The 167,989-nt window shown below is 64.8% G+C and carries 146 protein-coding genes (1 of these 146 running past the window's edge); 81 read left to right on the top strand and 65 right to left on the bottom strand.

From position 1 onward, the window contains the following. The 7 genes from BM190_RS17005 to hpaH all read right to left on the bottom strand — a co-directional run. The coding region (locus BM190_RS17005; RefSeq protein ID WP_143109052.1) for a transposase at nucleotides 1-281 on the bottom strand (281 nt) is incomplete at its 3' end. Between the two features lie 102 nt (nucleotides 282-383). Then, complete coding sequence (locus tag BM190_RS17000; protein ID WP_092256858.1) at nucleotides 384-2,012, bottom strand: thiamine pyrophosphate-dependent enzyme; 1,629 nt, start codon at nucleotides 2,010-2,012, stop codon at nucleotides 384-386. Between the two features lie 19 nt (nucleotides 2,013-2,031). Continuing rightward, nucleotides 2,032-2,901, bottom strand: coding sequence for a fumarylacetoacetate hydrolase family protein (locus tag BM190_RS16995; RefSeq protein WP_092256854.1), 870 nt, complete (start codon nucleotides 2,899-2,901; stop codon nucleotides 2,032-2,034). Then, nucleotides 2,901-3,884 carry a 3,4-dihydroxyphenylacetate 2,3-dioxygenase gene (hpaD, locus tag BM190_RS16990; protein ID WP_018315662.1) on the bottom strand — a complete coding sequence of 328 codons (984 nt, stop codon included), beginning with the start codon at nucleotides 3,882-3,884 and terminating at the stop codon, nucleotides 2,901-2,903. Before hpaD ends, BM190_RS16995 begins: the two co-directional genes overlap by 1 nt. Nucleotides 3,885-4,007: 123 nt before the next feature. Then, nucleotides 4,008-5,546, bottom strand: a complete 1,539-nt coding sequence (gene hpaE / locus BM190_RS16985; RefSeq protein WP_092256850.1) for a 5-carboxymethyl-2-hydroxymuconate semialdehyde dehydrogenase — start codon at nucleotides 5,544-5,546, stop codon at nucleotides 4,008-4,010. Then, entirely contained in the window at nucleotides 5,539-5,937 is a 399-nt protein-coding gene (locus tag BM190_RS16980; RefSeq protein ID WP_018315664.1) for a 5-carboxymethyl-2-hydroxymuconate Delta-isomerase, read from the bottom strand. The genes hpaE and BM190_RS16980 overlap by 8 nt, the downstream gene beginning before the upstream one ends. 31 nt (nucleotides 5,938-5,968) lie before the next feature. Then, nucleotides 5,969-6,775: a 2-oxo-hept-4-ene-1,7-dioate hydratase gene (hpaH, locus tag BM190_RS16975; RefSeq protein WP_092256846.1), complete on the bottom strand. Its 807-nt coding sequence runs from the start codon at nucleotides 6,773-6,775 to the stop codon at nucleotides 5,969-5,971. 111 nt (nucleotides 6,776-6,886) lie between these two features. Between hpaH and hpaR the strand changes: the two genes are divergently transcribed. The 15 genes from hpaR (at nucleotide 6,887) to BM190_RS16900 (ending at nucleotide 27,024) form a co-directional block, all read left to right on the top strand. After that, nucleotides 6,887-7,405: a homoprotocatechuate degradation operon regulator HpaR gene (gene hpaR, locus BM190_RS16970; protein ID WP_018315666.1), complete on the top strand. Its 519-nt coding sequence runs from the start codon at nucleotides 6,887-6,889 to the stop codon at nucleotides 7,403-7,405. A gap of 383 nt (nucleotides 7,406-7,788) precedes the next feature. Next, entirely contained in the window at nucleotides 7,789-8,565 is a 777-nt protein-coding gene (locus BM190_RS16965; RefSeq protein WP_008549964.1) for an HpcH/HpaI aldolase family protein, read from the top strand. A gap of 95 nt (nucleotides 8,566-8,660) precedes the next feature. Continuing rightward, nucleotides 8,661-10,184 carry a UxaA family hydrolase gene (locus tag BM190_RS16960; protein ID WP_092256842.1) on the top strand — a complete coding sequence of 508 codons (1,524 nt, stop codon included), beginning with the start codon at nucleotides 8,661-8,663 and terminating at the stop codon, nucleotides 10,182-10,184. A gap of 230 nt (nucleotides 10,185-10,414) precedes the next feature. Further along, on the top strand, nucleotides 10,415-10,933 hold the full coding sequence (locus BM190_RS16955; RefSeq protein WP_049814751.1) for a PAS domain-containing protein: 519 nt from the start codon (nucleotides 10,415-10,417) through the stop codon (nucleotides 10,931-10,933). After that, nucleotides 10,911-12,215, top strand: a complete 1,305-nt coding sequence (locus BM190_RS16950; RefSeq protein WP_177237113.1) for a methyl-accepting chemotaxis protein — start codon at nucleotides 10,911-10,913, stop codon at nucleotides 12,213-12,215. Before BM190_RS16955 ends, BM190_RS16950 begins: the two co-directional genes overlap by 23 nt. Before the next feature lie 321 nt (nucleotides 12,216-12,536). Then, nucleotides 12,537-15,806, top strand: a complete 3,270-nt coding sequence (locus BM190_RS16945) for a transglutaminase family protein (protein ID WP_092256836.1) — start codon at nucleotides 12,537-12,539, stop codon at nucleotides 15,804-15,806. A 27-nt stretch (nucleotides 15,807-15,833) separates the two neighbouring features. Then, nucleotides 15,834-18,356, top strand: a complete 2,523-nt coding sequence (locus tag BM190_RS16940; protein ID WP_092256833.1) for a circularly permuted type 2 ATP-grasp protein — start codon at nucleotides 15,834-15,836, stop codon at nucleotides 18,354-18,356. Further along, nucleotides 18,353-19,231 (top strand): transglutaminase family protein, encoded by an 879-nt coding sequence (locus BM190_RS16935; protein ID WP_092256831.1) that lies wholly within the window; start codon nucleotides 18,353-18,355, stop codon nucleotides 19,229-19,231. The genes BM190_RS16940 and BM190_RS16935 overlap by 4 nt, the downstream gene beginning before the upstream one ends. Before the next feature lie 214 nt (nucleotides 19,232-19,445). Further along, entirely contained in the window at nucleotides 19,446-20,273 is an 828-nt protein-coding gene (locus BM190_RS16930; RefSeq protein WP_018315673.1) for a hypothetical protein, read from the top strand. 113 nt (nucleotides 20,274-20,386) lie between these two features. Next, complete coding sequence (locus tag BM190_RS16925) at nucleotides 20,387-21,277, top strand: alpha/beta fold hydrolase (RefSeq protein WP_092256828.1); 891 nt, start codon at nucleotides 20,387-20,389, stop codon at nucleotides 21,275-21,277. A gap of 136 nt (nucleotides 21,278-21,413) precedes the next feature. Then, nucleotides 21,414-22,040: a GTP cyclohydrolase I FolE gene (folE, locus tag BM190_RS16920; RefSeq protein WP_092256823.1), complete on the top strand. Its 627-nt coding sequence runs from the start codon at nucleotides 21,414-21,416 to the stop codon at nucleotides 22,038-22,040. Between the two features lie 27 nt (nucleotides 22,041-22,067). Continuing rightward, a complete protein-coding gene (locus tag BM190_RS16915; protein WP_092256819.1) occupies nucleotides 22,068-23,591 on the top strand; it encodes an FAD-dependent oxidoreductase in 1,524 nt (507 codons plus the stop codon). Nucleotides 23,592-23,719: 128 nt separating this feature from the next. Next, nucleotides 23,720-24,295, top strand: a complete 576-nt coding sequence (locus BM190_RS16910) for an HdeD family acid-resistance protein (protein ID WP_026201537.1) — start codon at nucleotides 23,720-23,722, stop codon at nucleotides 24,293-24,295. Nucleotides 24,296-24,411: 116 nt separating this feature from the next. Further along, entirely contained in the window at nucleotides 24,412-25,623 is a 1,212-nt protein-coding gene (locus BM190_RS16905; RefSeq protein WP_018315678.1) for an ABC transporter substrate-binding protein, read from the top strand. Between the two features lie 186 nt (nucleotides 25,624-25,809). Next, nucleotides 25,810-27,024 carry an acyl-CoA dehydrogenase family protein gene (locus BM190_RS16900; protein WP_092256816.1) on the top strand — a complete coding sequence of 405 codons (1,215 nt, stop codon included), beginning with the start codon at nucleotides 25,810-25,812 and terminating at the stop codon, nucleotides 27,022-27,024. 65 nt (nucleotides 27,025-27,089) lie between these two features. On the opposite strand, the gene BM190_RS16895 is transcribed toward BM190_RS16900, so the two are convergent. Beyond that, the gene (locus BM190_RS16895; RefSeq protein WP_092256814.1) at nucleotides 27,090-27,998 is read right to left on the bottom strand and encodes a LysR family transcriptional regulator; all 909 of its coding nucleotides are present in this window, start codon (nucleotides 27,996-27,998) and stop codon (nucleotides 27,090-27,092) included. Nucleotides 27,999-28,217: 219 nt separating this feature from the next. Between BM190_RS16895 and BM190_RS16890 the strand changes: the two genes are divergently transcribed. Both BM190_RS16890 and BM190_RS16885 read left to right on the top strand, forming a co-directional pair. Beyond that, nucleotides 28,218-29,234 (top strand): zinc-dependent alcohol dehydrogenase family protein, encoded by a 1,017-nt coding sequence (locus BM190_RS16890; RefSeq protein WP_092256810.1) that lies wholly within the window; start codon nucleotides 28,218-28,220, stop codon nucleotides 29,232-29,234. A gap of 82 nt (nucleotides 29,235-29,316) precedes the next feature. Beyond that, nucleotides 29,317-30,081 (top strand): SDR family NAD(P)-dependent oxidoreductase, encoded by a 765-nt coding sequence (locus BM190_RS16885; protein ID WP_092256807.1) that lies wholly within the window; start codon nucleotides 29,317-29,319, stop codon nucleotides 30,079-30,081. Nucleotides 30,082-30,106: 25 nt separating this feature from the next. Here BM190_RS16885 and BM190_RS16880 read toward each other — a convergent pair whose 3' ends face one another. Continuing rightward, on the bottom strand, nucleotides 30,107-31,447 hold the full coding sequence (locus BM190_RS16880; RefSeq protein WP_092256804.1) for an epoxide hydrolase family protein: 1,341 nt from the start codon (nucleotides 31,445-31,447) through the stop codon (nucleotides 30,107-30,109). Nucleotides 31,448-32,011: 564 nt separating this feature from the next. Here BM190_RS16880 and BM190_RS16875 point away from each other — a divergent pair. Then, nucleotides 32,012-32,404: a hypothetical protein gene (locus BM190_RS16875; protein WP_018315684.1), complete on the top strand. Its 393-nt coding sequence runs from the start codon at nucleotides 32,012-32,014 to the stop codon at nucleotides 32,402-32,404. Between the two features lie 244 nt (nucleotides 32,405-32,648). Here BM190_RS16875 and BM190_RS16870 read toward each other — a convergent pair whose 3' ends face one another. Beyond that, nucleotides 32,649-34,388: a methyl-accepting chemotaxis protein gene (locus BM190_RS16870; RefSeq protein WP_092256799.1), complete on the bottom strand. Its 1,740-nt coding sequence runs from the start codon at nucleotides 34,386-34,388 to the stop codon at nucleotides 32,649-32,651. 222 nt (nucleotides 34,389-34,610) lie between these two features. Between BM190_RS16870 and BM190_RS16865 the strand changes: the two genes are divergently transcribed. The 5 genes from BM190_RS16865 (at nucleotide 34,611) to BM190_RS16845 (ending at nucleotide 42,586) form a co-directional block, all read left to right on the top strand. After that, nucleotides 34,611-35,993 carry an ethanolamine ammonia-lyase subunit EutB gene (locus BM190_RS16865; protein WP_092256795.1) on the top strand — a complete coding sequence of 461 codons (1,383 nt, stop codon included), beginning with the start codon at nucleotides 34,611-34,613 and terminating at the stop codon, nucleotides 35,991-35,993. A 148-nt stretch (nucleotides 35,994-36,141) separates the two neighbouring features. After that, nucleotides 36,142-37,728: a B12-binding domain-containing radical SAM protein gene (locus BM190_RS16860; RefSeq protein WP_092256792.1), complete on the top strand. Its 1,587-nt coding sequence runs from the start codon at nucleotides 36,142-36,144 to the stop codon at nucleotides 37,726-37,728. Between the two features lie 6 nt (nucleotides 37,729-37,734). Further along, a complete protein-coding gene (gene eutC / locus BM190_RS16855; protein WP_092256789.1) occupies nucleotides 37,735-38,520 on the top strand; it encodes an ethanolamine ammonia-lyase subunit EutC in 786 nt (261 codons plus the stop codon). Nucleotides 38,521-38,728: 208 nt separating this feature from the next. Further along, a complete protein-coding gene (locus BM190_RS16850; protein WP_018315688.1) occupies nucleotides 38,729-41,095 on the top strand; it encodes an efflux RND transporter permease subunit in 2,367 nt (788 codons plus the stop codon). A 222-nt stretch (nucleotides 41,096-41,317) separates the two neighbouring features. Continuing rightward, a complete protein-coding gene (locus tag BM190_RS16845) occupies nucleotides 41,318-42,586 on the top strand; it encodes an MFS transporter (RefSeq protein WP_177237112.1) in 1,269 nt (422 codons plus the stop codon). Here the strand turns inward: BM190_RS16845 and BM190_RS16840 are convergent. Then, nucleotides 42,552-43,385 carry a hypothetical protein gene (locus BM190_RS16840; RefSeq protein ID WP_092256781.1) on the bottom strand — a complete coding sequence of 278 codons (834 nt, stop codon included), beginning with the start codon at nucleotides 43,383-43,385 and terminating at the stop codon, nucleotides 42,552-42,554. The two genes, BM190_RS16845 and BM190_RS16840, sit on opposite strands and share 35 nt — an antisense overlap. 92 nt (nucleotides 43,386-43,477) lie before the next feature. After that, nucleotides 43,478-43,975 (bottom strand): hypothetical protein, encoded by a 498-nt coding sequence (locus tag BM190_RS16835; RefSeq protein ID WP_018315692.1) that lies wholly within the window; start codon nucleotides 43,973-43,975, stop codon nucleotides 43,478-43,480. 460 nt (nucleotides 43,976-44,435) lie between these two features. Here BM190_RS16835 and BM190_RS16825 point away from each other — a divergent pair, with 460 nt between their 5' ends. The 6 genes from BM190_RS16825 to BM190_RS16800 all read left to right on the top strand — a co-directional run bounded on the left by BM190_RS16825 (nucleotide 44,436) and on the right by BM190_RS16800 (nucleotide 50,639). Next, complete coding sequence (locus BM190_RS16825; protein WP_018315694.1) at nucleotides 44,436-44,669, top strand: hypothetical protein; 234 nt, start codon at nucleotides 44,436-44,438, stop codon at nucleotides 44,667-44,669. Between the two features lie 192 nt (nucleotides 44,670-44,861). Further along, nucleotides 44,862-45,746 (top strand): squalene synthase HpnC, encoded by an 885-nt coding sequence (gene hpnC, locus BM190_RS16820; protein WP_092256772.1) that lies wholly within the window; start codon nucleotides 44,862-44,864, stop codon nucleotides 45,744-45,746. Continuing rightward, a complete protein-coding gene (gene hpnD / locus BM190_RS16815; RefSeq protein WP_092256769.1) occupies nucleotides 45,736-46,575 on the top strand; it encodes a presqualene diphosphate synthase HpnD in 840 nt (279 codons plus the stop codon). Before hpnC ends, hpnD begins: the two co-directional genes overlap by 11 nt. Further along, the gene (hpnE, locus tag BM190_RS16810) at nucleotides 46,575-47,831 is read left to right on the top strand and encodes a hydroxysqualene dehydroxylase HpnE (RefSeq protein ID WP_092256765.1); all 1,257 of its coding nucleotides are present in this window, start codon (nucleotides 46,575-46,577) and stop codon (nucleotides 47,829-47,831) included. Before hpnD ends, hpnE begins: the two co-directional genes overlap by 1 nt. 64 nt (nucleotides 47,832-47,895) lie before the next feature. Then, nucleotides 47,896-49,893 (top strand): squalene--hopene cyclase, encoded by a 1,998-nt coding sequence (shc, locus tag BM190_RS16805; protein WP_092256761.1) that lies wholly within the window; start codon nucleotides 47,896-47,898, stop codon nucleotides 49,891-49,893. Next, entirely contained in the window at nucleotides 49,890-50,639 is a 750-nt protein-coding gene (locus tag BM190_RS16800) for a phosphorylase (protein WP_177237111.1), read from the top strand. The genes shc and BM190_RS16800 overlap by 4 nt, the downstream gene beginning before the upstream one ends. 107 nt (nucleotides 50,640-50,746) lie before the next feature. Here BM190_RS16800 and BM190_RS16795 read toward each other — a convergent pair whose 3' ends face one another. The 4 genes from BM190_RS16795 to ispH all read right to left on the bottom strand — a co-directional run bounded on the left by BM190_RS16795 (nucleotide 50,747) and on the right by ispH (nucleotide 55,782). Beyond that, nucleotides 50,747-51,280, bottom strand: coding sequence for an REP-associated tyrosine transposase (locus BM190_RS16795; RefSeq protein WP_092256755.1), 534 nt, complete (start codon nucleotides 51,278-51,280; stop codon nucleotides 50,747-50,749). A gap of 66 nt (nucleotides 51,281-51,346) precedes the next feature. Further along, nucleotides 51,347-52,012, bottom strand: a complete 666-nt coding sequence (locus tag BM190_RS16790) for a hypothetical protein (protein WP_092256753.1) — start codon at nucleotides 52,010-52,012, stop codon at nucleotides 51,347-51,349. A 1,646-nt stretch (nucleotides 52,013-53,658) separates the two neighbouring features. Further along, a complete protein-coding gene (gene hpnH, locus BM190_RS16780; RefSeq protein WP_018315701.1) occupies nucleotides 53,659-54,819 on the bottom strand; it encodes an adenosyl-hopene transferase HpnH in 1,161 nt (386 codons plus the stop codon). 36 nt (nucleotides 54,820-54,855) lie between these two features. After that, on the bottom strand, nucleotides 54,856-55,782 hold the full coding sequence (gene ispH / locus BM190_RS16775; protein WP_018315702.1) for a 4-hydroxy-3-methylbut-2-enyl diphosphate reductase: 927 nt from the start codon (nucleotides 55,780-55,782) through the stop codon (nucleotides 54,856-54,858). A gap of 462 nt (nucleotides 55,783-56,244) precedes the next feature. On the opposite strand from ispH, the gene hpnN reads away from it, so the two are divergent. Next, nucleotides 56,245-58,833 (top strand): hopanoid transporter HpnN, encoded by a 2,589-nt coding sequence (hpnN, locus tag BM190_RS16770; protein ID WP_092256750.1) that lies wholly within the window; start codon nucleotides 56,245-56,247, stop codon nucleotides 58,831-58,833. Here the strand turns inward: hpnN and BM190_RS16765 are convergent. Further along, nucleotides 58,801-59,439 carry a DUF2147 domain-containing protein gene (locus BM190_RS16765; protein WP_177237110.1) on the bottom strand — a complete coding sequence of 213 codons (639 nt, stop codon included), beginning with the start codon at nucleotides 59,437-59,439 and terminating at the stop codon, nucleotides 58,801-58,803. The two genes, hpnN and BM190_RS16765, sit on opposite strands and share 33 nt — an antisense overlap. 141 nt (nucleotides 59,440-59,580) lie before the next feature. Between BM190_RS16765 and hpnO the strand changes: the two genes are divergently transcribed. Then, nucleotides 59,581-60,972 (top strand): aminobacteriohopanetriol synthase HpnO, encoded by a 1,392-nt coding sequence (gene hpnO, locus BM190_RS16760; RefSeq protein ID WP_018315705.1) that lies wholly within the window; start codon nucleotides 59,581-59,583, stop codon nucleotides 60,970-60,972. 149 nt (nucleotides 60,973-61,121) lie between these two features. On the opposite strand, the gene BM190_RS16755 is transcribed toward hpnO, so the two are convergent. The 6 genes from BM190_RS16755 to BM190_RS16730 all read right to left on the bottom strand — a co-directional run bounded on the left by BM190_RS16755 (nucleotide 61,122) and on the right by BM190_RS16730 (nucleotide 66,588). Beyond that, a complete protein-coding gene (locus tag BM190_RS16755; RefSeq protein ID WP_092256744.1) occupies nucleotides 61,122-61,889 on the bottom strand; it encodes an anti-sigma factor family protein in 768 nt (255 codons plus the stop codon). Next, nucleotides 61,886-62,437, bottom strand: a complete 552-nt coding sequence (locus BM190_RS16750; protein ID WP_092256741.1) for a sigma-70 family RNA polymerase sigma factor — start codon at nucleotides 62,435-62,437, stop codon at nucleotides 61,886-61,888. The genes BM190_RS16755 and BM190_RS16750 overlap by 4 nt, the downstream gene beginning before the upstream one ends. A gap of 103 nt (nucleotides 62,438-62,540) precedes the next feature. Then, nucleotides 62,541-62,876: a cupredoxin domain-containing protein gene (locus BM190_RS16745; RefSeq protein WP_018315708.1), complete on the bottom strand. Its 336-nt coding sequence runs from the start codon at nucleotides 62,874-62,876 to the stop codon at nucleotides 62,541-62,543. A 14-nt stretch (nucleotides 62,877-62,890) separates the two neighbouring features. After that, nucleotides 62,891-63,835 (bottom strand): metallophosphoesterase family protein, encoded by a 945-nt coding sequence (locus tag BM190_RS16740; RefSeq protein WP_018315709.1) that lies wholly within the window; start codon nucleotides 63,833-63,835, stop codon nucleotides 62,891-62,893. A 240-nt stretch (nucleotides 63,836-64,075) separates the two neighbouring features. Then, nucleotides 64,076-64,957 carry an alpha/beta fold hydrolase gene (locus BM190_RS16735; RefSeq protein WP_092256738.1) on the bottom strand — a complete coding sequence of 294 codons (882 nt, stop codon included), beginning with the start codon at nucleotides 64,955-64,957 and terminating at the stop codon, nucleotides 64,076-64,078. Between the two features lie 11 nt (nucleotides 64,958-64,968). Then, nucleotides 64,969-66,588 (bottom strand): GMC family oxidoreductase, encoded by a 1,620-nt coding sequence (locus BM190_RS16730; RefSeq protein WP_092256735.1) that lies wholly within the window; start codon nucleotides 66,586-66,588, stop codon nucleotides 64,969-64,971. Between the two features lie 199 nt (nucleotides 66,589-66,787). Between BM190_RS16730 and BM190_RS16725 the strand changes: the two genes are divergently transcribed. Further along, nucleotides 66,788-67,960 (top strand): M20 aminoacylase family protein, encoded by a 1,173-nt coding sequence (locus BM190_RS16725; protein ID WP_018315712.1) that lies wholly within the window; start codon nucleotides 66,788-66,790, stop codon nucleotides 67,958-67,960. A 73-nt stretch (nucleotides 67,961-68,033) separates the two neighbouring features. Here the strand turns inward: BM190_RS16725 and BM190_RS16720 are convergent, their stop codons facing one another. The 3 genes from BM190_RS16720 to BM190_RS16710 form a co-directional block, all read right to left on the bottom strand. After that, entirely contained in the window at nucleotides 68,034-69,662 is a 1,629-nt protein-coding gene (locus BM190_RS16720; RefSeq protein WP_091953325.1) for an inorganic phosphate transporter, read from the bottom strand. Between the two features lie 98 nt (nucleotides 69,663-69,760). Next, the gene (locus BM190_RS16715) at nucleotides 69,761-71,203 is read right to left on the bottom strand and encodes a UdgX family uracil-DNA binding protein (RefSeq protein WP_092256732.1); all 1,443 of its coding nucleotides are present in this window, start codon (nucleotides 71,201-71,203) and stop codon (nucleotides 69,761-69,763) included. Beyond that, a complete protein-coding gene (locus tag BM190_RS16710) occupies nucleotides 71,203-72,438 on the bottom strand; it encodes a putative DNA modification/repair radical SAM protein (protein WP_026201542.1) in 1,236 nt (411 codons plus the stop codon). The genes BM190_RS16715 and BM190_RS16710 overlap by 1 nt, the downstream gene beginning before the upstream one ends. 163 nt (nucleotides 72,439-72,601) lie before the next feature. Between BM190_RS16710 and BM190_RS16705 the strand changes: the two genes are divergently transcribed. From BM190_RS16705 to BM190_RS16695, 3 genes are read left to right on the top strand one after another with little or no spacing between them, the layout of a single operon-like run. After that, nucleotides 72,602-73,390 (top strand): ImuA family protein, encoded by a 789-nt coding sequence (locus BM190_RS16705; protein ID WP_092256729.1) that lies wholly within the window; start codon nucleotides 72,602-72,604, stop codon nucleotides 73,388-73,390. Continuing rightward, nucleotides 73,287-74,882, top strand: coding sequence for a Y-family DNA polymerase (locus tag BM190_RS16700; RefSeq protein ID WP_177237109.1), 1,596 nt, complete (start codon nucleotides 73,287-73,289; stop codon nucleotides 74,880-74,882). Before BM190_RS16705 ends, BM190_RS16700 begins: the two co-directional genes overlap by 104 nt. Then, nucleotides 74,879-78,253, top strand: coding sequence for an error-prone DNA polymerase (locus tag BM190_RS16695; protein ID WP_092256726.1), 3,375 nt, complete (start codon nucleotides 74,879-74,881; stop codon nucleotides 78,251-78,253). Before BM190_RS16700 ends, BM190_RS16695 begins: the two co-directional genes overlap by 4 nt. A gap of 328 nt (nucleotides 78,254-78,581) precedes the next feature. Here the strand turns inward: BM190_RS16695 and BM190_RS16690 are convergent, their stop codons facing one another. Together BM190_RS16690 and BM190_RS16685 are read right to left on the bottom strand one after the other, a co-directional pair. Beyond that, a complete protein-coding gene (locus tag BM190_RS16690; RefSeq protein WP_092256723.1) occupies nucleotides 78,582-79,352 on the bottom strand; it encodes an SDR family NAD(P)-dependent oxidoreductase in 771 nt (256 codons plus the stop codon). Nucleotides 79,353-79,588: 236 nt separating this feature from the next. Next, nucleotides 79,589-79,876, bottom strand: coding sequence for a hypothetical protein (locus tag BM190_RS16685; protein WP_092256720.1), 288 nt, complete (start codon nucleotides 79,874-79,876; stop codon nucleotides 79,589-79,591). Nucleotides 79,877-79,929: 53 nt separating this feature from the next. Here BM190_RS16685 and BM190_RS16680 point away from each other — a divergent pair, with 53 nt between their 5' ends. The 3 genes from BM190_RS16680 (at nucleotide 79,930) to BM190_RS16670 (ending at nucleotide 85,875) form a co-directional block, all read left to right on the top strand. Then, on the top strand, nucleotides 79,930-81,330 hold the full coding sequence (locus tag BM190_RS16680; protein ID WP_092256716.1) for a CoA transferase: 1,401 nt from the start codon (nucleotides 79,930-79,932) through the stop codon (nucleotides 81,328-81,330). Nucleotides 81,331-81,475: 145 nt separating this feature from the next. Next, entirely contained in the window at nucleotides 81,476-82,720 is a 1,245-nt protein-coding gene (locus BM190_RS16675) for an efflux RND transporter periplasmic adaptor subunit (RefSeq protein ID WP_092256713.1), read from the top strand. Between the two features lie 38 nt (nucleotides 82,721-82,758). Then, nucleotides 82,759-85,875, top strand: a complete 3,117-nt coding sequence (locus BM190_RS16670) for an efflux RND transporter permease subunit (protein ID WP_092256709.1) — start codon at nucleotides 82,759-82,761, stop codon at nucleotides 85,873-85,875. Nucleotides 85,876-85,878: 3 nt separating this feature from the next. Here the strand turns inward: BM190_RS16670 and BM190_RS16665 are convergent, their stop codons facing one another. The 5 genes from BM190_RS16665 to BM190_RS16645 form a co-directional block, all read right to left on the bottom strand. Continuing rightward, entirely contained in the window at nucleotides 85,879-86,841 is a 963-nt protein-coding gene (locus BM190_RS16665; protein WP_092256706.1) for an amidohydrolase family protein, read from the bottom strand. A gap of 51 nt (nucleotides 86,842-86,892) precedes the next feature. After that, nucleotides 86,893-87,450 (bottom strand): P-loop NTPase family protein, encoded by a 558-nt coding sequence (locus BM190_RS16660; RefSeq protein ID WP_092256703.1) that lies wholly within the window; start codon nucleotides 87,448-87,450, stop codon nucleotides 86,893-86,895. A 24-nt stretch (nucleotides 87,451-87,474) separates the two neighbouring features. Further along, the gene (locus BM190_RS16655) at nucleotides 87,475-88,905 is read right to left on the bottom strand and encodes a TolC family outer membrane protein (RefSeq protein ID WP_092256701.1); all 1,431 of its coding nucleotides are present in this window, start codon (nucleotides 88,903-88,905) and stop codon (nucleotides 87,475-87,477) included. A gap of 188 nt (nucleotides 88,906-89,093) precedes the next feature. After that, complete coding sequence (locus BM190_RS16650; RefSeq protein ID WP_092256698.1) at nucleotides 89,094-89,873, bottom strand: enoyl-CoA hydratase; 780 nt, start codon at nucleotides 89,871-89,873, stop codon at nucleotides 89,094-89,096. Nucleotides 89,874-90,007: 134 nt separating this feature from the next. Then, nucleotides 90,008-90,688 carry a hypothetical protein gene (locus BM190_RS16645; protein ID WP_092256694.1) on the bottom strand — a complete coding sequence of 227 codons (681 nt, stop codon included), beginning with the start codon at nucleotides 90,686-90,688 and terminating at the stop codon, nucleotides 90,008-90,010. Between the two features lie 291 nt (nucleotides 90,689-90,979). On the opposite strand from BM190_RS16645, the gene BM190_RS16640 reads away from it, so the two are divergent. Beyond that, nucleotides 90,980-91,525, top strand: coding sequence for a sigma-70 family RNA polymerase sigma factor (locus BM190_RS16640; RefSeq protein WP_092256690.1), 546 nt, complete (start codon nucleotides 90,980-90,982; stop codon nucleotides 91,523-91,525). A 2-nt stretch (nucleotides 91,526-91,527) separates the two neighbouring features. Beyond that, nucleotides 91,528-92,166 (top strand): NrsF family protein, encoded by a 639-nt coding sequence (locus BM190_RS16635; protein ID WP_018315730.1) that lies wholly within the window; start codon nucleotides 91,528-91,530, stop codon nucleotides 92,164-92,166. Between the two features lie 10 nt (nucleotides 92,167-92,176). Here BM190_RS16635 and BM190_RS16630 read toward each other — a convergent pair whose 3' ends face one another. Together BM190_RS16630 and BM190_RS16625 are read right to left on the bottom strand one after the other, a co-directional pair. After that, nucleotides 92,177-93,280, bottom strand: coding sequence for a DUF2336 domain-containing protein (locus tag BM190_RS16630; protein ID WP_092256687.1), 1,104 nt, complete (start codon nucleotides 93,278-93,280; stop codon nucleotides 92,177-92,179). A 63-nt stretch (nucleotides 93,281-93,343) separates the two neighbouring features. Next, nucleotides 93,344-94,501 (bottom strand): GGDEF domain-containing protein, encoded by a 1,158-nt coding sequence (locus BM190_RS16625; protein WP_092256684.1) that lies wholly within the window; start codon nucleotides 94,499-94,501, stop codon nucleotides 93,344-93,346. A 437-nt stretch (nucleotides 94,502-94,938) separates the two neighbouring features. Between BM190_RS16625 and BM190_RS16620 the strand changes: the two genes are divergently transcribed. The 4 genes from BM190_RS16620 (at nucleotide 94,939) to BM190_RS16605 (ending at nucleotide 99,216) form a co-directional block, all read left to right on the top strand. Further along, entirely contained in the window at nucleotides 94,939-95,508 is a 570-nt protein-coding gene (locus BM190_RS16620; protein WP_018315733.1) for a sigma-70 family RNA polymerase sigma factor, read from the top strand. After that, complete coding sequence (locus BM190_RS16615; protein ID WP_018315734.1) at nucleotides 95,505-96,200, top strand: hypothetical protein; 696 nt, start codon at nucleotides 95,505-95,507, stop codon at nucleotides 96,198-96,200. The genes BM190_RS16620 and BM190_RS16615 overlap by 4 nt, the downstream gene beginning before the upstream one ends. A 16-nt stretch (nucleotides 96,201-96,216) precedes the next feature. After that, nucleotides 96,217-97,932, top strand: a complete 1,716-nt coding sequence (locus BM190_RS16610; RefSeq protein ID WP_092256682.1) for a S8 family serine peptidase — start codon at nucleotides 96,217-96,219, stop codon at nucleotides 97,930-97,932. 537 nt (nucleotides 97,933-98,469) lie between these two features. Further along, entirely contained in the window at nucleotides 98,470-99,216 is a 747-nt protein-coding gene (locus tag BM190_RS16605) for a TIGR03809 family protein (RefSeq protein WP_177237118.1), read from the top strand. Between the two features lie 29 nt (nucleotides 99,217-99,245). Here BM190_RS16605 and BM190_RS16600 read toward each other — a convergent pair whose 3' ends face one another. The 6 genes from BM190_RS16600 to BM190_RS16575 form a co-directional block, all read right to left on the bottom strand. After that, nucleotides 99,246-100,616 (bottom strand): TIGR03808 family TAT-translocated repetitive protein, encoded by a 1,371-nt coding sequence (locus BM190_RS16600; RefSeq protein WP_092256676.1) that lies wholly within the window; start codon nucleotides 100,614-100,616, stop codon nucleotides 99,246-99,248. A gap of 201 nt (nucleotides 100,617-100,817) precedes the next feature. Further along, entirely contained in the window at nucleotides 100,818-101,474 is a 657-nt protein-coding gene (locus tag BM190_RS16595; protein WP_092256673.1) for a pyroglutamyl-peptidase I, read from the bottom strand. After that, a complete protein-coding gene (gene meaB, locus BM190_RS16590; protein ID WP_092256670.1) occupies nucleotides 101,471-102,460 on the bottom strand; it encodes a methylmalonyl Co-A mutase-associated GTPase MeaB in 990 nt (329 codons plus the stop codon). Before meaB ends, BM190_RS16595 begins: the two co-directional genes overlap by 4 nt. Before the next feature lie 52 nt (nucleotides 102,461-102,512). Beyond that, nucleotides 102,513-104,024: a tripartite tricarboxylate transporter permease gene (locus BM190_RS16585; RefSeq protein WP_092256667.1), complete on the bottom strand. Its 1,512-nt coding sequence runs from the start codon at nucleotides 104,022-104,024 to the stop codon at nucleotides 102,513-102,515. Between the two features lie 4 nt (nucleotides 104,025-104,028). Further along, nucleotides 104,029-104,520 (bottom strand): tripartite tricarboxylate transporter TctB family protein, encoded by a 492-nt coding sequence (locus BM190_RS16580; RefSeq protein WP_018315742.1) that lies wholly within the window; start codon nucleotides 104,518-104,520, stop codon nucleotides 104,029-104,031. Between the two features lie 228 nt (nucleotides 104,521-104,748). Further along, nucleotides 104,749-105,741, bottom strand: coding sequence for a tripartite tricarboxylate transporter substrate binding protein (locus BM190_RS16575; protein ID WP_092256664.1), 993 nt, complete (start codon nucleotides 105,739-105,741; stop codon nucleotides 104,749-104,751). 105 nt (nucleotides 105,742-105,846) lie between these two features. Between BM190_RS16575 and BM190_RS16570 the strand changes: the two genes are divergently transcribed. Next, entirely contained in the window at nucleotides 105,847-106,425 is a 579-nt protein-coding gene (locus tag BM190_RS16570; protein WP_244550656.1) for an SRPBCC family protein, read from the top strand. 7 nt (nucleotides 106,426-106,432) lie between these two features. Here BM190_RS16570 and BM190_RS16565 read toward each other — a convergent pair whose 3' ends face one another. The 10 genes from BM190_RS16565 to BM190_RS16520 all read right to left on the bottom strand — a co-directional run bounded on the left by BM190_RS16565 (nucleotide 106,433) and on the right by BM190_RS16520 (nucleotide 115,035). Next, complete coding sequence (locus BM190_RS16565) at nucleotides 106,433-107,221, bottom strand: RsiV family protein (protein WP_177237108.1); 789 nt, start codon at nucleotides 107,219-107,221, stop codon at nucleotides 106,433-106,435. Nucleotides 107,222-107,259: 38 nt separating this feature from the next. After that, complete coding sequence (gene scpA / locus BM190_RS16560) at nucleotides 107,260-109,416, bottom strand: methylmalonyl-CoA mutase (protein ID WP_092256658.1); 2,157 nt, start codon at nucleotides 109,414-109,416, stop codon at nucleotides 107,260-107,262. Beyond that, the gene (locus BM190_RS16555; protein WP_143109051.1) at nucleotides 109,413-109,844 is read right to left on the bottom strand and encodes a hypothetical protein; all 432 of its coding nucleotides are present in this window, start codon (nucleotides 109,842-109,844) and stop codon (nucleotides 109,413-109,415) included. The genes scpA and BM190_RS16555 overlap by 4 nt, the downstream gene beginning before the upstream one ends. A 30-nt stretch (nucleotides 109,845-109,874) precedes the next feature. After that, on the bottom strand, nucleotides 109,875-110,339 hold the full coding sequence (locus tag BM190_RS16550; protein WP_092256652.1) for a GFA family protein: 465 nt from the start codon (nucleotides 110,337-110,339) through the stop codon (nucleotides 109,875-109,877). Next, complete coding sequence (locus BM190_RS16545) at nucleotides 110,336-112,207, bottom strand: methylmalonyl-CoA mutase family protein (protein WP_092256649.1); 1,872 nt, start codon at nucleotides 112,205-112,207, stop codon at nucleotides 110,336-110,338. The genes BM190_RS16550 and BM190_RS16545 overlap by 4 nt, the downstream gene beginning before the upstream one ends. Before the next feature lie 81 nt (nucleotides 112,208-112,288). Beyond that, nucleotides 112,289-112,780, bottom strand: coding sequence for a 2-amino-4-hydroxy-6-hydroxymethyldihydropteridine diphosphokinase (gene folK / locus BM190_RS16540; RefSeq protein WP_092256646.1), 492 nt, complete (start codon nucleotides 112,778-112,780; stop codon nucleotides 112,289-112,291). Further along, complete coding sequence (gene folB, locus BM190_RS16535; RefSeq protein WP_018315750.1) at nucleotides 112,781-113,149, bottom strand: dihydroneopterin aldolase; 369 nt, start codon at nucleotides 113,147-113,149, stop codon at nucleotides 112,781-112,783. Beyond that, a complete protein-coding gene (gene folP, locus BM190_RS16530) occupies nucleotides 113,146-114,006 on the bottom strand; it encodes a dihydropteroate synthase (RefSeq protein ID WP_092256641.1) in 861 nt (286 codons plus the stop codon). The genes folB and folP overlap by 4 nt, the downstream gene beginning before the upstream one ends. A 229-nt stretch (nucleotides 114,007-114,235) precedes the next feature. Beyond that, a complete protein-coding gene (locus tag BM190_RS16525; protein ID WP_018315752.1) occupies nucleotides 114,236-114,643 on the bottom strand; it encodes a DUF4332 domain-containing protein in 408 nt (135 codons plus the stop codon). A 26-nt stretch (nucleotides 114,644-114,669) separates the two neighbouring features. Beyond that, nucleotides 114,670-115,035, bottom strand: a complete 366-nt coding sequence (locus BM190_RS16520; protein ID WP_018315753.1) for a hypothetical protein — start codon at nucleotides 115,033-115,035, stop codon at nucleotides 114,670-114,672. Between the two features lie 348 nt (nucleotides 115,036-115,383). On the opposite strand from BM190_RS16520, the gene BM190_RS16515 reads away from it, so the two are divergent. The 3 genes from BM190_RS16515 to BM190_RS16505 all read left to right on the top strand — a co-directional run bounded on the left by BM190_RS16515 (nucleotide 115,384) and on the right by BM190_RS16505 (nucleotide 120,001). Then, a complete protein-coding gene (locus BM190_RS16515) occupies nucleotides 115,384-117,006 on the top strand; it encodes a helicase HerA-like domain-containing protein (RefSeq protein WP_092256638.1) in 1,623 nt (540 codons plus the stop codon). A 246-nt stretch (nucleotides 117,007-117,252) separates the two neighbouring features. Then, on the top strand, nucleotides 117,253-118,581 hold the full coding sequence (locus tag BM190_RS16510) for a glycosyltransferase family 87 protein (protein WP_092256906.1): 1,329 nt from the start codon (nucleotides 117,253-117,255) through the stop codon (nucleotides 118,579-118,581). 25 nt (nucleotides 118,582-118,606) lie between these two features. Next, nucleotides 118,607-120,001 carry a M20/M25/M40 family metallo-hydrolase gene (locus BM190_RS16505; protein ID WP_028142943.1) on the top strand — a complete coding sequence of 465 codons (1,395 nt, stop codon included), beginning with the start codon at nucleotides 118,607-118,609 and terminating at the stop codon, nucleotides 119,999-120,001. Nucleotides 120,002-120,222: 221 nt separating this feature from the next. Here BM190_RS16505 and BM190_RS16500 read toward each other — a convergent pair whose 3' ends face one another. Together BM190_RS16500 and BM190_RS16495 are read right to left on the bottom strand one after the other, a co-directional pair. Then, the gene (locus BM190_RS16500) at nucleotides 120,223-121,002 is read right to left on the bottom strand and encodes a class II aldolase/adducin family protein (RefSeq protein WP_092256635.1); all 780 of its coding nucleotides are present in this window, start codon (nucleotides 121,000-121,002) and stop codon (nucleotides 120,223-120,225) included. 181 nt (nucleotides 121,003-121,183) lie between these two features. Next, on the bottom strand, nucleotides 121,184-122,833 hold the full coding sequence (locus tag BM190_RS16495; RefSeq protein ID WP_092256632.1) for a glycosyltransferase family 39 protein: 1,650 nt from the start codon (nucleotides 122,831-122,833) through the stop codon (nucleotides 121,184-121,186). 312 nt (nucleotides 122,834-123,145) lie between these two features. On the opposite strand from BM190_RS16495, the gene BM190_RS16490 reads away from it, so the two are divergent. Continuing rightward, complete coding sequence (locus BM190_RS16490) at nucleotides 123,146-124,048, top strand: hypothetical protein (RefSeq protein ID WP_092256629.1); 903 nt, start codon at nucleotides 123,146-123,148, stop codon at nucleotides 124,046-124,048. A gap of 133 nt (nucleotides 124,049-124,181) precedes the next feature. Continuing rightward, nucleotides 124,182-124,601: a Ros/MucR family transcriptional regulator gene (locus tag BM190_RS16485; protein ID WP_018315761.1), complete on the top strand. Its 420-nt coding sequence runs from the start codon at nucleotides 124,182-124,184 to the stop codon at nucleotides 124,599-124,601. A gap of 117 nt (nucleotides 124,602-124,718) precedes the next feature. Here the strand turns inward: BM190_RS16485 and BM190_RS16480 are convergent, their stop codons facing one another. Next, entirely contained in the window at nucleotides 124,719-125,147 is a 429-nt protein-coding gene (locus BM190_RS16480) for a SufE family protein (protein ID WP_092256626.1), read from the bottom strand. A gap of 67 nt (nucleotides 125,148-125,214) precedes the next feature. After that, nucleotides 125,215-125,658, bottom strand: coding sequence for a DUF5330 domain-containing protein (locus tag BM190_RS16475; RefSeq protein ID WP_092256623.1), 444 nt, complete (start codon nucleotides 125,656-125,658; stop codon nucleotides 125,215-125,217). Between the two features lie 410 nt (nucleotides 125,659-126,068). Here BM190_RS16475 and BM190_RS16470 point away from each other — a divergent pair, with 410 nt between their 5' ends. From BM190_RS16470 to BM190_RS16455, 4 genes are all read left to right on the top strand, one after another. Continuing rightward, nucleotides 126,069-127,934, top strand: coding sequence for a PAS domain-containing sensor histidine kinase (locus tag BM190_RS16470; protein WP_177237107.1), 1,866 nt, complete (start codon nucleotides 126,069-126,071; stop codon nucleotides 127,932-127,934). After that, nucleotides 127,927-128,637: a peptidoglycan-binding domain-containing protein gene (locus BM190_RS16465; protein WP_092256617.1), complete on the top strand. Its 711-nt coding sequence runs from the start codon at nucleotides 127,927-127,929 to the stop codon at nucleotides 128,635-128,637. The genes BM190_RS16470 and BM190_RS16465 overlap by 8 nt, the downstream gene beginning before the upstream one ends. A gap of 154 nt (nucleotides 128,638-128,791) precedes the next feature. Then, nucleotides 128,792-129,001, top strand: a complete 210-nt coding sequence (locus tag BM190_RS16460) for a hypothetical protein (RefSeq protein WP_026201548.1) — start codon at nucleotides 128,792-128,794, stop codon at nucleotides 128,999-129,001. 53 nt (nucleotides 129,002-129,054) lie between these two features. Then, a complete protein-coding gene (locus BM190_RS16455) occupies nucleotides 129,055-129,399 on the top strand; it encodes a DUF1491 family protein (RefSeq protein WP_092256614.1) in 345 nt (114 codons plus the stop codon). A 142-nt stretch (nucleotides 129,400-129,541) separates the two neighbouring features. Here BM190_RS16455 and BM190_RS16450 read toward each other — a convergent pair whose 3' ends face one another. Then, on the bottom strand, nucleotides 129,542-130,516 hold the full coding sequence (locus BM190_RS16450; RefSeq protein WP_092256611.1) for a DUF2336 domain-containing protein: 975 nt from the start codon (nucleotides 130,514-130,516) through the stop codon (nucleotides 129,542-129,544). A gap of 253 nt (nucleotides 130,517-130,769) precedes the next feature. Between BM190_RS16450 and BM190_RS16445 the strand changes: the two genes are divergently transcribed. Both BM190_RS16445 and BM190_RS16440 read left to right on the top strand, forming a co-directional pair. Further along, nucleotides 130,770-130,958: a hypothetical protein gene (locus BM190_RS16445; RefSeq protein ID WP_018315770.1), complete on the top strand. Its 189-nt coding sequence runs from the start codon at nucleotides 130,770-130,772 to the stop codon at nucleotides 130,956-130,958. Nucleotides 130,959-130,973: 15 nt separating this feature from the next. After that, nucleotides 130,974-131,735: a hypothetical protein gene (locus tag BM190_RS16440; RefSeq protein ID WP_092256607.1), complete on the top strand. Its 762-nt coding sequence runs from the start codon at nucleotides 130,974-130,976 to the stop codon at nucleotides 131,733-131,735. On the opposite strand, the gene BM190_RS16435 is transcribed toward BM190_RS16440, so the two are convergent. Further along, the gene (locus BM190_RS16435; RefSeq protein ID WP_092256604.1) at nucleotides 131,719-132,588 is read right to left on the bottom strand and encodes a LysR family transcriptional regulator; all 870 of its coding nucleotides are present in this window, start codon (nucleotides 132,586-132,588) and stop codon (nucleotides 131,719-131,721) included. The genes BM190_RS16440 and BM190_RS16435 overlap by 17 nt on opposite strands. A 97-nt stretch (nucleotides 132,589-132,685) precedes the next feature. On the opposite strand from BM190_RS16435, the gene BM190_RS16430 reads away from it, so the two are divergent. Then, entirely contained in the window at nucleotides 132,686-133,549 is an 864-nt protein-coding gene (locus BM190_RS16430; protein ID WP_092256601.1) for an MBL fold metallo-hydrolase, read from the top strand. Here BM190_RS16430 and BM190_RS16425 read toward each other — a convergent pair. Continuing rightward, nucleotides 133,533-134,450: a LysR substrate-binding domain-containing protein gene (locus tag BM190_RS16425; RefSeq protein ID WP_049814764.1), complete on the bottom strand. Its 918-nt coding sequence runs from the start codon at nucleotides 134,448-134,450 to the stop codon at nucleotides 133,533-133,535. The two genes, BM190_RS16430 and BM190_RS16425, sit on opposite strands and share 17 nt — an antisense overlap. A gap of 133 nt (nucleotides 134,451-134,583) precedes the next feature. Between BM190_RS16425 and BM190_RS16420 the strand changes: the two genes are divergently transcribed. The 5 genes from BM190_RS16420 to BM190_RS16400 all read left to right on the top strand — a co-directional run bounded on the left by BM190_RS16420 (nucleotide 134,584) and on the right by BM190_RS16400 (nucleotide 140,293). After that, a complete protein-coding gene (locus BM190_RS16420) occupies nucleotides 134,584-135,345 on the top strand; it encodes an SDR family NAD(P)-dependent oxidoreductase (protein ID WP_018315774.1) in 762 nt (253 codons plus the stop codon). A 20-nt stretch (nucleotides 135,346-135,365) separates the two neighbouring features. Next, nucleotides 135,366-136,211 carry a transketolase gene (locus BM190_RS16415; protein WP_092256598.1) on the top strand — a complete coding sequence of 282 codons (846 nt, stop codon included), beginning with the start codon at nucleotides 135,366-135,368 and terminating at the stop codon, nucleotides 136,209-136,211. Next, entirely contained in the window at nucleotides 136,208-137,218 is a 1,011-nt protein-coding gene (locus BM190_RS16410) for a transketolase family protein (RefSeq protein WP_092256595.1), read from the top strand. Before BM190_RS16415 ends, BM190_RS16410 begins: the two co-directional genes overlap by 4 nt. 160 nt (nucleotides 137,219-137,378) lie before the next feature. Continuing rightward, entirely contained in the window at nucleotides 137,379-138,404 is a 1,026-nt protein-coding gene (locus BM190_RS16405; protein WP_092256592.1) for a TRAP transporter substrate-binding protein, read from the top strand. Then, complete coding sequence (locus tag BM190_RS16400; protein ID WP_092256588.1) at nucleotides 138,401-140,293, top strand: TRAP transporter large permease; 1,893 nt, start codon at nucleotides 138,401-138,403, stop codon at nucleotides 140,291-140,293. Before BM190_RS16405 ends, BM190_RS16400 begins: the two co-directional genes overlap by 4 nt. A gap of 18 nt (nucleotides 140,294-140,311) precedes the next feature. Here the strand turns inward: BM190_RS16400 and BM190_RS16395 are convergent, their stop codons facing one another. The 3 genes from BM190_RS16395 to BM190_RS16385 form a co-directional block, all read right to left on the bottom strand. Next, nucleotides 140,312-140,893: an amino acid synthesis family protein gene (locus tag BM190_RS16395; RefSeq protein ID WP_092256585.1), complete on the bottom strand. Its 582-nt coding sequence runs from the start codon at nucleotides 140,891-140,893 to the stop codon at nucleotides 140,312-140,314. 7 nt (nucleotides 140,894-140,900) lie between these two features. Then, nucleotides 140,901-141,764, bottom strand: coding sequence for a fumarylacetoacetate hydrolase family protein (locus BM190_RS16390; protein ID WP_092256582.1), 864 nt, complete (start codon nucleotides 141,762-141,764; stop codon nucleotides 140,901-140,903). Between the two features lie 92 nt (nucleotides 141,765-141,856). After that, complete coding sequence (locus tag BM190_RS16385) at nucleotides 141,857-142,558, bottom strand: GntR family transcriptional regulator (protein WP_092256579.1); 702 nt, start codon at nucleotides 142,556-142,558, stop codon at nucleotides 141,857-141,859. 113 nt (nucleotides 142,559-142,671) lie between these two features. Here BM190_RS16385 and BM190_RS16380 point away from each other — a divergent pair, with 113 nt between their 5' ends. The 7 genes from BM190_RS16380 to BM190_RS16350 all read left to right on the top strand — a co-directional run bounded on the left by BM190_RS16380 (nucleotide 142,672) and on the right by BM190_RS16350 (nucleotide 151,313). After that, on the top strand, nucleotides 142,672-143,664 hold the full coding sequence (locus BM190_RS16380; RefSeq protein WP_092256576.1) for a zinc-dependent alcohol dehydrogenase family protein: 993 nt from the start codon (nucleotides 142,672-142,674) through the stop codon (nucleotides 143,662-143,664). A gap of 16 nt (nucleotides 143,665-143,680) precedes the next feature. Beyond that, nucleotides 143,681-144,586, top strand: a complete 906-nt coding sequence (locus tag BM190_RS16375) for a VOC family protein (protein ID WP_092256573.1) — start codon at nucleotides 143,681-143,683, stop codon at nucleotides 144,584-144,586. Between the two features lie 71 nt (nucleotides 144,587-144,657). Then, a complete protein-coding gene (locus BM190_RS16370) occupies nucleotides 144,658-145,635 on the top strand; it encodes a tripartite tricarboxylate transporter substrate binding protein (RefSeq protein WP_092256570.1) in 978 nt (325 codons plus the stop codon). A gap of 132 nt (nucleotides 145,636-145,767) precedes the next feature. Then, on the top strand, nucleotides 145,768-146,133 hold the full coding sequence (locus BM190_RS16365) for a hypothetical protein (protein WP_092256567.1): 366 nt from the start codon (nucleotides 145,768-145,770) through the stop codon (nucleotides 146,131-146,133). A 101-nt stretch (nucleotides 146,134-146,234) separates the two neighbouring features. Then, on the top strand, nucleotides 146,235-146,627 hold the full coding sequence (locus BM190_RS16360; RefSeq protein WP_092256564.1) for a FixH family protein: 393 nt from the start codon (nucleotides 146,235-146,237) through the stop codon (nucleotides 146,625-146,627). Nucleotides 146,628-146,706: 79 nt separating this feature from the next. Next, a complete protein-coding gene (locus tag BM190_RS16355; RefSeq protein ID WP_092256560.1) occupies nucleotides 146,707-148,128 on the top strand; it encodes an efflux RND transporter periplasmic adaptor subunit in 1,422 nt (473 codons plus the stop codon). Continuing rightward, the gene (locus tag BM190_RS16350; RefSeq protein ID WP_092256556.1) at nucleotides 148,125-151,313 is read left to right on the top strand and encodes an efflux RND transporter permease subunit; all 3,189 of its coding nucleotides are present in this window, start codon (nucleotides 148,125-148,127) and stop codon (nucleotides 151,311-151,313) included. The genes BM190_RS16355 and BM190_RS16350 overlap by 4 nt, the downstream gene beginning before the upstream one ends. A gap of 36 nt (nucleotides 151,314-151,349) precedes the next feature. Here BM190_RS16350 and BM190_RS16345 read toward each other — a convergent pair whose 3' ends face one another. Further along, nucleotides 151,350-152,426: a Cj0069 family protein gene (locus BM190_RS16345; protein WP_092256553.1), complete on the bottom strand. Its 1,077-nt coding sequence runs from the start codon at nucleotides 152,424-152,426 to the stop codon at nucleotides 151,350-151,352. 417 nt (nucleotides 152,427-152,843) lie between these two features. On the opposite strand from BM190_RS16345, the gene BM190_RS16340 reads away from it, so the two are divergent. Next, on the top strand, nucleotides 152,844-153,077 hold the full coding sequence (locus BM190_RS16340) for a hypothetical protein (protein ID WP_092256550.1): 234 nt from the start codon (nucleotides 152,844-152,846) through the stop codon (nucleotides 153,075-153,077). A 46-nt stretch (nucleotides 153,078-153,123) separates the two neighbouring features. Beyond that, nucleotides 153,124-154,011: a DUF1259 domain-containing protein gene (locus BM190_RS16335; RefSeq protein WP_092256547.1), complete on the top strand. Its 888-nt coding sequence runs from the start codon at nucleotides 153,124-153,126 to the stop codon at nucleotides 154,009-154,011. A gap of 34 nt (nucleotides 154,012-154,045) precedes the next feature. Here the strand turns inward: BM190_RS16335 and BM190_RS16330 are convergent, their stop codons facing one another. Continuing rightward, nucleotides 154,046-154,453, bottom strand: coding sequence for a GFA family protein (locus BM190_RS16330; RefSeq protein ID WP_018315791.1), 408 nt, complete (start codon nucleotides 154,451-154,453; stop codon nucleotides 154,046-154,048). A 276-nt stretch (nucleotides 154,454-154,729) separates the two neighbouring features. On the opposite strand from BM190_RS16330, the gene BM190_RS16325 reads away from it, so the two are divergent. Then, on the top strand, nucleotides 154,730-155,155 hold the full coding sequence (locus BM190_RS16325) for a hypothetical protein (RefSeq protein WP_092256544.1): 426 nt from the start codon (nucleotides 154,730-154,732) through the stop codon (nucleotides 155,153-155,155). A gap of 146 nt (nucleotides 155,156-155,301) precedes the next feature. Here BM190_RS16325 and BM190_RS16320 read toward each other — a convergent pair whose 3' ends face one another. Next, nucleotides 155,302-156,015, bottom strand: a complete 714-nt coding sequence (locus tag BM190_RS16320) for a Crp/Fnr family transcriptional regulator (protein ID WP_092256542.1) — start codon at nucleotides 156,013-156,015, stop codon at nucleotides 155,302-155,304. An 815-nt stretch (nucleotides 156,016-156,830) separates the two neighbouring features. Between BM190_RS16320 and BM190_RS16315 the strand changes: the two genes are divergently transcribed. Together BM190_RS16315 and BM190_RS16310 are read left to right on the top strand one after the other, a co-directional pair. Beyond that, nucleotides 156,831-157,298 (top strand): phasin family protein, encoded by a 468-nt coding sequence (locus BM190_RS16315; RefSeq protein WP_143109050.1) that lies wholly within the window; start codon nucleotides 156,831-156,833, stop codon nucleotides 157,296-157,298. Nucleotides 157,299-157,507: 209 nt separating this feature from the next. After that, on the top strand, nucleotides 157,508-157,723 hold the full coding sequence (locus BM190_RS16310; RefSeq protein WP_092256539.1) for a hypothetical protein: 216 nt from the start codon (nucleotides 157,508-157,510) through the stop codon (nucleotides 157,721-157,723). Between the two features lie 209 nt (nucleotides 157,724-157,932). Here BM190_RS16310 and BM190_RS16305 read toward each other — a convergent pair whose 3' ends face one another. After that, nucleotides 157,933-159,111 carry a LysR family transcriptional regulator gene (locus tag BM190_RS16305; protein WP_244550655.1) on the bottom strand — a complete coding sequence of 393 codons (1,179 nt, stop codon included), beginning with the start codon at nucleotides 159,109-159,111 and terminating at the stop codon, nucleotides 157,933-157,935. A gap of 62 nt (nucleotides 159,112-159,173) precedes the next feature. Between BM190_RS16305 and purU the strand changes: the two genes are divergently transcribed. The 7 genes from purU to BM190_RS16270 form a co-directional block, all read left to right on the top strand. After that, nucleotides 159,174-160,046: a formyltetrahydrofolate deformylase gene (gene purU, locus BM190_RS16300; protein WP_018315797.1), complete on the top strand. Its 873-nt coding sequence runs from the start codon at nucleotides 159,174-159,176 to the stop codon at nucleotides 160,044-160,046. A 16-nt stretch (nucleotides 160,047-160,062) separates the two neighbouring features. Next, nucleotides 160,063-161,343 (top strand): aminomethyl transferase family protein, encoded by a 1,281-nt coding sequence (locus BM190_RS16295; protein ID WP_244550654.1) that lies wholly within the window; start codon nucleotides 160,063-160,065, stop codon nucleotides 161,341-161,343. Nucleotides 161,344-161,350: 7 nt separating this feature from the next. Next, the gene (locus BM190_RS16290) at nucleotides 161,351-162,259 is read left to right on the top strand and encodes a bifunctional 5,10-methylenetetrahydrofolate dehydrogenase/5,10-methenyltetrahydrofolate cyclohydrolase (protein ID WP_092256533.1); all 909 of its coding nucleotides are present in this window, start codon (nucleotides 161,351-161,353) and stop codon (nucleotides 162,257-162,259) included. Between the two features lie 18 nt (nucleotides 162,260-162,277). Next, nucleotides 162,278-163,732 carry an MFS transporter gene (locus BM190_RS16285; protein WP_177237106.1) on the top strand — a complete coding sequence of 485 codons (1,455 nt, stop codon included), beginning with the start codon at nucleotides 162,278-162,280 and terminating at the stop codon, nucleotides 163,730-163,732. 484 nt (nucleotides 163,733-164,216) lie between these two features. Next, nucleotides 164,217-165,722, top strand: a complete 1,506-nt coding sequence (locus BM190_RS16280) for a CHASE3 domain-containing protein (protein WP_177237105.1) — start codon at nucleotides 164,217-164,219, stop codon at nucleotides 165,720-165,722. A 659-nt stretch (nucleotides 165,723-166,381) separates the two neighbouring features. After that, nucleotides 166,382-166,894, top strand: coding sequence for a phasin family protein (locus BM190_RS16275; RefSeq protein WP_092256526.1), 513 nt, complete (start codon nucleotides 166,382-166,384; stop codon nucleotides 166,892-166,894). 159 nt (nucleotides 166,895-167,053) lie between these two features. Then, nucleotides 167,054-167,989: the 5' portion of an alpha/beta fold hydrolase gene (locus BM190_RS16270; RefSeq protein ID WP_177237104.1), read on the top strand. It continues 24 nt past the right edge of the window; 936 of the gene's 960 nt are visible here — the first part of the coding sequence; its start codon is at nucleotides 167,054-167,056; its stop codon lies off the right edge, out of view.

Below are 167,989 nucleotides of genomic sequence, written 5' to 3'. Positions count from 1 at the left end.
AAACCAACGAAGCGCTTGAATGACAACCGGTCGCCCAGCGCCTCCTCCAGTTCGCGCTCCGAAAGACCGTAGAGCGACTGCAGCAGCACCGCGCGAAACAGCACAAGCACCGGATAGCCTGGACGACCGGGGCTCCCTTCATCCCGCAAATGGCCGATCAGCTTCTCGAACCGGTACCACTTGACCAGGCCAGCCAACCGATCCAGCGCCGCATTGGCGCCGGCGCCCTTCGGCATCAGCGCTTCCACAAAGCTCGGCTGTCCTGTCCGCTTCACCGCCATCGTCATTCCCCCAAGGCTTTGCCCTAGGGAATCACAACTGGCGGATTACGCAACAGGCCCACAAGGGGAGAAGGGAAGAACCCTGGAACGACGATGCTCCGACTAAGGCTTCGGCGGGTGAATGAACGCCCAGGGGCTGACCTCCGAATCGCGCGTCACCTCGACCGAGATCAGATACGGCCCGCTATGCGCGAGCGCCTTTTCCAGCACGGCCTTGAACTGATCCGGCGCCGTGACACGCGCAGCCGCAACGCCAAAAGACTCCGCGAGCTTGACGAAATCCGGATTGACGAGGTCGGACGCCACTACGCGGCCGTCGAAACGTTCGCGCTGGTCGCGGCGGACATTGCCATAGGCGTTGTTGTTAAACACCAGTGTCACCACGCCGATGTTGAACTGCACGGCGGTGGAAAGCTCCTGCACGCCGAACATGAAGCCGCCGTCGCCGGTGATCGCCACCACCGGCTTGTCGGGGTTGGCGACCTTGGCACCTAGCGCGGTCGGGAAGCCCGAGCCGAGCGTGCCCTGATAGCCTGACGTGATGAAGGTGCGCGGCTGGTAGATCGGAAAGCCGTACCAGGAGGCAAAGCCGACCTGCGACAGTTCATCGGTGACGATCGCGTTCGCCGGCAGCACCTCGCGCAGGATGTTGAGATACGCCATCTGCGGCTGGATGCGCTGGATCTCGGCTTGCGCGGCCGCGGTCGCCTCGCGGATGTCCTCCCGCCGGCCACGGGTCCGCGTAAAGCCGGCTTTCTTCACGGCCGCGACGAGATCGGCCGTTCCGGCCTTGGCATCGGCGACGATGGCGGCATCGACGACGACCCGGCGCGTCTCGGTCGGGTCGATGTCGATCCGAACCGATTTCAGCCCCTTCGGCTGATAGGGCCAGCGGAAGCCGGATGCCGGCAGCTCTGCGCGGGTGCCGATTGCGATCATCACATCGGTTGTCGGCCACAGCTTGTAGGCCGCGGCCATGGTGAGGCCCAGCTCATGCGCATTGGAGACGATGCCGCGGCCGCTGCGGAAGGCGACCACGGGCGCATCGATCATCTCGGCGAGCTCGAGGATCTCCTCGCCTGCCTCGATCGCGCCGCTGCCGACGAAGATCATCGGCGCCTTGCTCGCCTTGATCAGCGCGGCGGCCTGCTTGATCAGATCCGGATCGGGCTGCGGCGCGGGCAGCGGCTCCAGCACCCGGGCAGCGGCGGTGTCCGCGCGCTGGGTGAAGACGTCCCAGGGCATCTCGACCGAGGCCGGGCCACGCCGTCCCGACATCATCTCCTGGAAGGCGCGCGCGACGACAGTCGGCGCATTGCCGGGATATTCGATCCGGTCGGCCCATTTCACATAGGTGCGCAAGGTCGCGAGCTGGTCCGGCATCTCGTGCAGATGGCCGCGGCCCTTGCCCAGAAACTGCGTCGGCACCTGGCCGGTGACGCACAGCATCGGCTCGTTGCAGCCGAACGCGGTGAGCAGTGCGGCGCTCGCATTGAGCACGCCGGGGCCGGGCACCACGCTGAACACGCCGGGCTTGCCGCTGGAGCGCGCATAGCCGAACGCCATGTAGCCGCAGGCCTGCTCGTGCCGCGCGCCGATCACCTTGAGCTGGGCCTGATGGAAGGCGTCGAACAGGCCGTAGACCTGCGCGCCCGGCAGGCCGAACACGGTGTCGACGCCATGGGCGACCAGGCCGCTTACGATCGCTTCGCCGCCGGTGAGGGTGGTCATTGCATCATTCCAATCTTGTTCAGGCTTCGTCGACGACACCGTTGCGCAAGCTGCCGATGCCTTCGGCCGTGACCTCGATGACGTCGCCGGGCTTCAGGTAACGCGGCGGATCGAACCGGGCACCAGCGCCGGTCGGCGTGCCCGTGACGATGATATCGCCGGGGACGAGCGTTGCGAAGGTGGAGATATAGTTGATGAGATAGCGGAAGGAGAACATCAGCCGGCTGGTGCGATCGTCCTGCCTGAGCTCGCCGTTGACATGCGTGGTGAGCCTGACATCGGCGATCTGCGATTCCTGGACGTAGGGCACGAGCCATGGGCCGAGGCTGCCGCTGGAATCAAAGTTCTTGCCTTGGGTGACGTTGAACTTGGCGTGGCGCAGCCAGTCGCGCACCGAGCCTTCGTTGCACAGCGTGAGCGCCGCGATGTGATCGAGCGCGCTGCTTTCCGGAATATGCCGTCCTTGCTTGCCGATCACCAGCACGATCTCGCCCTCATAATCGAGCTGCGCGGACGCCCGCGGGCGCACCAGCGGCGTGTCGTGGCCGACGAAGGAGCGGGGCGAGCGCATGAACATGCTCGGATATTTCGGCGCGTCCTGGCCGTCCTTGTATTCGGCGTTACGGTCGGGATAGTTGACGCCGATGCAGATGATCTTCTCCGGCGCGGGCACTGGCGGCAGCCAGGTGATATCGGCGATCGGTTGATCCGGCGTGCGGCCGGCGGCTTCCTCGGCAAGGCTCACGAGCTTGCCGGCCGCGATCACCTCGCGCAGCGTCGGATAGTGTTTTGCGTAGCGCGCGGAGAGGTCGACGATGCCGCCCTCGAGGACGGCACCGTAGCTGACATCACCCTTGACGGAATAGGTGGCGAGGCGAGGGAGTTTCATCAATCCGCCACCAGCACGTCGGCCACAAACTTCGGCTCACGCACGGCTTGCCCACTAAACAGCGAGCCCTGCTCGAACCAGGAACGCGGCGCGGGTGCGCCCCACAGCGTCTGGCGGCGCGGATCGCGCAGCGACCAGCGTAGCGGCTCATGGTCGTGATCTCCGGTGAAATAGTCGCTGGTGTAGAGCTCGAGCCGGTGTCCGTCGGGATCGCGCACATAGAGGAAGAATGCGTTGGAGATGCCGTGGCGTCCGGGGCCGCGCTCGATGTTCTTGACGAAGCCTTGGGACGCCATGACGTCGCAGAGATGGATGATGTTCATCGCCGTCGGCGTCCAGTAGGCGAAATGGTGCAGGCGAGGGCCCTTGCCGTTGGTGATGGCGAAGTCGTGGACATTGCCCTTGCGATGCATCCAGGCCGCGGCGATGCGGCCGTTCGGTCCATCCTCCTCGGCATATTCAGTGAGGCGGAAGCCGAGCCGGGCGTAGAACTCGACGGTGTCCTGCACCTCGGCGGCGAAGACGTTGAAATGATCGAGCCGCTGCGGGTGGCAGCCCCGGTAGAGATCATAGCGGCGCAGCAGATGCGGCCGCCGGTCCATCGACGCATAGAGCTCGATCTGGAAGCCGAAGGGGTCGGTGAACTGCAGGGTCCGGCCCTGGAACGGCTGGTCGACGAAGGCGTAGGAGAGGCCGTTCTCGGAAAGGAAAGCAGCGGCCTTGTCGAGATCCCCATCGTTGCCGACCTTGAAACCGAGCCGCGCGCACGCCGGGACTGCAGCCTTCCGCAGCACTAAAGAGTGGTGCTGATGCTCCTCCGCGGCGCGCAGGTACACGACCTTGTCGTCGGCGTCCTCGACGTGCAGGCCGACAATGGTCTCATAGAACTCGCGGCTCAGCTTCAAATCGGTGACGTCAAGCACGACGTGGCTGGAGCGGATGATGTTGAACGGCGGCTCGAAGATGTGTTGCGGTACGGGCATTTGCGTTTCCCCTCGGCTCGGTCGTCATTCCGGGCGGCTCGAAGAGCCGAACTATGGTGCGCAATTGCGCACCTGAGAATCTCGAGGTTCCGGATTCGCTTCGCGCTCCGGAACGACGAAGCGTTAAATTCCCAGTTTCTGAATCTTGTGCGTGCCTCGCGCCAGCGAGACGTGCTTGGTTTCCATGTAGAAATCGAACGAGTAATCGCCGCCGTCGCGGCCGATGCCGGACGCCTTCATGCCGCCGAACGGCGTCGGCAGATGGCGGACATTCTCCGAGTTGAGCCAGATCATGCCAGCCTCCAGCGCATCGGCGACGCGCAGTGCACGGCCGACATCGTTGGTCCAGACATAGCCGGTCAGGCCATAGCGGATGTCGTTGGCGATCTCGACGGCTTCAGCCTCGTCCTTGAAGGGCAGCACGGTGAGGAACGGTCCGAACACCTCCTCCTGCGCCACGCGCATCTTGCCGTGTGCGCCGGTGACCAAGGTAGGCTCGACATAATGTCCGCCGCCCGGGCCGTCATGGGCGTTGCCGCCGACGGCGATCACAGCGCCGTCCTGGCGCGCGACGTCGAAATAGGAGCACACTTTTGCCAGATGCCGCTCGTGGATCAGCGGCCCGATCTCGGTGGCGGGATCGAGGGGATGGCCGACCTTCAGGGCCTTCACGCGCGCGGTGAGCTTCTCCGTGAACTTGTCGGCAATGCCGGCCTGAACCAGGAGGCGGCTCGATGACGTGCAGCGTTCGCCGTTGAGCGAGTAGATCATGAACACGACGGCATCGAGCGCGCGGTCGAGATCGGCATCGTCGAACACGATCACGGGGTTCTTGCCGCCGAGCTCGAAATGCACGCGCTTCAACGTCGGCGCGCCCTGCACCATGATCGCCGAGCCCGTCGCGCTCTCGCCGACGAAGCCGATCGCCTTGATCGCGGGGTGCTCGGTCAGCGCCTTGCCGGCCTCCTCACCAAAGCCGTGGACGGTGTTGAGCACGCCGTCGGGAACGCCGGCCTGTTTGACGAGCTTGCTGAGCATGTCCGCGGTGACCGGCGACCATTCCGCCGGCTTGTGCACGACGGTGCAGCCGGCGGCAAGCGCGGGGGCGATCTTCCAGGTCGAGAGCATGAACGGCGTATTCCACGGCGTGATCACGCCGACCGGGCCGATCGGCACGCGCGTCGAGATATTCCAGTGCTCGTCGCTCGGCGTGTTGAGGCCGTCGCGCGCCTCGGCGCATTTGTCGGCGAAGAAGCGGAAATTCTCGGCGGCGCGGATCGCGGCCTTGGCCATGAAGCGATAGGCCTGGCCGGTGTCGATGCATTCGAGCACCGCGATGTCGTCGGCGTTGTCCTCGATCGCGTCGGCCACGCGATGCAGCAGCTTCTTCCGCATCGCCGGGCCCATGTCGCGCCAGGACTTGAAGGCAAGCGAAGCGGCCGTTGCGGCGCGGTCGATGTCTTCGGCGGTGCCGCGCGCGACGCTCGCGAGCGTCGTGCCGTCGACCGGTGACTTCGTCTCGAACGTCTCGCCGGAGATCGAGGCAACGGCCTTGCCGTCGATCATGTGACCGATGCCGTCGGCACGCAGCTTCTTCAGCAGCGGTGCGACGCGGTCGCGGTTGGCCTGGAATACATCGGCTTTCGGACTGGGCTTATCCATGGGCGGCTTCCACTTTCAGGGCGTCGTGGATGTTGTTGCGCTTCCAGCTGGTGTCCTTGTCGTTGATCTGCATGTCGAACGACAAAGCGAATTTGCTGGCAGCGAAGACGGGATCGAGATGGCGGGAGAGTGCCTGGAAGACGTGCTCGCCGGCTTTCTGGCGCGTGGGAAGGTCGCGGCCTTCGCCGATGCGCAGCACCATGTCGAGAAAGCCGTAGTCTTGCCTGTCATCGGCGATCGCATAGTGCTCGCACCTGATGGCGCGGACGCGGATGCCGCCGAGCGGGAAGATGCCAGTCTCGACCGCCGCCTTGCGCACGATCTCGCACACCGCCGCGATGTCGAGGCGGCCGTCGAGATTGGCCGAATATTCAATCGTGAAATGCGGCATCGCGGTTTCACTCCCTGTATTCTTGTGCGCCTTAAGCGAAGTAGCAGCTGACCGATCCGTAGGCGCCATAATCGGCCTGAATTGTGTCGCCCTTGCGGGTCTCGATCGGGCGGATGAAGGAGCCGGCAAGCACGACCTGTCCAGGCTCCAGCGCAAGGCCGAGCGGCGCGATCTTGTTGGCGAGCCAGGCCACAGCGGTCGCCGGGTGATTGAGCACGCCGGCGGCAAGGCCGGTCTCCTCGATCTGGCCGTTCTTGAAACACAGCGCGCCGATCCAGCGCAGGTCTGCATCCAAAGGCCGGATCGGCCGCCCGCCGAGCACGATGCCGGCATTCGCCGCATTGTCGGCGATGGTGTCGAAGATCTTTCGCGTCGCTTTGGTCTGGGGATCGACGCGCTCGATCCGCGTATCCAGAATCTCCAGGGCCGGCACCACGAAGTCGGTGGCGTTGAGCACGTCGAATAGCGTGCAGTCCGGCCCTGCGAGCCGCTTGCTCATGACGAAGGCGAGCTCGGCTTCGACCCGCGTGGCAATGAAGCGCTCGGTCGGAATGATCCCGCCATCGGCGAAGAACATGTCGTCGAGCAGCACGCCGGAATCGGGCTCGTCGATGTTGAGCGCGCCCTGCATCGCCTTCGAGGTCAGGCCGATCTTGTGGCCCTTGACGATGCGCCCCTCGGCGATCTTGACGTCGACCCAGGCCTTCTGAATCGCGTAGGCATCGGTGATGGTGATGCCGGAGAAATCCTGCGACAGCTGCCGGATCTGCACGCGGGTCTTCTCCGCCTGATGCAGACGCCGTGCGCAAGCTTGGATATCGTCGTTGGAAAGCGCCATTTGTGATCATACAAACTGAGGTGCCGGGAGATACTTAACATGTTAAGTGAATGCGTCAAACACAATTTCGGCTTGCTGCACTGCAAACGTTTTGCGGTTTGAAAGGGCATCATGGTGAAGAGACCGGCTGATCCAGCCAACGGAAGCGCGCCTGCCGCACGGCAGGTGCCGATGCGCGATTTCTCCCGCTCGCTGCCGATGTCGCTGCTGCGAGCCCGCGAAGCGGTGATGCGGCAGTTTCGTCCCTCGCTGCGCGAGCACGGCTTGACCGAGCAGCAATGGCGCATCCTGCGTGCACTGGCGGCGATCGAAACGGTCGAGGTCACGGAACTCGCCCGCACGGCGTTCCTGCTCGGACCGAGCCTGTCGCGCATCCTGCGCGATCTCGAGGCGCGCAATCTGATCGAACGAAAGACGGCGAAGGCGGACCAGCGCCGCAGCATGGTCTCGATCTCGAAAGAGGGCGTGAAGCTGATGGCCTCGGTGGCGCCGACGTCGGAAGCGATCTATGCCGAAATCACGCGACGCTTCGGTGCACGCAAGCTCGCCGAATTGCAGGAGATGCTCGGTGCGCTCGAACAGAGTCTTGCAGAGCTTGGCGCAAGCGAGGAGGCAAGTGCCGAAGAGTGAGCACGTGATGGCCGGAACCTGGTCGTCGGCGATGGTTTGACGTCGATTCGAAGGTGGGCGACGCTGGCCGTGTCGATGCCAGGGGCTAAACTGCCCATGCACGCCGAGCCGATGCGGGGGATCGGGGGCGCCGATTCCGGGCGATCCGGGGCGGAAAATCGTGACAGAGCGGCCCGATCCCTTGCCGGATGACACCCCAGGCGGCAATAGTGGGCGCCGCCCGCGAGGTCAGTGTCAGCGAAGTCGGTATCCAGCGCGCGAGCGCATAGGCGTTGCGTCATTGCGAGCGTAGCGCGGCGCTCCGGTTCGCGCTAACAGCGGGTCGTGCTGTCGCGGCGCTCGTCATGGTGACGAAGGTTCAAACAACAAAGAAGGAAGGCAACGTGGCGAACAAGGTCAAGGAAATCTGGAAGTCGGGCAAGGCCGTGGTCAACGCGTGGCTCGCTATACCCTCCGGCTTCTCGGCCGAGATGATCGCGCAATGCGGCTTCGACAGCGTCACCGTCGACATGCAGCATGGCGTGCAGGACTATCTGTCGATGGTGCAGTGCTTCCAGGCCATGGACAAGCACCCCGTGACCCCGATGGTCCGCGTGCCCTGGAACGAGCCCGGCATCATCGGCAAGGTGCTCGACGGCGGCGCCTATGGCGTGATCTGCCCGATGGTCAACACGCCGCAGGAAGCCAGGAACCTCGTCTCCTATTCCAAATATCCGCCGCAGGGCGTGCGCTCCAACGGCCCGATCCGCGCCGGCATGTACGGCACCGCGGGCTCGTATCAGAAGACCGCGAATGCCGACACCATCCTGCTGCCGATGATGGAGACCAAGACCGCGGTCGAGAACATGGAAGCGATCCTCGACGTCGAAGGCATCGACGGCGTCTATATCGGCCCGTCCGACCTCGGCTTCTCCTACGGCCTCGAGCCCAAGCTCGACCGCAGCGAGCCCGAGATCCTGGCGATCTACGAGAAGATCATCAAGGAATGCGGCAAGCGCGGCCTCAACCCGGGCATCCATTGCAGCGGCGCCGAAGGCGCAGCGCGCGCCATCAACATGGGCTTCAAGCTGGTGACGCTCTCGAACGAGGTCGGCCTGATGACGACCTACGCCAAGATGCAGGTCAATGCCACCCGCAAGGATTCGGGCGGAAAGGCCTAAGACCTCGCGAATGGCGAATGGGGGGGAGCGAATAGTGCTGCTCCCCTTTTTCCATTCGCCACTCGCTACTCACTATTCGCTCAAGGAGACCTGCCATGACCATCAGCCCCGTCATCCGCCTGCATCCCGATGATGGCGTGCTGATCGCGCGCGCCAGCCTGCCGCCCGGCACCGTTGTTGCTGACGGCGTGACCACGGTCGAGCGCATTCCCTCCGGCCACAAGGTCGCGATCAAGCCGATCGCTGTGGGCGAGCCTGTCATCCGCTACGGCCAGATCATCGGCTTTGCGACCATTCCGATCGCGCCGGGCCAGCACGTGCACGTGCAGAATATCGGCATGGGCGACTTCTCAAAAGACTATGCCTATTGCGCCGACGTCAAGCCGACGCCGAATTTCGACCTGCCGGCGACCTTCGAGGGCATCCGCCGTCCGGACGGCCGCGTCGCCACGCGCAACTATATCGGCATCCTCACCTCGGTGAATTGCAGTGCCCATGTCGCAAGCCTCGTCGCCGACGTCTTCAAGAAGAATCCCTTCACCGGCGACAATCCGCTGGCCGATTTCCCCAATGTCGACGGTGTGGTCGCGCTGACCCACAAGACCGGCTGCGGCATGACGCAGAACGAGCCCTTGGCGCTGCTCCGCCGCACGCTCGGCGGCTATGCGCGCCACGTCAATTTCTCCCACGTCATCGTGCTCGGCCTCGGTTGCGAGGTGAACCAGATCGGCGGCCTGATGGAGGAGCAGAAGCTCGCGGGACGCCTGCGCGCGATGGACATCCAGGAGGTCGGCGGTACCCGCAAGACGGTGGAGGCGGGCATCGCCTTCGTGCGCGAAGCGCTGGCTGACGCCAACAAGGTCAAGCGCGAGACGGTGCCGGCGAGCGAGCTCACCGTCGCCCTGCAATGCGGCGGCTCCGACGGCTATTCCGGCGTGTCCGCCAATCCCGCGCTCGGTGCGGCCAGCGATCTCATCGTGCGTCACGGCGGCACCGTGATCCTGTCGGAGACGCCGGAGACCTACGGCGCCGAGCATCTCTTGACGCGCCGCGCCGTCAGTCGCGAGGTCGGCGAGAAGCTGGTCGACCTGATGCGCTGGTGGGACGAATACACGGAGCGCGAAGGCGCCGAGATGAACGCCAATCCGAGCCCCGGCAACAAGGCCGGCGGCCTCACCACCATTCTTGAAAAATCGCTCGGCGCGATGGCGAAGGCCGGCACCACCAATCTCGTCGAGGTACTGCGTTACGCCGAGCCCATCACCAAGAAGGGTTTCGTCTTCATGGACACGCCCGGCTACGACCCTGTTGCGGCAACCGGGCAGGTCGCGGGCGGTGCCAATCTCGTCTGCTTCACCACGGGACGGGGCAGCGTGTTCGGCTGCAAGCCGGCGCCCTCGATCAAGCTCGCCACCAACACGCCCATGTACAAGCGCATGGAAGAGGACATGGACGTCAATTGCGGCACCATCCTCGAAGGCGAGGAGAGCGTGGAGCAATGCGGCCAGCGCATCTTCGAGCTCATTCTGAAGACCGCCTCCGGCCAGCCGACCAAGAGCGAGAGCTTCGATTTTGGCGGCGCCGAGTTCGCGCCCTGGGTGCTCGGCGCGACGATGTAATCGCGCGTCGCGCAGCATAGATGCAATTGCGTGTCATTGGGGGTAACGCGCGGGCGATGGGCAGCGCGTGTGGTCGCGCGAAATGCACCGATCGTTCGCTACGTAATGATACGGAGGCACGCTCCTCTCGCCGGGGATCTGCGGCTTACACCTGATTAACAATGTTGTCCTAGACAGGCGGATGATGCGCTCCACAGCGTGGTGGGGCCGGCCTTTTGAGGATCGAACCGATGCAAGCGATACGTCCTACTGGGGTGGAAAATCTCCTCGGTGAGGAGGAGCTGATTGTATCGAAGACCGATCTCAAAGGCCGCATCACCTACGCCAATGACGTCTTTCTCCGCATGGCGAAATACCCCTGGAAGCAGCTGATGGGCGCGCCCCACAGCCTGATCCGCCATCCCGACATGCCACGCTGCGTCTTCAAGCTGCTGTGGGATACGCTCCAGGCCAAGCAGGAAATCTTCGCCTACGTCGTCAATCTCGCGGGAGATGGCAGCCATTATTGGGTGTTCGCCCATGTCACCCCGACGCTCGACGATCACGGCAACATCATCGGCTATCACTCCAATCGACGCAGGCCCGATCCGGCGCCGGTCGAGCGCATCAAGCCGATCTACAAAGCGCTCTGTGCGGAAGAGGCGCGTCACGCCAATGCCAAGGACGGCATGCGTGCGAGCTTCGAAATGATGGTCGGTCTGCTCAAGCAAAACGGTGTCGGTTACGATGAATTTGTGCTCTCTCTCTAAGGCGCAGGGAGCGACCGCAGTCGCGTGCCTTCTCGCCAGCATCGCGTTCGTCGTCACGTTGCTCGGCTGGACCGGAATTGTCGGCGCAGCGCCGCTCGGCGCGGCGATCCTGCTGCTCGGCTACGCCGTCTGGTGTCAGCACCGCACGGCGGTGGCCGTCGATGAGGTCGCCGATGTCTGCCGCAAGGCGACGCGCGGCGATCTCGAAGCGCGGATCCTGAGCGAGCGGCAGGCCGGGCGGATCGGCGCCATCCAGAAGTCGGTCAACGACATGCTCGACATCACTGATGCCTTCGTGCGCGAGGCTTCGGCATCGATGGACTATGCCAGCCGCGGCAAGTATTTCCGCAAGATCCTCGCGCGCGGATTGCCCGGCTCGTTCCGCCGCTCGGCAACCGTCATCAATGCCGGCACCGACGGCCTCGGCCGCCGCGTGGTCGAGATCGCGGGCCTCGCAAAGCAGTTCGGCACGCATCTCGACGAAGTTGCGGGCAGCCTGATGAGCGCCGCGACCGACCTCGAATCCGATGCCGGCCAGATGGCGGCGGCGGCGGAGACGACGAACCGCCAGACCACCGGCATGCGCAGTGCGTCCGATCAGGCCTCGAGCAACGTTGCGACGGTGGCGAGCGCCGCGGAACAGCTCGCATCCTCGATCGCCGAGATCAGCCGCCAGGTGGCCGGCTCGACCACGAGCACCGGCCGCGCCGTCGACGAAGCCAATCGTGCCGGCAGCGAGATTCGTAGCCTCGCGGATGCGGCGCTGCGGATCGGCGACGTCGTCAAGCTGATCAGCGAGATCGCCGAGCAGACCAACCTGCTGGCGCTCAACGCCACGATCGAGGCGGCGCGGGCAGGCGAGGCCGGCCGCGGCTTCGCCGTCGTGGCCTCCGAGGTCAAGAGCCTCGCCAACCAGACCGCCAAGGCGACCGAGGAGATCAGCGCCAAGGTCGGCGAGATGCAGCAATCGACCACCAATTCGGTCGCGGCCGTCGAGGCGATCGCGCAGACCATCGCGGAGATCGACGGCATCACCGCCAGCATCGCCGCCTCGATCGAGCAGCAGGGCTCCGCGACCCGCGAGATCGCCCGCAACGTCCAGGAAGCATCAGTCGGCACCTCGCAGGTGTCCTCCAACGTGTCAGGCATCAGCGAAGCCGCTGCCGACACCGGCCGCGTCGCGAGCCGCGTCAACAGCGCCTCTGAACGCGTCCACGGCGAAGTCGAGACACTCAGGCGCGAAGTGACGCAATTCCTGCAGCGGCTGACGTCGGCGGCGTAGGGCTGCGCCGCTCACCGCTGTCGTCCCAGGCGTGCCCTGAAGCGCGCACCGGTCCGGGACCCATCACCAAAGGCAGAACCGTAGGGTGGGCAAAGGCGCGCACTTGCGCGCCGTGCCCACGAATTCTCACCAATCAAACGCAGGTCGTGGGCACGCTTCCGCCTTCGCTCTTCGAGCTACGGCGGACAAGTCGCTTTGCCCACCCTACGATACTGTCCGCGTAGCCCGCACCTTACCTAGGCACTCGCTGCCCGTTGTTAGTGCTTGATCGCGTCCACCTCAGGTGTTCTGCTCAAAAAAGCTGCTGGAGCATCGCACCCCGTGTCGATCTACGTCGCATTACACCACGTCACGCACTACAAATACGATCGCCCGATCGATGTCGGCCCGCAGACCATCCGCCTGCGGCCGGCGCCGCATACGCGCACGCCGATCATGAGCTATTCGCTCAAGGTCACGCCATCCAACCATTTCGTGAACTGGCAGCAGGATCCGCAGGGCAACTGGCTCGCCCGCTACGTCTTCCCGGAGAAGACGACCGAATTGAAGATCGAGGTCGACTTCACGGCGCAGATGACCGTGGTCAACCCGTTCGACTTCTTCGTCGAACCCTATGCCGACAGTTTTCCGTTCGACTATCCGAACGACCTGAAGACCGAACTGGCGCCTTATCTGGAGACCATCAAGCCCGATCGCCTGTTTGCGAAATATCTCGATACGATCCCGCAGGACGCTCCGAACACGGTCAACTTCCTGGTTGAGCTCAATCGCGAGCTTCAGAAGAAGATCCGCTACATCATCCGCATGGAGCCCGGCGTGCAGACGCCGGAGGAGACGCTCGCCTCGGGCGCAGGCTCGTGCCGCGACTCGGCCTGGCTCCTGATCCAGACCTTCCGTCATCTCGGCCTCGCCGCACGTTTCGTCTCCGGCTATCTCATCCAGATCCGTCCCGACATCGATCCGATCGAGGGACCGCCGGAAGTGGAGAACGACTTCACCGACCTGCACGCCTGGGCCGAGGTTTATCTGCCCGGCGCCGGCTGGATCGGTTTCGACGCGACCTCCGGCATGCTCGCGGGCGAGGGCCACATCCCGGTCGCCGCCACGCCGCATTATCGTTCAGCTGCGCCGATTTCCGGCAGCGCCGGCTTTGCCGAGGTCGAGTTCGCCTTCGATATGAGCGTCCGCCGCATCCGCGAGGCGCCGCGCATCACCAAGCCGTTCTCCGACGAATCCTGGGCGCGACTCAACGATCTCGGCGAGCAGGTCGACGGCGATCTCGCCGCGCAGGATGTGCGGCTCACCATGGGCGGCGAGCCCACCTTCGTCTCGGTCGACGATCTCGAAGCTGCGGAGTGGAATACGGAGGCCGTCGGCCCGACCAAGCGCGCGCTGGGCGACGATTTGATCCGCCGCCTGCGCACGCGCTTCGCGTCCGGCGGCCTGCTGCATTATGGCCAGGGCAAATGGTATCCGGGCGAGAGCCTGCCGCGCTGGGCGTTTGGCCTGTACTGGCGCAAGGACGGGGTGCCGATCTGGAAAAATGCCGACCTCATCGCCAGGATCGGGAATCCGCGGCGCGCCGAGACGAAGGATGCCGAGGCCTTCATGGAGGGTACGGTGGCGCGCCTCGGGCTCGATCCCGGCTACATCATCCCGGCTTACGAGGACACCGCCTACTGGCTCCAGAAGGAAGCCGAGCTCCCCGTCAACGTCGATCCCTCCGACTCCAAATTGTCCGATCCGGAAGCGCGCGCGCGGATGGCGCGGGTGTTCGACGAGGGCCTCAACACGCCGCGCGGCTTCGTGCTGCCGGTGCAGCGCTGGAACGCGCCGCCGCGCTGGCGCAGCGAGCGTTGGGCTCTCCGGCGCAATCACCTGTTCCTGATGCCCGGCGATTCCCCGCTCGGCCTGCGCTTGCCGATCGGCTCGCTCGGCCACGTCCCGCCGAACCAATATCCGTACATCGTCGAGCAGGACCCGATGGAGCCGCGGGGCAAGCTGCCGGTGTTCACGCTTGCGGCGCGCCCGCAGTCGCCGCCGCGGATCGCGCCGGAGCAGCTCAACACGTCGGTCCCGGTCCGCACCGCGATGTCGGTCGAGATCCGCGATGGCGTGCTCTGCGCCTTCATGCCGCCGGTCGAGCGCATCGAAGACTATCTCGAGCTGATCGCGGCGCTCGAAGCCACGGCCGAGGAGATGCAGCTCCCCGTCCACGTCGAGGGCTATCCGCCGCCGTTCGATCCGCGCATCGAGGTCATCAAGGTGACGCCGGATCCCGGTGTCATCGAGATCAACATCCAGCCGGCGAAGAGCTGGCGCGAGGCGGTCGACATCACCGCCGGCCTCTATGAGGACGCCGGGAAAGTTCGCCTCGGCGCCAACCGCTTCCTGGTCGACGGCCGCCACACCGGCACCGGCGGCGGCAACCACGTCGTTGTCGGCGGCTCCTCGCCGCAGGACTCGCCGTTCCTGCGCCGGCCCGACCTGCTCAAGAGTCTGGTCTTGTACTGGCAGCGGCATCCGTCGCTGTCCTACTTCTTCTCCGGCCTGTTCATCGGCCCGACCAGCCAGGCGCCGCGCATCGACGAAGCCCGCCACGACAGCATCTACGAGCTCGAAATCGCGCTCTCGCACGTGCCGCCGCCGGGCTACCAGACGCCGCTGTGGTTGGTCGACCGGCTGTTCCGGCATCTGCTCGTCGATATCACCGGCAACACCCATCGCGCCGAGATCTGCATCGACAAGCTCTATTCCCCGGAGGGCTCGACCGGCCGGCTCGGCCTCGTGGAATTCCGCGCGCTCGAAATGCCGCCCGATCCGCGCATGTCGCTGGCGCAGCAGCTCTTGATCCGCGCGTTGATCGCAAAGTTCTGGCGCGAGCCGCAGGCCGGCAAGTTCGTGCGCTGGGGCACGGCGCTGCACGACCGCTTCATGCTGCCGCATTTCATCTGGGAGGATTTTCTCGACGTTCTCACTGAGCTGAAGCAATCAGGCTATCCGTTCGAGCCGGAATGGTATCTGGCCCAGCTCGAATTCCGCTTCCCCGCCTTCGGCCGCGTCCATCATGGCGGCGTGACGCTGGAGCTGCGCCAGGCGCTGGAGCCCTGGCACGTGCTGGGCGAGGAGGGCTCGGCCGGCGGCACCGTGCGCTATGTCGATTCATCGGTCGAGCGGCTTCAGGTCAAGGCGGAGGGTTTTGTCGAGGGCCGCCACATCGTCACCTGCAACGGCCGCCGCCTGCCGATGACCGCGACCGGCCGCTCGGCCGAGGCCGTGGCCGGCGTCCGCTTCAAGGCCTGGCAGCCGGCCTCCGGCCTGCACCCGACCATCCCGGTCCATGCGCCCCTGACCTTTGATCTCATCGACACCTGGAATGGCCGCTCCCTCGGCGGCTGCGTCTACCACGTCGCCCATCCCGGTGGCCGCAGCTACGACACCAAGCCGGTCAACACCTACGAGGCCGAGGCGCGGCGGCTGGCGCGCTTCCAGGACCACGGCCATACGCCGGGGCCGGTCCAGCCACCGCCCGAGGAACGCACAAATGAGTTTCCGCTGACCCTCGACTTGCGGACCCCGCTCCTGCAATGAGTATGATGGTTGGGCAGGGAGAGGCGCATGAGCGAGGGCGCAGCCGAGCAGGACAAGGCGGGTAGGGCGCAAGGCCAGCGTGAAGGCCAGCGCCGCCTTGCCCAATGGGTCCGCGACTATCGCCGCCTGCCCGGGATTCCCGACGAGTTCCTGGGGCCCGACGGCGTCCCGCGCGCGGTCTGGAGCCGATTCTTCGATGCCTTCGGGGCGCTCGCGCCCGACGAGATCGAGCGTCGCTTCGGCATGGCCGACCGTCATCTGCGCGAAGCCGGCGTCACCTACCGTGCGCCCGGCGACAGCGCCGACCGGCCGTGGTCGATCAGCCATCTGCCGCTCCTGATCGACGAGGCCGACTGGCAGCAGCTTTGCGCCGGCATCACCCAGCGCGCCGAGCTGCTCGAGCTGGTACTGCGCGACATCTATGGCGAGGGCCGCCTCGTTGCGGAAGGCGCGCTGCCCGCGGCCGCGATCGCCGGTAGTCCCGAATATCTGCGTCCCGTCTGCGGCGTGCCGCCGCCGGGCGGGCGCTACCTGTCGATCTATGCTGCTGATGTCGGCCGCGGCCCCGACGGCCGCTGGTGGGTGCTCGGCGACCGCACCCAGGCGCCGTCGGGCGCGGGCTACGCGCTGGAGAATCGCCTCGTGCTCTCGCGCGCCTTCTCCGACCTCTATAAGTCGATGAACGTGCCGCGCGTCGCGCCGTTCTTCGAGGCCTTCCGCGACAGCCTGCGCGCGCGTGCCGACCGCGACGAGCCCAGGATCGGCGTGCTGACGCCCGGCAGCTTCAGCGAGACCTATTTCGAGCACGCGACGCTGGCGCGCTATCTCGGCTTCCTCTTGGTCGAGGGCGACGATCTCGCCGTCAGCGACAACCGCATCCACATCCGCACGGTCGCCGGGCTGAAGCGGCTCGACGTGCTGCTCCGCCGGGTCGATTCCAATTCGCTCGATCCGCTCGAGCTCGATGCCTCCTCGCATCTCGGTGTGCCCGGCCTGATCGACGTGCTGCGCAAGGACGGCGTCGTCGTCGCCAACATGCCGGGCTCGGGCGTGCTGGAGGCGCGGGCGCTGCTCGGCTTCCTGCCGGCGCTGAGCCGCCGCCTGCTTGGCGAAGAGCTGAAGATGCCGCACATCGCGACCTGGTGGTGCGGCCAGCGCAGCGCGCGCGAGGAGGTGCTGGCGCGGCTCGACGAGGTCGCGATCGAAGGCGCCTATCGGCGCGGCGTGCCCGGTTTCGACAGCGCGGGGCCGGTGCTCGCGAGCGAGCTGGATGCGAGCGACCGCCAGCGCCTGATCGACGCCATCGCCGCGCGCGGCATGGATTATGTCGGCCAGGAGGTGGTGCGGCTGTCGACCATGCCGGTGTGGGAGCAGGGCCAGATTACGCCGCGTCCGTTCGTGCTGCGCGTGTTCGCAGCCGCCACGCCCGACGGCTGGGCCATCATGCCCGGCGGTTTCTGCCGGATCGCCGAGCAGCCGGATGCGCGCGCGGTGTCGATGGGCGACGGTGCGCGCGCCGCCGACGTCTGGGTGGTCTCCGACAAGCAGGTCTCGACCGCGACGTTGCTGCCGGCGACCGACAAGGTCCGCATCCGCCGCATCGCCGGCGTGCTGCCGAGCCGCGCCGCCGACAATCTGTTCTGGCTCGGCCGCTATCTCGAACGCGCCGAGGCGACGCTGCGGCTGGTGCGCGCCTTGGGCTCGCCGAGCGGGCCCAACAAGGGCACCGCGGCCTCGCTGCAGTCGGGCGAACGCATCCAGCGCCTGCTGGTGGCCTGGGGCGCGATCTCGCAGACTTCGCGCGCCGCGCCTGGGCGGATCACCGCCGAAGCGTTGCAGAGCGCGGAACGTTTCGGCTCGGCGCTGTCGCTGGTACGCGCGGCGCAGCGCACGGCGACCTCCTTGCGCGAGCGGCTGTCGCCCGATGCCTGGCAGGTCATCACCGAGATGGCCGAGCGCCTGGCCTATCAGGTCGAGGGCGACGACGGCGTGCTGAGCGCGGCCGAGTTGACCTTGCAGGAGCTCGCCAGCCTCGCAGGACTGGCGCAGGAGAACATGAACCGCGCCGCCGGCTGGCGCTTTCTCGACATCGGCCGCCGCACCGAGCGCGCCATCAACACCACGCGCTTCACGCGCCAGTTCGCCTATGACGAGGCCGGCGACGAGGATCTCGACATCCTGCTGACGCTGGTGGATTGCCAGATCACCTATCGCTCGCGCTATCTGCTGGCGCCGATCCTGGCGCCGGTGCGCGACCTTGCCGTGCTCGACGGCTACAATCCGCGTTCGGTGGCGTTCCAGGTGACGACGCTGAACGAGCACATCGCCGCGCTGCCCAGCCTGAAGGAGCACGGCCTGATCGAGAAGCCGCAGCGCCTTGCGGTGGCGATGCAGGCGATGCTGGCGACCGCGGAGGCCGAGAAGCTCGAGGTCAAGACACTGTTCGCGCTGGAGCAGGACCTGCTCAGCCTCGCCGATGCGATCGGTCAGCACTACTTCCCGCACGGCCCCAATGCCGCCCGGCCGGAAAAGCTGACGGGGCTGGCGTGATCTACGACATCCGTCACGTCACCACCTACGAGTACGAGAATCCGGTCAGCTTCGCCCGCTGCACGCTGCGGCTGGAGCCGAGGAGCGGTGGCGGCCAGGAGCTGATCTCGCACAAGGTCGAGATCCGCCCGCGCCCAGCCGAGCGCAACGTCCGGCGCGACTTCTTTGGCACGCTGACCGAAAGCATCGTGATCGAAGCGGCGCATCGCAATTTGCGGATCGACTCGCGCTCGCGTGTCTCGGTGTCGCGCCGGCCGCCGGCGCGCGATGCCGACAGTCCGAGCTGGGAGAGCATCCGCGACATCGCCTTCGAGGCGACCAGCCTCGGACCGTCCTCGCCGGTCGGATATGTCTTCGCCAGCCCGCTGGTGCCGGTGTTGCGTCCGGTCAGCGCATATGCGGGGATGAGCTTTGCGCCGGGCGCGGGCATCCTCGAGGGCGCAGTCGATCTCATGCACCGCATCCGCACCGAGTTTCGCTACGACCCCAAGGCGACGGTGATCTCGACGCCGCTGAACGAGGTCTTCGACAAGCGACACGGCGTCTGCCAGGATTTTGCCCATGTGATGATCGCAGGGCTGCGCGGGCTCGGTCTGCCGGCGGCCTATGTCAGCGGCTATCTGCGCACCATTCCGCCGCCGGGGCAGGCCCGCCTGCAAGGCGCCGATGCCACCCATGCCTGGGTGTCGCTGTGGTGCGGGGCGGAGCTTGGCTGGGTCGATTTCGACCCGACCAACGATCTCTTGATTGCCAACGACCATATCGTGCTTGCGGTCGGACGCGACTTTTCCGACGTCTCGCCGGTCGACGGCATCATCGTCGGCTCACCCAAGCAGAAACTCGGCGTCGCCGTGGACGTGGTGATGGTGGAATAAACGCGCCTCGTCGGCCGGGCTCGCCACGCGGGCGTGCCGCGCCTTCACCGCAACCGCGATCTTGCATAGCACAACGGTAACATATTTCCGTAATCGCGTTCCCGGGGGTTTGGTCACTCGGCCCAAGATGGGCTATGGTGGGTCGTTGCGTCGAGGACAAGAACGAGACTTCGGGAGCTGACATGGGACACCACCGGCACGCGGGGCTGCATCCATGATGACGTTGCCGAGACTGGCGGCTGAATCCCTGGAGAAGCTGCTGGGTACGTTTATGCGGCGTCGGTACGGCGAGACGGCTGCAAGCATGGTCGAGAGCGCAACCCGCACCGCGATGGAATGCATCGGTAACAGCGATGCACTTTACCACAATATCGAACATACGATGCTGGTGACGCTGGCGGGCCATTCGATCCTCAGTGGCCGAAATCTCCATACTCACCTGACGGCCGAGGACTACGTCCATGTCCTGATCGCCTGCCTCGCCCACGATATCGGCTATGTCCGCGGCCTGTTTGAGGAGGATGACATCGACGGCTTCGTCATCGATGCCGCCGACACCAAGATCTCGTTGCCGCGCGGTGCGTCGGACGCCAGCTTGATGATGTATCACGTCGACCGCTCGAAGCTCTATGTCTTGCGGCGGCTGCAGCACATTCCGGGTCTCGATCCTGAACGCATCGCCCGCGCTATCGAGGGAACGCGCTTTCCGGCCCAGGAAGGCCATGAGTATGACGTCGATGCCTCGATCCTGCGCGCCGCCGATTTCATCGGCCAGCTCGGCGATCCCAATTATCTGCGCAAGGCCAATGCGCTCTATTACGAGTTCGAGGAGGTCGGCATCAATCGCCAGCTCGGCTACGATTCACCGGCCGACATCGTGAACCGCTATCCACAATTCTATTGGAACAGCGTCGCACCGCACATCCAGACCGAGATCGGTTACCTCAACAAGACCGAGATCGGCCGGCAATGGATCGCCAATCTCTACAGCAACGTCTTCCGCGCCGAGCGCGACATCTCGCTGTCCGGGCCGCAGCGGTAGACCTGTTGTAGCCCGGATGGAGCGCAGCGAACTCCGGGATTCGCGGATGCTGGCGTTCCCGGATTGCGCTGCGCTCCATCCGGGCTACGAAATCCCCAACGCCGTGAACAACCATGCAACAAAAAACGATCACCACGGACGTCCTCGACATTGCCTATCGCGAATACGGCGCACCTGACGGCTGGCCCTGCATCCTGGGCCACGGCTTTCCCTATGACGTGAACGCCTATGCCGAGACCGCGCCGATCATTGCCGAGGCCGGCGCGCGCGTGCTGGTGCCCTGGCTGCGCGGCTACGGACCGACGCGGTTTCGCTCCCCGGATACGCCGCGCTCCGGCGAGCAGGCGGCGCTCGGCGCCGATCTGCTGGCCTTCATGGACGCGCTTCGTATCGAGCGCGCCGTCGTCGGCGGCTACGACTGGGGCGGGCGCGCGGCCTGCGTGGTCTCGGCGCTCTATCCGGAGCGCGTGATCGCCCTCGTTTCCGGCAATTCCTACAACATCCAGAACATCGCCCGTTCCATGGAGCCGGCCTCGCCGCCGGAGGAAGCCGCGCTCTGGTATCAATATCTCTTTCACAACGAGCGCGGACGCCGCGCGCTGGAGCGCACCCGGCGTGGCTTTGCCCGCCAGCTCTGGGCGATGTGGTCACCGAAATGGGCGTTCGACGACACGACGTTCGAGCAGAGCGCGGTGTCGTTCGACAATCCTGACTTCGTCGACGTCGTGATCCACTCCTACCGCCACCGCTACGCGCTGGTCGCGGGCGATCCTGCTTATGCCGCGATCGAGGCGAAGCTCGCAGACCAGCCGCCGATCCGCGTCCCGACGATTGCGATCGACGGCGACAGCGACGGCGTCAATCCCGGCACCGCCCATCACGCCAGCAAGTTCGAGGGTCCATTCGAGCGGCGTGTCTTCACCGATGCCGGTCATAATCTGCCGCAGGAGCGGCCGGCCGAATGGGCGCAGGCGGTGGTCGAGGTCCGGAAAGCGGCCTCATAAAGCTCGTTTCTCGTCCGGCCGGCTGGCTTGTCTGCCGTCCCTCCGATTTTTCCTGATCCTGGGAACCTTTTGCGATTGCAGCCGTCCAAGCTGAGGAGCCGCTTCTGTATGCGGCTCGTTGCAGGGGAGGATCTCGATGAAGTCACAAGTGCGCAAGCTGGAACGTGTCGCGGTGGCGCAGGCGCCGGTCGAACGGCCTGACAGGCTCGAGGTCGAGCAGGCGATCCGCACCATGATCCGCTGGGCCGGCGACGATCCCGCGCGCGATGGTCTGCGTGAGACGCCGGACCGGGTCTCACGCGCCTTTGAGGAGTATTTTTCCGGCTATGCGCAGGACCCGACGGAAATCCTGCAAAAGACCTTCGAGGAGATCGAAGGCTATGACGAGATGATCGTCCTGCGCGGCGTTCGCTTCGAGAGCCATTGCGAGCACCACATGGCGCCGATCGTCGGCCGCGCCTGGGTCGCCTATATCCCGCAGGGCCGTGTCGTCGGCATCAGCAAGCTTGCGCGCGTGGTGGACATCTACGCCAAGCGCCTCCAGATCCAGGAGAAGATGACCGCGCAGATCGCCAATACCATCAACGACGTGCTCAAGCCTGAAGGCGTCGGCGTCATCATCAAGGCGACGCATCACTGCATGACCACGCGCGGCGCGCACAAGCCCGGGACCGATCTCGTCACCAGCCGCATGCTGGGTGTGTTCCGCGACAATGCGCTGACGCGCCAGGAACTGTTGGGGCTCGCCAATTCGGACGATTGACCCGCGGCTGCTCAAGGAGACGGCGCCATGACCGAGAACAACAAGCCGAGCCGACCCGACCTGAGCAAAGGCGTGTCGCTGACCGCGTTCAGGGATGGCAAACTGCTCGGTCATGTCGGCGAGGAAGACGTCCTGCTGGTGCAGGCCGGCAGCGAGATCTTTGCGATCGAGCCGGCCTGCAGCCATTACCACGGGCCGCTCGCCGAGGGCCTGGTGGTGGGCGTTACCATCCGCTGTCCCTGGCATCATGCCTGCTTCTCCTTGCGCACCGGCGAAGCCACCCGCCCGCCGGCGCTGAACGCGCTGGCGGTGTGGGAGGTCGCGCGCGATCGGGACAACGTCATCGTTCAGCGCAAGCGCGAGGCGCCGAAGCCGTCGATCGCTCATCGCAACGCGCCGACGCCGGAGAAATTCGTCATCGTCGGCGGCGGTGCAGCCGGCTTCGCGGCCGCCGAGACGCTCCGGCGCGAGGGCTTTGCCGGCGCCATCACCATGCTCAGCGATGACGGCGCGATGCCGGTCGACCGGCCCAACCTCTCCAAGGATTATCTCGCGGGCAGCGCACCGGAGGATTGGCTGCCGCTGCGGGGCGAGGACTATTATCAGGACGCGGGCATCGATCTCAGGCTCAACACCGGCGTCTCCGCCATAGATGCGAAGACGCGCAACGTCACGCTCGGCAATGGCGACAGGCTTCCGTTCGACCGGCTGCTGCTCGCGACCGGCGCCGAGCCGGTCAAACTGCAGATCCCGGGCGCCGACCAGCCGCATGTCCACACCTTGCGCTCCGTCGCCGACAGCCGCGCCATCATCAAGGCAGCGGGGAGTGCCAGGCGCGCTTTGGTCATCGGCGCCAGTTTCATCGGCCTCGAAGTCGCGGCGTCCCTGCGGGCGCGCAAGATCGAGGTGCACGTCGTCGCGCCGGAAGAGCGGCCGATGCAGAAGGTGCTCGGCTCGGAGATGGGCGACTTCGTCCGGTCGCTCCATGAAGAGAACGGCGTGATCTTTCACCTCAAGGACACGGTCGAAAAGCTCGACGGCACCCGCGCCACGCTAAAGAGCGGAGCTGTCATCGAAGCCGACCTCGTCGTGGTCGGCATCGGCGTCAAGCCGCGCCTTGCGCTGGCCGAGCACGCCGGCCTTGCAGCGGATCGCGGTGTCAGCGTGAGCGAATATCTCGAAACCAGTGTCGCCGGCATTTTCGCGGCCGGCGACATCGCGCGCTGGCCCGATCCGCATTCCCGGCAAACCATCCGTGTCGAACATTGGGTCGTTGCCGAACGCCAGGGCCAGACCGCGGCGCGCAACATGCTCGGCAAGCGCGAGCGCTTCGACGCGGTGCCGTTCTTCTGGTCGCAACACTACGACGTGCCGATCAACTATGTCGGCCACGCCGAGAGCTTTGACGAGATCGCGATCGACGGCAGCATCGGAGGCAAGGACTGCCTGTTGAAGTACCGCAAGGACGGCCGCGTGCTGGCGGTTGCGTCGATCTACCGCGATCTCGACAACCTCAAGGCCGAGCTAGAGATGGAGCGGTCCCGCGGCTGATGCGCCGCAGTCGATCTTGATTTGCGTCAATGTTACTGCCGGTACGGGTGTTCTGCTGGCTGTCGTCCCGGCACGGTGCGTGCTATTCTGGCGCGTGCCCCCGGGCTACGCAAGCAGGAGTGGCCGTCATGACCAGTGCTTCGGACACGTCACATCACCCAAGTCTCGGCTCCGGCATCGCGGCGCTGCATGCCAAATGGGGCTGGATCGTCGCGCTCGGCGTCGTCTATCTCATCGCCGGCTTCATTGCACTCGGCAGCATGGTGATGGCGACGGTGGCGAGCGTCATCGTGGTCGGCGCCATGATGATCGTCGCGGGCGTCACCGAGATCATCGGCGCGTTCCAGATGAAGAGCTGGGGCAAGTTCCTGATCTGGGCCCTGCTCGGCGTGCTCTACGTGATCGCGGGCTTCCTGACATTCGAGAATCCGCTGTTCGCGGCGGTCCTGCTGACGTTGTTTCTCGGCGCCTCGCTGATCGCCTCGGGCGCCGTCAGGCTGTTTCTCGCCTTCAGCATGAAGCGCGAGAGCCCGTGGGTCTGGGTGGCGCTGTCGGCCGTCATCACGCTGCTGCTTGGCCTGCTGATCGTCGCACGCTGGCCGGTGAACAGCGTCTACATCCTCGGTCTGTTCCTCGGCATCGATCTGATCATGGCGGGAGCAGGCTGGATCAGCCTGGGCTTCAGCCTGAAGCGGCGCGGCTAAGCCATCAGCAACTCGACGCAAGACCATCTTGCGGAACTCCGCTGATCTGACGCGCTGGCAAAAAGCAGCACGCCGCGCGGCCGCCTCGCGCGGACGATGAGCACTGGGGAGAAACCATGAAAGCCGCCTTGGCCCTGGCCGCAGCGCTCGCTGCCGCCTGCCTGTCCACATCCGTCTCCGCGCAAAAATCCTACGGTCCCGGCGTCAGCGACACCGAGATCAAGATCGGCAACACCATGCCCTATAGCGGGCCGGCTTCGCCCCTCAGCATCACGGGCAGGGTCATCGCGGCCTATTTCGACGAGGTCAACGAGAAGGGCGGGGTTGCCGGCCGCAAGCTCAATTTGATCTCGCTGGACGACGCGTTCTCGCCGCCCAAGACGATGGAGGCGGCGCGGCGGCTGGTCGAAGGTGACGGCGTCGCCTTCATCTTCGCCACCATGGGCACGGCGCCAAGCTCGGCGATCGCAAAATATCTCAACAGCAACAAGGTGCCGCAGCTGTTTCTGATCAGCTCGGCCTCGAAGTGGAACGATCCGGCCAACATGCCCTGGTCGATGGCGCTGCCCTGGGCGCCGAACTACACCAGCGAGGCTGCGATCGACGTCGCCTATGCCCGCGCCAAGAACCCGAATGCGCGCTTCGCCGTGCTCTATCAGAACGACGATGCCGGCAAGGAATATCTACGCGGCGTCAAGGAGGCGCTCGGCGCTGACGCCGACAAGGCGATCGCGATGGCCTCGAGCTTCGAGGTCGCCGATCCCACCGTCGATTCCCAGGTGCTGACCCTGGCGAACACCAAGGCCGACGTCTTCATGATCTATTCGGTGACGCCGCGCGCCTGCGCGCAGGCGATCCGCAAGGCCCACGAGGTCGGCTGGCAGCCGACGCGCTTCCTCGCTAGCGGCTGCGCCAACAAGGCGACCGTGATGGTCCCTGCGGGCCTCGAGGCCGGCAAAGGCGTGCTCTCGCTCGGCGCGCTCAAGCCGTTCGTCGAAGCGCCGAAGAACGATCCGGCGATGACGGCCTATATCGATTTCATGAAGAAGCGCCTGCCCAATGCCGACGTCAACAACGTCGCCGGCCTCTACGGCTACACCGTCGCCGAGGCGCTGGTGGTGCTGCTGAAGCAGTGCAAGGACAATCTGACGCGCGAGAACATCATGGCGCAGGCGGCGAACCTGAAGAGCGTGCCGCTGTCGCTGCTGATGCCCGGCATCACGCTGAACACCACCCCGCAGGATTTCCGCCCGATCAAGGATGGCTATATGCTGCAGTTCGACGGCAACGACTGGGTGGTCGCGAGCGAACTCTTGAAGGGGACGTGAGGGCAGGGCTCTCTCCGCGATCTCGGAATCGTAGGGTGGGCAAAGGCGCACTTGCGCCGTGCCCACGACCTGCTCAATACGGAAACAGGAACGTGGGCACGCTTCCGCCTTCGCTCTTCGAGCTACGGCGGATGCTTTGCCCACCCTACGGGACCGACGCGAGCGTCGGCGAGCGGAGGATTGAAAATGGACTTCCAACACTCCTCACGTTCGCTGGAGCTTCAGGACCGCGTCCGGCAGTTCATGCGGACGCATGTCGAGCCGGTCGAGGAGCTCTATTACGAGCAGGTGAAGCCGGAAGCCGCACGCTACAAGACGCCGGCCGTGCTGCAGGACCTGAAGCGGCTGGCGCGGGAGCAGGGGCTCTGGAACCTGTTTCTCTCCGGCGAGCACGGCCCCGGCCTCTCCAATCTCGACTATGCTCCGGTGAAGGAGATCATGGGCCGCATCCTCTGGGCGCCCGAAATCTTCAACTGCTCGGCGCCCGATGTCGGCAACATGGAGGTGCTCGCGAACTACGGCACGCCTGCACAGCAGGAGCGCTGGCTGAAGCCGTTGCTGGAGGGGCGCATCCGCTCGGGCTTCTCGATGACCGAGCCGCAGGTCGCCTCCAGCGACGCCACCAACATCCAGTGCGCCATCAAGCGCGACGGGGACGATTACGTCATCAACGGCCGGAAGTGGTTCGCCTCAGGCGCGATGAACGAGGATTGCGAGATCCTGATCGTGATGGGCAAGACCGCGCCCGACGATCCCGACCGCCACCGCCAGCAATCCATGATCCTGGTGCCCAGGAACACGCCGGGCGTGCGCATCGTCCGCGACATGTTGACCTATGGCTATGACGACGCCCCTAGCGGCCATCCCGAGATCGTCTACGAGAACGTCCGCGTGCCCGTGGAGAACATCCTGCTCGGCGAGGGCCGCGGCTTCGAGATCGCGCAGGGGCGGCTCGGCCCCGGCCGCATCCACCATTGCATGCGGCTGATCGGCTGCGCCCAGCGTGCGCTCGAATTGATGTGCCAGCGATCAGTCTCCCGCGTGGCCTTCGGCAGGCCGCTCGCCGAGCAGGGCTCGGTGCGCGAGGACATCGCAAACTCGTTCTGCGAGATCGCGCAGGCGCGGCTCCTGACGCTGCAAGCCGCCGACAAGATGGACCGCGAAGGCAACAAGGCCGCGCGCGACCTGATCGCCGCGGCCAAGATCGTGGTGCCCAGCATGGCCGCCCGCGTCATCGACCGCGCCATCCAGATCCACGGCGCCGCCGGCGTCTCGCAGGATACGTTCCTGGCGCGTGCCTATGTCTACGCCCGCTTCATCCGCATCGGCGACGGCCCGGACCAGGTGCATCTGGCCGCTGTCGGCAAGGAGCTGATCAAGCGCGGCGGGGTGATGGGATAGAGCACCAGCGCTTGATTCGTTGATGTGCGGCTTCGCGCTATTTTCAAGCGCGGCGGCGAGGCAAACTAGCCACGTCTTCCTCGCGCTTCGTGATGGCGGAGTGCGTCGACGATCACCTTGAATGCAGCCGAGTTCTGCCGCGAGGTCGGATAATAGATATAGTAGCCGTCGAATTTCGGCGACCAGTCGTCGAGCACGATGACGAGCTCACCGGAACGGACGTGCCGTGTCACCATGTCCTCGGGGACATAGGCGATGCCGAAACCCTTCATGGCGGCGTCGATCATCGCCCGGGAATCGTTGAAGGTCAGTTGTCCCTCGACGCGTACCCGCAGGTCGGGACCGTTCCTGGCGAACTCCCACACGTAATGGCCGCCGGCGGCCGCGCGCCGCTTGATGCAGACGTGCTTCAGCAGGTCTTGCGGATGTCTTGGTTTCGGATGCTCCTTCAGATAGGCAGGCGAGGCGACCGCGACGAGCCGCCAGTCCGGACCGATGCGCACCGCGATCATGTCCTTCTCGACGCTTTCGCCGAGGCGGATGCCCGCATCGAAACCGTCTTCGACGATGTTGCGGAAGGCAGTGTCGAGGCTGAACTCGACCTTGAGGTCGGGGTATTTTCCCAAGACGGGCGACAGCTTCGGCCAGACGACCGTGTCCAGCGCATGGTCCGAGAGCGTGATCCGGATCGTGCCCGACGGCTTGTCACGCAGCGACATCAGCGCGGCGATATCGCGCTCGATCTCTTCGATGCGGGGCGCAACTGATTTTTGAAGGCGCTCGCCCGCCTCGGTCAGGCCGACGCTTCGGGTCGTGCGCGTGAGCAGCCGCAGTCCCATCTGCGATTCCAGGCGCTTGATCGTATGGCTGAGCGTCGATTGCACCACGCCCAGTTTCGCGGCGGCCTTCGTGAAGCTGCGCTCGCGGGCGACGGCCACGAAAGCCAGCAAATCGTTGAAATCCTGGCTTGCCATGGCCGCCACTATTCATGGCCCGTATCGATTAATGCAAGCAAATTATATCGACTAATCGGCCGCCGCCCGGGACCCTAGATGATGTCGTAAACGCGCAGGCTGGGCTTCGCATCCCGCAGCCGCGTGGAGTGCGGTCTTCGCGCTGTAGCTTTGTGCCTCGGCGCGATGCGCGGCCTGTGTGTCGGCGAGTCCGGCTTTGTGACTCGAAGGAGAAAAGCAATGAAAGCGACAATCCTCTACGGACCCGGCGATGTCCGTTACGAAACCGTCGACGATCCCAAAATCGTCCACCCGACCGACGCCATCATCAAGCTGTCGGCGACGTGCATCTGCGGCTCCGATCTCTGGCCATATCGCGGCCTGCAGCCGAATGACGGCCCTGCGCATATGGGTCACGAATATTGCGGCGTGGTGGTCGAGATCGGCAGTGCGGTGCGGACCGTCAGGCCCGGCCAGTTCGTCGTCGGCTCGTTCTGCGTGTCGGACAATACTTGCCCGCATTGCAAGTTCGGCTTTCAATCGTCGTGCGAAAAGCGCGAGTTCATGTCGGGCGCGCAGGCGCCTTACGCCCGTGTCCCCCTTGCGGATGGCACGCTCGTCGCGACCAGGGAGGTGCCGGGCAGCGATCTCATCCCGCATCTGCTCGCGACCTCCGACGTGCTCGGGACCGGCTGGTACGCGGCCGACGCTGCGAATGTGAAGCAGGGCTCCGTGGTCGCGGTGGTCGGTGACGGCGCGGTCGGCCTCATGGGCGTGCTTGCGGCGAAAGAGATGGGCGCCTCGCGCATCATCGCCATGAGCCGCCACAAGACGCGGCAGGATCTGGCCAAAGCGTTCGGCGCGACCGATATCGTCATGGAACGCGGCGCAGAAGGCATCGCGCGCGTCAAGGACCTGACCCGGGGCGTCGGCGCCGATTCGGTGCTCGAATGCGTCGGTACGCAGGAAGCGATGTCGCAGGCCCTCGAATGCGCGCGTCCCGGCGGCAGTATCGGCTATGTCGGTGTTCCCCATGGTGTGACTTTCGACGGCCAGGCCCTGTTCTTCGGCCAGCGGCGCATGATGGGCGGTCCTGCCCCGGTGCGGCGGTTCTTGCCCGATCTCATGGACCGCGTCCTCAATGGACGCATACAGCCGGGCAGGGTGTTCGATCTCACGCTGCCGATCGATCAGGTCGCCGAGGGCTACAAGGCGATGGACCAGCGCCGCGCGATCAAGACGCTGCTGACGGTGTGACCGCGGAGCAGGGTGATGTCTGTCGGGAGCGGCTTTTGCAGGCTCCCGATCGGCAGCCCGACGAGTCCAAAAGGAGATCGACATGAACATTTCATTCGAAGGCAAGGTCGCCTTGGTGACCGGCGCAGCTTCCGGTCTCGGCCTCGCGGCGGCGAAAGCTTTTGCGGAATCGGGGGCGTCTGTCGCACTCGCGGACTGGAACGAGAATGCGGCGCGCACTGCCGCCGACGAACTCAATGCTCGAGGTCACAAGGCGATCGGCATCCGTTGCAATGTGGCCGATGATGCCGAGGTCGAAACCATGGTCTCAAGGACGGTCGAGACTTTCGGTCGGCTCGATGCCGCCTACAACAACGCCGGCGTCCAGAACGTGCTCGCGGAGACAGCCGATACCACTCGCGAGGATTATGAACGTGTCATGGGGATCAATCTGCAGGGCGTATGGAGCTGCATGAAGTTCGAATTGCAGCAGATGCGCAAGCAGGGCAGCGGCGCCATCGTCAATTGTTCGTCTCTCGGCGGCCTCGTCGGTGGTGCGGAACGCGGGATCTATCACGCCGCCAAGCATGGTATCCTTGGGTTCACCAAGAGCGCGGCGCTCGAATATGGAACGCGTGGCATCCGCGTCAATGCCATTTGCCCGGGATTGATATGGACGCCGATGGTGGACCAGATGGTGGCCGACGGGCAAGGCGATGCGCTCAAGGCCATGGAAAAGAGCATTCCAATGGGGCGGGTCGGACGCCCCGAGGAAATCGCAAATGCGGTTCTGTGGCTATGCAGCGATGCTGCGAGCTATGTGACCGGCCAGTCCATCTCGGTGGACGGCGGCTTCGTCATGCGTTGATCCACATGTCGAGCCGCCGAGTGCGTCAGATTGCGGGCCGAAGCGGTTTGAACGCGGCGCGTAGCTCCGCGGAAAAAAGCTCGGGCTGCTCCCAGGCCGCAAAATGACCGCCTTTGTCGACCTCATGGAAGTAGGTGAGGTTGCGATAGGCGCGCCGGGCCCACGTCTCCGGGGCTTGATAGCTCTCGCCGGGAAAGACGGTGATGGCCACCGGGAGCGAGATCTCCGCGGTCTTCTCGGGGGCGGCGAGAGCGGGACTGCGCCCGCTGTATTCCCAGTAAAGTCGCGCCGATGAAACCGCGCTGTTTGTCAGCCAGTAGAGCGTGATGTCGTCCAGTACCTCGTCGCGGGACTTCTCGGGGTCGGTGCCATCGTAATTCCAATGCGAGAAGCCTGGATGACCGAGCATCCAGGCCGCCAGTCCCACGGGAGAATCCGTCAAGCCGTAGCCGATCGTCTGCGGCCTTGTTCCCATCACCACCGCATACGATCGGTTGCCCATCCTGGCCGCCGCGCTGAATGCGTCAAACGCTGTGCGCTCCTTCTCGGACAGGCCCGCCGGGGCAGACCCGCCGGCGGCGAGGATCGCGGCGATCTCGGGCGGCACGATCGCCGGCAAATTGATGTGAATGCCGAGCAGGCCTGCCGGCGCCAGCCGCGCCATCGCGCTGGAGACGGGCGAACCCCAGTCGCCGCCCTGGGCGACGTAATGGGTGTAACCAAGTCGCTTCATGAGTTCTGCCCAGATGCGCGCCGTGTGTTCGGGACCCCAGCCGGTATCGAGCGGCTTGCCTGAGAATCCGTAGCCGGGCATCGAGGGGATCACCACGTCGAACGCGTCTTCAGGCCGCCCGCCATGGGCCGTTGGATCCGTGAGCGGATCGATCACCTTGAGCTGCTCGAACACCGATCCCGGCCAGCCGTGGGTGATGATGACAGGGAGCGCATTGGGGTGCCTGGAGCGCACGTGAATGAAATGAATGTCGATCCCGTCGATAGCGGTGATGAATTGCGGAAGCCCGTTCATCCTGGCTTCGATCTTCCGCCAGTCGTACGCCGTCGCCCAATAGTGCATCAGCGGCTGGAGCTTCGCCAAGGGGATCCCCTGCGACTGATCGGAAACCGTCTCGCGGTCAGGCCATCGTGTCGCCAGCACACGACGTCGAAGCTCGACGAGATCGGCCTCGGGGACATCGATCCGGAAGGGGCGAATTGCGCTCTCGCCGGCAGCCGATGCTTTGTGCGCGGGAAACACGCTCGCGGAAATCGCTGCTGCAATTCCAAGCACGGCGGTGCTCAGAAGCGCGCGCCGATCTTTGTCAATGATGATCCCGGAATCGGATGACGAATTGGATGATACCGGCATGGGATGGCCTCCTGGCTTCGGGCGATCGGTGCCTGCGGGGCAGGACAGTCCTTCGTCTGTCCCTGCAACATGGCCTGGAAGCTCGCCAATGGCTCGTTAGGCGTTGTTAAATGCTGTGAGCTGTCGCGAACGCTCGGCGTGGCGAAGCGAGACAAGTGCAGCATGGCTGTCCATGTCCGCTCACAAGGGCAGGGCGGACCGGGATAACGGCGGCAGCCGGCGGTAGCGGCGCTGGGAACCATCCCAGTCGTATTACGTTTCTGTTAGTTGTGGAGGCCCCTCATGAGTAACGAGTGGAATAGCCACCGCACCTCAGTCGTCCTTTTCGCTGCTGCGGTGATCGTCGCAATACTCGCGGCGTTCGTCACGACGCTTGATCGGGTCGACACAAGGACGGCGAGCAACGAGTCGCCGCCTGGTACGATGGGCCTCGCAAAGCCGCATCCGCCACTGGACCGAGCACCAGGCCAGCCGATACTCGGCAACAATGAATTGCCGCATAGCGCGCCTGCCCGATGATCGAATTGTCCCTTGGACGGGCAGCTCGCGCGGCGGAGACGCACCATGGACCGCTCGCTATTTCTCGCCAGGCTGATGGGGCCAACATTTGTCGCGATCGCGCTCGGCATACTGATCAACCTCGGCATGTACCAAAGCATGATCGTGGAGGCGCTCCACACGGGCATCCTGTTCTATCTGTCCGGCTTGCTGTCGTTGCTTGCGGGCCTCGCGATCATCAATCTGCACAATAGATGGCAGGCGGACTGGCGCTCGATCATCACAGTAATGGGCTGGCTGATGACCCTCGGCGGCATCATGCGTATCGTCTTGCCGCAGGTCGCGGTGGCGATCGGTTCGACCGTCTACAGCGGCCGGGCCGCTACCGTCGTGGTAGCGCTGATAACTGGCGCCATAGGTGCTTTCCTCAGCTTCAATGGTTACGTCCGGCGCGCCTGAGGGCGCGGCGAACGGGACGCCCCCCGGGGTTGGGCGACTAGGATCCCGAGCGGACCGCCATCGCCATGATGGCATCATGCCGGTGTCTTGCCCGACGAGTCACATCTATTTCGTAAAATCAGAATAATTTCGCGCCGGCAGCTAAGCCATTGATTCAGCTGCCCCCGGCTACTGTGCATGGGGTTGTTTTTCAGTTTTTTGTCGGAGCGACCCCACCGAAAGCCCTGCAGCGGTGGACGCGCCGTTATCCCGCCTTGGCGATGCGGCCGTCCGCCGACCCCGCGCGCAAGTTCTGGAAGAACGTCTCAACCTCGCGCGACAGCGTCTCTGCGGTCTCGGTCAGGCTGCCCGCCGCCGTCAACACCGAGGATGCGGCGGTATCGGTCTCGCCGATGGCGTCGCGCAGCGAGGTGATGTTGGCGACCAGCGTCTCGTTGCCTTGTGCGGCGCTTTGCGCGTTGGACGAGATCTCGCGCGTCGCCTGGTCCTGCTGACCGATGGCGCCGGCGATTGCGGAAGTGACCTCGTTGATCTCGCGCACCGCGCCGCCGATCTCGCGCACGGCGTCGACCGCGTTGCGGGTCGAGGCCTGGATCATCGCGACGTTCTCGCTGATCTCGGCGGTGGCCTTGGCGGTCTGGCCGGCGAGCGCCTTCACTTCATGAGCGACCACGGCAAAGCCGCGGCCGGCATCGCCGGCGCGCGCGGCCTCGATGGTCGCGTTGAGCGCCAGCAGATTGGTCTGCTCGGCGATCGCCTGAATCAGATTGAGCACGCCGTCGATGCGCTGCGTGGCCGCGGCGAGGCTCTCGATCTCGGAGATCGACTTCTCGGTGCGCTGGCCGGTCTGCTCGACCGCGCCGGCGCTCTGCCGCACCTGGCGGCCGATCTCCACCACCGAGGCCGACAGCTCCTCGGCCGCGCCCGCCACCGCCGTGACGTTGTGCGAGGCCTGCTCGGTGGCGTTGGCCGCCGTGCCGGCGCGGCTAGAGGCATCCGCGGTGACGCGCGTGATGGTCTGCGCGGTCTCGCGCATGACCGAGGCGTTGTCGCTGAGGCCGCGCATGATCGCGCCGATCGCGCCGCGGAACTCCTCGACGGATTGTTCGATGTGCCGGGCGCGCTCCTCGCGCGCGGCAGAGCCCTGCGAGACCTGCGAGGCGAGGTTGCGGTTGCGGCCCATGGCCTCCTGGAAGACCTGGATCGCGCGCGCCAGCGCGCCGATCTCGTCGGCGCGGTCGGAGTGCGGCACCACGACATTCTCGGTGCCGTCGGCGACCTGCTTGATGGTCGCGGTGATCGCGGCGAGCGGCCGGGCGACCGAGCGGGCGATGATGACGATGCCGATCACGACCAGGGCCAGCGCCACGCCGCCGAGGCAGGTCAGCACGAAGGACAATTCGCGATTGGTCTCGGTCTGCTGCGCGATCTGCTTGGCGCGCTCGGCATAGACCTTGGACAGCGCTTCGAGATCCTTGTTCAGCGCCGAGCGCACGGTCCGGTTGGCGTCGTTGTCGCCCCATTCGCGGCCCGCGGCCGCATTGATCTCGACGCCGCGGCGCACCAGCTCCTTGCGGAACTCGACGAACTGCTCGATGCGCTTCTTGAAGGTGGCGAACTGCTCGGCATCGTCGGCTTTGACGATGGTCTCCCAGCGCTTCACGACATCGAGGATCTGGGCGTTGAACTTGAGCAGGCCCTCGCCGTATTTCTTCACCACGGCGGGCTCGGTCGACATGTAGACGCCGCGCGACTCCATCACGACTGCATAGACCAGCGAGTTGACGCGCTCGACGTTCAGCGCGGCGGCGTTCGCCGTCTCGATCGCGCTGGTCAGGTCGGCGCCGCGGCGGCTGTTGTAATCGGACAGCATCGCGATCGCCGCCGTCAGCAACGCGAACAGCGCGAAGATCGCATAAAGCTTGGTGGCAAGCGTGAAACGGCCGGCCAGCTTGGCGGCATTCCCAGATTCGTCTGATGTCATGGTTTTCGGGGGCCCGGAATGGCCTGCAGCGGCCGGTGAACGGGATCGTGTAGAATTGATGCAAAACTATGCAGAACGAAAATGGATGCGGCGTTAACACGGCCGTTGGCTGCCTCCGTCCTTGGTCGTAGGAAAGGCAAGTTATTTCAGCGTCTTGATCCGAAGGTAGAGTTTCAGGATAGTCTCAGGTCGGCCACCGGCCGACGCACCCCGGAGCGACCCTTGGTCTACCGCCATACCATCGACGCCACGACCCACACCTTCGCGGACCTGCGCGACCTCCTTGCCAGGGCGACGCCGCCGCGCTCTGGCGACCGGCTGGCCGGGATCGCCGCCGACACTGCCGAGCAGATGATCGCGGCGCGGATGGCGCTCGCCGACGTCCCGCTCGGCCAATTCCTGCAGGAAGCGGTCATCCCCTACGAGGCCGACGAGGTCACCCGCCTCGTCATCGACAGCCATGACGCGAAGGCCTTCGCGCCAGTGGCGTCCCTGACGGTCGGCGGCTTCCGCGACTGGCTGCTGTCGGATGCGGCGACGCCGGATGTCCTGCGCAAGCTGGCGGGCGGCATCACGCCGGAGATGGCAGCTGCAGTGTCGAAGCTGATGCGCAATCAGGATCTGATTCTGGCGGCGCGGAAATGCGAGGTCACCACCGCCTTCCGCAACACTATCGGCCTGAAAGGGCGGATGAGCACGCGGCTGCAGCCCAACCATCCCTTCGACGATGCCAGGGGCATCACCGCCTCAATCCTCGACGGCATCCTGCTGGGCGCCGGGGATGCCTGCATCGGAATTAATCCCGCGAGCGACGATCCGGCCGTCATCGCGCAATTGCTGCGGCTGCTCGACGAGATCATCACGCGGCTGAAGATCCCGACGCAAGCTTGCGTGCTGACCCATGTCACGACGACGCTGGCGCTGATCGGGCAGGGCGTGCCGGTCGACCTCGTCTTCCAGTCGGTCGCCGGCACCGAGGCCGCCAACCGCAGTTTTGGAGTTGACCTTGCGCTTCTGAAGGAGGCGCAGCAGGCCGGGTTGTCGCAGGGGCGCGGCACGGTCGGGCAGAACGTGATGTATTTCGAGACCGGCCAGGGCTCGGCGCTGTCGGCGGGCGCCCATCACGGCGTCGATCAGCAGACCTGCGAGGCGCGCGCCTATGCGGTCGCCCGCGCCTTTGCGCCGCTGCTGGTCAACAGCGTGGTCGGCTTCATCGGCCCGGAATATCTCTACGACGGCAAGGAAATCATCCGGGCCGGACTGGAGGATCATTTCTGCGGCAAATTGCTCGGCCTGCCGCTCGGGATCGACATCTGCTACACCAACCATGCCGAGGCGGACCAGGACGACATGGACAATCTGCTGACGCTGCTCGCCGCCGCCGGCGTCACCTTCATCATGGGCGTGCCCGGCGCCGACGACGTCATGTTGAACTACCAGTCGACGTCTTTTCACGACGCGCTCTATGTCCGTGACGTCTTCGGTCTGCGCCGCGCGCCGGAATTCGACGACTGGCTGGCGCAGGCAGGGATTACGGGCGCCGATTTCCGTCTTGCCGGCGATGCAGGCCTGCTGCCCGATTTTGCCTCGCGGCTGATCGCCTGAGGCTGGAAGCTCCCTAAGGCCTTCAGGAAACCATTGGTCCCTCTCCGAATTATGCTTGTGCCACAATATTGAGAAATTCCGGCGGCAGCGTTACGCTATGTGTCTGGCTGGCAATTTCCGCACCATCAGTCGTGGCGGGGGAGCTTAGATGCGAGCTGAAATTAACGGAACGTCCCGGCGGATTCTCTGTGTGTTTCCGCGCTACACCTCGTCGTTCGGGACATTCGAGCATTCCTATCCCCTGACCGATGGTGTCCGTGCCTTCATGCCGCCGCAGGGGTTGTTGCTGATCTCGGCCTATCTGCCGCCGGATTGGCAGGTCAAATTCGTCGACGAGAACCTGCGTCGCACGACCAGGGAAGAGTTCGAGTGGGCGGAAGCGGTCTTCGTCAGCGGCATGCACATCCAGCGCCAGCAGATGAACGACATCTGCCGCCGCGCTCATGAATTCAATCTGCCGGTCGCGCTCGGCGGTCCCTCCGTCAGCGCCTGTCCCGACTATTATCCGTCCTTCGACTATCTCCATGTCGGTGAGCTCGGCGATGCCACCAACCAGCTGATCGAGATCCTGTCGCGCGACGCCTCGCGTCCCGAGGCCCAGGTGGTGCTGACCACCAAAGACCGCGTGCCGATGACGGAGTTTCCGATCCCGGCCTACGAGCTTGCCGACGTGAAGAAATACTTCCTCGGCAGCATCCAGTATTCCAGCGGCTGTCCCTATCAGTGCGAGTTCTGCGATATCCCCGGTCTCTATGGCCGCAACCCGCGCCTCAAGTCGCCGGAGCAGATCATCGCCGAGCTCGACCGCCTGCGCGAATGCGGCATGACCGACACGGTCTATTTCGTCGACGACAATTTCATCGGCAACCGCAAGGCGGCGATGGACCTGCTGCCGCATCTGATCGAATGGCAGAAGCGGACCGGCTACGTGGTGCGGCTCGCCTGCGAGGCGACGCTCAACATCGCCAAGCGGCCCGAAATCCTCGAGAAGATGCGCGAGGCCTATTTCATCACCATCTTCTGCGGCATCGAGACGCCCGATCCCGACGCGCTGAAGGCGATGCAGAAGGACCACAACATGATGGTCCCGATTCTGGAGGGCGTGCGCACCATCAACTCCTACGGCATGGAGGTCGTCTCCGGCATCATCATGGGGCTCGACACCGACAAGCCGAATACGTCTGAGGCGCTGCTCGGCTTCGTCGAGGAGTCCCGGATTCCGCTTCTGACGATCAACCTGCTTCAGGCGCTGCCGAAGACGCCGCTGTGGGACCGGCTCGAGCGCGAGGGGCGCCTGATCGAGGACGACGGCCGCGATTCCAACGTCGACTTCCTGCTGCCCTATGATGACGTCGTCGCGTCCTGGAAGCACGCCATGGCGGTCGCGTATGCGCCCGAGAAGGTCTACGCGCGCTTCCAGTATCAATGCGACCACGTTTATGTTCACCGCCTCAAGGTGCCGACCCCGGACGAGATGAAGACCTGGGCCAACATCAGGCGTGGCCTCGTCATGCTGCGCAACATCTTCTGGAAGGTCGGCGTGCTCGGCGACTACAAGCGCGTGTTCTGGAAGTTCGCGCTGGGGCGCATCAAGCGCGGCGATATCGAAGGCCTGATCGGATGCACCCTGATCGCGCACCACCTCATCACCTTTGCGCGCGCGGCCTCCAGCGGCAGGCAGAACGCCTCGAACTATTCGATCCGGCTGCGCGAGGCCGCCGTTCCCGCCGAATGATGCGACATGTCTGATCCGGCCCTGCCGCGCCGTCCGACCCTCGATCTGCGGGCGTTCACGCCCGCGCGCGTCGCGCTCGGCCGCAGCGGCGCGAGCGTGCCGACCAAGGCGCTGCTCGATTTCACGCTCGATCATGCCCGCGCCCGCGATGCCGTGCATGCCGCCTTCGATGCGCCGCGTCTGGCCGCCGATCTCGGCGCGCTGGGCCTTGCCGTCACGGAGGTGAGGAGCCAGGCGGTCGACCGCAAAGACTATCTGCGGCGGCCGGATCTGGGACGACGACTCGACCCCGGCTCGGCCGAGGTCTTGGCACGAGCGGCCTCGGCGCCGTGCCGGCTTGCGCTCGTGATCGGCGACGGCCTGTCCGCGGCGGCGGTGCACGCCCATGCGGTGGGGCTGGTGGGGCGCCTGCTGCCGCTGCTCGCGGAAGGGGACGACGTCGCGGTCGGCCATGTCGTCGTCGCCTCAGGCGCGCGCGTCGCGCTCGGCGACGAGATCGGCGCCATTCTCGGCGCGCGCATGGCCCTGATGCTGATCGGCGAGCGGCCGGGCCTGTCCGCGCCCGATAGCCTCGGCGCCTATCTGACCTTTGCGCCGAAGCCCGGCCGCACCGACGCCGAGCGAAATTGCGTGTCCAATATCCACCACGCTGGGTTGAGCTACGACGAGGCCGCCTTCAAGATCGCCTGGCTGGTTCGCGAGGGGCTGGCCCGGCAGGTCACCGGCGTGGCGCTGAAGGACGAGAGCGCGGACCGCGCGCCGCGTCGAATTGGCACATCTTCGCCGGGATGACCTGTGGTCAGGCCCCGAAATCGCCGCATCTTGATCGATTTGCCCACACTTCGCCTGCTTGCGAGAAGGGTGATTGACCTGCTAAACCCCGGGCGGCGATTTTCCGCGCATTTTCAAAGGGCAAGCCTCCCATTGGTATGGCGTTTTCAAGCCGTTCGCGGGGCGCAATAAGCTCTCAGACCGAGCCGATTTAGGAACTGGATAAGGCATGCTCGAAAAGCACAGCGAGAATGAGGTTCATGTCGACAAGGTCGAGCAGGGACCTACGTCCTCGATCGCCTTCGGGCTGGAACGCATCGGGCTGATCGCCGTCCGGGCGCCGATCGTCTCCTGCATCGTCCTGCTCGTCCTGATCGTCGGCGCCGTGTTCGGCATCCACCGGATCAAGATCGACGATTCGCTGTCGCAGCTGTTTCGCTCCGACAGTCGCGAATTCCACCAATATGAAGAGGTGACGAAGAAGTTCCCGGCCGAGGAATTCGACGTCCTCGTTGTGGTCGAGGGCAAGAACCTGCTGGCCCGGAACAATCTGGAGAAGCTGCGCGACTTCATCACCGACCTGCAACTGGTCGAAGGCACGCGCGGGCTGGTCTCGCTGTTCTCGGCACGTCAGGCGCCCGCGCCGGGCAAGCTGCCGGCGGCGCTGTTCCCGGCCGAGCTTCCCGAAGGCGCCGACTACGACAAGTTCATCGAAACCGTCAAAAACAACGAGATCATCCGCGGCAAGCTGTTGTCGGAAGACGGCACGCTGGCGCTCGTCGTGCTGTCGCTCGATCCGGAGGTGGTGGCGTCCAGCAAGCTGACCAAGACCGTCGGCGACATCCGCGCGCTGATGAAGGAGGATCTCAGCGATACCGGTCTCAACGTGCAGCTCTCCGGCGTGCCGGTGATGCAGCTCGAGATCCGCAATGCTGTCGAGCGCGACGGGCTGACCTACAACATCCTCGGCATCCTCGCCGGCTGCATCATCGCCATCATCTTCTTCCGCAAGATCTCGTTCATGGTCGCCGCGGCGTTTCCGCCGATGATCGCGATCCTCTTGGCGCTCGGCGCGCTCGGCTGGGCCAATTTCAATCTCAACATGTTCCTGAACGTGATGACGCCGCTCATCATGGTCATCAGCTTCTCGGACTCGATGCAGCTCACCTTCGCCGCGCGCGACCGGCTGATCGCGGGCCAGGACAAGTTCACCGCGTTCAAGAACGCGGTGCTGGTGGTGGGCCCGGCTTGCGTGCTGACGCACGGCACCGCCGGCATTTCCTTCATCGCGCTGCAGTTCTCCAACTCCGACCTGATCCGCAAGTTCGGCGAGGCGGGCCTCGCCGCCACCATCATCGCGCTGGTTGCGGTGCTGTCGCTGGTGCCGGTGTTCGGCGTGCTGCTCGTGCGCAACGAGAAGACGTTCGCGGTCAAATTCCAGAGCGCAGATGCCGGCGTCCAGGCGCTGCGCAATTTCTGCTACTGGATCGCGGTGCGGATGGTGGGCCGGCCCGGCCTGTTCAGTCTGATCGCAGTGCTGTTCGTCGGCGGCCTCGGCGTCATCTACGCCAATCTGGAGCCGCGTTACCGGCTTGCCGACCAGGTGCCGGACAAGCGTCAGGCCGTCGCCGCCAGCAACCGGCTCGATGCCAAGCTCACCGGCGCCAACCCGGTCAATGTGCTGATCCAGTTCCCCAAGGGTGAATCGCTCTATTCGCCGGAGACTCTGCAGACCATCGCGGACGTGCATGCGACCGTGGAGAAGGCGGCCGGTGTCGGCAATGTCTGGTCGGTCGAGACCCTGCGCCGCTGGCTTGCGGAAAAGGCCGGCAGCGCCGACGTCGCCACGCTGAAGGAATATGTCAGCGTCATTCCCGAGCATCTGGTGCGGCGCTTCATCGATGCCGAGCAGGACGCGGTGGTGGTCGCCGGCCGCGTGCCGGACAAGGATTCCAGCCAGCTCCTGCCGATCGTCGACAAGCTCGATGCCGAGCTCGACGCCGTCCGCAAGAAGCATCCGGGCTACGAGGTCGCGGTGACGGGCCTTGCCGCGATCGCCGCGCGCAACTCGGCCAGCATGATCGAGAAGCTGAACCGCGGGCTCACCGTCGAATTCGCGCTGGTTGCGATCTTCATCGGCCTTGCGTTCCGCTCCTGGGTGGTGATGTTCGCCTGCATCCTCCCGGGCATCTTCCCGGTGGTGATGTCTGGAACGGTGCTGTGGGCGATGGGGGAGGGCCTGCAATTCGCCAGCGTCGTCGCGCTTACCGTCTCGTTCGGGCTCGGCCTCAGCGCCACCATCCACTTCCTCAACCGCCTCCGGCTCGAGAGCAAGCCGGGTGTCGGCTCCGCGCTCGCGGTGGAGCGGGCGACGGTGCTGGTCGGCCCGGCGCTGATCCTGACCACGGTGGTGCTGGCCTGCGGCCTCGTCGTCACCGTGTTCTCCGACCTGCCGTCGCTGCGGCTGTTCGGCTGGCTCAGTGCGTTCTCGATGGTGATGGCCCTGGTCGCCGACCTCTTCATCCTGCGGCCGACGGCGATGTGGCTGATCAATCTGCACGCCAAGCTGCAAGGGACCGACAAGCCGGCGATCTAGTCGTCATCGCCCACACCACGGCATCCGCACGATTCCGGGAGAGCCCACCCGCGTCCGCGCGGAACTGCCGATCTTTTCTTCACGGCTGAACGAACCTTTGCTGTGCCGGCCTGTTCAACCAGAGCTCGGCTCCAGCTGATATTGTCGTTCCAACAAACAAGCGTGCGAACGATGGCACTTTGAGAAACTTCGACGACAGCCTCAGCTCTGAGGATGGGCGACATGCGCGCTGAGCCGGCTGATGAGGCGGCGTCTGGAGGTGGCATCGACAGCGTCGAGGCGCCGGATCCGACTCTTGCCAGCCTGGCTCGAACGGCCGGACCTGGCGCGTCCGCGCCAGATTGGGCGAAGGTCGCCCTCGTGACCGCAACGGTGGGCGTGTTCGCGGTCGCGGTCGGCCTGTCGTCGCCGCTGCTCGCTCTCGTTCTCAAGAGCGAGCAATTCAGCGGCCTTCTGATCGGCACCAATGCCGCGATGATGCCGATCGGGCTCTTGAGCTCCGCGCTTTGCGTGCCGCGTCTTGTGCAGGGAACGGGCGCCTACAAGGCTGCCGTCGGGCTTGCCCTGATCGCGGCCGCAGCGCTCGCCCTGATGATGGTCTTTCGCACGCTATGGATCTGGTTTCCGGCGCGGTTCGTGCTTGGTCTCGCCATCGGCGGCTTCTACATCGTCAACAAGGCGTGGTTGAACGAGATCGCCGTGCCGGTCTATCGCGGCCGCGTCATGGGACTCTATGCGGCCGTGCTGGCCGCCGGTTTCTCGCTTGGGCCCTTCGCGCTTGCGCTCACGGGCTCCTCGGGGTGGTGGCCATTCGCGGTCGGCATATTGGCCCTGCTCGCCGCTGCGCTGATCACGGCCATCTTCGCGACGCGGCTACCCAGCTTCTCCGTCAAGGAGCGCACGCCGATCACGAGCTTCATTCCGCGCGCGCCCGTGCTGCTCGCCGCGGTCGCGACTTTTGCCCTGTTCGATCATGCCACGCTGACCTTTCTGCCGGCCTTCGGGATGAGGAACGGATATTCCGAGCAGGCGATGGCCATCGGCCTTGCCTTGCTCAATGGTGGCAACGTGTTCCTGCAAGTGCCGGTCGGCTGGCTTGCGGACCGGTGTCCGCGGCGGCTCGTGCTTTTGGGGCTTGCAGCCGCGACCGCAGCCGGCGCTGTCCTGCTCGCCATTGCCGTCCAGCAGGGACTGCTCATGCTGTTCATACTGCTGTTCGTCTGGGGCGCGTGCGCATACGGCGTCACCACGGTCGCGCTTGCCGAACTGGGCGATCGTTTCGGTGGCCCGACTTTGCTGGCGGGCAGTGCGGCCTTCACGCTCGCCAGCGGCATCGGCGGAATGTTGGGCGGCCCGCTCACCGGCGCTGCCGTCGACACTGCCGGCGACAGCGGCCTGATCCTGGTCCTGGCAGGTGCCTACGGACTGCTCGGGCTGCTCGTCGCGGCTGTCCCGCTCACGCGTCGAGCCGGACGATCCCGTACGGATTGAACTTGAAATCGCTCTCGGCGTAGTCCTGCTCGTGCGACAGCATGAGCTTGCGATCGCGCAGCGTCGCTTCGATGCCGTGCTCGGCCATGGCGTTGGCGATCTCCTCCATCAGCATCACCGCGGACCATTCGTTGCCGAGTGGTTTCGCGACGTGGACCTCCGGCAGGCCGACGAGGTGATAGCCGACGCTCTCAAAGTAGCGATCGCCGGCGAGCGGGCGCTTGGCGAAGGCGAGGCGACAGGCCTTGCCGACGGCGAGGGTCATGCTCAGGCCCTGGCTGGTGATGGCGCCCTTGCGCGCCTGATCCATGAGACTTCGCCACCGCGCGACGCCGTGGGCAATGCCGGCGCTTTCGCCTTTTGCGGCCACGGCGCCCGCGTCGAACATTTCGTCCACGATCTGCAAGGCGGCGGCCGAAAAGACGGCCGTCTTCTGCTGAGCCATCGGCGGGCCCAGCACGTAGAGGACTGATTTGTGGTTGGCCACGGCAGCCTCGTCCGCCGCGGACCATGCCTTCGGAAAGACGCGGTCCCAGCACACGCCGAACGACCGCGCCATGTGCGGATCGGGCTTTGCTTGCGAATGGGTGCGGTCGATCTCGAAACCGAAATCGGCGATCGTCTCGGCCACCGCCTTCGGCGGTCGCAGCAGGCTTTCGTTCTTGCCGAGGAAGCAGAGCACGTGACGCGGCTTCACGGACGAAGGCTGCATGTTCGCTCCCTGGTGATCATTGGCGAAGGCGCGAGAGGCCACGAAGAGCCCGGCGGCCTTGAGCAGATGCCTGCGTATCGGGTCCATCTCGGCAAGTCCGTTCCGGGTAAGTTCATGTCAGCAAAAAGCCCCCGGCTCGCGAGAACCGGGGGCCATGATTCCATTGAAGCCGGACGAAATCAGCTCCTCGTCATGGTGATGTTGACGCCGCGGATCTCGCCCTTGGAGCTGATCTGCACCGTCTGCTTGGTGCCGTTGGTGCGCAGCGACAGATTGGCGGCGAAGCCGTTGGCCTCGACGAACACGTCGATCTGGCCGCCGCCGGCGGTGCCCTGGAGGTTGCCGAAGATATTGCGGCTGGACTCGCTCCAGTTTCCGGAGATGCGCTCGCCCTGGCTCGTCACGTCGCTGGTGAGGTCGAACTTGTAGCTGTCGGACGCGCAGTGCAGAGCCTGCTTCAAATTGAGGCCGCTGCCGGCGACCTTGTAGTCGGCCTTGCAGCGAATGCGCTCGGTGGAGCCGTCGGACAGCGACACCGTGCCGGTGCCGGTCCACGCGCCGTCGAAACCGGCAAAGGGGCCGGACGACTGAGCGTGGCCTGCCGAAACCGAGAAGAGCAGCGCCGCTCCGATGCCGGCCGCCTTGATTGCCAGTCCAGATCGCCCAAAGAATTTCATCTCAAATATCCCGTTTTGGAACGACGCCCGCTTACGCGTGATAACGTCTCGCCACATCGAAAGTTTAGTGCTCCGAGCCAGTGTCAGGTTCAAAGCCCGGCCGCCAGAGATGGCGGTTCACGACGCCTCTCGCCAGTCCTGGACCGGTCGATTTGCCCTGTTTCTGCGTGTTTCCGGCGGGAAAGGCGGGGCGGACAGATGCAGCTCTGCAACAGGTATGCAGTAAAACGCAGCGCTTCCGAATTATGACGTAGTATCAATCTCTTACATCTGCCAATGAAGGCGCAGGGAAGACCTGATTTGGTGGGCGTGGCGCCAATTTGGCCGCATTTGCCAGTGCTTGTGCCTTCTCTGAGGCCGCACCTCCCGCGGCGACATGCCATCAGAACAATCCGTTCCGGTCGTCCGCCCTGTGCAGTCCGAGTCCGGTGCGATTCTGCCGTCAGAATGAAGGAATACAATGCGTAAGCTTCTCGTCGCTCTCACCCTGCTGTCGGCTTCTGTTTCGACGGCGGCGTTCGCCCAGCAGGGCCGTGGCACGGACGCCGAGCAGAAGGCCTGCACGCGCGACGTGCAGAAGTTCTGCCGTCCGGTCATCGACCAGGGCGATTTCACCATCCTGGCCTGCCTCAAGGAGAACCGGGCCAAGATCTCCCAGGCCTGCGACCAGGTCCTGAAGACCCACAACCAGTAAGCTCGGCCACTGGCCTACAAAAGGCGACCTTTGGGCCGCCTTTTCGGGCCCGATCCGCAAGGGGCAGCCATCGAGAGACAGGATTGGTTTTGCGGCCGTATTCCCTTATATGGGGGCCGCGGCGGATCGCCGGCATGAGCCCGCGCGAGCGAACAAGCCCTTCCTGTCCAAACGATTGTAAACCAGCCCTCGATGACCTCTGCGAGCGAATTGCGATCCGGTAAGGGTGACCGCGACGAGAATTTTCCCGTCGCGTCCTGGATCATTCATCCGCGTCATCGTGCCCTGATCCTGGCGTATTACAATTTCGTCCGCACCGCCGACGACATCGCCGACCACGCGACCCTGCCGCCCGACCAGAAGCTCGCTTATCTCGACCTGCTCGAGGCGGAGCTGCTCGGCAAGGGCGAGACCCAGGCTGAGGCCGTCATCCTGCGCCGTGCCCTGGCCGAGCGCGGCATGGCGCCGCGCCATGCGCTCGACGTGCTCATCGCGTTCCGCATGGACGTGACCAAGCTGCGTTACGAGAACTGGGACGAGGTCATCCACTATTGCCGTTACTCGGCGATGCCGGTCGGCCGCTTCATGCTCGATGTCCACGGCGAGAGCACCTCGACCTGGGCCGCATCGGATGCGCTCTGCGCAGGCTTGCAGATCAACAATCACCTTCAGGATTGCGGCAAGGATTTCCGCGAGCTCAACCGCGTCTATCTGCCGCGCGATGCGCTGGCAGCACACGGTGCTTCCGTCGAGCAGCTCGGGCTGACACAGTCGCCGCCGGCGATGCTGGCCTGCCTGCAGGCGCTTGCGTCGCGCAACGAAGCGCTGCTCGACGAGGGCAGGTCGCTGGCCGCGGAGATCCGGGATTTCCGCCTCGGCGTCGACGTCGCGGTGATCCAGGCCTATGCCGATCGCATCGTGCGCCTCTTGAAGGTGCGCGATCCCCTCCGCGAGCGGGTGCACCTGAACAAGTTCGAACTGCTCATCTTCAGCCTTGCCGGAATGATCGGCGAGGCCGGCCGCCGCGCAATCGGACGCAAGGCCATTTCCAGACCGGGGACTGCACATGACGCTTGAGGCGACCTCGCCCGGCGCCAATTATGGCTCGACCGCATCCGGCAGCTCGTTCTACGCCGCGATGCGCATCCTGCCGCATGACCAGCGCGAAGCGATGTTCCAGATCTACAGCTTCTGCCGCCAGGTCGACGACATCGCCGATTCCGACGGCCCTCGCGCGGAGCGGCTCGCCGCGCTTCAGGAATGGCGCAACGACATCTACGCGCTCTATCAGGGCAATCCGCCGCCGCGGCTGAAGGACTACGTCGGCTCGGTGAAGACCTTCGGCCTCAAGCGCGAGGATTTCCTCGCCATCGTCGACGGCATGGAGATGGACGTGCCGCAGGACATCCGCGCGCCCGACATGGCGACGCTGGATCTGTATTGCGATCGCGTCGCCAGCGCCGTCGGACGGCTGTCGGTGCGGGTGTTCGGCCTGCCCGAGGAAGACGGCATCCAGCTCGCCTATCATCTGGGCCGCGCGCTCCAGCTCACCAATATCCTGCGCGACATCGACGAAGACGCTGGCCTTGGCCGGCTCTATCTGCCGCGGGAGGCGCTGCTGCATGCCGGCATCACCTCCGACGATCCGAACCGCGTCATCGCCGAGCGCGCGCTGCCGAAGGTCTGCCTGCCGCTGACGCAGCGTGCGAAGGCGCATTTCGAGAAGTCGGACGAGATCATGAACCGCAACAAGCGCCGCACGGTGCGCGCGCCGCGGATCATGTCGAAATACTATCATTCCATTCTGGATCTCCTGATTGCGCGCGGCTTCAACGCGCCGCGCCAGCCGGTGCGTGTGTCAAAGGTCACACGTATCCTGATCCTGCTCCGCTACGCTTTCATCTGATGCAAAAGACAGCACATATCATCGGCGCCGGGATTTCCGGCCTTTCCGCCGCCGTGCGGCTCGCCAATGCCGGCTTCAAGGTCGCCGTGCACGAGGCGACGCAGCAGGCCGGCGGCCGTTGCCGTTCCTATTTCGACGGCGCCACCAATCTCACCATCGACAACGGCAATCATCTGCTGCTGTCGGGCAATAGCCACGCGCGCGCCTATGCGCGTTCGATCGGCACCGAGGCGGGCCTCGTCGGTCCTGAAACTGCGCAGTTTCCCTTCGTCGACGTCAAGACCGGGCAGCGCTGGCAGATCGATCTCGGCAATGGTCGTCTGCCGACCTGGGTGCTCGACGAAGGCCGCCGCGTGCCCGACACGGGCCTCACCGATTATCTGAAGCTGGCGCCGCTGATCTGGGCGTCGGAAGACACGTTGGTCGGCAAATCCATTCCTTGCGAAGGCCTGCTCTATCAGCGTCTGGTGCAGCCACTGCTGCTCGCGGCGCTCAACGTCGATCCGCCCGAGGGCTCGGCTGGCCTTGCCGGCGCCATCGTGCGCGAGACGCTGCTTGCCGGCGGACAGGCCTGCCGTCCCCTGATCGCGCGCGATGGTCTCAGCGCCGTGCTGATCGAGCCGGCCGTGAAGTTCCTGCAGGACCGTGGCCATACCGTGCAGCTGGGCCATGAGCTGCGGTCCTTCACCGGCACTGATGGCAAGGCCAGCGCGCTGAATTTCGGCGGCGAGGATGTCGTTCAGATCGGGGAGGGGGACGTCGTAGTGATGGCGGTGCCGCCGCGCGCTGCTGCGAGCCTGCTGCCGGGCGTGAAGACCCCGACCGAATTCCGCGCCATCGTGAACGCGCATTTCCGGATCACACCGCCGCCGGGTTCGGCGCCGATCCTGGGCGTGATCGGCGGCGTCGTGGAATGGCTGTTCGCGTTCCCGAACCGGCTGTCCGTCACCATCAGCAACGGTGACCGGCTGGTCGACATGCCGCGCGAGGAACTCGCGCAGGCGATCTGGAACGACGTCTGCAAGGCCGGCGGGGTATCCGGCGAATTGCCCCCCTGGCAGATCGTGCGCGAGCGTCGTGCCACATTTGCGGCGACGCCGGCGCAGAATGCCCTGCGTCCGGGGCCGGTCACTGCGCTGAAAAACCTGTTCCTCGCGGGGGATTGGACTGCTACGGGATTGCCTGCAACCATCGAGGGATCGGTTCGATCCGGTGATCGCGCCGCCGATCTGGTTCTCGCCGCCAAAGGATCCTGAAAGGCGGCCCTGACGGGCAGACGTCCCGGCCAATTTCAATCGACTATCGGAGCAATCGAGCGAGATGGATTCCGTGAACGCGACCAGCCGCGAAGCCCTTCAACCAGGGACCTTGCAACCAGGAATCTTGCAATCGGGCATCCTGGAATCGAGCATTGCATCGGCGACACAGGGCGTCCTCGACTTCCAGCAGGCGGACGGCCATTGGGTGTTCGAGCTCGAGGCCGACTGCACGATTCCGGCCGAATACGTCCTGTTGCGCCACTATCTCGCAGAGCCGGTCGATGCCGTGCTCGAAGCCAAGATCGCCAATTATCTGCGCCGCGTGCAGGGCGCCCATGGCGGCTGGCCGCTGGTGCATGACGGCGAGTTCGACATGAGCGCCAGCGTGAAGGCCTATTTCGCGCTGAAGATGATCGGCGATCCCGTCGACGCCCCGCACATGGTGCGCGCGCGCGAGGCCATTCACGCCCGCGGCGGCGCGATTCACAGCAACGTCTTCACCCGTTTCCTGCTGGCGATGTTCGGCGTCGTCACCTGGCGCGCGGTGCCGGTGCTGCCGATCGAGATCGTGCTGCTGCCATTCTGGTCGCCGTTCCACCTCAACAAGATCTCATACTGGGCGCGCACCACGATGGTGCCGTTGATGGTGCTCGCAGCGCTGAAGCCGCTCGCCAAGAATCCGAAGGGCGTCGGCATCGACGAATTATTCCTGCAGGATCCGCGCTCGATCGGCATGACCGCGAAGGCGCCGCACCAGAGCATGGCCTGGTTCGTGCTGTTTCGCTCGCTCGACGCCATCTTGCGCGTGATCGAGCCGATGTTCCCGAAGGCCTTGCGCAAGCGCGCCATCGATGCGGCGCTCGCCTTCACCGAGGAGCGGCTCAACGGCGAGGACGGCATGGGCGCGATCTACCCGCCCATGGCCAACATCGTCATGATGTACGACGCGCTCGGCAAGGATGAAAACTTCCCGCCGCGCGCGATCACACGCCGGGGCATCGACAAGCTGCTCGTGATCAAAGACGACGAAGCCTATTGCCAGCCCTGCGTCTCGCCGGTGTGGGACACGACGCTGACGGCGCATGCGCTGCTGGAAGCTGGCGGCGACAAGGCGGTGCCGGCGGCCAAGCAGGGCCTCGACTGGCTGATCCCGAAGCAGGAGCTCGAGCTGAAGGGCGACTGGGCCGTGAAGCGGCCCGACGTGCGTCCGGGCGGCTGGGCCTTCCAATACAACAACGCTCATTACCCCGATCTCGACGACACCGCCGTGGTGGTGATGTCGATGGACCGCATGCGCCGGGAGCACGGTGCGACCGGCTACGACGCCGCGATCGATCGCGGCCGGGAGTGGATCGAGGGCATGCAGAGCGACGATGGCGGCTGGGCCGCCTTCGACGTCAACAATCTCGAATACTATCTCAACAACATCCCGTTCTCGGACCATGGCGCGCTGCTCGACCCGCCGACCGAGGACGTCACGGCGCGCTGCATCTCGATGCTGGCCCAGCTCGGCGAGACCGAGAAGACCAGCAAGCACGTGGCCGACGGGGTCGCCTATTTGCGGAAGACCCAGCACCCTGAGGGCTCCTGGTACGGCCGCTGGGGCATGAATTTCATCTATGGAACCTGGTCGGTGCTCTGCGCCCTCAACATGGCCGGGGTCGACCACGGGGATCCCATGATTCGCAAGGCCGCGGATTGGCTGGCCTCGATCCAGAACAAGGACGGCGGCTGGGGCGAGGACGCCGTCAGCTACCGCCTCGACTACCGGGGATGGGAGGCCGCCCCCTCGACCGCCTCGCAAACGGCATGGGCCTTGCTTGCCCTGATGACGGCAGGCGAGGTTGATCACCCGGCCGTCGCCCGCGGGGTGGAGTACCTGATTGCAACACAGAACAAAAAAGGACTGTGGGACGAGCAACGGTACACCGCCACAGGCTTTCCGCGTGTATTCTATCTGCGATATCATGGTTACCCGAAGTTCTTCCCGCTGTGGGCGTTGGCGCGGTATCGGAACTTGCGGAACACCAACAGCAGGGTGGTAGGGGTCGGAATGTGACTTTGGGGACGGGGGACTATCTTACCGCGGGTAATGCCATCGACCCGCGGCCGATACTGATCGTGACCGGACTGGTTCAGGAGGCCCGCATCGCAGCCGGGCCCGGAATGGCGGTTATTTGTTCATCCAGCAGCCCGACCCAGTTGCGGGCGCTGCTGACGGTGGTGGATCCGGAGACGATTCGCGGCGTGATCTCGTTCGGCGTGGCCGGCGGGCTCGACCCGAGCTTGCGCTCCGGCGACGTCGTGCTGGCGACCGAGGTGCTCGACGGCGACACCCGTTGGGCCGCAGGGCTCTCGCTCGGCGACGAATTGATCGACCGCCTGACCTCGGGCCGTCGCCGCGTGGTGCGTGGCAGCCTCGCCGGTGCCGAGGAAGTGGTCACCAAGCGCGCCTGCAAGGCGGCGCTGCACTCGGAGACGGGCGCTTCGGCCGTCGACATGGAAAGCCACATCGCCGCCGCCTACGCCGCCGAGGCCGGGCTGCCCTTTGCCGCGGTCCGCGTCATCAGTGACCCCGCCCACCGCGCGCTGCCGGCGCTCGCCCGTGCCGCGATCAAGCCGAACGGCCAGATCGACCTCGCCGCCGTGCTGCGCGGCATCGTGCGCAATCCGGCAACGCTGCATGCGCTGGTCTCGACCGGCATCGACTTCAACCGCGCGCTGCGGTCGCTGCGTGGTTGCCGAGATTATCTGATCGGGACCGAGATCATCGAGAGCGAGGAGCTGGTGTCGAAGGCGGCCTGAGGGGCGACGGAAAGCTGGGAATAGAGGAAAGGCCCGGTCGCGCGACCGGGCCTTTTTCGTTGGGGCGTAGGATGGGTTGAGCCCTTGCGAAACCCATCACTTTCCGATCACCGCTCTCCATAATCGCGGCCATCATCTGACTGATCGCCCGCCCAATCGGCTGGATAGGTGCCGAGCTCCACGTGACGATGAAACGAGGACGGCGCCCAGTCGCGGACCCGGTCGACGAGCCTGTGTTTGACCGGATTGATATGAACATAATCGACGTGCCGAACGAAATCGATTTCGTCGCGAATGGTATGCTCCCAATATCTGCGTTGCCAGATGCCCCGTTCGCCTTTGGTCGAACGGCTCTGGGATATCCTCTCGTTTCGCGGCAGACGGCGCGAAAACGCGGACTTGATCAATTGCCAGCGCATCGCAAAATCGGCGTCGCCTCCGGGCAACGTCCACACGGTGTGAAGGTGATCTGGCAACACCACGATGGCATCGATCGTAAAGGGATGGCGCCGGTGCGTCTCACGAAACGCGGAGCGCAACAGTCCGACATGATCCGTCAGCAACGATAGCTTCCGCTCCGCCAGATTGACGGTGACGAAGAAGCATCCGCCCGGAACTAGGTTGCGACGGTACCCGGTCATGGGCGTGAGGTTATCACGAAACAAGTGTGATGGGTTTCGCGAACAGCTCGACCCGTCCTACGGGCTCTACCCATCCGGGCTGTGCGCTTCAGCCTTGGCCAGACACAGATCGCGAAGTTTCGGGGCTTCTCGGGAAAGACTTTGGCGATCGCGAAGACCGCGATTTCGTCCCTCGTATAGAACGCAAACGCTAAGGAGCGTTGCAATACTGACGTTCGACGCACGAATGCCAAATGAATAATTCAACCCGCTGACCAGGCAATCATTGAATCTCTCGGATAAAAGAATCACCGTGAAGATGACATTGCCTTTGGCGTCCGTTCGAGTATTTGAGAGGCACCTTGCGTCATCAGTAATTCGCCCCTTGAGATCATCAATGACATGCTCCGGGATTCCCAAAGTCGTGAAAGCGGCTCTGTCATTCTTCAAACGAAGAAACACGTTCGTGTCATGAAACACCGCGATTGAAGAGCTCGTCAGGCTCCGATCGACCTTCTTTCCAGCGGCGCGCGAGATGTCACCGAGAACCTGTTGAACGAGGTAGAGACTGTTCGGCGAAAGGTTGCCAACATCAAAGAAATTGAAGGCTGGCTCGCCTGTCGACATCGCGACTTCCATCCCGTTGGATTCGTCTCTCTGCCAGATGAAATGTTGGAAGCTCTGGTCCTCCTGAGCCACGGAAGGCGATACACCGCACGCAAGCAATGAGAACGAGATCAGCGCGACGGCCATTGCTCGCACGGCGACATCCCGACCAGCTTGAGCTAGTCGTCCCCTTACCGAGCAAATCGGGATATGTCCTGTTCCCTGCACATGGACGACGGGAAGGGGGGAAGCATTCGATCGGGCGGTAACGACCGCTCCAATTGGCCCCGGCAAGATTGCGAAAAATGCTCTTGCTGCGCTTCGAAAACGCGACGCTGGCAAGCGCCTCTCAGCAAATTCATGGTTGGCTACTAACATCGGCAAACTCTTGGCTCGTAGGATGGGTAGAGCGAAACGAAACCCATCGATTGCGGAAGGTGCAACGATGGGTTTCGCGAAGAGCTCATGGATCCCACGCCCTAGCCGCCTGTTTCTCAGTTGTGAAGTCAGGGCTGAAGCCGCGCGCGACGGCAGCTTGAAGCGATGCCCAAGTTCCGGTGGTCTCCCGCTGGGGGCGTAAAATGACGGCGTCACCGTGCCGCGCCACCTCGATCTCATCGCACGGCAAATGAAACTGCGTCGGCAATCGGACGAACTGAGAGCTGCCGGACTTGAAGATCCTGGTGATGTGGGGCAGGTCAGCCTCCTGTAGACGCTGACGCGAATATACAGCTTTAGGTCGAAGCACGCGAGATCGTTCATCGTGCATTCTTCCCTCCTTCCGTAGGATTGAAGGCGGGGACAATGAGACGACCGCTGTCTTCGACCGATGGGGAGCGATGCGGCAAGCTGCAAAACGACCCGTCGGGCAAAACATCCGTAATCCGTCAACCCCCTCCCACAAAAATATTCCACTTTCCCGAATTTCGGATTTATGGCATAGAGCGCTTATCCCGGCCCTCCCAGAGGGGCGCTTCGCGATCGTCACGAGATGCGGGTCGGGGTGCGGTGGACGCGGCAGCGCCGGCGCGAGAGGCGATGACAGGGCGGGCAACCGCGAGTCATAAGCATCGCGGGACGAACGGCGTGGTCACAGCGGTTTTGGTCGTCGTCCGGGGGCGAGCACACGCTAGCTCTCGGCGATCAGGCCAGACCGTCCGCGGACGGAGAAGTCGTGTGGTCCTGACGCCCGCAGGCTGGCGTCAAGCCTTGCGGTGATGCGGCGGCCCGACCGGGCGCGTGCATCGACCAGCCGCAACGCGACGGGGGCAACAGTGCATCGCTCCCCGAGGAGAGCACGAAGGACACCGTTAAAACCATCCGCGCAGGGAAGGCCGGGCGACCGGCAACACCTGTAGTCCACCCCGTGTGCGTTTTTCCATGCACGCGGACCGCGGGTGCCGCCGGCGCCCGGTCTTCCCTGCGCCCTCTGGCTTTCATGGGCGTGAACGAACAGCAAAGCTCGGGCGAAAGAAGCCGCGAGAGTGCGCAGGTGTGTCTGCGAGGAAGAGCGCTGATGGTGAAAGCGAGCCGGTGCCACATACGCCGTCATTGCGAGCGCAGCGACTTGTCCGCCGAAGCCTTTGGCGAAGGCGGAAGCAATCCAGAATCCTTCCGCGGAAGGATTCTGGATTGCTTCGTCGCAAGAGCTCCTCGCAATGACGGCATGGAGAGAGCGGGCAAGAGCGCTGTAGCGCGTCCGGGACACGGGCCGCTCGTCTGACGGCGCACAAGACAAAGGCCCGTTCGCGTTCGCGATCGGGCCTTTCTCAGTTGCAAATATGATTGCCGCTTTACGCCGCGGTCGAAGCCTTCTGCGCGGCCTTCGCCTGCGCGGCCTCGGCCTCGTCCTTGCGGATCTCCGACAGGCGCTTCTGCACTTCCGCCGAGAAAATGTACTGCGCCGGGCGCTGCTTGCTCATGTCGATCTCCGGCGCCATGGGACCAGAGGTCCTGATGCCGCGCAGCGACACCCACATCGCCTTCAGCGGGTTGTTGAGGGCTGCGGTCGCCGCGGTCGGCTCGTAGCCGCAATGGGCCATACAGTCGGCGCACTTCTCGTACTTGCCGGTGCCGTAGGTCTCCCAGTCGGTGGTGTCCATCAGCTCCTTGAAGGTCTTGGCGTAGCCTTCACCGAGCAGATAGCAGGGCTTCTGCCAGCCGAAGATATTGCGCGCGGGCATGCCCCAGGGCGTGCACTCGTATTCCTGGTTACCGGCGAGGAAGTCCAGGAACAGGCCGGAATGCATGAAATTCCACTTCTTGCCCTTGCCCATCGCAAAGACGTCGCGGAACAGCTTCTTGGTCTTGGTGCGGTTGAGGAAGTGCTCCTGGTCCGGCGCGCGCTCATAGGCGTAGCCGGGCGACATCGAGACGCCGACACCGAGCTCGACGGTGAGATCGAGGAACTTCGCGATCTCCTCGGCCGGATGGCCGTCGAAGATGGTGGCGTTGACGTTGACGGTGAAGCCGCGCGCCTTGGCCGCCTTGATTGCGGAGACGGCGCGGTCGAACACGCCCTTCTGCGACACCGCCTTGTCGTGATGGTCCTTCAGGCCGTCGAGATGCACGGAGAAGAACAGATACGGGGAGGGCTCGAACAGATCGAGCTTCTTCTCGAGCAGCAGCGCGTTGGTGCAGAGCGAGACGAACTTCTTGCGCTCAACGAGGCCGCGCACGATCTCGCCGATCTCCTTGTGGATCAGCGGCTCGCCGCCGGGAATGGCGACCATCGGCGCGCCGCACTCGTCGGCCGCGTCCCAGCACTCCTGCGCGGTCATGCGGCGGTTGAGGATCGCATCCGGATAATCGATCTTGCCGCAGCCGACGCAGGCGAGGTTGCAGCGAAACAGCGGCTCCAGCATCAGCACGAGCGGATAGCGCTTGCGGCCAAGCAATTTCTGCTTGAGCAAATAGCCGCCGATACGCATTTCCTTGAAGAAGGGGATGGCCATTACAAGTTTCTTTCTGGGCTTTTCAATTCGGGTGGGTCAGCTCGCAGCCAGTTGGGCCGGAAGCCGGAATTCGATGTTTTCCTCGCGGCCCGGCAACACCTGGACCTTGACCGGTCCGATTCGCCGCATCGCTTCGATCACGTCATCCACGAGTACCTCGGGCGCCGAAGCGCCGGCCGTGATGCCGACGGTCCTGGCATTTTTCAACCACTCCGGATTGAGCTCGCTGCCGTCGGCAATCAAATAACTCGCAACGCCGGCTTCGGTGCCGATTTCGCGAAGCCGGTTCGAATTCGAGCTATTGGCAGCGCCCACCACCAAGATCACGTCGACCAGCTTGCTCAAGTCCCTTACCGCAGATTGGCGGTTCTGTGTCGCATAGCAGATATCCCGGATATCCGGACCTTGAATATCTGTAAAGCGGGTCTGAAGGGCCGCGATGATATCCTTGGTGTCGTCGACCGACAGGGTGGTCTGGGTGATGTAGGCCACTGGCGTATCCGCCGGCAGCGTCAGGGCCGTAACCTCTTGAACGCTTTGGACAAGCAGCACGGGGGCGGGAACCTGGCCCATCGTGCCCTCGACCTCGGGGTGGCCGGCATGGCCGATCAGGATCAGCGTGCGGCCTTTGGTGATGTAGCGCTTCCCCTGATTGTGAACTTTCGTGACCAGCGGGCAGGTGGCATTGAGCACGGGAAGGTCGCGCGCGGCGGCCTCTTCCTCGACGCTGCGGGCGACTCCGTGAGCGCTGAAGACCGTCACCGCCTTCGGCGGTACCTCGGACAACTCCTCGACGAAGATGGCGCCTTTGTTCTTCAGGCTCTCGACGACGTATTTGTTGTGCACGATCTCATGGCGCACGTAGACGGGCGGGCCGTACTTCTCCAGCGCCCGTTCCACGATCTCGATCGCACGCACCACGCCCGCGCAGAAGCCGCGCGGTTGCGCCAGATAAACTTCCATTGGTCGCCCATCACGCAAGTTGCACCAATCCGCTTCGTAAGTCCCGGCGGCACCTCGATACTGACCAATGCGTTGCAATATCCGCACCATTGGTCCGCGCACGCGGTAGCCACCCACCCCCGTCGGGGCTCCGGCGCATGGAGGCGCAATACTTTGTGTCAAAAAATCGGCGGTAAGGAAAGCTCGAATGGACCTGGGTTCCCTGCCGAGCCGATTTTACGGTATTATAGTAGAGACGTGGGTGTATGCAAGCCAGCGACATCAGTGACCAGCCCTTCGTCACGTTCCCGCCTCAACTCCCCGGCTATACCGACCGCCCCGCATGATTTTGCCACGGTCTGCCGCCGTTTACCTCGAACCTTCTGGCGGCGAGAGCCTCTCAAAACAGCAATAGGTTTCGCCCGGGAACTCCGATAAACAGCGGGCGTTTCCGGCAAGCTGTTAACCGCAGAAAGAAAAGAAGTGCTGCAAAGCGTAGTCGTTGCCATCGTCAGGGCCTGCACCCGGTTTGCCTCCCTCGTCGTCGTTCTCGGGCTCCTGCTGTCGGTGGGAGCGGGCTATTACGCTGCGCGCCACTTCGCCATCAACACCGACATCAATTCGCTGATTTCCCAGAACCTCGACTGGCGCAAGCGTGACCAGCAGTTCGACAAGGCGTTCGATCAAAACGAAACGATCCTCGCTGTGATCGAGGCCCGGACCCCGGAGATGACGAGCGCCGCGGCGGACGCGCTCTATGCCAGGCTGAGGGACGACAAGACCAACTTCCAGTCCCTGCAGCAGCTCGGCAGCGGGGAGTTCTTCGAAAAGAACGGACTGTTGTTCCTGCCGACCGAAGAGGTCGGCAAGATCACCAGCCAATTCGAATCTGCAGCGCCCCTGATCGAGATCATGGCTGGCGATCCCTCGATCCGCGGCCTGACCGGCGCGCTGGAGACGGGACTCGCCGGCGTCAAGCGCGGCCAGGTCAAGCTCGACAACACCGAGCGTCCGTTCAACCTGATCGCGCAGACGGTCGAGACCGTGCTCAACAAGGGCAATGCGAGCTTCTCCTGGCGCGAGCTCGTCAGTGACGAGCCGCTGAAGGATTCGGACAAGCGCGCCTTCATCGAGTTCAAGCCGATCCTCGACTACAACGCGCTGGAGCCCGGCAAGGATGCCACCGACGCGATCCGCAAGGCCGCAGTGGATCTGGATTTTGCGACCAAATACCAGGCCCGGGTGCGGCTGACCGGTCCGGTCCCGATCGCCAACGAGGAATATGCGACCGTCCAGGAAGGCGCCGTCGTCAACGGCGTCGGCACGGTCCTCGTCGTGCTGCTGATCCTGTGGCTGGCGCTGCACTCGTCGAAGATCATCTTCGCGGTGTTCGTCAATCTCTTCGTCGGCCTCGCGCTGACGACCGCCGCCGGCCTGATGATGGTCGGATCGTTCAACCTGCTGTCGATCGCATTCGCGGTGCTCTTCGTCGGCCTCGGCGTCGATTTCGGCATCCAGTACAGCGTCCGCTACCGCTCCGAGCGCTACAAGCACAACGATCTCACGGGCGCGCTGGTGCTGGCGGCGAAGCGATCGGCGGTGCCGCTGTCGCTCGCGGCGATGGCGACCGCGGCTGGCTTCCTTTGCTTCATGCCGACCGACTACAAGGGCATCGCGGAGCTGGGCCAGATCGCGGGCGTCGGCATGCTGGTGGCGTTCCTTTCCTCGATCACCGTTCTGCCGGCCATGCTGAAGCTGCTGAATCCGCCCGGCGAAAAGGAGCCGGTCGGTTACGCCTTCCTGGCGCCGCTCGATCACTTTCTGGAGAAGCACCGCGTGCTGGTCGTGGGCGGCACGCTGATGCTGGCGCTCGCCGGCCTGCCGCTACTCTATTTCATGAAGTTCGACTTCAACCCGATGAACCTGCGCAACCCGAGGGCCGAATCGATCGCGACCTTCCTCGATCTGCGCAAGGATCCCAACACCGGCGCCAATGCCATCAACGTGATGACCACGTCCGAGGAGCAGGCAAAGCAGGTCGAGGCGAAGCTCGAAAAGGTGCCCGAGGTGCTGCGGGTGATGTCGCTCAACAGCTTCGTGCCGGAGGATCAGCCGCCGAAGCTGAAGCTGCTCGCGCAGGGCGCCAAGGTGCTGAACCCCGCACTCAACCCTGATCAGATCGATGCGGCGCCGACCGACAAGGAAAACGTCGAGGCGCTGAAATCCTCGATCGACAATCTGCGCCGGACCGCGGGCGATGCGAAGGGGCCGGGCTCGATCGCCTCGCGCCGTCTGGCAGACGCGCTCGAAAAGCTCGCCAATGGCGACGAGGCCACGCGCAACAAGGCGCAAGACGTGTTCGTCACGCCGATGAAGATCGTGTTCGACCAGCTCAGGAACGCGATGCAGGCCGGGCCCGTCACCCTGAGCTCACTGCCGCCCGATCTCGTCAGTGCCTGGAAGAGCAAGGACGGCATCATCCGCGTCGAGGCGCTGCCCAAGGGCGATCCCAACGACAACGACACGCTGCGCAGATTTGCAGCGGCGGTGCTCGTTGCCGAGCCGACCGCGATCGGCGGGCCGGTCTCGATCCTGAAATCCGGCGACACCGTGGTGCGGGCGTTCATCCACGCCGGCATTTACGCGCTGCTGGTGATCGGCCTCTTGCTGTGGATCACGTTGCGGCGGTTCGTCGACGTGCTGATGACGCTGGTGCCGCTGCTGGTTGCCGGCGCGGTGACGCTCGAGATCTGCGTGTTGATCGGCCTGCCGCTCAACTTCGCCAACATCGTCGCGTTCCCGCTGCTGCTCGGCGTCGGCGTCGCCTTCAAGATCTACTATGTCGTGGCCTGGCGCTCGGGCAGGACAAACCTGCTCCAGACCAGCCTGACGCGCGCGATCTTTTTCAGCGCACTGACGACCGCAACCGCATTCGGCAGCCTGTGGCTGTCGAGCCATCCCGGCACGTCCAGCATGGGCAAGCTGCTGGCACTCTCGCTGGTGACGACGCTCGCCGCCGTGCTGCTGTTCCAGCCGGCCCTAATGGGCAAACCCCGCAATCTCAGGGAGTAGGCAGATGTCGCCGACCGGGTCGGCGGCACCTTTCTGACCCGGCTTGGCGGGGGCGGTGGCGCTCTTCGGGACCCCCGCCGCCGGCGCAGGCGCCGCTGTCGCGCCCATCGTGCCCTGAGCCTTCGGCGCCGCGCCGGTGGACTTGGGCGCGCCCTTGGCCATGGCATTGGCGGTGCTCAAGGGGATCGGCGGGCCGACCCGGGTCCAGGTCTCGCCGCCGCAGAGGAAGCCCATCACGCAGCCCTTGATTTCGAGCTGGTCGGCGCCGGCCGGCGTGATGGTCGCGCTATAGAGCTGGCCGTCCTTGGCGTTGTAGACCTGCCCTTCCCATTGATCGGCGCCGGGCTTCTTCTTCATGTCGATCAGCGTCGCCATGCCCAGCGTCGGCCTGGTCTTTTTCGAGGCATCCGGATTGTTCTCGTCACGGCCGCCGGGCTGCTTTTCCCAGGAAACCGCGCCCCACATGCTGCCATTGCATTGGGCGACGCGAATGTTGGCGACGCCGTCGGCAACCCGCCAGTCGCCGGTGGGATCCGCGGCGAGCGCCGGGGTCAGGCAGGTGTAACCGCCAACCAGTATTAGTCCGGTGTAAAGGGCTAAACGCATGATAGTTCCTTGGCAGTGCAACATGGGCTAAAGCTGTGCTTGCGAAGATGGTCCGAAAAAGGGCAAAAGGCCGCACAGACCGTTTTCAGTAACGGTCCCTTTTCAGTTGACGAGACGGCCCTCAACCGAAGTATGTAACGGATGCACAGCCCAAATCCAGACATGTCTGAGCTTTTCGCGGACCGTCAGGCCCAGCGCAGCACCCTGCATAATCGGTATCTGAACGAGCAGTTCGTTCGGGTTCTCAAGACCATCGGCTACGATGTCGGCTTCCAGAAGGGGCAGGGGCAGTATCTCTACGATCGCGACGGCGCGCGCTATCTCGACCTGCTGTCCGGCTTTGGTGTGTTTGCGATCGGGCGCAATCATCCGGTCATGCGCGACGCGCTCAAGAGCGTGCTCGATGCCGACCTGCCCAACCTCGTCCAGTTCGACGTTTCCGTGCTTGCCGGAGTGCTCGCCGAGCGGCTGCTGAAATATGTCCCCTATCTGGACAAGGCGTTCTTCGCCAATTCCGGCGCCGAATGCGTCGAAGCCGCGATCAAGTTCGCGCGCGGCGCCACCGGCCGCCCCGGCATCGTCTACTGCGCCCACGGCTATCATGGCCTGACCTATGGCGCGCTGTCGCTGACGGGTGATTCGAACTTCCGCACCGGCTTCGAGCCGCTGCTGCCGGGCTGCACCTCGATCCCGTTCAACGATCTGGCCGCGCTGGAAAAGGCGCTGGCCTCGCGCGAGGTCGCGGCGTTCGTGGTCGAGCCGATCCAGGGCAAGGGCGTCAACATGCCCACCGACGAGTTCCTGCCGGGCGCGGCTGCGCTCTGCAAGAAGTACGGCACGCTGTTCGTCGCCGACGAAATCCAGACCGGCATGGGCCGCACCGGCCGCTTCCTCGCGGTCGAGCATTGGAACGTCGAGCCCGACATGGTGCTGCTGTCGAAGTCGCTATCTGGCGGCCACGTGCCGGTCGGCGCGGTGCTGACGCGCAAGGCCATCTTCGACAAGATCTTCAACCAGATGGACCGCGCCGTCGTGCACGGCTCCACCTTCTCCAAGAACGACCTCGCGATGGCCGCAGGCATCGCCACGCTGGACGTGATGGAGTCAGAGAAGCTGATCGAGTCCGCCGCCAAGCGCGGCGCCGAGCTGCGCCTCGCGCTGACGCGCATGGTGCCCGGCTACGAGCTGATGAAGGAAGTGCGCGGCAAGGGCCTGATGATCGGCGTCGAGTTCGGCCCGCCGAAATCGCTGCGGCTGCGCGCCTCCTGGAACGTGCTGGAGACAGCCAACAAGGGCCTGTTCTGCCAGCTCATCACCGTGCCGCTGTTCAAGGATCACAAGATCCTCACGCAAGTGGCCGGTCACGGCAGCCACACCATCAAGCTGCTGCCGCCGCTCACCATCACCGAGGAAGATTGCAGCTGGATCGAAAAGGCGTTCGACGACGTCATCGCCGGCAGCCATAAGGTCCCCGGCGCGATCTGGTCGCTCGGCAAGACGCTGGTGGACAACGCGGTGAGAAGGTCGGCCTGAATTCGGCCGAGCTATCCCGGCAACCGTCATTGCGAGCGAAGCGAAGCAATCCAGACTGTCTCTGCGGAGGCAACCTGGGGCTTCGTCGCTAGCGCAAAGTTGCTTCGCAATTTTATCGCGAGCTCCTCGCAATGATGGTGTAGCAAGATCTACCCCTCCACATTCGCCTTCATGGCTGTCTCGAACTTGTCGACGAACTCGGCGAGCTCATCGGCGCCGATGTCGCTGACGGCCCAGAAGTTCAGGCCGCGCTCGCCCCAGCGGCGGCAGTTGAAGCCCTGCATGGTCTGGGTCTTCGGCGGCCGATGCTCGGTGCTCGCGGTCTGCGCCACGAACAAATTGATGACGTGCTGGCGACGCTTGTAGACGACGGCGCCAATGGCGCGGGCGTCGATATAGTCGAGCCGGCCGCCGACCAGGGTAAAACCCTGCGCGGTAAGATCGATCACGGGCGGGGCGACATCGAGCTTGCCGTTGAACCACGGCTTGACCGTGTGCTGGTCGGTCGAGATCACGTCGGTGAGGTGGCCAGCCTGCAGCGAGCGCAGATGCGCGGAGACGACCTCCGAGAGGATGCGCTGCTGGTCGTCCTGGCGCAGCACGATGGCGACGATTCCGGTTGCGGCGAGCGCGGAGACCGCCGAGCCCATCGCAAAGCCACGCAGCACGGAGCGGCGGGTTGGCTGCTGGCGCTGCAGTTGCGGCAGCGAGGCCTCGATCCTGGTGCGCAGGCTTGCGGGCGCGCTGTAGCCCAGACTGGTATTGGCCAGCACGCGCTGCATCTCGCGCTGTGCGGCAAGCTCCGCCGCGCAGTCCGGGCAGCTGGCGATATGGGCTTCGACCTCGCGCGCGTGGCCGGCATCGAGCTCGTTGTCGAGCAGCGCGTGAAGCAGGATCCTTGCTTCGTCGCAGGTCATTTCGCTTGCTCCTCTTCCGCCGTCCAGGCCGCGCGCAGCAGGGTACGGGCGCGAGCGAGGCGGGACATCACGGTGCCGATGGGCGCGCCGACGGCTTCTGCGATTTCACGATAGGAAAGGTTGTTGATCTCGCGCAGCACGAAGGCTTCCCTGAACGGTTCGGCGAGCGCGTCGATCAGCCTGCGGATGGCGCCAGCATCGCGGCTGCGCAGCACTTCGGTCTCGGGACTTGCCTCGCTCTCCTGCCATATCGGCGTCTGCTCGTTGGCGCCGGGCGTGTCCTCGATCGCGCTGGGCCGATGCGCGCGCCGCGCATATTCGGCGTTGCAGACATTGCGCAGGATCGCGAACAGCCATGGCTTCATCGCCGGCCCGCGATAGCTGTCGAAGTGCTTCAACGCGCGCAGATAGCACTCCTGCACCGCATCTTCCGCGTCGGAGGCGTCGCGCAGCAGATAGCGCGCGAGCGTGTAGACGTCGTCGAGATGGGGCAGCGCCGCCTCGCGGAAGCGTTGCGCCTTGTCTGGATCGTCATTTGTCGGTGGCATCGCCGCTCGCTTTGCCGCTTCGCCTGATGTCGCCGGAGACGCAGGAGCCCGGCCGGCGTGGGACCACCGGCCGGGCAAGACGTTGATGCCTTGGTTGGAGACGTTACTCAACCTTGATCATCCCCGTCATGTGCGGGTGCAGCGAACAAAAATACTTGTAATCGCCCGCGTTGGTGAAGGTGAAAGAGAACTTGTCGTCAGTGTCCAGGGTCTTGGACCTGAACTTGCCGGCCGACACCACGGTGTGGGGGATGTCGTCCCGGTTGGTCCAGGTCACGGTGGTGCCGGCCTTGATCTTGAGCTCGGCCGGCTGGAAGACGAAATTGTCGATATGGATCTCCATGTCGTCGGCACGAGCGCTTGTTGCGGGCAGCAGGATGGCCGCGGCCAGAGCGAGGCCGAGATCGACGCCGAAGGCGCGGCGGTTGAGGGTCTTCATTGTCAGCTTCCACCTTAGCCCTGGAGCGGCGTGTCGATGATCGCGAGCCGCTGCTCGTTCTGCTTGAAGTTGATGCTGGCAACGCCGAGCATGCCGCGGAGCCTGGCGTCCTCGACCTTCATCGGTCCGGGCGAGGCGGCGGCTCCCGGCGCCGGCTGCGGGAAGGCGGTGGAGCGCGCGGTGTGGAAGGTGACGTTACCCTCGACCTTCTGCATCACCTGGTGAATGTGTCCGTTCAGCACGGTGACCGAGCCAAAACCCTTCACCTGTTCCAGCGCGCGGCCGCCGTCCTCGGTGCCCCAGCCCCATTCCGGATAGACGGTCCAGAGCGGGATGTGGGCGAACAGCACGATCGGCGTCGATTTCGACTTGCCGCGCAGATCGTCCTGGAGCCAGGCAAGTTGCTCGGCGCCGAGATTGCCGAGGCCGCCGGCCTTGAGGTCGACGACGTTGACGAGGCCGATGAAGTGCACGCCGCCGGCATCGAAGGAATACCAGCCCTGGCCCTTGGTGCCGCGGCCATAGCGCTCGCGATACAACTTCACCTCCTCGTCGAGGAAGTCATGCTCGCCGGGCACGTAGTGCACATCGAGCTTGCTCTGCGAGATGATGCGCTCGGCATTGTCGAATTCGGCGGCCTTGGACAGATGCGTGATGTCGCCGGTATGGATCATGAAGGACGGTTTGGCCGGCATCGCGTTGATCTTGCCCACAGCCTCCTCCAGCGTGCCGAGTGCGTTGGGATTGGCCGGCTTGTCGAAGCCGACATGGCTGTCGCTGATCTGGAGGAAGCTCATGCCGGGCGCGGCTGCGGTCGCAGCCTGTGCGGAATCGATGATGCCGAGTGAGCGCGGCACACCGCCGGTGACGGTCCAGAGCACCCCGGTGCCGGCCCAGGTCATGCATTCCAGCACCTTGCGGCGGCTGACGCCGTCGCCGCCGTGATCATGTCCGCTCATCGCATCTCTCCACGTCGCCCGGAATTGGGCTTTCAGAGGAGGTGATCGGGGGAGGGGGAGGCTTATTCGCGGGAGGTGATGACGATTTCGTGAGGGGAAGTCTCGTGTCCCGGGCGCAACGCAGCACCTCTTGGTGATGCGTTGCAGAGCCGGGACCCAAGAAGGCGGCACGGCACGCGGTGAGATGGGCCCCGGCTCAGCAGCGCATCACTGCGTGCTGCGCTGCGTCGGGGCACGAGACTATTTTGCGAACTCTCTCACGGCCTCGGCCGCACGCTCCGGCACTTCTTGCGCCACGCAATGCCCGGCGTTCTCGAACACCAGCGTGCTGACGCGCGGAATCAGCGACACCGCGCGTCGCGCCATCTCCCAGTAGATCGGACCGGACTTCGCCGCGGTCGTGACGCGCACCGGGCAGTCGATTTCGGTGAGCGAGGCAAACGGATTACCGCGGGCATCGCCGACATAGACCTGCTCCATCGCCTCGTAGATCGGACGCAGGATTGCGCACTCGATCTCCGGCGTGCAGCAGAGTCGCACCCGGCCATCGTCGAGCGGCACGAAGCCGTGGCGTACATAGGCTCGAAGCGAGATCTCGGTCCAATCCGCAAACGCCGGCGCTGTGCGGTAGCGTTCGAAGACGGCCTCGGCACTGTCGAACACGGCGCGCCGGCGCAGCGTGCCCTGGACTCGCGACAGGGATTCCTCGCCCAACCCTCCGGGGCGCGCCGCGCGCGGGTCCATGATGGTCGGCTCCATCACGAACAGACGTGTGAAGCGTCCGGGCAAGAGCTTTGCCGCCAGCAGAAGGTCGGTCGCGCCGGCGCTGTGGCCGATGCCGTAGACGTCGCGCAGCTCGAGTGCATCGATCACCCGGCAGACATCCTCGGCATAGTCCAGGAAGTGATAGGCGCCGGGCTTGTGGCTGGCGCCATGGCCGCGGCGGTCGAGCGCATAGACCGTATAGGTCGATGCTAGCTCGCGCGCGACTTCGTCCCAGACGTCGGCGACGAAACCGGTGCCATGCACGAGCAGAGCAGGCGGCTTGCCGCTTTCACCCCATTGCAGCATGGCGATCGCTGCGTCGGCGGGGCCGATTGAAAAGCGGTTAGGATTGATCATGCGACAGGATGCTACTTCGCATCCTCCAAAATCATCGTCGCGCCCTTCTCGGCGATCATCGCCGTCGGCGTATTCGTGTTGCCGGAGGTGATGGTCGGCATGATCGAAGCATCGACAATGCGCAGGCCTTCGAGCCCGTAGAATCGCAGGCGTTCGTCGACCACCGCCATGGGATCGCTCACCGCGCCCATCTTCGCCGTGCCGACGGGATGGAAGATGGTGGTGCCGATATCGCCGGCAGCCTTTGCGAGCGATGCATCGTCGTCGCCGACGGAGGGGCCGGGCAGATATTCGCTCGGGCGGTATCGTGCCAGCGCTTTCTGCTGCATCAGGCGGCGCGTGGTGCGGATGGCGTCGGCGCCGACCTGGCGGTCGTCGTCGGTCGACAGATAATTCGGCGCGATGATCGGCTTCTCGTCAGGGCTCGCCGAACGCAGCCGCACGGTGCCGCGCGAGGTCGGCTGGAGATTGCAGGCGCTGACCGTGATGGCGGGGAAACGGTGCAGGGGATCGCCGAACTTGTCGAGCGACAGCGGTTGCACGTGGAATTGGATGTTCGCGCGTGCGCGCGTCGCGTCGGAGCGCGTGAAGATGCCGAGCTGCGAGGGCGCCATGGTCAGGGGACCGCGGCGGCGGAAGGCGTAGTCGAGGCCCATCAATCCGCGGCGAAACAGATTGTAATAGGTCTCGTTCAGCGTGCGCACGCCCTCGACCTTGTAGATCGCACGCTGCTGCAGGTGATCCTGCAGATTGCGGCCGACGCCGGGCTTGTCCATGACAATGTCGATGCCGAGGGGCGACAGCCAGTCGGCGGGGCCGATGCCGGAGCGATGCAGCACCTGCACCGAGCCGATCGAGCCGGCCGACAGGACCACCTCGCGTTTCGCTCGCGCTTCGATCATCTCGCCGTTCTGGATGAAACGCACGCCGACGGCGCGGCCCTGCTCGATGATCAGGCGGTCGACCAGCACGTGCTTCTCGAGCCGCAAATTGGGGCGCCTCAAGGCGGGCTTGAGGAAGCCGCGCGCTGAGGACCAGCGCCGACCGCGCTTCTGGTTGACGTGGAAATAGCTGGTGCCCTCGTTGTCGCCGGTGTTGAAATCCGGGATGCGCTTGATGCCCATCTCCTCGGCGGCATCGCCGACGGCATCGAGGACGTCCCATGACAGCCGCGGCGCCTCGATGCGCCAGCCGCCCCCGGCGCCGTGATGCTCGCTGGCGCCGAGGAAGTGGTCTTCGAGCTTCTTGAACAGCGGCAGCACATCGTCATAGCCCCAGCCGGTCATGCCGAGCTGGCGCCAATGGTCATAGTCCGCGGCCTGGCCGCGCATCGAGATCATGGCATTGATCGCCGAGCAGCCGCCGATGACCTTGCCGCGGGGATAGGCGAGCGAACGGCCGTTCAGGCCAGGCTCGGCCTCGGTCTTGAACATCCAGTCCGAGCGCGGATTGCCGATCGCGAAGAGATAGCCGACCGGGATGTGGAACCAGATCCAGTTGTCGTCGCCGCCGGCTTCGAGGACGAGGACGCGATTGCCGGGATCGGCCGACAGCCGGTTGGCGACGATGCAGCCCGCCGTACCGGCCCCGACGACAATGTAATCAAATTCACCTTCGAGCCGCCTCGGCATTCTGCTTCCACCCAACCGGCGTCATGCCCGGGCTTGTCCCGGCATCCACGCACTTTCTGTTCTAATAGTCAGACGTGGATGGCCGGGACAAGCCCGGCCATGACGAGAGGACAGGGTTACCCTCGGCGCGCGGCAGTTGGGTGGACTGGCGCTTGCATGGTAGACATTCCTGCATTTTCAACAAAGCTTGAGACCTTCCATGCCCATCGTGAACCGCGTCGCCGACCTTCAACCCGATATTCAGGCCTGGCGCCGGGACATCCACGAGCATCCCGAGCTGCTGTACGATGTTCATCGCACTGCAGCATTCGTCGCGGACCGGTTGCGCGAGTTCGGTTGCGACGAGGTCGTCACCGGGCTCGGCCAGACCGGCGTGGTCGGTGTGATCAAGGGCAACAAGCCGGCTGGCGAGGGGCTCAAGACGATCGGCCTGCGCGCCGACATGGATGCGCTGCCGGTCGAGGAGCAGACCAACCTGCCTTACGCCTCCAAGACCCCCGGCAAGATGCACGCCTGCGGCCATGACGGCCACACCGCGATGCTGCTCGGGGCCGCCCGCTACCTCGCCGAAACCCGCAATTTCGCCGGCGATGCGGTCGTGATCTTCCAGCCCGCAGAGGAGGGCGGCGCCGGCGGCGCGGCCATGGTCAAGGACGGCCTGATGGAGCGCTTCGGCATCGAGCAGGTCTACGGTATGCACAACGGCCCCGGTATTCCGATCGGCTCGTTCGCGATCCGGCCGGGCCCGATCATGGCGGCGACCGACGAGGTCGATATCATGATCGAGGGCCTCGGCGGTCATGCCGCGCGTCCGCACAAATGCGTCGATTCCGTGCTGGTCGGCGCGCAGGTGATCACCGCGCTGCAGTCGATCGTCGCGCGCAGCGTCGATCCGCTGGAATCGGCCGTGATCTCGATCTGCGAATTCCACGCCGGCAACGCCCGCAACGTCATTCCGCAGACCGCGACGCTGAAGGGCACCATCCGCACGCTCTCGCCCGAGGTGCGCAAGCTGGTCGAGAAGCGCGTGCATGAGGTGGTGGCGGGCGTCGCACAGATCACCGGCGCGAAGATCGACTTGCGCTACCAGCGCAACTATCCCGTCGTGAACAACCACGCCGCGGAGACCGAGGTGGCGCGGCGCATTGCAAAGCAGGTTGCCGGCGATGCCAACGTGCACGAGATGCCGCCGCTGATGGGCGGCGAGGATTTCGCCTACATGCTGGAAGCGCGCCCCGGGGCCTTCATCTTCTGCGGCAACGGCGACAGCGCCGGCCTGCATCACCCCGCCTACAATTTCAACGACGAGGCGATCGTGTTCGGCACGTCCTACTGGGTCAAGCTGGTCGAGGAATCGCTGGCGGCGTCGTAACGCCGAGCTTCAAGCGCAAATGAAAAGGGCCCGTGCATCGCACGGGCCCTTTGTCTTTGAGGAGCGTGATTGCTCAGAAGATCCGCGAGAAGATCACGTAGAGCGTGGCCGACAGCATGATCGCGCAGGGCAGCGTCAGGACCCAGGCCATCAACAGATTGCGGATGGTCGCCATTTGCAGGCCCGAACCGTTCGCGGCCATGGTGCCGGCGACGCCGGATGACAGCACATGGGTGGTGGAGACCGGCAGGCCGAACACGTCGGCGGCGCCGATCGTAGCGGCGGCCACCAGCTCGGCCGAGGCGCCTTGCGCGTAGGTCAGATGGCTCTTGCCGATCTTCTCGCCGACCGTGATGACGATGCGCTTCCAGCCGATCATGGTGCCGAGGCCGAGAGCGATGGCGACGGCGACCTTCACCCAGGTCGGGATGAACTTCGTGGCGCTGTCGAGCCCGCCCTTGTAGGCGTTCAAGGTCGCGACCTCTTCCTTGTTGAGGTCGTTTTCCTTGTCCTTCATCAGGAAGCGGATCGCTTCCGAGGTCAGGTACATGTCGTTACGGGTGTTGCCGACGACTTCCGCCGGCACCTTGTTGAGCGAGCCGTATTTCGCGACCTGGTCGCCGACATCCTTCACCAGCACCGACAGCGAGGGGTAGGTGCCTTCGCTGATGTGGTGCGAGGTGATGTACTGCGTCACCGCAGGACGGGGATCGCCGATGATCGAGTGACCGGCACCCTTGGCCGCGATCACCTTGGAAGCAGCATCCGAGACCTTCTGGAACTGGGCGACCTGGGATTCCGGCAGTGCGCGGTTGAGCGCATAGGCGGTCGGCACGGTGCCAATCAGGATCAGCATGATCAGGCCCATGCCCTTCTGGCCGTCGTTCGAGCCGTGCGCGAAACTGACGCCGGTGCAGGTCGCGATCAAGAGGCCGCGGATCCAGAGCGGCGGCGCCTTGTTGCCCTCGGGCGCGGCATACAGGGCCGGGTTGCGCACGATGAACTTGAGCAGCAGCAGCAGCGTCGCAGCGCAGATGAAGCCGAACAGCGGCGACAGCAGCAGCGCGTAGCCGATCTCGGTCGCCTTGGTCCAGTCCACGCCCGAGGTGCCGTCGCGACCGCGCATGACGGCGTTGGCGACGCCGACGCCGATGATCGAGCCGATCAGCGTGTGCGACGAGGAGGCGGGCAGGCCGAAGAACCAGGTGCCGAGATTCCACAGGATCGCGGCGATCAGCAACGCGAACACCATCGCGAAGCCGGCGCTGGAGCCGACCTGCAGGATCAGCTCGACCGGCAGCAGCGAGACGATGCCGAAGGCGACCGCGCCGGAGGACATGAGCACGCCGAGGAAGTTGAAGAAGCCCGACCACATCACCGCGACTTCGGCCGGCAGCGAATGGGTGTAGATCACGGTCGCCACCGCATTGGCGGTGTCGTGGAAGCCGTTGACGAATTCGAAGCCGAGCGCGATCAGGAGCGCGACGAACAACAGGATGTAGGGCAGGTAGCTCGTCACGCGTGCGCCGGTTGCGTTGACGTCGACATAGATGCTGTAGGCGACGAACAGCAGGCCCGCGGCGAGGATACCGAAGAACAGGATCATCGTCAGCGGATTGAAGCCCTTGTCGAGATTTGGCCGCGAGGCCGGCTGGATCGGCGCGGGATCGGCTACCGCGCGGTCGAATGCTACATCGGTCATGTCTGGACGCCCCTTAACTTTGAAGTAAGGGTATTGTCCGCGATGGATTTGAAGGCTGGATGACAAGCGGCGGTTGAAAACCGTTTTCCTGCCAGTATTTAGGCGGCCCGCGCGGCTCTCTTCTGCAAGCCGGCAGCGATCTTCAAATCGTCGACAAAACGCTGATATTCCTGCACCTTGGCTTCCGGATCGGGCAGCCGCAGCAGATAGGACGGGTGCACCGTCACCAGCGCTTTGCGTCCGTCGGGAAGGTCGATGAGCCGGCCGCGGGTCTTGCCGATGGGGGTGATCTTGCCGAACACGCTTTGCGCGGCGGTGGCACCCATCGCCACGATCAGATCAGGCTGAATTGCCAAGACTTCCCGCTCATACCATTGCCGGCAGGCCCGGATCTCCGGCGTATTCGGCTTCTGGTGCAGGCGGATCTTTCCGCGCGGCACGAATTTGAAGTGCTTCACCGCATTGGTGACATAGACCTTCTTGCGATCGACACCGGCCTCCTCCAGCGCACGGTCGAGCATCTGGCCGGCCGGACCGACGAACGGATGGCCGGCGAGATCTTCCTTGTCGCCGGGCTGCTCGCCGACCAGCATGATATTGGCGGATCTCGGGCCCTCGCCGAACACGGTCTGGGTCGCGTCCTTGTAGAGATGGCAGGCGCGGCAATGCGCGGCCTCCTCGCGGAGCGCTTCGAGATCGTCGGCAGCTCGCTTGCGTTTCATCGGAGCCTCCGGCCGCTTCTGAGGCTTGTGCGGCTCGGTTGCGGCATTGGCGATCATGGCGCCGGTCATGCGTTCGGCGTCCTCGATCAAGGGCTTAATGATCGAAGCCTCGGGCAGGTTCCTCCAATATTTCTTCGGCATCTCGGCCTGCATCGCCTTCACCTTGAGCCGGGCTGGATTGAAGATGCTGGCGTAATAGCGCCGCCAGGTTTCCTCCAGCCGGTCTTCGCCCGGCGCTTCGCTCTTGCTGACGCCCGGCGTGAACGCGAGCGCGTGGCCGTCCCAATGCGCGCAGAGGCCCGGCGTCAGGATCGACCAGGGCATGTCGGCAAAGCGTTTTGCGAAGAATGGGGCTGCAAGCTCGACGATGTGATGCTCCGGCTCGAACCAGGCAACGTAATGCGCTGCGCGCTCGCGTCCGACCTCGCGGAAGCGGACGAAGGCGTGCATCTTGTGCTCGTCGCGATGGACCGCTCGCGCCATCGCCGTGACTTGCGCGACGTCAGGGTCGGTCGCGACCTCGATGAGGTCGTGGTTGTCCTTCAGCCGAAACAGCAGGCGATAGAGGATCGCAAAGCGCTTGATATCGCGGTGCAGGATTGCAGCCTGGGCGAGTTCGACAAATTTTGCGGAGACATTGAAGGTGCCGTCGTTCACCTCGAGGATCGGAGACGGCGCTTGCGGCGCGAACAGCTCGGCTTCGCCGCCCCGCACGGTCCAGCTGACATCGGTCGGCTGCACATGATGAAGCACGAGGCTGCGCGCGGCTTTGCGCCAGCCGTCGAAATCGGTTTCGTTGTCGAGGGTGATGTACTGCATCAGAAGCCAAATCCCAATTGTGTTGCTTTCGGCTTGAAGCGCTCGATCAGCCCGGCGGCATCGAGACGATGCGGCGAGGGGCGGTGATCGCTGAGGACGATGAATGGCAGGGCCTTGTGCTTGGGCACGTGCAGCCGCGCGAGATCGGAGAGACGGATCGTGGTGGTGCGCCGCGTCGTAATGATGCGCTCGACCGTTTTGGTGCCGAAGCCCGGCACGCGCAGCAGCTCCTCGCGGCTGGCGCGGTTGACGTCGAGCGGGAAGCGGTCGCGATGGCGCAGCGCCCAGGCGAGTTTTGGATCGATGTCGAGCGGCAGCATCGCGCTGTCGTCGACGATCTCGCCGACATCGAAACCGTAGAACCGCATCAGCCAGTCGGCCTGGTAGAGCCGGTGCTCGCGCAGCAGCGGCGGCTGCACCAGAGGCAAGGCGCGGCTGGCGTCGGGGATCGGGCTGAAGGCGGAGTAGTAGACGCGCCGCAGGCGGTAGGCGCCGTAGAGATTGGCGCTGGTGTGGAGAATGGTGTGGTCGGAGGCAGCATCAGCGCCGACGATCATCTGCGTGCTTTGGCCCGCCGGCGCGAAGCGCTGCGGCTTGGCCCTGGTCTTCGCACTGCGGCCTTCCTCGGCCTCGTCGAGCTTCAGCCGCAGCCGGCCCATGGTGCGGCGGATCGCGCGCACGTCCTTCTCCGGCGCGAATTGCTGCAGGCTCGTCTCCTCGGGCATCTCGATGTTGATGGAGAGACGATCGGCATATTTGCCGGCTTCCGCGATCAGCGCATCGTCGGCCTCGGGAATGGTCTTGAGATGGATATAGCCGCGGAAGTGATGCTCCTCGCGCAGCTTTCGCGCGACGCTCACCACCTGCTCCATAGTGTAGTCGGGGCTGCGGATGATGCCGGAGGAGAGAAACAGGCCCTCGATGTAGTTGCGACGGTAGAAGTCGAGCGTGAGCTTGACCAATTCGTCGACGGTGAAGCGGGCGCGCGGCACGTTCGAGGAGGCGCGGTTGACGCAATAGAGGCAATCGTAATTGCAGGCGTTGGTCAGCAGCACCTTGAGCAGCGAGATGCAGCGTCCATCCGGCGCGTAGGAATGGCAGATGCCCATGCCGGGCGCGGTCGAACCCATGCCCTTGCCGTCGCTGGAATCCCGCTTCTCGGTGCCGCTGGAGGCGCAGGACGCGTCGTATTTGGCGGCGTCCGCCAGGATTTCCAGCTTGCGTTGTACGTCCATCTTGGAATCCCTTTGATTCAGCTCATGAATCCGCTTGCGCGCCAATTCGATTGACTCTCTATGCGCCGTTAGCTTTATATTAGAACATATCATGAACAAATGAGCCAGCCGCTGGTTCTCTTTTTGAGAGCCATCGGCAATCACCTCTGAAGGAGCGGCGAGCATGAGCGGCGCACGTCAAAGCGCGCTTGCGACCTTGCGCGGCCAGATCGAGCGTATCGAGACGGCGACGGTCGTGCATCCGCACGATCGCGTCGCACTCGGTCATAGCGAAGCCGACAACGCGCTGAAGGGCGGGCTCGCGCGCGCGGCGATTCACGAGGTGTTTTGTGAGGGACGGCAGGGGACGGCCGCGACCGGCTTCGTCATGGGGCTTGCCGGGCGCGTCTCGGCGCAGCGGCCGTTGCTGTGGGTACGGCAGGATTTCTTGGAGATAGAGGCAGGCGCGCTGTCGATGAGCGGGCTCGCCGAGCTCGGCCTCGATCCGCGCCGCGTGGTGATGGTGCGCGCCGCCGATGTCGAGAGCGCGCTGCGTACCTCGGCCGATGCGCTCGCTTGCGATGCGCTCGGCGCCGTCGTGCTCGAGCTCTGGGGCGAGACCAAGCAGTTCGATCTCGTGGCGAGCCGCAAGCTGACGCTGGCCGCGCAAGGCTCCGGCGTCACCGGCCTGATGCTGCGGATGGCGGCGCAGCCGCTGCCTTCGACCGCGGAGACACGGTGGATGCTGCGCGCGGCGCATTCGCCGCCGGGATCGGTGTGGGACGCATGGGGCGCGCCGCGCTTCGATGCCGAACTCTTGCGTAATCGTCATGGCCCCTGCGGCCGGTGGATCATGGAATGGAATTGTGATGAGTGCCAGTTCAGTGAACCGTCGACGTATTCTCAGCCTGTGGCTGCCGCGCCTGCCCATCGACCGGATCCAGCGTTTCTTCAACAGCGCCGGGCTGGGTAAAACCAATCATGAGCCGAGCATCGTCGTCATCAAGGACAACAATGCGCTGGTGATCCATGCGCTGGACGAGGCTGCCGAGCGCCTCGGCCTGTACATCGGTCAGCCGCTGGCCAATGCGCGGGCGATGTGCCCGGACCTGAAAGTGTTCGATGCCGATGTCGCGGCCGATGCGAAGACGCTTAGCGACATCGCCGACTGGTGCGACCGCTTCACGCCGCTGGTCGCGCTCGACCCGCCGCATGGGCTGTTCCTCGACATCACCGGCTGTGCGCATCTGTTCGGCGGCGAGGCTGCGTTGCTGCAAGCGCTGGTTCGTGCGCTCGGCCGACAAGGCTTTGCCGTCAGCGCGGCCATCGCCGGCACCTCGGTCTGCGCGCGCACGCTGACGCGGCAGGCCACGGGCACCATCGTTGCCGATGGCGAAGAGGCGAGGGCGATCAGCCGGTTTCCGGTGTCCGCGCTCGGTGCGGGCGAGGCCATCACCACCGGCCTGCGTCGCGCCGGCCTCAAGACCATCGGCGACGTCGCCGCGCGCTCGCCGAGCGAGATTACGGCGCGGTTCGGGGCGCGGTTCTCCACGCTGCTCGCGCATGCGCTAGGACAGGGCGATGCGCCGATCAACCCGCGCAAACCGCTGCCTGATTACATCGTGGAGAAGCGTTTCGCCGAGCCGATCGCGACCGACACCATGATCGCAATGACGCTGTCGCGGCTGGCGGACACGCTGATTGCCTCCATGGAGAAGCAGGGCAAGGGCGCGCGCCGGCTGGAAGCCGCGTTCTTCCGCACCGACGGCGTGGTGCGCGCGATCATGGTCGAGACCGGACGTCCGGTGACGCGAAGCGCGGTGATCGACCGGCTGTTTCGCGAGCGCCTCGACGCGCTCGCCGATCCGCTGGATCCCGGTTTCGGCTTCGACATGGTTCGGCTGTCGGCGAGCCGCACCGAGATCGTGGTGCAGGAGCAGCGCGATCTCGACGCCCATGTCCACGACAATGACGAGCTTGCCGCGCTGATCGACCGCATCGCCGCGCGCATCGGCGGAAAGCGCGTCGTCGTGCAACTGCCTGAGGATACCCATATCCCCGAATGTGCGGTGATGGCCGCGCCGGCGCAGCATCATCTCGCCGCCGCCATGCAGGCCGAATGGCCGGCACGGACCGAAAGCGAGCCGCCGCTGCGCCCCTTGAGGCTGTTCGACAAGCCGGAGCCGATCAAGGTGCCGTTCGCGGCCGTGCCGGATGGTCCGCCGCATCAGTTCACCTGGCGCCGCGCGCTGCATGCCGTGGTGAGGGTGGAAGGACCCGAGCGTATCGCGATGGAATGGTGGCGGCAGGACGGCAAGCAGCTGACGCGGGATTACTTTCGCATCGAGGACGCCGAGGGCCTGCGCTTCTGGATTTTTCGCGACGGACTTTACGAGGGGGAGGTGTTCGACGGCGACGGTGAGCCTGCTTCTCCCGGCTGGTATGTGCACGGTCTCTTCGCATGAATACGCCCGCCTATGCCGAAATCGGCATCACCACGAACTTCTCCTTCCTGCGCGGTGGCTCGGATCCGCGAGCCTATGTGCATCAGGCGAGCAAGCTCGGCATTCCCGCGATCGGAATCGCCGACCACAACACGCTCGCCGGCGTGGTGCGGGCCTGGAATGAGCTCGACAATGACAAGGTGTTGCACAAGCCGAAACTGCTGATCGGTGCGCGCATCGTCTTCATCGACGGCACGCCCGACATTTTTGTCTACCCGCGCGACCGCGCCGCCTATGGCCGGCTGTGCCAGCTCCTGACCAAAGGCAAGCGCGGCGACGACATCACGCGGATCGAGAAGGGCGAGTGCCGTCTCACTTTCGCCGATCTCCTGGAATTTTCGGAAGGCCAGCTCCTGGTCCTGACGTTGCCGCATCGCTTCGAGCCGGCGCAGGCGCTGGATGTGCTTGCAAAACTAAAGGCGAGCCGCGCCGAAGGCGTGTGGCTCGCGGCGAGCCTGATCTATCGCGGCGACGACCGGCGCCGCCTGGCACGGCTCGATGACCTCGCCGCCGAAGCAAAAGTGCCGCTGCTCGCGACCAACGAGGTGCTTTATCACGATCCCGGCCGCCGTCCGCTTCAGGACGTGCTGACCTGCATCCGGGAAAAGACCACGATCGAAGCAGTCGGACGGAAGCTGGAAGCCAATGCCGAGCGGTTTCTGAAGACGCCCAGGGAGATGGCGCGGCTGTTCCGCGATATCCCCGAGGCGATCGCGGAGACCATGCGTTTTGCGGGGAAGATCGACTTCTCGCTCGACCAGCTCAAATACCAGTATCCGGACGAGCCGGTGCCGCCGGGCAAGACCGCGCAAGGGCATCTGGAGGATTTGACCTGGGCGGGCGTCGATAAATATTTTGGAGGTAAGATCGACGACAAGCTGCGCGCGACGTTGAACAAAGAGCTCGCGCTGATCGCCGAGCTGAAATACGCACATTATTTCCTCACCGTGCACGACATCGTGCACTACGCGCGCAGCCAGAACATTCTGTGCCAGGGGCGGGGATCGGCGGCGAATTCGGCCGTGTGCTACGTGCTCGGCATCACCTCGGTCGATCCGACCAAGGTCGATCTGCTGTTCGAGCGCTTCATCTCCAAGGAGCGGCTGGAGCCGCCCGATATCGACGTCGATTTCGAGCATTCCCGGCGCGAGGAGGTGATGCAATATGTCTATCGCCGCTACGGCCGCCATCGTGCCGCGATCATCGCAACGGTCATCCACTATCGCCCGCGCAGCGCCATCCGCGACGTCGGCAAGGCGCTGGGCCTGACCGAGGACGTCACTGCCGCGCTCGCCGACACCGTCTGGGGCAGCTGGGGCAAGGGTCTCAACGACATGCAGGTCAGGCAGGCCGGGCTCGATCCACAAAATCCCATGATCAACCTTGCTGTCGAGCTTGCGACCGAGCTGATCGAATTTCCGCGCCACCTGTCCCAGCACGTCGGCGGCTATGTGCTGACGCAGGACCGGCTCGACACCTATGTCCCGATCGGCAACGCGGCGATGGACGACCGCACCTTCATCGAATGGGACAAGGACGACGTCGACGCGCTCAACATGATGAAGGTCGACGTGCTCGCGCTGGGCATGCTGACCTGCATCCGGAAATGTTTTGATCTGATCGCAGACCACAAAGGCGAGCGTTTTGTGCTGGCGAGCGTTCCCCAGGACGACCCCAAGGTTTACGACATGCTGTGTGACGGGGAATCGCTCGGCGTGTTCCAGGTCGAGAGCCGCGCCCAGATGAACATGCTGCCGCGCCTGAAGCCGCGGACCTTCTACGATCTCGTCATCGAAGTTGCCATCGTGCGCCCGGGTCCGATCCAGGGCGACATGGTACATCCGTATTTGCGGCGGCGGAACGGGCTTGAGAAAGTGACCTATCCTTCACCATCGCCCGAGCATGGCCCCGCGGACGAGCTCTACAAGGTGCTGCACAAGACGAAGGGGGTGCCTCTCTTCCAGGAGCAGGCTATGCGCATCGCGATCGAGGCGGCAAAATTCACGTCCGAGGAAGCCAACGGCCTGCGCCGCTCGATGGCGACCTTCCGCAATGTCGGCACCATTGGCCAATACGAGGAGAAGCTGATCGGCAATATGGTCGCGCGCGGCTACGATGCCAATTTTGCCAGAAGCTGCTTTGACCAGATCAAGGGCTTTGGCTCCTACGGCTTCCCGGAGAGCCACGCCGCGAGCTTCGCCCAGCTGGTCTACATCTCGTCATGGCTGAAATATCATCACCCCGACGCCTTCTGCTGTGGCCTCCTGAACTCGCAGCCGATGGGCTTTTATGCGCCGGCACAGATCGTCAGCGACGCCCGCAAGAACGGCGTCGAGGTGCGCGATATCGACGTGTCCTATAGTTTTGCGCAGAACACGCTGGAGAATACTGACGGCAGGTATTGTGCCGTCCGCCTTGGCTTTCGCCAGATCGACGGCTTCCATTGGCTCGATTCCGATGAGGAGGTCCTCAAGAAGGAGCAGGCGAAGCGGCAAGGCAAAGTCTACGTCACTCAGGAGGACTGGGCCGACCGCATCATCGCCGCCCGCAACCGCCGCCCCTTCACCTCGCTGGAGGATTTTGCCCGCGACACCGGCCTGCCCAAGCGTGCGCTGATCCTGCTGGCCGATGCCGACGCGTTTCGCTCGCTCGGGCTCGACCGTCGCGAGGCGCTGTGGCAGGTGCGGCGGCTGCCCGACGACGTGCCGCTGCCGCTGTTCGAGGCCGCAACCGCGCGCGAGCAACCGGACGAGCACGCGCAACCGCTGCCGGTGATGCCGCGTTCCGAGCAGGTGGTCGCGGACTACCAGACCATCCGGCTATCGCTGAAGGGGCACCCGATGGAATTCTTGCGCGAGATGTTTTCGCGCGAGCGCGTCGTCGCCTGCAAGGATGTCAGCCACGCGAACGAGCGCCGGCGCGTCCGCTGCGCCGGCGTGGTGCTGGTGCGGCAACGGCCGGGCAGCGCCAGCGGCGTCGTGTTCATGACGCTGGAGGACGAAACCGGCATCGCCAATGTCGTGGTGTGGCCCAAGATCATGGAGCAGTACCGGAAAGAGGTGATGGGCGCGCGCCTCATCCTGGTCGAAGGCTATATCCAGAGCAGTCCCGAGAAGGTGACGCATCTCATCGCCCAGCGCATGATCGATCGCTCGCACGATCTGGTCGGCCTCGCCAACGACGCCCTGAGCCGCAAGCATCCGGTGCCGGCAGGTGCCACCGTGGTCGAGCCGCTTAACGAAGACTCCCGCGCGCTCACGGACATGCCGGCGCAAAAACACCGCCACCCCCGCAACGTCCGCATCCTGCCGCCATCGCGGGATTTTCATTGAGGGGTGGCGCGGAGTGCTGCCACGTACGGCTGCCGTAGGGTGGGCAAAGGCGCGCCTAAGCGCCGTGCCCACCTCCTTTTGCGGCTCGTCGCGAAGACGTGGGCACGCTTCCGCCTTCGCTCTTCGAGCTACGGCGGACAAGTCGCTTTGCCCACCCTACGAGTTTCCCGCTCGCAATGACGAATTTGTTGAAGTAGCGTGCCACACGCTCAGCCGTCATACGCCGTGAAAGCGGGGTATCCAGTACGCCGCGGCTTCTCGGCTCTAGCCGCGCCGTCTCTGGAATACTGGATCGCCCGATCAAGTCGGGCGATGACAGTGTGCCCTTCTAAAAATTCACCCGGTTCGAGATCGCGCCGTCCACGACGAGATTGGACCCCGTCGTAAACCCCGACACCGGGCTTGCCAGAAACACCGCGGCGCTCGCGATTTCCTGCGGCGTTGCCATCCGGCCGGTCGGATTGCGCTTCATCGCGTCGTTGTAACGCTCGGGCATGTTCTTCTCGACCATCTCCCAGACCCCGCCCTTGAAATAGACGGTGCCGGGCGACACCACATTCACGCGAATCTTCTTCTTCGCATATTGCCGCGCCAGTCCCTTGGCCATGTGGATCAGCGCCGCCTTGATCGGGCCGTAGGAGCTGGCCGTGTCCGCCTGCGCCGCCGAGATCGAGGAGATGATGACGAAGGCGGCGTCGCCGCTTCTCTCGCCGCTCGTTTCGAGGAACGGCCGCGCGGCATCGAAGGCATGCACGGCGCCGAGCAGGTCGAGCTGGAAATTCTGCTGCCAGGATGCTGCATCGTGGCCCTGCGCCATCGCGCCGGCATTGGAGAACAGCATGTCGATGCCGCCGAGCTCTTTTGCGGCACCTTCGATCCAGGATTTCAGCGCCGCGCCGTCAGTCACGTCGACCGGGCCGCCGGTGGCGTTGACGCCCTCCGCCTTCAGCTCGGCAACGGTGGTCGCGACCTGATCGGCATTGCGCGCGCACACCGCGACATTGGTGCCTTCCCCGGCGAGCGTCTCCGCAATCGCCCGCCCGATGCCGCGCGTGCCACCGAGCACGATGGCGTTCTTGCCTTTGAGACCGAGATCCATTGTTGGGTTTCCTTTTTGTTGGTCGTGAGAGTGTAGTCGCGTGCGCGGCATCGCCGCAAATCCCATTGTTCGACCGTCACCCTGAGGTGCCGGAGCGTAGCGGAGGCCTCGAAGGGCGACAGCCCGGCTGCCAACTCGGCCGTGCCTCCTTCGAGGCTCGACTTGCGATGCATCGCAGGCCTCGCACCTCAGGATGACGGGATTAGCATTGGAGGACATGCCACCACTTTACGTCCTCACTCCGGCGACGCGCCCACCGGCGGGCCGCCGGGCGGGCGGTGCAGGAAGGTCAGCGAGGCGTAGGCGCCGGCCCAGGAGCCGATCGCCGCGAAAGCGACATAGAACGCGTTTTCGGTGTAGCTGATCACGGCGTAGGAGGAGAGCATGTACCAGACCGCGCTCCAGTTCGCAGCTGACATGCGCTTGCGCGCGATTACAGCCGAGGTGAACATCACATAGACCGCGTCTGTGGCCGCCGTTGCGATGAACACGGCACCTGCGGTGAGAGGATCGATGGCGGCCATTGCATGTCCTTATATGCTAATAGGATGTTGAAAGCTAAAGGGAGAGAAGGGTCATGCAAAGCCCCGCCGACATTCTCAGGGATATCTGGACCTCCGCCGGCGGCGATGCGTCCGCGCTCGAACGTGTGCGCTTGACCGGAGAGGAGCCGCAGATTCCATCCTCCTTTCGTGTTGCTGTTGCCGGCCAAACCACGATTGCTGCGGCGGGCCTTGCAGCGGCCGAGATATGGAGACAACGCAGCGGCGAAACCCAAAACGTCTCCGTCGACATGCGCCACGCCGTCGCCGAATGTCGCTCCGAGCGCTATCTGCGCCTCGACGACAAGCCGCCACCGCCGGCCTGGGACGCCATCGCCGGCGTCTACAGGAGCGGCGATGGCCGCTTCGTTCGCTGCCACACCAATTTCCCGCATCACCGCGACGCCGTCTGCAAGGTGCTCGGCTGCGAGGCGGAGCGCGACAAGGTGCAGGCCGCGCTGATGCAATGGAAGGGCGAGGATTTCGAGACTGCGGCATACGCCGCGGGCGGCGTGGTCGCTCTGATGCGGAGCTACGACGAATGGTCGGCTCTGCCGCAGGCGCGCGCGCTCGCCGGGTTGCCGCTGCTCTCGATCGAGAAGATCGGCGATGCCCCGCCAAAGCCGTGGCCAAAAGGCGATCGTCCGCTGTCAGGCCTGCGCGTGCTTGATCTCTCCCGCGTCGTCGCAGGCCCCGTCGCCGGCCGCACGCTCGCTGCGCATGGTGCGGACGTGCTGCTGGTGTCAGGGCCGGAGCTGCCCGCCATTCCCTGGCTCACCATCGACACCGGCCGCGGCAAGCTCACCACGTTCGTCGAGTTGAAGGGCGAGACGGGCAGGGCGCAAATGCGCGAACTGTTGCGGAACGCCGACATCTTCTCGCAGGGCTATCGCCCGCGCGCGCTCGCCGCCCTCGGCTTCGCTCCCGAGGATGCAGCGCAGATCAATCCGGGCATCGTCTATGTGACGCTGTCGGCCTATGGCCACGCCGGCCCCTGGGCCGAGCGGCGCGGCTTCGATTCCCTCGTGCAGACCACGACCGGATTCAATCATGCCGAGGGACGTGCTGCCGGTCTCGATGGTCCCAAGGAATTGCCGGCACAGATGCTCGATCACGCCACCGGCTATCTGATGGCGTTCGGTGCGATGATGGCCAAGGCGCGTCAGGCGCGCGAAGGCGGCAGCTGGCACCTGCGTGTGTCGCTGGCGCAGACCGGGCGCTGGCTTTGGGATCTCCGCCGGCTCGATGGCGGCCTGCATACCCCGGATCTTACGGGCGAAGCCGTACATACTGCGTTCATCGAGAGCATGCCATCTGGCTTCGGCATGTTGAAGGCGGTGCGCCATGCGGCGATGCTGTCGAAGACGCCGGCGCAATGGAGCCGCCCGGCAATGCCGCTCGGCAGTCATCCGGCACAGTGGCCGTCGCGAAGCTGACGTGAAGCTGACATGTCGCGAAATTTTAACGCAAACCGAAAGGCGCGCAGCGTTTTTTAGGTTGTTTGGAATTGCAATTCGGCACTATTAGCGCAACCGATAAGGCAGGCATCTGCCGAGATCGTCGCAGACACGACCGGGCTCCATGGTAGTTGAAAATACCAAGCGATTGCAGGTGTTTACGAAACAACGGGTGATCACATCCGTAGTTTTACTAGCTCTTGCCGGCGTTGGGGCCTACGGCTTTCGCTACGTCGGCGCCAAAGAAAAGAAGCACTCCGAGATCTCCAGCCAGTCGCGCAGGAATGCGCAGAATTTCACGCCGACGCCGTCGGAATGGGCGACGCTGACGATCGAGCCGGTCAAGGCCAAGGCCTTCCGCGCCGAATATGTCACCGAAGGCAAGGTCGCCGTCGACGAGGACCGCTCGACACCGGTGTTCTCGCCCTATGCCGGCCGCGTCACCAAGCTGCTGGCCAAGCCGGGTGAGATGCTGAAGCAGGGCCAACCGCTGTTCACGATCGAGGCCGCCGACACCGTGCAGGCCCAGAACGATTTCATCGCGGCGATGACCTCGCAGAACAAGGCGAAGTCGGCGCTCGAGCTCTCCGACATCCAGTTCAAGCGCGCCAAGGACCTCTATGAGGGCCATGCCATTCCGCTGAAGGATTATCAGCAGGCCGAAGCGACCCAGGTTCAGGCGCGCAACGACATGCGCTCGTCGGAGACTGCGCTGGAAGCCGCGCGCAACAAGCTGCGCATCCTCGGCTTCACCGACGAGACCATCAAGGCGTTCCAGGACAAGGGCGTGATCAATCGGGAAGTCACGATCTATTCGCCGATCTCCGGCACGGTCGTGCAGCGCAAGATCGGCCCCGGCCAGTACGTCAATTCCGGCGCCAGCGATCCGGTCTTCGTGGTCGGCGATCTCTCCACGGTCTGGCTCACCGCCTTCGTGCGTGAGAGCGATGCGGCCGCGATCTGCATCGGGCAGGACATCACGGTCAACGTGATGGCGCTGCCGGGCCGCCCCTTGAGCGCCAAGATCAATTACGTCGCTGCCGCGATCGACCCCAACACCCGCCGCCTGCAGGTTCGCGCCACCATCGACAACAAGGACGGGCTGCTCAAGCCCGAGATGTTCGCCAACGTCACGATCTATTCGGCCGGCGATCGCGCCGCGCCCGCTGTGCCGAAGCAGGCGTTGATCTATGAAGCCGACAAGGTCCGCATCTGGGTCGCGCGCGAGGACAAGTCGGTCGAGCTGCGCCAGATCAAGATCGGCCTCATCAACGGCAACCTCGTCGAGGTCACCAGCAATCTGAAACCCGGCGAGCAGATCGTCACCAAAGGCAGCCTGTTCATCGACCGCGCGGCGTCCGGCAGCTGATCGACGACCCAAAAAATTGCAGACAAACTGAAGCTTGAATGGATCGTCTCGTCGCCCTTGCCGTCAACCGGCGCTTCCTGATGGTCGGGATGTTCGTCGCCGTGCTGATCGGCGGCGTCATCGCCTTCAACCAGCTCAACATCGAGGCCTATCCCGATCCGACCCCGCCGATGGTCGACATCGTGACGCAGAGCCCGGGGCTGTCGGCGGAGGAGATCGAGCGCTATATCACGATCCCGATCGAGACCCAGGTCGCAGGCCTGAAGAACATCACGACCATCCGCACCATCTCGCTCTATGGTCTCTCCGACGTCAAAATCCAATTCTCCTTCGCCTATACTTACGAAGAGGCGTTGCAGCAGGTGCTGAACCGCCTGGCGCAGCTGGCGCCGCTGCCGGGCAACGTGCAGCCGCAGATCTCGCCGCTCAGCCCGATCGGCGAGATCTTCCGCTACCGTCTCGTGGGTCCGCCGAACTACAGCGTGCTCGATCTCAAGACCATCCAGGACTGGATCCTGCAGCGCCGCTTCCGCGCCGTGCCGGGCGTCATCGACGTCACGGGATGGGGCGGCAAGAGCAAGACCTATGAGCTCCAGGTCGACTTCAACAAGCTGGTCGCCAACGGTCTGACGCTGCCGCAATTGCTCCAGGCGGTCGGCAATTCCAACGTCAATGTCGGCGGCAACACCGTCAATATCGGCCAGCAATCGGCCGTGGTGCGCGGCGTCGGCCTGATCCGCTCGATCGACGATCTCGCCAATACCATGGTGGCGCAGACCGGCGGCAATCCGGTGCTGGTCAAGGACGTCGCCACCGTCACCGTCGGTCAGAAGCCGCGCCTCGGCATTGCCGGACTCGACGAGTCCGACGACATCGTGCAGGGCATCGTCCTGATGCGCCGCGGCGAGCAGAGCTCGCCGACCATCAAGCGGGTCCATCAGCTCGTTCAGCAGATCAACAATTCCAGCATCCTGCCGCCCGGCGTGCGCATCGAGCGCATCTACGACCGCGGCGATCTGATCGAGCTCACCACCCACACCGTGCTGCACAATATGGTGGTCGGCATTCTCTTGATCGTGCTGCTGCAGTGGATCTTCCTCGGCGATCTGCGCAGCGCGCTGATCGTCGGCGCCACCATTCCGTTCGCGCTGTTCTTCGCCGTCATCATCCTGGTGCTGCGCGGGGAATCGGCCAATTTGCTCTCGGTCGGCGCGATCGATTTCGGTCTGATCGTCGATGCCACCGTCATCATGGTGGAGGCGATCTTCCGCCGTCTGACCCAGACGACGCCGATGTCCGAGACCGAGCATATGTCCCATGAGACGCTGTTCGGCATGAAGAGCCACGCCATCCTCAGCGCGGCCGCCGACGTCTCGCGCTCGATCTTCTTCGCCGCGGCGATCATCATCGCGGCCTTCCTGCCGCTGTTCACGCTGTCCGGCGTCGAGGGCAACATCTTCGGGCCGATGGCTCGCACCTACGCCTATGCGCTGGCCGGCGGGCTGCTTGCGACCTTCACCGTCACGCCGGCGCTGTCCGCGATCATCCTGCCCGCGCATGTCGAGGAAACCGAGACCAGGGTGATGCGGATCCTGCACCGGTTGTACTCGCCGTTGCTGCGATGGGCGGTCGCCAACCGCAACATCGTGCTCGGCGGTGCGGTCGGCCTCGTGCTGATGACGGTGGCGCTCAGCCGGCTGCTCGGCCTCGAATTCCTGCCGAAGCTGGAAGAGGGCAATCTCTGGATTCGCGCCACGCTGCCGCCGACCATCTCGCTCCAGGAAGGCAACAGCTACGTCAACGAGATGCGCAAGGTGATCCGCGCCCGGCCCGAGGTCGAGTCCGTCGTGTCGCAGCACGGCCGTCCCGACGACGGCACGGACGCAGCCGGCTTCTTCAACGCCGAGTTCTTCGCGCCGCTCAAGCCGATCAGCCAATGGCCCGGCACCCGCGACAAGGAAGAGCTGACCGCGCAACTGCTCAAGCAGCTCGACGATCGCTTCCCCGGCGTCGAGTTCAACTTCTCGCAATATCTCCAGGACAACGTTTCCGAAGCCGTCTCCGGCGTGAAGGGCGAAAATTCGATCAAGCTGTTCGGCAGCGACCTTCAGGCGCTCACCGACACCGCCAACAAGATCAAGTCGGTGCTGGCCACGGTGCAGGGCGTCACCGATCTTGCGGTGTTCACCTCGCTCGGGCAGCCGACCGTCCAGATCGACATCGACCGCGCCAAGGCCGCGCGCTACGGCCTTGCGCCGGGCGACATCAACGCCACCATCAAGGTCGCGATCGGCGGCGACACGGCGGGCGATCTCTACGAGTCCGGCTCCGATCGCCACTTCCCGATCATCGTCCGCCTCGCGCCGGAATACCGCCGCAGTGCCGAGGCGATCCAGAATTTGCGCATCGGCGCACCCGGGCCGAACGGCACCGTCACGCAGATTCCCCTGAGCGAGGTCGCCACCATCAGCCTCGTCTCGGGCGCGGCCTACATCTATCGCGAGCAGCAGGAGCGCTATCTGCCGATCAAGTTCTCGGTGCGCGAGCGCGACCTCGGCAGTGCGATCCGCGAGGCCCAGCAGAAGATTGCCGAGCAGGTGCAGCTGCCGCCCGGTTCGCACATGGACTGGGTCGGCGAGTTCGGCAATCTCCAGGACGCGATCCGGCGGTTGTCGATCGTGGTGCCGATCTCGCTGGCGCTGATCGGCGTGCTGCTCTGGTTCAATTTCGGCTCGATGACCGACACGCTGCTCGCGATGAGCGTGATCCCGATGGCGATCTTCGGCGGCGTGCTGGGCCTGTTGATTACCGGCACTGCGTTCAGCGTCTCCGCGGCGATCGGGTTCATCGCGCTGTTCGGCATCGCCGTGATGGACGGCATCATCATTCTGTCGCAGTTCAACCAGCTCATCGAAGAGGGCATGGACCGCGCGAGCGCGGTGGTGCGCACCGGTGAGTTGCAGCTCCGGCCGGTGCTGATGACCTGCGTCGTCGCCGGCGTCGGGCTGCTGCCGGCAGCGCTGTCCGAGGGCATCGGCTCGCAGGTGCAGAAGCCGCTCGCGGTCGTCGTCGTCACCGGCATGATGCTGGCGCCGGTCGTGATCCTCGTGACCCTGCCGGTCCTGATCTCGTTCTTCTCGCGCCGCGCGCGCTGACCGTCAAAATCCGTAGAGTCGTGCCGGGTTGTCGACCAGGATCTTCTTGCGCACGTCGGCATCCGGTGCCCACACCGGAAGCTGGTTGAGCAGGCGGCCGTCGTCGATCTGATAGAGCGGCGCGATGTCGGTGGCTTTGCGTCCCTCGACACGGCTCGAATCCGGATGCGGCCAGTCGGTGCCCCAGACGACGCGATCCGGGTTGGCCGCGATCAGCGCCTGCGCGAACGGCACCATGTCCTGATAATCCGGCGCGAGCTTGGACGAGCGATAGGCGCCGGAGATCTTCACATAGGCCTTGCCGGACTTCACCAGCGCAGCGAGATCGGAGAAACCCGGCTGCTCCAGGCCGAGCGAAGCTTCCAGCCCGCCGAAATGGTCGAACACGACAGGTACCGGCGCCGTCTCGACGAGGTCCTTGATCGCCGAGATCATAGGAAGCGTGGTGTAGAGCTGCACGTGCCAGCCGCGCGCCTTCATGCGCTCGATGGCGGTGGTGAAGCGTGACCTGCCGACATTGGGATCGTTGACGCCGCCGGTTGCGAGATTGAGGCGCATGCCGCGGAAACCGTCCGCCTGCATCGCATCGAGCTGTGCCTCGGTGGTCTTGTCGTCGATCACGGCGACGCCGCGCGCATTGGCGCCGCGTGCCTTCATGCCGAACAAGGTCGACGAATTGTCGGTGCCGTAGACGCTGGGGGTGACGATCACCACGCGCTCGATATGCAGCGCCTTGTGCAGTGCAGCCATTTCTTCGGGGCTTGCCGGCTCGGGCGTGTAGACGCGCCCGGCGAAGAACGGAAACTTCTCGACGTCGCCATGAATGTGAGTGTGGCAGTCGCAGGCATGCGCGGGGACGTCGAAATTGACCGGCGTCGCAGGCTGCGCCGCGCGGGCGTGGGCTCTGTTGGTCATGGCTACTCCGGCGGCGAGGGAGGCAAGCAGGACGCTGCGTCGATTGAGCACGGTTTCTCTCCCTGGTTGTTTTATTTGGCAGTGTGCCGGGACGGTACCACATCAGCCGAATCGAAGCTGCGCTTCGTTGCATAGCTGCTCGACGATGTCCGCAAGCAGACGTGAGCCGTCCACGCGCACGACCGGGCAGGGCAGGCCCGCGAGCCATGCTTCATGTTTGGCGAGACTGCGACCTTCGCGGTCACCGGCCTCGTAATGCGAAGCCCATTCGACGAAGGCTTCGGTCTGCTCATGACGCCAGCCGCCCGGTGCGACGGCATCAGCACCGAAATGCGCGGCCTCGCGGGCGCGCAACCGCGTCAACCGTAGTTCGCGGGGCGTGACCACGAAGACCACGAGGTCGAAATACGCGACAAGTTCGTCGCCCCAGCCGGTGGCGGTTCCGCTCAAGACCCAGTCGTGCCGCGGTAGGAACATCTCGCGCATCAGGCGTAGCCGATCCGCGGCCGGGCGCGTCGTCTGGTAGGGCGGCGCGGTCGGCAGCCAGAAATAGTCGTCGCTATCGTGATGCGGCAGCGCAAGTCGGCCGGCGAGCGCCCGGCCGAGCGTCGTCACCCCGGAGCCCGAAGCGCCCGTCAGATGGATGCGGCGGCTTTTCATGGGCACCGGCCCGATAGATTGAAACTACTGCCCCGACGGCGTGCGCAGCCCGTGCCAGGCGTCGCGGACCTGGTGGTAGTGAACCTCGGGCAGATAATCCGGCGTGTTCAGGCTCAGCGTCTTGACGTCGAGATGGCCGATGGCGCTGAGCAGCGTGTAGGAGGCGATGACGCGATCGCGGTTGGCGCCGATCAGGCGGGCCTTGGCCTGGATCAGATCGGCCTGTGAGTTCAGCACGTCCACCGTGGTGCGCTGTCCGCCGGCGGCCTCGCGCTGCACGCCCTGGAGCGCGACGGTCGCGGCCTTCACTTCGGATTCCGAGGCCGACACGGTGATCTTGGCGCCTTCATTGGCGACCCAGGCGCTCACTGCCGCCGTGCGGGCCTGGTTGCGGACCTGATCGAGCACGAGCCGGCTCTGCGCCGTGATCTCCTTGGCCTGCCGGGTCTGCGCCGCGGCCTGGCCGCCGTCGTAGATCGGCGCGGTGACATTGGCGACGATCGAGGCCTGGTCCTCGGCGAAGGTGCCGAGCGTCGGGTCATTGTTGCGGCTCTTGCTGGCGCTGCCCTGGATGGTGGCGCTCGGCAGCAATGAGCCTTCGGCGATGCGGATGTTTGTGGAGGCGACATCGACGTCGAAGCTGGCGGCCATCACCGCCGGGTGCTGGCGGATTGCCATCGTCATGGCGTCTTCGCGGCTCTTCGGCAGATAGCGATCGACGGCCTCGGCGGGGCGAAGCTGCGACGGCGCATTGCCGATCACTTGCGCATAGGTCGCCTGGCTGACGGCAAGCGCGACTTCGGCGGCGTTGAGATCGGCAAGGCCGCGGTTGAGGCGCGCTTCGGCCTGCGCGCTGTCGGTCGGCGTGACATCGCCGGCGTTGAGGCGTCGCTGGGTGACCGAGAGCGTCTCGCGCAGGAAGGCGACGTTGGAACGCTGCGCCTCGACCAGCGACTGGTTGGCGAGCACGTTGGTGTAGGCGGTGACCGCGTCGAGCAACACGCCCTGGCCGACATTGCGCAGTGCCTCCCGGCCCGACTGCACCTGGAGCTCGGCGGCCCGCACGTTGTTGGCGGTGCGGAAGCCATTGAACAGGGTCTGCGTCACGGTGACGCCGATGACCCATGGCTTCAAATTGCCGGTCTGGATCGTGTTGTCGGGCAGCAGATTGCGCACCGATTGCAGGCCGGCGCTGAGGCTCGCCACGATCTGCGGCCGGTAACCGGCGAGGGCCTGCGGCACGTTCTCGTCCGTGGCGCGTTGTCGCGCACGTTCGGCATTGAGCTGTGGATTGGTCTGGTAGGCCTTGGCGAGCGCCTCCGGCAGGGCTTCGGCCCAGGCGGCGGAGGGCAGGGCGCAACACAGCGCCAGCGTGGTCCATGTCGCAAGTACAGGACCCACGCCCGATCGATGCCGCGTCAACTCGCGACCAGCTCTGGCGGTACGCCCAATCATGTATTCCCGCTCAACCTCGGCTGTCCGCCCCCGCCGACGGTGGCCTCTTAACTGTTTAACCAGCCGAGGTCCCGCAGGCAAACTGCCGCGGGCGAAACCCCCATGAAATCCGTGCTTGTTGCAGCTTCGTCACAGGGTTTCACGGGAACGCGGCCGAGCCTTACACCAGCCTGACCCGTTCCCTGACGTTACCGGTTCTTGTTCACCGGCTTGCGCTTCTCGATGAACGCCGCCATGCCCTCGGAGCGGTCCTCCAGCGCGAAGGTCGAGTGGAACAGGTTGCGCTCGACGCTCATGCCCTCGGCGAGCGTGGTCTCGAAGGCGCGGTTCACCGCTTCCTTGGCCATCGCAGCCGCAGGGCGCGACATCGCGGCGATCTTCTCGGCCGCCGCCATCACTTCGTCCATCAGCTTGTCAGCGGGCACGATGCGGCTGACGAGCCCGCTTCGCTCGGCTTCCGCCGCATCCATCATGCGGCCGGTGAGGCAGAGGTCCATCGCCTTGGACTTGCCGATCGCGCGCGTCAGACGCTGGGTACCTCCGATGCCGGGAATGGTGCCGAGCGTGATCTCGGGCTGGCCGAACTTTGCGGTGTCGGCGGCGATGATGAAATCGCACATCATGGCGAGCTCGCAGCCGCCGCCGAGCGCATAACCGGCAACCGCGGCAACCGTCGGCTTGCGGCAACGCGCGATCCGGTCGCCGCCGATCGCGGCGAAATCCTCGGAGAACATGTCGATGAAGCCTTTCGGCTGCATCTCCTTGATGTCGGCGCCGGCGGCAAAGGCCTTCTCGCTGCCGGTCACGACGATGCAGCCGATGGCGTCATCGGCCTCGAGATCGTCGACGGCAGCTGCGACCTCGCGGAAGACGCCGAAGGAAAGCGCGTTGAGCAGCTTCGGCCGATTCAGCTTGATGATGCCGACCGCGCCTTTGCTTTCGACGATGATGTGTTCGAACGTGCTCATGCTCCACCCACGCTTTTGATTGGGCAGGCAATGTGCCCGCTGGCGCGGTGAGCTTCAAGGGGCTAACGGCCGCCGGAACACGCAGCGAGATGCGCGTTCCGGGGAGGTTTCTCAGGCCAGGATCGGGCCCGCAATCACGCCATGAACATGCGCGCGGCGGACGCCAGCGTCAGCAGCGTGCCGACGCCGATGAAGATCTTGCCGATCAGGGAGCTCTGGTCCCAGGCAGAGCTTTGCTGGGCGCTTGCCATCACCGGTGCCGGCCGGGGCTGGGCCTCGGTTGCGGCAATCACCGCCTTCTGCGCCGGCGGGTTGTCCTGTTGCGCAGCGCGGTCGATGTCGTTGAGCTGATCGGGCGCGACGACCTGGCTCTCGGCGTTCGCGGCATTGGTATTATCGGCCGCTGCCTGGACATTGGTGTTGGCGCGGTCCGTCATCGCCGAGGCCGCTGCCGCAGTCGGGGTGTCGGTTGTGGCGACCTGCGCATTGGCGTTGGCGACCGCCGGCGGCATCTGGCTCGAGGCCGGGACGCTACTATCGGCCGTGTTGTCGGCCGCCTTGTTGTCAGACTTGGCCTCGTCGGCCTGGGCCGGAGCGGCGGTCTTGTCGTCGGATTTCTGTGCTGTCTTGCCGCTGGTGGTGGTGCGGCGTGACTCATGGCGCCGGTGCTTGCTCGGCTTGGCCGCGTCGGCCTGCTTGCCCGCGCTGTCCGAATTGCTTGTGGTTGAGCTTGGGGCCGCCTGTGCAAGGCCTCCGAACAGCAACAATAGGCCGGCCAGAACGATCAGGGCCGCGCGCCCGCTGGCTTTCATCATGGTGATGATCTCCCCAATTCCGCCCGTCCCGGAAACGAACAGAGACCCCGGGGCGTGACGACAGCGGGGCAGAAAATGGGAATCTTCGGGCTACACCGGGCAAAACCGGGGCAGACCGGACCCCATGAAGCCAGCCGCCGGGTGCGGGACGGGCCGATCGGTGTTATGAGCCGTCGCAGACGTTTACGGCCGGATCGGTCGCGGTGTCCGGGGCATATCACGAATTCGTGATCTCGTCGGACCCGCGTAACAAATTGAACGGACGGCCGAATTGCATGGTGAGGGGCGCGCGTGCGCGGACGTGAGGACGAATGGACCGGCCTGATGCGGTCGGCCATGGCTGGCGATGATGCGGCCTATCATCGCCTGTTGAGGGCGGTCACGCCGGTGCTGCGTGCTGCCGCGAGGCGAGGCCTGGCACGGGCAGGCCAGCCTCCCGACCAGGCCGAGGATATCGTGCAGGAGATTCTGTTGGCGGTGCATCTGAAGCGGCACACTTGGGACAGCGAAGCCCCCTTCGCGCCCTGGCTGTTTGCCATCGGCCGCAACAAGCTGATCGACGCGCTGCGCCGGCGCGGCAGGCGCGTCTTCGTCAATATCGACGATTTCGCCGAAACCCTGCCGGGCGAGGCGCCCGAGGAAACGGCCTCCGCGGGCGAGGTCGCGGCCCAGCTCAACACCCTGCCGCAGCGCCAGCGCGACGTGCTGCAGTCGATCGCGGTCGAGAGCGCCTCGATCAAGGATACGGCGGCGAAGTTTTCGATGAGCGAGGGTGCCGTGCGGGTCGCGCTGCATCGCGGACTTGCGGCGCTGACGACCAAACTGCGGGATCAGTAGTCATGGACACCGATCAACTCATCCGTTCGCTCGCAGCCGACAACGCCCATCGGGCGCCGCGCGTCGGCACCGTGCTGACCACGGCGCTCCTGGTGGCCGCGCCCTTGTCGATCCTGATCTTCGCGACGTTCCTCGGCGTGCGTCACGACGTGATGAGCGCGATGCACAACCCGTTCTTCGACATGAAATTCGCGGTGACGCTGTCGCTCGCGATTCCCGCCATCATCGTCAGCCTGCATCTGTCGCGTCCGGAAGCCCTGCTGCGCGGCTGGGGCTGGCTGCTGCTGCTTCCCGTCGGACTGCTCGCGGTCGCGATCGGCAGTGAGGCGATGATGGCGCCGGCCATGCCGATGACGATGCGCTTGATGGGCAAGAACTCAAGGGTGTGCCTGGTCGCAATTCCGGCGATGTCGCTGCCGCTGCTTGCGGGGGCGCTGTTCGGCCTGCGCCATGGCGCGCCGTCGCGGCCGGCGCTTGCCGGAGCGCTCGCCGGCCTGGTGTCGGCCGGCCTTGCCGCGACCCTCTATGCCTCGCACTGCACTGACGATTCGCCGCTGTTCGTCGCGACCTGGTACACGCTCGCGACCGCGCTGGTGACCGCGATCGGCGCGGCGGTCGGGGCGAGGGTTTTGCGTTACTAGCGCGCCGGCCTCACGCCGCCGGCGTCGTGCCCAGCTGCATGCGGTGGAAACGCAGCACCTGCTGCGCGGTCGAGCTGCGCAGCGCCTCGTAAACGTCGCGCAGCGTCAGCATGTCGGTCTGCGAGCCGCCGGAGAGCTTCTCGCGCATGGCGATGATGGCCCGCACGCTTGGCCAGGACATGCCCGCGACCTTGGCGAGGATCATCACGCCCTCGGTGCGGCTTTCGATCATCATGGTCTCGGCGGTCTCGACCGCGACGCCCGCGAGCGCCGCGAGCCCCGCATTGGTTTCGTCGAACTTGCCCTGCTCGGCGAAACTGGTGATCTGGAATTCGTTGAGACGGCCGTCTTCGTGCAGCGACTTCACCAGCGCGCGCGCCATCTCGGTCTGCTTCGTCATGGCGGCGGCGCGGACCCTCTGGGCCACTTCCTGCACCACGCTCGACACCTCGTCCATGAGTTCCGGATGCGCGGCCTCGAGCTTCCTGCGCACGCTCAAGGACGCCTTGGCGACCAGCTTCAAATAGTGATGGCGCGGCAGGTCCGGCCGCAGCCCGATGCAAGTGGCGAGGTCGTCGTCGCGCTCGGCGCGGATGACGAGATCGGTGAGGCTTCCCTCGGAGAGCCGCGCGCCCGGATTGCTGACGGTCGATTGCACCACGTCCTCGTCGCCGCGCGTCACCAGCACGTCGGTCAGCGCTTCCGACAGCACCCGTCGCAGCGAGATCGCCTTGAGATGCGCCTGACCTCGCGTGCGCGCGATCTCAATCAGGGTCGTCTCGTCGAGCCGTTCCGATTTCGACAGCACGGGGCCGGAGACCTCGATGACCTCGTCGAGCGCGAGCGTGCGCATGATTTTCGGCGGCGCGGCCGCGATCGGTGCGAGGCGGTCGGCGAGCAGCGCCTTGGCCGAGGTCTCGATCTGCTCGATCAGGCACTGGAACACGTCGTCGAACACGCGGATGTGGTCGTCGGAATAATCCACCGCGTTGCCCACGAACAGATCGGTGACGCGGCGCAGCGTCTCGACCCGGCGCGCGACGGTGCCGTGCGAGAGTGCAGCCTGCAGTTCCTCGAGCAAATTCTCGGATGTTTTTGCGGATCTGGATCTCATGGCCCTGTCCTGGAGCGCTCGGTCCGGCGGCGGCTTCTGTCGCAGCGGGAAGAAATGGATTGGTCAGCTCGTTGCAATGCGGTTGCGCCCTTGCGCCTTGGCGGAATAGAGCGCGCGATCGGCGCGCGCGAGAAACGTATCGGCAGTATCGACGTCGCGCAGCGTCACGACGCCCGCGGAAATGGTCACGCGCAAATTCAGGGAGAATGCGCTCCAGTCGAGATCGGCGACGATGCCGCGCAAGCGCTCGAGCGTGCGCTGTGCGGCCTCGCCCGTTGTGTCCGGCAGCAGCAGGAGGAATTCCTCGCCGCCGTAGCGGCCGAAGCAGTCGGCCGGGCGGATGTTGGCGAACATGGTGATCGCGAAGGTGCGCAGCACCTCGTCGCCGACGGGGTGGCCGTGGGCGTCGTTGATGCGTTTGAACCAGTCGAGATCGATCAGCGCGATCGCGCAGGGCGTCGATGCCTGCCGCGACTTTTCGATCTCGGAGTCGAGAAGTCGCATGATGCAGCGGCGGTTGTAGGAGCCGGTGAGTTCGTCGAGCTCGGCCAGCTCCTCGATGCGCTGATAGGCGGCCTTCAGCTCGATGCTGCGCCGGTACAGGATCTTGCGCAGCGTGGCGCCGAACAGGCCGAGGAAGGCGCACTGGCCGATCACCAGCACGAAACAGAGCATCGAGGCGGTTCGCTCCAGCCGGGTCGCAACCGGCAGCCCGATCGGCAGGTCCGAGCCCAGGAAGACCAAAGCGAGCCCGCAAGTCGCAAGGCCCCAGGTGACCATCGCCTGGTGAGAGGTCATGCGCAGCGTGCCAAATGCGAAGATCAGGAACAGCACGGCGAGGAAAGCGACCCCGGCCGTCGGCACTGCGAGCAAGAACAGCAGCTGCAGCGCCATATGCGCCGAGATCTGGAAGACGGTGAGGTAATGATCCTCAAACCGGTCGCCGAAGCCGGCTTCCGACAGCACGGTGAACGTACCGATGATCAGGAGGCCGCCGAGCCAGAATAGCGACGGAACGGCCATGGAGACCGTGCCGCCATAGGCGTAGAGCAGCAGGACCGAGGCACCCAGCGAATAGCTCGCCACCTGGCCGATATACATCTGGCGGCGCTGCCGGGCTCGGCGCGCCAGCACTTCGGACGCCGCCGCCTCGGGCGTGAGCACGAGATCCGCGACCTCAGCGGCATTCCTCTCGGGAAAGGACGTCGCGGCCGTGCTCATGGTCCCGCCAATGGTGATGTCAGCGTAAAAATCTACGTGGCAAGCCTTTAGGTTTGGTATCCTTTGAAACCGAATCCGAACCGTGCAGCGCGGAACAAGGTGCTAGGCTGGCGGGGAAATTTTGCCGGCGATCAGGCATCCGTTTGCGATGCGATCGAGCCTAAGCCGGGCTTGGCGAGACATATGTCGTGCAGGGTTGCTATGGAACCGAACGAGGCCGGGCCGCCTGTGCCGGACAGGCATTCCGCAGGGAAGTATCGCAGTATTATGTTACCGATCTGGATGAAGACGGCCGATGGCCGGGGGTGGGACAAGAAAAATACGCGTATGTGGGGTAGGTCACATAGGCGACCGTACGACTGCGGTAGATTGAACAATTTTGCGCCCCCGGTCGAACCGTCCGCCGCGCCGACCCGACCAACTTTGCGAGACGGCCTTTGAGCGTGACACAGGCGGCTTCGGACGAGGTCCTGATCGCCAGGATCGCCCAAGGTGACCGGCTCGCCATGCAGGTGCTGTACGGGCGGCACCATGTCAGGGTCTACAGGTTCGGGCTGAGGCTCGTGCGGGACGAGCAGGCGGCGGAAGACCTCATCAGCGAGGTATTTCTCGACGTCTGGCGTCAAGCCGGCAAGTTCGAGGGCCGATCCGCCGTTTCTACCTGGCTACTGGCAATCACCCGTTTCAAGGCCCTGTCTGCGCTCCGGCGCAGGAAGGATTTCGAACTGGACGAAGACGCCGCCAACGCGATCGAGGATACGTCCGACAATCCGGAAACGGTGGTGCAGAAGAAGGATACCAGTGAAGCGTTGCGGGAGTGTCTGACGGGCCTCTCGCCGGACCATCGGGAAATCGTCGATCTCGTCTACTACCACGAGAAGTCCGTGGAAGAGGTGGCCGAAATCGTCGGAATACCGGAGAACACTGTGAAGACGCGCTTGTTCTATGCGCGCAAGAAACTGGCCGAACTGCTGAAGGCAGCCGGCGTTGAGCGAGGCTGGCCATGATGGCTTTGAGCAAGAAGATGCTGGAGCAAGAGCCCAGTGAAATTGAACTGCTGCTGCCGTGGCACGCGGCCGGCACGCTGAACGCGCGCGATGCGCGGCGGGTCGAGGATGCGCTGGCGCGCGATCCCGAGCTTGCCAGGCAATATGCCGCAATCCGCGGCGAGTACGAAGAGACCATTCATCTGAACGAGAGCTTGGGCGCTCCGTCGGCGCGCGCGCTGCAGAAGCTGTTCGCCGCGATCGATGCCGAGCCGGCGCGGGCGAGCGGCTCGCTGCCGCTGTCGGCGCGCATCTCGACCTTCTTCGCGAGCCTGTCGCCGCGCACGCTGGCGTGGTCGGCGAGCCTCGGCGCCATCGCGCTGATGCTGCAAGCCGGAATCATCGGCGCCGTGCTGATGAAGAACCAGCCCGCGACCTTCCAGACCGCTTCGCTCTCGACCAGTGGTCCGATCACTCGCGAACTCGGCACCACCGTTCCGCCGGCGCGCGCGCTGGTGCGCTTCACGCCCGAGGCCCGCGTCGCCGACATCACCGCGCTGCTCGACAGCTACCAGGCCTCGATCATCGGCGATGCCAAGGGCGGCATGTTCCGCCTCCAGTTCGACAAGGCGATGAGCCAGGACGAGCTCGCCTCGCTGCTCGGCAAGATGCAGCGCGAGAAGTTCGTCAACCTCGCCGTCGCGGCGCCTTAAGCGCGCCGCTGATCCGATGACAGGCAAGTCCGAGAGCAGGGTGCGCGCCGGAGCCTACGCTTCATCGGTCGGCGCCGCGCTTTTGATCGCCGCCTGTCTCGGCGTCGAGGTTGCGCAGGCGCAGGCGATCATGCGCACGCCGACGATCAGCGTGCCCACGCGAACGCCGACCATCTCTCCGAGCATCGCCCCGCGCATCGGTCCGACCATCTCGGCCAGGGCGGTGTCCGTCGACCGCGGCCCGCGGACGATGGCGACCATTCCCCACACCACGACGTCGCGCCTGCGGCCGACGACGACGGTGCTGCCCTATGCGCGCTACTCGCCGAACCTGTATCCGGCCTGTACCGCGCCCTATCGCGATGCCGACGGCGAATGCCTGGCGCAGCCGAATGCCGGCGGCGGTGGCTTGGGCAAATCCGCCAAGAAGAGCGCCGGCAAGGGCCGCGGCAACGCCACGCCGGCCGCCGCCAATCTTCGCAGCTTCGCCAACGAATTCGTGGCCGAGATCGACGGCACATTGTCGCCCGCTGATGCCGACGCGTTGGCCCGCCGGCACGGCTTGACGCGGATCTCGTCGGAGAGCTTCCCGCTGATCGGGGCTACGTTCGGTCTGTTCCGCATCACGGATGGCCGGCCGTACGAGACGGTGCGGCGCGAATTCGCAGCCGACGGCAGCGTGCGCTCGCTCCAGCCGAACTTCCGCTATGTGCTGCAGGACCAGAAATCGCCGCCCCCGACCGAAGGCGATCCTGCGCAATATGCACTGACAAAGCTCCGCTTGCCGCAGGCGCATACGCTGGCGCACGGCGCCAACGTTACGATTGCCGTGATCGACTCCGGCATCGACACAAGGCATCCCGAGCTCGCCAATTCCGTCGCCGACAATTTCGATGCGCTCGGCAGCGCGGAGGGGCCGCACGTCCACGGCACCGGCATCGCCGGCGCCATCGTGGCGCATGACCGGCTGATGGGCAGCGCGCCCCAGGCGCGCATCATCGCGATCCGTGCCTTCGGTGGCAGCAATGGCGGCGCCGAGAGCTCGTCCTACATCATCCTGCGGTCGCTGAATTACGCCGCCGAGCACGGCGCGCAGATCGTCAATATGAGCTTTGCCGGACCGAAGGACGCGGTGATCGAGCGCGCCATCGCGGCGACCGCCGCGCGCGGCCTCGTGCTGATCGCCGCCGCCGGCAATGCCGGCGCAAAATCGCCGCCGCTCTATCCGGCCGCCAATCCCAACGTGATTGCCGTCAGCGCGACCGACCAGCAGGACAGGCTATTCACCGCGTCCAACCGCGGCAATTACATTGCCGTCGCGGCGCCCGGGGTCGACATCTTCCTGCCGGCGCCGGACGGCAAGTACCAGATGACGTCGGGAACCTCGTTCTCGGCCGCCTATGTGTCAGGCGTCGCGGCGTTGCTGCTCGAGCGCAATTACACCTTGAAGCCGGAAGCGCTGCGCATGACGCTGGCGAAGACCGCGCGCGACCTCGGCTCCCCCGGGCGTGACGAGCTTTTCGGCGACGGCCAGACCGATGCGTTTGCCGCGGTCATGGCTGTTCCCGCCGACAGCGCGACGCCGGTTGCGGCTGCCTCCGGTACAACAAAACGTGAAGATGCCGGCAAGCGTCGCGATGAGCCTGGCACCCGCGCGATCGAACAACCTTCGTTGTCGAGTGCGGACGATAAATCCACGATTTCTCAGGCGGATAGGCCGGCGACGCGATAGCGGCTGCGACAAAGATGCGCGCGGGCCGAAGGTCAAAAAATCGAACCCCGCATTGAACGTTCAGCCAGCTGCCACGACCAAATTATGTGGGAGCGGTCATCCCTCCCCATCAGTCATATCAGGCGCGAGCGCCCATCCACCCCAAGCGCCCATATGGCTTGACCCGTCCGGTTGTCCCCCCGGACGGGTCTTTTCTTTTCGGCATCCGATTCTTCAAAGCGTCGCGTTCGTTCAGCTTGCGGTTGATGGGACGCCGCCATGTTCGAGTCGGCTGTTCGCCCGGCGCGTCGCACCTCCGCTATGCTTGTGCGAGGCTTGACTCGAAAACACAGCAAATCTCCGCACGACTACGGTGATTGACGACGAATGCCGTGTCGTTGCTGGACAAGTCAAAACTTTTCCACAAAATATTCATGTCGCGTCTAAATTGATTCGTGTGCGTTGCGTCCTCCGCGTCCGTGTTTTCCCCTGACGGGCTGGTTCATGACACATCGCCAAGAGTCTAGCTGCACGTCCGATTGGGCGTCTGCGCGTGCTGTGGTTGCTGGCCGCGACGTCGCGGCGCGCTGGTGCGCTCTCGCCGAGCAGCGGCTGCAACATCTCTCCGAAATGTTCGAGACCGGCCGCTGGCGCCGTTATCACTCCGAGATCGCATTCCTCGAAAACATCCAGGAAGCCAAGCGCGCGGTCCAGACCTGGCGCGCGCTCGCGACCGGTGGGGACGTCGCCGAGGCGGCCGCGAGCGTGACGCCGGCATTCGGCTGGTCGCCGGCGACCATGCCCCGCGTGTTTCCGCGCGAGCAACAGGCGCAGATCGTGCAGCCCAAGACCCTGCAGCCAAAGGCCGTCCACATCGCCCCCGAGACCGCCGTGCCGGTCAGGCTCGATCCGAAGCCGGACGTTCTCACTGAGATCACCAAAGCCCCGGTCGCGCCGCTCGCCGCGCCCGCAGCCTCCGCTGCGATGGCGTCGTTTATCGCGCCTGCCGAGATACCGCCGCTCAAGGCTCCAGCAGCGAAGGCGCCGCTGACCGCACCTGCCGTGAGGTCACCGCTCGCCGGGCCCGCCGCAATGGCGCCGCGCGCGGCGCCTGAAGTGAGACCGCCACTCGCGGTCCCTGCCGCGAAGCCGCAGACGGCTGCGCCAGCTGCAATGGCATCGCTCCTGCCGCAGTTCACCCCGCCGGCCGAGGAAATCGTCGCAGCCCCCGAGCGCGTCGTCGAATTCACCTTCAGCCTCGACGGCCTCGAAGCCAAGTACCCGCTGCTCAGGAACGCGTTCTAGCGTCTGGCGGCCAGAGGCGACGGGCGGCTTTAGCGCCGCACCGCATTGCCGCCGAGCACCACCTGCGCGAACCGCTGCGCGCCGTCGGCTGACAGATCCGACGTCACCGCACGCGCATGGTCCAGCCCGACCACGGCACCGCGCGGGGTCTCGGAGATCATGTTGTTGTTGACCAGCGCGATGCCGGCGCCCGACACGACGGAGACGCCGACGCCGGCGAGGGCCTTGCGGATCACGTTGCCCGTGATCGCGACGTCGCGCAGATATTTGCCCCAGCCGGCGACGATGCCGTAGGACGGTGCGTTCTCGATCACGTTTCCGGTCACCGAGGTATCCGCCTCGATGTAGATGCCGACGCCGGCATCGTCGTCCGGCGCGGTGCCGATCGGGCGCTTCGGAACGAGGTTGCGGATGATGTTGCCCTGGACCACCGCGATGCGGCCGCCTTCGTTGAAATTGCAGACGGAGACGCCGACCGCGGCGCCGTCGACCGTGTTGTTGGCGATCACCGCGGCCTCGAACGAAAACTCCGAATAGAGCGCGACCTCGCGAACGTCGCTGACGCTGTTGCCTGTGATGTGGATGTTGGAGGCGGAGTTGCCACGCACTGCGGAGTAATCGCAGTTCCTGATGCGGTTGCCGCGCACGATCACGTTGCCGGCGCGAAAGGCGTTGATGGCGTTGCCGTACTGGCCGGAGCCGCCGGGGCCGGCCTTGATGTTCTCGATGCGGTTGTCGGCAACCAGCGTGCCGTCGTCGCCGATCGCGGTGCGCAGGATCTCGATGCCGTTGTCGTTGGTGCCGAGAATCGTGTTGCGCGAGACGCTGAGGCCCCTGGCGTCGAACGAGACCACCGCCGTCACCATGATGTCAGTGAAGATGTTGCCGGAGATGTCGCCGGACACCTGTTCGAGCCAGATGCCGCTGCCGCCTGAATTCGTGATCTCGCAATCAGTGATGCGCGTGTCGCGCCCACCGAGGACATGGATCAGCCCGCGCCGCGCCGGCAGCGGAATGCTGCCGCCGTCGAAAGTGATGCCGGTGAGGCCGATGGAGTCCGAACCGTCGCTCTGGATCGCCGAGGCGCCGCCGGTGAAGACGAGTTTCGTCGCCCCGCGCACACCGATCAATTGCGCGCCGTTGGGCAGCCGCAACAGCCCGGCGCGATAGACGCCGGGTGGTAGCGCCAGCGGCAGCTGTGCGCGTGCAGCTTCGTCGATCGCGCGCTGCAGCGCGCGGGTTTGATCTTCGCTGCTGCCGGGCCGCACGCCGTATTGTGTGGCATCGCGGCCGAGCAGGGATGTCAGTGGTGCCGCGCGCGCGGCGTCGGCCGGCATGGCGAGCGCGCCCGCGATGCCTGCGGTCGAAGCCCCGATGAGATGACGGCGATTGAGGTCCATGACGCGTCCTCCGGCGGAGGCGGGAGGGCATCCGCGCCGACTAGGTAGCGCAGGGCAGGCGAGGGCGCGGGGATTGTTCGCGGTAGGGTTAAATGTTTACGCAGAGACGGTGCCGTAGGGTAGGCAAAGCGTAGCGTGCCCACGATTTGACGGGAGATGGAACGAGATGGTGGGCACGGCGCAGGGGCGCCTTTGCCCACTCTACGAAGCCGGCGTGTTCCGCCCCTTCCTCGCCAACGCCACCATCTCCATCAGCATCGCTTCCCCCGCATCCACCAGCTCTTCCAGCGTGATCCGCGGCGCACCCTTGCGCCGAACCGCGCCGCTGCGTGCGAGCGAGGGAATGTGGATGAACGCCGCGAGCTGCGGGCCGCCCGCCTTCACGTTCTCGATCGCGCGCCAGCTCAGGTAGTTGCAGAGATAGGCGCCGGCATCGCGCGAGGAGCGCGCATCGATGCCGGTGAGGCGCGCAGCGCGCAGCAGCCTTGCCGTGTGCGGACCGAAATTCATCGCGTCGGCATGGCCGGCGATGCCCCGCTTGCTCGATCGGGTGTTGGCGGCATCGGGCCAGAGCATGGTGACGGCGTTGCGCGCGCGGGTCTCGATCCGCAGGTAAGGCGTGCGCGCGGCGAGGCCGAACATCAACAGCGCATCCGGCTTCACCTTCGCGAGCACGTCAGGCAATTGCCGGTCGACCGCGGCATAGGTGACCGGGAAGATGTGACTGGAGATCGCGACATCGTCGAGTGCCGGACGGCGCAGTTGGGCGAGTCGCGCGACCAGCGGCTGGGTCGGGTTATAGGGGGCACCGGGAAACGGTCCGAAGCCGGAGAGGAGAATGCGGAGCTTTTCGCTCATTTCAGCAACTCCAAGATCTGCTCGGCGGCGAGGGCCGGCGTGAGATGGCCCTCGGCGACCTCGGTCTCGATCTTCCGGACCTTGGTGCGAACCGAGGCCTCGCTGCGCAGCCGCGCCAGCATGCGCTGCTCCAGCATCGACCACATCCATTTCACCTGCTGGTCGCGCCGCCGCGCGGCGAAATCGCCGGACGCATTCATCGCCTTGCGATGGTCTAAAACCTTCTGCCAGAGGTCGGTGATGCCGGTGCCGGCCAGCGCCGAATAGGTGACGACGGGTGGGTGCCAATGCTCGGACCTGGGGCTGAGGATATGCAGCGCGCCGCGATAATCGGCAGCGGTGATGTTGGCGCGCTTGAGATTGTCGCCATCGGCCTTGTTGATCGCGATCATGTCGGCGAGCTCGACAAGGCCCTTCTTGATGCCCTGCAATTCGTCGCCGCCGCCCGGCAGCATCAGCGCGAGGAAGAAATCGGTCATGTCGCAGACCGCGGTCTCGGACTGTCCTATGCCGACGGTTTCCACCAGCACGACGCCGAAGCCGGCAGCCTCGCATAACAGCATCGCCTCGCGCGTTTTCGCGGCGACGCCGCCGAGCGTGCCCGAGGACGGCGACGGGCGGATGAAGGCATCGTCCGAGGCCGACAGCCGCGCCATCCGGGTCTTGTCGCCGAGGATCGAGCCGCCACTGCGAGCCGAGGACGGATCGACCGCGAGCACCGCGACCTTGTGGCCCTGCTCGATCAGATAGGTCCCGAGCACATCGATGGTGGTGGACTTGCCGACGCCGGGCGATCCCGTGATGCCAACGCGGAACGCCTTGCCGGTCTCCGGCAGAAGCCTCTGCACCAGCTCCCGCGCCAGCGCCTGATGGTCGGCGCGCCGGCTCTCCACCAGCGTGATGGCCCGCGCCAGCGCCGCGCGGCTGCCGCCGCGGAGCTCCTTGGCGAGGGTCTTGATGTCGAGCGAGGGCTTCTTCTCAGTCATGCCCCTGCTTTACAATGCCGAGGCGGGGCAGGCGAGGCCCGCCCGCCCGATATCACCGGCTCGTGGCTGCCGCGGCTTGCGGCTGTTTTACCTTGCGCCAGACCCACACCATCACCGGCCACAGCAGCGCGCCGATCGCCATCGCGGCGAGGATCGCTGCGACCGGGCGCTCGAAGAACGGCAGGATACTGCCGTCCGACTTGATCAGCGAGGTCACGAAGGCCTGCTCGACCATGGTGCCCATGACGATGCCGAGCACCATCGCAGCGACGGGATAGCCGTTCGCCTCCATGACGTAGCCGATCACGCCGAAGGCGGCGACGGTGACGACGCCGAACATGTTGTTGCCGATCGCGAACGAGCCGACGGCGCAGCACAGCATGATGATCGGCATGATGGCGGAGCGCGGGGCCAGCAGGATGTAGGCGGCAACCCGGATCATGGCGATACCGAGCGGGATCATCATGATGTTCGCGATGATGAACATCAGATAGATCGCGTACATGCTCGACGCCTTCTCGGTGAACAGCGTCGGGCCGGGATTGAGGCCCTTCATGTAGAGCACGCCGATCGCGATCGCGGCGATGGTGTCGCCGGGGATGCCGAACAGCAGCGAGGGCACCCAGCCCGAGGCGATGCTGGCATTGTTGCTGGCGCCGGCCTCGACCAGGCCCTCGACATGGCCGGTGCCGAATTTTTCCGGCTCCTTGGAGAAGCGCTTCGACATCGCGTAGGAGACCCAGGCGGCCATGTCGGCACCGGCGCCCGGCAACACGCCGATGATGATGCCGACGATGTTCCCGCGCGTCATCTGCCAGTGATACAGCTTGGTCAGCCTCCACTGTCCGGCCATGATGCTTCCGAATTTTCGCCGCGGCAGCGGCGGCGGTTCCGGCGTCAGCATCGCGCGCATCACCTGCGCCACCGCAAACACGCCGACCAGCGCCGGGATCGGCTCGATGCCGCCGAACAGATCGGTGAGGCCGAAGGTGAAGCGCGGCACGCCGCCGGGATTTTCGATGCCGATGCAGGAAACCAGCAGGCCGAGGAACATGCCGGCGATCGCCTTCACCGGGGAGGAGCGCGCCACCAAGGTGGCGCACATCAGGCCGAGCAGCGCCAGCCAGAAATATTCGAAGGTCGAGAATGACAGCGCGATCTCGGCAAGCGGCGGCGCCAGGATCATCAGCGACAGCACGCCGGCGATGCCGCCGACGGCGGAGAACCAGACGCCGGCTCCGAGTGCGAGCTCGGCCTGGCCCTTACGCGTCATGGCGTAAGCTTCGTCCGCGTAAGCCGCGGAGGCGGGCGTGCCGGGAATGCGCAAGAGCGCGCCGGGAATGTCGCCGGAGAAGATCGCCATCGAGGACGCCGCGACGATGGTCGCGATCGCCGCGATCGGCGAGAGGTAGAAGGTGACGGGGACGAGCAGGGCGGTTGCCATCGTCGCCGACAGGCCCGGCAGCGAGCCGATCACGAGCCCGTACACGGAGGCCGCGAACATCGAAATGATGACCTCCCAGGTGGAGATCAGCGCGAATGCGTCAAGCAAGGTCTTCAGCATGGGATTACCAGGGCGTCGGCAGCAGGCCGGCGGGCAGCGGCACGCGGAGCAGCTTGCCGAAGATGAGGTGGATGGCGAACGGCGACAGCGCGGCGAGCGGCAGCGCCAGCTTCCACTTCGCACCGAGCGCGGTCGAGGTCACGTAGACCATGATCGCCGCGGTGATGATGAAGCCGAGCCGGTCGGCCGCGGCGACGTAAAACAGCAGCAGCGCTGGCGGCAGCAAAGCGCGCAGGCCGTAGAGCTTGCCCTGCGGCGGAGGAGCGGCCGCCTGGCCGTCCTCCAGCGGGATCAGCTCTTCCTCCTCCTCGAAGGAGTGGCCGATCCCGAACACGATCGCGAGCCCGCACAGCGCAAGGCCGCTGCCGATCACGAGCGGAAACACGTTGGGGCCGACCGGCTGACCCGGCACCGGCGGCAGGATGTAGCCGCCATAGGCGGCAGCCGCGCCGAGGACGACGAGAAACGATCCCGTGACGGAGTCGGGAAGACGCATGGGGAGGAGTCCTACAGGAGGTGCGCTCCCTCTCCCCGCTTGCGGGGAAAGGGTTGGGGTGAGGGGGGCTCGCCGCGGGCGAGGTGAGAGTTGGAGGCGTGGAGAGTCCCCCTCACCCGAATTCGAGCAAAGCTCGAATTCGACCTCTCCCCGCACGCGGGGAGAGGTGATGCAGTGAGCGAACCAACCACGTCAGCCAAAGTCATCTCACGCGAGAGCTGTGAAAGGTCACGCCTTGCTCAAGCCCGCCGCTTTCATCGCTTCACCCATCTGGGCGTCGCCCTTGTCCATGAAGCCTGCGAACTGGCCGGCATCGCCCCACACGGTGCCGAAGCCGCGATTGCTCATGAAGTCCTTGAACTCGGCGGACTCGTAGACCTTCTTCAGCGCCGCGGTGAGCTTGGTTGCGATCTCCGGCGGCAGGTTCTTCGGGGCGCCGATGCCGCGCCAGGCGCCGGTCGCATAATCGATGCCCATCGCTTCCTTCAGCGTCGGCACGTCCTTGAAGATCGGGTTGCGCGCGGGCGCCATGATGGCGAGGCTCCTGGCCTTGCCGGCCTCGATGATGGCGCGCGCCTCCGGCACCGAGCAGGTGGTGAGGTCGAGGCCGCCGGCGGCGAGATCCTGCATCGCAGGGGCCGCGCCGTTCGACGGCACCCAGGCGACCTGGTTGGCGGGCAGGCCCATCGCCTGCATCCAGCCGACCAGCGCCAGATGCCAGATGCCGCCCTGGCCGGTGCCGGAGGCCTTGAACTTGCCGGGAGGCGCCGCCTTGATCGCGTCGGCCAGCTCCTTGACCGTCTTGTAAGGGGAGGAGGAGGAGACCTGGATGCCCGGGGGATCCTCGTTCATCAGCGCCAGCGGCGTGTAGCTCTTCGGCGTCAGCTCGGTGAGGCCCTGCCAGTGCATCATCGAGATTTCGACGGTCAGCATGCCGATGGTGTAGCCGTCGGGCTGTGCGGTCGCGATCGCGCTATGGCCGACCACGCCGGAGCCGCCGGTGCGGTTGACCACGTTGAAGGGCTGGCCGAGGTCCTTTTCCAGAAGCGCTGCGACAATGCGCGCGGTCGCGTCGGTTCCGCCGCCTGCGCCCCATGGCACGATCACGGTGACCGGCCGGGCCGGATAGGCTTGTGCGCGTGCGGGCTTGAAGCCGAAAGCGGCGGACGCGGCAACGGCGGCGGTCGAAGCCGCAAAGGTGCGGCGCGAAATCTTGGACATTGAATCTCTCCCAGCGGCGCCCGTGACGTCGGGTGCTCTTCTCAATGTGCCATTCTAGTCGGCTTTGCAGCACCGCCGCAAGGTAGCGCTACCAACGAGATCGCCATGTTGTGTGAAACCATGATGCCCATCGGATGGGCGGTCGGAAATCGGGTGGGTTTTGCTAGCGCAATTCGCCAACCTCTGCGCGTAACGAAAGCCAAAGGCAAGCCACCGATGACCCAAGCCTATTATAGCGCCGTGCTGGACCGCCCGCTGGACGAAGTCTGGTCGCTGATCCGCGATTTCAACAACTATCCCGCTTACATCGACGGCGTGAGCGAGAGCGAGATCGAAGACGACAAGCGCGGGGATGAAGTCGGCGCGATCAGGCGCTTCTGCCATCTCGGAAACTGGATCCGTCAGCGCCTGGTCGATCACTCGGATCGGCAGCACACCCTGACCTATGCCGGTCTCGACGCGCTGCCGTATCCGCAAGATGACGGAAGCCAGACGCCGGCGCCGACACGCTATCAAGGCACCATGCACCTGCGCCCGATCATCGAGGGCGATCGCACCCTCATCGAATGGTCGGTGGCTCTCGATACCGAGCCGGCCGATGCTGCTCGCTGGCAGGCGCTATTCGCATCCTGGATTCCCGATTGGACGGACTCACTTGCGCGGACGCTGGCGCGGTCCAGTTAGCGACCGCTCACGGCTCCCCGGCGTCGCCCTTCGGCCGCGCGCCGCCGAAGATGCGCGCGCCTTCCGCGGTGAGATACGGCTTCAGCGTCTCCCACGGCACGAAGGCGACATACTCGCCTTCGGCGTAGGGGCCGACGGCGTAGGGCGGATAGTGGAAGGTGAGGCCGGAGCTCTTGCCGACCTCGGTTGACGGCGCGAGCGTCACCGCGCCGATCTTGAGCAGGCTCGGCGCGACGCCCTTGAACCATTCGTCGGTCGCGGTCTGGCTGGTGCCGCGCTTCGTTTTCTCGGTGCGGAGCGAGGCGATCACGGCCTTCACCATCACCTTCATCGTCCCCCCGTTATCGGCAGTCCCGGTGAAGAATGGGCGGATCGAGATGCGCTTGCCCTCGGACTTGTCCCACAGGATCGTGTTCACGTCCGAGTTGGGATGCGCGCCGCGGGTGTTCATGTAGTCGTTGCGCAGCACGCTGATGTAGCGGTCGGCGATCACCGAGCGGATCTCGTATTTGCGCTCGAAGTCCCAGCCGCCTTCCCTAGAGGACTGCGGATCGGCTTTGCGCGCGGCGGCAGCTTCGGCGGCATTCTTGTCGAGCCATTTTTTGCCCTCCGCGACGCAATCCGCCGCCAGCGCCGTATCCGCCTTGATCCTGTCGTCGAGGAACATGCGCGCCTCGATGCTCTTGGTCTTGACGGCGGCGTCGGGCTTGGGGTCGGCGGCGTGGGCGGGACCGAACAGCGCGCTGCAAACCGTGGCGACGCCGAGCGCGCGCATGAACATTGGCGCGAAAAACATCACGCAAATTCCTTCTTGTCGGGAAATAGACGGCGAAGCTACTCCGCCGCTTCGCTATGCCCGAGCCGCGCATTCAGCTTGCGGATCAGCTCTTCAGCCGCATCCGCGATCACCGTGCCCGGCGGGAAGATCGCTTCAGCGCCGGCCGCGTAGAGCGCGTCGTAATCCTGCGGCGGCACCACGCCGCCGACGATGATCATGATGTCGTCGCGGCCCTGCTTCTTGAGCGCCGCCTTCAGCTCCGGCACCGCGGTGAGGTGGGCCGCGGCGAGCGAGGAGACGCCGAGGATGTGCACGTCGTTCTCGACCGCCTGCCGCGCGGCCTCATCGGCGGTGGCAAACAGCGGCCCGATGTCGACGTCGAAGCCGATGTCGGCAAACGCGGACGCGATCACCTTCTGGCCGCGGTCGTGGCCGTCCTGGCCGATCTTGGCGACGAGGATGCGCGGGCGGCGGCCCTCGGCCTCCTCGAAGGCGTCGATCAGCGCCTGAACCTTCTCGACCTGATTGCCCATGCTGGACGCCTCCCGCTTGTAGACGCCGGTGATGGATTTGATTTCGGCGCGGTGCCGGCCGAACACTTTCTCCATTGCGTCAGAGATTTCGCCGACGGTCGCCTTGGCGCGCGCCGCGTCGATCGCGAGCGCGAGCAGATTGCCATTGCCTTCGCCGGCCGAGCGCGTCAGCGCAGCGAGCGCGGCATCGACGTCCTTCTGGTTGCGCTCGGATTTCAGCCGCGTCAGCTTGTCGATCTGCAGGCGGCGGACATTGGTGTTGTCGACCTTGAGGATGTCGATCGGCGCCTCGTCGGTCGGCTTGTACTTGTTGACGCCGATCACCGCCTGCTTGCCGGCGTCGATCCGCGCCTGCGTCTTGGCGGAGGCCTCCTCGATGCGCAGCTTCGGCAGGCCGGCCTCGATGGCCTTCGCCATGCCGCCGAGCTCCTCGACCTCCTGGATGTGGCCCCACGCCTTCGCCGCGAGGTCGCGCGTCAGACGCTCGACGTAATACGAGCCGCCCCAGGGATCGATGATCCGCGTGGTGCCGCTCTCCTGCTGCAGGAACAGCTGGGTGTTGCGGGCGATGCGCGCCGAGAAGTCGGTCGGCAAGGCGAGGGCCTCGTCGAGCGCATTGGTGTGCAGCGACTGGGTGTGGCCCTGGGTCGCCGCCATCGCCTCCACCGTCGTGCGCATCACATTGTTGAAGACGTCCTGCGCGGTCAGCGACCAGCCCGAGGTCTGGCTATGCGTGCGCAGCGACAGCGAGCGTGGGTCTTTGGGGTTGAAGGGCTTGAGCAGCTTCGCCCAGAGCAGGCGCGCGGCGCGCAGCTTGGCGACTTCCATGAAGAAGTTCATGCCGATCGCCCAGAAGAACGACAGGCGCGGCGCGAAGCGGTCGACGTCGAGACCTGCAGCTAGGCCGGCGCGCAGATATTCGACGCCGTCGGCGAGCGTATAGGCGAGCTCGAGATCCTGCGTCGCGCCGGCCTCCTGCATGTGATAGCCGGAGATCGAGATCGAATTGTATTTCGGCATCTTTTGCGAGGTGTACGCAAAGATGTCCGAGATGATCCGCATCGAAGGCGCGGGCGGATAGATGTAGGTGTTGCGCACCATGAACTCTTTCAGAATGTCGTTCTGAATGGTGCCCGAGAGTTTCTCCGGCGGCACGCCCTGTTCCTCGGCGGCGGCGACGTAGAGCGCGAGGATCGGCAGCACCGCGCCGTTCATGGTCATGGACACGCTCATCTGGTCGAGCGGAATCCCCGCGAACAGCGTGCGCATGTCGTAGATGGAATCGATGGCCACACCGGCCATGCCGACGTCGCCGCCGACACGCGGATGATCGCTGTCATACCCGCGATGGGTGGCGAGATCGAAGGCGACGGAAAGGCCTTTCTGGCCGGCCGCGAGGTTGCGGCGGTAGAACGCGTTGGAATCCTCCGCCGTGGAGAAGCCGGCATATTGCCTGATAGTCCAGGGCTGGTTGACATACATGGTCGGGTAGGGCCCGCGCAGGTAAGGCGCGATGCCGGGATAGGTCTCGAGGAAATCGAGCCCGGCAAGATCGGCCTCGTCATAAGCGGGCTTCACCAGAATGCCCTCGGGCGTCAGCCAAGGCTCGGCGCTGCCTGACGGTGCAGCGGTGGCGGCACGCTCGAAGGCGACGTCTGCGAAGTTCGGTATACGGCTCATGCGTGCAATCCTCGCCCGAAGAACGCTCCGGCGACCAGTCCAGATATCATGCCGATAGCAGAATAAAGCTCAAGGGAATGCGGCTGATTGGGCAATACGCCCAGCGCAATCCAGAGCCAAGTGATGACGGCCCCGCCGGCCGCGCCGATCAGCGGAAACGCGAGCTGCGCCAGCATCGGCCGGCCCCTCAGGAACGGATAGGCCAGCGGAAACAGCCCTAGCGTGACTGGGGCAGCCAGCACCGCCGCCAGTACGAGAGCAATCAGCAGGATCGGAAAGATGATCACCGCGATCAGCGAGAACGGGAAACTCACGATGACGCCGAACATCGTCCCGGTCAGCGCTGCCATTACCGTAGCGATCGCGCCGAGACCCATCATTCCAGAAGTTTCAGTTGCGCGCATGCTGTCCTTGAACTGACCTGTCATGACATTCGCAAGATTGTCTGCATCTTTGCCTCAATCATGATCCGGATGCTGATGGCTGACGATCGTCGCCATCTTCTCCGGTCCGTAATTCTGTTGCGTGGTCTGGCTCGGCAGATTGGCGATGCCCACCACCCAGCCGAGGCGGGATTCGGTGCCGAACTGTCGTGTCGGAATGATCTGGTCAGGACGGTCGAACGCGCCGGTCATGATCTCGATCCGGTCGCCGCCGATGCGGCCGAAGCTCAGCGGCGTGCCGCAACCGGCGCAAAAGCCGCGTTCGGCGATGGTGGAGGAGCGGAAGAACGACGGCTGCCCCTTGGTCCAGGCAAAGTCCGTCTTGTTGATGTCGGCAAAAGACGCGAACGGCGCGCCGGCTGCCTTCTGGCACATGCGGCAGTGGCAGATCGAAATCCTGGTTGGCGCCGTCGTGACGCCAAAGCGCACGGCCCCGCATTGGCAGCCGCCGGTGAGAACTGGTTTGCCTGGTTCGGTCATTTCTGTTCCATCCGTCGATAGGCGTCTTGTAGCGTGGCAAGCGCATCGCCTCCGGCGAAGACAAAACCCGTGACGCCAGCGGCCCGCAGCGCCGCCTCGGTCTCGCTCGGGCGGCCTGCCAGATAGATATGTCGCCCGCCGGCCGTTTGCAGGGCCTTCGCTGCAGCTTCGGCGTGTTCCGCATAGACCTTGTCGCTGGAACAAAGACAGGCAAGCTCGGCGCCCGAGGCCTTGAACGCTGCCACCACCTTGGCCGCATCGGCAAAGCCCTCGCTATCGAGGGCTTCGATGCCGCCGGCTTCGAAGAAGCTCTTGGCAAAGGTCGCGCGCGCCGTGAAATCGGCGGCCGTGCCGAGATTGGCCAGGAACACTTTCGGCCGGGAGCCCCGCGCCTTCAGCGCCGCGTCGGATTTGTCACGCAGCGCCTCGAACGGTTCCGCCAGCCGGATCGGCGGCAGCGGATCGAACTTGTATTTCTGCTCGCCGTACGGTGCCAGCTCGACCGGCGTCGCTTTCAGCACCGCGGTCTCGCTCTCGTGCAGGTTCGGAAACTCGCTGGCGCCGGTCAGCACGTCGCGACGCTTTGCGATGTTGGCGTCACGCGCTTTTCGCGCGGCCGCGACCTTGCCCTGAAACAGGCCTTGCTGAAGCGCGGCAAACGCACCGCCGGCTGTCTCGCTCTCCTGGAATAGGGTCCAGGCCGCCTCACAAAGCTGCGTGGTCAGCGTCTCGATGCCGCCTGCCCCGGCCGCGGGATCAGAGACCTTGGCGAGGTTGCTCTCTTCCAGCAGCATGAGCTGCGTATTGCGCGCCACGCGGCGCGCGAACGGATCGGGCAGGCCGAGGGCCAGCGTATGCGGCAGCACGGTGATCGCGTTGGCGCCGGCCAGCCCCGCCGCGAATGTCGCGATGGTCGCGCGCAGCATGTTCACGTAAGGGTCGCGCTGCGTCAGCATGCGCCAGGCCGTGTCGGCGGCGATGAACAGCGGTTTGGGCGTGAGCCCGCACGCTGTCTCGATGCGCGCCCACAACAGCCGCAGCGCGCGGAATTTCGCCATGGTCAGGAACTGGTCGGCATCCGCGGCGAGCCGCGCATAGACCATGCCTTGCGCGGCTTCGAGCGGAATGCCGGCGCCTTCGATCGCGCGCAGATAAGCGACGCCGCAGGCGAGCACGAAGGCAAGCTCCTGCACCTCGGAGCCGCCGGCATCGTGGATCACGCGTCCGTCGGCGGACGCGAACGGTCCCTTGAAGCCGAGCCCGGCGAGGCCCTTGATCGCGCCGGTGACGGCAGGGGCGATCTCCTCCCAGGTATAGGGACTGTGGCCCCACACCGCGCCCGCCGCGAGCGGATCGAGCCCGAAGCGGATGTTGCAGGCGGCGGGATCGAGGCCGCTGCTCTTCACATATTCCGCGACATGGATCGCGGCCATCCGCGATTGCGGTCCGATCTGAAGCTCGAGGCCGATGCCGGCATCGAGATGGATGTCCTTCAAGACTCTTGCGATGGCTTCGGCCGAAGGTTCCAGACCGAACCCGTGAGCGCCGCTGCCGCCGGCGAACACCAGCGCGAGCCCGGTCGCGCCGTTCTCCAGATCCTGCAACGCCTGTGCATTCGCGAGCGCCGCGTCGGGATGGTCGATCCGCTGGATGATTTGCCAGGGTGCGGCGGCTGGTCGACCCACGACGGGCGCGACACCCTTGGCGCGCGGATAGAGCGGATCGATCTTGAGGCCGTCATAGGTCTTGCCGACCAGCTTCTCGAACGGCGCGCCCTTCAGAACGCCGTCGACCAGCTTGCGCCAATCCTCGACGGTCGTCTTGGGAAAATCGGCCGCCAGCGGCAGGTCGTCAGTCACGGAGGTCATGCGGCCAAGGGCTCCCAAACGTATCGTTATTCGCAGGCGAAATTGCCACGGCGGGCCGCCCCTGCAAACGGTTGTTTTTGGTTAACCGGTATCCGGAAGCCGCTCAATGCCTTGCGTCGAGACGCTGGCGAGCCCGTCACGCACTGGAATGCCCGAAATCACGCGGTCGGGTGCAATCTCGGCCAGCGGCACCAGCACGAAAGCGCGCTCGAACAGGCGCGGATGCGGCAAGGTCAGGTCCGGCTTCTGCAAGCTGACATCGTCATAGGCGATCATGTCGAGATCGAGCGTGCGCGGACCCCAGCGCCGCTCCTTGTCCCGAGTGCGGCCGAATTTCTGCTCGACCTTCTGCAGCACGAACAGCAGCGCGTGCGGATCGAGGTCGGTCTCGATCTCGATGCAGGCATTGATGAAGGGCGCCTGGTCCTCGTCGCCCCACGGCGGCGTGGCATAGTCCGAGGACCGCGCGATCAGGGCACCTTGCGCCATGCCGCAGATATGGGCGATCGCCTTCTTGAATGTCGTGCGGACATCGCCGACATTGCCGCCGAGCGCGATCAGCACGCTTGCCATTTATGGATGCCGTGAGCGCGTCAGCATGATGCCGACGTCGTCGAAGATCGCGGCGATCGGCGCGTGCGGCTTGTGCACGGTGACCTTCACGGCACGGATGCGCGGAAAGTGCGACAGGATGGCGTCGGCCACCGCGCCGGCCGCGCGCTCCAGCAGCTTGTAATTGGTGTTCTTGAACGCCGCCGTCGTGGTCGCGACGACGTCGGCGTAGGACACGGTATCGGCGAGCCGGTCGCTGCGCGAGGGCTCCGACAGGTCGGTATAGAGTTCGAGATCGATGACGAAGCGCTGGCCGACTTCGGTCTCGTGATCCATCACGCCGTGGCGGGCGTGGATCGACAGGCCGGTGACGAAGATCGTATCGGTCATTGCTTGCCCTCGATTGCGTTCGCCACCCGCAGCGCCTGCAAGGTCTCGGCGACGTCATGGGTCCGGATGATCTTTGCGCCGCGTTGCGCGGCGATCAGGTGCGCGGCGATCGAGCCGGCGAGCCGGTCCTTCGGCTCCGATGGCGACACCGAGGCGATGAAGCGTTTTCGCGAGGCACCGACGAGGATCGGCAGGCCGAACATCTCGAATTCGCGCAAGCGCGCCAGCGCGGTCATGCTCTGCTCCGCAGTCTTGCCGAAGCCGATGCCGGGATCGAGCACGATCTTGTCGCGCGCGATGCCGGCCTTTGCGGCGATATCCAGCGAGCGCAGGAAGAACGTCTTCATGTCCGTGATGACGTCGATGGCGGGATCGGCGTCGTCGCGGTTGTGCATGACGATGACGGGAACGCCTCTCGCGGCCACCAGCGGCGCCATGGCGGCGTCGCGTTGCAGGCCCCAGACGTCGTTGGCGATCGCCGCGCCCTGGTCGAGCGCGTAGGCCACCACCTCGGCCTTCATGCTATCGATCGACACCGGCACGCCGAGCGCGACCACGCCCGCCAGCACCGGCTTCAGCCGGGCGAGCTCGTCGTCCGCCGTGACGGCCTTCGCGCCCTTGTAGGGCCGGGTGGATTCGGCGCCAATATCGATGATGTCGACGCCATCCGCGATCATCGCCCGCGCCCGTGCGAGCGCCTGCTCGGGCGCGATGAACTCGCCGCCATCGGAAAAGGAATCCGGGGTGATGTTGAGCACGCCCATCACCGCCGGGATCGGTCGTTCCAGCAGTTTCCGCAGCGCATCTGGCCCGGCCGAGCCGGCCGGCGGGACGGATGGGGAGGGCGAGGCATTCATGCCGCCCGCTTTGCGCGGTCGGGGAGGGGGAGTCAAGACGGGATGGGGCAGCACAACCCTGGTCTGAGACCGTCACCCTGAGGCGCTCGCCTCTTCGGCGAGCCTCGAAGGGCGACGGCCCGGCTCTCTCCGTGCGGATGTGGCGGTGGCCGTGCATCCTTCGAGGCTCTCCACGGGACGCTTTGCGTCCCGTGTTTCGCACCTCAGGATGACGGAGAGAGCAAGTGAACTAATACGTGATCTTCGGCTGCAGCTTCTTCGCCTTGGCGATGATGTCGCCGACCGACTTCTCGGAAGGCAGGATGCGGAGCAGCTTCTTCTTTTCGTTGGCGTCGCGCATGCTCTGGGCGAGCCTTGCCGGATTCCGATAGGCGAGCTCGCGCACGGTGGTGACGCCGGCGGCGCGGACCAGGCCGACCTTGGCCCGACCCATGCCGGGAATACGCATGTAGTCGGAGACGTTGGCCCATTCCAGCAGCAGCTGCTCGCTGATGCCGGTCTTGGCGGAAAGCGCCTTGCGGCCCTTCACCGTGCCGGCCGCCTCGAGCAGCCCGTCGGTGGTGCGGATGCCCTGCGCCTTCAACTTGTTGGCGGCAAAGACCGACAGGCCCTCAATCTCGGAGATCGGATATGTCATGATACTCGATATGAATTGCCAAAGCTTCAGGCGAACTGGCTGAGGCCCGGCGTCCCCGCAACGATCTTGCCCATCTGATCTGCTCCGATTTTGTCTCGGCCGAAGCGGAAAAGTTCACGGGCGACGTTTTGAATCTCCGACATGCCAAGTCCGAGGCCCATCAGGCGCGTGCCGACAGCCATCAAGCCGCCGCCCATCAGCCGCGATAGTCCGCCGCCGCTCCTGGATGCCTCGATCGCGGCTTCCGCTCCGGGGATCTGATCGATCAGGGCCTGCACGCTGTCGGAAGGACCCTCGTTGCGGAGGAAGCCCAGGATGATGCCGACGCTCTTTTCAGCGACAGCACTATCTATGCTGGCGTTTGTCGCCAGCCGCCCGATCAGCTCGTCCATAAGGCCCGCCCCTCAGCCGGTTTGCTTTCCGGAGTATTTCTTTCGAAAATGATCTTGAGCCGGTGTGATGTGAAATTCAAGCGATGAACGCACGCGTCGTCGCGATTCACCTTCGAACGCGCGAAAAGTGTTGCAGCGATGCAAGAGCGGAGTTGGAATCGGCGAAAAATTGCCGCGTTGCGAACGCCTCGTTCCTACTTTCGGCTGATGTCGTCCGTCCGTTTCCGACTATGTCGCATGTTCGGCCGTGTTGAACCGTTTTAATCGGCGCGCAACATGCGTTAAACTACGGAACTGGTGCATTTGAGTTTCAATACGCGAAACCCGGCAGAGAGATCAGAGAGAATAATGACCGCACAGGACAGCAAGCTCGGCGATACCGACGACAAGATCTTCGTCGGCAAGGGAGACGAGCAGGCATGGCTGACGCTGGCGCTCGCCAATCGCCACGGCCTCGTCACGGGTGCAACCGGAACCGGCAAGACCGTGACGCTGCAAGTGATGGCGGAAGGATTTGCACGCGCCGGTGTTCCGGTCTTCGCGGCGGACATCAAGGGCGACCTCTCCGGCATCTCCGAGGTTGGCGAGGCCAAAGACTTCATCCTCAAGCGCGCTTCCGAAATGGGGCTGAATTTCCAGCCCGACCAGTTCTCGACAGTGTTCTGGGACGTGTTCGGCGAGCAGGGCCACCCGGTGCGCGCGACCGTCACGGAAATGGGGCCGCTTCTGCTCGCGCGCATGCTCGACCTCAACGACGTGCAGGAAGGCGTGCTCAACGTCGCCTTCCGCGTCGCTGACGACAACGGGCTGACCCTCATCGACATGAAGGATCTGCGCGCACTGCTCGACGCCATCGTGCCCGATAGCGCGAAGAAGGGAGCGGACGCGGGGGAGGATCCGCTCGCCGCCATCCGCAAGGCCGCGCAGGGGTTCGGCAACGTCACCAAGGCCACCGTCGGCACCATCCAGCGCCAGCTGCTGGTGCTGGAGAACCAGGGCGGCACCAAATTCTTCGGCGAACCGGCGCTGACGCTGAAGGACTTCATGAAGACCGACCGCGACGGCCGCGGCATGGTCAACATCCTGGTCGCCGACAAGCTGCTGCAGAACCCCAGGCTTTACGCGACATTCCTGCTGTGGATGTTGTCGGAGCTGTTCGAGGAGCTGCCCGAGGCCGGCGATCTGCCCAAGCCAAAGCTCGTGTTCTTCTTCGACGAGGCGCATCTGCTGTTCAACGATGCGCCCAAGGCGCTGATGGACAAGATCGAGCAGGTGGTCCGCCTGATCCGCTCCAAGGGCGTCGGCGTCTACTTCGTGACGCAAAACCCGGTCGACGTCCCCGACCGCGTGCTCGGACAGCTCGGCAACCGGGTGCAGCACGCGCTGCGCGCCTTCACCCCGCGGGACCAGAAGGCGGTCGCCGCTGCGGCCCAGACCTTCCGGCCCAACCCGAAGCTCGACACCGCCAAGGTGATCATGGAGCTCGGCAAGGGCGAAGCGCTGGTGTCCTTCCTCGAAGGCAACGGCACGCCGGCGATGGTGGAGCGGGTGCTGATCCGGCCGCCGTCGGCTCGCATCGGGCCGATCACGCCGGACGAGCGCAAGGCGATCATGGCTGCGAGCCCGGTGAAGGGCAAATACGACACCGCGGTCGATGAAGAGTCCGCTTACGAGATGATCCAGAAGCGCATCGCCGGCACAGCGGCCACAGCGGACGGCCCGGCTGGCGGAAATGGCGGCGGCCTTCTCGGCCAGATCGGCTCGATCGTCGGCACTATCTTCGGCACCAACGTCAAGCGCGGCCGCCTGTCGACCGGCCAGGTCATTGCGCGGGACGTGACGCGATCGGTCACCAACCAGGTGATCGGCGGGATGGCCGCCAATATCGGCAAGTCTGTCGGCGGCCAGCTCGGCGGCTCGATCGGCCGCACGCTGGTCCGCGGCGCGCTCGGCGGATTGCTGCGGCGGTAGGCGGGCCGCTTTGGGCAATTCCGCTTGCCCCAAAAGGTCGTGGACGCCCAGGCCTTCGCCGCGCCGAAGCGGCTTCGGCCGCGCAGGCGGGACAAGCCCGGCCATGACGCTGTGAAAGCTCAAGTACTCTGCTAGTCACCTCATGTGCCGTTGCCCGAGGCCGCCAACGGTACAATTTCAGGTGAGGGGCTCTCCAAGCCTGCGCCGGTCTGCTACGTCCTGTTCGCCGCCGCACAGGACCACCCCGTGACCCTGCCCGCCCCGTTAGCCAAGCCTGACGCGCCCAGACGCCTGTCGCTGCGCGCGCCGCTGGACCTGCTGTTTCTGTTCTGCTGCGCCCTGCTCACCGCCGACGTGCTCGTTCCCGAGATCTTCGGCAGCGGCAAGACCAAGGATTACCCGCTGTGGTTGTGGGCCGGGCAACAGGTCCTGCAGGGTGAGCCACTCTATCCCGCCACGGCCGTCGAGTATTTCGAGTTCATCTATCCGCCGCTGCCGGCGATCCTGCTGGCGATCCCGAGCTGGTTCGGCAAGATCCCGCTCTATGTCGTCCTGTCGATCCTGAATGCCGTGGCGTGGTGGTACACCGGGACGTTCTGCCAGGTCATGGCCGGCTCGGGGCGCAGCCCCGGCCGCTGGCTGGAGGCGCTGCCTGCCGTCGTCACCGTGCCGTTCGTGTTCGACATGTTCGACCTCGGCCAGCCGAACCTCGTCCTGCTGGCCATGATGCTCTACGGTTTCTGGAGCTTGCGGCATCAACGTCCCTGGCTAGCGGGCTTCATGTTCGCGCTCGCCGCTGCCATCAAGGTGTTTCCGATCGCGGTCCTGCCGTATCTGGTCTGGCGGCGAAAATGGGCGGCGGCCGCCGGCACGGTCGCCTTCACCGGCATCCTTCTCTATGTCGTGCCGGCGCCGATCCGCGGCTTCGAGCGCAACGCGGCCGAGCTTGCGACCTGGTATCAGGGCATGGTCGGAACGAGCTCGGAAAAGGGCTTTGGCCAGCGTGACGAGCAGAACTGGTCGTGGGTCAACCAGTCCCTCATCGCCGTCACGCACCGCCTGGTCCGTCCGATCAACTTCAATCTGGAGGATCCCGGCAAGCCGCCGCGCACGATGAACATCATCGACGTCGATTACAGGACGGCGAACTGGATCGTGCTGGTGCTGTCGGCCTTGCTCGGGCTCGGCTTCGTCGCGATCATGCCGCAGCAAGCGCGGCGAACGGCGCGCTCGGATGCCGAGGAGCTCGCCATCCTGTTCTGCCTGATCACGGTGGCCTCGCCTTTGGCTCGGCAATACTACTTCATGTGGCTGTTCTTCCCGATGACGGTGCTGATGCATCGCGCCGCCTTCGACGAGCGGCCGAATGTGCGTCTCGGAACCTGGCTCGCCCTCGGCGCAGCCGGAATTCTCATGCTGCTGGCGCTGCCGTGGTTTCCAACTGTCCTCCAGGCTTGGGGCAACAATCTCCTCGCGACCGCCGTTCTTGCAGGTAGTCTTGCATGGCACATCCGGCATCCGCCCGTTGCGGCTGGCTCCGAGCCCGCGACGGCGCTAAAACCCGGTACCTCTTGAGACTCGAACGTCAGGACCAACGACCATGGCCAATGCGCAGCTTCAATCCGTGCTCGACCACATCGACAAGGATTTCGACAACAGCCTGGAGCGCCTGTTCGCGCTGCTCCGGATCAAGTCGATCTCCGCCGATCCGGCCTTCGCCGGGGATTGCAAGGCGGCGGCCGAGCATCTCGCCAAGGATATCGCGAGCCTCGGCGTCGCCACTGAAGTGAGGCCGACCGCGGGCCATCCCGCCATCGTCGGCAAGACCGGGGCCGGTGGGCGGCCGCATGTGATCTTTTACGGCCATTACGACGTGCAGCCGGTCGACCCGCTCGATCTCTGGCACCGTCCGCCGTTCGAGCCCGTCGTCACCGACCATGCCGACGGCCGCAAGATCATCGTCGCGCGCGGCGCCGAGGACGACAAGGGCCAGGTGATGACGTTCGTCGAAGCCTGCCGCGCCTGGAAGAAGGTGACGGGCTCGCTGCCGGTCGACATCACCTTTCTGATCGAAGGCGAGGAGGAGGTCGGCTCGAAGAACTTCGTGCCCTTCATCGAGGCCAACAAGGACGAATTCAAAGCCGACTACGTGCTGGTCTGCGACACCGGCATGTGGGACCGCAACACGCCGGCGATCACGACCTCGCTGCGCGGCCTGCTCTATGAGGAGCTGAAGATCACCGCCGCCAATCGCGACCTGCATTCCGGCGTGTTCGGCGGCAGCGCGATGAACCCGATCCGGGTGCTGACGAAAATTCTGGGCGGCCTGTTCGACGACGACAACCGCATCACCATTCCCGGCTTCTATGACGGCGTGAAGGATCTGCCGCCTGATATCCTGGAGCAGTGGAAGAAGCTCAATCTGACGCCGGAGATGTTCCTCAAGCCGATCGGCCTGTCGATCCCGGCCGGCGAGAAGGGGCGCCTCCTGATCGAGCAGGCCTCATCGCGCCCGACCTGCGACGTCAACGGCATCTGGGGCGGCTATATCGGCGAGGGCTCCAAGACGGTGATCCCGTCGCATGCTTCAGCCAAGGTCTCGTTCCGCCTGGTCGAAGGGCAGGACCCGCAAAAGATACGCAAGGCCTTCCGCGACTACGTGACGGCGCGCATTCCCGGCGACTGCAAGGTCGAGTTCGGCGACCATTCCGCCGCGCCCGCCGTCGCGCTCGACTGGAACATGAAGCCGCTCGCCGCCGCCAGCAAGGCGCTGACGGAGGAATGGGGCAAGGAGACCGTCCTGATGGGCTCCGGCGCCTCGATCCCGATCGTCGCCGACTTCAAGCGCACGCTTGGCCTCGACTCGCTGCTGGTCGGTTTCGGATTGGACGACGACAACATCCATTCACCGAACGAGAAGTACGATTTGAGAAGCTTCCAGAAAGGCATCCGCTCCTGGGCAAGGATTCTCGCGGCGCTAGCGGAGGTGAAGTAGCGCGAGCTGCCGTAGGGTGGGCAAAGGCGCAAAGCGCCGTGCCCACCATCTCTAAGTAATTGCGAAAGAACGTGGGCACGCTGCGCTTTGCCCACCCTACGGCTCTGTTGTCGTGGCGGCCACCGGCCCAAAATAAAAACGCCGCCCGGAATTGGGCGGCGTTTCATTCCAAAAGGCGTAGAGGTTAGTTGGGAGCTACCCTACACCAAATCCCGAAAATCTCAAGACCGGTAGCCCGGGAGCTCGCGGTCGAGCTTGCGCAGCAGCGGCGGCCACACGAGGTTGGTGGCGCGCAGCTCGGCGCGGTCGCGGTTGGCGAGCAGCTCGGTGTTCTTGTCGATCGCGGTATCGTCGACCGGGTAGACCGGCGTGCCGAGCGCGCGCGTGCGCACCTGCATCGAGCAGGCGCGCTCGAGGTGGTACATGCGCTCGAAGGCGGAGGCGACCGAGCGACCGACGGTGAGCGTGCCGTGATTGCGCAGCAGCATGTGGTTGTGGTCGCCGAGATCCTTCTGCAGCCGCGGCCGCTCGTCGTGATCGAGCGCGATGCCTTCATAGTCATGATAGGCGAGGTCGTGGGTGACGAGCTGGGCGGTCTGGTTCAGCGGCAGCAGGCCTTCAGCGCTGCTCGACACCGCGGTGCCGTCGAGCGTGTGGAGATGCAGCACGCAGATCGCGTCCTCGCGCACCTCGTGGATCGCCGAATGGATGGTGAAGCCCGCCGGGTTGATGCTGTATTCGCTCTCGGAGAGCTGGTTGCCGTGCAAATCGACCTTGACGAGGCTCGAGGCCGTGATCTCGTCGAACATCAGCCCATAGGGATTGATGAGAAAATGATGGTCGGGGCCGGGCACGCGCGCGGAGATGTGGGTGTCGACCAGATCGTCCCAACCGTACAGCGCGACAAGGCGGTAGCAGGCGGCGAGATTGACCCGTTGCTGCCACTCGGCCTCCGTCATATCAGACGGCACTTCCTTCAGGCGCGCTTCCGCTGGCGACATGGCTGATCTCTCCGAACATCGTTGTTGCGGGGAGGGAGCGTAGTACCGCTCGTGGCAAGCAGCAAGGCGCGACAAGCGCGCGGCAGTCAAGCGTAGCCCGCATGAGCGGAGCGACATGCGGGACCGCTCTGAGAGGGATCCCGGATGTCGCTTCGCTCATCCGGGCTACGGGAGAAGAATATTACGGCGCCGGGATCGAGAGCAGGCTGGAAATACTGCGGCCGCGGATGTCGTAGACGCGGGCGAACACCACGTCGTCGCGCTTGATCTCGACCATCACGGGCGCGGTGAGTCCCTTGCAGTAGAACTCGCCGAGCGTCATCGCGAAATCGGCCGCGTTGGAATCCCAGCCGATGGTGAAGTCGGGCCCGAGCGCGACCTGGGCGGGGCGCTGCGGACCGCAGACCGCGACCTTCCATTTGCGATTGGTCGGCGGCACTTCCTGGCGTTCGACGATCTGCTCGCGCAGCTCATCCGAGGCCTGCTTCAGCGCGAGGCCCCAATAGTCCAGCATGAAGCGGTCGTCGGCGCCGCGCACGGTGCCGGCGATGTGGTTGAAGTGGGTGTACTGATAGGGATGCAGCCGGATCATCTCGGCGAGCGAGAGCGCGAGGCCAAAGCAGAACGTGGCGAGCACGACCGGCTGCCAGGTGCGGTGATTGGCGCGCAGGCGCTCCATGGCCCACGCGAAGGCGACGCCGCCGAGCACCGCCATCGGCGGGATCACGAACACGAAATGGCGGATGCCGTTGTACAGCGCCGGCCGCTTCACCATCGCGATCGCGAGCGGCAGGGTCGCGGCCAGCGTCAGCATCAGCATGATGGTCTTGCGCCGCGCCGGAACCTCGCGGCGCGGCAGCATGGCGAAGGTGCTGACCACGGCGCCGGCCATCAGCACCAGCATCACCTCGGGCAGTTGCAGCGCGAACAGCGTCGGCAGATAGGACCAGGGCATGTCGGGCACGGACACGATCGCACCGTCGAACATCTCCTTCCACGGCTTCTCGAAGAAGTGCGAGAAGTAGGTCAGCGCCTCGAAGGGATTGCCGGGCTCCATGATCGACCACGGCCAGATCAGGCCCATCACGAGGTAGCCGAACGCGAGGCCAGGCAGCAGCACATAGACGACATGGGCGAAGCGGCGGACCGACTCGCGCAGGCCCTCGCTGCGCAGTTCCTCCAGGAACAGCGGGATGAAGCCGAGCACGGCGTAGACCAGCGCAAGCCCGCCGAGAACGCGGCAGCCCAGCGAAAGGCCGGCACCCAGGCCGACGATCAGGATCGTGCGCGGCGACGGCTTGGGATATTCCTCGGCGAGCCGGACCAGGCCGAGCATCAGGATGATCATGGCCACCGCGAAGGGCGCATCCTTCGGATTCATGAACATGTGGCCGTAGAAGATCGGGCACAGCGCGAGCAGCAGCAGCGAGGCAAGACCGGCAAGGGGTCCGCCGATGCGGCGGCCGAGCCGCCACGTCACCGCAAGTCCGACCACGCCGACAATGGCGCCGACCAGTCGTCGCGTCTCGAACAGCTCGAGCGGAATGATCTTGTGCAGGAGGGCCGCGACCATGTCGAAGCCGCCGCCATACATGTAGAGATTGGCGAAGGAGAGCGCCGCGGTGTCCTTGAAGCCGGAACCGAACATGCGCAGCAGCAAATCGGCATATTCAGCGTGGGTGTAGTCGTCCCAGCCGAGGCCGTAGTCGCGGAACGTCAGGCCCGCAATGACCGCGACCGCGGCCAGCACCAGCATGGCGAGATCGTCGCAAGTCCGTTCGACCGAGCGCCGCAGAGGCGTGTCGATCGCCGCAGTCGTGATGGATGTCATGGCTATCGGTGCCCCGGAATCCCCTCTTGGCCCTGCTGGTGCGCGCGGGTCTCAACCCCGGACTCCCTATAGCGCAGTTCCATTACCAAGTAATTGGGCATTACGGCTAAATTCCTGATGCGACGCAGCAATTCCGGTTACTTGAGAGCAGTCTAAGCAGTAGCGAGCCGTAGCTGAAGGGAATGTGAATAAGTCCCTGATTTCCTTCCCTTTAGGAACGCTACCGACAATTCCTCGTTGGCGTGGAACACCGGATGACGGTATCGTGGCGGAGCGGTTGTCGCGTGTGGATGGCGACCGGGGGTGAGTTCGATGAATCTGGCATTGTTGATCGCGGGGATTTTCGCCGTCGTGGCGGGCTTCCTTTCGATCCTGTTTGGCTTCTCCGTCAGGGAGTTCAGCCTCGGCAGCCCCCTCATAATCTCGGGCACGATCGCCGTCTGCTCCGGATTGTTACTGGCCGGCCTCTATGTCGTGGTCACGGAACTGAAGGGCCTCGCGCGCCGGCTGGCCGGTGCGCCGTCCGAGGTTCGGGTCAGGCCTGTGCTGCCGGGCCTCGCCGCATCCGGGCCGGGCCTTGCCGTGCCTGGCGCTGCTGCGCCCGAGCCGCCCGCTGCGGCGGCAAGGGGCGAGGCAAGGATCGAGCCGCCACCGTCGCCGCCGCCCGCCGCAGGCCCGCCGCCGTGGCAGAGCGAAGCCGCCGCGCGCGAGCGTCCGCGTGTCGAGACGCCGCCGGTGCCGGAAGCTCCAACGCCGCCCGCGGCTCCGGAAGCGCCGCGCCGGCGCAACCTGTTGTTCGCCTCGACCTCGCGCAAGGAACGGGAGCGTGCGGAGGCGAAGGCCATCGAGGACGCGCCGCCGCAGCTCCCTGCGGAGCTCGGTGAGGCCCTGGATACTCCGCCTGCAAGCTTTGACGACGCCTGGCCGAAGCCGGACCGCATGCGTCCGCCGGAGCCGCCGGCTGCCTTGCGCCGGCCGCCGCCGCGCTCGCCATCGACCTTTGCGGAGGCCGCTCCGCCGCCTGCGCCCGAGCCGCCGCCGCCCCCACCGCCGCCTGTCGAGCAGCCGCCCGTCACCGTGCTCAAATCCGGAATCGTCGACGGCATGGCCTATTCGCTCTATTCCGACGGCTCGATCGAAGCGCAGATGCCGGAGGGCATGATGCGCTTTGCCTCGATCGACGAGCTGCGCGCCCATCTCGACCAGCGGTCCTGAGCTCTGCCGCGCAGAACTAGAGCGCCGTTGTCGCCACCGTGTCGGTCATCGTCTGGTTTCAGCCGAACGTCCTGTTGACACGGAATAGTTCGGCGTCGTCTATCCCGTGAGGCGCAAGTAGAGGGGCGGGCCGATGTCGGACGCTGGGGCAAAGAATTTCATCGAGCTGACGGCGAGCATCGTGTCGGCCTATCTCAGCAACAATCCGACGCCTGCGACGGAGATTCCGAATCTGATCAGCCAGGTGCATGGCGCCCTGGTCCGGGTGTCGTCAGGTCGCACCGAGACCGCGCCGCTCGAGCCGGCCAAGCCGGCGGTCTCGCTGAAGAAGTCGATCGCGCCCGACTATCTGGTCTGCCTGGAAGACGGCAAGCGCTTCAAGTCGCTGAAGCGCCATCTGCGCACGCAGTACAACATGACGCCGGAGCAATACCGCGAGAAATGGGGCCTGCCGGCCGACTACCCCATGGTCGCGCCGAACTATGCGGTGGCGCGCTCGCAATTGGCCAAGCAGATGGGCCTCGGACAGCAGCAGCGGAAGAAGGGGAAGTAGAGCCGCTCGCTCGGCCAGCTCTGGTAGGGTGGGCAAAGGCGCGCGCTTGCGCGACGTGCCCACGAATTCTCACCAGTCACACGCAAATCGTGGGCACGCCCACCCTACGAGAGCTTCTTACGACGCTTCCGCCAGCGCCTCTTTCGCATCGGTCTTGATGCGCTCGACCATCGAGCGCAGGCCGTTGGAGCGCTGCGGCGTCAGGTGATCGCGAAAGCCGAACTCGTTGAACACCGCGATCGCGTCGGTATCGAGGATCTGCTGCGGCGTGCGGCCCGAATAGAGCGAGAGCACGATCGCGACCAGCCCGCGCACGATATGCGCGTCGCTGTCGCCGCGATATTTCAGGATCGGCGCGCCATGGCCGCGGTCGACCAGCTTCTGCAGCCAGACCTGGCTGACGCAGCCGTTGACCTTGTTCTCGGCGGAGTGTTCCGCCTCGGGCATCGGTTCCAGGGTACGGCCGAGCTCGATGACGTACCGGTAGCGGTCGTCCCACTCGTCCAGAAGCTCGAAATTGTCCCTGATTTCGTCGATCGTCGTCATGTTGGCCCGTGTTCCCGTTAGGGCCAATATAAGGATGCGAGGAGATGAAATCGATAGGGTTTGGGCGCTAATTCGCCGCCGCCGGGCCGCGCCATTCCAGCGCGAGGTCGTCCTGGCTCAGGGTATCGCGCGGCGCCTCGGCCGATGCGGCATCGCCTTCGCCGGCCATCGCGATCGAGCCGGTATGGTCGGGCGCCTTCTTGTCGTTCTTGTCGTTCTTCTCGTTCTTGTCGTTGGAGATCTGCTCTTTCTTGTCGTTGATGATCTGGTAGATCTTGCGCGCCCCGTCCTGGGCGCGCTGGCCGATGATGGTCGCGGCCTGTCCGCCGACCTCACAGGCCGCCGGCTGGCGCTTGCAGAACTGGGTCATGTCGGAGACGGCCGCGGTCGCAGCCTGCACCGCATCGGCAGCACCGATCTGCGGCAGCTTGTCCGATTCGGGCGTCTTGTCCCTGGGCAGGAGCACCAGCACCAGCCCGAGCCAGAATGTGATGCGGAGCAGAAAGCGCATCTTAGCGACCTGTACGTTCGATCCCGTCCGCGGCGAACTCCGCGGATGTCGGACCTAGCAACTCTCGATAAATCGCAAGTGATTGCCTTGAGCTTAATTCGCGGAAAATTTACGCAAAATTCTTCGAGATCGACGGTGTCGTAAATTTTCGATTGACGCCGGCGCCCCTGCTTTCGCTGGCACGCATATCCACCAATTCGAAACCATGCCGGGATGCGTGAAACCCTGTGTTCACCATCCTCGCCGAAGACGTCGCCAAATCGTCTAAAAAGCCCCGCGATGTCCCGGCGTCCGGCCGCACACCGAGCCGCCTTAGCACTCGTTTAAGGTCGCTCTGACACGGTGGCTCAACGACAAGGAGGCGTTGCGGCGCGTCTTCCAAAAGACGATTGAGCCGAAGCGCGAGACCCGTGACAGTTTTGAGTATCATCCGCGATTGTCTCGATGCACTGCTGCATCCCTCCGCGCGTTACGATGCGCTGATGCGGGCGCGTCATCGTGCCTTCATGGCGCCGCGGCTGCTCGGCAGCCTGGCCGCCTTTGCCGCATTCCCGGTCTATCTCGCCATGCGTGGCGCGCCGAGCGCGGTCGAGGTCGCCGCGTTCGCCTGGCTGATCGCGCCGATCATGCTGTCCTGGTTCCTGTCGCGCACCGGCCGCTATGAAGGCGCCCATGTGCTGTCGTCACTGGCGCTCGCCGGCCTGATCATGGCGGTCGCGGGCACCACGGGCGGCATCGAATCATTCGCCGCGGTCTGGCTGGTCGTGGTTCCCCTCGAAGCCGCGCTGTCGGCCTCGCGCCGCGTCGCGGCCTTCGCATTCTTGCTCGCGCTGTCCTGTGCAGGACTCCTGATCCTCGTCGGCCAGCTCGGCTGGCTGCCGGTTGCAGACACCAGCCCTGCTGAACGCGGCGTGCTGATGGCGTGCGGCGTCGTCTCGGCGACGCTCTATGCCGCCGGCCTTGCCTTCGGCGCGGAATCGCTGGCGCGCACCAGCGTGGCGCTGCTCTCGCGTGAGGAGGAGCGTTATCGCCTGCTCGCCCGCAACATGAGCGACGTCGTCTCGCGGCATCGGCGCAACGGTGCGGTGCAGTTCATCTCGCCCGCGGCGGAAGCCATGCTCGGCACGCCGGTAGCGCAACTGCTCGGGCATGGCCTGTTCGACCGCGTCCATGTCGCCGATCGCCCGGCCTATCTCACCGCGCTCTCCGATGCCGCGCGCGGCGACGTGCGCAGCATCGAGTTCCGGCTGCGCTATGAGCCGGACGGTTCGGAGCGCGGTCAGGTCGATTTCCTCTGGGTCGAGATGCGCTGCCGCCCGCTCGACCGGGATATCGCCCAGAATCCTCATGGCGACGTCACGCGCGAGGCCGAAGTCGTCGCCGTGATGCGCGACGTCACCGACCACAAGCTGTCCGAGCAGGCGCTGGATCAGGCGCGCAGTGCCGCGGAAGCTGCCGATGCCGCCAAGACGCGCTTCCTCGCCACCATGAGCCACGAGCTGCGCACGCCGCTGAACGCCATCATCGGCTTCTCCGAGATGATCGCGCAGGAGCAGACCCTGATGCTGGGCTCGGCCCAGCGCCAGGAATATGCCCAGCTCATCAACGATTCCGGCCAGCATCTGCTGTCGGTCGTCAACGGCATCCTGGACATGTCCAAGATGGAGTCGGGCAATTTCGAGATCGCGTCCGAGCCGTTCGCGCCGCGCGCCTCGCTGTTGCATTGCTGCAATCTCTTGGCGCTGAAGGCGCGGGAGAACGGCATCGACCTCATCACCGACGCGCCGCAGGATCTGCCTGTCATGACCGGCGATCCCAGGGCATTCAAGCAGATCGTGCTCAATCTCGTCGCCAACGCCATCAAGTTCACCGAGCGCGGCGGTCAGGTCTCGGTGACCGCTGCGGTGTCGGGTTCGCAGCTGACGCTGCGCATCAGCGACACCGGCGTCGGCATCGCGCCCGACGATCTCAAGCGCATCGGCGCGCCGTTCTTCCAGGCGGGCAAGACCTATCAGCGCCGTCACGAGGGAACCGGCCTCGGACTTTCGATCGTGAAGAGTCTCGTGGCGTTGCATCTCGGCGAATTGACGGTACAAAGCAGATTGGGAGAGGGCACCGCCGTCACCGTCAGGCTGCCGCTCGTCTACACGCCGCCGCAAGTCAAGCCGGTCGAGAGCAAGGTCGCGACGCTGACGCCGGTGCTGCGCCAGGACCTTCAGGACCAAACTCACGACCAGTCTCAGGACCAACCCGCTCTGGTGAAGAAAAGTGCCTAAGAAGTCTGCCAAGGACGAAGCCGCTCCGCGCCGCCGTGGCGCGAAGGCCGCGGTTATCGATGTCGAGACGGAGCGCAACCTCGTGATGCGCGTGCTGCTGCACAGCCCGAAGGACACGCTCGCCGGTCTCGTCGCCGTCGCCGCGATCGGCGCGATCGTTGCCAATGCGCTGTTCCTGCAGACTGGCCGCCATCCGGCGCCGATGTTCGGCACCGTGATCAATCTTCCCGCGCCGTCCGCCGTGGCGCTGTCGAACCCAATGCCGCGTCCGCGCCCGGTCGGCGCCGATACCTCGCCGCTGGAGCCGCGCGCGACGGAGTTCCGCGCCGAGCCGAAACCTGCCGAGCGAGCCACCGAGAAACCGCCGGAGAAGCCGGTCGAGGCGACCGCATCGACGCCGCGCGCGGGCAGTGATCCCATGACCAATCTGGTCAAGGCGACGACCTCGACGCCGCCGTCCGCCATGCGTCCGCCCGCGCCGATTCCGGTGCCGCAGAGCCCGGCCGCGCGGCGTATCGCCGGCGTGCAGCGCGCGCTGTCCGAATATGGCTACGGCAATTTGAAGATCACGGGCACGATGAGCGGCGAGACCCAGTCCGCGATCCAGAAGTTCGAGCGCGAGCACAAGATGCAGGTCACCGGCCAGCTGTCCGACCGGCTGCTGCGCGAGCTCGGCGCCGCGATCGGTCATCCCGTCGAATAACGCGCATCCCGCTGTCATTGACGCCGATCAATTCCGGGCATCGCGCGCCGCAAACCAAGCCGTGCCCGCGCGCGGGCGATTTGCGTGGGATCAATGACGGCCGACGGCTTTGGGGAACATGATCGCTCATCTTCAACGAAGAAGAGAGATTGTCATGTTCAAGGTCTCGGTTCTGGTCTGGATCATGCTGGGCACGACGCTGGCGGGCGTCAGCCTGATCGTCGTGCTGATGGTGCCGAGTTTCGCCGCCGACGCGATCAGGAACATCCCCTATGCGGTCGCCGTGGGATTCGCGCTTGCGATGCCGCTGTCATATCTCGTTGCGCGCCAGATCAACGGCGGGCAACGTGTAAGCAAGGCGTGACAATCGGACGCTGAGACTGGCGGCGCGCGTCACGCTGGCCTATCGTTCGACTCATGCGTTTGAAATCCAACATATGGGTCGCGGCCTACCTGCGCCGGTGCCAGACCGAGGGCGTGTTCGGCGCGGTGCGTCGTCGCGGGGCCGAGGAGGCGGGCGCGGTGTTCGTGAAGGTGTCGTTGCTCGACGGCCATGCGATGCTCTACGCGCCGGCGCCGCAGACCGTCTATGACGACGGCCGGCCGGTCGATCGCTTTTTCGTGCCGGTCGCGCAGCAGCCCCTGCCGGAGCACACGATCGAGGAGCGTCTCGCCAAGGAAATCCGCTTCGATCCGGACGCGTGGATCGTCGAGACCGAGGACCGTACGGGCCGGCATTTCCTTGAGCTGGCGAAGACGTAACTGCTGCTCTTCCGTCGTTGCGAGCCCAACACCCAGCCTTGTAGCCCGGATGGAGCGAAGCGTAATCCGGGACTTCCGCCACGAGTGACGGAGACCCGGATTACGCTGCGCTCCATCCGGGCTACGGGCTAAACCGTCTGCGCTACCGCTCCGATGACCCGTCGGTGCCGGTGCGGCGCGGCATCGCGCCGGGCTGCACGCCCGGCCGGGTCTGGCTTGCGCCGGCGCGGGCGCGCTGGCGTTCGCCATCGTGCAGTGACGGCTGGTACTTTGCGCGGGTGACGGCCAGCGTCGAGCCGCGCCAGGCTGCCAGCATCACCAGCGCCGAGCGGTCGCTGAGGCGGTCGTAGAGCCGCGACAGCCGGTACACCTCGTTCACGGACGTGCCGATCTCCGGCTTGAAGAACAGCAGGATGCGCTGGAAGTTCGGGCTCGGCATGTCGAGCGCGCGCGCGGCGACCGCGAGCGCCTCGCCGCCGGCATCGTCGACGATCTGGGCCGCGACGCGCGAGGGCAGGATCAGGCTGTCGCCGAGCTCGAGGGCGAAATTGTCGACGTCGCCAGCGATCGCCGCCATCTCCAGGATCTGAATCGCGCGCTTGGCGCGCACGGTCGGAATGCGGGGCGCGGCCTTCAGCGGGGTCTGCGCCAGATTGTGCAGGATCAGCGCGCGCTCGGAGGCGCCGGCGCGGAAGAACATGTCGTGGATCTCGGCGGCGTCCGTCGGCTGCATCGACATGTTGGCGGCCATGCGCAGCTCGGCGTCGGTCGGCGTGCGGGCCGGCGAGGGGGCCGGTGCGGGCGTGGGGATCTCGCGGGCGAGCGGAACCCTGCGGCCTTCCTGCGCGGCGACCAGCCCGAGCTTCTGCAGGACCGGGACGGGTGTCGACGGATAGATTGCGAGCTTGGCCTTGATGGCCGCGCGGGTCGCATCGTCGACCTGGTCGATCAGCCGCGTTGCAAGCTCGGTAAACTGGCGCTGCTCGTCGTCGCTGTGGATGCGCGTCTGCACATAGAGGTCGGTCAGCACGCGCAGCAGCGTCGGCCGAACATCGACGCCTTCGCGACGGGAGAGGGACATCAGCCCGTCGAATCCGGGAAACAGCGACTTGGTCATGGAGAGATACGCGACCTGGAAGAGATACTGCTCGCCAGCCTATCGCAGGCTCCTTTAAAGGCTCGTTAAGGAAAACGAGGCGTGAAGCCGAACGCTCGATTTGAAGCGATCTCGTGCCGCAGCGGGACGTCGCGGCCGGCCCGTGCGGCTACGGTCCGACCGCGACGTTTACACCCCGTTAACCATGAACTGATCTTAATGAATGCATGTTGCATGAGCGCGCCTGGTCGCGCGGCAATTGAAGAGAGCTGACATGGGGACCATCATTGAATTTCCGGCCGGTCGCCGGGTGGGCTCGTCGGGGGATGTGGCTCCGCGCGCGGACATGGGAACGATCCTGATCCTTCCCGTCATCCGTATCGAGCGCGAGGCAGACGAAACCAGCGGCGATCACGGGCCGGAGCAGGGCACAGCGCCGGGGCGCCGTCGTCGCCGTCGCTGATTTCAGGCTTTTGCAATGCCGGACACCATCCGCCAGATCCGGTCTGTTCTATCGGCCGTCCTGCTCACGCTGCTGGCTGCGACGCTCGGTGCCTGTAGCGGCGGCGATTTCGGCCGCACCCGCGCTGACATGCGCAGCGACGACATGCATCGCTGGTTAGGGGCCGAAGCCACCGGCAGCGTCGGCCTGACGCCGTCGCAATTCCAGCTCACCGACGAGGAGCGCCAGCTGCGCGACCTCGCCTATCCCATGATCGAGCCGCCGCTGTCACGCCCCGCATGGAAGAGCGTGTTCGGCGACTACAAGGCGATGCCCTCGCCCTGGCGGCAGAAGATCGTGTTCGACCGCACCATGTACGGCCGCACGCTGATCGACGAGCCGCACCGCTCGCATTCCTCGCGCTATGCGCAGCTGATCGAGGACGTGCGCAACGACATCACCCGCTTCGAGCCGTTCTTCGCGTCCGCGATCCGCGTCATCGACCTCGACCGGAAGCGCGACGCCAGCATGGCGCGCGTCTCCGCGCTCTCGCCGAGGGAGAGGGACGACGCGGTCGCGCGCATGCAGGAGAACTCGCTGATCGTGCAGTGGGTGCAGCAATGCCTGGAGCAGCGGATCTCGTCCTATCGCTGGGCATTAGAGCGCCTGGTGATCCACGCTCCCGACGGCATGGCCGCCGACGCCGACCGCCTGATCGGCGAGCTCGCCGCCCAGACCGCCAACCCGCCGGTCCAGGCACAACCGCCTTATGGACGTGCGGTCATCTCGAAGGGCTGAGCTTTTTGCGCGCGCCGCGGCGCTTGGTTCGATCCGGCCGCCGCTGCTTCTGCAGCTTCCCCACAAACTCCTTCAGCGCATCCGCCAGCGGCACCGAGGCGCGGTAGGCGAGGCCGACCTCGCGCTTCACCTTGACCTCGATCTCGCGCACCGCGACATCAAGATTGCCCTTCGCCACGCCTTCCGGGACGATGGCGATGCCGACGCCGGCGGCGACCAGCGCGATGGCCCAATCCTCCGATTGCGCGATCGCCGCGGTCTGGCGCCGCTGCGCATTGCGGCCGAAGAATGCGCTCTGCTCGCAATGGCAGCGATCGATCAGTGGCACGCCGGCAAGGTCGGCGGCCCGGAGCTTGTCCTTCAGCGTCAGCGGGTGCGACGGCGGTAACGCCGCGACATAGCGCTCGCTCCACAGCGCGACGAAATGCTCGTCATCGCGCACCATGGTCTTGGCGATGATCCGCGCGTCTGCGCGCTCGTCGCTGCCGACGAGGCGAAGCGCGATGTCGCTACGCGCCGTCAGGGGCTTCAAGAGCGCGATGGTCCGGGGCACGTCGAGCGTGCGCATCAGGCCCAGCGTCACCGTGGTCTTCGTGATAGGCTTTTTGAACAGGCTGCGCGCGGCATCGGCCTCGTCGATGATGCGGCGCGCCAGCGTATGAAACTGCTCGGCCGAGGCAGTGGGCGCGACGCCCTTCTTGTGCCGAATGAACAGCGTGGTGCCGAGCTCCGCCTCCAGATTGGTGATCGCGGTCGAGATCGACGGCTGCGACACGAAGCAGGCCCGCGCCGCCGCGGTCAGATTGCGCTCGCGGTAGACGGCGGCGAAGTAGCGAAGCTCGCGGATATCCATAGGATTGGCCTAGAGATAATATCAATATTCGATATTTTACCTATGGATCGAGCTATGACAAGAGCGTCCTGCTCACGAACACAGGCAGGGATACGCGATGAAGATCCACCATCTCAACACCGGCACGATGTGCCCGATCGGCCGCCGCCTGGTGAACGGTAGCGGCAGCTTGTTCCAGCGCGCCCGCCTGGTCTGCCACTGCCTGCTGATGGAGACGAATCACGGGCTGGCTTTGGTCGACACCGGGATCGGCCTCGATGACATCGCATCGCCTGAGCGGCTGGGGCGGCGCTGGGTGCGGCAGACCGCGCCAAAGCTGGATCCCGCGGAGACGGCAGCCGAGCAGGTGAGGGCGCTCGGCTATTCACCGAACGACGTGCGTCACGTGCTGCTGACGCATCTCGATCGCGATCATGCCGGCGGCGTGCCCGACTTTCCCGATGCCGCGATCCACGTCCACCGCGCCGAATACGACATGGCGGTGCTGCGCAAGCCCGCGCCGCCGGAAGGCCGCTATGTCACGCGGCAGTGGAGCCACGGTCCGCGCTGGCAATTCTACGGTGAAGCCGGCGAGGACTGGTTCGGCTTCAAGGGCGTGCGCGCGCTCGGCGACAAGGAGGCGGATATCCTGATGATCCCGCTTGCCGGCCACACGCTCGGCCATTGCGGCATCGCGGTACGATCAGGCGATGGCTGGTTGCTGCATGCCGGCGACAGTTACTTCCACCATGCCCAGCTCGACGCGTCGCCGCGCATGCCCTTGATGCTCGGCTATTTCCAGCGCCGCGGCGACATGGACCGCGCAATGCGGATCGCTAACCAGACCCGGCTGCGCGCGCTGAAGCGCGATCACGGTGATCGCGTGACGATCGTCAACAGCCACGACCCCGCGGATTACGAGCGCTGCCGGTGCGGGATCCACGGAGCGATCAAAGCCCGAGCAGTCAGCCCGTCGACTTGACTCTCGATCGGCCTGAGACCGGCCCGGCGACCGCCACCTCCCGCGTGATCCACTCGGCGAAGACGCGGATCGGTCGCCGCTGCTGGCTCGCGCGCGGGAACACCAGGTGATGGCCGATATAACGGATGTCGACGGAGCGTCCGGCGAGGGGGGCAACCAACCGCCTTGTGGCGATCTCGCGTTCGGCAAGCCGGGTTGACTCCAGCGTCACGCCGAGGCCGCTCGACGCCATCGCGATCGCCAGAAAGCTGCGATCGAAGCGCATGCCGTGAATGGCAGGCGCTTCGAGTCCGTTGGCGGTGAACCATTGGTGCCACTGCACCTGCTTCACTTCCGAGCGGATCAGCACCTGATCGAGCAGGTCCTTCGGCTTGCGGATCTTCTTCGCGAGCTCGGGCGTGCAGAGCGGCGTCACGATCTCTTCGCCGAGCGGAATGACCTCGACACCCTCGGCTCTCGGCTGCCCGTAGACGATGTCGATGTCGAAATCGTCGTTGCTGAACCGGGCATATTCCGTGCTGGCGGCGAGCCGGACCTCGAGCTGGGGCTCTGCGGCCATGAAACGGGCGAGGCGCGGGGCGAGCCACTGCGCGGCAAAGCTCGGCGCGCAGTGCACCCTGAGTAATTGCGGGCCGCGGCCCGCGACCTCTTCGATCCCGCGCCGCAGATTGTCGAAGGCGGCGCCGGCATGACGCATCAGGTTCTCGCCCGCCGGCGTCAGACGGACGGCGCGGGCGCTCCGCTCGAACAATATCGTGCCCATCGCGCTTTCGAGCTTGCGGATGGCGTGGCTCACCGCGCTCGGCGTCAAATGAAGTTCGTTCGCCGCATCCCGGAACGAGCCGGTGCGTGCGGCCGCCTCGAACGCGCGGATGGACGATATCGGAATACTGGACAGCAGCATCCGACGAGTGAACCAAATTCACCTATGCAAGACAACAGCGCGTTTGTCGGAAACGGCGCAGGGGCATAATCAACGGGTCAAGAACAATGGCGCCGTCGGTGCCGGCAACAGCCGTTCAGGGAGGATCACAATGCTGCTACGCGGCAAGACAGCCATCATCACCGGAGCGGCCTCGCCGCGGGGCATCGGCCTTGCAACGGCCCGCCGCTTTGCGGCCGAAGGCGCGCGGGTCGCCATTCTCGACATCGACGGTTCGGCCGCGGAAGCCGCCGCGCGCGGGCTCGAATCCGGCACTGGCGAGCCGCATCTTGGCCTCGCCTTGGACGTCACCGACAAGCAGGCCTGCATCAAGGCCGTTGAAGCGGTCATCGCTCGGTTCAGTCAGATCGACATCCTCATCAACAATGCCGGCGTGACGCAGCCGGTGAAGCTTCTCGACATCACGCCTGAAGACTGGAACCGTATCCAGGACGTCAACCTCAAGGGCATCCTGTTCCTGTCGCAGGCCGTGATCCCGCATATGCAGAAGCGCAAGAGCGGGTCGATCGCGTGCATGTCGTCGGTCTCCGCGCAGCGCGGCGGCGGTATCTTCGGCGGACCGCATTACTCGGCGGCGAAGGCCGGCGTGCTGGGACTCGCCAAGGCAATGGCTCGCGAATTCGGGCCCGACGGTATCCGCGTCAATTGCGTGACGCCGGGCCTGATCGGCACCGATATCACCGCAGGCAAGCTCACCGACGAGATGCGGACGAAGATCCTCGAGGGCATACCGCTCGGCCGCCTCGGCGAGGCCACCGACGTCGCGGGTATCTACACCTTCCTCGCCTCGGACCTGTCGGCCTATGTCACCGGCGCGGTCATCGATGTGAACGGCGGCATGCTGATCCACTAGCCGAGGAGGGGAGAACGATCATGGCAACACCGACGCTCACAAACGCGCCGACGCTCGCACAGCGGGCCCGCAACATCCGCCGCAACGCCTTGCTGATGGGCGAGGTTCAGGGCCAGGGTTATATCGCCCAGGCGCTCGACATCGCCGACGTGCTGGCGGTGGCCTATTTCCACGCGATGCGCTTTCGCGCCGAAGATCCGGTCTGGGAAGGCCGCGACCGTTTTCTGCTGTCGAACGGACACTATGCGATTGCACTTTATGCGGCGCTGATCGAGGCCGGGATCATTCCCGAGGCTGAACTCGAAACCTACGGCTTCGACGAGAGCCGACTGCCCATGTCGGGCATGGCCTCCTATACCCCGGGCATGGAGATGTCCGGCGGCTCGCTCGGCCTTGGCCTCGGCATCGCCGTCGGCATGGCGCTCGGGCTGAAGCGGAAGAACTCGGCGGCGCGGATATTCACCCTGTTCTCGGACGGCGAGCTCGACGAGGGCTCGAAATGGGAAGCCATCATGTCTGCGGCCCATCACAAGCTCGACAACATCATCGCAATCGTCGACGTGAACAATCAGCAGGCCGACGGTCCCTCCAAGCAGATGCTCGGCTTCGAGCCGCTGGTCGATAAGCTCGAGGCCTTCGGCTGGTTCGTGCAGCGCGTCGACGGCAACGATCTCGATGCAGTGGTGGGGGCTTTCGATGCCGCGACGGCGCATGCCGAGCCGAAGCCTCGCATCATCGTCGCCGACACCTTGATGGGCAAGGGCGTTCCCTTTCTGGAGCAGCGCGAGAAGAACCATTTCATTCGCGTCGAGCCGCATGAATGGCAGCTCGCGCTGTCGGCCTTGAACGCGGGAGACCAGCCATGAAGTCCGCAGGATCCACCCCTTCGGCAAAGCCGCGCCTCACCACCTCGGCCATGATCGCCTCGATCGCGGCGGAGGGCCAGCGCACCAAACCCGCTCCCTTCGGCCACGCGCTCGTCGAGCTCGCCCGCAGCCGCGGGGACGTGGTCGGGATGACCGCCGATCTCGGCAAATACACCGACCTGCATATCTTCGCGCAGGCCTTCCCCGATCGTTACTACCAGATGGGCATGGCCGAGCAGCTGCTGTTCGCCGCAGCCTCGGGGCTCGCCGCCGAAGGCTTCATGCCGTTCGCAACGACCTACGCGGTGTTCGCCTCGCGGCGGGCCTATGACTTCATCCACCAGACCATTGCGGAAGAAGACCGCAACGTGAAGATCGCCTGCGCGCTGCCCGGCCTGACCTCGGGTTATGGACCCAGCCACCAGGCGGCCGAGGATCTCGCCCTGTTCCGTGCGATGCCGAACATGACGGTGATCGATCCCTGCGATGCGCACGAGATCGAACAGGTCGTGCCGGCGATCGCCGCGCATCGCGGGCCGGTCTATATGCGCCTGCTGCGCGGCCAGGTGCCGCTGGTGCTCGACGAGTACAATTACCGGTTCGAGCTCGGCAAGGCAGCCTTGCTTCGTGACGGCAGCGACGTCCTGGTCATCTCCTCGGGCATCATGACCATGCGCGCGCTGGAGGCGGCCCAGGCCTTGTCGGATGACCGCATTGGTGCGGCGGTCCTGCACGTTCCGACCATCAAGCCGCTCGACACCGAAGCGATCCTGCGCGAAGCGGGCAAGCCCGGCCGCCTCGTCGTCGTCGCCGAGAACCACACCGTGATCGGCGGGCTCGGCGAGGCCGTGGCGACGCTGCTGATGCGCTCGGGGGTTCATCCCGCGTTCCGCCAGATCGGACTTCCCGACGAGTTTCTCGCCGCCGGCGCGCTGCCGAGCTTGCACGACCGCTACGGCATCTCGACTGCGGAAGTGAAGCGGCAGATCAAGGATTGGCTGCGCTAGCAGCCCGCCCTCCCGATCCACGACCGACATGCTTCGCAGCGCCGCTGCGAAGAACGACGGCTGCTGTCCAATGCCGGCGCATCGAGAGCCGGCCAGCAGCAACACGGGCGGTGAAGAGCCGCCTTTAGATCAACCAATCCACGCTCGACAGGAGGAAACGATGACCTTGCGCAAGCCGATAACCCTGAGCCGCCGCAAGTTGCTCATGGCCGGCGCCGCGGTGCCGCTATGTGCCATTCTCACCCGCCCGGCCTCGGCCGCGGAATTCACCTACAAGCTCGCGACGGGGCAGGATCCGACGCATCCCGTCAACATCCGCGCCAAGGAAGCGGCCGACCGCATTCGCGAGGCGACGAGCGGCCGGCTCGAGATCAACCTGTTTCCGGCCAACCAACTCGGGTCGGATACCGACCTGTTGACGCAGGTCCGCAACGGCGGCGTCGAGTTCTTCAACCTGTCCTCGCTGATCCTTGCGACGCTGGTGCCGGCTGCAGGCATCGTCAACCTCGGCTTTCTCTTCACGAACTATGACGCGGTCTGGAAGGCGATGGATGGCGAGCTCGGCGCCTATATCCGCGCGCAGATCGCGCGGACGCCGATCATGGCGGTGTCGAGCCCCTGGGACAACGGCTTCCGCCACGTCACGTCGTCCGGCCGCGAGATCAGGACGCCGGACGATCTCAAGAATTTCAAGCTGCGCGTGCCGGCCGCTCCCAATCTGACGTCGTTGTTCCAGGCGCTCGGGGCAGGCCCCGCGCCGATCAATTTCAACGAGGTCTACTCCGCGCTCCAGACCAAGGTGGTCGACGGTCAGGAAAATCCGCTGCCGATCATCGCAACGGCCCGGCTCTACGAGGTGCAGAAGACCTGCTCCCTGACCGGGCATGTCTGGGACAATTACTGGATCCTCGGCAACAAGCGCGCTTTCGAAAAGCTGCCGAAGGATGTGCAGGGGATCGTCACGCGCGAGCTGGATCGCTCCGCCAAGGACGAGCGTGCCGACGTTGCCAAGCTCAGCGAGTCCTTGCGCGCCGATCTGACCGCCAAGGGCATGCAGTTCATCGACGTCGACCGCGGCGCGTTCCGCCAGGCCCTGGCGAAGACCAGCTTTTACGCCGACTGGAAGGCCAAGTTCGGCGATGAGGCCTGGGCTCAGCTCGAGAAAGCGGCGGGCAAGCTGTCATGACCGCGATCAACCATATGCCTGGGATCGATCAGGGCGCCGCGGTCGCAGTGCCTCAATCCGGTGTGCACCGCTGGGCCGTCGCGGCCAACAGGGTGCTTGGTCATGTGGTTGCGATCCCGGCGGCACTCCTGGTGCTCGCCGAGATCGTCGTTTTGTCGGCCGGCATCGTCGGGCGATATGTCTTTCACGCTCCGATCATCTGGGCCGATGAGCTCGCCGGCATCCTGTTCCTGTGGCTCGCCATGCTGGGATCGGTGATCGCGTTCCAGCGCGGTGAGCACATGCGGATGACGGCCATCATTGGCATGCTCCGTCCCGGCGCACGTGCCTTCCTGGACGTCGTTGCCGCCGCGGCATCGCTGGCGTTCCTGTTGTTGGTGATCCATCCCGCCTACGAGTTCGCGGCCGACGAGGTGTTCGTCACGACGCCGGCGCTCGAAATCGTCAACAGTTGGCGGGCTGCCGCGTTACCCGTCGGCATCGGATTGATGCTGGTCGCGGCGGTCCTGCGGCTCGCCCGCATCTCGAGCCTGCGCAGCCTGCTCGCGGCCGCGGTGCTCGTCGCAGGCATCATCACCGCGCTCGTTCTCATCGCGCCGGTGTTGAAACCGCTGGGCAATCTCAACCTGCTGATCTTCTTCGTGGTCATCGTCGGCGCCATGGTGCTGGCGGCGGTGCCGATCGCCTTTGCCTTCGGTCTTGCTACCGTCGGCTATCTGGCGCTGACGACGAATACGCCCGATGTGGTCATCATCGGGCGCATGGACGAAGGCATGAGCCATCTGATCCTGCTGGCTGTGCCGCTCTTCGTGTTCCTCGGCCTGCTGATCGAGATGACCGGCATGGCGCGGGCCATGGTCGGCTTTCTCGCCAGCCTGCTCGGCCACGTGCGCGGCGGCCTGCATTATGTGCTGGTCGGCGCGATGTACCTGGTGTCGGGCATCTCCGGCTCGAAGGCGGCCGACATGGCCGCCGTGGCGCCGGTGCTGTTTCCGGAGATGACCAAGCGCGGCGCCAGGCCCGGTGATCTCGTCGCGCTGCTCGCGGCGACCGGGGCCCAGACCGAGACCATTCCGCCGTCGCTCGTGCTGATCACCATCGGCTCGGTGACGGGAGTGTCGATTGCGGCGCTGTTCACCGGGGGGCTGCTGCCCGGCATCGTGCTCGCCGTCGGTCTCTGCGCCGTGGTCTGGTGGCGATACCGGGGCGAGGACCTGTCGCATGTGAAGCGGGCGACGGGGAGGGAGATCGGCCGCGCCTTCGTCATTGCCATTCCGGCAATGGCGCTGCCCTTCGTCATCCGCGCCGCGGTGGTCGAGGGCGTCGCCACCGCGACCGAAGTTTCGACCATCGGCATCGTCTACTCGGTTCTCACCGGGCTTCTGATCTATCGTCAGTTCTCCTGGCGCCGGCTTTATCCAATGTTGGTGGAGACGGCGTCACTGTCAGGCGCGATCCTGCTGATCATCGGCGCTGCGACAGGGATGGCGTGGGCTCTGACCCAATCGGGCTTCTCGGCCTCGCTTGCAAAGTTCATGACGGCTCTGCCGGGCGGAACGCCTGTCTTTCTCGGCGTGACCATCCTCGCCTTCGTCATTCTGGGCAGCGTGCTGGAAGGCATCCCCGCCATCGTCCTGTTCGGGCCGCTATTGTTTCCGATCGCCCGCCAGGTCGGCGTGCACGAAGTGCACTACGCGATGGTCGTCGTGCTCGCGATGGGCATCGGCCTGTTCGCCCCGCCATTCGGCGTCGGCTATTACGCGGCCTGCGCCATCAGCCGCATCAGTCCCGATGAGGGTATCAGGCCGATCGTCGGCTATATCGTCGCCCTGCTGATCGGCACGCTGATCGTCGCGGCAATTCCGTGGATCTCAACCGGCTTCCTGTGACGCGGAGACGGGCGGCGCTCAGCGCTGCCCGTCATGCACGGAGATCTCGGATGCCTTGAGGCCGCCGATGCGCGCGTGGGGGCGGCCGCCGGTCGCCATCACGAGGCCGAAGGCGATCTCGTCGCGCCGCGGCGCATCCCACAGCGTCATCTCCGCGGTGCCGAAATGGCTGCGGACATAGGCGGCATGGATGTGGCCGAGCGGCACCATCAGGCGGGTGCCGGGACCGCCGATGGTCTTCGCCGCCGGCACGATCGCCTTCGGTTGTCCCAGTACCTCGCGCATGCCATGGCCGCCGGCTTCATGCCAGACGGCGCCTTGCTCGAGCTCGCCGTCCTCGCCGACGATGATGCCTTTGCCATAGGCTTCGATGCGCTCGGCGCCGCCGAGCTGTGCGATCAGCGCGCTCGCAAGCTCGCGCCCGAGCTGACGCAAGGACGCCTGGAACGGCATCAGGTCCGGCTCATAGCGGCCGGCGAAGGGATTGCGGATCACCGCAATGGCGGTTCCGACCAGCAGCGGCTTGTCCAGCCGGGGCCCGCGCTCATGCCAGATGGTCTCGACGCCGAGCGCGGTCTTGCGAATATCGTAGGACGACATGCTGAAGCTAGGCCTCGTCCACGACGGGATTGCTGAGCACGCCGATGTTCTCGATCTCGACCTCGACCACATCACCTGGCTTGAGGAAGATCGGCGGCTTGCGGGTGAAGCCGACGCCGGCCGGCGTGCCGGTCGCGATGACGTCGCCGGGGACGAGATCGAAAATGGTCGAGCAATATTCGATCAGCCGCGGGATCGAGAAGATCAGCATCGAGGTGTCGGAGGACTGCACGGTCGCGCCGTTGACGCGCGTCTCGAGCTTCAGCTTGGTGGGATCGCCGAGCTCGTCCGGCGTGACCAGCCACGGTCCGAACGGGCCTGTGCCGACGAAGTTCTTGCCGGAGGCGATCTGCTGGGCGTGGCGCTGCCAGTCGCGCACGCTGACGTCATTGTAGATCGAATAGCCCGCGACGTGATTCCAGGCATCGGCCTGGCTGATGTGACGGCCGCCCTTGCCGATGACGACGGCGAGCTCGCCCTCCCAGTCGAAATTGTTCGAGACCTTCGGCCTGATCACCGGCGCGTTGTGCGCAACCTGGGACCGCCAGACCCGCAGGAAGATCGGCGGGAATTCCGTGATCTCGCGCTTCATGCCGAACGCCACGGCTTCGTTGTGGTGGTCGAGATAGTTGCGCACGGCGCAGACGATCTTCTCGGGCCGCGGAATCACTGGCAGGTATTTGACGTCGCTCAGCGCCAGCGTCGGCTTGTGCCCGGCGACGATCGCTTCGCGCTTGGCGTAGTCATCGCTGCCGAGAAAATCCGCAAGCGTCGGGTACTGAGGCAGGGCGCGGCCCAGATCCACCACGCGGTTTTCGACAACGGCGCCCCAGCTTTCCCGATTTCCGTCCAAGAACGACAGCAGCTTCATGGTTTCGCCCCAAGGGTTCCTATTTTCGATAGGGTGTATTATTTTCGAAAATGAGGCCGTGCGCAAGCCCGCCACGTGAAAATGCAGGTCGCCTATTCGGCGTCGAGCAGATGGCCGGCGTATTTGGCGACGTTGTCGGAGGTCGAGCGGATATGCGCTTCGATCAGCTGCACGGCGAGATCCGCGTTGCGCGAGATGGCGGCCTGCATGATGGCCTGGTGCTCGCCGGCCTTATCGCGCGGGCGCGGCCTGAAATTGGCGGAGAGATGCCGGTAGCGTTCGGCACGATCGAACAGCTCGGCGCGAATGGCGAGCAGCGTCGCCGAGCCGCAGGCGGAGACGAGGGCCTGATGGAACTGGCGATGCGCGATCTTCCACTCGGGATCGCGCAGGGGATGCTCGGGATCGCGCTGCTCGATCCGCTTCAAGCGGTGCAGGGTGGAGATCACCGCGATTTCCCAGTCGTCATCGCCCCGCTCGATCGAGCGGCGGATCAATTCCACCTCGATCAGCACCCGCGCATCGGTGACCTCCACCAGATCCTGGCGGCTGACCGGCGCGACGCGAAAGCCGCGCTGCTCCTGGGCGTCGACCAGGCCTTCGGCGGCGAGCGCGGTCAGCGCCTCGCGCAGCGTGGTGAAGCTTGCGCCGAACCGCTCGCGCAGCACGTCGAAGCGCAGCGGCTCGCCGGGCGGAAGGGCGCAGGCAATGATCTCCTCGCGCAGCCGATGCGTGATGTCGGCGGCGATGGTCTTGCCGAATTCCTTGCGGGGGCGGATGGCGCTCTCGGGCATGAGGATCTGTCGCTGAAATCGATGCCTCAACATGCCGCGCTAACGAGCATCTTGCAATAATTTTCGTAAACGGTATGATTTTCGAAAATATGGTCTAGGGAGCACGTGAAGTCATGAGGGCGGTGCTGGTGCGTCAGCCGGGTGGGCCGGATGCACTCGAGGTGGTCGAGCTTCCGGTGCCTGTGCCCGGAGCCGGCCAGGTGCAGATCCGGGCCGAGGCGTTCGGGGTCGGTCAACCCGACGTGCTGATCCGGCGCGGCGTCTACAAATGGATGCCGCCGTTGCCGGCCAATCCCGGCAACGATGTTGCGGGGCGCATTTCTGCGCTCGGGTCCGGCGTCGAGGGACTTGCCCTCGGCCAGAAGGTGCTGCTCAGCGCCCGCGATTTGTCCCAGCGCGGCGGCTGCTACGCCGATTACGTGGTCGCGCCCGCGGATGCCGTGCACGCGCTGCCCGATCATGTCGAGCTGCAGGCGGCCGTGTGCCTGTCGAACTATCAGGTCGCTTACGCACTGCTGCACGAGTGCCGCCATCCGCGCGCGCCCGCAAGCGCGCTGGTGATTGGCGCGGCCGGCGGCGTCGGCACCGCGCTGGTGCAGCTGGCCAAGCTTGCCGGGATGACCGTCATCGGCACGGTCTCGACAGAAGAGAAGGCTGCATTCACCAGGGCGAACGGCGCCGATCATGTCATCTTCTATCGAAGCGAGGATGTCGTGGCGCGCACCCGCGAACTGACGGATGGCGAGGGCGTCGGCCTCGTGCTCGATCACGTCTGCGGTCCCGAGTTCACCTCCTATCTCGGCGCGCTCGGCAAATGGGGCACGCTATTGTCCTACAACGCCTTCGCCGGATTGCCGGAAGAGAATCTGATGGCGGCGATGCGCGATCACCTCGACATCTGTCCGGCGATACGCTGCTTCTCCTTCCACATCTACGACCACGATCGTGACGGACGCCGTGCCCTGATGCGCAGCGTGATCGAGGCCTTGAGCCGCAATGCGATCAAGCCGGCGATCTCGGCGGTACTGAAGCTCGACGAGGTCAGGAAGGCCCATACGCTGCTCGAGCAGGGCTCCGCGCTCGGCAAGATCATCATGATTCCATGAGGGGGTGAACCGCACGATGAGCACACAAGCACCCATTGCACGTTTCACCCGGCTGCGGCACGCGACCTTCACCTCGCCCGATCCAGAGCGGCTGCTCGACTATTATCGCGGCGTGATTGGACTTGGCCTCGTGGCCCGCGATGGCAACCGCATTTTCCTCGCCAGCGATTCCGAGCAGCTCTCGCTCGTGATCGAGCCCGGCGATGCCGCGCTGAGCAGCATCGCCTTCGAGATCTCCCCGGAGGTCCAGATCGAGGCGCTGGGCGCCGCGCTCAAGCAGGCGGACTTGCGACCCGAGCTTCGGAGCGATCCCTTGCCTGGTGTGTCCCGGCTGCTGTCGTTTAGCGATCCCGAAGGCACACGTTTCGAGTTGATCCAGGGCTGGACGCCGACGCCCGCCCAGGATCGGATCGGCGGGCTCGCTGTCGCCAAGCTCGGCCACGTCGCGCTCCGTACGCCCGATCCCAAAGCCGCTTCGGAGTTCTACGCGAACGTAATGGGGCTGCGGGTCTCCGACTGGATCGAGGATCGCTTCGTGTTCATGCGCAGCGGCTTCGAGCATCACACGTTGAATTTCGCGCTCGCGCCTGACCGCGGTCTGCATCATTTCGCGTTCGAGCTGCGGGGTCCCGAGCACATGCATCGGGCCTGCGACCATCTCGCGCGTCACAAGCTCCCGGTGCTCTGGGGGCCGGTGCGTCACGGCCCGGGCCACAACACGGCGATCTATCACCGCAATCCCGATGGTCATCTGGTCGAGCTGTTTCATGACCTCGATCGGATGGTGGACGAGGAGCTCGGCTATTTCGAGCCGCGTCCCTGGCATCGCGATCGTCCGCAGCGGCCGAAGGTCTGGGTCGGGCTGCCGCGCGACGTCTGGGGCATGCCGCCATCGCCTGAATGCACGGAGTTCGCGCGCTAGCGGATTGAGTTCTAACGGAAGATCGCCGCACGCGCGGCCAACGACATAACAATCAAAGGGAGGATGCATCCATGCGTCGGATGAAGCGGCTTGCTGCGGCCATTTTTCTGCTTGGTGGTTGTCTCGCGACCATCCCGGCATCGGCGGACAATTATCCGTCGCGCCCGATCCGCCTGCTGCATGGCTTTGCCGCCGGCGGCGCGGCCGACACGCTCTCGCGCATCATTGCCGACGGGCTGTCGAAGAAGCTCGGGCAGCCCATCATCGTCGAGGCCAAGCCGGGTGCCGGCGGCAACATCGCGGCGGACGCGATCGCAAAGGCGGCGCCCGACGGTTATACGCTCGGCCTCGTCACCGGCGCGCACGCGATTTCCGCGGCGACCTACAAGAGCCTCGCCTACCAGCCGGCCGAAAGCTTCGAGATGATCTCGACGCTGGTCTACTACGCGCTCGTCATCGCCGTGCGCAACGATTACCCCGCAAAATCGCTGAGTGAACTCATTGCTATGGCCAAGGCAAAGCCGAGTTCGCTGAGCTTCGGATCGGTTGGTTTCGGCAGCACGCATCATCTTGCCGGCGAATTGCTCAACGCAACCGCCGGCATCGAGATCGTGCACGTGCCGTATCGCGGCGATTCCCAATCCGTCACCGCGCTGCTCGGTGGCGACGTTCCCGTCATCGTCGGCACGCCCGTGCTGCTGGCCCCGCAGATCCAGAGCGGCGCGATCCGTGGCTTGGCCGTGACTTCGCCGACGCGCACCGCGCTGTTGCCTGATGTTCCGACCGTGCAGGAAGCCGGCATCAAGGGCTACGACGTGCGCACCTGGGCCGGCCTGCTGGCGCCCAAGGGAACGCCGCCTGCCATCATCGCCGCGCTCAATGCCGCGACTCTGGAGGCGCTCGGGGATCCCGAGCTCAGGCAGCGTCTGGAGACGGCCGTCGGCGGCGAGGTCCGCGGCAGCTCGCCGGAGGAGATGAAGAAGCTGATCGGGACCGAGATCGCCAAATGGACCGGCGTGGTGGAGCGGGCGAAGATCCCGAAGATCTGAGCCGGGCCGGCGGCAGGGCCGGTACCGGCCGGCCCCTGCTCACGAATGCTTGATCCGGATCAACAAGCGCCACCGGCACTGGGATATGCTACGAGAGTTGCGCTGCGACCTTGATAAGGTAACTCGATAAAGATGCGCCTCGTTCGTACCATCCTGGCATTCGCAATCGCCATATCCCTGGCGATGCTGCCCGTTGGCGCGTCCGCATCCGGGCTTGCCATGTCGTCGGACGACATGCAGGCGACCATGCACATGAGCGCGGCCGGCGACATGGCGATGGACGATTGCTGCCCCGACATGAAGGGGACGCCGTCCCAGACCGGCGGTTACAAATGCGGGATGGGCTTCTGCTGCGTCGGCGGCACCATCGCGCTCGATGCCATCAGGCCCGTCGTCTTCGGGCATTTCGCCGTAGCGGTGAGCACGATCGCCCTCCCTGAGGATCAGGTCATCTCCGTCCGCAGCAGCAGTCCTCCCTTCCGACCTCCTCGAATCTGATCTCGCAACAGCCGAACGCGCGCAGCACGTTTGCGCGCGACGACGACTGACGCGTGCGCGCCATGCGCCGCGGCGAAAGATCAGATCATGAGGACAGGACAATGCTTTCCAAATTCACCACCGCGGCGCTCGCCGCCACCCTTTCGCTTGCCGCCTCCGCGGCGATGGCGGGCGCCGGCGACTACGCCTTCGAGGCCGTCACCACGCAAATGAAGAAGGGCGACGACGTTACGCTCTCGGTTCGCCTGACCAACAAGCAGACCGGCAAGCCGGTGGCGGACGCCGTCATCTTCAAGACCCGCGTCGACATGGCCCCGGACGGGATGGCCGAGATGGAATCGGCGGTAGCGCCGCTGCCGTCGAAAGAACCGGGCGTCTACGCCTTCCGGACGGACCTGCCGATGGCCGGCCGCTACCAGGTGACGCTGTCGGCCAAGGTCCAGGGCGAGTCCGAGACCGTCACCGGTAAGGTGATCGTCACGGCGACCAAGTGAGCGTGCGGACGCCGCGCGCGGCGTCCGAACTCCTCTGTCCCATTCACATGGATGCGCGCACGCCGCGCGAAGGCACACCATGAAGACGCTGCGTCTCCTGACAACACTCGCGCTGGGCGGCGGCCTGGTTTTGGGTGCGTACTGGTTCTCGAACGACGGCCACTGGTCCGTTCATGCCGAGGCGACCCCGGCTCCGGCCCAGGCGGACCGGACCCCGCTCTACTACCGCGATCCCAGCGGCGCGCCGCTCTGGTCCGCTGGTCCGAAGCAGGACGACCGTGGCCGGGATTATCTGCCGGTCTATGAGGACGGTCAGGCGAATGCGGCGGCACCAAAACCACCGCAGGCGGCTTCCTCGCGAAAAATCCTCTACTACCGCAATCCCATGGGCCTGCCCGACACCTCGCCGGTGCCGAAGAAGGACCCGATGGGAATGAACTACGTCCCCGTCTACGAAGGCGACGAGGTCGACGATGGCACGGTGAAGCTGTCGCCGGGCAAGATCCAGCGCACCGGCGTCAAGTCCGAGCCCGTCCGGCGGCGCGCGATCCGCGTCGCGGTGAGGGCGCCCGGCACGATCCAGCTCGACGAGCGCCGCGTCTCTGTCATCGCGATGCGTGCCGAAAGCTTCGTGCAGAAAGTCGCCGACGTCACCACCGGCACGCGGGTGAAGGCGGGCCAGCCGCTGATGGAGATCTACAGTTCGGCGGTGGCGTCCGCCGCGGCGGAATATCTCGCGACCATCACCTCGAAGACGGTGGGCGGCGTCGAGCTGTACGGCCGCGGCTCGCGGCAACGGCTGGTCAATCTCGACGTACCCGAACAGGTCATCGCCGAGATGGAGCGGACGCGCGTTGCGCCCCTCACCGTGCATTGGTCGGCGCCGCGCGACGGCATCGTGCTCGAGCGCAGCGCGATCGACGGCATGCGCGCCAATCCCGGCGACGTGCTGTTCAGGATCGCCGATATCTCGCAGGTCTGGGCGTTGGCCGACGTCGCCGAGCGCGATCTCGGCAACATCGCGGTAGGGCAGTCCGTGGCGGTGCGCGCGCGCAGCTTTCCCGGCCGTATCTTCAGCGGCAAGATCGCCGTGGTCTATCCGCAGGTGAACCGCGACACCAGGACGGTTCGCGTCCGGATCGAGCTCGCCAATCCCGATGCGGCGCTGCTGCCGGACATGTATGTCGATGCCGAGATCGACACGGCCGATAGCGCGCCCGTGCTGGCGATCCAGGATAGTTCGGTGCTCGACACCGGCACGCGGCAGGCCGTCCTCGTCGACAAGGGCGAAGGGCGCTTCGAGCCGCGCGAGGTGAAGCTCGGCCGGCGCGGCGGCGGCTACATCGAGGTCCGCGACGGACTTGCCGATGGCGAGGCGGTGGTCACATCCGCCACCTTCCTGATCGATGCGGAAAGCAATCTGAAGGCCGCGCTCAAGGGGTTTGCGGAGGGAGCGCCTCAGCCGTCCGATGCGGGCCATGCGACGGGAGAGCACAAATGATCGCCCGCATCATCGCCTGGTCGGCGCGCAATTTGCTGCTGGTGCTGTTCGGCACCGGCTTTGCGGCCGCCGCCGGCCTCTATGCGCTGATCCACCTGCCGCTCGATGCAATCCCGGATCTCTCCGACACCCAGGTCATCGTCTACACCGAATATCCCGGCCAGGCGCCGCAGGTGATCGAGGACCAGGTCACCTATCCCCTGACCACGGCGATGCTGACCGTGCCGAAATCGAAGGTCGTGCGCGGCTTCTCCTTCTTCGGAGCCTCGTTCGTCTACGTGATCTTCGAGGACGGCACCGACATCTATTGGGCGCGCTCGCGCGTGCTTGAATTCCTCAACGGCGCCTCGTCGCGACTGCCCGCCGGCGTCACCCCGACCATCGGCCCCGACGCCACCGGCGTCGGCTGGGTCTACCAATATGCGGTCCTGTCGAAGGAATTGAACCTGGCGGATACCCGCACCATCCAGGACTGGAATCTGAAATTCGCGCTGGCCAAGGCCGAAGGTGTCGCCGAGGTCGCCAGCATCGGCGGCTTCGTCAAGCAGTACAATGTGGTGCTCGACCCGCAGCGGATGCGCGACCGCGGCATCAGCATGCAGAAAATTCGTGAGGCGATCCGCGCCAGCAACGCCGACGTCGGCGGGCGCACCGTCGAGCTCGCCGAGTTCGAATACGTCATCCGCGGCAAGGGCTATATCAAGAGCATCAACGATCTCGGCAATATCGTGCTGAAGACCTCCGGCGGAACGCCGGTGCTGCTCCGCGACGTCGCCCACGTCGAGCTCGGGCCGGACGAGCGGCGGGGCATCACCGAGCTGAACGGCGAGGGCGAGGTCGCCAGCGGCATCGTGCTGCAGCGTTTCGGTGTCAACGCGCTCGACGTCATCGAGAACGTCAAGAAGCGCTTCAAGGAGATCGCGAGCAGCCTGCCGAAATCGGTCGAGATTGTGCCGGTCTACGATCGCTCCAACCTGATCTACGCGGCCATCGACACGCTCAAGCACACGCTGTTCGAGGAGAGCGTCGTCGTCGCGCTGGTCTGCATCGTGTTCCTGCTGCACGTCCGTAGCGCGCTGGTCGCGATCCTGATGCTGCCGGTCGGCGTGCTGATGGCGTTCGGTGCCATGAAGCTGCTCGGTCTCGGCTCCAACATCATGAGTCTCGGTGGCATCGCAATCGCGATCGGCGCCATGGTCGACGCCGCGATCGTCATGATCGAGAACGCCCACAAGCACCTCGAGCGCGCCGGGCCCGGCCAATCGCGCGTGCAGGTCCTGATCGATGCCGCCGCGGAGGTCGGCCCCGCGCTATTCTTCAGCCTGCTGATCATCACCGTGTCGTTCATGCCGATCTTCACGCTGGAATCGCAGGAGGGACGGCTGTTCAGCCCGCTGGCGTTCACCAAGACGTTCTCGATGGCGGCCGCGGCCCTCTTGTCCGTGACGTTTGTGCCGGCGCTGATGGTGATCTTCGTTCGCGGCCGGATCGTGCCGGAGAGCAAAAATGTCATCAATCGGTTCCTGATCTGGATCTACCGGCCCGTGATCAAGGGCGTGCTTCGCGCCAGGACGCTGGTGATCCTGGTCTCGGTCGCAGTCCTTGCCGTCACGATCTGGCCGGCCCGCCAGCTCGGCACCGAGTTCATGCCGGCGCTGAACGAGGGCACGCTGCTCTACATGCCGACGACGCTGCCCGGCATCTCCGTCACAAAGGCGGCCGAACTAATGCAGACGCAGGATCGCATCATCAAGTCGTTCCCCGAAGTCGCCTCCGTCTACGGCAAGGCCGGACGGGCGGCGACCGCGACCGATCCGGCCCCGACCGAAATGTTCGAGACGGTGGTCAATCTGAAGCCGAAGGAGCAGTGGCGCTCCGGCGTCACCGTCGACAGTCTGATTGCGGAGATGGACAAGGCGCTGCAGTTTCCCGGTGTCTCCAACGCCTGGACCATGCCGATCAAGGCGCGCATCGACATGCTCTCCACCGGCATCCGCACGCCTGTCGGCGTCAAGGTCATGGGCACCGACCTCGTCGAGATCGACCGGCTGGCGCGGCAGGTCGAGCGGGTGATCAAGACCGTCCCGGGGACCTCGTCTGCCTACGCCGAGCGCGGCATCGGCGGCTACTATCTCGAGATCGTCCCGGACCGCGAGGCGCTCGCCCGCTACGGCATCCTGATCCAGGACGTGCAGGACACCATCGCGGCCGCGCTCGGCGGCCAGACGGTCACGACGACGGTGGAGGGCCGGCAGCGGTTCACGGTCAACATGCGCTATCCGCGTGACCTGCGCGACAATCCCAAGGCGATCGCTGGCGATATCCTGGTGCCGATGCCGGCGGGCGGCGCCGTGCCGCTCGGCGAGGTGGCGAAGGTCGAACCGGCGCGCGGTCCGACCTCGATCCGCACCGAGAACGGCCAGCTGGCGACCTACATCTATGTCGACATCCGCGACCGCGACATCGGCAGCTACGTCGCGGACGCGCAACGCGCGGTGACGGAGAGCATCCAGTTTCCCGCCGGCACCTATGTCGTCTGGAGCGGCCAGTACGAATATCTCCAGCGCGCCGCAGCGCGCCTGAAGATCGTCGTGCCCGTGACGCTGACGATCATCTTCCTGTTGCTGTACCTGAATTTCAGGGCGCTGACCGAGACGCTGATCGTGATGCTGTCGCTGCCGTTCGCGCTGGTCGGCGGCATCTGGATGATGTGGTGGTTCGGCTTCAATCTGTCCGTCGCGGTCGCCGTCGGCTTCATCGCGCTCGCCGGCGTTGCCGCCGAGACCGGCGTCGTGATGCTGATCTACCTCGATCACGCGCTGGCCGAGATGAAGGCGAGGCGCGAGGCCGAGGGCGGGGTCTTCACTCGGCGCGATCTCCATGACGCCATCATGGTGGGCGCGGTCGAGCGCGTCCGGCCCAAGATGATGACGGTGGTCGCCATCATGGCGGGCCTGCTGCCGATCATGTGGAGCACCGGCGCCGGATCGGAGATCATGCAGCGCATCGCGCTGCCGATGATCGGCGGGATGATCTCCTCGACACTGCTGACGCTGATCGTGATCCCGGCGATTTTCGGGCTGGTGAAGGGGCGGGGGCTGCCTGATGGCGAGCAACCGGCGCTCGTCGACGAACATGCCGTTGAAATGGAGAACGGCATGCGCCCTCCGCAAGCGGCCGAATAGGATCGCGAGACGCCGTCCGGCTTCCCGGGCTTTGGCTCAGCCGGACCGTGTCTCCTGGCTCCGCAGCAGGCGGTGCGTCACCGTTCGTGCGATCGCCGCCGGCGCCTCCTCGGGGATCGCAAAGCAGGAGCTCGCGTTGATCTCGCACAGCACGTAGGTGTCGGCGCCCGCCGCATCGCGCGGCCCGTACAGGAAATCCGCATCCCAGATCACTGGCAGTGACGATTCATCGATGCCGAGCGTTTCCACCATCTGCGGCGTCCATTCATCCTCCATCGACCTTCGCAGCGCCCGGAACGGCGGGGCATCAGGGCCGTGCATGATCCGCGGTCCGGGCTGCGCCTCGGGCGCGTCGAGGCCTTCCGGAGGCGGTGGGATCAAGGCCTTGATCAATTGGTGCCCAAAGCCCGCGACCCTGGCGCCGCTCATGTAGCAGCGGATCATCCCGTCGGGCAGACGAGGTTGAAACGCCTGGTCGATGATGCAGCCACCCCAGCCGAAATACGGCGCGCAGCGCGCCACCAGATCCTCGAACCTGATGTCCTCGGGCCGGCTGCCGCGCTGGGCATGGAGCACGCGAACCGTCTCCGTCGTGTTCGGAAGCGCTTCGACCTTCCACACCCCTTGGCCGCCATTGCCGCGATTTTGCTTGAGCACGCGGGGGCCGTCCGCCCGAAGGCGCGAGGGAAATTCGGCGCGGAACGCCGCGGCGGTATCATAGCGATGGGTGTCGGTCCCCCAGCCCAGGTGGCGCGTTCGGTAAAGCACCTCCTTGACGCCCATCTTCAGGATCACGTCGGGATGGGCGCTCACCCAGGGACCTCGCGCCGCGACGTCGCGCAGCAGGATGTCGAGCTCGGCGCGCGTCTTGCCCTGGTGGATCGGATCGACCCAGACCAGCACGCCGTCGGCCGCGAGCAGTTGATCGCGGACAGCACCAGCAAAGCTCTCGTCGTAGATCACGGGGCGCGCGTCGATGCCGAACGCGGCGAGGGCTTCGAAGACGCGGACGAAGCGGCTGTTTTGCGGCGTTGCATCCTGGCGGGCGGCGGCGTCTCCGCGCGAGAGGATGGCGAGTGTTTGGCGGGGGGATGGGTGTCGTTCGGTGTCCATGCGCAAGCTCCACGAATGGCGTGCTGCGCAGAGCTTGGACCGGGGTCTCACGGGGAGTCTGCTTCGTCCCCACGTGACGAACCCTAATGAGATCGTCCGGTCGTTTCAAGATGCCGATTGGCGCGGTTCCGTTCCGAGTGAACTCTTCGTGACGCGCCTCGGCCTTGCGCCGGTTGACAGCTGGGCCACCCGGGTTTCTATTCGTCGCGACGGGGATTTGCGATCTCCCCGCGAGGCGACATGCCCAAGAATCGCGTCCTGATCAGCAAGGGCGCAGCATGTCATCGTTTCCCGATCTCATCAGACAAATCGTGATTTTTCATTCGTGCGCGGCGGCCGCGCCGAAGCGCTTTGGCATCATCTCGTCGCGCCGCGCCGAACGACTTCACCTGGGGCAGGAGACGCCAGGAGAATGTCATGCGGAGAAGGGTCATCTTTCACACAATCCTCTTTCTGGCGATCGCCAGCGGGCTGTCGAGCGCACGGGCTCTGACACAAGAGGAGGTCGTCGCCAAAATCCAGGCGGCCGGCTACACGCAGGTCAGCGACATCAAATCGACCGCCGAGGGCACGACCGCAAAAGCCGTGAAGAACGGCAAGGACGTGCGGCTCGTCGTCGACAGCGCCGGCCAGATCAAGGAGCAGAAGTGAACCCCGGGGCACAGGAGCCTGAAATCCAAGCTTAGGGAGCAGTTCAATGCGAAAGACAATTTTGGCACTGATCGGCGTCGGTGCCTGCTTCATCGCGAGCGCCCATGCGCAGGACCTCGACTGGAAGAAGGTCGATGAAACACTGGGCCGCAAGCCCGTCGTTGCGGACGATGTCCACCGCTACGGCTTTCCTCGCACCGATCTCACCGTGACTTTGGACGGGGTGACGATCAAGCCGGCGCTGGCGCTCGGCGGCTGGCTCGCGTTCAAGCCCGCGCATGGCGGTGCCATGGTCATGGGCGATCTCGTGCTCCTCGAGACTGAGATCAAGCCCGTGATGGCGAAGATGATCGCGAGCGGTATCGAGATCACCGCCGTGCATAATCATCTGCTGCGTGCGAGCCCGGCGACGTTTTACATGCACGTCGCCGGACACGGCGATCCCGTCAAGCTGGCCTCGGCGATCCACGATGCGCTGGCCGAAAGCAAAACCCCCTTGACGGTCGCGGCGCCGGCGGGCCCGCCGCCTGCCATCGACCTCGACACTGCAAAGCTCGATCAGGTCATCGGCGTCAAGGGGCAGGCCAACGGCGGCGTCTACCAGTTCAACGTCAAGCGGCGCGACCCGATCACGGAGGACGGCATGCTGCTGACCCCCGTCGGTGCGATGGGCGTTGCGATCGCCATCAACTTCCAGCCGACCGGAGCAGGCAAGGCCGCCATCACCGGCGATTTCGTGCTGACCAGCGACGAGGTGAATCCGGTCATCGTGGCGCTGCGCACGCACGGCATCGAGGTCACGGCGCTGCATAGCCATATGCTGGACGAGCAGCCGCGACTGTTCTTCATGCACTTCTGGGCCAATGACGACGCGGTCAAGCTCGCGAACGGCCTGCGCGCCGCGCTGGACAAGACTGCAAGCACGAAAGGCTGACGGCGAGGCCGAGCCGGCGATGATGTCTCGCCGCTTACGGCTGCGGCGGAAAGCGGTCGAACGTCGGCAGTTCGTGCGCGTGCTCCATCCAGCGCAGGCGCTCGGCGACCTGGATGTGCATCGTCGGCGGCACGGCCTCGGGATCGTCATAGGTCGCGCTCTGGATATCGATGATCCCGGGCATCAGGCTGGCATTGTCGTAGAACAGGCCGGTGCCGCAATTGGCGCAAAAGTGCCGCCGGACATGTTCAGAGGAGCGGTACACCTTCGGCTCGCCCTTGGTCACCTTGAGCGCGCTCTCCGCATACATCGTCCAGCCGACCACCGGAGCGCCGGCGTGGAGCCGGCAATCGCGGCAGTGGCACAGCGCATGCACGATCGCCTCGCCCTCGACCTCGTAACGGATTGCGCCGCAGTGACAGCCGCCGGTGATGGTGCTCATGCATTCCTCCGATGGAAGGCGGGTTTGGTGGATCGATAACTCGCGAGACGCGCGGCTTCAACGGCGCAAGCGATTTGAAGTTGCGTCCTACTGTCGCCTGACAGCTGCTGCCATGCCAGGCCTTCGGTGCCACGCCAAGCCCTCGGCGCCGCGGCTTCGCCACGGGATCTTCAGCCTCGGTTTTCCACACCCACGACCCGCAGTATCGAATTGCGGATCCAACCTACTAGCGATCGATAATTTGCCAGCGCCGTCGGGCGCAGCTTTGATGACGGCATGAGCACCAAATCACGCGAGGTCATCTGGAGCGGCCGGATTCTGGGTGCGGAAATTTCGGCCAAGCACGCGCGCGAGGAGGCCAGGAAGGCGGTTCGCGAGGCTGATCGGGCCGAAGCCGAAGCCTGGTCGGTCCGCATGGAAGGTTACGGTGGTCCCTCGCAGCCCTCGCCGACGATCGGCCAATGCCTGAACGGCGGCATGGGCTGGCTCGAGGTCGAGTGCAACAGGTGCAAGGCGCGTGCGAGCCTGCCGCTCGACGCAATCCGCCGTCCCCGCGATACGCCGATCTGGAAGCTGGAAGCCTCGCTCAAGTGCCGGTCGTGCCGAAAGGGACGTTCCGCGCCGCCCGTCCACATGATCAAGCTGACGGCCACGCAAAGCATCACGCCCTACAAATGGGTGCATCCGACCGAGGAGCGGTAATCAGGCGCTGCGACGACAACAGCCCGCGCGCCTTGTCGACCTCTGGCCCCTGGCGCCGGATGTCGTTCCTCGCTCTGGCGTCGGCTCTTCGGGCTAAACCGGTCATCGTCACGGTCAAATGAGCCTCGGCAGAACCAAACGCGAGTTCAGGCTGGATCGATAGAAAAGATATCGTCGACTTCGAGACGCATGGTGTCGCGGCATTCGCACGCCACCTCTGCGAGCCGCGATGGGTCGATCTCGATTTCGCCTCGCCGTTCGGATCTGATCGCTCCGGAAGCACGCAGATTGCGCATCAGGAGCGTCACCGTCGTCCGTCGCACACCCAGTATTTGCGAAAGCGTCTCCTGCGTGAGCGGGAGGACGTCGTGGTCGACGCGGTCGTGAAGATGGAGCAGCCAGCGTGCCATGCGGGCTTGGACCGGATGCAGCGCATTGCAGGCTCCGCCGATTTGTAGCTGTATCAGCATCGCCTTGAAGTGAAGCTGGACAGCGTGGCGGATCGCGGGGCTACGGCTAAAAGCCGCGTGGAATCGCGATACGGGAATCCGCGAGGCGGTGCCGGCGGCACGAACGATGGCGGTAAGGGCCGCAGGGGACGGCCCCAGCACGGAAAGGGTGCCTACTGCTCCCTCGCGCCCTATCGCAGCGCTGGCGACCGTCTCCCCGTTCGCCATGTCGATCATCACCGAAATGGCCCCACTATGAGGGAAGAGGACGTGCTCGGTCTGGTCACCCGCCCGCGAGATGACCGCGTCCCGATCGAGCGCGACCATCTCCAGCTCGGGTGCTAGCAGACCGAGATCTGCCGCCGGTAGGGCGGCGAGAAGTCGGTTACCAATTCCGCTGGGATGCGTCACGGTAGCCCACCGCGAACCGCATTTCGAGCGGCATAGGACGGCAAACTCGAACTTTGTTTGAAACCGCGTACGCCTCGCGCTCCGAAATCCAATTCAGCTGCGGAAGCTCTCAATTTCAAAAATAAAACTCCGAACACACGCGACCGCGAGGCGCGTTTTGCCTTACGCCATCATTCAGGACTTAGATTCAAGCGCTATGTGGCACAATTGCAAAATGCGTATGGGTAACACCATAAGGTGTTCCAATTTCCGGAGCGCGGCAAACGCTGCGGTGAGAGAGTTGGGCGAACCATGCCTTTCACCGCGATCGGCGCGATCTACGCGATGATGAGCACAAGCTACTGAAAGGACCGTTCAGGAACTCCGCCAGCACACTCCGCCGGTTTCGTTTGTCCGAAAGTGGCCCGTGAGCGATAGGCAGGGTGAAGCAGAAGGGCAGGCGGCTTGAGGCTTGCAAGCTACCGTTGCAGGCACGTCGCGTGATGTCCGTTCTTGCGCAAACGTAGCGCATCCCGACGCAGCCAGCCGGGGCTCCTTTGCAAGGCTTGCGCTAAGGAAGGAACTTCCTGCCCCTTGCGATATCCCAGTTATGCACAGTCACTCCCCGACATACCTTCGTCTGTGTTGACAATCCCAAAAAAAGTTTGAGCGAGAGTCACAAACCGAACCGACTTCCCGCTTCTCGCAGCACAAAGTCGTGGCGGGTCGGGGCTAGATCAAGGCTCATCCAAAATCTGATCGAACACAGAGCGTGAGCTCTCGTGACGCAAGCGAGCGTTGCGAGGAGTGCTTTCGCTTGAGAAAGGAAATGTTGCGTGACTGAAAGCCAAACGAAACTACCGCCGAACGGAACGAACGTTTTCGCGATGCCATGGTTGGATTTCTCGAAGGTCGTGTTGCCCGGCGTGGGGCGCGAGCTTGCCGAGCAGGGCCTCGCCCGCGCACGGGAAGGCTGCGAGAAGATCAAGGCCGCATCGGAAGAAATGACGCAGGCGCTGCGTGAGACCTATTCGAGCAATGCGAGATGCACGACCGACTACGGGCTCAAGGTGTTCGAAATCTCAAACGCCAATGCCGCTTCTGCGCTCGATTTCTTCGTCGATCTGTTCGGCAGCAAGTCCGCGACCGATGCCTATACATTGTCGGCGGCGCAAGCGCGCAAGGCTTTCGACACCGCCTCTGACCAGAACAGGGAATTGTGGGCGCTTGCCCAGAAGCTCGCGACGGAAACGGGTGAGCCGATCAGGAAGCATTTCACCAGGGTCCTCCACCCAGGCGGCTAAAAGCGCGTTCAATTTCACATTCGGATTCGTCTGAGGAGGAGATCCGGCTGGTTGGAACACGCCCAACTGAGCGAGCACGCCCCACTGCCCCATGCTCGACCAACAAGGTGCGCGATGCCTCTCAGGCCTCGCACCGACGAGAGGCGCATTCCAGCCGGCCGGTGTTTTTCTGCAAACCACAACAAAGACAAATCGCAAGGGAGGGCAACATGGGAATGGTCATGGTCAAATGTCCACAAACCGGACACGCGATTCCCACCGGCATCAAGACCGATCGCGAGAGCTTTGGACGCCGCGCGGTGTTTTTCTCCCGCACCCGGTGTCCGATCTGCCGCACCGATCACGCATGGTTCGCGCGGGAAGCCTGGGTCGACGAGCCGGCCACCCGCGCCGCGAGCTGGCGTCTGGCACCGGAATATGGATGAAATGGTCGCCGGCGCCCCTCATTGAAAGGCACCGCGTCAAAGACGACATGACGCATGAGTTGGTGCTGGCGGACCACAGCTCAGGGTCTTGATCTTTCCAGCAGCGTTAAATGCCAAGACCGCGTTCACTACATTTTCCCCGCTGATGTAGCCGGTACGCGCGGACTGGCGCGGTTTCCTCCAAATGGTGAACTCTTCGTGACGCGCGCTTACCGCCGCCGTGACGTCGTCGTTGCCGCAGACCGCCCGGCGATGGGTGCCGCGGCTTTGGCCCGCGACTTGGCATAATCGGCCGACATCGCCAGCGCGGGGTCGCGGTCCCGGAGCTCCTCGGCCACGATCGTTTGAAGCCATCGCACGGCGGGTTCGTTGTCCATCCGCCGGTGCCAGTGCTGCTTCAACTCGATGAGAGGTATCGAGACCGGCGGGGGCAGCAGCTTCAGCCCCGCGTTCGCGTACCAGGCCCCGAGCGAGAACGGCACGGTGGAGATCATGTCGCTCGTCGCAATCAATTGCGGCACGCTCATGAAATGCGGCAGGTGCAGCACGACGCGGCGTTGGAGCTTGAGCTCGCGAACGCGCCTTTCGAAGATCTCCTGACTGCGCCCCTGCTGGTTTACGACGATATGGTCCGCGGCGAGAAACTGTTCGAGCGAGAGGGTGTCACCGATCGTTGGATGATCCTTGCGGACGATGCTGGTGAAGGGATGATCGAACAGATCCTCCGTCACGATGTTCGGACCGACGAGGTCCGGAAAATAGCCTATCGCCAGATCGATCTCGCCGCTTTCGAGCGCGTCTTCCAGATCCTCGTGCGACGTCGGCAGGCACCGCAAGCTCGCTCCGGGAGCCATGCTGCGAATGCGTTGGAGGATCGGCGGGATGAAAATCAGGACGCCGATATCCGAGGTTGTGACCGTGAACACGCGGTCGCTGTCTTCCGGCACGAAACGGGGCTTGCGGAGTATCTGCTGATCGACGGTGGACAGCACTGTCCGCACGGCTTCGGCGATTGACTCCGCGAAGGGCGTTGGCCGCATGCCGCGCCCGGTCGAAAGAAACAGCGGATCGCCAAAGAAATCCCGCAGCTTGCGCAGACCGGTGCTGGCCATTGGCTGGCTCATTCCGAGCTCACGGGAGAGCGCCGACAGGTTCTGGGTGCGGAAGAGCCCGTCGAGCAGCAGAAGAAGGTTCAGGTCGAGCCGTCTGATATCCATCACATTGATAGCTTGTATTGAATAATACCGGATTTTCAATGACGGCTTTATGCGCGATGGTCTCCTGCAACGCCCGCAGGGCGACTTTGGGAGTGAAATCAAAGCCGTAGGTCGCCGGCCGCACAGGCTGGTCCGGTCCCCTTCCTCAGTCCGCCTCTCAACCTCTCCCACATCCGCTCACCCCGTCGGTGCGTCGGAGCACGACCGCGCGTGGCGCGAGGAATCGTCCGCAGATGCAGCCTGAACTTGCTGGAAGCTCTCAATACATCCTGACCCTGTCATGCCGCGATGTGCCCGGGATCGTGGCCGACGTTTCGCGCTGTCTGTTCGAGAACGGCGGCAACATCATCGAGGCCGCGCAGGTCGACGAGATCATGAGCGAACGCTTCTTCATGAGAGTCGGTGTCACGCTGTCGGACGAGGGCGCGCAGAAGGCGCGAGCAGGCCTTGAGATCATCGCCCGAAGGTTCGGCATGGAGTGGAAGCTCCGATCCCAGGCCGAACGCAAGCGCGTGCTCCTGTTCGTCTCCAAATTCGATCACTGCCTGGGCGATCTCCTCTATCGCCACAGGCTCGGCGAGCTCCAGATGGACGTCGTCGGGATCGTTTCCAACCATCCGCGTTCGGCCCTTGCCGTGAGCCTCGTCGGCGACATCCCTTTCCATCACCTTCCGGTTACGAAGGAAACGAAGATGGAGCAGGAAGCGCAGATCAAGGCGCTTGTCGCGACGACGAATGCCGATCTCGTCGTTCTCGCGCGTTACATGCAGATCCTCTCGGATGATCTCTCGCGCCATCTCCATGGCCGTTGCATAAACATCCACCACAGCTTCCTGCCGGGGTTCAAGGGCGCAAAACCCTATCACCAGGCGCACGCGCGCGGCGTGAAGCTCATCGGAGCGACCGCGCACTTCGCAACGAGCGATCTGGACGAAGGTCCGATCATCGAACAGGACGTCGAACGCGTCAGCCACCGCGATACGCCGGACGATCTGGTCCGGAAGGGGCGCGACATCGAACGGCGCGTCCTCTCGCGCGCGGTCCATCTCTTCCTCGAGGACCGCGTCATCATCAACGGCGATCGAACGATCGTCTTCTCCAATTGAGAAACGGAGCACGACAATGTTGACCCCCAAGGGCATGCGCAAGACCCCCGAAGGCTATTTCACCTCGCGTTGGGGCCTTCCCGAATACACCGACTGGATCGACGAGAGCATGTCGTGGAAGGAGACCTGCGCCATCGGCGACTGGTCGTTCCTCTGGGAGCGGCGCTTCAAGGGACCCGATGCCCTGAAGCTTTTCTCGGATACTTCCGTCAACAGCTTCCAGAAGTTCGACATCCGTCAGTCCAAGCACGTCGTCCATACGACAAAGCAGGGAAAAGTCATCGCCGAGGGCATCCTCACGCGGTTGTCCGAAGACGAGTTCATGTTGTTCGGGCGCGGCACATTCTGGGTCGACTACATCCGCCGGCACGGCGACTACAAGGTGACGTCCGCAGCCGATGACTGGTTCAATTTCCAGGTCCAGGGGCCGACATCGCTCGCGCTCCTTGAAAAGGTCGCGAAGCAGTCGCTGCGAGACGTCAAGTTCATGCATTCGGGCGAGATCGAGATTGCCGGCTGCAAGATGCTCGCGCTGCGGCAGGGCATGTCCGGCGAGATCGGCTTCGAGCTTCAGGGGCCGATGGGGCAGGCGGCGGCCGTCTACGACGCCATCGTCGCTGCCGGCCAGGAATTCGGCCTGCGCCGGATCGGCGGCCGCGCGATCTTCATCAACCATCTCGAGGCCTGCTTCCCCACGATCGTCACCGACTACATGCCCGCGATCTTCGACGAGGACATGAAGGAGTATCAGGATGAGTTCCGCGCAGCGATGCCGGGGTTCGCCTCGACCTTCAACATCGCAGGCAGCTTCCAGTCGGACGACGTCCGTGACTGGTACCGGAGCCCGGTCGAGCTGGGCTGGGCCAAGAACATCAAGTTCGATCATGACTTCATCGGACGCGCGGCGCTCGAGGACGAAGTTGCCCATCCAAAGCGCGTGATCCGCACGCTCGTCTGGAACGGAGACGACGTGGCCGACGTGCACGCCTCCCTCTTTCAGAAGGAGCATGAGCCGTACCAGTACATGGAGATGCCTCGCGACCAGCGCGGCTTCATGTACGCCGACCGCGTGCTGAGTGGCGGAAAGGACGTCGGCGTGACGACGTCGCGGGGATATAGCTACTTCTTCCGCGAAATGTTGTCGCTCTGCACCATCGACGTCGATCATTCCGAGATTGGCAATGAGGTCGTCGTGGTCTGGGGCGAGCCCGGACGTCGGCAAAAGCAGATCCGCGCCAAGGTGGCGCCGGCGCCCTACAAGAAGGACAACCGGCGCGCTGATCTCTCCAAGGTCTGACCCGCCCATGTCCGCGCGCATCATCGATGGAAGGGCGCTCGCTGCCGAGGTCCGGAATGACGTGGCCAAAGGCGTCGCCGCCCTGGTTGCCGGCGGCGCGGCGGTCCCGGAGTTGGCCGTCGTGCTGATCGGCGACGACCCCGCCAGCCACGTCTATGTCTCGAACAAGGTGCGGCAGACCGAAGCCGTTGGCATGCGATCACGCCGGTTCGTGCTCGCTGCGGACACGCCGGAGCGACTGTTGCTCGACCTGATCGAGCAGTTGAACCGCGATCCCGCGGTGAGCGGGATATTGGTTCAGTTTCCGTTGCCCTCGCAGATCGATGCCGCACGCGTCGTGACGGCTATCCGGCCCGACAAGGATGTCGATGGATTCAATCCGTTGAACGTGGGGCGGACGGCCGCCGGAATGGAAGGTGCCCTGGTTCCGTGCACGCCTCTCGGCATCCTGCGTTTGATCAAATCGGTGCACGACGACATCGCCGGCTTCGGAGCACTGGTCGTCGGAGCATCGAACGTCGTGGGCCGGCCGATGGCGCGGTTGCTGTTGCAAGAGATGTGCACGGTCTCCATCGCGCACGTTCGGACCACCGATCTGGAACGGCGCTGCAGGGAAGCCGACATCCTCGTTGTCGCAACCGGCGTCCCGGGCCTGATCCGCGGTCATTTCATCAAGCCGGGCGCAACGGTCATCGACGTCGGCATCACTCGCATCAAGTCCGGTTCAGGAGCCGAGAAGCTTGTCGGCGATGTCGCTTTCGACGAGGCAATTGAGGTCGCCGGCGCGATCACGCCCGTTCCGGGTGGCGTCGGGCCGATGACCATCGCGTGTCTGCTCGCCAACACGCTGGGCGCGGCCCGAATGGAAGCCGCCCGCTCGAAGGCGAATGAGGCGGACGTGACGACGGCTGCCTGACTGCAACCGCGGACGAACGTGCCTGGCGAGAATCGGGCGGGCCGAGTTGCGGCCGCCCGAGCAGAGATATTCGAAAGCGTTTACAAAAGGGGGAGAACGAACGTGACGACACAGGTCCTGGACACACCGCAGCAGCGGGTTATCGACATCGGTTCGCTCGCAGAGGAGGGGACGTGGAACGCCCCGCGAAAGCAGGTGCTGCTCCTCTGCGCTCTCGCCATCGTCCTCGACGGTCTGGACAATCAAATTCTCGGCTTCGCCATACCATCGATGATCAAGGAGTGGAGCGTCACGCGCGGCGATTTCGCTCCGGCCCTCGCGTTGGGCTTCGTGGGCATGACGATCGGCACGCCGATCGGGGGCGTCGTCGGCGACTGGCTCGGACGCAAGGTTGCCCTCATCGCATCCGTCTTCCTGTTTGGTGCGGCGACCTTCGCGATTGCGGTCGCTCATGGTGTCGGCGAGGTCGGCCTGTATCGTTTCCTGGCGGGCCTTGGACTTGGCGGTGCCCTTCCGGCGGCGACCGCGTTGATCGCGGAATTCACGCCTAGGCGAAATCGCAGTCTTTCCGTGATGCTGGGCATTGTCTGCATCCCCATCGGAGGCATGATTGGCGGCCTGATCGCCGCTCAGCTGCAGCCCGAATATGGTTGGCGCATGCTCTTCGTGGTCAGCGGCGTGTTGCCGGTGATCGTCGCCGCGATCCTGATGTTTGCACTGCCGGAATCGCCGCAATATCTATTGGCGCGTGGCGCCGACATGGAAAGGGTGGCGAAATCCGTTCGGATCCTGGACGAGACCGCTGCCGCTTCCAAAGCTTTCATCGACCGGCGCGACGTCGGTGTCGAACGTGCTTCGCTCACCGCATTATTCACCGCCGAATTTCGTCGTACGACGACGGCGCTCTGGATCGCGTTCTTCTTCTGTTTGTTGCCGGTCTACGTCCTCTACGCGTGGGCTCCCACTCTCTTGACCGGCAAGGGTTTTGACGTGCAGACGGCGAGCTTCGGTCTGGCACTGTTCAACTTCGGGGGCGTCGGTGGCTGCATCGTCACCGGTTGGGCGATCGGCAGGTATGGAACGCGCGTTGCGATCCTGACTGTTGCCGGCGCGGCAACCATCGGCGCGATGATCCTGGCATCGATACCGCTATCGACCGAAACCCAGCCGTTGCTCATGGCTCTCTTGTGCATCGAAGGCTTCTGTCTGCTCGGCGCGCAGGGCTCTCTCTATGCGCTGGCGGCCCACATCTATCCGACCAACGTCCGGTCGACCGGTGTCGGTGCGGCAGCCGGCTTCGGCCGGGCGGGGGCCATTGTCAGCGCTTATGTCGGCACATTCGCACTCAACTACGGTGCGACCGTGTTCTTCGCCGTCATCGCCTTCTGCGTCGCGATTACGTTCATCGCGGTGGCCGTCATCGATATGCATCAGGCGGCGATGAGAGCCGAAACGGCGAGTTCCGGCATCTGAGGGAGATGCCCCTGCTACTGTGCATGGGGTTGTTTTCGCGCTTTTGTTTTGCGAACGCCTAAACAGCCCCGCTCAGCGCCGGCCGCGCGGAGCCTCGGCCTTGACCCGCGTTGACGAAGTAATCGAATAGAGGATTTGCCGCGATGCCGAGCCCGGAATTGGCCCGTGGCTGCCGTTACCCCCCAGAGCAACGAAGACGCCTGCTTCCGACAGGTGACCCGACCAAGCTCATGCTGGCCGGCTAGGCAGCGCCGCACGAAACTTCTCGATGAAGCCATCGAATTCCTTCTGCAAGGCAGGAGAAGCGACGGCTTTCTTCGGCGCCTGGGCGACAGCCGACGAGACACACTGACTGCGCTCCACTCCGGAGGCTGCGCCGCTTTGCCCCGTCCCCGTCCCATACCAATTCTTGCGAATGCCATCGCTTGGGAGCAATCTTGAGCTAGCTGTCTGGTCGGTCGCGGACTTCGGCCTTGAGGGTCAGGTGCCCCAGTTTTCGAGTTTACTGATTTTGCACAAATTGATGGCGGCATTTGCCGCCGTGGTAGCGGTCATATTCGTGAGCGGCGCAATAGTCTACGACAGACTTAGCCTGATCGAAGAGGCCAAAAACCGGCGGGTCCATACCACTGACGTGTTGGACACGTTAGAGGCGGCAGTAGCCGCAGCGCTGGATCAACAAACTAGTTTACGCGGCTATTTGATCAGCGGCGACGAGAAGTTCTTGGACCCGTACCGCAGAGGCGGCGCCGACTTCAGCGCGGCAATCCGAAAATTAAAAGAACAGACTTCGGATAACCCAGACCAGCAAGGTCGTCTAGATGAATTGAACAAGCTGGCGATGACTTGGCGCGTCGAGACCGCTGAGCGGGAGATCGCGCTGATGGCGCATCCCACGACTCGGGAGCAGGCGCGCACGTTGGAGGGGGCGACCGGAAAAGCTGCCATGGACGCAATCCGCGCCAAGGCGAGGGAAATCGAGCAGGTTGAGCGCGATCTGTTGGCAAGGCGTGACGCCGTACAGAAGTTGGCATACGCTACTGCATATACGGCAACCGTGATGGGCGCCGCAGCCTCGCTCATGATCGCAGTGTTGATGGGCATACTACTCACACGCGCGATCGCGCGGCCGATCACAGGCATGACCGGGGCTATGGCGGCACTTGCCAAGGGAGACACGAGCATCGACGTGCCTGGAATTGATCGGCGTGACGAAATCGGCGCAATGGCGGCCGCGGTCAATGTTTTCAAGAAAGGCATTATCGAACGCCAGAAGACACAGGTCGAGCTCGCTCATGTCAGTCGCGTAGCCACAATGGGGCAGCTGACGGCCTCGATTGCCCATGAGATCAATCAGCCGATCTCGGCTGCGCTTACTAACGCCGACGCCGCCTTGAACTGGCTCGCCGCGGACCCACCAAACCTGGACAAGGGCCGCGAGTCCCTCCATCACATTGTCACAGATTGCCAACGAGCCGGCGACATCGTCCACCGGATCCGCGCTATGGTCAGGAAAGCGCCGTTGCCCAAAAGTCGGCTCGACGTCAACGCAGCCGTTCTGGACGTCATCGCCATGGTCCGGAGCGAGGCGGTGAGGCATGGAATCTCGGTACAGATACAACTCGCTGAGGACCTGCCGCAAATCGAAGGTGAGCGCATTCAGCTGCAGCAAGTGCTCCTTAATCTGATCCTCAACGCCGTGGAAGCCATGAACAGCCTTGAGGATGGCAAGCGGGAGTTGCAGATCAGTACCGAAAGGGATGTTGCAGGCGGCGTGCTCGTCGCTGTACGGGATTCAGGCCCGGGGCTCGAGCCGACGAATGCGGAACGTGTTTTCGACGCGTTTTACACGACCAAGTCCAACGGCCTAGGCATGGGGCTTGCCATCTGTCGGTCGATCATTGCGGCTCATGGCGGACGATTGTGGGTCACCCTGAATACACCGCGGGGCGCCGTCTTCCAGTTTACCCTCGCTCCCCTTCATGACTAGGCCACTTGGCCTATTGCAAGGGCGCTCAGGTTGTCCTCGAGCACGTCGCCGAGCTTCCGGATCAGCTTGCCGCCTCTATCCGCCAGCGCGGCGCGCCATGTGCCTGCGGGATGAAGTCACCTTTCAGGCTTTCAACTCGAAAGGGGCAGCAGATTTTTCGAGAGATCGAGAACCTTTGAGCGCCCATGCTCGATTGGTCAGGGCGACGCCTCCGCCCGATCCGAAGCTACCGGAACCAACAACGTCCTCCGGACGATCTCGCAAAGCCTCCACCACGAACTGCTAGTGACGAGAACATTCAAATTGCTGCAGCGATGCGGCCCATCAATGGCCGCAACCGATGCTGCTCTCCGAAGGTTCGATACGAGGAGGCCTCGCGATCAAGGCATGAATGTTTGCGTAGTCGCCGCAAAGCACAACGAGCGGAGAGCTAATTGTTCTCAGGCCGACGCCCATTGAGCATAGTCTGGAAGATCGCCAGCTAGACGTTTGTTGGTTGGAGTTGCTACCTGAAATCAACGCCCACGTCGCAGAACCTGCGTGTCTCAGTTCATGCGGAACTCCAACAATTCGCGGGTTTGGAACGCCACATCACAAAGCCTGTTGTCCGTTCAGAAATGACTGTGTGGTCGCCCCCCCCATATTCTTTGGAGCGTCAGATGAGCAAACGCAAACCGCCACCAGCGTCAAAGCGCGCCCCCAATCCGAAAACGGCCGCGCGGGCCCAACGGAACAAGCAGGCCATTGTTAAAAGCTCGAAAGAGAATGGACCTCGCTCTGTTGCGGCAACCTCGATTGAACCACCTCTTAAGCTTCATAACGATCCTAGACCCGAGGTTCCTGTCATTGAGTCTCGGGTGGATGCCCTGCCAGATGACCTCAGTCGGAGAATGATTAATAGCGATCCAATGAAAGGCTTTGCCTTAGCCACGGCAAACATGCAGGCGTACCAAGCAAAGCTTCTTGAGATAGCTCAGGCCAACGTGCAATTTGCTTTCGATTTCGGCCTGAGACTTGCGACGATCAGGTCACCAACTGAATTTTTCCCCGTCATTATGGAGTTTACAACCAGACGGGTCGACATGTTCGGGCAGCATTCGAAAGAACTGGCGGCATATCCGTTCTGGCGCATCGAGCCGCTCCGAGAGCTCACGGCTCTGCCGGGACGATAACTGCAAGCCGTGCCCGCTGCGGCAAAGGATGGACGCAACGCGGATCACGCACGGGGCGATCACGGTTCTTTTGGCTAGAAGGGAGCGGAATCAGCAGCCCTTAGAGGGCGCGATGCCGCCAATCCGAGGGACCCGCGATCGGGAATGGAGGTTGACACCATGTCGACAACTGAAGCCGTTCTGCTGATCGTTTTGGCAGGACTTGTGGTTCTGATCCTGTGCAACATCACGTTTCAGGTGACAGCGGAGCGAAGGAATCCGCCTATCGGCGTCTTCACCGTGTGCGACGGAGTGCGCCTTCACTATATCGAACGGGGCGATGCCGCAGCGCCTTGCGTGGTCCTGCTCCACGGAAATGGCACCATGGTTCAGGATCTCGTCCTCAGCGGGTTGGTCGACCGCCTGGCCCGCAACTATCGCGTTGTTTGCTTCGACCGGCCAGGGTTTGGCTACACCGACCGTCCGCGCACGCGCATCTGGACGCCCACAACGCAAGCTTCCTTGTTCGCGAAGGCCCTTGATCAGCTCGGCGTGCGCAATCCCGTGGTGCTCGGCCACTCCTGGGGAACGCTGGTGGCAATCGCGCTGGCGCTGCGAAGCGGTTATGCCGTGAGCGGGCTGGTGCTTGTGTCCGGCTACTATTTTCCAACCTCTCGGATGGACTTTTGGCTCATGTCAGGTCCGGCACTGCCGCTGCTGGGCGATCTTATGCGCTACACGATCTCGCCGATCATATCGTGGGCTATCGCGCCGAAGCTGATGCGCACGCTGTTCGCGCCGCGTGCCATTCCGCCGGAATTCAAGAATGAATTTCCGATCTCGTTGGCTCTCCGGCCCAAGCAGTTGAGGGCGGCAGCCGAGGAGAGCGCGTTCCTTATTCCCGCTGCTGCGCAATTGCAGCTTCAGTATCAGGGTATCCGGTGTCCCGTCACGATCGTGCATGGGAAGAGTGACCGGCTCATCGAGGCCGACCAGTCGCGCCGCCTGCACGAGGCGTTGCCCCGCTCCATGCTACACTTGGTGGAGGATGCCGGTCACATGGTTACCTATGCAGATTCGCCGGGAATAGCGGATGCCGTGGCGACGCTGGCGCTC

It is taken from the genome of Bradyrhizobium sp. Rc3b (assembly GCF_900114915.1).
Taxonomy (GTDB): domain Bacteria; phylum Pseudomonadota; class Alphaproteobacteria; order Rhizobiales; family Xanthobacteraceae; genus Bradyrhizobium.
Note: the sequence above shows the minus strand (reverse complement) of the source record. Positions and strands in the feature narration are given on the sequence as shown.

Coding starts and splice junctions, on each gene's coding strand:
- BM190_RS17000 (WP_092256858.1), bottom strand. CDS start 2,012: ATGACCACCCTCACCGGCGGCGAAGCGATCGTAAGCGGCCTGGTCGCC.
- BM190_RS16995 (WP_092256854.1), bottom strand. CDS start 2,901: ATGAAACTCCCTCGCCTCGCCACCTATTCCGTCAAGGGTGATGTCAGC.
- hpaD (WP_018315662.1), bottom strand. CDS start 3,884: ATGCCCGTACCGCAACACATCTTCGAGCCGCCGTTCAACATCATCCGC.
- hpaE (WP_092256850.1), bottom strand. CDS start 5,546: ATGGATAAGCCCAGTCCGAAAGCCGATGTATTCCAGGCCAACCGCGAC.
- BM190_RS16980 (WP_018315664.1), bottom strand. CDS start 5,937: ATGCCGCATTTCACGATTGAATATTCGGCCAATCTCGACGGCCGCCTC.
- hpaH (WP_092256846.1), bottom strand. CDS start 6,775: ATGGCGCTTTCCAACGACGATATCCAAGCTTGCGCACGGCGTCTGCAT.
- hpaR (WP_018315666.1), top strand. CDS start 6,887: ATGGTGAAGAGACCGGCTGATCCAGCCAACGGAAGCGCGCCTGCCGCA.
- BM190_RS16960 (WP_092256842.1), top strand. CDS start 8,661: ATGACCATCAGCCCCGTCATCCGCCTGCATCCCGATGATGGCGTGCTG.
- BM190_RS16955 (WP_049814751.1), top strand. CDS start 10,415: ATGCAAGCGATACGTCCTACTGGGGTGGAAAATCTCCTCGGTGAGGAG.
- BM190_RS16950 (WP_177237113.1), top strand. CDS start 10,911: ATGAATTTGTGCTCTCTCTCTAAGGCGCAGGGAGCGACCGCAGTCGCG.
- BM190_RS16940 (WP_092256833.1), top strand. CDS start 15,834: ATGAGCGAGGGCGCAGCCGAGCAGGACAAGGCGGGTAGGGCGCAAGGC.
- BM190_RS16930 (WP_018315673.1), top strand. CDS start 19,446: ATGATGACGTTGCCGAGACTGGCGGCTGAATCCCTGGAGAAGCTGCTG.
- BM190_RS16925 (WP_092256828.1), top strand. CDS start 20,387: ATGCAACAAAAAACGATCACCACGGACGTCCTCGACATTGCCTATCGC.
- folE (WP_092256823.1), top strand. CDS start 21,414: ATGAAGTCACAAGTGCGCAAGCTGGAACGTGTCGCGGTGGCGCAGGCG.
- BM190_RS16915 (WP_092256819.1), top strand. CDS start 22,068: ATGACCGAGAACAACAAGCCGAGCCGACCCGACCTGAGCAAAGGCGTG.
- BM190_RS16910 (WP_026201537.1), top strand. CDS start 23,720: ATGACCAGTGCTTCGGACACGTCACATCACCCAAGTCTCGGCTCCGGC.
- BM190_RS16905 (WP_018315678.1), top strand. CDS start 24,412: ATGAAAGCCGCCTTGGCCCTGGCCGCAGCGCTCGCTGCCGCCTGCCTG.
- BM190_RS16900 (WP_092256816.1), top strand. CDS start 25,810: ATGGACTTCCAACACTCCTCACGTTCGCTGGAGCTTCAGGACCGCGTC.
- BM190_RS16895 (WP_092256814.1), bottom strand. CDS start 27,998: ATGGCAAGCCAGGATTTCAACGATTTGCTGGCTTTCGTGGCCGTCGCC.
- BM190_RS16890 (WP_092256810.1), top strand. CDS start 28,218: ATGAAAGCGACAATCCTCTACGGACCCGGCGATGTCCGTTACGAAACC.
- BM190_RS16885 (WP_092256807.1), top strand. CDS start 29,317: ATGAACATTTCATTCGAAGGCAAGGTCGCCTTGGTGACCGGCGCAGCT.
- BM190_RS16880 (WP_092256804.1), bottom strand. CDS start 31,447: ATGCCGGTATCATCCAATTCGTCATCCGATTCCGGGATCATCATTGAC.
- BM190_RS16875 (WP_018315684.1), top strand. CDS start 32,012: ATGGACCGCTCGCTATTTCTCGCCAGGCTGATGGGGCCAACATTTGTC.
- BM190_RS16870 (WP_092256799.1), bottom strand. CDS start 34,388: ATGACATCAGACGAATCTGGGAATGCCGCCAAGCTGGCCGGCCGTTTC.
- BM190_RS16860 (WP_092256792.1), top strand. CDS start 36,142: ATGCGAGCTGAAATTAACGGAACGTCCCGGCGGATTCTCTGTGTGTTT.
- eutC (WP_092256789.1), top strand. CDS start 37,735: ATGTCTGATCCGGCCCTGCCGCGCCGTCCGACCCTCGATCTGCGGGCG.
- BM190_RS16850 (WP_018315688.1), top strand. CDS start 38,729: ATGCTCGAAAAGCACAGCGAGAATGAGGTTCATGTCGACAAGGTCGAG.
- BM190_RS16845 (WP_177237112.1), top strand. CDS start 41,318: ATGCGCGCTGAGCCGGCTGATGAGGCGGCGTCTGGAGGTGGCATCGAC.
- BM190_RS16840 (WP_092256781.1), bottom strand. CDS start 43,385: ATGGACCCGATACGCAGGCATCTGCTCAAGGCCGCCGGGCTCTTCGTG.
- BM190_RS16835 (WP_018315692.1), bottom strand. CDS start 43,975: ATGAAATTCTTTGGGCGATCTGGACTGGCAATCAAGGCGGCCGGCATC.
- BM190_RS16825 (WP_018315694.1), top strand. CDS start 44,436: ATGCGTAAGCTTCTCGTCGCTCTCACCCTGCTGTCGGCTTCTGTTTCG.
- hpnC (WP_092256772.1), top strand. CDS start 44,862: ATGACCTCTGCGAGCGAATTGCGATCCGGTAAGGGTGACCGCGACGAG.
- hpnD (WP_092256769.1), top strand. CDS start 45,736: ATGACGCTTGAGGCGACCTCGCCCGGCGCCAATTATGGCTCGACCGCA.
- hpnE (WP_092256765.1), top strand. CDS start 46,575: ATGCAAAAGACAGCACATATCATCGGCGCCGGGATTTCCGGCCTTTCC.
- shc (WP_092256761.1), top strand. CDS start 47,896: ATGGATTCCGTGAACGCGACCAGCCGCGAAGCCCTTCAACCAGGGACC.
- BM190_RS16795 (WP_092256755.1), bottom strand. CDS start 51,280: ATGACCGGGTACCGTCGCAACCTAGTTCCGGGCGGATGCTTCTTCGTC.
- BM190_RS16790 (WP_092256753.1), bottom strand. CDS start 52,012: ATGGCCGTCGCGCTGATCTCGTTCTCATTGCTTGCGTGCGGTGTATCG.
- hpnH (WP_018315701.1), bottom strand. CDS start 54,819: ATGGCCATCCCCTTCTTCAAGGAAATGCGTATCGGCGGCTATTTGCTC.
- ispH (WP_018315702.1), bottom strand. CDS start 55,782: ATGGAAGTTTATCTGGCGCAACCGCGCGGCTTCTGCGCGGGCGTGGTG.
- BM190_RS16765 (WP_177237110.1), bottom strand. CDS start 59,439: ATGCGTTTAGCCCTTTACACCGGACTAATACTGGTTGGCGGTTACACC.
- hpnO (WP_018315705.1), top strand. CDS start 59,581: ATGCACAGCCCAAATCCAGACATGTCTGAGCTTTTCGCGGACCGTCAG.
- BM190_RS16755 (WP_092256744.1), bottom strand. CDS start 61,889: ATGACCTGCGACGAAGCAAGGATCCTGCTTCACGCGCTGCTCGACAAC.
- BM190_RS16750 (WP_092256741.1), bottom strand. CDS start 62,437: ATGCCACCGACAAATGACGATCCAGACAAGGCGCAACGCTTCCGCGAG.
- BM190_RS16745 (WP_018315708.1), bottom strand. CDS start 62,876: ATGAAGACCCTCAACCGCCGCGCCTTCGGCGTCGATCTCGGCCTCGCT.
- BM190_RS16740 (WP_018315709.1), bottom strand. CDS start 63,835: ATGAGCGGACATGATCACGGCGGCGACGGCGTCAGCCGCCGCAAGGTG.
- BM190_RS16735 (WP_092256738.1), bottom strand. CDS start 64,957: ATGATCAATCCTAACCGCTTTTCAATCGGCCCCGCCGACGCAGCGATC.
- BM190_RS16730 (WP_092256735.1), bottom strand. CDS start 66,588: ATGCCGAGGCGGCTCGAAGGTGAATTTGATTACATTGTCGTCGGGGCC.
- BM190_RS16725 (WP_018315712.1), top strand. CDS start 66,788: ATGCCCATCGTGAACCGCGTCGCCGACCTTCAACCCGATATTCAGGCC.
- BM190_RS16720 (WP_091953325.1), bottom strand. CDS start 69,662: ATGACCGATGTAGCATTCGACCGCGCGGTAGCCGATCCCGCGCCGATC.
- BM190_RS16715 (WP_092256732.1), bottom strand. CDS start 71,203: ATGCAGTACATCACCCTCGACAACGAAACCGATTTCGACGGCTGGCGC.
- BM190_RS16710 (WP_026201542.1), bottom strand. CDS start 72,438: ATGGACGTACAACGCAAGCTGGAAATCCTGGCGGACGCCGCCAAATAC.
- BM190_RS16705 (WP_092256729.1), top strand. CDS start 72,602: ATGAGCGGCGCACGTCAAAGCGCGCTTGCGACCTTGCGCGGCCAGATC.
- BM190_RS16700 (WP_177237109.1), top strand. CDS start 73,287: ATGAGTGCCAGTTCAGTGAACCGTCGACGTATTCTCAGCCTGTGGCTG.
- BM190_RS16695 (WP_092256726.1), top strand. CDS start 74,879: ATGAATACGCCCGCCTATGCCGAAATCGGCATCACCACGAACTTCTCC.
- BM190_RS16690 (WP_092256723.1), bottom strand. CDS start 79,352: ATGGATCTCGGTCTCAAAGGCAAGAACGCCATCGTGCTCGGTGGCACG.
- BM190_RS16685 (WP_092256720.1), bottom strand. CDS start 79,876: ATGGCCGCCATCGATCCTCTCACCGCAGGTGCCGTGTTCATCGCAACG.
- BM190_RS16680 (WP_092256716.1), top strand. CDS start 79,930: ATGCAAAGCCCCGCCGACATTCTCAGGGATATCTGGACCTCCGCCGGC.
- BM190_RS16675 (WP_092256713.1), top strand. CDS start 81,476: ATGGTAGTTGAAAATACCAAGCGATTGCAGGTGTTTACGAAACAACGG.
- BM190_RS16670 (WP_092256709.1), top strand. CDS start 82,759: ATGGATCGTCTCGTCGCCCTTGCCGTCAACCGGCGCTTCCTGATGGTC.
- BM190_RS16660 (WP_092256703.1), bottom strand. CDS start 87,450: ATGAAAAGCCGCCGCATCCATCTGACGGGCGCTTCGGGCTCCGGGGTG.
- BM190_RS16655 (WP_092256701.1), bottom strand. CDS start 88,905: ATGATTGGGCGTACCGCCAGAGCTGGTCGCGAGTTGACGCGGCATCGA.
- BM190_RS16650 (WP_092256698.1), bottom strand. CDS start 89,873: ATGAGCACGTTCGAACACATCATCGTCGAAAGCAAAGGCGCGGTCGGC.
- BM190_RS16645 (WP_092256694.1), bottom strand. CDS start 90,688: ATGATGAAAGCCAGCGGGCGCGCGGCCCTGATCGTTCTGGCCGGCCTA.
- BM190_RS16635 (WP_018315730.1), top strand. CDS start 91,528: ATGGACACCGATCAACTCATCCGTTCGCTCGCAGCCGACAACGCCCAT.
- BM190_RS16630 (WP_092256687.1), bottom strand. CDS start 93,280: ATGAGATCCAGATCCGCAAAAACATCCGAGAATTTGCTCGAGGAACTG.
- BM190_RS16625 (WP_092256684.1), bottom strand. CDS start 94,501: ATGAGCACGGCCGCGACGTCCTTTCCCGAGAGGAATGCCGCTGAGGTC.
- BM190_RS16615 (WP_018315734.1), top strand. CDS start 95,505: ATGATGGCTTTGAGCAAGAAGATGCTGGAGCAAGAGCCCAGTGAAATT.
- BM190_RS16610 (WP_092256682.1), top strand. CDS start 96,217: ATGACAGGCAAGTCCGAGAGCAGGGTGCGCGCCGGAGCCTACGCTTCA.
- BM190_RS16600 (WP_092256676.1), bottom strand. CDS start 100,616: ATGGACCTCAATCGCCGTCATCTCATCGGGGCTTCGACCGCAGGCATC.
- BM190_RS16595 (WP_092256673.1), bottom strand. CDS start 101,474: ATGAGCGAAAAGCTCCGCATTCTCCTCTCCGGCTTCGGACCGTTTCCC.
- meaB (WP_092256670.1), bottom strand. CDS start 102,460: ATGACTGAGAAGAAGCCCTCGCTCGACATCAAGACCCTCGCCAAGGAG.
- BM190_RS16585 (WP_092256667.1), bottom strand. CDS start 104,024: ATGCTGAAGACCTTGCTTGACGCATTCGCGCTGATCTCCACCTGGGAG.
- BM190_RS16580 (WP_018315742.1), bottom strand. CDS start 104,520: ATGCGTCTTCCCGACTCCGTCACGGGATCGTTTCTCGTCGTCCTCGGC.
- BM190_RS16575 (WP_092256664.1), bottom strand. CDS start 105,741: ATGTCCAAGATTTCGCGCCGCACCTTTGCGGCTTCGACCGCCGCCGTT.
- BM190_RS16570 (WP_244550656.1), top strand. CDS start 105,847: ATGTTGTGTGAAACCATGATGCCCATCGGATGGGCGGTCGGAAATCGG.
- BM190_RS16565 (WP_177237108.1), bottom strand. CDS start 107,221: ATGTTTTTCGCGCCAATGTTCATGCGCGCGCTCGGCGTCGCCACGGTT.
- scpA (WP_092256658.1), bottom strand. CDS start 109,416: ATGAGCCGTATACCGAACTTCGCAGACGTCGCCTTCGAGCGTGCCGCC.
- BM190_RS16555 (WP_143109051.1), bottom strand. CDS start 109,844: ATGACAGGTCAGTTCAAGGACAGCATGCGCGCAACTGAAACTTCTGGA.
- BM190_RS16550 (WP_092256652.1), bottom strand. CDS start 110,339: ATGACCGAACCAGGCAAACCAGTTCTCACCGGCGGCTGCCAATGCGGG.
- BM190_RS16545 (WP_092256649.1), bottom strand. CDS start 112,207: ATGACCTCCGTGACTGACGACCTGCCGCTGGCGGCCGATTTTCCCAAG.
- folK (WP_092256646.1), bottom strand. CDS start 112,780: ATGGCAAGCGTGCTGATCGCGCTCGGCGGCAATGTCGGCGATGTCCGC.
- folB (WP_018315750.1), bottom strand. CDS start 113,149: ATGACCGATACGATCTTCGTCACCGGCCTGTCGATCCACGCCCGCCAC.
- folP (WP_092256641.1), bottom strand. CDS start 114,006: ATGAATGCCTCGCCCTCCCCATCCGTCCCGCCGGCCGGCTCGGCCGGG.
- BM190_RS16525 (WP_018315752.1), bottom strand. CDS start 114,643: ATGACATATCCGATCTCCGAGATTGAGGGCCTGTCGGTCTTTGCCGCC.
- BM190_RS16520 (WP_018315753.1), bottom strand. CDS start 115,035: ATGGACGAGCTGATCGGGCGGCTGGCGACAAACGCCAGCATAGATAGT.
- BM190_RS16515 (WP_092256638.1), top strand. CDS start 115,384: ATGACCGCACAGGACAGCAAGCTCGGCGATACCGACGACAAGATCTTC.
- BM190_RS16505 (WP_028142943.1), top strand. CDS start 118,607: ATGGCCAATGCGCAGCTTCAATCCGTGCTCGACCACATCGACAAGGAT.
- BM190_RS16500 (WP_092256635.1), bottom strand. CDS start 121,002: ATGTCGCCAGCGGAAGCGCGCCTGAAGGAAGTGCCGTCTGATATGACG.
- BM190_RS16495 (WP_092256632.1), bottom strand. CDS start 122,833: ATGACATCCATCACGACTGCGGCGATCGACACGCCTCTGCGGCGCTCG.
- BM190_RS16490 (WP_092256629.1), top strand. CDS start 123,146: ATGAATCTGGCATTGTTGATCGCGGGGATTTTCGCCGTCGTGGCGGGC.
- BM190_RS16485 (WP_018315761.1), top strand. CDS start 124,182: ATGTCGGACGCTGGGGCAAAGAATTTCATCGAGCTGACGGCGAGCATC.
- BM190_RS16480 (WP_092256626.1), bottom strand. CDS start 125,147: ATGACGACGATCGACGAAATCAGGGACAATTTCGAGCTTCTGGACGAG.
- BM190_RS16475 (WP_092256623.1), bottom strand. CDS start 125,658: ATGCGCTTTCTGCTCCGCATCACATTCTGGCTCGGGCTGGTGCTGGTG.
- BM190_RS16460 (WP_026201548.1), top strand. CDS start 128,792: ATGTTCAAGGTCTCGGTTCTGGTCTGGATCATGCTGGGCACGACGCTG.
- BM190_RS16455 (WP_092256614.1), top strand. CDS start 129,055: ATGCGTTTGAAATCCAACATATGGGTCGCGGCCTACCTGCGCCGGTGC.
- BM190_RS16450 (WP_092256611.1), bottom strand. CDS start 130,516: ATGACCAAGTCGCTGTTTCCCGGATTCGACGGGCTGATGTCCCTCTCC.
- BM190_RS16445 (WP_018315770.1), top strand. CDS start 130,770: ATGGGGACCATCATTGAATTTCCGGCCGGTCGCCGGGTGGGCTCGTCG.
- BM190_RS16440 (WP_092256607.1), top strand. CDS start 130,974: ATGCCGGACACCATCCGCCAGATCCGGTCTGTTCTATCGGCCGTCCTG.
- BM190_RS16435 (WP_092256604.1), bottom strand. CDS start 132,588: ATGGATATCCGCGAGCTTCGCTACTTCGCCGCCGTCTACCGCGAGCGC.
- BM190_RS16430 (WP_092256601.1), top strand. CDS start 132,686: ATGAAGATCCACCATCTCAACACCGGCACGATGTGCCCGATCGGCCGC.
- BM190_RS16420 (WP_018315774.1), top strand. CDS start 134,584: ATGCTGCTACGCGGCAAGACAGCCATCATCACCGGAGCGGCCTCGCCG.
- BM190_RS16415 (WP_092256598.1), top strand. CDS start 135,366: ATGGCAACACCGACGCTCACAAACGCGCCGACGCTCGCACAGCGGGCC.
- BM190_RS16410 (WP_092256595.1), top strand. CDS start 136,208: ATGAAGTCCGCAGGATCCACCCCTTCGGCAAAGCCGCGCCTCACCACC.
- BM190_RS16405 (WP_092256592.1), top strand. CDS start 137,379: ATGACCTTGCGCAAGCCGATAACCCTGAGCCGCCGCAAGTTGCTCATG.
- BM190_RS16400 (WP_092256588.1), top strand. CDS start 138,401: ATGACCGCGATCAACCATATGCCTGGGATCGATCAGGGCGCCGCGGTC.
- BM190_RS16395 (WP_092256585.1), bottom strand. CDS start 140,893: ATGTCGTCCTACGATATTCGCAAGACCGCGCTCGGCGTCGAGACCATC.
- BM190_RS16390 (WP_092256582.1), bottom strand. CDS start 141,764: ATGAAGCTGCTGTCGTTCTTGGACGGAAATCGGGAAAGCTGGGGCGCC.
- BM190_RS16385 (WP_092256579.1), bottom strand. CDS start 142,558: ATGCCCGAGAGCGCCATCCGCCCCCGCAAGGAATTCGGCAAGACCATC.
- BM190_RS16380 (WP_092256576.1), top strand. CDS start 142,672: ATGAGGGCGGTGCTGGTGCGTCAGCCGGGTGGGCCGGATGCACTCGAG.
- BM190_RS16375 (WP_092256573.1), top strand. CDS start 143,681: ATGAGCACACAAGCACCCATTGCACGTTTCACCCGGCTGCGGCACGCG.
- BM190_RS16370 (WP_092256570.1), top strand. CDS start 144,658: ATGCGTCGGATGAAGCGGCTTGCTGCGGCCATTTTTCTGCTTGGTGGT.
- BM190_RS16365 (WP_092256567.1), top strand. CDS start 145,768: ATGCGCCTCGTTCGTACCATCCTGGCATTCGCAATCGCCATATCCCTG.
- BM190_RS16360 (WP_092256564.1), top strand. CDS start 146,235: ATGCTTTCCAAATTCACCACCGCGGCGCTCGCCGCCACCCTTTCGCTT.
- BM190_RS16355 (WP_092256560.1), top strand. CDS start 146,707: ATGAAGACGCTGCGTCTCCTGACAACACTCGCGCTGGGCGGCGGCCTG.
- BM190_RS16350 (WP_092256556.1), top strand. CDS start 148,125: ATGATCGCCCGCATCATCGCCTGGTCGGCGCGCAATTTGCTGCTGGTG.
- BM190_RS16345 (WP_092256553.1), bottom strand. CDS start 152,426: ATGGACACCGAACGACACCCATCCCCCCGCCAAACACTCGCCATCCTC.
- BM190_RS16340 (WP_092256550.1), top strand. CDS start 152,844: ATGCGGAGAAGGGTCATCTTTCACACAATCCTCTTTCTGGCGATCGCC.
- BM190_RS16335 (WP_092256547.1), top strand. CDS start 153,124: ATGCGAAAGACAATTTTGGCACTGATCGGCGTCGGTGCCTGCTTCATC.
- BM190_RS16330 (WP_018315791.1), bottom strand. CDS start 154,453: ATGAGCACCATCACCGGCGGCTGTCACTGCGGCGCAATCCGTTACGAG.
- BM190_RS16325 (WP_092256544.1), top strand. CDS start 154,730: ATGAGCACCAAATCACGCGAGGTCATCTGGAGCGGCCGGATTCTGGGT.
- BM190_RS16310 (WP_092256539.1), top strand. CDS start 157,508: ATGGGAATGGTCATGGTCAAATGTCCACAAACCGGACACGCGATTCCC.
- purU (WP_018315797.1), top strand. CDS start 159,174: ATGCAGCCTGAACTTGCTGGAAGCTCTCAATACATCCTGACCCTGTCA.
- BM190_RS16295 (WP_244550654.1), top strand. CDS start 160,063: ATGTTGACCCCCAAGGGCATGCGCAAGACCCCCGAAGGCTATTTCACC.
- BM190_RS16290 (WP_092256533.1), top strand. CDS start 161,351: ATGTCCGCGCGCATCATCGATGGAAGGGCGCTCGCTGCCGAGGTCCGG.
- BM190_RS16275 (WP_092256526.1), top strand. CDS start 166,382: ATGAGCAAACGCAAACCGCCACCAGCGTCAAAGCGCGCCCCCAATCCG.